This is a genomic window from Rhizobium sp. WSM1328 (genome assembly GCF_057653715.1).
In genome coordinates this window covers 3,192,920-3,421,136 of the sequence record NZ_CM172788.1, presented here as the reverse complement: position 1 = coordinate 3,421,136, position 228,217 = coordinate 3,192,920, and the positions used below count along the sequence as shown (strand labels likewise).

At 60.4% G+C, this 228,217-nt stretch carries 210 protein-coding genes and 3 pseudogenes (1 of these 213 only partly in view); 112 read left to right on the top strand and 101 right to left on the bottom strand.

The window, feature by feature from the left end:
• On the bottom strand, positions 1-383 hold the 5' portion of the coding sequence (locus AC2444_RS17245; protein WP_012758774.1) for a sugar transferase. Its footprint begins 274 nt before the window's first position; only the first 383 of its 657 coding nucleotides appear in the window; the start codon lies at positions 381-383; the stop codon falls past the left edge of the window.
• A gap of 452 nt (positions 384-835) precedes the next feature.
• Between AC2444_RS17245 and AC2444_RS17240 the strand changes: the two genes are divergently transcribed.
• Positions 836-1,585, top strand: a complete 750-nt coding sequence (locus AC2444_RS17240) for a Crp/Fnr family transcriptional regulator (RefSeq protein ID WP_012758773.1) — start codon at positions 836-838, stop codon at positions 1,583-1,585.
• Positions 1,586-1,766: 181 nt separating this feature from the next.
• On the opposite strand, the gene AC2444_RS17235 is transcribed toward AC2444_RS17240, so the two are convergent.
• Together AC2444_RS17235 and AC2444_RS17230 are read right to left on the bottom strand one after the other, a co-directional pair.
• The gene (locus AC2444_RS17235; RefSeq protein ID WP_012758772.1) at positions 1,767-2,789 is read right to left on the bottom strand and encodes a glycosyltransferase family 2 protein; all 1,023 of its coding nucleotides are present in this window, start codon (positions 2,787-2,789) and stop codon (positions 1,767-1,769) included.
• Between the two features lie 132 nt (positions 2,790-2,921).
• Positions 2,922-3,833, bottom strand: a complete 912-nt coding sequence (locus AC2444_RS17230; RefSeq protein WP_012758770.1) for a glycosyltransferase family 8 protein — start codon at positions 3,831-3,833, stop codon at positions 2,922-2,924.
• Between the two features lie 308 nt (positions 3,834-4,141).
• Between AC2444_RS17230 and AC2444_RS17225 the strand changes: the two genes are divergently transcribed.
• Positions 4,142-4,441 (top strand): hypothetical protein, encoded by a 300-nt coding sequence (locus AC2444_RS17225; protein ID WP_012758769.1) that lies wholly within the window; start codon positions 4,142-4,144, stop codon positions 4,439-4,441.
• Positions 4,442-4,626: 185 nt separating this feature from the next.
• Here AC2444_RS17225 and AC2444_RS17220 read toward each other — a convergent pair whose 3' ends face one another.
• The 5 genes from AC2444_RS17220 to AC2444_RS17200 all read right to left on the bottom strand — a co-directional run bounded on the left by AC2444_RS17220 (position 4,627) and on the right by AC2444_RS17200 (position 11,214).
• Positions 4,627-6,093: a hypothetical protein gene (locus AC2444_RS17220; RefSeq protein WP_012758768.1), complete on the bottom strand. Its 1,467-nt coding sequence runs from the start codon at positions 6,091-6,093 to the stop codon at positions 4,627-4,629.
• A 123-nt stretch (positions 6,094-6,216) separates the two neighbouring features.
• Entirely contained in the window at positions 6,217-7,602 is a 1,386-nt protein-coding gene (locus AC2444_RS17215) for a polysaccharide biosynthesis/export family protein (RefSeq protein ID WP_012758767.1), read from the bottom strand.
• Between the two features lie 6 nt (positions 7,603-7,608).
• On the bottom strand, positions 7,609-8,631 hold the full coding sequence (locus AC2444_RS17210) for a glycosyltransferase family 2 protein (RefSeq protein ID WP_050786635.1): 1,023 nt from the start codon (positions 8,629-8,631) through the stop codon (positions 7,609-7,611).
• Positions 8,628-10,394, bottom strand: a complete 1,767-nt coding sequence (locus tag AC2444_RS17205) for a GumC family protein (protein ID WP_012758765.1) — start codon at positions 10,392-10,394, stop codon at positions 8,628-8,630. Before AC2444_RS17205 ends, AC2444_RS17210 begins: the two co-directional genes overlap by 4 nt.
• A gap of 118 nt (positions 10,395-10,512) precedes the next feature.
• The gene (locus tag AC2444_RS17200) at positions 10,513-11,214 is read right to left on the bottom strand and encodes a sugar transferase (protein ID WP_012758764.1); all 702 of its coding nucleotides are present in this window, start codon (positions 11,212-11,214) and stop codon (positions 10,513-10,515) included.
• Positions 11,215-11,682: 468 nt separating this feature from the next.
• On the opposite strand from AC2444_RS17200, the gene AC2444_RS17195 reads away from it, so the two are divergent.
• The 5 genes from AC2444_RS17195 to AC2444_RS17175 all read left to right on the top strand — a co-directional run bounded on the left by AC2444_RS17195 (position 11,683) and on the right by AC2444_RS17175 (position 17,445).
• Entirely contained in the window at positions 11,683-12,420 is a 738-nt protein-coding gene (locus AC2444_RS17195; RefSeq protein ID WP_012758763.1) for a Crp/Fnr family transcriptional regulator, read from the top strand.
• Entirely contained in the window at positions 12,417-13,766 is a 1,350-nt protein-coding gene (locus AC2444_RS17190; protein WP_017995020.1) for a glycosyltransferase family 4 protein, read from the top strand. Before AC2444_RS17195 ends, AC2444_RS17190 begins: the two co-directional genes overlap by 4 nt.
• Positions 13,763-15,007 carry a glycosyltransferase family 4 protein gene (locus tag AC2444_RS17185; protein ID WP_012758761.1) on the top strand — a complete coding sequence of 415 codons (1,245 nt, stop codon included), beginning with the start codon at positions 13,763-13,765 and terminating at the stop codon, positions 15,005-15,007. The genes AC2444_RS17190 and AC2444_RS17185 overlap by 4 nt, the downstream gene beginning before the upstream one ends.
• Positions 15,008-15,085: 78 nt before the next feature.
• A complete protein-coding gene (locus AC2444_RS17180; protein WP_012758760.1) occupies positions 15,086-16,567 on the top strand; it encodes a lipopolysaccharide biosynthesis protein in 1,482 nt (493 codons plus the stop codon).
• A gap of 50 nt (positions 16,568-16,617) precedes the next feature.
• Entirely contained in the window at positions 16,618-17,445 is an 828-nt protein-coding gene (locus AC2444_RS17175) for a glycoside hydrolase family 16 protein (RefSeq protein WP_012758759.1), read from the top strand.
• A 131-nt stretch (positions 17,446-17,576) separates the two neighbouring features.
• On the opposite strand, the gene AC2444_RS17170 is transcribed toward AC2444_RS17175, so the two are convergent.
• The 6 genes from AC2444_RS17170 to AC2444_RS17145 all read right to left on the bottom strand — a co-directional run bounded on the left by AC2444_RS17170 (position 17,577) and on the right by AC2444_RS17145 (position 23,637).
• Entirely contained in the window at positions 17,577-18,650 is a 1,074-nt protein-coding gene (locus AC2444_RS17170) for an ABC transporter ATP-binding protein (RefSeq protein WP_012758758.1), read from the bottom strand.
• Positions 18,647-19,576 carry a PfkB family carbohydrate kinase gene (locus AC2444_RS17165; protein ID WP_012758757.1) on the bottom strand — a complete coding sequence of 310 codons (930 nt, stop codon included), beginning with the start codon at positions 19,574-19,576 and terminating at the stop codon, positions 18,647-18,649. The genes AC2444_RS17170 and AC2444_RS17165 overlap by 4 nt, the downstream gene beginning before the upstream one ends.
• A complete protein-coding gene (locus AC2444_RS17160; RefSeq protein WP_017995015.1) occupies positions 19,577-20,599 on the bottom strand; it encodes an SIS domain-containing protein in 1,023 nt (340 codons plus the stop codon).
• Positions 20,596-21,441: a carbohydrate ABC transporter permease gene (locus AC2444_RS17155; protein ID WP_012758755.1), complete on the bottom strand. Its 846-nt coding sequence runs from the start codon at positions 21,439-21,441 to the stop codon at positions 20,596-20,598. The genes AC2444_RS17160 and AC2444_RS17155 overlap by 4 nt, the downstream gene beginning before the upstream one ends.
• Positions 21,441-22,325: a carbohydrate ABC transporter permease gene (locus AC2444_RS17150; RefSeq protein ID WP_012758754.1), complete on the bottom strand. Its 885-nt coding sequence runs from the start codon at positions 22,323-22,325 to the stop codon at positions 21,441-21,443. Before AC2444_RS17150 ends, AC2444_RS17155 begins: the two co-directional genes overlap by 1 nt.
• 73 nt (positions 22,326-22,398) lie before the next feature.
• On the bottom strand, positions 22,399-23,637 hold the full coding sequence (locus tag AC2444_RS17145) for an extracellular solute-binding protein (protein WP_012758753.1): 1,239 nt from the start codon (positions 23,635-23,637) through the stop codon (positions 22,399-22,401).
• Between the two features lie 223 nt (positions 23,638-23,860).
• Here AC2444_RS17145 and AC2444_RS17140 point away from each other — a divergent pair, with 223 nt between their 5' ends.
• The 5 genes from AC2444_RS17140 to AC2444_RS17120 all read left to right on the top strand — a co-directional run bounded on the left by AC2444_RS17140 (position 23,861) and on the right by AC2444_RS17120 (position 29,936).
• Positions 23,861-25,066, top strand: a complete 1,206-nt coding sequence (locus AC2444_RS17140) for an ROK family transcriptional regulator (protein ID WP_012758752.1) — start codon at positions 23,861-23,863, stop codon at positions 25,064-25,066.
• Between the two features lie 360 nt (positions 25,067-25,426).
• Positions 25,427-26,782: an extracellular solute-binding protein gene (locus AC2444_RS17135; RefSeq protein WP_012758751.1), complete on the top strand. Its 1,356-nt coding sequence runs from the start codon at positions 25,427-25,429 to the stop codon at positions 26,780-26,782.
• Positions 26,783-27,004: 222 nt separating this feature from the next.
• A complete protein-coding gene (locus tag AC2444_RS17130) occupies positions 27,005-27,889 on the top strand; it encodes a carbohydrate ABC transporter permease (protein ID WP_012758750.1) in 885 nt (294 codons plus the stop codon).
• A gap of 10 nt (positions 27,890-27,899) precedes the next feature.
• Positions 27,900-28,814, top strand: coding sequence for an ABC transporter permease subunit (locus tag AC2444_RS17125; protein ID WP_012758749.1), 915 nt, complete (start codon positions 27,900-27,902; stop codon positions 28,812-28,814).
• Between the two features lie 12 nt (positions 28,815-28,826).
• Positions 28,827-29,936, top strand: a complete 1,110-nt coding sequence (locus AC2444_RS17120) for a sn-glycerol-3-phosphate import ATP-binding protein UgpC (protein WP_012758748.1) — start codon at positions 28,827-28,829, stop codon at positions 29,934-29,936.
• An 86-nt stretch (positions 29,937-30,022) separates the two neighbouring features.
• On the opposite strand, the gene AC2444_RS17115 is transcribed toward AC2444_RS17120, so the two are convergent.
• Positions 30,023-30,496, bottom strand: coding sequence for a cupin domain-containing protein (locus AC2444_RS17115; RefSeq protein ID WP_003542461.1), 474 nt, complete (start codon positions 30,494-30,496; stop codon positions 30,023-30,025).
• 266 nt (positions 30,497-30,762) lie between these two features.
• Between AC2444_RS17115 and AC2444_RS17110 the strand changes: the two genes are divergently transcribed.
• The 6 genes from AC2444_RS17110 to AC2444_RS17085 are packed head-to-tail and all read left to right on the top strand — an operon-like array spanning position 30,763 to position 36,412.
• Positions 30,763-31,305, top strand: a complete 543-nt coding sequence (locus AC2444_RS17110) for a carboxymuconolactone decarboxylase family protein (RefSeq protein WP_012758747.1) — start codon at positions 30,763-30,765, stop codon at positions 31,303-31,305.
• Positions 31,306-31,334: 29 nt separating this feature from the next.
• Positions 31,335-32,921 (top strand): ABC transporter substrate-binding protein, encoded by a 1,587-nt coding sequence (locus AC2444_RS17105; protein WP_128438268.1) that lies wholly within the window; start codon positions 31,335-31,337, stop codon positions 32,919-32,921.
• The gene (locus AC2444_RS17100) at positions 32,922-34,004 is read left to right on the top strand and encodes an ABC transporter permease (RefSeq protein ID WP_012758746.1); all 1,083 of its coding nucleotides are present in this window, start codon (positions 32,922-32,924) and stop codon (positions 34,002-34,004) included.
• Positions 34,001-34,858 carry an ABC transporter permease gene (locus tag AC2444_RS17095; protein WP_012758745.1) on the top strand — a complete coding sequence of 286 codons (858 nt, stop codon included), beginning with the start codon at positions 34,001-34,003 and terminating at the stop codon, positions 34,856-34,858. The genes AC2444_RS17100 and AC2444_RS17095 overlap by 4 nt, the downstream gene beginning before the upstream one ends.
• Positions 34,851-35,675, top strand: coding sequence for an ATP-binding cassette domain-containing protein (locus AC2444_RS17090; RefSeq protein ID WP_012758744.1), 825 nt, complete (start codon positions 34,851-34,853; stop codon positions 35,673-35,675). Before AC2444_RS17095 ends, AC2444_RS17090 begins: the two co-directional genes overlap by 8 nt.
• Positions 35,672-36,412, top strand: a complete 741-nt coding sequence (locus tag AC2444_RS17085; protein ID WP_012758743.1) for an ABC transporter ATP-binding protein — start codon at positions 35,672-35,674, stop codon at positions 36,410-36,412. The genes AC2444_RS17090 and AC2444_RS17085 overlap by 4 nt, the downstream gene beginning before the upstream one ends.
• Positions 36,413-36,415: 3 nt before the next feature.
• On the opposite strand, the gene AC2444_RS17080 is transcribed toward AC2444_RS17085, so the two are convergent.
• The 8 genes from AC2444_RS17080 to AC2444_RS17045 form a co-directional block, all read right to left on the bottom strand.
• A complete protein-coding gene (locus AC2444_RS17080; RefSeq protein ID WP_012758742.1) occupies positions 36,416-38,515 on the bottom strand; it encodes a beta-galactosidase in 2,100 nt (699 codons plus the stop codon).
• Positions 38,516-38,623: 108 nt separating this feature from the next.
• Positions 38,624-39,499 (bottom strand): 2-hydroxy-3-oxopropionate reductase, encoded by an 876-nt coding sequence (locus tag AC2444_RS17075; protein ID WP_012758741.1) that lies wholly within the window; start codon positions 39,497-39,499, stop codon positions 38,624-38,626.
• Positions 39,496-40,290, bottom strand: a complete 795-nt coding sequence (gene otnI, locus AC2444_RS17070; protein WP_012758740.1) for a 2-oxo-tetronate isomerase — start codon at positions 40,288-40,290, stop codon at positions 39,496-39,498. Before otnI ends, AC2444_RS17075 begins: the two co-directional genes overlap by 4 nt.
• 10 nt (positions 40,291-40,300) lie before the next feature.
• Positions 40,301-42,028 carry an ABC transporter ATP-binding protein gene (locus AC2444_RS17065; protein ID WP_012758739.1) on the bottom strand — a complete coding sequence of 576 codons (1,728 nt, stop codon included), beginning with the start codon at positions 42,026-42,028 and terminating at the stop codon, positions 40,301-40,303.
• Positions 42,029-42,038: 10 nt separating this feature from the next.
• Positions 42,039-43,229 (bottom strand): ABC transporter permease, encoded by a 1,191-nt coding sequence (locus tag AC2444_RS17060; protein WP_012758738.1) that lies wholly within the window; start codon positions 43,227-43,229, stop codon positions 42,039-42,041.
• Between the two features lie 10 nt (positions 43,230-43,239).
• Complete coding sequence (locus AC2444_RS17055; RefSeq protein WP_011653237.1) at positions 43,240-44,226, bottom strand: ABC transporter permease; 987 nt, start codon at positions 44,224-44,226, stop codon at positions 43,240-43,242.
• A gap of 104 nt (positions 44,227-44,330) precedes the next feature.
• A complete protein-coding gene (locus tag AC2444_RS17050; protein ID WP_012758737.1) occupies positions 44,331-46,439 on the bottom strand; it encodes a family 10 glycosylhydrolase in 2,109 nt (702 codons plus the stop codon).
• An 87-nt stretch (positions 46,440-46,526) separates the two neighbouring features.
• Positions 46,527-48,452 (bottom strand): ABC transporter substrate-binding protein, encoded by a 1,926-nt coding sequence (locus AC2444_RS17045; RefSeq protein ID WP_012758736.1) that lies wholly within the window; start codon positions 48,450-48,452, stop codon positions 46,527-46,529.
• Positions 48,453-48,632: 180 nt separating this feature from the next.
• Here AC2444_RS17045 and AC2444_RS17040 point away from each other — a divergent pair, with 180 nt between their 5' ends.
• Complete coding sequence (locus AC2444_RS17040; RefSeq protein ID WP_012758735.1) at positions 48,633-49,652, top strand: LacI family DNA-binding transcriptional regulator; 1,020 nt, start codon at positions 48,633-48,635, stop codon at positions 49,650-49,652.
• On the opposite strand, the gene AC2444_RS17035 is transcribed toward AC2444_RS17040, so the two are convergent.
• Positions 49,649-50,419 carry a TIM barrel protein gene (locus tag AC2444_RS17035; RefSeq protein WP_012758734.1) on the bottom strand — a complete coding sequence of 257 codons (771 nt, stop codon included), beginning with the start codon at positions 50,417-50,419 and terminating at the stop codon, positions 49,649-49,651. The two genes, AC2444_RS17040 and AC2444_RS17035, sit on opposite strands and share 4 nt — an antisense overlap.
• Positions 50,420-50,561: 142 nt before the next feature.
• Between AC2444_RS17035 and AC2444_RS17030 the strand changes: the two genes are divergently transcribed.
• Both AC2444_RS17030 and AC2444_RS17025 read left to right on the top strand, forming a co-directional pair.
• Entirely contained in the window at positions 50,562-51,350 is a 789-nt protein-coding gene (locus AC2444_RS17030; RefSeq protein ID WP_012758733.1) for an SDR family NAD(P)-dependent oxidoreductase, read from the top strand.
• 176 nt (positions 51,351-51,526) lie between these two features.
• Positions 51,527-51,991 (top strand): RrF2 family transcriptional regulator, encoded by a 465-nt coding sequence (locus tag AC2444_RS17025; protein WP_012758732.1) that lies wholly within the window; start codon positions 51,527-51,529, stop codon positions 51,989-51,991.
• Here AC2444_RS17025 and AC2444_RS17020 read toward each other — a convergent pair whose 3' ends face one another.
• Positions 51,992-53,119 (bottom strand): acyl-CoA dehydrogenase, encoded by a 1,128-nt coding sequence (locus AC2444_RS17020; RefSeq protein WP_012758731.1) that lies wholly within the window; start codon positions 53,117-53,119, stop codon positions 51,992-51,994. It lies immediately after the preceding gene.
• Between the two features lie 163 nt (positions 53,120-53,282).
• Here AC2444_RS17020 and AC2444_RS17015 point away from each other — a divergent pair, with 163 nt between their 5' ends.
• Positions 53,283-54,059 carry a metallophosphoesterase family protein gene (locus AC2444_RS17015; protein WP_171815696.1) on the top strand — a complete coding sequence of 259 codons (777 nt, stop codon included), beginning with the start codon at positions 53,283-53,285 and terminating at the stop codon, positions 54,057-54,059.
• Positions 54,060-54,161: 102 nt separating this feature from the next.
• Here AC2444_RS17015 and AC2444_RS17010 read toward each other — a convergent pair whose 3' ends face one another.
• The 3 genes from AC2444_RS17010 to AC2444_RS17000 form a co-directional block, all read right to left on the bottom strand.
• On the bottom strand, positions 54,162-57,350 hold the full coding sequence (locus AC2444_RS17010; protein WP_012758729.1) for an efflux RND transporter permease subunit: 3,189 nt from the start codon (positions 57,348-57,350) through the stop codon (positions 54,162-54,164).
• Positions 57,347-58,522, bottom strand: a complete 1,176-nt coding sequence (locus tag AC2444_RS17005; protein ID WP_012758728.1) for an efflux RND transporter periplasmic adaptor subunit — start codon at positions 58,520-58,522, stop codon at positions 57,347-57,349. The genes AC2444_RS17010 and AC2444_RS17005 overlap by 4 nt, the downstream gene beginning before the upstream one ends.
• 262 nt (positions 58,523-58,784) lie before the next feature.
• Positions 58,785-60,329: a cation:proton antiporter gene (locus AC2444_RS17000; RefSeq protein WP_012758727.1), complete on the bottom strand. Its 1,545-nt coding sequence runs from the start codon at positions 60,327-60,329 to the stop codon at positions 58,785-58,787.
• Positions 60,330-60,573: 244 nt separating this feature from the next.
• On the opposite strand from AC2444_RS17000, the gene AC2444_RS16995 reads away from it, so the two are divergent.
• The 3 genes from AC2444_RS16995 to AC2444_RS16985 are packed head-to-tail and all read left to right on the top strand — an operon-like array spanning position 60,574 to position 63,806.
• A complete protein-coding gene (locus AC2444_RS16995; RefSeq protein WP_012758726.1) occupies positions 60,574-61,038 on the top strand; it encodes a MarR family winged helix-turn-helix transcriptional regulator in 465 nt (154 codons plus the stop codon).
• Complete coding sequence (locus tag AC2444_RS16990; RefSeq protein WP_012758725.1) at positions 61,031-62,272, top strand: HlyD family secretion protein; 1,242 nt, start codon at positions 61,031-61,033, stop codon at positions 62,270-62,272. The genes AC2444_RS16995 and AC2444_RS16990 overlap by 8 nt, the downstream gene beginning before the upstream one ends.
• On the top strand, positions 62,265-63,806 hold the full coding sequence (locus AC2444_RS16985; protein ID WP_012758724.1) for a DHA2 family efflux MFS transporter permease subunit: 1,542 nt from the start codon (positions 62,265-62,267) through the stop codon (positions 63,804-63,806). Before AC2444_RS16990 ends, AC2444_RS16985 begins: the two co-directional genes overlap by 8 nt.
• A 123-nt stretch (positions 63,807-63,929) precedes the next feature.
• On the opposite strand, the gene AC2444_RS16980 is transcribed toward AC2444_RS16985, so the two are convergent.
• The 3 genes from AC2444_RS16980 to AC2444_RS16970 are packed head-to-tail and all read right to left on the bottom strand — an operon-like array spanning position 63,930 to position 65,863.
• Positions 63,930-64,547 carry a DNA-3-methyladenine glycosylase gene (locus tag AC2444_RS16980; RefSeq protein ID WP_012758723.1) on the bottom strand — a complete coding sequence of 206 codons (618 nt, stop codon included), beginning with the start codon at positions 64,545-64,547 and terminating at the stop codon, positions 63,930-63,932.
• Between the two features lie 53 nt (positions 64,548-64,600).
• Positions 64,601-64,915 carry a hypothetical protein gene (locus AC2444_RS16975; RefSeq protein WP_012758722.1) on the bottom strand — a complete coding sequence of 105 codons (315 nt, stop codon included), beginning with the start codon at positions 64,913-64,915 and terminating at the stop codon, positions 64,601-64,603.
• A gap of 39 nt (positions 64,916-64,954) precedes the next feature.
• The gene (locus tag AC2444_RS16970; protein ID WP_012758721.1) at positions 64,955-65,863 is read right to left on the bottom strand and encodes a LysR family transcriptional regulator; all 909 of its coding nucleotides are present in this window, start codon (positions 65,861-65,863) and stop codon (positions 64,955-64,957) included.
• 119 nt (positions 65,864-65,982) lie between these two features.
• On the opposite strand from AC2444_RS16970, the gene AC2444_RS16965 reads away from it, so the two are divergent.
• Positions 65,983-66,726 carry an SDR family oxidoreductase gene (locus AC2444_RS16965; protein WP_012758720.1) on the top strand — a complete coding sequence of 248 codons (744 nt, stop codon included), beginning with the start codon at positions 65,983-65,985 and terminating at the stop codon, positions 66,724-66,726.
• A gap of 80 nt (positions 66,727-66,806) precedes the next feature.
• Positions 66,807-67,709: an SDR family oxidoreductase gene (locus AC2444_RS16960; protein WP_012758719.1), complete on the top strand. Its 903-nt coding sequence runs from the start codon at positions 66,807-66,809 to the stop codon at positions 67,707-67,709.
• Positions 67,710-67,993: 284 nt separating this feature from the next.
• On the opposite strand, the gene AC2444_RS16955 is transcribed toward AC2444_RS16960, so the two are convergent.
• A complete protein-coding gene (locus AC2444_RS16955; protein WP_003542399.1) occupies positions 67,994-68,905 on the bottom strand; it encodes a LysR family transcriptional regulator in 912 nt (303 codons plus the stop codon).
• 164 nt (positions 68,906-69,069) lie between these two features.
• Between AC2444_RS16955 and AC2444_RS16950 the strand changes: the two genes are divergently transcribed.
• From AC2444_RS16950 to AC2444_RS16920, 7 genes are all read left to right on the top strand, one after another.
• A complete protein-coding gene (locus AC2444_RS16950; RefSeq protein WP_012758718.1) occupies positions 69,070-69,882 on the top strand; it encodes an alpha/beta hydrolase fold domain-containing protein in 813 nt (270 codons plus the stop codon).
• Positions 69,883-69,928: 46 nt separating this feature from the next.
• Positions 69,929-71,119: an efflux RND transporter periplasmic adaptor subunit gene (locus tag AC2444_RS16945; protein ID WP_012758717.1), complete on the top strand. Its 1,191-nt coding sequence runs from the start codon at positions 69,929-69,931 to the stop codon at positions 71,117-71,119.
• A 118-nt stretch (positions 71,120-71,237) separates the two neighbouring features.
• Positions 71,238-74,438 carry an efflux RND transporter permease subunit gene (locus AC2444_RS16940; protein WP_012758716.1) on the top strand — a complete coding sequence of 1,067 codons (3,201 nt, stop codon included), beginning with the start codon at positions 71,238-71,240 and terminating at the stop codon, positions 74,436-74,438.
• A 206-nt stretch (positions 74,439-74,644) separates the two neighbouring features.
• The gene (locus AC2444_RS16935; RefSeq protein WP_012758715.1) at positions 74,645-75,556 is read left to right on the top strand and encodes an NAD(P)-dependent oxidoreductase; all 912 of its coding nucleotides are present in this window, start codon (positions 74,645-74,647) and stop codon (positions 75,554-75,556) included.
• On the top strand, positions 75,553-77,337 hold the full coding sequence (locus AC2444_RS16930; protein ID WP_012758714.1) for an IlvD/Edd family dehydratase: 1,785 nt from the start codon (positions 75,553-75,555) through the stop codon (positions 77,335-77,337). The genes AC2444_RS16935 and AC2444_RS16930 overlap by 4 nt, the downstream gene beginning before the upstream one ends.
• 131 nt (positions 77,338-77,468) lie before the next feature.
• Positions 77,469-79,286, top strand: coding sequence for a putative bifunctional diguanylate cyclase/phosphodiesterase (locus AC2444_RS16925; protein ID WP_012758713.1), 1,818 nt, complete (start codon positions 77,469-77,471; stop codon positions 79,284-79,286).
• 368 nt (positions 79,287-79,654) lie between these two features.
• Positions 79,655-80,503: a GNAT family N-acetyltransferase gene (locus tag AC2444_RS16920; protein WP_012758712.1), complete on the top strand. Its 849-nt coding sequence runs from the start codon at positions 79,655-79,657 to the stop codon at positions 80,501-80,503.
• Between the two features lie 24 nt (positions 80,504-80,527).
• Here AC2444_RS16920 and AC2444_RS16915 read toward each other — a convergent pair whose 3' ends face one another.
• Positions 80,528-81,445, bottom strand: coding sequence for a DMT family transporter (locus AC2444_RS16915; RefSeq protein WP_012758711.1), 918 nt, complete (start codon positions 81,443-81,445; stop codon positions 80,528-80,530).
• Between the two features lie 193 nt (positions 81,446-81,638).
• Here AC2444_RS16915 and AC2444_RS16910 point away from each other — a divergent pair, with 193 nt between their 5' ends.
• Both AC2444_RS16910 and AC2444_RS16905 read left to right on the top strand, forming a co-directional pair.
• Entirely contained in the window at positions 81,639-82,937 is a 1,299-nt protein-coding gene (locus AC2444_RS16910) for an adenylosuccinate synthase (RefSeq protein WP_012758710.1), read from the top strand.
• Positions 82,938-82,997: 60 nt separating this feature from the next.
• On the top strand, positions 82,998-85,523 hold the full coding sequence (locus AC2444_RS16905) for a hypothetical protein (RefSeq protein ID WP_012758709.1): 2,526 nt from the start codon (positions 82,998-83,000) through the stop codon (positions 85,521-85,523).
• Positions 85,524-85,646: 123 nt separating this feature from the next.
• Here AC2444_RS16905 and rpoH read toward each other — a convergent pair whose 3' ends face one another.
• Together rpoH and AC2444_RS16895 are read right to left on the bottom strand one after the other, a co-directional pair.
• Entirely contained in the window at positions 85,647-86,555 is a 909-nt protein-coding gene (gene rpoH, locus AC2444_RS16900; protein ID WP_003561986.1) for an RNA polymerase sigma factor RpoH, read from the bottom strand.
• Between the two features lie 189 nt (positions 86,556-86,744).
• Complete coding sequence (locus tag AC2444_RS16895) at positions 86,745-87,770, bottom strand: RluA family pseudouridine synthase (RefSeq protein WP_012758708.1); 1,026 nt, start codon at positions 87,768-87,770, stop codon at positions 86,745-86,747.
• A 43-nt stretch (positions 87,771-87,813) separates the two neighbouring features.
• Here AC2444_RS16895 and AC2444_RS16890 point away from each other — a divergent pair, with 43 nt between their 5' ends.
• Both AC2444_RS16890 and AC2444_RS16885 read left to right on the top strand, forming a co-directional pair.
• Positions 87,814-88,200 (top strand): hypothetical protein, encoded by a 387-nt coding sequence (locus AC2444_RS16890; RefSeq protein WP_012758707.1) that lies wholly within the window; start codon positions 87,814-87,816, stop codon positions 88,198-88,200.
• Positions 88,201-88,207: 7 nt separating this feature from the next.
• Entirely contained in the window at positions 88,208-89,032 is an 825-nt protein-coding gene (locus tag AC2444_RS16885) for a TrmH family RNA methyltransferase (protein WP_012758706.1), read from the top strand.
• 70 nt (positions 89,033-89,102) lie between these two features.
• Here AC2444_RS16885 and AC2444_RS16880 read toward each other — a convergent pair whose 3' ends face one another.
• Together AC2444_RS16880 and AC2444_RS16875 are read right to left on the bottom strand one after the other, a co-directional pair.
• Positions 89,103-90,269 carry a coiled-coil domain-containing protein gene (locus tag AC2444_RS16880; protein ID WP_012758705.1) on the bottom strand — a complete coding sequence of 389 codons (1,167 nt, stop codon included), beginning with the start codon at positions 90,267-90,269 and terminating at the stop codon, positions 89,103-89,105.
• A gap of 116 nt (positions 90,270-90,385) precedes the next feature.
• Positions 90,386-90,973: a DUF1134 domain-containing protein gene (locus AC2444_RS16875; protein WP_012758704.1), complete on the bottom strand. Its 588-nt coding sequence runs from the start codon at positions 90,971-90,973 to the stop codon at positions 90,386-90,388.
• A 194-nt stretch (positions 90,974-91,167) separates the two neighbouring features.
• Between AC2444_RS16875 and chpT the strand changes: the two genes are divergently transcribed.
• On the top strand, positions 91,168-91,815 hold the full coding sequence (gene chpT, locus AC2444_RS16870) for a histidine phosphotransferase ChpT (protein WP_003542366.1): 648 nt from the start codon (positions 91,168-91,170) through the stop codon (positions 91,813-91,815).
• Between the two features lie 121 nt (positions 91,816-91,936).
• Positions 91,937-92,299: a response regulator gene (locus AC2444_RS16865; protein ID WP_003542364.1), complete on the top strand. Its 363-nt coding sequence runs from the start codon at positions 91,937-91,939 to the stop codon at positions 92,297-92,299.
• Between the two features lie 335 nt (positions 92,300-92,634).
• Here AC2444_RS16865 and ctrA read toward each other — a convergent pair whose 3' ends face one another.
• Positions 92,635-93,336, bottom strand: a complete 702-nt coding sequence (gene ctrA / locus AC2444_RS16860) for a response regulator transcription factor CtrA (RefSeq protein ID WP_003542362.1) — start codon at positions 93,334-93,336, stop codon at positions 92,635-92,637.
• A gap of 436 nt (positions 93,337-93,772) precedes the next feature.
• Here ctrA and AC2444_RS16855 point away from each other — a divergent pair, with 436 nt between their 5' ends.
• The gene (locus AC2444_RS16855) at positions 93,773-94,123 is read left to right on the top strand and encodes a hypothetical protein (protein WP_003542353.1); all 351 of its coding nucleotides are present in this window, start codon (positions 93,773-93,775) and stop codon (positions 94,121-94,123) included.
• Positions 94,124-94,327: 204 nt separating this feature from the next.
• Here AC2444_RS16855 and AC2444_RS16850 read toward each other — a convergent pair whose 3' ends face one another.
• Positions 94,328-94,606 carry a GNAT family N-acetyltransferase gene (locus AC2444_RS16850; protein ID WP_012758703.1) on the bottom strand — a complete coding sequence of 93 codons (279 nt, stop codon included), beginning with the start codon at positions 94,604-94,606 and terminating at the stop codon, positions 94,328-94,330.
• A gap of 55 nt (positions 94,607-94,661) precedes the next feature.
• Here AC2444_RS16850 and AC2444_RS16845 point away from each other — a divergent pair, with 55 nt between their 5' ends.
• On the top strand, positions 94,662-95,228 hold the full coding sequence (locus AC2444_RS16845) for a paraquat-inducible protein A (RefSeq protein WP_017994976.1): 567 nt from the start codon (positions 94,662-94,664) through the stop codon (positions 95,226-95,228).
• 23 nt (positions 95,229-95,251) lie between these two features.
• Here AC2444_RS16845 and sciP read toward each other — a convergent pair whose 3' ends face one another.
• Entirely contained in the window at positions 95,252-95,527 is a 276-nt protein-coding gene (gene sciP / locus AC2444_RS16840) for a CtrA inhibitor SciP (protein WP_007533628.1), read from the bottom strand.
• A 399-nt stretch (positions 95,528-95,926) separates the two neighbouring features.
• On the opposite strand from sciP, the pseudogene AC2444_RS16835 reads away from it, so the two are divergent.
• Positions 95,927-96,741 (top strand): annotated as a pseudogene (locus AC2444_RS16835) (LuxR C-terminal-related transcriptional regulator).
• Between the two features lie 130 nt (positions 96,742-96,871).
• Here the strand turns inward: AC2444_RS16835 and AC2444_RS16830 are convergent.
• The 3 genes from AC2444_RS16830 to cysQ all read right to left on the bottom strand — a co-directional run bounded on the left by AC2444_RS16830 (position 96,872) and on the right by cysQ (position 99,038).
• Positions 96,872-97,597 carry a sugar transferase gene (locus tag AC2444_RS16830; protein ID WP_017994975.1) on the bottom strand — a complete coding sequence of 242 codons (726 nt, stop codon included), beginning with the start codon at positions 97,595-97,597 and terminating at the stop codon, positions 96,872-96,874.
• Positions 97,598-97,770: 173 nt separating this feature from the next.
• Positions 97,771-98,052 (bottom strand): hypothetical protein, encoded by a 282-nt coding sequence (locus tag AC2444_RS16825; RefSeq protein ID WP_164902791.1) that lies wholly within the window; start codon positions 98,050-98,052, stop codon positions 97,771-97,773.
• Positions 98,053-98,240: 188 nt separating this feature from the next.
• A complete protein-coding gene (gene cysQ, locus AC2444_RS16820; RefSeq protein ID WP_012758699.1) occupies positions 98,241-99,038 on the bottom strand; it encodes a 3'(2'),5'-bisphosphate nucleotidase CysQ in 798 nt (265 codons plus the stop codon).
• Positions 99,039-99,581: 543 nt separating this feature from the next.
• Between cysQ and AC2444_RS16815 the strand changes: the two genes are divergently transcribed.
• The 7 genes from AC2444_RS16815 (at position 99,582) to AC2444_RS16785 (ending at position 106,220) form a co-directional block, all read left to right on the top strand.
• Positions 99,582-100,484 (top strand): branched-chain amino acid ABC transporter permease, encoded by a 903-nt coding sequence (locus AC2444_RS16815; protein ID WP_003561974.1) that lies wholly within the window; start codon positions 99,582-99,584, stop codon positions 100,482-100,484.
• A gap of 4 nt (positions 100,485-100,488) precedes the next feature.
• A complete protein-coding gene (gene livM, locus AC2444_RS16810) occupies positions 100,489-101,880 on the top strand; it encodes a high-affinity branched-chain amino acid ABC transporter permease LivM (protein WP_012758698.1) in 1,392 nt (463 codons plus the stop codon).
• A complete protein-coding gene (locus tag AC2444_RS16805; RefSeq protein ID WP_012758697.1) occupies positions 101,880-102,755 on the top strand; it encodes an ABC transporter ATP-binding protein in 876 nt (291 codons plus the stop codon). Before livM ends, AC2444_RS16805 begins: the two co-directional genes overlap by 1 nt.
• Positions 102,755-103,498, top strand: coding sequence for an ABC transporter ATP-binding protein (locus tag AC2444_RS16800; RefSeq protein ID WP_012758696.1), 744 nt, complete (start codon positions 102,755-102,757; stop codon positions 103,496-103,498). The genes AC2444_RS16805 and AC2444_RS16800 overlap by 1 nt, the downstream gene beginning before the upstream one ends.
• 19 nt (positions 103,499-103,517) lie before the next feature.
• Positions 103,518-103,871, top strand: a complete 354-nt coding sequence (locus tag AC2444_RS16795) for a DUF6867 family protein (protein ID WP_003561969.1) — start codon at positions 103,518-103,520, stop codon at positions 103,869-103,871.
• 120 nt (positions 103,872-103,991) lie between these two features.
• Positions 103,992-105,113, top strand: coding sequence for a branched-chain amino acid ABC transporter substrate-binding protein (locus AC2444_RS16790; protein WP_003542332.1), 1,122 nt, complete (start codon positions 103,992-103,994; stop codon positions 105,111-105,113).
• A gap of 135 nt (positions 105,114-105,248) precedes the next feature.
• Positions 105,249-106,220 (top strand): 2-hydroxyacid dehydrogenase, encoded by a 972-nt coding sequence (locus tag AC2444_RS16785; protein ID WP_012758695.1) that lies wholly within the window; start codon positions 105,249-105,251, stop codon positions 106,218-106,220.
• 134 nt (positions 106,221-106,354) lie between these two features.
• On the opposite strand, the gene AC2444_RS16780 is transcribed toward AC2444_RS16785, so the two are convergent.
• Both AC2444_RS16780 and AC2444_RS16775 read right to left on the bottom strand, forming a co-directional pair.
• Entirely contained in the window at positions 106,355-107,272 is a 918-nt protein-coding gene (locus tag AC2444_RS16780; RefSeq protein ID WP_012758694.1) for a response regulator transcription factor, read from the bottom strand.
• A complete protein-coding gene (locus AC2444_RS16775) occupies positions 107,265-110,651 on the bottom strand; it encodes a hybrid sensor histidine kinase/response regulator (RefSeq protein ID WP_012758693.1) in 3,387 nt (1,128 codons plus the stop codon). The genes AC2444_RS16780 and AC2444_RS16775 overlap by 8 nt, the downstream gene beginning before the upstream one ends.
• A 178-nt stretch (positions 110,652-110,829) precedes the next feature.
• On the opposite strand from AC2444_RS16775, the gene AC2444_RS16770 reads away from it, so the two are divergent.
• The 18 genes from AC2444_RS16770 to ureG all read left to right on the top strand — a co-directional run bounded on the left by AC2444_RS16770 (position 110,830) and on the right by ureG (position 127,533).
• Positions 110,830-112,734 carry an acid phosphatase gene (locus AC2444_RS16770; protein ID WP_012758692.1) on the top strand — a complete coding sequence of 635 codons (1,905 nt, stop codon included), beginning with the start codon at positions 110,830-110,832 and terminating at the stop codon, positions 112,732-112,734.
• 186 nt (positions 112,735-112,920) lie between these two features.
• On the top strand, positions 112,921-114,213 hold the full coding sequence (gene urtA / locus AC2444_RS16765) for an urea ABC transporter substrate-binding protein (protein WP_012758691.1): 1,293 nt from the start codon (positions 112,921-112,923) through the stop codon (positions 114,211-114,213).
• Positions 114,214-114,328: 115 nt separating this feature from the next.
• On the top strand, positions 114,329-115,966 hold the full coding sequence (gene urtB, locus AC2444_RS16760) for an urea ABC transporter permease subunit UrtB (RefSeq protein ID WP_012758690.1): 1,638 nt from the start codon (positions 114,329-114,331) through the stop codon (positions 115,964-115,966).
• Positions 115,963-117,126 (top strand): urea ABC transporter permease subunit UrtC, encoded by a 1,164-nt coding sequence (urtC, locus tag AC2444_RS16755; protein WP_012758689.1) that lies wholly within the window; start codon positions 115,963-115,965, stop codon positions 117,124-117,126. The genes urtB and urtC overlap by 4 nt, the downstream gene beginning before the upstream one ends.
• 5 nt (positions 117,127-117,131) lie before the next feature.
• Positions 117,132-117,887, top strand: a complete 756-nt coding sequence (gene urtD, locus AC2444_RS16750) for an urea ABC transporter ATP-binding protein UrtD (protein ID WP_003542325.1) — start codon at positions 117,132-117,134, stop codon at positions 117,885-117,887.
• 224 nt (positions 117,888-118,111) lie between these two features.
• A complete protein-coding gene (gene urtE, locus AC2444_RS16745; protein ID WP_003542323.1) occupies positions 118,112-118,807 on the top strand; it encodes an urea ABC transporter ATP-binding subunit UrtE in 696 nt (231 codons plus the stop codon).
• A 151-nt stretch (positions 118,808-118,958) separates the two neighbouring features.
• A complete protein-coding gene (locus AC2444_RS16740; RefSeq protein ID WP_012758688.1) occupies positions 118,959-119,780 on the top strand; it encodes an urease accessory protein UreD in 822 nt (273 codons plus the stop codon).
• Between the two features lie 33 nt (positions 119,781-119,813).
• Positions 119,814-120,116, top strand: a complete 303-nt coding sequence (locus tag AC2444_RS16735) for an urease subunit gamma (protein ID WP_003542318.1) — start codon at positions 119,814-119,816, stop codon at positions 120,114-120,116.
• Positions 120,117-120,126: 10 nt separating this feature from the next.
• Entirely contained in the window at positions 120,127-120,378 is a 252-nt protein-coding gene (locus AC2444_RS16730; RefSeq protein ID WP_012758687.1) for a DUF1272 domain-containing protein, read from the top strand.
• A 10-nt stretch (positions 120,379-120,388) separates the two neighbouring features.
• The gene (locus AC2444_RS16725) at positions 120,389-120,694 is read left to right on the top strand and encodes an urease subunit beta (protein WP_012758686.1); all 306 of its coding nucleotides are present in this window, start codon (positions 120,389-120,391) and stop codon (positions 120,692-120,694) included.
• A gap of 22 nt (positions 120,695-120,716) precedes the next feature.
• A complete protein-coding gene (locus AC2444_RS16720) occupies positions 120,717-121,124 on the top strand; it encodes a lysozyme inhibitor LprI family protein (RefSeq protein ID WP_012758685.1) in 408 nt (135 codons plus the stop codon).
• Between the two features lie 16 nt (positions 121,125-121,140).
• The gene (locus tag AC2444_RS16715) at positions 121,141-121,764 is read left to right on the top strand and encodes a hypothetical protein (RefSeq protein ID WP_012758684.1); all 624 of its coding nucleotides are present in this window, start codon (positions 121,141-121,143) and stop codon (positions 121,762-121,764) included.
• Between the two features lie 3 nt (positions 121,765-121,767).
• On the top strand, positions 121,768-123,480 hold the full coding sequence (gene ureC / locus AC2444_RS16710; protein ID WP_012758683.1) for an urease subunit alpha: 1,713 nt from the start codon (positions 121,768-121,770) through the stop codon (positions 123,478-123,480).
• 31 nt (positions 123,481-123,511) lie between these two features.
• Positions 123,512-124,183: a TIGR02117 family protein gene (locus tag AC2444_RS16705; RefSeq protein ID WP_012758682.1), complete on the top strand. Its 672-nt coding sequence runs from the start codon at positions 123,512-123,514 to the stop codon at positions 124,181-124,183.
• Positions 124,184-124,514: 331 nt separating this feature from the next.
• Positions 124,515-125,375, top strand: a complete 861-nt coding sequence (locus AC2444_RS16700) for a GGDEF domain-containing protein (protein ID WP_012758681.1) — start codon at positions 124,515-124,517, stop codon at positions 125,373-125,375.
• 86 nt (positions 125,376-125,461) lie between these two features.
• A complete protein-coding gene (ureE, locus tag AC2444_RS16695; RefSeq protein ID WP_012758680.1) occupies positions 125,462-126,046 on the top strand; it encodes an urease accessory protein UreE in 585 nt (194 codons plus the stop codon).
• A 6-nt stretch (positions 126,047-126,052) separates the two neighbouring features.
• Positions 126,053-126,724: an urease accessory protein UreF gene (locus AC2444_RS16690; RefSeq protein ID WP_012758679.1), complete on the top strand. Its 672-nt coding sequence runs from the start codon at positions 126,053-126,055 to the stop codon at positions 126,722-126,724.
• 197 nt (positions 126,725-126,921) lie between these two features.
• Positions 126,922-127,533: an urease accessory protein UreG gene (gene ureG / locus AC2444_RS16685; protein WP_003542294.1), complete on the top strand. Its 612-nt coding sequence runs from the start codon at positions 126,922-126,924 to the stop codon at positions 127,531-127,533.
• A 120-nt stretch (positions 127,534-127,653) separates the two neighbouring features.
• On the opposite strand, the gene AC2444_RS16680 is transcribed toward ureG, so the two are convergent.
• The 7 genes from AC2444_RS16680 to AC2444_RS16650 form a co-directional block, all read right to left on the bottom strand.
• Entirely contained in the window at positions 127,654-128,337 is a 684-nt protein-coding gene (locus AC2444_RS16680) for a Crp/Fnr family transcriptional regulator (RefSeq protein ID WP_012758678.1), read from the bottom strand.
• Between the two features lie 165 nt (positions 128,338-128,502).
• Positions 128,503-131,829 (bottom strand): efflux RND transporter permease subunit, encoded by a 3,327-nt coding sequence (locus AC2444_RS16675; protein ID WP_012758677.1) that lies wholly within the window; start codon positions 131,827-131,829, stop codon positions 128,503-128,505.
• A 12-nt stretch (positions 131,830-131,841) separates the two neighbouring features.
• Positions 131,842-133,032, bottom strand: a complete 1,191-nt coding sequence (locus AC2444_RS16670; protein WP_012758676.1) for an efflux RND transporter periplasmic adaptor subunit — start codon at positions 133,030-133,032, stop codon at positions 131,842-131,844.
• Positions 133,033-133,537: 505 nt separating this feature from the next.
• Positions 133,538-134,509, bottom strand: a complete 972-nt coding sequence (locus AC2444_RS16665) for an ABC transporter substrate-binding protein (protein ID WP_003561937.1) — start codon at positions 134,507-134,509, stop codon at positions 133,538-133,540.
• A gap of 58 nt (positions 134,510-134,567) precedes the next feature.
• Positions 134,568-135,695 carry an ABC transporter permease gene (locus AC2444_RS16660; RefSeq protein ID WP_012758675.1) on the bottom strand — a complete coding sequence of 376 codons (1,128 nt, stop codon included), beginning with the start codon at positions 135,693-135,695 and terminating at the stop codon, positions 134,568-134,570.
• Complete coding sequence (locus AC2444_RS16655) at positions 135,692-136,621, bottom strand: ABC transporter permease (RefSeq protein ID WP_012758674.1); 930 nt, start codon at positions 136,619-136,621, stop codon at positions 135,692-135,694. Before AC2444_RS16655 ends, AC2444_RS16660 begins: the two co-directional genes overlap by 4 nt.
• Positions 136,622-136,862: 241 nt before the next feature.
• Positions 136,863-137,639, bottom strand: coding sequence for an ABC transporter ATP-binding protein (locus AC2444_RS16650; RefSeq protein ID WP_012758673.1), 777 nt, complete (start codon positions 137,637-137,639; stop codon positions 136,863-136,865).
• Between the two features lie 94 nt (positions 137,640-137,733).
• On the opposite strand from AC2444_RS16650, the gene AC2444_RS16645 reads away from it, so the two are divergent.
• Positions 137,734-138,147 (top strand): cupin domain-containing protein, encoded by a 414-nt coding sequence (locus AC2444_RS16645; RefSeq protein WP_012758672.1) that lies wholly within the window; start codon positions 137,734-137,736, stop codon positions 138,145-138,147.
• A 58-nt stretch (positions 138,148-138,205) separates the two neighbouring features.
• Here the strand turns inward: AC2444_RS16645 and hydA are convergent, their stop codons facing one another.
• The 3 genes from hydA to AC2444_RS16630 are packed head-to-tail and all read right to left on the bottom strand — an operon-like array spanning position 138,206 to position 141,265.
• The gene (hydA, locus tag AC2444_RS16640) at positions 138,206-139,660 is read right to left on the bottom strand and encodes a dihydropyrimidinase (RefSeq protein ID WP_012758671.1); all 1,455 of its coding nucleotides are present in this window, start codon (positions 139,658-139,660) and stop codon (positions 138,206-138,208) included.
• A 10-nt stretch (positions 139,661-139,670) separates the two neighbouring features.
• Positions 139,671-140,015, bottom strand: a complete 345-nt coding sequence (locus AC2444_RS16635) for a barstar family protein (protein ID WP_128449938.1) — start codon at positions 140,013-140,015, stop codon at positions 139,671-139,673.
• Positions 140,012-141,265 carry a Zn-dependent hydrolase gene (locus AC2444_RS16630; protein WP_012758669.1) on the bottom strand — a complete coding sequence of 418 codons (1,254 nt, stop codon included), beginning with the start codon at positions 141,263-141,265 and terminating at the stop codon, positions 140,012-140,014. Before AC2444_RS16630 ends, AC2444_RS16635 begins: the two co-directional genes overlap by 4 nt.
• Before the next feature lie 275 nt (positions 141,266-141,540).
• On the opposite strand from AC2444_RS16630, the gene AC2444_RS16625 reads away from it, so the two are divergent.
• The gene (locus AC2444_RS16625; RefSeq protein WP_012758668.1) at positions 141,541-142,218 is read left to right on the top strand and encodes a TetR family transcriptional regulator C-terminal domain-containing protein; all 678 of its coding nucleotides are present in this window, start codon (positions 141,541-141,543) and stop codon (positions 142,216-142,218) included.
• Positions 142,219-142,223: 5 nt separating this feature from the next.
• Here the strand turns inward: AC2444_RS16625 and AC2444_RS16620 are convergent, their stop codons facing one another.
• The 3 genes from AC2444_RS16620 to AC2444_RS16610 all read right to left on the bottom strand — a co-directional run bounded on the left by AC2444_RS16620 (position 142,224) and on the right by AC2444_RS16610 (position 146,362).
• Positions 142,224-144,791 (bottom strand): HWE histidine kinase domain-containing protein, encoded by a 2,568-nt coding sequence (locus tag AC2444_RS16620; RefSeq protein WP_012758667.1) that lies wholly within the window; start codon positions 144,789-144,791, stop codon positions 142,224-142,226.
• Positions 144,788-145,324 carry a biliverdin-producing heme oxygenase gene (locus AC2444_RS16615; RefSeq protein ID WP_012758666.1) on the bottom strand — a complete coding sequence of 179 codons (537 nt, stop codon included), beginning with the start codon at positions 145,322-145,324 and terminating at the stop codon, positions 144,788-144,790. Before AC2444_RS16615 ends, AC2444_RS16620 begins: the two co-directional genes overlap by 4 nt.
• 138 nt (positions 145,325-145,462) lie before the next feature.
• Positions 145,463-146,362, bottom strand: coding sequence for a LysR family transcriptional regulator (locus AC2444_RS16610; RefSeq protein ID WP_012758665.1), 900 nt, complete (start codon positions 146,360-146,362; stop codon positions 145,463-145,465).
• 101 nt (positions 146,363-146,463) lie between these two features.
• Between AC2444_RS16610 and AC2444_RS16605 the strand changes: the two genes are divergently transcribed.
• On the top strand, positions 146,464-147,486 hold the full coding sequence (locus AC2444_RS16605) for a zinc-dependent alcohol dehydrogenase family protein (RefSeq protein WP_012758664.1): 1,023 nt from the start codon (positions 146,464-146,466) through the stop codon (positions 147,484-147,486).
• A gap of 57 nt (positions 147,487-147,543) precedes the next feature.
• On the opposite strand, the gene AC2444_RS16600 is transcribed toward AC2444_RS16605, so the two are convergent.
• Entirely contained in the window at positions 147,544-147,954 is a 411-nt protein-coding gene (locus tag AC2444_RS16600; protein ID WP_012758663.1) for a rhodanese-like domain-containing protein, read from the bottom strand.
• 67 nt (positions 147,955-148,021) lie between these two features.
• On the opposite strand from AC2444_RS16600, the gene ftrA reads away from it, so the two are divergent.
• From ftrA to prfH, 3 genes are all read left to right on the top strand, one after another.
• Positions 148,022-149,023, top strand: coding sequence for a transcriptional regulator FtrA (gene ftrA, locus AC2444_RS16595; protein ID WP_012758662.1), 1,002 nt, complete (start codon positions 148,022-148,024; stop codon positions 149,021-149,023).
• Positions 149,024-149,254: 231 nt separating this feature from the next.
• Entirely contained in the window at positions 149,255-150,445 is a 1,191-nt protein-coding gene (locus AC2444_RS16590) for an RNA ligase RtcB family protein (protein WP_032996693.1), read from the top strand.
• Positions 150,432-151,046: a peptide chain release factor H gene (gene prfH, locus AC2444_RS16585; protein ID WP_012758660.1), complete on the top strand. Its 615-nt coding sequence runs from the start codon at positions 150,432-150,434 to the stop codon at positions 151,044-151,046. The genes AC2444_RS16590 and prfH overlap by 14 nt, the downstream gene beginning before the upstream one ends.
• 107 nt (positions 151,047-151,153) lie before the next feature.
• Here prfH and preA read toward each other — a convergent pair whose 3' ends face one another.
• The 4 genes from preA to AC2444_RS16565 all read right to left on the bottom strand — a co-directional run bounded on the left by preA (position 151,154) and on the right by AC2444_RS16565 (position 156,236).
• Positions 151,154-152,467 carry an NAD-dependent dihydropyrimidine dehydrogenase subunit PreA gene (preA, locus tag AC2444_RS16580; protein ID WP_012758659.1) on the bottom strand — a complete coding sequence of 438 codons (1,314 nt, stop codon included), beginning with the start codon at positions 152,465-152,467 and terminating at the stop codon, positions 151,154-151,156.
• Positions 152,468-152,482: 15 nt separating this feature from the next.
• On the bottom strand, positions 152,483-153,844 hold the full coding sequence (locus AC2444_RS16575) for an NAD(P)-dependent oxidoreductase (protein WP_012758658.1): 1,362 nt from the start codon (positions 153,842-153,844) through the stop codon (positions 152,483-152,485).
• 408 nt (positions 153,845-154,252) lie between these two features.
• Complete coding sequence (locus AC2444_RS16570; RefSeq protein WP_017994949.1) at positions 154,253-155,248, bottom strand: sensor histidine kinase; 996 nt, start codon at positions 155,246-155,248, stop codon at positions 154,253-154,255.
• A gap of 193 nt (positions 155,249-155,441) precedes the next feature.
• Positions 155,442-156,236, bottom strand: coding sequence for a response regulator (locus tag AC2444_RS16565; RefSeq protein WP_003542253.1), 795 nt, complete (start codon positions 156,234-156,236; stop codon positions 155,442-155,444).
• A gap of 257 nt (positions 156,237-156,493) precedes the next feature.
• Here AC2444_RS16565 and AC2444_RS16560 point away from each other — a divergent pair, with 257 nt between their 5' ends.
• Both AC2444_RS16560 and AC2444_RS16555 read left to right on the top strand, forming a co-directional pair.
• On the top strand, positions 156,494-156,700 hold the full coding sequence (locus AC2444_RS16560) for a NepR family anti-sigma factor (RefSeq protein ID WP_003542250.1): 207 nt from the start codon (positions 156,494-156,496) through the stop codon (positions 156,698-156,700).
• Between the two features lie 9 nt (positions 156,701-156,709).
• Positions 156,710-157,267: an RNA polymerase sigma factor gene (locus AC2444_RS16555; RefSeq protein ID WP_003542247.1), complete on the top strand. Its 558-nt coding sequence runs from the start codon at positions 156,710-156,712 to the stop codon at positions 157,265-157,267.
• Between the two features lie 422 nt (positions 157,268-157,689).
• Here the strand turns inward: AC2444_RS16555 and AC2444_RS16550 are convergent, their stop codons facing one another.
• The 8 genes from AC2444_RS16550 to hemP form a co-directional block, all read right to left on the bottom strand.
• Positions 157,690-158,808 carry an IS4 family transposase gene (locus AC2444_RS16550; RefSeq protein ID WP_012755893.1) on the bottom strand — a complete coding sequence of 373 codons (1,119 nt, stop codon included), beginning with the start codon at positions 158,806-158,808 and terminating at the stop codon, positions 157,690-157,692.
• Positions 158,809-158,908: 100 nt separating this feature from the next.
• On the bottom strand, positions 158,909-159,310 hold the full coding sequence (locus tag AC2444_RS16545; protein ID WP_012758655.1) for a hypothetical protein: 402 nt from the start codon (positions 159,308-159,310) through the stop codon (positions 158,909-158,911).
• 9 nt (positions 159,311-159,319) lie between these two features.
• Positions 159,320-159,664 (bottom strand): DUF883 family protein, encoded by a 345-nt coding sequence (locus tag AC2444_RS16540; protein WP_012758654.1) that lies wholly within the window; start codon positions 159,662-159,664, stop codon positions 159,320-159,322.
• A 147-nt stretch (positions 159,665-159,811) separates the two neighbouring features.
• Positions 159,812-160,606, bottom strand: coding sequence for a heme ABC transporter ATP-binding protein (locus AC2444_RS16535; RefSeq protein ID WP_012758653.1), 795 nt, complete (start codon positions 160,604-160,606; stop codon positions 159,812-159,814).
• A 36-nt stretch (positions 160,607-160,642) separates the two neighbouring features.
• Complete coding sequence (locus AC2444_RS16530; protein WP_012758652.1) at positions 160,643-161,755, bottom strand: FecCD family ABC transporter permease; 1,113 nt, start codon at positions 161,753-161,755, stop codon at positions 160,643-160,645.
• A 2-nt stretch (positions 161,756-161,757) separates the two neighbouring features.
• Positions 161,758-162,687, bottom strand: coding sequence for a heme/hemin ABC transporter substrate-binding protein (locus tag AC2444_RS16525; protein WP_012758651.1), 930 nt, complete (start codon positions 162,685-162,687; stop codon positions 161,758-161,760).
• Positions 162,688-162,698: 11 nt separating this feature from the next.
• Positions 162,699-163,748: a hemin-degrading factor gene (locus tag AC2444_RS16520; protein ID WP_012758650.1), complete on the bottom strand. Its 1,050-nt coding sequence runs from the start codon at positions 163,746-163,748 to the stop codon at positions 162,699-162,701.
• Positions 163,749-163,756: 8 nt separating this feature from the next.
• Positions 163,757-163,939: a hemin uptake protein HemP gene (hemP, locus tag AC2444_RS16515; protein WP_012758649.1), complete on the bottom strand. Its 183-nt coding sequence runs from the start codon at positions 163,937-163,939 to the stop codon at positions 163,757-163,759.
• Positions 163,940-164,115: 176 nt separating this feature from the next.
• Between hemP and AC2444_RS16510 the strand changes: the two genes are divergently transcribed.
• The 5 genes from AC2444_RS16510 (at position 164,116) to hmuQ (ending at position 167,162) form a co-directional block, all read left to right on the top strand.
• Positions 164,116-164,538, top strand: a complete 423-nt coding sequence (locus AC2444_RS16510) for a hypothetical protein (protein WP_012758648.1) — start codon at positions 164,116-164,118, stop codon at positions 164,536-164,538.
• A 157-nt stretch (positions 164,539-164,695) separates the two neighbouring features.
• Entirely contained in the window at positions 164,696-166,051 is a 1,356-nt protein-coding gene (locus tag AC2444_RS16505) for an energy transducer TonB family protein (RefSeq protein WP_012758647.1), read from the top strand.
• Positions 166,052-166,161: 110 nt separating this feature from the next.
• Positions 166,162-166,569, top strand: coding sequence for a DUF2325 domain-containing protein (locus tag AC2444_RS16500; RefSeq protein ID WP_012758646.1), 408 nt, complete (start codon positions 166,162-166,164; stop codon positions 166,567-166,569).
• The gene (locus AC2444_RS16495; RefSeq protein WP_003542206.1) at positions 166,566-166,838 is read left to right on the top strand and encodes a hypothetical protein; all 273 of its coding nucleotides are present in this window, start codon (positions 166,566-166,568) and stop codon (positions 166,836-166,838) included. Before AC2444_RS16500 ends, AC2444_RS16495 begins: the two co-directional genes overlap by 4 nt.
• A gap of 9 nt (positions 166,839-166,847) precedes the next feature.
• Complete coding sequence (gene hmuQ, locus AC2444_RS16490) at positions 166,848-167,162, top strand: heme-degrading protein HmuQ (protein WP_012758645.1); 315 nt, start codon at positions 166,848-166,850, stop codon at positions 167,160-167,162.
• A 338-nt stretch (positions 167,163-167,500) separates the two neighbouring features.
• On the opposite strand, the gene AC2444_RS16485 is transcribed toward hmuQ, so the two are convergent.
• Complete coding sequence (locus AC2444_RS16485) at positions 167,501-167,872, bottom strand: DUF423 domain-containing protein (RefSeq protein WP_012758644.1); 372 nt, start codon at positions 167,870-167,872, stop codon at positions 167,501-167,503.
• Positions 167,869-168,279 carry a group II truncated hemoglobin gene (locus AC2444_RS16480; protein ID WP_012758643.1) on the bottom strand — a complete coding sequence of 137 codons (411 nt, stop codon included), beginning with the start codon at positions 168,277-168,279 and terminating at the stop codon, positions 167,869-167,871. Before AC2444_RS16480 ends, AC2444_RS16485 begins: the two co-directional genes overlap by 4 nt.
• A gap of 168 nt (positions 168,280-168,447) precedes the next feature.
• Here AC2444_RS16480 and AC2444_RS16475 point away from each other — a divergent pair, with 168 nt between their 5' ends.
• From AC2444_RS16475 to AC2444_RS16450, 6 genes and pseudogenes are all read left to right on the top strand, one after another.
• The gene (locus AC2444_RS16475) at positions 168,448-169,011 is read left to right on the top strand and encodes a TetR/AcrR family transcriptional regulator (protein ID WP_012758642.1); all 564 of its coding nucleotides are present in this window, start codon (positions 168,448-168,450) and stop codon (positions 169,009-169,011) included.
• 18 nt (positions 169,012-169,029) lie between these two features.
• On the top strand, positions 169,030-169,371 hold the full coding sequence (locus AC2444_RS16470) for an SMR family transporter (protein WP_003542195.1): 342 nt from the start codon (positions 169,030-169,032) through the stop codon (positions 169,369-169,371).
• 191 nt (positions 169,372-169,562) lie between these two features.
• Positions 169,563-170,348, top strand: coding sequence for a ThuA domain-containing protein (locus AC2444_RS16465; protein WP_012758641.1), 786 nt, complete (start codon positions 169,563-169,565; stop codon positions 170,346-170,348).
• A gap of 9 nt (positions 170,349-170,357) precedes the next feature.
• Complete coding sequence (locus tag AC2444_RS16460; RefSeq protein WP_003542190.1) at positions 170,358-171,401, top strand: Gfo/Idh/MocA family protein; 1,044 nt, start codon at positions 170,358-170,360, stop codon at positions 171,399-171,401.
• Positions 171,402-171,501: 100 nt separating this feature from the next.
• Positions 171,502-173,036, top strand: a pseudogene (locus AC2444_RS16455) (winged helix-turn-helix domain-containing tetratricopeptide repeat protein).
• 100 nt (positions 173,037-173,136) lie between these two features.
• Complete coding sequence (locus AC2444_RS16450) at positions 173,137-173,349, top strand: hypothetical protein (protein ID WP_012758640.1); 213 nt, start codon at positions 173,137-173,139, stop codon at positions 173,347-173,349.
• Here the strand turns inward: AC2444_RS16450 and AC2444_RS16445 are convergent, their stop codons facing one another.
• The 6 genes from AC2444_RS16445 to AC2444_RS16420 all read right to left on the bottom strand — a co-directional run bounded on the left by AC2444_RS16445 (position 173,350) and on the right by AC2444_RS16420 (position 179,564).
• On the bottom strand, positions 173,350-173,745 hold the full coding sequence (locus tag AC2444_RS16445) for a DUF1236 domain-containing protein (protein WP_012758639.1): 396 nt from the start codon (positions 173,743-173,745) through the stop codon (positions 173,350-173,352).
• 130 nt (positions 173,746-173,875) lie between these two features.
• A complete protein-coding gene (locus AC2444_RS16440; RefSeq protein WP_003542186.1) occupies positions 173,876-174,985 on the bottom strand; it encodes an ABC transporter permease in 1,110 nt (369 codons plus the stop codon).
• Between the two features lies 1 nt (position 174,986).
• Complete coding sequence (locus AC2444_RS16435) at positions 174,987-176,114, bottom strand: ABC transporter permease (RefSeq protein ID WP_012758638.1); 1,128 nt, start codon at positions 176,112-176,114, stop codon at positions 174,987-174,989.
• Entirely contained in the window at positions 176,111-177,856 is a 1,746-nt protein-coding gene (locus AC2444_RS16430; protein WP_012758637.1) for an ATP-binding cassette domain-containing protein, read from the bottom strand. The genes AC2444_RS16435 and AC2444_RS16430 overlap by 4 nt, the downstream gene beginning before the upstream one ends.
• Complete coding sequence (hlyD, locus tag AC2444_RS16425; protein ID WP_012758636.1) at positions 177,853-178,866, bottom strand: secretion protein HlyD; 1,014 nt, start codon at positions 178,864-178,866, stop codon at positions 177,853-177,855. Before hlyD ends, AC2444_RS16430 begins: the two co-directional genes overlap by 4 nt.
• Positions 178,863-179,564 (bottom strand): CerR family C-terminal domain-containing protein, encoded by a 702-nt coding sequence (locus AC2444_RS16420; RefSeq protein ID WP_012758635.1) that lies wholly within the window; start codon positions 179,562-179,564, stop codon positions 178,863-178,865. Before AC2444_RS16420 ends, hlyD begins: the two co-directional genes overlap by 4 nt.
• Before the next feature lie 843 nt (positions 179,565-180,407).
• Between AC2444_RS16420 and AC2444_RS16415 the strand changes: the two genes are divergently transcribed.
• Positions 180,408-180,722: a hypothetical protein gene (locus AC2444_RS16415; RefSeq protein ID WP_012758634.1), complete on the top strand. Its 315-nt coding sequence runs from the start codon at positions 180,408-180,410 to the stop codon at positions 180,720-180,722.
• Positions 180,723-180,767: 45 nt separating this feature from the next.
• On the opposite strand, the gene AC2444_RS16410 is transcribed toward AC2444_RS16415, so the two are convergent.
• Positions 180,768-181,784, bottom strand: a complete 1,017-nt coding sequence (locus AC2444_RS16410; RefSeq protein ID WP_012758633.1) for an NAD-dependent epimerase/dehydratase family protein — start codon at positions 181,782-181,784, stop codon at positions 180,768-180,770.
• 281 nt (positions 181,785-182,065) lie between these two features.
• Between AC2444_RS16410 and AC2444_RS16405 the strand changes: the two genes are divergently transcribed.
• The gene (locus AC2444_RS16405; RefSeq protein ID WP_012758632.1) at positions 182,066-183,022 is read left to right on the top strand and encodes an endonuclease/exonuclease/phosphatase family protein; all 957 of its coding nucleotides are present in this window, start codon (positions 182,066-182,068) and stop codon (positions 183,020-183,022) included.
• Between the two features lie 37 nt (positions 183,023-183,059).
• Here AC2444_RS16405 and AC2444_RS16400 read toward each other — a convergent pair whose 3' ends face one another.
• From AC2444_RS16400 to AC2444_RS16390, 3 genes are all read right to left on the bottom strand, one after another.
• A complete protein-coding gene (locus tag AC2444_RS16400; RefSeq protein ID WP_026157454.1) occupies positions 183,060-183,365 on the bottom strand; it encodes a hypothetical protein in 306 nt (101 codons plus the stop codon).
• A gap of 118 nt (positions 183,366-183,483) precedes the next feature.
• Positions 183,484-184,911 (bottom strand): mannose-1-phosphate guanylyltransferase/mannose-6-phosphate isomerase, encoded by a 1,428-nt coding sequence (locus AC2444_RS16395; RefSeq protein ID WP_012758630.1) that lies wholly within the window; start codon positions 184,909-184,911, stop codon positions 183,484-183,486.
• Between the two features lie 39 nt (positions 184,912-184,950).
• Positions 184,951-186,375 carry a phosphomannomutase gene (locus AC2444_RS16390; RefSeq protein WP_012758629.1) on the bottom strand — a complete coding sequence of 475 codons (1,425 nt, stop codon included), beginning with the start codon at positions 186,373-186,375 and terminating at the stop codon, positions 184,951-184,953.
• A gap of 236 nt (positions 186,376-186,611) precedes the next feature.
• On the opposite strand from AC2444_RS16390, the gene ung reads away from it, so the two are divergent.
• From ung to AC2444_RS16375, 3 genes are all read left to right on the top strand, one after another.
• On the top strand, positions 186,612-187,313 hold the full coding sequence (gene ung / locus AC2444_RS16385; RefSeq protein WP_012758628.1) for a uracil-DNA glycosylase: 702 nt from the start codon (positions 186,612-186,614) through the stop codon (positions 187,311-187,313).
• A gap of 189 nt (positions 187,314-187,502) precedes the next feature.
• Positions 187,503-188,435 (top strand): VOC family protein, encoded by a 933-nt coding sequence (locus AC2444_RS16380; protein ID WP_012758627.1) that lies wholly within the window; start codon positions 187,503-187,505, stop codon positions 188,433-188,435.
• A gap of 11 nt (positions 188,436-188,446) precedes the next feature.
• Entirely contained in the window at positions 188,447-189,052 is a 606-nt protein-coding gene (locus AC2444_RS16375; RefSeq protein ID WP_012758626.1) for an alpha/beta hydrolase, read from the top strand.
• A 101-nt stretch (positions 189,053-189,153) separates the two neighbouring features.
• Here the strand turns inward: AC2444_RS16375 and AC2444_RS16370 are convergent, their stop codons facing one another.
• On the bottom strand, positions 189,154-189,396 hold the full coding sequence (locus AC2444_RS16370) for a KTSC domain-containing protein (RefSeq protein WP_012758625.1): 243 nt from the start codon (positions 189,394-189,396) through the stop codon (positions 189,154-189,156).
• A gap of 348 nt (positions 189,397-189,744) precedes the next feature.
• Between AC2444_RS16370 and AC2444_RS16365 the strand changes: the two are divergent.
• Positions 189,745-189,981, top strand: a pseudogene (locus tag AC2444_RS16365) (TolC family protein); the annotation flags it as partial.
• A gap of 95 nt (positions 189,982-190,076) precedes the next feature.
• A complete protein-coding gene (locus tag AC2444_RS16360; RefSeq protein ID WP_041935568.1) occupies positions 190,077-190,868 on the top strand; it encodes a metallophosphoesterase in 792 nt (263 codons plus the stop codon).
• Positions 190,869-190,982: 114 nt separating this feature from the next.
• On the opposite strand, the gene AC2444_RS16355 is transcribed toward AC2444_RS16360, so the two are convergent.
• Positions 190,983-192,311, bottom strand: coding sequence for a UDP-glucose dehydrogenase family protein (locus AC2444_RS16355; RefSeq protein WP_012758623.1), 1,329 nt, complete (start codon positions 192,309-192,311; stop codon positions 190,983-190,985).
• A gap of 268 nt (positions 192,312-192,579) precedes the next feature.
• Positions 192,580-193,176, bottom strand: coding sequence for a transglutaminase-like cysteine peptidase (locus tag AC2444_RS16350; RefSeq protein WP_487762896.1), 597 nt, complete (start codon positions 193,174-193,176; stop codon positions 192,580-192,582).
• Between the two features lie 308 nt (positions 193,177-193,484).
• Between AC2444_RS16350 and AC2444_RS16345 the strand changes: the two genes are divergently transcribed.
• The 5 genes from AC2444_RS16345 (at position 193,485) to AC2444_RS16325 (ending at position 200,225) form a co-directional block, all read left to right on the top strand.
• Positions 193,485-194,909 (top strand): O-antigen ligase family protein, encoded by a 1,425-nt coding sequence (locus AC2444_RS16345; protein WP_012758621.1) that lies wholly within the window; start codon positions 193,485-193,487, stop codon positions 194,907-194,909.
• A gap of 289 nt (positions 194,910-195,198) precedes the next feature.
• Entirely contained in the window at positions 195,199-196,410 is a 1,212-nt protein-coding gene (locus AC2444_RS16340; RefSeq protein WP_050563528.1) for a polysaccharide biosynthesis/export family protein, read from the top strand.
• Positions 196,411-196,488: 78 nt separating this feature from the next.
• Complete coding sequence (locus tag AC2444_RS16335) at positions 196,489-197,193, top strand: hypothetical protein (protein ID WP_012758619.1); 705 nt, start codon at positions 196,489-196,491, stop codon at positions 197,191-197,193.
• A gap of 51 nt (positions 197,194-197,244) precedes the next feature.
• The gene (locus AC2444_RS16330) at positions 197,245-199,521 is read left to right on the top strand and encodes a polysaccharide biosynthesis tyrosine autokinase (RefSeq protein WP_003561870.1); all 2,277 of its coding nucleotides are present in this window, start codon (positions 197,245-197,247) and stop codon (positions 199,519-199,521) included.
• Positions 199,521-200,225, top strand: a complete 705-nt coding sequence (locus AC2444_RS16325) for a hypothetical protein (RefSeq protein WP_012758618.1) — start codon at positions 199,521-199,523, stop codon at positions 200,223-200,225. The genes AC2444_RS16330 and AC2444_RS16325 overlap by 1 nt, the downstream gene beginning before the upstream one ends.
• Positions 200,226-200,372: 147 nt before the next feature.
• On the opposite strand, the gene rapA2 is transcribed toward AC2444_RS16325, so the two are convergent.
• Positions 200,373-201,071 carry a calcium-binding lectin RapA2 gene (gene rapA2 / locus AC2444_RS16320; RefSeq protein WP_012758617.1) on the bottom strand — a complete coding sequence of 233 codons (699 nt, stop codon included), beginning with the start codon at positions 201,069-201,071 and terminating at the stop codon, positions 200,373-200,375.
• Between the two features lie 687 nt (positions 201,072-201,758).
• Between rapA2 and AC2444_RS16315 the strand changes: the two genes are divergently transcribed.
• The 4 genes from AC2444_RS16315 (at position 201,759) to AC2444_RS16300 (ending at position 207,777) form a co-directional block, all read left to right on the top strand.
• Positions 201,759-203,372 (top strand): right-handed parallel beta-helix repeat-containing protein, encoded by a 1,614-nt coding sequence (locus AC2444_RS16315; RefSeq protein WP_012758616.1) that lies wholly within the window; start codon positions 201,759-201,761, stop codon positions 203,370-203,372.
• 476 nt (positions 203,373-203,848) lie between these two features.
• On the top strand, positions 203,849-205,615 hold the full coding sequence (locus AC2444_RS16310) for a type I secretion system permease/ATPase (protein ID WP_012758615.1): 1,767 nt from the start codon (positions 203,849-203,851) through the stop codon (positions 205,613-205,615).
• Between the two features lie 15 nt (positions 205,616-205,630).
• Complete coding sequence (locus AC2444_RS16305) at positions 205,631-206,938, top strand: HlyD family type I secretion periplasmic adaptor subunit (protein WP_012758614.1); 1,308 nt, start codon at positions 205,631-205,633, stop codon at positions 206,936-206,938.
• A 143-nt stretch (positions 206,939-207,081) separates the two neighbouring features.
• On the top strand, positions 207,082-207,777 hold the full coding sequence (locus tag AC2444_RS16300) for an SGNH/GDSL hydrolase family protein (RefSeq protein WP_012758613.1): 696 nt from the start codon (positions 207,082-207,084) through the stop codon (positions 207,775-207,777).
• Between the two features lie 45 nt (positions 207,778-207,822).
• On the opposite strand, the gene AC2444_RS16295 is transcribed toward AC2444_RS16300, so the two are convergent.
• The 12 genes from AC2444_RS16295 to AC2444_RS16240 form a co-directional block, all read right to left on the bottom strand.
• Positions 207,823-208,299, bottom strand: coding sequence for a glycosyltransferase (locus AC2444_RS16295; RefSeq protein WP_003561862.1), 477 nt, complete (start codon positions 208,297-208,299; stop codon positions 207,823-207,825).
• The gene (locus tag AC2444_RS16290; RefSeq protein WP_012758612.1) at positions 208,296-208,754 is read right to left on the bottom strand and encodes a glycosyltransferase family protein; all 459 of its coding nucleotides are present in this window, start codon (positions 208,752-208,754) and stop codon (positions 208,296-208,298) included. The genes AC2444_RS16295 and AC2444_RS16290 overlap by 4 nt, the downstream gene beginning before the upstream one ends.
• Positions 208,755-208,964: 210 nt before the next feature.
• Positions 208,965-209,945 carry a glycosyltransferase family A protein gene (locus AC2444_RS16285; RefSeq protein ID WP_012758611.1) on the bottom strand — a complete coding sequence of 327 codons (981 nt, stop codon included), beginning with the start codon at positions 209,943-209,945 and terminating at the stop codon, positions 208,965-208,967.
• Positions 209,942-210,826 carry a glycosyltransferase family 2 protein gene (locus AC2444_RS16280; protein WP_012758610.1) on the bottom strand — a complete coding sequence of 295 codons (885 nt, stop codon included), beginning with the start codon at positions 210,824-210,826 and terminating at the stop codon, positions 209,942-209,944. The genes AC2444_RS16285 and AC2444_RS16280 overlap by 4 nt, the downstream gene beginning before the upstream one ends.
• Before the next feature lie 24 nt (positions 210,827-210,850).
• Complete coding sequence (locus AC2444_RS16275; RefSeq protein WP_012758609.1) at positions 210,851-211,795, bottom strand: glycosyltransferase family 2 protein; 945 nt, start codon at positions 211,793-211,795, stop codon at positions 210,851-210,853.
• 81 nt (positions 211,796-211,876) lie between these two features.
• The gene (locus AC2444_RS16270) at positions 211,877-212,698 is read right to left on the bottom strand and encodes a hypothetical protein (protein WP_012758608.1); all 822 of its coding nucleotides are present in this window, start codon (positions 212,696-212,698) and stop codon (positions 211,877-211,879) included.
• 39 nt (positions 212,699-212,737) lie between these two features.
• Positions 212,738-213,742, bottom strand: coding sequence for a polysaccharide pyruvyl transferase family protein (locus AC2444_RS16265; RefSeq protein ID WP_012758607.1), 1,005 nt, complete (start codon positions 213,740-213,742; stop codon positions 212,738-212,740).
• A gap of 31 nt (positions 213,743-213,773) precedes the next feature.
• Positions 213,774-215,276, bottom strand: coding sequence for a lipopolysaccharide biosynthesis protein (locus tag AC2444_RS16260; RefSeq protein ID WP_003561854.1), 1,503 nt, complete (start codon positions 215,274-215,276; stop codon positions 213,774-213,776).
• A gap of 151 nt (positions 215,277-215,427) precedes the next feature.
• On the bottom strand, positions 215,428-216,330 hold the full coding sequence (gene pssM, locus AC2444_RS16255; protein ID WP_012758606.1) for an exopolysaccharide glucosyl ketal-pyruvate-transferase: 903 nt from the start codon (positions 216,328-216,330) through the stop codon (positions 215,428-215,430).
• Positions 216,327-216,833, bottom strand: a complete 507-nt coding sequence (locus AC2444_RS16250) for an acyltransferase (RefSeq protein ID WP_003561851.1) — start codon at positions 216,831-216,833, stop codon at positions 216,327-216,329. Before AC2444_RS16250 ends, pssM begins: the two co-directional genes overlap by 4 nt.
• On the bottom strand, positions 216,833-217,984 hold the full coding sequence (locus AC2444_RS16245) for a glycosyltransferase (RefSeq protein ID WP_012758605.1): 1,152 nt from the start codon (positions 217,982-217,984) through the stop codon (positions 216,833-216,835). The genes AC2444_RS16250 and AC2444_RS16245 overlap by 1 nt, the downstream gene beginning before the upstream one ends.
• A 31-nt stretch (positions 217,985-218,015) precedes the next feature.
• Complete coding sequence (locus AC2444_RS16240; RefSeq protein ID WP_012758604.1) at positions 218,016-219,089, bottom strand: endo-1,4-beta-xylanase; 1,074 nt, start codon at positions 219,087-219,089, stop codon at positions 218,016-218,018.
• A gap of 206 nt (positions 219,090-219,295) precedes the next feature.
• Here AC2444_RS16240 and AC2444_RS16235 point away from each other — a divergent pair, with 206 nt between their 5' ends.
• Positions 219,296-219,670: a hypothetical protein gene (locus tag AC2444_RS16235; protein ID WP_012758603.1), complete on the top strand. Its 375-nt coding sequence runs from the start codon at positions 219,296-219,298 to the stop codon at positions 219,668-219,670.
• Positions 219,671-219,701: 31 nt separating this feature from the next.
• Here AC2444_RS16235 and AC2444_RS16230 read toward each other — a convergent pair whose 3' ends face one another.
• Positions 219,702-220,592: a DUF6030 family protein gene (locus AC2444_RS16230; protein WP_017994918.1), complete on the bottom strand. Its 891-nt coding sequence runs from the start codon at positions 220,590-220,592 to the stop codon at positions 219,702-219,704.
• A 501-nt stretch (positions 220,593-221,093) separates the two neighbouring features.
• Here AC2444_RS16230 and AC2444_RS16225 point away from each other — a divergent pair.
• From AC2444_RS16225 to AC2444_RS16195, 7 genes are all read left to right on the top strand, one after another.
• Positions 221,094-221,786 (top strand): class I SAM-dependent methyltransferase, encoded by a 693-nt coding sequence (locus AC2444_RS16225; RefSeq protein ID WP_012758601.1) that lies wholly within the window; start codon positions 221,094-221,096, stop codon positions 221,784-221,786.
• A 171-nt stretch (positions 221,787-221,957) separates the two neighbouring features.
• Positions 221,958-222,383: a helix-turn-helix domain-containing protein gene (locus tag AC2444_RS16220; protein WP_012758600.1), complete on the top strand. Its 426-nt coding sequence runs from the start codon at positions 221,958-221,960 to the stop codon at positions 222,381-222,383.
• Positions 222,384-222,392: 9 nt separating this feature from the next.
• Positions 222,393-224,240: an SARP family transcriptional regulator gene (locus AC2444_RS16215; protein ID WP_012758599.1), complete on the top strand. Its 1,848-nt coding sequence runs from the start codon at positions 222,393-222,395 to the stop codon at positions 224,238-224,240.
• A 20-nt stretch (positions 224,241-224,260) separates the two neighbouring features.
• Positions 224,261-224,473 carry a hypothetical protein gene (locus tag AC2444_RS16210; RefSeq protein ID WP_003561841.1) on the top strand — a complete coding sequence of 71 codons (213 nt, stop codon included), beginning with the start codon at positions 224,261-224,263 and terminating at the stop codon, positions 224,471-224,473.
• Positions 224,474-224,515: 42 nt separating this feature from the next.
• Positions 224,516-225,691: a YcaO-like family protein gene (locus AC2444_RS16205; protein WP_012758598.1), complete on the top strand. Its 1,176-nt coding sequence runs from the start codon at positions 224,516-224,518 to the stop codon at positions 225,689-225,691.
• Positions 225,688-226,395, top strand: coding sequence for a TfuA-like protein (locus AC2444_RS16200; RefSeq protein WP_012758597.1), 708 nt, complete (start codon positions 225,688-225,690; stop codon positions 226,393-226,395). Before AC2444_RS16205 ends, AC2444_RS16200 begins: the two co-directional genes overlap by 4 nt.
• A gap of 103 nt (positions 226,396-226,498) precedes the next feature.
• A complete protein-coding gene (locus AC2444_RS16195) occupies positions 226,499-226,747 on the top strand; it encodes a hypothetical protein (RefSeq protein ID WP_012758596.1) in 249 nt (82 codons plus the stop codon).
• A gap of 404 nt (positions 226,748-227,151) precedes the next feature.
• Here the strand turns inward: AC2444_RS16195 and AC2444_RS16190 are convergent, their stop codons facing one another.
• Complete coding sequence (locus AC2444_RS16190; RefSeq protein WP_003542083.1) at positions 227,152-227,358, bottom strand: hypothetical protein; 207 nt, start codon at positions 227,356-227,358, stop codon at positions 227,152-227,154.
• 269 nt (positions 227,359-227,627) lie between these two features.
• Between AC2444_RS16190 and AC2444_RS16185 the strand changes: the two genes are divergently transcribed.
• Entirely contained in the window at positions 227,628-227,876 is a 249-nt protein-coding gene (locus AC2444_RS16185) for a hypothetical protein (RefSeq protein ID WP_128438247.1), read from the top strand.
• The last annotated feature ends 341 nt before the right edge of the window (positions 227,877-228,217 follow it).

Here is a 228,217-nt window from a genome sequence, read left to right as displayed (position 1 = left end):
AACACGTTGACCAATTGCGGAAGCTTGTCGAGGCTCGACCGCCTCAAAATATCGCCGACGACCGTGACGTGCGTGTCGGTCGTTGCGTCGGACCCTGTCGTCCGAAACTTGAGGCAACCAAACTCTTTTCCCTTATAACCGATCTTGCGATGAGAATTGAAAACAGGGCCCCAATCACTTAGCGCGACGATGACCGCCGCCGACAGAAGGAGCGGCGACAGAAAGAATAAGAAACTTGCCGCAATGATAATGTCCAATGCGCGCTTCAGAATTCTGCTGATTAGACGGGGTTGTGACGAATTGAATGGACGCCTTTCCTGTCGAGCCCTGGCGAAATCCCGCCAAGGTCCGGTTGGGTTGATGCCCTGATTTTTTCCCGCCACCCGCGTCTCCGTTAGACGAATTCCAGAAATCACAGCCAAAGCTTTGTTTTAATGCAAAGTTGAAGTCTGTGACCAAGGTCATAATCATGAATAAATTCTTTATACTCTAAAGAAATTATTATGTATATTAAAAATATTACCTTTGCTTTTGGCTATATTCGGAAATGTTATTTAGTTTTATTTTAAAATTCGGTGTTGTTGTTGTACTTAGTGGATGTGTCCTTCGGATAGGCGATTGTCATAAATTGTATAAAAATTGTCATGCAGCCTCAAAGAATTGTCTGCGATAGAATTCAATATGAATTTTATGATATATAAATATGAGGATTATTCATGATAATGTATAGTTTTAACACGAAGTTTTTATTTTATTATTGTTTGACTTTCTAAGCTAACCTATTACGAATGTCGCTCCAGATAATATGTTATTTAGTCTGCGTGGAGTTGTGCGTATGGACGGGGCGATCAGCACCAGAGATAACAGAGCTAGAGGAAACGCAGCGCGAACAAGCGAAGCGGTTACTTGCGGGCCTGTAGGTATTGTTTACGACGGCCGGGCGGATTTGGATCACGAGTTCCCGTTTTACCGCTCGAGTGTTCGAAAGTTTCGCCGCGGTGAGATTATTGCCGGCGCCGGCGTTGTCCTTGACATGTTCGCCCGCGTACAGCGCGGAATGGTGAGCGCAAGCACCCCGCTTGCCGATGGACGAGAGTTCATCGTGGAAATCGTTCCGAAAGGCGGCTTGATCGGCGAATTGGAGGTGCTCCGCAAGCAGTCTCTCAGCCTGGAATATCGGGCCTCGTCGGATTGCGAACTGCATTACTTCGACGGTCGGTTGCTGCGGGACCTGTGTGCGAACGATCCGCAATTTCAGGTGAAGATCCTGTCGAAGGCGCTGGCACGTGTTTCCGAACTCGAACTGCGGATCATTTCCAATGCCGGATCGAGTCTAAGGCAGAGACTTGCCCGAACGCTGCTGCGTCTTTCTGCCCTCTACAGAATGGATGCGCAAAATAGCGGCGACGAGCTGATCATCTCCCAGCATGAGCTGGCCGCGACACTGCCGGCGTCGCGTGAAAAGGTCAACCAATGCCTGCGGCGCTTGCGCGAGAGCAAAGTGGTCGACGGGACACAGGGCAAAATCCGTATTCTCAATCGGAAGGCGCTGGAGGCTTATGCCGAGGGGGCGGGTCTCGCCTGAGGCGTCGCCGCGACAAAAAAAGACGGAATGGCAGAAAGCCTCGACAGAACCCGCCGCCGGCGGGTTTTGTGTTTGATGACAGTGCGAGTTGATGGACAGGCGGAGCAGGCTGAATGATCAGGTTGGCGCTTGTCTTCATGCACGGCGTCCCAAAATCGCTGCGCATTTTGGCGCGGCATACTTAGACGTCGCTCTCGGAAGCATTCCTCCAGTATTTCCAGCCTTCACCCTGTATGAGCCCGCGATCGGACAGGTCCTTCCAGCTTCTGTAGGTGCCAGTATCGTCGTAGACGAAGTCATCCATGTCCTTGCCTGAGGAGTATACGGTATATTCTTCCGTATGTTGGGACCGGTGTGCCGCATCGGCGACCTTGTGCACGAAGGTTGACAGGAACTTGAAATGCAGAAGGGCGCCGGATACTCCGAGCGCTCCGCGCATGTCGCCCAAATTCAGGGAGAGCGGCCAGACCTGGTGCGATGACTTGAGAAACAGACGTTCACCCGCCACATAGACGAGTGGTATCTTGTTGAGCGCGGGGCCGTCCCAGAGGCGGTCGTGGAAATAGACGCGCCCGCGAACGCCGCCCTTGATCCATATCGTCCAGTTGTGTTTGTCGAAATGCGCCACATAGCCGGAGCGGTCGAAGAGATTGCAGACCTCGAGCGGGTTGCGACCGGGTTCGCATATGTTTTCGAGAACGGGATGCGGGCTGTACATGTCGATCATGACCGAGCGGAGGGAATGGCCGCCCATGGAATCCATGTAGGAAGTCAATTGATCGATCGGCCGTGTGTCGCAATGCGGATAGACCAGGAACTCGTCTGCATCGACATACAGGACCCACTTCTCCCGGCAGTGGCGGTTGATGACTTCGTTGATCCAGTCGTTTCCGAACCTCGCCGCCTTGTAGGAACCATGAGCCGAAAGAAGGGAGACATCGTCGAAGCTGGACAGCAACTCGGCCGTGCCGTCGGTCGAGCCGTTATCGATGCAGATGAAGTGCTCGAAGCCGAGATCACGATAATACTGCAGGAAGAAGGCCAGCCGGTGCCCTTCGTCGCGGATGACGCAGATGACGACGTGGCGCGCCTGCTTGAGCCCGCTGCGCAGCAGGTCATAGCGAACCTGCCGAGCCTTGAGCGACCGGCGCAGGCGGGCTTTCACGTAATGTGAGATACTGGCGGCGGAAGCCCTATAACTCATATTCTGTCCTGAACATTATCCATTCCTGGAATGAATGGATGAATACTTGCGCTTCCGTCTGCAAATCCACGGCTCGACCGGCGACGCTGAGTTCAGTCACGCGGACATTCAGGTCGGACCAACCATACATCATCATACTGCGTAGTCGCCGACCAACAGGCCTTGGACCCGCGGGTGGGGTCCGTCTTTCTCAATTGCGTGTTCGATGCGTGCCCGTATCGACCTGTATTTATACAGCATCTTACGGTCGAAGCTTATTCCGCGATACAGCGAGTTGTAAATCGGATGCGCTTTGCGCAGGTCGACGTAGACCTGGCTTTCTTTATCGGTCCATGGAAAGAAGGTTCCATGCCACGGCTTCGGATGCGCCATATAATGGACGATCGACAAGGAGGACATGTTCACCAGATGAAGGAACTGTTTGGGAAAGTTCCAGCGGTTGGATACCAGGATGAGCGATGAACCGCAGACATAATTCAATGCACCCTGATCATGTTTGCCCTCGCACGCCTCGGGATTTCTAGCGAAAAGCTCGAGAGCCTCCTGCCCGATCCAGCCGTTTCGATGAAATTTCAGGACGCCTGCGTTGAAATAGTGGCTGTCCTTTCCGGTGTCGAGGAAGTCATGGATCGCCGTGTAATCGCGCGCCGCGAAAAACCTGCCCTCGGGCACAGTGGCGCTTTCGAACGCACCGAGATCGCTGACGATCTGGGTATCCCCATCCAGGTAGATGATCTGGGTATAGTTGGAAGGCAGTATCTCGCAAAGGACCAGCTTGGCCATCGTGCTGACGCTGATGCGTCCCTGGAAATGCGAACTGTCGAGCTTGCCGAGCGAGTCCTGCAGCGCTTCGGTCGCATCGGTCAATATGACCCCACTCCTTGCGAGCAGGGCTTTCAGCTCTTCGAAATTGTCGAGATGTTCCGACATCAGAACGCAGACGTCGGTCGCAGGGCTTGCGAATTTGCGAGCCTGAAGCGCCGAGAGAATGGTTGGAAATGAATACTCGACATCCGTGACGTAGACGACGCACTGGTTGTTCATGTCATCACCTTTCCGATTGTGCGCAATACAAGTGAATCGGTATTGTCTTTGCGAGGCGAGGGACCAGTTGTGAATTGAGCCGACGGGTCTGTCATATGAAGGCCCTGTTCGGTATATATAGGCCAGTATCCAGTGCGCTGGTGCTGAATCGGTGTCTGGCTGTTGGCGGCTTTTGTATGTTTCATTGTTGAGATATTCACCATGAAGAGTGCCTTGCCTGTCATAAGGCTATGTTTCGACATGTTGTTTCGCGGTACGGCGAGTGGTGCCGGAACCCTTGTCGGAATGCGGAGGGAAGGGGGATTGTGATGTTGATCACCACACTCGGGGCAGCCGTGATTTCGATCGCTGCCGGGGCGTCCATCCGCGCCTGGGCTTTCGCGATTTTTGCAATCCTGGTGGCAATCGGCTTCGGCGGCGTGGCTTTTGCCGGCGGGTCGTCCGTGATCGCGGCCATGCTCTCCGGTATCGCTATCCTCGTAATCATGGAAATCGGCTATCTGGCAGGTGTGTTCCTGTCGGGGCTTCTGCGGCGCAGTGCCAAGCTGCGCGAAAACAATTCCGTTGCAGATAGCGTCGCGACCACCAGCGAGCGCCCGCAAGGCTGATGTCGGCATAAAATCTACAGCATAGCCTTCTGCGACTGACCTCCGACGGCGCTTGTTCGATGGACTGCTTTTACAGGCGATCCTTGAAAGATGCGGTGCGGCCGACCGGCTTCGGCCCAATGCGGGCACGTCGATGGCTCGACGAGATTGCCATCCCGCGCCGTGGCGGAGTTCCAAAGCGGGCGTCATCGTGTTGAAAACATCGGCGCTCTCATCAGAGATGTCGATGTCTCCAGCGGGGTTCGATTTGCGAGCGATCGGGTCGCGCGCCGGGGGGATGTATTGGTTGCCAGGCAGCCGGCCGCCAGACCTGCCGTGGTGCTGAACAGCAAGCCGAGATCCGTGCCGCTCCCCGATATCGCCGCCGAGGCGACCTGCGCGATGGATGCCATAACAGCGGCGTTTCCGATCGTGTGCGTCTCCCGGTTGCCTGACATGTGCCGGCCGGAGGCTCTCGCAAGGCTGTACAGGAAGGCGGCGAAGAGAAGAGTGCCGGTCAATCCGACATTAGAGAGCAACGCAGCGATAAAACTCGAGGCCCGAACCGTGCCAAGCCCGGCGCCGAAGGTGGCGGTATCGACGAATGCGATCAATGCCAGCGTGTTCCAGGCAGTGCGCTCTTCGCCGGATTGCGATTGAAGCTTGTCCGACAAGGTGGTGTTGACCAGGCCGGCTATGGAATCCCAGGCATCGGGGACAAGGCTTAGCGCGGCGATCCCGCAGGGAATCAAGAACAGCGTGATCACCAGGAAAGTCACATGCGGGGTCTTGGCTGGGCCGCTGATCAGTCGTTTCAGGCAAAACAGAACGAACATGCAGACCACGGAAATGCCGGCGATATAGGCGGTTGTCGATGTGCAGAGGATGATCGTCGGACCAATGAAAAGCGTCGCAAGCCCGGCCATACGGCTTTGGACGCGCTCCAGCCAAAGCATGAGCGTGAAGGAAAAATAGGCCAATGCGACCGCGCCATAAGTGCTTGCTTCAGGGAACGGACCGACGATGCGTTTGAAGCCACTGATCGTCTCGGCCGTATGCATCGTATAATTCGCATTCCTGATGACATCGAGCAGGTAGGACTGGTCGGTCAGGAATGTTCCGATATCAGTCAACGCCAGGGTAAAACATGCGATCGAGGCGACGATTAACTGCAGTGCGATGAAACGGGCATAGCCGAGCCTTGCAAGCCCCGAGACGACGGCAAAGCAGGCGAGGTCGCCGAGCAGATAGACGGACTGGCTGAGATTGGACGAACCCGGCGACAGGGGAGCGGCCACCGTCGACATCATGCCCGTGGCGTCTCTTGCAGAGGAGTAGACGAGGGTCGCGCCTGCAAAGATGCGCGGCAAAAAGAAAGATGATGCCACGGAAAACAGGATATAGGCGGCAAACCAGAAGCCGGGACCCGGATAGGCCATGCTGGCGAGCGTCGCCTGTGTTTGAGCCGGGCGCAACAGGGCGGCCACGACGAGAAAAAGCACGAGAAGATGGCTTGGCTGGATGCTGCTGCCGCCGAGCGCGGGCAATTGCAGAGCCGCTGCCGCTCCGAAGAGCGTCGACAGGCAAAGGGTCGTGATCGCAAAACGCGCGCCGTTGACCATGCTGAGCAGGCCAAGCAGCAGAACGATGAAGCCGATCGGTTCTATCGACATGCTTCAGATCCCGATCCGGACGGAGCGGCGGAGGCATCGGGTTTGCCGAAAACCGGCATCCGCCTTTCGGGGCGCTGCTCGAGGCGGTAGTCGCCAGTTGTCGTCGATGGTCACAACCGCCCCCTAATTCGATCTCGTCTGGGATATCCAGCCGGGAGCCGCCTGATTATCGCCTGCTACATCAGACAGCGGGACGGTCGAGCTTTGCTGCTGCGGGGCGGACTGCAACTGCAGCGGAGGCGACGGCGTCTGAAGGTCCGTATTAATGCCGATTTCGACGACATCATGCGGCCGCAAGCTGGTTGTCTCGTCCGCCTCGATATTGCGATAAGTGCCATCGTCGCTGCGACGCACGATCCTGTAGTTCTTCTGCGCTCTGCCAAGACCCGGCGTGTCCATGTTCATCTGTGCGAGTTGAGCGCTGTAGCCAGCCTGTTCGCCGAGAAGCTGAGCCACCTGAATGTCGATTGCCGCCCTGCCGATCGCGAGATTGACCTGGTTGAGCAGCTCCTGGTTTTCGCTGTTCTGCCGGTTGACGATATTGATCTTCGAGCGATCGGCTTCGCTGAGTCCCTGGCGAGCCGTGGTCAAGGCGACCTCGAGATCGATCAAGGTGCCTTGTGCATCCGCAACGCCGCGGTCGACCGAGACCTGACGGGAATTACTGACCAGGCCTTTGCTCACCAGGCTGTTGACATTATCCAGTTCCTTTTGCGCGAGCTCGATCTGCCGCCTTTGCGAATTGATCTTGGCCTCGAGCGACTGGACCTGCTGGCCGTAGAGACGGGTGAGGTCGCTCGCTGCATCGATCTGGCTTTCAATATCGACACGTCGAAGCCGCATCAGGTTCAATTCCTGCGCCTTCAGCTTGTCTACATCGGGTGTTCCGGCGAGTTCGGCAGGGATATCGAAACTTTGTTCGCCGGCGATCTCGGCGCGCAATCGCGCTTGGCGCATCAGAAGATCGCGCCGGTTGAGAATGGCCGTTCGATAGGCGCCGGCAGCCTGGATCCGGTCGCGCTCGAAGATGGTATTCTCCTCGCGGTCGCGAAGGAAGCCGCCGGCGATGCTGACGGCCTTCATGACCGTCATATCGGCCTCAAAAGCATAGCGCCCGGGGGTCTGCACGGTCCCGGTCACGAAGATCGGCGCATGCTGGGCAATTTCCACGGCGATGAATGGCTTTCCCGGCAGTTCCGCCTTTTCGGCGAGCGCAGTGGCGATCGCATCGGAAACCTGTTCCGTCGTCTTCCCGATCGCCTGCACCTGGCCAGCGATCGGGACAGCCAGATTGCCGGCATCATCGACTGTATATGTCCCGCCGAGTGCTTCCCAGCTGGCATACCGGGAATCCGAAGATCGCCACTCGACGACCCGCAGTCTCACCTGATCTTCCGGCACGAGGGTATAGTTTTCGGCATGGGCGACGCTCCAGCCGGTCACGCAGGAAAATACCAGCAAGGCAAGGGCGGCGGAGATAAAGCGGTCGGACCAGGATGTGCGCTGCATTGTCAGCTATCTCCGTTTCGTTGCTATCGACGGTGAAGGCATCTCGCGCGGCGAGGGACTACCGAATTCGAGAATGCGGGACGGAGAGGCGCGCCCGATAAGTAGATCGGACAGCGCCAGCAAATTGCCGTTCAAACGTCCCCAACGGTCGATCAAGCGATCATTGAACAATAGGCCCCGCGTATTCGCCAGGATGTTACGGCCGATCTGTGCGATGGCACGGCCCTTCGACATTGTGCCCTTCCGGATCAGGTAGACAGGATTGGCAACCTGCGAATAGCCAAGTCTTCGGCCGGGCTGGCGCCCGGATCTGACGCCGAGATGCACTCCGCGGGCGCCTTCGACACGTACGGACCTGCCGTAGCGGGCGATGGACCGGCTGAAATCGACATCCTCGAGCCAGCCGTAGAGCGGCAGCTGTTCATCGAAGGCCAGCGCGTGCTCGAGAATGGGTGAAAGGCGAACCGCCATGTTGCATCCGTAGGCGTTATAGACTTCCGTCACATGCCCGGCCTCTTCGGCCGCAGTTTCAAGAACCTGCAGGGCGTTTGACATGCTGAGGCCGCCGTCGAGGATGCCATCGGCCAGAACTTCCCCGGTGGCGATCGCCACGTCAGGGTTTGCCGCAAAGACAGCTGCCATACGTGACAGGAAGGTCGCGGCGGGAATGAAGTCGTCATCCAGGAAGATCAGAACATCCGTATCGGCGGCGGCGGCCTGGATGATCCTGTTGCGCTGAGAGGTCAGGCCACGGCTGCCGACGATGACTTCCACATCAAGGCGGTCGGCGAGCCCGGCGGCGTCGTCGATCACGGGCACGCAGACGATCAGCCGCTCGGCCTGGTCCGGCAGGGCGGTGAGATAATCGACGGTCTCCTTGAGTATCGAGGGGCGGCCTGCCGAAGCAATTCCCACCGCCATTCGCAATGGGCGGCGCGCGTGGCCTGCCACGGCTTTAGCGCCGCAAGGAACAGGCGCCGGTCCGATCGGGCTGTCCTGCCTGGTTGCTGCTGCCGAAGGTGAAGTCATGACTCTATTCTTTTCGGTGCATGGTTGATGACCGCGCCGAGGATCTCCGCGCCGACATTCCGCAGGGTCTCAATGACGTGCATGGTATCGTCGATCGAGGTGTGCCCGTGCGAGGTGACCACGAGGACACCGTCCAGTTCCGGCGCGATGGCATTGGAATCCGGCGAAGCGGAGAATGCGGAAATGTCGACGAATATGGCGTCGAACTCCTTTTTCAGGTCGGCGAAACTCAACTGCGTGCGGCGGGAACTGAGGCGAATGGCGGGCGTCACCGCTTCGACTTTGCCGAGGGGTAGGAATTTCAGCGTCGGGGTGAGGGGCAATGCCGCCGTCTGGATCAGTTCGCCGTTGTCGAGAACGTCGATGAGGCCTGTGGAACTATGGGGTGCGATCGACTTGCTGAGCGACGATTTCTGTGCGGCCGCATCGATCAGCAGCGTCTGCGCTCCTGATATCGAAGAGAGCACCGCAAGTTCGCATGCGATGGTCGATGCCCCGCCGCCGGGATTGACGGCGACGATTCCAATAACGACTCGGCGTTTGCGCCGAAGACCAACGACCGTGGCGCTCAGCTCCGCCATGCCCGGAATAACAGGATAAGCGGCTACCGTGCCGCTGCTGCTGGTACCGGCGGCGAGGAAACGCGCAGAATAATCATTGCGGGTCCTCGATGTCGCCAGCAAAGTGACAAAGGGCAGCCCACCGGCATCCGCGATCTGATTGGGCCGGACGATCCGGCGATCGCCGGCGTGCCTTATCATGGCGAGTGCGAAGCCGACGCCAAGACCAACCGCCGCCGCAAAGGCGATGATGAGCGTGCTGCGTGGTCTGGCTTTCGAAAGAGGCAGGGTCGCCCGAGAGACGATCGTGGCATCCGACACCGGGTAGGTGATGCGCTGCTTGGCTTCGGTCAGCTGATTCAAGGTATTTTCATAGAGGGTGCGGCGGGCGTCAGTCGCGCTCTGCAGTTCGGCAAGCTTGAACTGATCGCGCGGATTGCTGGTGAAGCTGGCCAGGGCACTGGCAGCTTCGGCCAATCCGCGCTGCTGCTCGCTGACGAATCTGGTCAGCCATTCGCTGTATTGCCGGGACGCACTGGCCTTCATCGCGATATTCTTCTGGATATACTGCCTGGCCAGCGTGTCGGCGATGTCGACGGCCTTCTGCGGGGTCGATGCTGCAGCCGATATCTCGATGATCGTCGAACTCCCGATCCGGCGTACTCCCATCATGTTCAGCAGCGTGGCGATCGCCCGGTCATGGATCCGCCCGTCCTCGATCTGCTGTTGTGGTTGTGTGTCACGCGGTCCTGTGCCCGCCGCTTCCTGCGATGCCGTATCCGGTTCGGAAGAAACCCCCATCAACCAGTTCTTTGCCCTGACCTGCAGCGAAGGCGTCTGATCGACAAAGTCAGGATCGGTATCGAGACCAAGAGCCGTTACCGTTCCACCGACGACATCGCTGGATTTGGCGATCTCCAACTGTCCCTCGATGAACGCGTCTTCCGCGAAAGCCCGCTGTGCTTCGGAGCCGCTGACCTGGGGGAAGATCACAAGTTGCGTGTTGGCAACGAACGTCGGTTCGGCGGTCAGCACGTAACTTCCTGCCAATACGAGGAAAGCGAAAGTCGTCGCCGCAATCCACAGCCAGCGCATTCTGAGAAAGAAGAGCATATCCCGCAAGGTGAGCGGCGAATTCCCGCCGGTGGCTGCGGCAGGCAGAGATATCGGAGAAACGCCGCTGAAGATCGTGCTTGAGGTCATGTCGTCCTAATCCAAAATGGCGAGATCACGGAGTAACCAGGTAGTGGCAGCTTGGAGGGACGGGGGAGTAGTGTGTCTTCCGATTCCAGGCCTGATTGGCGGCTCTCCCCATGAATGCTCAATACGAGCCGCGCTGGGAAAACAGAGCGGGAATGGTCTTGGCAATGATGATGAAGTCCCGGCGCAGCGACCAATTGTTGAGATAGTGAACGTCGAGGGAAACCCGGTACTCGTAACTGACATCATTGCGCCCGCTGGTCTGCCAGTGACCGGTCAGGCCCGGGCGGACGGCCATGTAGGCCCATATATGCTCGCCGTAGCGCGGCAATTCCTCGGCCGTGATCGGCCGGGGGCCGACAAGGCTCATGTCGCCACGCACGATATTGATCAGTTGGGGAAGCTCGTCGATGCTCGACCGCCTAAGGATATCACCGACGGCCGTGATCCTCGGATCGTCCTTCAGCTTGCGTGTCTCTTCCCATTCGCTTCGCGCAGCCGGGTTGTTTTGCAGCAATTCGGCAAGCTGAGCACCCGCATCAGTCTTCATCGTGCGAAACTTGAGGCATCCGAACGGCGTTCCGCCGACGCCGATGCGCGTATGGGAATAGAAGATCGGGCCGCGGTCGCTTATCTTCACGATCATCGCGACGATCAACAGAAGCGGGGAAAGCAGGATCAGCGCCGTGACTGCGATGAGAAGGTCTAGCGCGCGCTTCGACGATCTGCCTGCCGCACGAGGCCGGGACGAATGGAGATCGCCGCCTTTCGCGGAACGTCCGACACGCGACCACGCCTCGAAACTATGTGCTTCCCATGTCATCGGTGGTCTCCAAAACATTCCGATTAAGAACCGTTCAAAGTTTGCTGCGCCGCACTCTGGTTGTCTGTTACCAAGGTCATAATCCTTAACAAATTCTTTATGCTACTAACGGGCAATCGAGAATTAGGATTACACCTTGATGGCCTTATTTTCATCTAAAACGACAATCTAATCTAATTCTTGGTGATTATATGCTGATGATTCTTTATTAGTTTTGATATCATCATTTCGATTATTGCTGTTTTTTATTCACTAAGCCATTTTATTAGGCAGGCATCTTCGACTGCGTGGCTGTTTTTTGGCTTAAATGAGATTTTGATCCATTTCTATGGTGTATATTTTGTTTTGAAGTTAAATATATACTTTATCTTTACGTCATATCTCCGTGATGTTATTTGACTCTCATATTAAGGCAATATAAATGATGCAGTGCAGCATTGCCTATGGTTATCGAGTGGAGTTACGCGCATGGATGGGGCGACACACGCATCAGATCGCAGGGCCGGCATCGGCAAGGCGGCGATATCAGCTAGCAGCGGCATTCATCTGAACAGCCGCATCGTCATCGACGACGAATTCCTTTCCTGCCGGTCGAGCGTCCGGCGTTTCCGGCGCGGCGAGATTATCGCCGGGGCCGGCGTCCTCGTCGATACGTTCGCGCGCGTGCATTCGGGGGTGGTCAGCGCAAGCACGATGCTGCCCGACGGCAGGGAATTCATCGTTGAGATCATTCCAAAATCCGGCCTCATCGGCGAGCTCGAGGTTCTGCGCAGGCAGACGTTGAACCTCGAATACCGCGCCGGTTCCGCCTGCGAACTGCATTTCTTCGAAGGCCGGCTGCTGCGCGACATGTACGCCAGCGATCCCTGTTTTCGTGAAAAGGTCTTCTCCAGGGCGCTGGCGCGTATTTCAGAGCTTGAACTTCGGATCATTGCGAATGCGGCGTCGAGCCTGCAGTCGAGGCTGGCCAGTACGCTGCTGCGGCTCTCCATTGTTTATGGAAAAGATGCGGCAAACAGCGGCGACGAACTGATCATCTCGCAAAATGATCTGGCCGCGACGCTGCCGGCGTCCCGCGAGAAGGTCAATCAATGCCTGCGGCGCCTGCGGGAAGGCAAGATCATCGACGGGGGCCAGGGTAAGATCCGCATCCTCAACCGCAAGGCGCTGGAGGCTTGTGCCAACGGCGCAGTTTCGGCGAAGTGATGCGCCCGTCGCTTCCAGAGGTCCTGCGATCCGCCGCAAGCGTCGGCCGGTTTCCCGGCCCCGGCATGACAAAGATCGATCGCGTGGTCATCATCGACGACTATTCAGTCGCCAGAGGCGGTGCGACGGCGCTGGCCGTGCTGTCCGCCAAGCTTTTTCGGGAACTCGACATCCCCGTGACTTATATTTGCGGGGATGACGCCTCCAATGCGGAGCTTGTCGCCCTCGGAGTCTCAATGGTCGGGCTGAACAGCCGCGACCTGCTCAGCGCCGAACGTGCGAAGGCTTTCGTGACCGGCATTCACAATGGCGCCGCCGTCCGTATGGTCGCAAACTGGATTGCCGCAAACGACACTGCCAATACCGTCTACCATGTGCATGGCTGGCACCAGATTCTGTCTCCTGCAATTTTCAGGGCGTTGCTGCCGGTCGCCAGACGCTGCGTGGTGCACGCGCATGATTTCTTCACGGCCTGCCCCAACGGCGCCTTCTTCGACTATCAGGCGCAGGAAATCTGCCTTCGACGCCCGCTCGGCGGAAGCTGCATTGCGACAGCCTGCGACAAGAGAAGTTATTCGCACAAATTGTGGCGGGCTGCCCGCGGCTCCAATATCCTCCGGCTGCTGAAGGATCGGGCCGATTTCGGCCGGATCATCCTGCTGCACGAGAAGATGGCAAGCTTCCTCGTCGGCGCCGGATATCGGCCCGAACGATTGACGACGATCCGCAATCCCGTCGCTCCCCTATCCATCAAACGCATCGAGGCGGAGACCAACGACGAGTTCGTCTTCATCGGGCGGTTGGACGAGGAGAAGGGCATAGAGGACGCCGTGGCCGCCACGCGCAAAGCCGGCGTTCGGCTCTGCGTGATCGGGGACGGGCCGCTGATGCCGCTGGTTGCGGCTTCGGGGGATCACGTCAGGGCCGTCGGCTGGCAGTCGCATGCGGAGATCGGCCCGACCATCCGCAAGGCGCGTGCATTGTTGATGCCGTCTCGCTATCCCGAGCCATTCGGCCTCGTCGCTATCGAAGCGGCCAGGAGCGGTCTGCCGGTCATCATGTCGCGCAGCGCCTTTCTTGCCGAAGAAATGCAAAGAGCCGGCATGGCGATCGCCTGCGATACGGCTGACGAAAGCGCCTTTGCCGATACGTTGACGAGATTTAGCCAAATGCCGAGCCATGAGGTCCGCGCCATGAGCGAGCAGGCTTTCCTGAAGTCGCCGGATCTCGCCTCGACACACGAGGAATGGCGCGACGCGCTTCTTTCCGAATACCACAGCCTGATTTCGACGAATGTGGTTTCCCAGCTGACAGACGGTGTGGCGATACAAGGAGTATTGAGTTGACCCTTAAGGCAACAACCTCTCTTCCCGACGCGAGGGCATTTCTCGGCGATGCGCCTGTCATGGCGAAAAGACGTGTCACTGAGGCTGGAAGCGCGAGCGATACCAAGCAGCTTCGTGTCGCCATCGTGCATTATTGGCTCGTTTCGATGCGCGGCGGCGAGAAGGTCGTCGAAGAGCTGTGCCGGATGTTTCCGCAGGCCGACATCTTCACCCTCGTCTGCAACCGCGATCGCATCAGCGATTTTCTGAAGACGCGGAACATCCGCACGTCCTTCTTGCAGAAGATCCCAGGCGCGCAACGGCATTATACCAAGATGCTGCCGCTGATGCCCTTCGCGCTCGAGCAGTTCGATCTGCAAGACTACGATCTCGTGCTGTCGAGCGAATCCGGACCCGCCAAGGGCATCATCACGCGCGCTGACGCGCTGCATGTCTGCTACTGCCACTCGCCGATGCGTTACATCTGGGATCAGTTCCATGTTTACCGGCATGGCCTGTCCTGGTTGGGTCGCGCCTTGATGTCGATCACCGCGCCCATGCTGCGCGCCTGGGACGTGACGACGTCCTCGCGGGTCGATGTGTTCGTCGCCAATTCCGATTATGTCGCAAGCCGCATCCGCCGCTTCTACGACCGGGAATCCATCGTCATCCATCCGCCCGTTGCGACGGACGATTTTGCGGTGGGCAAGGGGAAAGGCGAATTCTATCTCTATGCGGGACAGCTGACCACCTACAAGCGGCCGGATATTGCCGTTCGCGCCTGCACCGAGGCCGGGCGGAAGCTGGTCGTGATCGGCGAGGGAGAACAACTGGCCTATCTGAAGTCGATCGCCGGACCGACCGTTGAGTTTCTCGGCCATCAGCCCTTCAACGTTCTGCGCGACCATCTGTCGCGATGCCGCGCCCTGTTGTTTCCGGGCACGGAGGATTTCGGCATCCTTCCGGTGGAAGCCATGGCATCAGGGCGGCCGGTCCTGGCTTTCGACGCCGGCGGCGCCCGGGAAACCGTTTCCTCCCCGCATGTCGGTTTTCGCTTCGCGCAGCAGACCACGGAAGCTCTATTGGAAACAATGGCGGCGTTCGAAGAGGTGGAGGACGATATCGATCCGCATGCCATCCGCGCGCACTCGCTGAAATTCTCTTCCGCCGTGTTCCGCGACCGTCTGTCCAGCCTGATCGAGCAACAACTATCCACCCATGGCGACCGATCCGCCGAGGTCTTCAGAAGACGGGCGGGCTGAGGGCAAGGAACGGAGCTGCCTGTCTTGCTGCTGCGCCGAAACCGTCTCAATTCGCCGACGAGGAATAGAAAATAGATCATGTCAAGCGTATCTCAGAGGACGGCGACGGCGAGTATCTGGACCATCAGCGGAAAATTCCTGGCGCGACTGCTCGATTTCGTCAGCCTTCTGATCCTCGCAAGGCTTTTGAGCCCAGCGGATTTCGGCCTTGTCGCCATCGCGACCTCGGTTCTGGTCATCGTCGAGACAATCCTGGACCTGCCACTGACGCAGGCCCTGATGCGTCAGCCGTCGCCTTCGGACGATATGTTTGCCACCGCCCTTACCCTCAGCCTGCTTCGAGGCGTGGCCATCAGCACGCTGATGATAATCGTCTCCTGGCCGATGGCTTTGATCTATGACGATTCCCGGCTTTTCTCTCTTGTCGCCGTGCTCTCCATCGCGCCTGCCATGCGCAGTGTGATCAGCCCGCGCATGGTTCTCTTCATGCAGCGGTTCGATTTCAAACGCGAGTTTGCACTCGATCTCATCACCAAGGGGTCGACACTGCTGTTCGGTGTCGGGGTGGCGGTCGCGACCGGCAGCTATTGGGGACTGGCGATCGGCGCGGTTGCAGGCCCGACCGCCGCGGCGATCACCTCCTATGTCTTTGCGCCGATGCGACCGAGGTTCAGCCTTTCCGAGTGGAAGCACTTTCAGGATATGATCAGCTGGAACACCGTGTCGCAGGTGCTGAGTTCGATCAACTGGCAACTGGACCGGCTGCTTTTGCCGCGCTTTACCGGCTTGTCGACGTTCGGCGCCTTCAGCGTCGCCGACAATATCGCCGCTATTCCATACCAGACCTTCGTCGGGCCATTGTTGCGTCCGCTGATGGCGGCATTCTCGACCGTCGATGACCGTCGTAATCTGATCGCTGCCTATCTGAAGGCGACGAACGCGATCACCTTCGTGGCAGCGCCCATCCTCATCACGCTCGCTTTTCTTGCCGAGCCGGCCGTGCGGATCATCGTCGGCGAGAAATGGGCATCCGCCGCGCCGATTCTGCAATGGCTGTGCATCGTCAGTCTGCTCGGTCTTCCCACGAACATGATGCCGCCATTGGCGATGGTCCTGAACAAAACCCGCTATCTCGCTCTCCGGATGTTTGCCGAGTTCGCCGTCAGGGTTCCGGTCACCATCCTGGGCATTGTCTATTTTCAGGTAGCCGGAGCGTTGGGCGCGCGGATCGTGGCGGTGCTTGTCGCCTATGTCGCATCGCTCATCATTACGCGGCAGCTGATCGGCGCGACGTTTGCCGCTCAGTTGTATGCCTTTTTACGGCCTCTGGCCGCGAGCTTGCCGATGATCGCTTTCCTGCTGTGGATCGAGCCGATGCTCTCCGCCATGCCTGTCGGCCTCAACCTTGTCGTCAGCCTGGCGCTTTGCGGCGGGGCGGCAGTAGCGATCTTCTGGGCCTTCGCGTTGCTGCTGTGGCAGGTTGTCGGAAGGCCCGACGGCATCGAGACCATCGTCGTCCAAAGGCTCATGCCGCGACGAAACGGAGTTCTCACCTTTTGATCGAGACAAGTGTAGTCCAACGATTGGTTTGGCGTTTTCGGAGGAGCAGAATGCGTTACGGGATATCTTCTAAGGCTCTGGGTTTGCTCATCGTTCTCGGTCTGGGGGCGTTGCCCGGCCAGCCCAGCGTGGCTCAGCAACCACTCAATATCAATGCGTATCAGCTAACGTTCGAGGAGAGTTTCGACAGTCTCGACGTCTCGGCCTGGGGAGAGAGAAGCTCCCGCTGGATCGCCCATACGCCCTGGAACGGCGATTTCGGTGACGCCCGTTTCACCGATCCGGCCCCCGGCTTTCCGTTTACCACCGATCAGGGAATTCTGAAGATCGAGGCGCGCAAGGAGGCCGATGGAACCTGGCGATCGGGCCTGTTGTCGTCGGTGAACCCGAAAGGCGAAGGGTTCTCGCAGCAATTCGGTTATTTCGAAGCACGGATGAAGCTGCCGCCGGGCAAGGGAGTCTGGCCAGCCTTCTGGCTCATCGGGCTCGATCGGTCGAAATACACCGCCGAAATCGACGTCCTGGAATATTATGGGCGCGCGCCCTACGAATTCAGCATGGGCTTCCATATCTGGCGTCAGAGCCAGGGCGGCCAGAACACCACTGGTGGCCATTGGCAAACCGTCCAGGACGGAATTCTGAACAGCGAATATCATACCTACGGCGTCGATATCCAAGCTGACAAGACGAGCTTTTATCTCGACCGTCAGTTCATCTGGAGCTTCGACACGCCGAAGGAGTTCCACATGCCGTTCTATCCGCTGGTGAACCTGGCACTCGGCTCGGGTTGGCCGATCGATGAAACGCCCAATCCTTCCATCCTGCTTGTCGACTATATTCACGTCTACCAGCGGAAGCCCACCGACGCGGCAAATTGAACAGCCGACGGGATAGCCGTTCCGTCGCTAAAGCGCGTCGCGATCTTTCAGATTCGCTCCTCGCGCTTTAGGTCCTTGTTTTTACGCATGTCGTTGTCGCAAAACCGCTGCACACTTTTGCGCGACATGCTCTAGCGGCCGCAGCTGAGGCCGGTTTGCGGGTCGAAGAGATGCATTGCTTCCTCGTCGAAAAGGAGGGTGAGCTTTTCATTGTCGCGGATTGGCGTGCGTGGTGGCAGGCAGGCCATCAGGCGCTGATTTCCGGCAAGGGCGGTGACGACGAGTTCCGGGCCGGTCAGCTCTGCGACTTCAAGGATTGCCTCGATCGACGGGCCGGTGCCGTCTGTGCGAAGCGCCTCGGGACGAATGCCGAGGATAAAGTCGCGGCCATTGCCGGCCGTCTCGCGGAAACGAGCGGGCAGGGGCAGGCTGACATCGGAGCCTGAAAGCGCCAGGCGACCGTCACGCGCCGTTGCCTTCAGCAGGTTCATCGGCGGCGCGCCGACGAAGGTCGCGACATAGAGCGTTGCCGGATGGTTGTAGATCTCCTCCGGCGTGCCCAGCTGCTCGATGCGGCCGTCGCGCATGACGGCGATGCGGCTTGCAAGCGTCATCGCCTCGATCTGGTCATGGGTGACATAGACGACCGTGGTCTTCAGCATCTGATGCAGCCGCTTGATCTCGGTGCGCATCTCCATGCGCAGCTTGGCGTCAAGGTTGGAGAGCGGCTCGTCGAAGAGGAATACCTCCGGCTTGCGCACCAGCGCACGGCCGATGGCGACGCGCTGGCGCTGGCCGCCGGAAAGCTGGCTCGGCTTGCGGTCGAGGAGGTTTTCGATCTGCAGGAGCTTTGCGGCGTCGCGCACGGCATTGTCGCGCTCCGGCGCCGGCACCTTGCGCATTTCCAGGCCGAAGCCGATGTTCCGGTGCACCGTCAGATTGGGATAGAGCGCGTAGGATTGAAAGACCATGGCGATATCGCGGTCCTTCGGATGCACGCTGAGCACCGAGCGGCCGCCGATCCTGACATCGCCGCTCGTCGCCTCGGCAAGGCCGGCGATGATGTTCAGCAGGGTGGACTTGCCGCAGCCGGAGGAGCCGAGCAGCACCAGGAATTCGCCGCTTTCCAATGAGATGTCGATGCCTTTCAGCGTCTCGACGTCGCCATAGGTCTTGCGGATATTCTGAATTTCGAGCGCGCTCATCGCACAGGCTCCTCGGGAGATGACGGGCCGTCATAGTCGCGGGGAAGGGTGGATATGGCGCGCGAGGCGACTGCGGTTCCCGCCTCCAGACAAGAAATCAGCGGCTCATCGCTTGCGAGCGCGGCAAGGAAGGCGGCGTTGAAGACATCGCCGGCGCCGATCGTATCGACGACCTCGACAACGGGTGCCGTCACCGAAACCAACAGGCCGTCCGGCCCGATCGCGAGAGCGCCGTCCGGGCCGCGCTTGACGACGATGATCGCACCCTCCGGCATATGCGACCTGATGTGACGGGCCGCCTCGACCGGATCGGCAATGCCGGCAAGTGTCGTTGATTCGACCTCGTTCAGCAGCGCGATACCGCTGCGGGAGAGCCATGCGCGTGTCGCTGCGCAATTCTCGTCTGTCCAGCCGTCGAGTGGCCAGCCGGTATCGAGCGCGACGGTGATGCCATGGCTGTCGGCCCAGTCAAAGAAGGCGTCATAATCCGCTGTCAGGTCATCGGTCAGGAACGAGCCGCAGAGAAGGGCGTAGCCGCCCTGCAGCCTGGCACCCTCGATGACGGCGAAGACATCTGCCAGGCTGAAACGCGGCAGGTGGCCTTTTGTCGTGAAGAAGGTGCGCTCGCCGTCCGGATGGGTGATGCCGACGGAGAGCGTCGTTTTCTCCGGACGTACCGGCCACTTGTCGGAACGGTGGCCGAAGGCTTCGCTCAGCCAGCGGCCGAACTGGTCACTGCCGATATTGGCGGAGATCTCGAATTCGACGCCAAGCGCTTGCCAGGCGAGCGCGCTGTTGCCGGCGGCTCCGCCAACCCGTAACTCGTCATGATCGACGATGATTTCCGTCCCGGCCTTCGGCCAGGGGGCGGCCGGTCCGAGGATGAGGTCGATGTTGACGTTGCCGATGACTGCAAGCGGCCGCATTCATTCGCTCCGGGTGATCTTGGTGGATCGGACCGGCGTTCCGGCATTTTCCACGCGGGCATCGGCAAAGGCGATCATCAGCCGCTGGGCGACCGGCAGCATGGCGAAGATCGCGGCAAGGCCGGTTGCCGGGGCAAAGCGGATCGTCACCGCGCCGGCGACCGCCGCTTCGCCCGAGGCGTCGAAAAGGATGACGGGGGCGCCGGTCTCGACGGCGGATGTCGCCATTGCCGTCACCAGGCCGGCCGTCTCGTCGAAGCCACGGAACAGCACGACGCCGATCTCCGGCCCCAGCATTTCCATCGGCCCGTGGCGCAACTGGCCGCCTTCGAGCGAGAAGCAGGGACGGCGCGACAGTTCCGTCAATCCGAGCGCCAGCGCCTCGGCGATACCCTGCAGCCGGCGGCCTGACGTGACGATGGTCGCGACATTTTCGAGGGCGGTGAGCGCGGCGGCGATGTCATGGTCTTCCGGCGTTTTGAGGGCGGCAATCGCGGCGTCTGGATCGTCACCGAGGGTGGCGAGGATTGCCAGATGCAGGGCGAAGGTCACCGTCAGGCTCCGGGTCGCGGCGAAGGCAAGCTCGGTGCCGCCGGTGCCGATGAGTGACGGGGCGGCGCTTGCGAGGAAGGAGCTGCCTTCGAGTGTCAGGCCGAAGGTCTCCTCGGTGCCGCCGGTTTCGTTGAACCAGCGCACGACCTCGGCGCTTTCGCCGGATTGCGAGGTGACGAAGATCGTCCTACCGGCGATCGGCAGCGGCTGGCCGAGCTGCTCGGACAGCGGCATGGCGACGGTATCAATGCCGAGGGCACGGTAGAGTGGCTCGACGGCGCGGTTGACGGCATGCGAACCGCCCATGCCGATGAGCAATAGCCGCCCGGTCCGCTTCAGCGAGGCGGCGGCCCTCGTGGCCATCGGCTGGGCCGCTTCATAGGAGGAGATCGCATCGGCATGCTGGCGGGCCATTTCGCGATCGATCGCGGCAAGTCCGGCCGGCCGGGGTCTTTCTGCTGTCATGTTCATCCCTTGACGCCGCCGCTGGTGAGCCCCGAAATCAGGGCGCGTTGCATGACAAGACCGATCAGCACCGGGGGCAGGGCGGCGAGCACGCCTGCCGTCGCGATCAGTCCGTAATCGGAAACGCGGCCGCCGGCGAGATCGGCGATGGCGACGGTCAGCGTCTTGGCGCGCTGGTCCGAGGTGAAGAGCAGCGCATAGAAGAATTCATCCCAGGCAAGCAGGAAGGCAAAGAGGCTCGACGTCGCCATCACGGGGGCGGCGAGCGGCAGCGTGATGATCCTCAACGTCTGGAACAGGCCGGCGCCGTCGATCATCGCCGCGGATTCGATCTCGCGCGGGATGGAATCGAAGCCCGATTTCATCAACCAGGTGGTGAAGGGCGCGAGAATTGTCAGATAGACGAGGGCGAGGCCGAAGACGTTGTTCAGCATGCCGAGATGGGAGAGGCCCATATAGAGCGGCACGGCGAGCGCCACCGGCGGCAACATGTAGGTGGCGATCACCATCGATAGCGACCAGCCGACCGAAGGTGTGCGCGACACAGCCCAGCCGGCCGGAATGGCGAGCGCGATGGCGGCGATCGTCGCCATGCCCGCCACCTCGATGCTGTTGCGCAGCGACGAGGTGAAGGCGGCGCCGGCGCTGTTTTCGATCGTCGAGAGCAGTACGCCGTAGCGAGAGAAATCCACCGTCTGCGGCCACCAGCGCAGCGGCTTTGCGGCAAGGTCGGCGGCCGGCGAGATGCTCATGATGAACAGCCACAGGATCGGCGCCAGGATGACGGCGGCAAGCAACAGCGCGCAGAGATGAATGAAGACAGAAAAGAGCGGGCTCTGGCGTTCCATCAGGCCGCACTCCCGGCGGTCTTGCGCACCAGAGCGGCGTAGGCGGCAGCAAGCAGCGTCACCAGCAGCGTGACGATCAATGCCAGCGATGCGCCCGAACCTGCCCGCTGGAAGGAGAAGGCTTCCTGATAGACGAGGATCGACAGCGTGCGCGTGCTGTTGGCCGGGCCGCCGCGGGTCATGACCCAGATGATGTCGAAGACCTTGAAGGCTTCGATCGTGCGCAGCACCAGGGCCACCATCAGCGGGCCGGCGAGATAGGGCAGGATGACGAAGCGGAAGCGAGCGAAAGCGCCGGCGCCGTCGACCAGCGAGGCGGCGGTGATGTCGCGCGGCACGGCCTGGAGGGCGGCCAGTGCGATCAGCGCCACCAGCGGGAAATTCTTCCAGCAGTCGGCGACGATGAGGGCCGCCAGCGCCGTGCCCGGTTCGCCGAGCCAGGAGCGGTAGGCCTCCAGCAGTCCGAGTTGGGTCAGCGCGGCGTTTAGCGCGCCGTATTCGGGATTGTAGATCAACCGCCAGAGTGTGGCGTTGACGACGGTCGGCAGTGCCCAGGGCAGGATCATCAGGGCGCGCAGCGCGGTGCGGCCGCGAAACTGCTGGTTCAGCAGCAGGGCTGCCAGAACGCCGATCGCCATTTCGGCGGCGACCGAGACGATCGCGAACCATGCGGTGGTGATCAGCGTGCGCTGGAAATTCGAGCCGGTGATCATCTTCGCGTAATTGTCGATGCCGACGAAGTTTCCTTCGGTGCCGACGAGCTTGGCATCGGTGAAGGAGAGGCCGACGGTATCGATCAGAGGCCAGCCGATGACTGATATCATGACCACGAGAAGCGGCAGCATCAAAAGCCACGCGCGCGTTGTCAGCCAAGTGCCCGACATCAAGGCGACCCTTCTTCATTATCGGTTTGGAGACCGGGCGACGGCGGGCGCCGCCCGGGGTTTCATGGCTTAATCAGAGGCCGCTATTGTCGGCCGCCGACTTCAGCGCATCTTCGGGAGAGGACTGGCCGAGCAGCGATTCCTGGATCGCCTGTTGCAGCGCGGTCGAGAGCTCCTGATATTTCGGCGTCGTCGGACGCGGATACATCGCGGCAAGGCCGATCTTGGCGGCGGAGATCAATTCTTCCTGACCCTTGGTGACATCAGGGTCCTCATAGGAGGACGCCCAGATCGGCAAGCTGAGCTTGGCATAGGCATTCTGCGTCGCCTGCGAGGTCATGAAGGTGATGTATTTCCAGGCCTCATCAGGATGCTTGCTGGCCGAGGTGATGCCGAGGCCCATCGAGCCGTTGACGGCCGAAGCCTCGCTTTTGCCGGCAACACCCGGCGCCGGCACGACGCCGACCTTGCCTGCGACCTTGCTGTCCTTCGGATCGTTGGCCATGTTGTACATGTAGGTCCAGTTCAGCGCGAAGGCGGCATCGCCGTTTTCGAAGACCTTACGGACGTCCTCTTCGAGGAATTCCTTGGAGTTCGGATTGGTGAGGCCCGAGGAATAGCTGGAGACCATGTATTTCAGTGCATCGAGGCCACCGCCGGTCTGGAAGGCCGGCTTGCCGTCCTTCAGGAAATCGCCGCCATAGGCGCTGACGAGCGTGGTGTAATCGCAGATCGCGGCTTCGGCCTGCGACCAGCTCCAGGCGATCGGCGTGGCGAGCAGGCCCTTGTCCTTGATGGTCTTTGCCTGTTCGGTCAGCTCGTCCCAGGTCTTGGGCGGAGTCTTGATGCCGGCCTTTTCGAGGATCTCCTTGTTGTAGAACAGGTATTTGGTGTCGAGGATCCACGGCATGCCGTAATATTTGCTATCATATTGCACGGTGGTCCAGGCTCCCGGCAGCACACCTTTCTTCATCTCGTCGGTGACGCGAGAGGAGACGTCGACCAGCACCTTGTTGCTGGCGTATTCTGCCGGCCAGATGACGTCGAAGAGGACAACGTCGTAACCGCCGCCGGAACCCTGCGCCAGCACCGTCTTGTCGTGCAGGCCTTCATAGGGAACGAATTCGAGATTGACCTTGATATCGGGGTTCGCCTTGGCGAAGGCGTCGGTCATGGCGCGCACATCGGCCTCGCTATAGGCGGCCTGGGCCATGAAAAGCGCGTTCAGCGTCGTTTCGGCGAAAGCATGCGGCGCAAGGGATGCGCCGATCAATGCCGCACCGAGAAGCGTCTTGTTAAGGGATTTCAGCATTGCAGCCTCCAGTTTTTGACATTTACGCATTGCCGAGGGCGGTTCTCCGCCATCGGTGTTCGAGCAAGCACGCGCGGAAAGCGTGCCGGTTCGTCGTCTCGGAGCGTCGTTGGAGCCGTTGCCCGCCTCCTGCGTTCCCTGGAACTCTCCGGTTCCTCATTAAGTCAAGTGTATTGACTTATTACTTCTTCAACATTCTATTGGAGTCAAGAGGGAATTGCACATGAATGACAGCCGCCCGATCCGGGCCAAGAGCGGCACCAATCACGAAGGCACCAGCGCACATAACCGGCGCGTGATGATCGATGCCCTGAGGATCAACGGCGCGCTTTCACGCGCCGATCTGGCGCGGGCGACGCGGCTGACCAAGCAGACGGTGTCCAATATCATCGAGGAACTCGAGCGCGACGGTCTCGTCAGTTCGCAGGAGGCGGTGAGAAGGGGCAGGGGCCAGCCCTCGACACCCTATGGCCTAGTGCCCGAGGGCGCCTTTGCGATCGGCCTGCAGATCGACCGGCATGTGACGCGGGCGGTCGCCGTCGATCTCGTCGGCAGTGTTCTCGTGCGTGATGAGGCCGGGCTACCACCTGGAGGTCCGTCGAATGGGACGAAGGTCATCCTCGACCTCGTCGCCGGCATACGCTCAAAGCTTGCCGGGGTCGTCCAGCAGTCGGAAAAGCGGCTGGTTGGCCTCGGCGCCGCCATGCCTGGGCCTTTCGGGGTTGCCGGCAGCGGTGACGATCCTTGGATGATGGAGGCCTGGCAGAAATTTCCGTTGTTGGAAACGCTGACCGCCGGCACCGGGCTCGATGTCGGCCTGCAGAACGATGCGGCGGCGGCGGCGACCGCCGAGCGCATGGTGGGAGTTGCCCACGGCCTCGACCACGCCGTCTGCCTCTTCGTCGGCTATGGCATCGGCGCCGGCCTCATTCTGAACGGCGAACTCTACCGCGGCACCAACGGCAATGCCGGCGAGATCGGCATGGCGCTGCTGTTTGCCGACGGCAAATCGACGCCGCTCGAACATCGCGCCTCGCTCGCCTCGCTCTATCAGCATCTATCGGTCGATCCCGCCGACCCTCATCTCCACGCACGTATCAACGATCTTGCCTTGAGAGGCGATCAAAGCATCGACGCCTGGGTTGAGGCGGCCGCTGTGGACCTGCGCTGGAGCATCCATCTCATCGAGACGCTGTTCGATCCGCAGACCGTCATCCTCTGCGGCAGCGCGCCGGAAGCGCTGGTGAACAGGTTGATTGCGGCAATCGGCCCATTGCTGCCCTCGATCGCCGAACGTAGTGGCCGGACGCTGCCGCGCCTGCAGTCCGGCATGGCCGATCCCTGGTCGGTGGCGCTTGGCGCTGCGGCCGGACCGATCAGCCGTGCGTTCGATCCGCGTTTTGCTGCAATTTTGAAGGATTCCCTTTGATTTGGAGGCTGAAACCGGGCGTTGCACAGCAGTGTAAGGGCAAAATGCGGCTGTTTTGCAAGTTTCGTTCCAGCTGGGCGCGCGAATAAAGGCGCTTCTTTCCAATATAATTGAACATTAAACGCGTTCTAAAATTGCGTTTATTTTAATGTAGATATATAGTATTTCAAATAGATTTGAAATCTATACAAAAGTTCTTTAAATATTTCCCGAAATGTTACGAATAATGATTGTATGACTGCTTTGTGACAACTGGAATTGGAACATTTCATGTCATGTAATATTCATTGGCGGCGGCAATTTCAACCAGCTAATAGGGCGTGCGCTGAAAGTGCGCGTCCTTTTACGTTCGAGGTTCTCATGCAAGCCAAGCTTCTCGGCGCCGTTGGCGCCCTTCTCGCTACAGCGTTTCTTGCTGGTCCCGCTGCCGCCGCCGATAAGACCAAGATCGACTTCTGGTTCGGCAATTCCGGGGACATCGCAAAGCGTGTCCAGGAGCAGTGCGATCGCTTCAACCAGTCGCAGGCCGACTACGAAGTCGTCTGCACCAGCCAGGGCAGCTATGACGCCTCCCTGCAGAACACCATCGCCGCCTTCCGCGCCGGCAAGCAGCCGACCATCGCCCAGGTCTCCGACGCCGGCACCCTCGACATCATGCTCTCCGGCGCCTACTACCCGGCAAACAAGCTGATGACCGACATGGGCTATACCGTCGACTGGAAGGACTATTTCTCCGGTATCTCCGGCTATTACGCGACATCGAAGGGCGAGATGTACTCCTTCCCCTTCAACTCCTCGACCGCTCTTCTCTACTGGAACAAGGACGCCTTCGCCAAGATCGGCAAGGATCATGCTCCGGCAACCTGGAAGGAAGCAGGCGAGGACCTCAAGGCTCTGAAGGATGCAGGCTATGCTTGCCCACTCGGCTTTGACATCTCCAACAATGAAGTCTGGCAGTACATCGAGCAGTTCGAAGCCGTCAACGGCGAAGCGATCGCCACGAAGAAGAACGGCTTTGAAGGTCTGGACGCCGAGCTGGTGTTCAACAAGAACCCGCTTCTCGTCAGCTACGTCAAGGATCTCAAGTCCTGGTACGACGACAAGCTTGTCGTCATCAAGAACAAGGCTGTCGGCCAGACCTTCGTCGAAGCCTTTGCCGCCGGCGATTGCCAGGTCATCCTGACCTCGGTCGGCGACCACGGCAATGTCGGCCGCACCGCCAAGCAAGGCATGAACTGGGACGTTGCCATGCTCCCGACCTACGGCGACGCAGCCCGTCACAGCTCTTACGTCGGCGGCGCTTCGCTCTGGGTTCTGCAGGGTCACTCCGACGCCGAATACAAGGCTGCCGCTGCCTTCTTCAACTTCATCGCAAAGCCGGAAGAAGCTCTTACCTGGTCGACCGTTACCGGCTACATCCCGGTTCGCAACTCCGGTTTCGAATATCTGAATAAGCAGGGCTTCTACGGCAAGGCGCCTTATGCCGGCCGCGAACTCGCCATTCAGAGCCTGACCGCTTCTCCGGCTGGCGATGCGGCTCCGCAGGGCATCCGCCTCGGTGGCCTGCTGCAGGTCCGCACCGAAATCGCCAATGGTCTGCAGGCAATCTTCGTTAACAATGCCGATGTCCAGGCTTCGCTCGACAGTGCTGCCGAACGCGGCAATACGCTGCTCCGTCGCTTCCAGCAGACCTACAAGAACGTTCAGCTCCCCTGATCGCTTGGATAATGAGCCGCACCCGGCCCGCGTTTTGCGCGCCGGGTGCGTCTTTGTAAGTCTCAAATTGTCGCGGATGCGGCCTCGCCGCGCACGCCTAAAGCGCGTCGCAATCTTTCCGGTTCGCTCCTCGCGCTTTAGATCTATATTTTGACGCATGTCGCTACAGCAAAACTGCTGCGCGACATGCTTTAAACCAAACCAGGACGAAAACGACCACTCATGGAAAAGCGCGTCACTTTCTCCTCGACGACGATCGGACTGCTCTTCGCATTTCCGATGCTGTTGCTGATCTTCGTCTTCTTCTACTGGCCGAGTGCGCAGGCGCTCTATTGGGCGTTCACGCTCGAGCAGCCATGGGGCGGCGGTAATGCCTGGGTCGGTTTCGACAATTTCAGACAGCTGCTCACCGATCCTGTTTATTGGGACTCGATCACCCGCAGCATGATCTTCGGCTTCAGCTCGACGGCCATTGCCATGGGGCTGGCGCTGATCCTGGCGCTTTTGACGGATCGGGAGCTGCGCGGCCACAAAGTCTATCGGTCAGTCTTCATCTGGCCTTATGCAATTGCCGCTCCCGCTCTCGGCCTCGCCTTCCGCTTCATCCTGGCGCCGGAGGCCGGCCTTCTGTCGGTTATCAACCACGTCTGGCCCGGCCTCTGGAACCCCGCACTCGACGGCAAGGACGCGATGATCGCCGTCATTGTCGCCTTCTCCTGGAAATATATCGGCTACAACTTCATCTTCTTCCTCTCGGCGCTGCAAGGCATTCCGCGCTCGCTGATCGAGGCCGCCGCAATGGACGGTTCGGGACCGATGCGCCGTATCTGGGATATCCAGCTGCCCCTGCTGACGCCGACGCTGTTCTTCCTGCTCGTCATCAACATCACCGAGAGCTTCCAGGATTCCTTCGGTATCGTCGACATCATGACGCAGGGCGGCCCGGCGCGTGCCACCGAGCTCATGGTCTACAAGATCTATTTCGACGGCTTCAGAGGTCTCGACTATTCGGGCGCCGCAGCGCAGTCCATCATCCTGATGGTGCTGGTTGTCCTACTCACCATCTTCCAGTTCCGCTTCATCGAGCGGCGGGTGCACTACAAGTGAGGTCGCGGACATGATCGAACGCACGCCGATATTCAACTTCATCTGCTATAGCCTTCTCGCGCTCGGTATGGTGATCGCGCTTTTGCCTTTCGCCATCGTCATCATCGCGTCGACGCTTGATCTGGAGACGGTCAATCGCGTGCCGCTGCCGCTGACGCCGGGCTCGCATTTCTGGGAAAACGCTGAGACCGCCTGGGTTCGCGCCGATCTCGGCAACAAGCTATTCCACAGCATCATCTTCGCCGCAACCGTCGGCGCCGGCAAGGTCATGCTGTCTTCCATGGCAGCCTTCTCGATCGTCTACTTCCGCTTCCGTGGCCGGTATGTGATTTTCTGGATCATCTTCATCACGCTGATGCTGCCGCTGGAAGTCCGCATCGTGCCGACCTATTCGATCGCGGCCAACGCCCTGCAGCCTTTCCAGACGATCCTCGACGTCACCGGCATAAGCTGGCTCGTTGCGCAGATCACCGGCATGCAGATCAAGCTCGAATGGGGTCTGCTGAATTCCTATCCCGGTCTCGTTTTGCCGCTGGTCGCAACCGCGACCGGTACCTTCCTCTACCGGCAGTTCTACCTGACGGTTCCGGACGAGCTTGCCGAGGCCTCGAAGATGGACGGATCAGGCCCGGTCCGGTTCTTCTGGGACATTCTTCTGCCGCTCTCTCGCCCAAATATGATCGCGCTCTTCACCATCATGTTCGTCTGGGCCTGGAACCAGTATCTCTGGCCGCTGCTGATCACCACCGATCCGAATTTCGGCATCGCCGTGACGCAGCTCAAGACCCTCATCCCGTCCGAATTCGGTCTGCCCGACTGGAACGTCGCCATGGCCGGAACCCTGATCATCATGTCGCCGCCATTGATCCTCGTCATTCTGATGCAGCGCTGGTTCGTACGCGGCCTTATCTCCACCGAGAAGTGAAGGAGTATTCCCTTGGCACCGATCTCCATTCGTGGCGTGAAGAAAAACTACGGCAAGACCCCCGTCGTTCACGGCGTCGATCTCGACATCCAGTCGGGCGAGTTCATCGTCATCCTCGGCCCATCCGGCTGCGGCAAGTCCACGCTGCTGCGCATGATCGCCGGCCTCGAGGAAATCACCGGTGGTGAAATCGCCATTGACGGCCGCGTCGTCAACCAGCTGGAGCCGCGCGAGCGCGGCTGTGCCATGGTGTTCCAGAACTATGCGCTTTATCCGCATATGAGCGTTGCCGAGAATATCGGCTACGCATTGAAGGTGGCCGGTGTCTCGAAGGCAGAGCGGAGCCGGCGCATCGGCGAGGTCGCCAAGGCGCTCAGCCTCGAACCCTTCCTCGAACGCCGGCCGGCCGCTCTTTCCGGCGGTCAGCGCCAGCGCGTCGCCATGGGCCGGGCGATGATTCGCGAGCCGAAGGTGTTTCTCTTCGACGAACCGCTGTCGAACCTTGACGCCAAGCTGCGCATTGCCATGCGCGCTGAAATCCGCCGCCTGCACCGCCGCCTCGGGGCCACTTCGATCTTCGTCACGCATGACCAGACCGAGGCGATGACGCTGGCCGATCGGCTGGTGGTAATGAACGGCGGCAGGGTGGAGCAGGTCGGCACGCCCGAAGAGGTCTATCATCATCCGGTCTCGCGCTTCGTTGCGGGCTTCGTCGGCACGCCGGCGATGAACCTGCTCGAGGGCACGATCAATGACGAGGGCGTCTTCGTCTACGATCAGAGCCGCATGGTGGCGCTGCCACGCGAGCGCGCCGCACCGCTGAAAGGCAAACGCGTCGTGCTCGGCATGCGTGCTGAGGCCGCCCGGCTGGTGGCCCCGGATGCGCCAGGCGCCTTGGTAGCAACGACCGATTTCATCGAAGAGCTCGGCGCAAGCCGCATCGTCCACGCCGATTTCGACGGGCTACCCTTTGCCGTGGCGCTGACTGAGGCCGTGAAGGTGAAGTCGGGCGATCCGATCGGCATCGCGATCGATTACGACCAGATCCACCTCTATGCCGCCGATACCGGCCGGATCATCGAGAAGCCTGTTATGAACAGCGCAGGCGTCGTCCACGCCTAAAGCGGTCTGCGACGTTCCTTTGCTATGATCTTGGCAGAGCGTTCGGCGGCTGAGGATGTCAGCCGCTTGCTCGACGGTGAATTGCTCTAACGGTGGATCGGGTCGATCCAAGCGACGTCTTCCGGCTTTTCGACCGGCTCGATGTCGAGGTTGACGACGACCGGTTCCTGACCTGATCGGACGAGCACGCATTCCAGCGTCTCGTCGCGGCTGGCGTTGATCTCCTGATGCGGCACATAGGGCGGAACATAGATGAAGTCGCCGGGGCCGGCCTCCGCGGTATACTCCAGATGCTCGCCCCAGCGCATGCGGGCCTTGCCCTTGACCACGTAGATGATGCTTTCGAGATCGCCGTGATGATGGGCGCCGGTCTTGGCGTTGGCATGGATCGTCACCGTGCCGGCCCAGATCTTCTCGGCCCCGGCGCGCGCATTGTTGATCGCGGTCGCGCGGTTCATGCCTGGCGTCTGCGCGGTGTTCGGATCGAGCGAATTGCCGGGAATGACCTTGACGCCATGTTCCCGCCAGTCGACGTGATGATGCTCGTGGTCGTCGCCCATGCCTTGCCTCCACCTTCGATCTGAGCAGTCTAGGCGGGCGTCGAGCAGCGGCCAAGTGGATTCACGGCTGCCCGGGGTTTCATGAGTGCGCCTGCAAGCGTTCTCGATGACTGCCGGATGCTGATATATCTGATTGGCACGAACATGCCGGCTGGTCGCCCCAGGCGGAATAGTTTTTGTCGAAAGTCGGAAAAGCTAGACGAAGTTGGACTGCACAATATGTCGGCACCTCGATAGCTTCTTTGCACAACGAAAGAGCCGAGCCGATGAGCCACCTCCCGCAGATCGATTACGACACCGCCTCGGAAGAGGTTCGTGCGGCGCATGACGAGGAAGTCAGGCTGCGCGGGCGCATGACCAACATGAAGCGGACGCTACTGCACTCGCCGGCCGCTCACCACATCTATGCCGAATGGTTCACGCTGCGCGCCGAGCTCGATCCCGCCATCAGCGACCGGGAAATCTGGATCTTCTCGCATGCGATCTCGAAGGCGGCGAAATCGAAGATCGCCATCACCTTCTTTCGCCGGGCGCTGATCAACAAGGGTTTCGATCCTGACGCGCTGGAGCTTTCCGAAGAGGAGGCGCTGCTGGACGCTTTCGGTAAGGCGATCGTTACCGATTCCAACGCCGTTCCCGCCGAAATCTGGGCGAAGCTGAAACAGCGCTACGAAACCAAGGTGCTCGTCGATCTCGTCGCCTTTGCCGGCATCATGCTTGCCACCGCCGTCTTCAACAATGTCGTCGAGGTCGATTTCGACCCCGAGCTTGAAGCTTTTGCCGAAGGCAACAGTTCATCCGCATCCTGAATTTCAAAGATCATTTGAGGGAGTCCATCATGTCTATCATCACCAAGCGCTCGCGCCTGCTCGGGACCGTTTTCGGTCTTGCGCTGGTTTTAGGCGCAACCGCCACACAGGCCGAGACGCCGGCCAATGTTCTCGTCGTTGCGCAGTCGATCGACGACGCCGTCAGTTTCGACCCGGCCGAAGGATTCGAGCTCACCACCGTGCAGTCCTTCAACAATCTCTATCAGCGACTCGTCCAGTCGAACCGCGAGGATGGCACCAAGATCGAGCCGGCGCTCGCTGCTTCCTGGGAAGCGGGCAGCGATGGCAAGAGCCTGACCTTCGCGCTCACTGACGCCAAGTTTTCTTCCGGCAATCCGGTGCGTCCCGAAGACGTGGTCTTCTCGCTGACTCGCGCCGTGAAGCTCAACAAGTCGCCGGCCTTCATCCTCAACGAACTCGGCTGGACGGCCGACAATGTCGATACTGCCGTCACGAAGGTCGACGACACGCATGTGAAGCTCACCTGGAGCGCCGATGTCGGTTCGGGCTTCGCGCTGTCGCTGCTGACGGCGCCGATCGCTTCCGTCGTCGACGAGAAGACAGTCGCCGCGGAAGCCAAGGACAATGATTTCGGCAATGCCTGGCTGAAGGTCAATTCGGCCGGCAGCGGTGCCTATACGATCGCCACCTACACGCCGCACGAAGCGCTCGTGCTGCAGGCGAATGCGAATTCCTCCGACAAGCCGAAGCTCGAAAGCGTCATCATCCGCAATGTGCCCGATGTCGGCGCCCGCCGCCTGCTCGTCGAGCAAGGCGATGCCGATATCGCACGCGGCCTCTCGGCCGACCAGATCGATGCGTTGAAGGGCAAGAGCGGCATCAAGGTCCTCTCGGTCCCGTCTGCCCGCACCGATTATATCCTGCTCAACAGCAAGGCGAACGAGACGCTCGGCAAGCCGGCCTTCTGGGAAGCGGCGCGTTACCTCGTCGATTACGACGGCATTACCAAGAACCTGCTGCGTGGCCAGAGCAATGTGCACCAGGCCTTCCTGCCGGTCGGCTTCCCCGGCGCGCTGACGGACAATCCGTTCAAGCTCGACGTCGAGAAGGCGAAGAAGATCCTCGCCGACGCCGGCATCAAGACGCCGTTCAAGGTTGAATTCATCGTCTTCAACGACCAGCCGTTCCTGTCAATCGCGCAGTCGCTGCAGTCGACCTTCGCCCAGGCAGGCATCGATCTCGACATCCAGCCGGGTGTTGCGAGCGACATCTATGCCCGCGGCCGTTCCGGCAAGTTCGAGATGACGCTGCGCTACTGGATCCCGGATTATTTTGATCCGCATTCCAATGCCAGCGCCTTTGCGATCAACCGCGACAACTCCACCAACACGGCCGCCAAATATGCCGGCTGGGTGATCCCGGAGCTGACCGACGAGACGCTTGCCGCCGTTAAGGAGCAGGATGCCGCCAAGCGCGTTTCGCTCTATCAGGACCTGCAGAAGAAGATCCAGGCAAGCTCGCCCTTCGTTTTCATGCTTCAGGGCAATGACCAGGTCGTGCTAAGCGACAAGGTGAAGAACTACGCCCAGGGCCTGAACGCCGATCAGGTCTATTACGACAAGGTTGAGAAATAAGTGCCGCAGACGGCAACACCTTTGACTGCCGACACCAACGACTCCCGCCAGAGCAGACGCTGGCGGGAGTTGTCTTTCGTCCGGCCACTTCTCAAGTGGCTCTGGTCCTTTGCGCTGACTCTGTTCGGCCTGGCGCTCGTCACCTTCACCATGACGCGGCTGTCGCCGATCGATCCAGCGCTGCAGCTCGTCGGCGATCACGCGAGCCAGTCGACCTACGAGGCTGCGCGTGTCGAACTCGGGCTCGATCAGCCGCTGCCGGTGCAGTTCCTGCGTTATCTCGAAACGGCACTCTCCGGCAATTTCGGCCAGTCGATCTCGACAGGCCAGCCGGTGGCGAAAGATATCGCCCGCACCTTTCCGGCGACGATTGAGCTTGCGACCGCGGCGATCATCCTTGGTGCTGCCATCGGCCTTGCGCTCGGTATTGCGGCCGCCATGCGGCAGGGCACATGGGTGGATAGCGCTGCCCGCTTCGTGTCGCTGTTCGGTTATTCCGTGCCGATCTTCTGGCTCGGGCTGCTGATGCTTCTACTCTTCTATGCCCGCCTGCACTGGGCACCAGGGCCTGGCCGGGCGGACGTCGTCTTTCAGTACACGGTCAAGCCGATCTCCGGCTTTGCGCTGATCGATACATGGATGTCCGGCAAGACAGGTGCCTTCAGGGACGCGTTGGCGCATCTGGCGCTGCCGGCGATCGTGCTCGCCTTCCATGCGCTTGCCGCGATCTCGCGGCTGACGCGGGCGGCGATCCTCACCGAGCTCGGACAGGAATATGTGACGACGGCCCGTGCCAAGGGCGCCAGCCTTAGCCGTATTACCTTCATCCACATCATGCCCAATATAGCGGGTACGCTGCTGACCGTGATCGCGCTTTCCTATGCGAGCCTGCTCGAAGGCGCGGTGCTGACCGAGACCGTCTTTGCCTGGCCGGGCATCGGCCGTTACCTCACGACGGCGATGTTTGCCGGCGACATGCCAGCGATCCTCGGCGCCACACTCGTCGTCGGCGCGTCCTTCGTGCTGCTCAATGCGCTGACCGATCTCGGCGTCTCGCGCCTCGATGCGGGGAGGCGGCGATGAGCGTGATCGTGCATGCTCCGGTCGGCGGGCCGTCCTTCCTCAAGCGCATGCTGCGCTCACCCTCGGCGGCAGCCGGTCTTGTCGTCGTTGCCGTCATCCTGCTTGCCGCACTTCTTGCGCCAGTAATCGCCCCTTACGACCCCAACCTGCAGGAAACCGCCAACCGGTTGATGCCGCCGACCTCGGCGCATTGGTTCGGCACCGATGCCTTTGGCCGGGATATACTGTCGCGGCTGATCTATGGCGCGCGGCCGACCCTGCTGCTGGTGCTTGTCGTCGTTCTGCTGATGGCGCCGCTCGGCATCGTCGTCGGCATTCTCGCCGGTTTCTTCGGCGGGCTGACCGAACGCCTGTTGATGCGCGTCACCGATATCGTCATGTCCTTCCCGCGCCTGTTGCTCGCCTTTGCCTTCGTCGCCATCATGGGACCGGGCCTGATCAACGGCGCGCTGGCGCTGGCGCTGACAAGCTGGCCCGCCTATGCCCGGCAGGCCCGCGTCGAGACAGCGGCCCTGCGGCGCAGCGATTATCTTGCCGTCGCCGAAATGGTCGGTATCAAGGGTGTCCGGCTGCTCTGGGGGCATATCCTGCCGTTGGTGCTGCCATCCGCCATCATCCGGCTGGCGCTCGATCTCTCTGGCATCATCCTCGCTGCCGCCGGCCTCGGCTTTCTTGGCCTCGGCGTGCGTCCGCCAACGGCGGAATGGGGATCTATGGTTTCGGAAGGAACGCAGGTGATCTTCGATCAATGGTGGGTGGCGGCGGTGCCGGGTCTTGCAATCTTCATCACGTCATTCGCTTTCAACCTGCTTGCCGACGGGCTGCGCGATATCCTGGATCCACGCCATGACTGAGCCGCTTCTTTCCGTCGAGGATCTGACAATTTCCTTTCCCTCCGAGGCCGGCCTTCTCCGCGTCGTCGACGGCATCTCCTTTGCCATCGGCCGCGAGGTGGTGGCGCTCGTCGGCGAATCCGGTTCCGGCAAGTCGATGACCGGCCGCGCGATCATGGGCCTGCTGCCGCGCCAGGCGGATATCCGGGCAAGGCGGCTGGAGTTCGACGGGCAGGATCTCACAGCACTTTCGCCCTCCGGCTGGAACAGGCTGCGCGGCGCCGGCATCGGCCTCATCCTGCAGGATCCGAAATATTCGTTGAATCCGGCGCATCGGATCGGCCGGCAGGTCGAGGAGGCATTGCTGCTGCATGCCCGGCTCTCGGTTGGCGAGCGGCGCGACCGCGCTCTCGACATGCTTGACAAGGTCGGACTGCCCGATCCGAAGCGGGTCTATTCGAGTTATCCCGCAGCGCTTTCCGGCGGCATGGGGCAGCGTGCGATGATCGCCGCCATGCTGATCAACCGCCCGAAGCTTTTGATCGCCGACGAACCGACTTCGGCGCTCGATCGCGGGCTGCAGGACCAGATCCTGACGTTGCTGCGCTCGCTGACGGAAGAGCTCGGCATGGGGCTGCTGCTGATCAGCCACGATCTGCAGCAGGTTTCGCGTTATGCCGACCGGGTGATGGTGATGCGGCGGGGCAGGATCGAGGAGGAGATGGCATCCGCCGATCTCGCCAATGCGAAATCGGCCTATACCAGGGCGCTCTGGGCAGCACGGCCTTCGGCCGCCACCTACGGCACGCATCTGCCAGTCTATGGAGAAGAGCCATGACCGCGCTTTCCCTGGACAATCTTTCCGTCACTTTCCATGGCCATGGCCAGGGCGGCGGCAAAGGCTTCACCGCCGTTCGCGATGTGAGCTTCACAGTTGCATCAGGCGAGACCTTCGGGCTGATCGGCCCTTCCGGCTGCGGCAAGACGACGGTGTTGCGCGCCGTTGCCGGATTGAATATCGGCTGGCAGGGTGCCATCAGCGTGTTCGGCGAGCCGCTGCATCCGGGCCGGAAGATTACCGGCGCGCTGCGCGGCAATATCCAGATGGTGTTCCAGGATCCCTATTCCTCGCTGCATCCGCGCCATCGCATCTCGCGTATCCTGGGCGAGCCGTTGTCGCTGCGCGGCATTGCCGGCGTCGAGGAGGCGGTGCGTATCGCGCTCGATCAGGTCGGCCTCTCGGCTGCGATCGCCGGCCGCTACCCGCATCAGCTTTCCGGCGGCCAGCGCCAGCGTGTTGCCATCGCGCGGGCGCTGCTGCTGAAGCCGAAGCTGTTGTTGCTCGACGAGCCGACTTCGGCGCTGGACGTCTCGGTGCAGGCGGAAATTCTCAATCTGCTCAACGATCTGAAGGCTGCACATGGCATGACCTTCGTGCTGGTCAGCCACGACCCCGGCGTCGTCGCCCATATGTGCGACCGTGCCGTCACCATGCAGGCGGGCGGCATCGAAAGCCTGCTCGACCGCGCCGCGCTGTCTGGAAACGGCTGGGTCGAGCAGTCAAGCCTTCGCTGAGTTTCAGCCAAGCGGCAGGATCAGCACGTCGCGTGGCGGCACGACGATGCCGCCGTTACTGACATAGTCGATGGGCCAGGTCGCCTTGTCCTGCGCAAGTGCCCCCCGGGCGAGTGTCACTTCGGTCTTCTGCGCCGTTCTCGTCGGATTGACGAGCCAGAGGAAGCTGCCCTTTTCCCCCTCGTGGACGCGAGCGAAGAGGGCGGTGTTCGACAGCGTCACATGCCGCTTCTTTCCACTCCATCTCAGCAGTTCGGCAAAGAATGCGCCGTTCGCCTTTCCCTGTGTGCGGTAATAGGCAACGGAGGGATTGGTGCCGATCAGCAGCGTGCGGCCCTTGCCGTAGGTATATTCGACGACGGCAAGACGGCCGTCGGTGAAGTGGCCGCGTCCCGTTCCGCCGGTCAGCCGATAAGATTGCAGGAAGCCGCCACCGTCGACCGCCGCGCCGTCCAGATCGAAATGGATGCGGTCGCCGACATCGGGCATGAATTCGACTTCCTCCTCGCGCGCGCCGAAGATCTCGTCGAGGCCCATGTTCGGCTGGACGGTGCCGACCTGACCACGATCGCCGAAATAGCCGGGGCATGCTTCGGCAATCAGCGTGCCGCCGTTTTCGACCCAGGCTTTCAGGCTCTTTGCCTGTTCTGATGTGAACATGATCGGGTAGGGGAAATAGAGGAAATCATAGGCCGCGATGTCGTCGATATGCACCCAGTCCGGCTGCACGCCATTTTCGAGGAAGGCCCGATACGCCCCCCACATGGCTTCGGGATAGGGTTTCTCCTTGCGGTCGTGGTTCAGGAGGTAATCGAACTCCTGGGTTTCGCGAACGACAAGGATGCCGACTTCGCCGCGCACCGGCTTTGCCTCCCAGAGGGCACTTTGCGCCTTGTCGTTTGCCCATTTCGCCATGGCGCTTGCCATGTCGGAGCGCGGCGTGCGCGAGCCGTCCATGCCGTAGGAGCCGAAGGCGCCGAAGAGCGGACCGTCGAGCAGCGGGCGCCAGCGCAGATTGATCACGCCGCGGGCGCCGCCGGCAAGCGAGGTCATGCTCCAGAGACGGATGTCCTCGGGCTCGGCGACGCGGCCGTCTTCCTTGTCGCGGCCGATCACCTGCGGCTGCAGCCAGAGCGGCCCGCCCTGGCGTTCGGCATGCCAGAACGGTTTGCCGCGGGCGGCGGCACGGTTGATGTCGACGCCGTACCAGTTCTTCCAGGCTTCCGACCCCTTGCGGGCCTGGATCCAGGTGAAGCCGTAAACCTCGACCTTGGATGCGGCGAGCCAGTCGTCGCAGCCGTTGGCCGCCATGTTGGGAATTGCGCCGGATATGCCGTGGGCAACGATGGTGTTCTTCTGGTCGACGGCGCGGATGGTGTCGATGCGCCATTGCATCTGGTCGTAGAAATTGTCGCGCTTGAACTGCAGCCAATCGATGCATTCGGGGTAGGGCGCCATGTGCACCGGCGGCTCGATATCGTCCCATTCGGCAAAGCTGTAGCGGTACCAGGCTTTCGCCAGGATCTTCAGGCTGCCGTACTTCTTCTCCAGCCATTTGCGAAAGGCTGATTTGGCATAGGGGCTGTAGTCGACATCGGCGGAATAGTTGCACTCGTTCCAGACGTCATAGCCATAGATCGCCGGATGATCCTTGTAGCGGGTGGCGAGCGCGGTCAAGAACTTGCCGGCGGCTTCCTTCACTTCGGGGCAGTTCAGCGTCAGGGCGCCGGCGCCGCCACCATTGTTGGAGAAGCCGCCGGTCGCCGACGAGACGCCCATATAGGAACCGAGTTTGGTGCCGTCGGCATTGACCTGCAGCGCATGAGCATATTTGCGCACTGCCCAGTCCGGCACGGCATGGATCAATTCGGCGATGACGGTCTTGATGCCGTTTGCAGCGGCAAGGTCCATCTGACGGTCGTATTCCTCCCAATCGTAGACGCCGGGGGCGGTTTCGATCGCGCTCCACATGAACCAGTGGCGGAAGATGTTGAGGCCGTCCTGCCCGGCGGTGGCGTAGTCGCGTTCCCAATCTTCGCGGGGCGGGTTGGACTTGCGGAAATAGACGGCGCCGTAGGGCAGCTGGATATCTTTGTTGAGCATTTTCCTGTCCTTCTCTATCGATGACCGGACATGGCTTCGCCGTCCGGAAAGAAGGCTCCGGCAGTCGGCAATCGAAGATGTCGTCCGGTTGTTCTAAAAAGCGTTGATCTAGCGCGGCCCTCCGGCGAGGAGTTCCAGAGTGCGGATGAGGGCGGAATGGTCGCGTTCGCCGTCGCCATTGGCGATGGCGGCATTCATCAGCTGCTGCGTGGCGGCCGTGTTCGGCAGCGACAGATCGAGTGCGCGGGCGGCATCGACGGCAAGCGTCATGTCCTTGCGGTGCAAGCGGATGCGGAAGCCGGGCTCGAAGGTCTCCTTGACCATGCGCTCGCCATGCACTTCGAGGATGCGCGAGGAGGCAAAGCCGCCCATCAGCGCGGTGCGCACCTTGGCCGGATCGGCGCCGGCACGCTTGGCAAACAGCAGCGCTTCGGCAACCGCCTCGATCGTCAGACCGACGATGATCTGGTTGGCGACCTTCGCCGTCTGGCCGTCGCCGCTACCGCCGAGATGGGTGATGTTCTTACCCATCTTTTCGAAAAGCGGCTTGGCGCGCTCGAAAACCTGCTCCTTGCCGCCAACCATGATCGTCAGCGTGGCGGCCTTGGCGCCGACCTCACCGCCGGAAACCGGGGCATCGAGATAATCACAGCCGAGCGCCTCGATGCGTTTGGCGAAAGTCTTGGTGGCGACCGGCGAGATCGAGCTCATGTCGATAACCAGCTTGCCCTGGGAAAGGCCGGCGGCGACGCCGTCTTCGCCGAACAGAACCGCCTCGACATCTGGTGTATCCGGCAGCATCAGGATGACGATGTCGGAAGCGTGCGCCACCGCCCTGGCGCTTGTTGCGGCTTTGCAGCCCTTGTCGACAAGATGCTGCGAGGTTTCCTTCACGCGGCTCAGATGCAGCGTGTGGCCGGCGTCGATCAGGTGTTCCGCCATCGGGCGGCCCATGACGCCCAGTCCGATAAATCCGATGTTCATGCTGTCCTCGCTGACTTCAGATAGGGTTTCATCCAGCCGAGGCCTTCGCTGGTGCCGGATTTCGGCTTGTACTCGCAGCCCACCCAGCCGTCGTAGCCGAGGCGATCGAGCTCGGAGAGGATGAAACCGTAGTTGATCTCACCGGTGCCGGGTTCGCCCCGGCCGGGATTGTCAGCGATCTGGACATGGGCAATCTTCTCCTTCAGCCGGATGAAGGTGGGGATCAGGTCGCCCTGCATGATCTGCATGTGGTAGAAATCATACTGGATGTAGAGATTGTCCGAGCCGACCCGGTCGAGAATGCGTTCGGCATCAGCTGTGGTCGACAGGAAGAAGCCGGGAATATCGCGCAGGTTGATCGGCTCGACCAGCAGCTTGACGCCGACGTCGGCACAACGCTTTGCTGCATATTTCAGATTGTCGACCAGCACCGTTTCCAGCGTTTGAAGGTCTGCACCCTTCGGCACCAGCCCGGAGATGACATTCACCTGCCGGCAATCGAGCGCTGCGGCATAATCGAGCGCCTGCGCGATCCCGTTGCGGAACTCCTCTACGCGGTCCGGCAGGCAGGCGATGCCACGCTCGCCGCCGGCCCAGTCGCCTGATGGCACGTTGAAGAGCGCCTGTTTCAGGCCGCTCGCCTCCAGCGCCTCGGCGACCTTCTCCTTGGGTTCGGCATAGGGGCCGAGATATTCGAGGGCGCCGAAGCCGTCCTCTGCGGCTGCCGTGAAGCGGTCGAGAAAGGGCAGGTCCTGGTAGAGGAAGGAAAGGTTTGCGGAAAATTTCGGCACGGGATCGTCCTTAAATATTGGCAGGCGCGACGAAACGATGCCGGTGCAGCATGCGCTTGTCGCGAGGGTCGGGATTGGGAACGGCGGAGATGAGGCTCTTCGTATAGGCCTCTTTGGGAGCGGTGCAGATCTGTTCGGCCTCGCCGAGTTCGACGATTTTGCCGCGATGCATGACGGCGACGCGATCGCAGAAATAACGCACGACCGAAATGTCGTGCGAGATGAAGATAAAGCTCAGGTTCAACCGTTGACGAATATCGAGCAACAGGTCGAGGATCTGGCTGCGGATCGAGACGTCGAGTGCCGACGTTGCCTCGTCGGCGATGATGATGCGCGGATCGAGTGCAAGGGCGCGGGCGATGCCGATGCGCTGGCGCTGGCCGCCGGAGAAGGCATGCGGATAACGCTCCATGCCCATCGGATCGAGGCCGACCAGGCGCATCAGTTCGGCGACGCGGTCCTCCAGCGCCTTGCCCTTGGCCAGACCGTAGACAACAAGCGGATCGCCGATCACCTCCTTGACGGTCATGCGCGGATTGAGCGAGGCGAAAGGATCCTGGAAGACCAGGCGGACTTCGCGGTGGAAGGTGCGGAGTTCGCGCTTGGTGAGTTTCGTGACGTCGATCTCGCTACCGTCCTTGCCGCGATAGCTGATGCTGCCCGATGTCGGCTCGACGGTGCGCAGGATGAGCCGGCCGAGCGTCGTCTTGCCGGAGCCGCTTTCGCCGACGATGCCGAGGTTTTCGCCGGGATAAAGATCGAAGCTGGCGTCGTCGACGGCGCGCAGCGTATTGGCCTTGCCGTGCCAACCGTAGATCTTGCCAAGGTTGCGGACGGACAGGATCGGCTGCGGCGCATCCGGCGACAGCGCCACGGCCGGCAGCCGCCCTTCGACATGGTGGGTCAGCTTGACCGTCGAGGCCAGCAGTTGGCGGGTATAGGGATGCTCGGCGGCATGGTAAATCGCATCCACCGGTCCGTGCTCGACGATGCGGCCGAAGCGCATGACGGCAACATCATCGGCCACTTCTGCGACGATCCCCATGTCATGGGTGATGAGCAGCATGGCCATCCCGCGTTCGACCTGCAAGCGCTTGATCAGGTCAAGGATTTCGGCCTGAGTGGTGACGTCGAGCGCCGTCGTCGGTTCGTCGGCGATGAGAATGTCGGGATTGCCGGCAAGCGCCATGGCGATCATGGCGCGCTGGCGCATGCCGCCAGAGAATTCGAAGGTGTAGCGGTCGGCCATCTTGTCCGGGTTCGGGATCTCGACCTGGCGCAGCAGTTCGACGGTCCTTTCGCGGGCGGCACGATGATCGAGATTGCTGTGCAGGCGCACCGCCTCGATGATCTGCGAACCGATGGTGTGAACCGGCGACAGCGAGCTCATCGGCTCCTGGAAGATCAGGCCGATGCGGCGGCCGCGTATGGCGCGCATCGCCCGGTCGGACGGCTTCAGGGCGGCGATATCGATGACCCCGTTACCCCCGGTGACCTCGTCGCCATTGCTGAGCAGGATGCGGCCGGAAACGATGCTGCCGGGGCTGTCGACGATCTGCAGCAGTGAGCGGGCGGTGACGCTCTTGCCGGAGCCGCTTTCGCCGACGAGGCAGAGCGTCTGGCCACGCTTCAGCTCGAAGCTGACATTTTCGACGGCGTGCAGGATGTGGGTGCGCAGCCTGAAATCGATCGAGAGGTTTTCGACGGAGAGAACGACGTCGTCTGAAAGATCGGTCATGGTTTCCTCCTCAATTGTCGTAAGGGTCGGCGGCATCGCGCAGGCCGTCGCCGAAGAAATTGAAGGACAGGACGGCGACGACGACTGCGAGCGACGGCCAGATCAGGAGCCACGGCGCGGTTGCGACGGTGCGGATGTTCTGGGCGTCCTGCAGCAGCACGCCCCAGCTAACGACCGGCGGCTTGAGACCGATGCCGAGGAAGGACAGCGAGGTCTCGGCGACAATCATCGTCGGCACGGCCAGCGTCACGACCGCAAGGATATGGCTCGTCAGCGACGGCAGGATGTGGCGGAAGATCAGCCGCGCTTCGCTCGATCCGTCGAGCCGGGCGGCGACGACGAAATCCTCGCTGCGCAGTGCCAGGAACCGGCCGCGCACCTCCCGCGCCAGGCTGGTCCAGCCGAGCAGCGAGACGATGATCGTTATGACGAAATAGACATTGACCGGCGACCATGTCAGCGGGATCGCCGCCGCCAGGCCGAGCCACAGCGGGATGGTCGGCATGGCGCTGACGACCTCGATGACACGCTGGATCAGCGTATCGACCCAGCCGCCGTAGAAGCCGGAGATCGAGCCGAGCACGACACCGAGGATCAGCGACATGGCGACGCCGACGAGGCCGATCGACATGGATACGCGGGTTCCGTAGACGAGCCGCGAGAAGACGTCGCGACCGAGCCGGTCGGCGCCGAGCAGGTACATCGGATCGTTCTGGTTGAGGGGGCCGATCAGGTGGCGGTTCATCGGGATCAGGCCCCAGAGATCGTAGGCCGCGCCTTTGACGAAGAAGCCGATCGGGACGACCTTGGTGTCGTCGACGACGAAGGTGCGGCGCAGCGCCACCTTGTCGATCTCGACCTTGTAGCCCTTCACGTGGAAATTGAACTCCGAGCTGCCGTCCGGTTTCTCGACGAAGAAGCTGAAGCCCTGCGGCGGGGCATAGGTATATTGCGGCCGCGAGGTCATCGGCAAAGCCGGCGCCAGGAATTCGGCGAAGAGGCCGACCAGATAGAGGAAGAGGATGATGGCGCCGGCCACCATCGCCACCTTCTGGCGAACCAGTTTGCCGGCGACCAGCCGCCAGGGGCCGATCGCGGCGGTCGAGACGGTCTTGCCCTGTTTCAGCGGGCTGATCGAGGGACCATCGGCAACGGTGTGAAGCGGACCAGCATGGGCTCCGAAGGTTTCGTGCGTGCTCATCGCATTCCCCTCAATTGAATCGGATGCGCGGATCGAGCAGCGCCAGCAGCAGATCCGACAGCAGCATGCCGACAAGGGTCAGCGCGCTCAAAAGCAGGATGAAACTGCCGGCGAGATACATGTCCTGCGAGATCAGCGCGCGGAAAAGCAGCGGACCTGCGGTCGGAAGATTCAACACGATGGCGGTGATGGTCACGCCGGAGACGAGATGCGGCAGCACCCAGCCGATCGCCGAGACGAAGGGATTGAGCGCGATTCTGACCGGATATTTGAGGATCACCTTGTATTCCGGCAGTCCCTTGGCGCGGGCGGTGACGACATAGGGCTTGTGCAGCTCGTCGGTCAGGTTGGCGCGCAGGATGCGGATCATCGCTGCCGTTCCGGATGCGCCGATGATGATGATCGGGATCCAGAGATGGGCGAGGAAATCGCCGACCTTGGCGAGGCTCCAGGGCGCCTCGGCATACTCAGGCGAGATCAGCCCGCCGACGCTCTGGCCGAGATATTTATAGGCGACGTACATCAGCGTCAGCGCCAGGATGAAGTTCGGCACGGCAAGGCCGATGAAGCCGAGAAAGGTGAAAACGTGATCGCCGATGGAGTGGCGGCGGACGGCCGAATAGATGCCGATCGGCAAAGCCACGATCCAGACGAAGAGCAGGCTCAAGAGCGAGATCACCAGCGTCGAGCCCATGCGCGCCCAGATCAGCCCGGAGACGGGCTGGCCCCACTCGAAGGAGTAGCCGAAGTCGCCGCGGCTGACGATGCCCCAGATCCATTTCAGATATTGGACATAGAAGGGGTCGTCGAAGCCGTAGATTTCCTTCAGCCGCTCGATCTGCGCGGGATCGACGGTCTGGCCGCTGTCGCTCATGGTGGCGATCATCGAGGTCAGATAGTCACCCGGCGGCAGCTGGATGATCAGGAACGAGATCAGCGACATGCCAAACAAGGTCGGGATCATGTAGAGCACGCGCTTGAAGATATAGCCAAGCATCGAAACGTTTCTCCTCCCGTCGGGAACGCTGTGACGCGCTTCCCCCGGATCTTCACCCGCCTTCGGCCCTCCAGGCCGAAAGCGCTCCTCCGTCGCATGTCATCTCATTTCCAGGTGAGATGCAGGACCTCAAGCCGATCGATACCTGGCACCTCCACCTCGGCGCGGCCATTCCCGAGGCTGAAGCTTGCGGCGCGGTCGGCAACAACGAGCCACGCCTTCGCCACCGATCGGCCCTCCGGAATCTCCACCGAAACGGTCTGCGCTGCCAGAGGGTAATTGTCGCGGATCGGGCCTTTCATCATCATCGGATTGGTGAGATTGAAGAGGCTGAGCGCCAGACCCTCACCGTTTTCGCGCAGCGCCAGATCGACGACGCCCTTGCCTTTGACGGTGACGCGCGGCGTCTTGCCGAGCGCCCAATGGACGGTGTTGGCGATGAGCCGCGCATGATCGACGGCAAAGACCTCCCAGAAGATCTCGCCGATATTCCAGGGAATATAGACCGTGCGGCCACCCTTGCCGGTCTCACGAGCGATGACGGCAGCGCCTTTCGGGGCCTCGCGCGGATAGACCTCTTCCATCGGCAGGTCGGGAAAATCGGGGATATAGAGGAAGGGCGTCTTCGCATCGGCCGACGGTTCGGCGTGGATCAGGCGGGTGCCGCCCATGATGCGTTCGGCGCCGTCGAAACCCCGATTGATCGGGTGATTGCCGGAAAGGGCGACATAGGTGTTTTTGACGATGCCGCGCGGGCCGGAAACGTATCTGGCGCCGAGCACGTCGGCCAGACCGAATTCGTCACGCTTCTTGCCAAATTCGTCACGCAGCGACGTCTCGTAAGAGGCAATCACGCTGCCGCCGCGATCGACATATGCGCGGATCGCCGCGTTCTGCGCATCCGAAAGGCAGGAGGCGTTGGCGAGAATGATCAGCTTGAAGCGGTCGAGGGTTTCCTCGGTCAGCACCTGGTCCGAGAGCAGCTCGAAGGGCAGTCGGGCTTCGACGAGGGCGTGATAGAGACCGAGATCGTGCTTCTCGGCGGAATGCCGCTCTTCCGGCGCCCAATGGCGCAGCGTCGTCGAGGGATCGACGACAGCGATTTCGGCGGTCGGCTTCATGCTTTCCAGAACGGGCTCGACGGCTGCCTGCAGGCCGAATGCGTCGGCCACCGGCTCGACCCAGCGTTTGTCGGGCACGACACCGTTGAATTTGGTGAACCAGGCGTAGAGGCCGTGGGCAGTGCCGTCGTTGATCCAAAGCTGCATCTCCTCACCCGAGGTGACGGCATCCTTCCAGCGATATTCCTCCTCCGGGCCGATCGAGGTGATCAGCACAACCGGGCGGTCGGGGAAGGTGGCGCGGATGCGCTTGCCGTTACGGCCAGCCGACCAGCCGAGCTCCAGGCCCTTGCGGCCCTGATGGTCGACGACGAGGAAGGGGCAGTGCCTGGCGATGACCGAGAGGTCGAATTCCATCAGCGACGCGCCGCCCATGTTCGGAATGAAGCTCGCATGCGGGCGGATCGCTTTGACGGCATCGTCCCATTGCGCGATCATGTCGGTGAGCACGCGGCGGCGCCATTGCACCCAAGCCTGCCAGGCCGGATCCTCGGCATCGGGTTTTACAGGCAGGGCGTGGCCGGACATATCCTTGAAGCGGCGGGCGCTGTCTTCGCTATAATCGACGCCGTGGCCCTGCCAGCGATTGGCGAAGACCGCATCGATATCGTATTTGCGGACGATCTCCTTGACCACCTCAGGCATGAAGACGCTGTTGTAGTCGCCATAGGCATTGGTCACCCAGACATCGGGATAGGCCCAGTGGCGGCGTGGCGTGCCGTCGGCATTGATCATCACCCATTCCGGATGGGCTTTGGCGGCATCATCATGGATCGCATGCGGGTCGACGCGGGCCATGACATGCATGTCGAGCTTGCGGGCGGCGTCGACGAGCGCGCCGAAGATATCCTTGTCGCCGAGATATTTGCTCACATAGTGGTAGGGCACTTCGCTCGGATAATAGGCGATATAGCCGCCTGCGCTGAGGCAGACCGCGTTCGATTTCGTGCGTTTGAAGACATCGATCCAGAATGCCGGGTCGTATTTCTCCGGGTCGTCTTCCACGAAGGTCAGCTGGGTCCAGCGGGTCGCGGTCTTGAACCAGTCCGGCGTCCTCAGCGTGTGGGTGTTCTGTTTTCTGGCGTCGAGCATCGTCTTCATCCAATCATTGGCAAAAGAAGGCCCCCGGCGCCGACCGGCTCGTCGGGCGCCTGGTATGGCTCATGAAGTTGAAGGCCATCAGGCCTTGTAGAACTGCTCCGGCATGGTCGGAGCGGGCGTCGGCCAGCCGAAAGAGTTCGGCATGATCTTCGTGACGTTTTTCATGTTGTTCTTGACGACGCCGTATCCGTCCGGCGGCAGCGAGATGCCGAAGACATAGAAATTGTCGGCGGCGCCTTGCAGGATCTGCTTCATGACCTCGCGCTGGCCTGATGCGTCGGAGGTCGCCTTCAGCTTGTCGTAGAGCGCAAGCTGGTTCTTCGTGCTTTCCGGCGGTTCCTCAGCATTGGCATTGGCGCGGTCGCGATACCAGAGCTGCCAAGCGGGGGCATACATGGCGTTGGCATCGGTCGGCACGTAATAGCGCGGGTCGAGCATGGCGGCGACGCCGCCGTTTGCGCCGAACTGGTGGGCAGTCGCATCGAAATCACGGCCCTGACGGACGCGGGTTTCCCAGAGCGAACGGTCCATCGAGCGCATCTGTGCATCGATGCCGACCGCCTGGAACATCGGGATCACCAGCTGGAAGAGATCGAGGAAGACGGCGCGCGCCTGGTCGATCTCGAAGATGATCGTCAGGCGGCGGCCCTTTTCGTCGAGGCGGAAGTTCTGGTCGTCGCGCTTCGACACGATCTGGTCGAGCATGGCATTCGCCTTGTCGACGTCATAGGCCGTGAACTGCGTGGCGAGCTGCTCGTTGTAAAGCGGATCCTCCTTCTTGATCGACGGCTGGGCGGGCGCCCCCTGACCAACGAGCACGGCATCGATCAGCGACTGCCGGTCGAGTGCTGTCGAGAGTGCCGCACGGAAATCCTTGTTCCGGAAGAGCTTCCGCTTGGTCTCGTCATTGTGGTTCAGGTTGAAGATGAAATTCATCACATTGGCTTCGGTCGAGGTCAGTGTGTAGAAATCATAGCCGCCCTGCTCACGCGCATCGTAGAGAACCGACTTGTTGTTCGGTGTGGCGATATACTGGTCCATCAGGTCGACTTCGCCCTGCATGGCCTTCAGCAATAGAACCTGCGGGTCGGCGACCATCTGGTAGACGATACGGTCCATATAGGGCAGCTGGTTGCCCTCGGTGTCGACTTTCCAATAGTAGGGATTGCGCTCGGCAACGGCGCGTTCGGTGTTTTCGCCGGGCGCTATCGTGAACATCCAGGCATGCACGCAGGGCTTCTTCGAGGAGTTGAGGAAGAAGGCGTTGTCGTCCTGGAAACCGGCGGCCGCCTGGAAGGAGGCGATCCAGCTTTCAAAGCCGCGTTGCTTGGCGAGTTCATCGGCCTTCGGATTGTGGTCGATGTGGAACTGCTCCAGATAATGCTTCGGCGTGCGCGTCGTCTGGTCGTTGTTCGCCCAGGCGACCTGCAGCGGGAACAGGCCGTTCGGCTTGTCGAAGATGACCTTGAAGGTCTGTTCGTCGACGATCTCCAGCTTGGCCGGCTTGCCGCCAGACTTCCAATGATCCTGACCGACGAAGGCGACGCGCTTGTCGGTGAAAACGGTGTCGTACCAGAACTTGATGTCGGCGGTGGTGTAGGGATGGCCGTCCGACCATTTCATGCCCTTGCGCAGGCGGATCGTATAGACCTTGGAGTCGGCATCGCCCTCGAAGGACTCGGCGACGTTCAACGTCACGCCAGACCAGTCGGGCGTATAGCGCAGCAGCGGCTCGTAGGCCTGGTAGCGGAACAGCATCGACAGCGACCCGCCGCCGACCAGCGCCATGTTCCAGTCGCCGCCGTATTTGCCGACGCTTTCGACTGGTTTGACGACGAGCGGATTTTCAGGAAGCCGGTCCTTCAGACCCGGCAGGGCGCCGCTCGACACCTTCGTTTTCAGAATATCCGCTTCCTTGAAGTCAGCGGCGAAAACCGGCAGGGCCGGCAATATCAGGGCGGCCGACGTCCCGGCCAGAAACGCACGTCGTTTCAGCTTGATCATAGGGGATCTCCTCCAAAAACCGTGCCCTTATTCATTATTTTGCTATTGGGCTTGGGATGAGAGAAAGATTACATTTGGATATTGTTAGGTAAAGCGTTATGTTTTCGTTAGTGCGAAAATTTGCTTTTGGGATGCGGTTGATATAGCCAGCGTCCCATCAACCGAATGTAGGGGTGCCAGGTGGGAAGCAGAGGCCGGGTTACATTGCAGACCATCGCAAGGGAGGTCGGCCTGTCGAAATATGCAGTGTCGCGCTCGCTTGCCGGCAAGAGCGGCGTCAGCGAGGAAACGCGCGCGCTGATCCGCGAGACAGCGCAACGCCTCGGCTATACCAGGCCGTCCGGGCAGGGTGCTGGAGGCGAGGTCGCGGTTGTCTTTCACGATCTCGATGCCGTTAACAGTGAGCTCTACATGCAGGTGCAGAACGGCGTGCAGCGCGAGGCTCATCGGCTTGGCATGACGCTGCGCGTACGCTGGACCCATGATTCCAGCCAGTTGGAGGAGCTGGCGCGCGCTTGCGACGGGCTGATGCTCGTCGGTCCGCATGCCCGTGAGGCAGTGGCGGCGGCGAGTGCCACCGGCGTTCCGATCGTGCGTTTCGGCTGGGTGGATGCACTCGAACAGATCGACCATGTCGGCGGCACCGACCATGAGGCGGGGCAGGCGGTGGTGGAATATCTGGTCGGGCTCGGCCATCGGTCCATTGTTTACGTCTATGGCATGCCGGGCCTGCGGGGACGCCAAGAGCGGCACTACGGCGCCCGCGAAGTCGCCGAACGTTATCCTGACGTTGCGCTTCATGTTATGCAGTTCGACGAAGAGAATGGCTTCAGAGCGGCCTTCCGAGCGCTCGTGGAAAAAGGCATCCAGCCGACGGCTTTTTTCTGCGCCCATGACGGGCTGGCACTGACCGTGGTTTCCGAGTTGCTCGGTCAGGGATACCGCATTCCCGACGATATTTCGGTCGTCGGGTTCGGCGACTACTCGCCCGCAACGCAGATCTCGCCGGCGCTGACGACGGTGAGGATGGAGGGGCAGGAATGCGGGGCGGTCGGGCTGCGGCTCTTGCTCGAGCGCATCGAGAATCCACGCCTGCCCGGAATGCCGGCGCGGCGCATCATGATTGCCTCCCGCATTATCGAGCGCCGCTCGGCCGGACCCTGCAAGGCGGCGGCGAGCGTCGATGCCGCCGAGGTTTAACCGCCGAGCGAAGCAATCGCAGCCTTGACTGCGTCCGCGCCGGACTTGGTCGGCCGGTATTCCAGACCGACGGCGCCGTCGTAACCGTTGGCAAAGATCCAGCCGAGGCGTCGGGCAAGGTCGATATCGCCGGAGCCCGGTTCGTTGCGGCCGGGGTGATCGGCGACATGGACGTGGATGATACGGTCGAGACGGCCGTTCAGTACCTCCTCGGTGCGCTCGTCCATCACGGCGGAATGGTAGATGTCGTAGACGATACCGATCTCGGGGCGAGCGACGTCATCGATGATGTCGAGACCTTCGCGGGTCGAATCGAGGAAATAGCCGACATGGTCGATGCGGATGTTGAGCGGCTCGACGCCGAGGCGGACACCGCTGCCTTTGAGGATATCGGCGCCGGCTCTCAGCGTTTCGGTGAGTGCCCTGCGCTGTTCTTCGCGGGTCAAGCCTGGGAGATCGTCGCCCGCCTGGGCAATCAGCACTGGCGCGCCGAGACGCTTCGCGACACTGACGGATTCGGCAAGGCCTTTCAGCCAGGCCTGCCGATTGGCGGCGTCGGTCAGCGCGATCATCGGTTCGGCGACGAGGCTGGAGACGGCAAGGCCGGTTTCCTTCAGCGCCGCCTCGATCGCATCGAGATCCTTGTCGCTCCAGCGCCAGAATTCGATCGCCGTCAGGCCGGCCGCATGGGCGCGGCGGATGCGATCGGGAAAGCTGTCGCCCTCTTCGGCAAACAGCCACTCTATGCAGGCTGAATAACGTCGCATGAAAACTCCTCCCATCCTGTTGATGCAGGCATGCGACAGATTGGAGCCTGCCGCAAGAGGAGTTCAGGCGCTTGACGCCCGGGTTCATTGGCGGAACACTCGGCAATCAGGCCGGAATCTCCGGCCGTTTGCGGAGGAAGACATGGATCTCGGATTGAAGGGAAAGATTGCCGTCATAACAGGTGCGTCGGTCGGCATCGGGCTGGCAATCGCCGAGGGGCTGGCGGCTGAGGGCGCCGACCTCGTGCTGGCAGCGCGCGGCGGTGAGCGGCTCGTGGCGGAAGCCGCCCGTATCGCCGAGACGTACGGCGTCAGCGCCACCGCTGTCGCGGCCGATGTGGCGACGGTTGCGGGAACCGAGGCGATCATTACGGCGGCGGCCGAAAAAGGCGGCGCCGATATCCTCATCAACAATGCCGGCACCGGCTCGAACGAGACGGTGATGGAGGCGCCCGACCAGAAGTGGCAGGACTATTGGGACTTGCATGTGATGGCCGCCGTGCGGCTGGCGCGCGGCATCGCGCCGCAGATGAAGCAACGCGGCGGCGGTGTGATCCTGCACAATGCCTCGATCTGCGCCGTTCAGCCGCTCTGGTACGAGCCGATCTACAATGTCAGCAAGTCGGCGCTGATGATGTTTTCGAAGACGCTCTCGACCGAGCTCATCAAGGACAATATCCGCGTCAACTGCGTCAATGCCGGTCTGATCCTGACGCCCGACTGGATCAAGACCGCCAAACAATTGACGGCCGAGACCGGCGGCAACTGGGAAGGCTACCTGCAGAGCGTCGCCAACGAGCACGCCGCCTCCAAACGCTTCGGCACACCGGAAGAGCTGGCAAACGTCTTCGTCTTCCTGAGTTCGGAGCGCGCGAGCTATTGCATCGGCTCGACCTATTTCGTCGATGGCGGCATGCTGAAGACGATCTGACCGAGGCTGCAGGCAGAGCGCGCGGCGGCCGGTCTTTCTCAAGGCTGCCGGGCGTTTCTGTGGACGTTGCCGATACAAGCTATAAATAATAGCTATTTTGTTGTATGTTCACGCTTTTGACGCTATTTGCCTGCTATTGGCAGGATAAATACTGCAATTTCTACAGGGCGACGACGATGCTGACGAAAAAGGGAAAATACGGGCTGAAGGCGCTGGTCGACCTGGCACGGCTGGCGCCGGGCGAGACTGCCTTCATCAATGACATCGCGGCCCGCAACAATATCCCGAAGAAGTTTCTCGATACGATCCTGCTGGAACTGCGCAATGTCGGCATCCTGCGTTCGAAGAAGGGACCGGGCGGCGGTTATTCGCTGTCGCGGCCGGCAACCGAAATTCGCATCGGCCATGTCATCCGCACGCTCGACGGACCCTTAGCGCCGATCCGCTGCGCCAGCCGTACGGCTTACGAGGCCTGCGACGACTGTGCCGATCCGGAAACCTGTCAGGTGCGGCGCTCGATGACCGATGTTCGGGACGCGATCGCCGCCATTCTCGACAATATGACCCTCGAGCAGTTCGTCGCCGATGGCGGCAGCATCGACGGCGCGAGGGAAGAATTCCCGATCTCCGCCGCCAGCTGATTAGGCGCCGCCGACCTTCGACATATATTCGCCTGCGGTATGCACCAGCTTTTCCCGCGGCAGCGATAGCGCGTGAATGCGGGCGTTGCGCCAATGGCGGTCGAGATTGAGGCCGATGCCGGCCGATGTTTCCCCTGCAAGTTCGAATAGCGCGTTTGCGGTGTCGAGTGCCGTTTCCCCGGCAAGGATCGCGGCCGCGGAGGCGGAAAAATGCGCGTCCACCATCGCGGCCTCCACAGGATTGACCTGGGCAATGTCGAGTTTGCGGCCAGCACGTTCCAAGGTTGCCGCCGCCATTTCGATACGGATGGCGCGTTCGCCGATCCCGGGGAGGACGCTGGTGCTGCGATCGCCAATTGCGATCATCAGGTCGCTCCATGCGGCCCGCGCGATGCCCAGGCTGACGCCGGCCTTGAGCAGCAGGCCGAGCGAGATGGCGGTCGAATGTCCGGACGAGGGGGCAGGGGCAATCGCATCGGCATTGACATGAAGCGTGCCGACGATCGCCGTCGCCGAGCCATTGGTGCGCTGGCCGAAGCCGTCCCAATCGTCGACCACCTGCACGCCTTCCTCAGCGCCTGCGAGGTAGAGCGTCACCGGGCGGCTGGGCGGAGCGGTGGCGGCAGCGGCGATCCAGTCAGCGAAGAGAATGCCAGGTCCCTGCCGCGTGCGCCCGCTCAGGCGGTAGCCCGGACCTTCGGCGGTCAGTTCGGCCCCGTCGATGAAGGCGGCGCCCGCGAAGCGGTCACCGAGCAGCGCGCGGGCAAACAGCGATGCCTTCAAATCCTCGGCAGCCTGAGTGCGGAGCGTTTCCAGCGCAGAAAAATGACTTTCCAGCGCCTCGCCGATCGATGCATCGCCCTCGGCGATGATCGCAACGATTTCGGCGAGCAGGGCGTTCGACACGTCGAGCCCTTCATGGTCTGGCGGAACAGCGATTGCCGTCAGCCCCGATACCGACAGCGCGTCCAGCTCGGCAAAGGGCAGGATGCGGTTGATATCACGCTCGCTCGCCTGATGCCGGAATGCAGCGGCGAGGTCGCGGGCCGTGGATATCACCTCCTCTTCGCTTTCGATGCGATGCGCGGGAGGCCTCAGGCTCTGATGAAACTGCGATACCGTTCCCATTGGCCACTCTTTTTCGACAGATACAGGAGTGAGGGATTGCCCCTCAAATGATAAGGCCGGTTTTTCTACAAAACCAGAATGGTTTGGATTTTCTTACCAGCTTGATTGCCTTGTCCTTTACTCTACTTACGGTGACGTGGGGCTTCCTTGATCGAGAAATATGATGAGCGACTCTCGTGCTCGCAGCAGCGAGGTTTCGAAAATGGCGCGCCAGCCGAGACCGCGCCTGACGCTGGATATTGCCGCTATCCCAACCTATGCGATCGGCGATATTCACGGTCGGTACGATCTGCTTGTGAAAGCCGAAGCGGCGATCCTGCGGGATGGCGCGCGGCTGCCCGGGCGAAAGCTGATCGTCACGCTCGGCGACTATATCGACCGCGGCCCTGAATCGGCACAGGTCATCACCCATCTGATGGAGCCTCCGCCTGATGGATTCGACCGCATCTGCCTTGCCGGCAATCACGAAGTCGCCATGCTCGACTATATCGATGGCTGGATCTCCTATGACGATTGGATGCAGATGGGGTCGGCGGAGTCGCTCAAATCCTATGGCCTCGATCCGGAGCATCTACCGCTGGTCTTTCCCTCCGGCGCGAAGCTCGATGCCTTCATCCGCCAATCGCTGCCGCGTACGCATATCGATTTCATGCGGGCGATGCCTGTCCTGTTGGAGACCCCGAGCGTGATTTTCGTGCATGCCGGCATCAATCCGAAGCTGCGGCTCAGTGAGCAGACGGACGAGGATCTGGTCATCATCCGCCAGCGGTTTCTCGAAAGCCGGGTGCCGTTGCCGAAACTCTTCGTTCACGGTCATACGCCGAACGATGAACCCGACATACGGCCGAGGCGGCTCAATCTCGATACGCGCGCCTATCGCAGCGGCAAACTCACCGTCGCCCGCTTGTGGCAGGGCAAGGTGCATCTGTTTTCGACCTGACTTTTGTCACTGGTTCCCAAGCCTATGCGTCGATTCAAGGTGTTGCAGCGTCCTTTGCGCGTCTGAAAAGACGCGCGGCGCGCAGAGCCGGGTGGGATCGTCTCAGACGACCCCTTGCTCGACCGGCTCCGTCTTCGCTGGCTCTACAGTGGCCGGCCGCTTGCGGCGCCAGCCGCGCAGCACGACGTAGAAGACCGGCGTCAGAAACAGGCCAAAGATCGTCACGCCGAGCATGCCCGAGAAGACGGCGGTGCCGAGCGACTGGCGCATTTCGGCGCCGGGGCCGGTGGCGATGGCGAGCGGCAGAACACCGAAAATGAAGGCGAATGCCGTCATCAGGATCGGGCGCAGGCGAAGATGGCTGGCCTCGATGGCCGCCTCTACCGGCGATTTGCCCTCGTCCTCCGCCTGCCTGGCGAACTCGACGATCAGAATGGCGTTCTTGGCCGCAAGGCCGATCAGAACGATCAGGCCGATCTGCGTCAGGACATTGTTGTCCATTCCCCTCAGCGAGACCCCGATCAGCGCCGCGAGCACCGCAAGCGGGACGATGAGAATGATCGCGAGCGGCAGAACCCAGCTTTCATATTGCGCCGCCAGCGCCAGGAAGACGAAGACGACAGACAGGGCGAAGATGTAGATGGCGGTGTTGCCGGTGTGGGTCTCCTGATAGGCGAGCTCGGTCCATTCGAAGGTCGTCCCCTGCGGCAGGATTTTCGCCGCTAAGGCCTCCATCTTGGCGATGGCATCGCCCGTTGACGTTCCAGGCGTCGGATTGCCCTGAAGCGGCACCGAGACATACATGTTGTAGCGCTGGACAAGCGCCGGGCCGCTGGCATCCTGGATGTCCATCAAGGTTCCAAGCGGAACCAGCGCCCCGGTCGCCGACCGGACCTTCAGGGCGAGGATGTCTTCCCTGTCCATGCGGTACTGCCGGTCGGCCTGGGCGCGAACCTGATAGACGCGGCCGAACGCATTGAAATCGTTCACATAGGCGACGCCGAGATTGATGGAAAGGGCGTTGAAGATATTGGGGATCGGCACATTCAGGAAACGCGCCTTGTCGCGGTCGATCGCCAGGAAGTATTGCGGGCTGGCATCCGAAAATGTCGTAAAGACGCCGGTCAGCCCCTCGGTCGTTGCCGCCGCACCCATCATCTGCCGGGCGAGGCCGAGCACGCGAGTCATATCGGCGTTTTCGAGATCGGAAATCTGCATCTTGAAGCCGCCGGAATTGCCGACGCCACGCACGGATGGCGGTGGAATGGCGATGATGAAGGCTTCCTGGATGCTTTGCAGCTTTCCGTAAAGCTCGCCGATGATCTTGTTGGCGTTCTCGCCGCCTTCTTCACGTTCGGCAAAGGATTTGAATGGAACGAAGACGACGCCGGCATTTGAGGCATTGGTGAACGTCGCCCCGCTGAAGCCGGCAAATTGCACGGCATTGCCGACGCCGGGCACGGTGCGGGCGATATCGCCCACCTGTTTGACGACGGCGTCGGTACGCGCGAGCGAGGCTCCATCAGGAAGCTGTATGACGATGATTGCGTAACCCTGGTCCATGGTCGGAATAAAGCCCGCGGGAACTTTCGTGCCCATATACCATGTCGCTCCGAGCAGGCAGACGAACGTGACCATCGCGGCAGTCAAGCCCACCCAACTGCTGACCAGATGCCGAACGGTCCATGAATAGCCGGAGCTTAGCCGATCGAATCCATGATTGAAGCCGTCCGCAAGCCCTCTCCCCAGACGGGATGCGACATTCATGCGTTTGGTTTCGTGGTCATGGGCTTTCAGCAATATGCCTGCGAGTGCGGGCGACAGTGTGAGCGAATTCAATGCGGAAATTGCAGTGGTGACGGAGATCGTCACCGCGAACTGCCTGTAGAACTGGCCAGAGATTCCTGGAATGAAGGCTGTCGGGACGAACACGGCGATCAGCACCAGCGAGATGGCGACGACGGCGGTTCCGACTTCGTCCATCGTGACATGGGACGCCTGCTTCGGCGTCATGCCGCGCGCCAGATTGCGCTCGACGTTTTCCACCACCACGATCGCGTCATCCACGACGATCCCGATCGCTAGGACAAGGCCGAACAAAGTGAGCATGTTGAGCGAGAAGCCGAAGGCGAGCAGAACCGCGAAGGTGCCGATCAGCGATACCGGGATGGCAATGATCGGTATGATTGCGGTTCGCCAGGATTGCAGGAAGACAAGAACGACGATCGCCACCAGGATGGCCGCTTCTGCAATGGTTCTATAGACCTCGGTAATCGAATCCGAGATGAATTCGGTCGTGTCGTAGACGATACGATATTCCAGACCCGGCGGGAAATTCTGGGATATGTCCTTCATGAGCGTCTGGACTTGATGGGCCGTGTCCAGTGCGTTGGTTCCCGGCCGGGCGAAGATGCCGAGAGCCACTGCGGGATCGTTGTTGAGATAACTGTTGGTGACGTAATCCTGTGCGCCGAGTTCTATCCGGGCGACATCCTGCAACTGCACGAGGCGGCCCGATGTCGTCGATTTCACAATGACATATCGGAACTCGCGCACGTCGGAGAAGCGGCCGTCCGTTCGCACCGTATATTCGAATGCATTCTTGCCGGTGACGGGCGGGGCCCCGATCTTGCCGCCTGAAACCTGGACGTTCTGATCTCTCAACGCGGAGACGACGTCATCGGATGTCATCCCGTAAGCGGAGAGCTTTTCCGGATCCAGCCAGATTCGCATCGAATACTGGCGTTCGCCAAAAATCTGCACGTCGCCGACGCCGTCAAGGCGCACGAGAACGTCGCGGATGCGGTTGCGGGCGTAATTCGAGACGTAAAGCTGGTCATAGCGGTGCGATGGCGAAAGCAGGTGCACCACCATCATCAGATCCGGTGAGCTTTTGTCGGTGGTCACGCCAAGCCGCTGGACTTCCTCGGGAAGACGGGGAAGGGCGATGGAAACGCGGTTCTGGACGAGCACCTGGACCTTGTCGAGATCGGTGCCGAGCTTGAAGGTGATCGTCAGCGACATGGCGCCGTCGGCGCTGGAGTAGGAAGACATATAAAGCATGTCTTCGACGCCGTTGATCTGTTGTTCGAGCGGCGTCGAAACGGTATCGGCGATCGTCTGCGGGTCGGCACCCGGATAGGAGGTGCGCACGACGATGGTCGGCGGCGCTATCTCCGGATACTGCGATACCGGCAATTGCGTGTAGGCAATGCTGCCGACAACGAGAAAAAGGATCGAGATGACGGCCGCAAAGATCGGCCGGTCCACGAAAAAATGAGCAAATCTCATTGTCCGCTCTCCGCGCCGGCAGTTTCCGGCGGAGCGTCCTGCCGCTCCTGCGGCAGTTCGGTCATCTGAGGCGTGATCTTTGCGCCCGGCCGGGCGCGCATCAGGCCGTTGACGATGATCGTCTCGGTGCCATCAAGACCCTCGCGTATGACGCGGTAGCCGTAGAGGCGCGGTCCGGGCCTTACGGGCTTGGTCGAAACCGTGCCGTCTTCGGCGACGACATAAACGACGCGCTCATTCTGGTCCGAGCCGATGGCCTCGTCGGGGACGAGAATGGCCTGGTAGGTGTTGGAGGCTTCGACCTGTATTCGACCGAACAGGCCGGGCTGAAGGACGAGATCAGGATTGGGGAAGCGGGCACGCAGACGAATGGTGCCACTCTCATTGTCGACCCGGTTCTCGGCGAAATCGAGCTTTCCCTTGAACGGTTTGGCACTGGGATCCGAGATCGTGACGGACACATCAAGTCCGCCACCGCCCTGCTGCAGATCCTTGCCCAGTTTGCGCGCGGTGTCGGCGAAATTCAGCAGGCGGCGCTCGTCGACGTCGAAATAAAAATCGATCGGATCGAGCGAAACGATCGTCGTCAGCACAGTCTGGTCGGTCTGCACAAGGTTGCCGGCCGAGATCAGCCGGCGGTCGATGCGGCCGCTGAGCGGCGCCTTGATCTCGGTATATTCCATGTCGAGAGAGGCGCGGTCGGCTGCGGCCTGTGCGCCGCGGACATTGGCCTCGGCCGAATCGAATTCGCGGCGGCGATCATCCAGCGTCTGGGCTGACTGGCTGCCGCTCGAAGTTAGCGATTGCGTGCGCTTATATTGCGCGTCGGCAAAGACCAGGGCGGATTGCGCCGATTCGAGTGTGGCCTTTGCCTGATTGAGCGCGGTTACGAACGGCCGCTGATCGATGACGAAGAGCAGGTCGCCCTGCTTGACCAATGCGCCGTCCTGGAAATGAATTTCCTGCAGGTAACCACCGACGCGCGAGCGAACCGAGACCTCGTCGACCGGCTCGAAGCGGCCGATGAACTCGTCGCTGTCGACGACATCGCGAACGACCGGCTTGGCAACGGTGACGGGCGGGGGTGGTGGGGCGCTCTGGGCCAGTGCGGGGAGAGGCATGAATGCGGCAATACAGCCAAGCACCACCATCTGTCGAAGCGCGTAAGTCATACCGGTCCTCCAATCTCGACGGCCGATTCACTGCCGCCAACCTCAAGATGAAGTGATGCTGTTCATGTCTTGCTGCTTTGAACGAGGGCCTCTGCCCCCATGATTCCCCCGGCGTTCAATCCCTTGGAAAAGGAAGGCCGGCACGCAATGCACATCCGAAAAATCGTAACCCTATGGAATTGGACTATAAACGGCAGCGGCGAAAAATTGCAAATGCCAATTGGTAACGGTTCCGGAATCCATCAAAACTTCACAGAAGGCATCAGCTCTCGACGATCTCGTCTCTGCCGGGCGGCAGGGCGGCGAGTTCGGCCCAGTCGAGCTCCTGTTCCAGCATGTGAAAGACATCGTCGTCGATCTCGTCGGCGCGGCGCATCGCCGCCAGTCTGCGGCGTTTGGCGACGATGACGTTGCGGCGCTGCTTGTCGAGCCTGCTGACCTCGCGCGGGTGTTTCCCGTCAGCGGTGATTTCGCGTTCGGAAGTGTAGACGTCGCGCAGGATGCGAGTGGATTTGTCCTCGCCGCCGGCGAGTTCGGCAAGGGCCGCATCGATCAACGTGACGCGGGCCCTGGCGAGGTCGCGATCCAGGGAGGTGTCCGGATCGAATTTCAGGAAACGGATCAGCGGCCCGAGCGTCAGGCCCTGGACAATGAGCGTGCCGAGAACGACGGCGAGCGCGCAGAGCAGGATGATGTCGCGATCGGGGAAGTCGATCGGCAAAGCGAGCGCGGTCGCCAGCGTGACGAGGCCGCGCATGCCGCACCAGCCGGCAAGCAGGCTGGTCGCGAAGGTCGGAACGGCTTGTGTCGTGCGTCCGCGCGCGGCGAGAAAGTTGATGACGCGGTTATAGAAGAGCACCCAGGCCAGGCGGACGACGATGACGGTGACGAAGACCATGGCGGCGAAAGTGATCGCGAAATTCAGACGGCCGGGATCGAGGTCGAGGACGATCTGACGGGCCTGCAGGCCCATCAGCAGGAAAGCGAGCACGTTGAGCAGAAAGACTGCGGCTTCCCAGACCGAATAGGAATGAATGCGGTGGCGGGCCGTCTGCCGCTCGGGCATGTAGCGGGCAATCACCATCGCATAGACGACGATCGCCAGAATTGCCGAAAGGTGCAGCCGCTCGGCGATGATCCAGGTGCCGAAGGTGGCGACGAATTCGAGCAGGGTGCCGCCGAGCGTGCCGGCAAGCCTCAGGCCGACGACCATGTAGAGACGGCCCATGAGATAGCCGAGGATGAGGCCGCCAGGCACGGCGAGCGCCAGCTCCGCCAGGGCGCCGGCGAAGAAGGCGGGACTTGCGGCGGCTGCCACCGCAGCGCTGAAGATCAGTAGCGCCACGGCGTCGTTCAGGAGGCTTTCACCCTTCAGGATCACATAGGTTTGGCGCGGCAGGGTGAAGCGGTCGAGCATGGCGGTCGCGGCTGCCGCATCCGGCGGCGCGACGATGGCGCCGAGTGCCACGGCTGCGGCAAGCGGCAGGCCGGCCATCGTCACGCTGACGGTGGCGACGGCTGCGGCCGTCAGGATCACGGCAATGGCGGCGAGCGAGAATAACGGCAGCCAGTTGCGCCTCAACGTCCTCGGCGGCAGATCATAGGCGGCGTCGAAGAGCACGGGCGCGATCAGCAGCGCCAGCGCCAGCTCGGGATCGATCGCGACCTCCGGCGCCCAGGGCACGGCCGCGACGATGACGCCGGCGATCGCCAGCATTGTCGGATAAGGGATCCGGAACTTCCTGGAGAATTGCAGAAAGACGATCGCCACCAGCAGCAGCGTCAGCATGCTTTCGAAGAACGCCATAGAGCTCCCCAATGCGCACCTCCGGCGGAGGCTGTTCCTGCCGCAGAATTAGGGCGGAACTCGGCTGCGGCTACTGTCGGCGCCTGCAAGCGGCGAAAGGAGGAACCGTAGGATATGTTTGACCTGATCTGCGGCATTTTAGCCGCCGCTGCTGAATCTGCCGTCCATACCCTTGTGCGGCGCGCATGCTCAATATATCTACTGATATTATAAGTATGCTTATAAATAATGGTTACAGGTTTTCATGAACGCCACTCCGACCCTCGGTTTCCTTCTCCACGACGTCGCACGGCTGCTGCGCAAGCGGTTCGAGCAGCGCGCGAAGTGCCTTGGGCTGACCCGGTCGCAATGGCAGACGCTTGCCTATCTCTCGAACAATGAAGGCATCCATCAGGGCGGCCTTGCCGAAATCCTGGAAGTCGAGCCGATCACGCTGGTGCGCATTCTCGACAAGCTCGCCGAGCGCGGGCTGATCGAGCGCCGCCAGCACCCGACCGACCGGCGCATCTGGCTGCTCTATATGCGCGACGAGGCGCACCCGTTGCTCGCCGAAATGCGCGAGCTCGGCGACACCACCCGCGCAGAAGCGTTGCAAGGCGTTTCGGCCGAGCAGCGCGAGCTGCTTTTCCACATCCTATCCGTAATGAAGACGAACCTGGTTCAGGCATGCCGGAGCCCGGTTGACGAGAATGAGACGAACGATGGCTGATCAATCCCCCCTCCGCGTCGTTGCCGACGCCAATACCAAGACCAAGACCAAGACCAAGACTCCTGTCGAAGGAAACGAAGCGAAACAGCAGGAAACGGTAGCCGAAGCGCCTTCATCCAATTCAGCGCCGGCTGCCGCCGTGGCTGCGCCTGGCGGCAACAAGGTCCGCCGCCGGCGCAGTCCCACGCGGCCGATCCTGTTTGCCCTGCTGCCGGTGGCGCTCGTCGTCGGCGGTTATTATTACGTCAATGGCGGCCAGGTGATGTCGACCGACAACGCCTATATCCAGGCCGATATGGTCGGGCTTACCACCGATGTCTCGGGCATCGTCGACCAGATCAACGTGCATGAGAACGAGGCGGTCAAGACGGGGCAGGTGCTCTTCAGCCTGCGGTCGGATTCTTTCAAGATCGCGCTCGATGGCGCCAAGGCGCAGCTCGGCGCGCAGCGCAACCAGATCATGAATCTCAAGGCCAGCTATCAGCAGTCGCTTGCCGAGATCACGCAGGCGCAAGCCGATCTGCCTTATTATCAGGATCAGTTTGACCGGCAGCAAAACCTCGTCAACAACGGCAGCGCGACGCAGTCGGCCTATGACGAAGCCAAGCACAATCTGGAAGCCGCGCAGCAGAAGGTGACCGTCGCCAAGGCGGAAGCCGCAACGACGCTCGCCCAGCTCGGCGGCAATGCCGACCAGCCGGCCGAGGAAAACCCGCTCTACCTGCAGGCCAAGTCGAATGTCGACAATGCCCAGCGCGAACTCGACCACAGCGTCGTCAAGGCGCCGTTCGACGGCATCGTCACCAATGTCAACGCGCTGCAGGTCGGCTCTTATCTGCAGGCTTCGCAGCAAGCCTTCTCGCTTGTTGCCACCGACCATCTGTGGATCGCCGCCAGCCCGAAGGAAACCGAACTCACCTACGTCAAGCCCGGCCAGACGGCCGAGATCTATATCGACACCTATCCCGGCGTGACATGGAAGGGCAAGGTCGAGAGCATCAGCCCGGCCTCCGGCTCCAGCTTCTCGCTGCTGCCGGCGCAAAACACCACGGGCAACTGGGTGAAGGTCGTGCAGCGCATTCCGATGCGCGTCAGCATCGAGGACACCGAAGGCAAGCCGCCGCTACGTGTCGGCATGAGTACGGTGGTCGATGTCGAGACCGGCCATGCCCGCGGCCTGCCTGATTTCGTCAACAAGCTTCTGGGTCGGCCTCAGGGCAAGGATCATGAGTAACGCTTCCGCTTCTCCGGTGACGCCGATTGCCAATCGCGGTGCGATCACGGCCTGCGTCATTCTCGCCGTCATCATGCAGGCGCTGGACACGACGATCGCCAACGTGGCGCTGCCCTATATCCAGGGCAGCGTGTCGGCCTCTGCCGACCAGATCAACTGGGTGCTGACTTCCTATATCGTCGCGGCGGCAATCATGACGCCGCCGTCGGGCTTTCTCGCCGCCAAGTTCGGCCGCAAACGCGTGCTGCTCGTCGCCATTGCCGGTTTCGTGGCGGCCTCCGTTCTCTGCGGCCTGGCGCAATCGCTGAACCAGATCGTCGCCTTCCGTCTGCTGCAGGGCCTGTTTGGGGCATCGCTGGTGCCGCTTTCCCAGGGCATCCTCCTCGACATCTACACGGTCGAGGAGCGCGGCTCGGCGATGGCCCTTTTCGGCGTCTCGGTCATGGTCGGGCCGGTGCTTGGGCCCGTCATCGGCGGCTGGCTGACCGACAATATCAGCTGGCGCTGGGTGTTTTATATCAACGTGCCGATCGGCGCGCTGGCCTTCATGGGCATCGTCGTCTACGTCACCGAGACCAAGAGGGATCTGCTCGCCAAACTGGACTGGTTCGGCTTCGGGATGATGAGCCTCGGCATCGCCGCGCTGCAGCTCTTCCTCGACCGCGGCGAGCAGCTCGACTGGTTCTCGTCCGGTGAGATCATGCTCGAGGCGTTGATCTGCGCCTCAGCCTTCTATCTGCTGATCGTGCATACTCTGACGGCGGAGAAATCCTTCGTGAACCCGAAGCTGTTCCTCGATCAAAACTTCTCGATCAGCATGATCTTCATCTTCGTGGTCGGCATTACCTATCTCGCCTCACTGGCGCTGATGACGCCCTATCTGCAGACGCTGATGGGCTATCCCGTTATCACAGCCGGCATCGTCATGGGGCCGCGCGGGCTCGGCACCATGCTCTGCATGTTCATCGTCGGGCGGCTGGTCGGCAAGGTCGATACGCGCGCGTTGCTGGCGCTCGGCCTGGGGCTCACCGCATGGGCGATGTACGACATGACCGGCTGGACACCCGACGTCTCGCAATGGACGATCGTCTCGGTCGGCTTCATCCAGGGCGCCGGCCTCGGCTTTCTGTTCGTGCCGCTGACGACGATCGCTTTTTCCACGCTGCCCGCCCATATGCGCGGCGACGGCACCGGTCTCTACAACCTGTCGCGAAACATCGGCTCGGCGGTCGGCATCTCGATCGTCTCGGCGCTGATCGTCGAGAACACGCAGAGCAATCATGAATCGATCGCGGCCTATGTGACGCCGTTTAACCACGCCTTCAATGCGGTGGCGGCGCAGGGGCTGAGCCCGGTGACGGCGGCCGGCCGTGCTTCGCTCAACGAGATCATCACGCTGCAAGCGACGATCATCGCCTACATGGACGATTTCAAGCTGCTGATGCTGATGTCGCTTGCGGTCATTCCGCTGGTGCTGCTGCTGCGCAAGCCGAAGGCAGCACCCGCCGTCGACCACAGCGCCGTCATGGAATGAACTCCAGATTCGCGCAATTCCGGACGAAAAACCGCTTCGCACTTTTCCTGGAATTTTCTTATAAATTAAATAGTTGGAGCATGATGTCGCGCGAAAACCGCTTACACTTTTCGGCATCATGCTCTAGCGAAACGGCTTGCTGAGAAAACGCGATCCCTGAATGCCGAAGCGCCATGGAGCTTCGGCATTTTTCGTGATGCCGATGCGTTTTCCCGAGACGATCGGCACCGGGGCCGACGGCGCGATCGCATAGGGCGGGCGATCAAGCAGCCGGTCATTGATCCCGATATCGATGCCAAGCGCCTGGCAGAGCTTGCCGGGACCGCTGCAGAGCGACGTCAGCATATCGGTGCCGCGCCGCTCCATCATCAGAGGGATTCCCGTTTCCGGCTCCAGGGCGCGGATGAGTGCAGCCGAGCCCGGATGGCAGACGAAATTCAGACACCAGTACATGCCGTAGATGCGGTAGATATAGACATTGCCCGGCTTGCCATACATGGCGCCATTGCGCTTGGTCGGGCCGCGGAAGCTGTGCGAGGCCTCGTCATCGGGGAAATAGGCTTCGGTCTCGGAGATGCGCCCGCCGACGCCATCCACGGTCAGATGGCAGCCGAGCAGGTCGCGGGAGACGGCGATCGCATCGCGTTCGAAAAACTTCCTGAGGCTTTCGCCGGTGAGCGTGCCGGCGCCGATCGCACCTGATATCGTTCCACCATCGGTCATATCAGACGCAGATAACATTCAGCGCGCTCGCCGTCATCCCGAAACCGCTTCATGTTTTTCGGCCAAAGACATCAGCGGCCGGCATTCGGATCGCGCATCGGGATCGAGGATGATGTGACCGATACCGGGTCGCTCGCCGGAAAGGAATCTTCCAGACCCTCCTCCAGCTCTTCTTCGAGCAAAGCAGGATCCTTGCTGCGCGCGCCGTCGCCATGGGCAGGTTCGATTGCCGCAGCAAGCAGGGCCTTGGCCCGCAAGACGGCGTTTTCCGAGGTCAGTTCAGGCGTGCTCCTCAGCGTCACGGCAATGCTGTCTTCGCCCTCGCCGCCGAATTCGACGACGAAGCCGTCTTCCGTCTGGTAGACGGTGATATCGTTGAGTGCCATGGCTGTTCTCCGAGGGCGCTCTTATTAGCAAGGCGTATTTTAGTGAAGCGCGTTTTCGGAATTTTGTCGAGCGAAGACCTTTACCAGCCAGTCGATGAAGACGCGCACGCGCGGCGAAAGCTGGCGGTTGCGGGGGTAGAGCAGGGAAACCGGTGTCGGAGTCAGCGGAAAATCCTGCAATACATGGATCAGCGTTCCCTCGGCCAGGTCTTTTTCAGCGTGATAGCGCGGGATCTGAATCATGCCGAGGCCCATCCTCGCCGCTGAAATATAGCTTTCGGCGGCGTTGACCGCGACGGTGGCGGGAATGGTGACGTTACGCACCGTGCCGTCGACGATGAATTCGAGCGGCAGCAGGGTGCCCGTGCTGCTGGAGCGGAAGCCGACCATGCGATGGCCGGCAAGCCGGTGGGGATGCTGCGGCAGGCCACGGGTGGCGATATAATCGGGAGAGGCGAGTGTCACCTCATCAAGCATGGCGACGCGCCGGGCGACCATGTCGCTATCCCCAGGCGTGCCGACGCGCAGCACGCAATCGATGCCTTCGCGCACGAGATCGACTAGCCGGTCGCCCTCGCTCATGTAGAATTCAATCTCAGGATAGGTCTCCAGGAAGGACGGCAGGCTCGGCAGTACGAAATGGCGAGCGAGTGTGCCGTGCACATCGACGCGCAGCAGGCCTTTTGGCTTGGCGCCGGCGAAAGCGCCTTCGGCACCCTCGATATCGGCAAGGATCGACAGGCAGCGCTGGTAATAGGCCTCGCCGTCAAGCGTCGGACTGACATGGCGTGTTGTGCGCTGGAGCAGGCGCACGCCGAGGCGGGCCTCGAGCCCCTTTACCGCATCGGTGACGGTCGAGCGCGGCAGACCGGTGTCTTCGGCGGCAAGAGTGAAGCTGCGGCGTTCCACGACACGGCAAAACACGCGCATGGCATCAAATCTGTCCATCTGTTTGTTCGTTATTCCCGGATAGTGATGCCGAAGAATGCCAGATTATCCGCAGAAGGAAAAGGCGCATCTTCTCCTCATCGAAAACGCGCTGCGGCGCAGGATGAAGGAGAAGGACAATGGCTTCCAAAGAAAACGGCAAGGTAGCACTGGTCACCGGCGCTTCCCGCGGCATTGGAGCGGTAGTCGCCCGACGCCTCGCCAAGGACGGTTTCACCGTCGTCATCAATTATTCCGGTAATGCCGCTCCGGCCGAGGAATTGGCCCAGGAGATCGAGCAGGCCGGCGGCAGGGCGCTGACGGCGAAAGCCGATGTCAGCGATGCCGAAGCCGTCCGCCGCATGTTCGATGCCGCGGAAACCGCCTTCGGCGGTGTCGATGTGCTTATCAACAATGCCGGCATCATGATGCTCTCTTCGCTTGCGGAGGCCGATGACGCCAATTTCGATCGGCAGATCGGCGTCAATCTGAAGGGCACCTTCAATACGTTGCGCGAGGCTGCCAAGCGTCTGCGTGACGGCGGCCGGGTCGTCAACTTCTCGACCTCAGTCGTCGGCCTGAAGCTCGAAACCTACGGCGTCTATGCCGCGACCAAGGCTGCCGTGGAAACGCTGACGGCGATCATGGCCAAGGAGATGCGCGGCCGCAACATCACCGTCAACGCCGTCGCGCCCGGTCCTGTCGCCACCGACCTTTTCCTCAACGGCAAGTCGGACGAAGTCATCGCCCGCACGGCGAAGATGAACCCGCTGGAACGCCTCGGCACACCGGAAGACATCGCATCTGCAGTTGCCTTCCTCGCCGGCCCGGACGGCGGCTGGATCAACGGCCAGACGCTGCGCGCCAATGGCGGCGTGATCTGACCAAGACGGCGGCTTTCGGCCGCCGCTCATTCAAATTTTCATTTCTCAATCAGGCAATCGAATCCAGAAGGACTAGGATCATGAGCAAGCAAGTCATCGTCATCACCGGCGCTTCCAGCGGTTTCGGCGCTCTCACCGCCCGCGCCCTCGCCAAGGCCGGCCATACCGTCTATGCCGGCATGCGCGGCACGGAAGGCCGCAACGCTCCGGCCGTCGCCGATGTGGCTGAATTCGCCAGGAACAACAACGTCGATCTGCGCTCGGTCGAACTCGATGTCGCCTCCGACGCGTCGGTTGTATCAGGTATCGCCAGGATCATCACCGATGTAGGCCGCCTCGATGTCATCATCCACAATGCCGGCCATATGTCCTTCGGCCCGGCCGAAGCTTTCACGCCGGAACAGTTCGCCGAGCTCTTCGACATCAACGTGCTCTCCACCCAACGCGTCAACCGCGCGGCACTTCCGTATCTGCGCAAGCAGGGCAGGGGCCTGGTGGTCTGGGTATCGTCGTCGAGCAGCCGCGGTGGCACGCCTCCCTACCTCTCGCCCTATTTCGCCGCCAAGGCGGCGATGGATTCACTTGCCGTCTCCTATGCCGGCGAGCTGACCCGCTGGGGCATCGAGACCTCGATCATCGTGCCCGGCGCCTTCACCAAAGGCACCAACCATTTCGCCCATTCCGGCTCGCCTGATGATACGGCCCGCGCCGCCGAATACAATGAAGGACCCTACAAGGGCGTGCCGGAGCAGGCGCTGCAGGGCCTGGCAGCGCTCGAACCTGCCGACGCCGATGCCGGCGCGGTTGCCGTCGCCATCGTCGATGTCGTCGGCAAGCCCTTCGGCACCCGGCCGTTCCGCGTCCACATCGATCCGTCCGAGGACGGCGCCGAGATCGTCAACGGCGTTGCCGACCGTGTCCGGGCGGAATTGTTCCGCCGCATCGGCCTCGAGGACTTGCTGAAGCCGGCCGTCGGGAATTGAAACCCGGCCCAACCGCTGCACGCGGGAACAACCGCGCGGGGGAACATGGAGCCAAGCCGTCATCGCAAATATGTGAACGCGACTGCGGAATTTTCCCTTATAATCCTGCGGAGAGTGCGTATATCTGCTTTATCGCGAGAGAATGGAATTCCCTGCCGTTCTCTTCGCGAACCTCCAGAGCCTGCCGCGCCTTTGCTACGGTGCGACAGGCTTGATGTTCAAAGTTGAAGATTGTGGCCCGTCGAAGGTTTCCCCTGCCTTCCGGGCCGTATTTGTCTTGGCGCTCAGACGTCGTTCAGTCTCGCCTCGACCAGAAGCTTCACCAGCCAGTCTACGAAGACGCGGACCTTGTTGCTGAGGTGGCGGTTCGGCGGATAGACGACATAGAGCGGCAGCGGATCGCGACGCCAATCCGGCAGCACGCGGACGAGTTCGCCCCTTGCCATCGGCTCGCGCGCCATGAAGATCGGTACCTGCGCGATGCCGAGGCCCGTCAGCGCCGCCGTCAGATAGGTGCGGCTATCGTTGACCGAGGCGATGTAACGCGGACTAGTCTCGATCACCTCGTTGTGCCGGCGGAATTCGAAGGGCAGCGTCCGGTTGTTCTGGGCGCGGAAATAGTTGACGGTGTAATGATCCGCCTCCAGATCCTCCGGCCGCTCGGGCATGCCGAATTTCTGGATGTAGCTCGGCGAAGCACAGGTGATCATTTCGACTTCGGAGACGCGCCGCGCAATCAGCGATTGGTCGGCCGGGGTGCCGGCCCGCAGGGCGCAATCGACATTTTCCGCAAGATAATCGACCGTGCGGTCGCCGACACCGAGGTCGATACGGATATCGGGATAACGCTGATAGAAATCGCAAAGCGCCGGAACGACGATCCAATCGGCGAAAGCGCCGGCCATTTCGACACGCAGTCGTCCGCTCGGCAAGCTCTGCGAATTGGAAAGGCTGCCATCGAGCTCCTCCAGTTCCGAAATGATCTGGGCGGCGCGTTCGTAATAAAGCGCGCCGTCCGTGGTCACCATGACCCGGCGCGTGGTCCGATTCAAAAGCTTGGTGCGCAAATGCGCTTCCAGGCCCTGTATGAGATTGGTCACCGTCGCCTTGGGCATGGCGAGCATGTCGGCGGCGCGGGTGAAATTGCCCGTCTCCACGACGCGAATGAAGACGCGCATTGCCGAGAGCTGATCCATCGGTTTCAAATCCGCAGTTTGCGTTGCACCATTGTTCGAGATCTGGAACAGTGTTATCGCGTTATAGCTTCTTATTCCTTGGTTGGAATAACAATATCTTTTTTGTACAAAATGCAAGCGGCAGGCGTTGTCTGCTTGTCGGCGACACAGAAGAGACCGGAAGCATGACGGTGGAATGGAAAGATATGATGCTGGATAAGGTGGCCATCGGCCCCGTTTCCGCACGCATCTACCAGGGCGCTGATTACGGCAAGGGTCCGCCGATCGTGCTTTACCTGCATGGCGGCGCTTTTCTGGATAGCGACACACACGTCGACCGGCCGGTGGCGATGAGCCTCGCCAAGGCCGGCGCCATCGTCGTTGCCGCCGATTACAGCAGCCTTTCCGGCAATCTCTTCCCAAAGGCGCTAGAAGTTTCCTTCTCCGTTTTCACCTATCTCGCCAACAAGCGCGCCGGTCTCGGCGACCGCAAGTCGCTGCTCTTCGTTGCCGGCGAAGAGGCGGGCGGCAATGTCGCCGCCGGCGTGGCGCTGAAGGCGCGCGACCAGATGCCGGACGCGCTCGACGGCCAAGTCCTGATTTCGCCGCTGCTCGATCCCTTCATGGGCACGTCCTCGATCCGCAAGGCCGAAGCCATCGGCATGCGCCAGCGCTGGACGGAGGGCTGGAGCCACTATCTGAGCGGAGGCGGTTGCCACCCTTATGCGGCGCCTTGCCTCTGTTCGCGCATATCCGGCGTCGCGCCGGCGCTGATATTCACCGCGGAGGACGATCCTCTGCACGACGAGACAATTGGTTACGGTACCCGCCTGAAGCAGGCCGGTGTCGGTGTGCGCCAGCATGTCCTTCCCGCCGGGACGGGCTGGCCCTCGATTTATGGTGGGAAATCCGACGGAGCGCCCGACTGGCAGGAAAACGTCAGCCACCATTTCGGAAGCTTCCTTCGGGACGTAAGCGTTCAACCGCAATTGCATTGAAGAAGATCTGATATTTCGGCGGCCTTGAGCCGCAAGGAGAGTACCGATGACGTCCAGAAAGAAGCGCTGGGCCCTTGTGGGCGCCGGCATAGGCCTTATTGCGTCCGTTTCCGGCGCTGCATTGTTTTTCGAACTGCCGATGAGCACGACCGCTACGGCCGCTTCCGCCCCCGCACAGGCTCCCGCTGTGCCGGTGACGGTGGCCGTCGTTGCGGCGCACGACGTGACGGCTTGGGAAAGTTTCTCCGGCCGTCTGGAAGCCGTCGACCGGGTGCAGGTGCGTTCCCGTGTTGCCGGCGCCATCCTGTCGGTGGCTTTCCGTGAAGGGGCGCTGGTCAAGCAGGGTGACCTGCTCTTCACCATCGACCCGGCCCCCTACCAGGCGAGCGTGGCGCAGGCGCAAGGCCAGGTCGCTTCGGCCGAAGCCAAGGTCAGCCTGGCGCAGACTGAACTCGACCGCGGCCGCAGGCTTTCCGACAACCGCACCATCTCCCAGAGTGATCTCGATCAGCGCCTGAGTTCGCTGGCCGAGGCTCAGGCGGGGCTGCGTTCGGCGCAGGCCGCACTGCAGTCAGCCCAGCTCGATCTCGATTATACGCAGGTGCGAGCTCCGGTTTCCGGCCGCATCGGCAAGATCGAGGTGACCGCCGGTAACCTTGTCGCCGCCGGTTCGACCTCGCCGGCGCTGACGACGCTCGTTTCCGTCGATCCGATCTATGCGAGCTTTAACGCGAGCGAAGAGATGGTGACGCGCGCGCTTGCCCAGCTTCCGCAGACGGATAGCGCCCTGCCTGCCGTCGAGCAGATCCCGGTCGAGGTCGGCACGCTGACCGACAGCGGCACGCCGATCAAAGGCAAGCTGCAGCTGATCGACAACGAGGTCGATGCATCAAGCGGCACGATCGGCGTTCGCGCCGTCTTCGATAATCCGGGCGGGCGTCTCATCCCCGGCCAGTTCGTGCGGGTGCGCATGGGCCAGCCGAAGGCCGAGAACAAGATCGTCATCAGCGACCGCGCCGTCGGCACGGACCAGGACAAGAAGTTCGTCTTCGTCGTCGATGGCGAGAACAAGGTCGCCTATCGGCAGGTCCAGCTCGGCACGCTGGCCGACGGCCAGCGGGTGGTCGAAAGCGGCCTGAACGTCGGCGAGAAGATCGTCGTCAACGGTCTGCAGCGCATCCGTCCTGGCGCAGTCGTCGCGCCTCAGATGGAAGAGAAGGTTGCGACCGCGCAGTAAAGACTTCGCCTTCCCCTCAGGGGGAGGGCCAATACCCGAAATGATATGACCCGCCGGCGGCTCCCAAACCGCCGGAGAGGGACTTTGTATCCATGTTCACCCCGGAGAGGGCTTTGATATGAACATATCCAGATTCTTTGTCGACCGCCCGGTCTTTGCCGGTGTTCTTTCGGTCCTCATCCTGGTCGCCGGCCTGATCGGCCTGCGCGCGCTGCCGATTTCCGAATATCCGGAGGTCGTGCCGCCGTCGATCGTCGTGCGCGCCACCTATCCCGGCGCCAACCCAAGCGTCATCGCCGAAACGGTGGCAACGCCGCTCGAAGAGCAGATCAACGGCGTCGAAGGCATGCTCTATATGGCTAGCCAGGCGACATCGGACGGCGTGCTCAACGTCACCGTCACCTTCAAGCTCGGCACCGACCCTGATAAGGCGCAGCAGCTCGTGCAGAACCGCGTTTCGCAGGCCGAACCGCGCCTGCCGGCGGAAGTCCGTTCGCTCGGCATCACCACAGTCAAGAGTTCGCCCAACTTCATTATGGTCGTCAACCTCGTCTCTGACGGGAACAGTCACGACATCACCTATCTCCGCAACTACGCGACCTTGAACGTCAAGGATCGGCTCGCCCGCATTGCAGGCGTCGGTCAGGTGCAGGTCTTCGGCGCCGGCGACTATTCCATGCGTGTCTGGATCGACCCGCAGAAGGCCGCCGAGCACAATCTTGCCGCCAGCGACATCAGCAGCGCGATCAGCTCCCAGAACATCCAGGCCGCCGCCGGTATCATCGGCGCATCGCCGAGCCAACCGGGTGTGGACCTGCAGCTCAACGTCAATGCCCAGGGCCGCCTGCGCACGCCTGAGGAATTTGGCAACATCATCGTCAAGACGGGCGCCAGTGGCGAGATCACCCGCCTTCGCGATGTCGCCCGCATCGAGCTCGGTGCTGCGGACTACACCCTGCGTTCGCTGCTTGACGGCAAGCCGGCCGTCGCAGTTGCTGTGCTGCAGGCGCCGGGTTCGAACGCGATCGAGATCGCGGACAATGTGAACGCGACCATGGATCAGTTGCAGCTCGCCATGCCTGAGGGCGTCAAGTACGAGATCGTCTACGATACGACGAAATTCGTGCGTGCCTCGATCGAGAAGGTCATCGACACGCTGCTCGAGGCCATTGCGCTGGTCGTCCTCGTCGTCATCCTGTTCCTGCAGACGTGGCGCGCCTCGATCATCCCGCTGATCGCGGTTCCGGTATCGATCATCGGCACCTTCGCGGTGATGTATGTCTTCGGCTTCTCGATCAACGCGCTCAGTCTGTTCGGCCTGGTGCTTGCGATCGGTATCGTCGTCGACGACGCGATCGTGGTGGTCGAAAACGTCGAGCGCAATATCGAGCATGGCCTGTCGCCGCGGGCTGCCACCTACAAGGCAATGAAGGAAGTCTCCGGTCCGATCGTCGCGATCGCGCTGGTCCTCGTCGCGGTCTTCGTGCCGCTTGCCTTCATCTCCGGCCTGTCGGGTCAGTTTTACCGCCAGTTCGCGCTGACGATCGCAATCTCGACCGTCATCTCGGCCTTCAACTCACTCACCCTGTCTCCGGCACTGGCAGCCCTTCTCCTGAAGGGCCATGATCAGCCGAAGGATTGGCTGACGCGGTTCATGGACGCCATCTTCGGCTGGTTCTTCCGCGGCTTCAACCGTGTCTTCGGCGCGGGCTCGAATGCCTACGGCAAGGGCGTGGGCGGGCTGTTGTCGCGCAAGAGCATCGTCATGGTGATCTATCTGGCACTGGTCGGTGCGACCTACAGTCTCTTCAGTACTGTTCCCGGCGGCTTCGTGCCATCGCAGGACAAGCAGTATCTGATCGGCTTCGCCCAGCTGCCGGATGCCGCAAGCCTCGACCGCACGGAAGACGTCATCAAACGGATGACCGACATCGCGCTGGCGCAGCCGGGCGTTGCCAATGCGATCGCCTTCCCGGGCCTGTCGATCAATGGCTTCACCAACTCCTCGAATGCAGGCATCGTCTTCGTGACGCTGAAGGACTTCGAGGAGCGCAAGACGCCTGATCTCTCGGGCGGCGCAATCGCCATGGCGCTGAACCAGAAGTTCGGCGTCATCCAGGATGCCTTCATCGCCATGTTCCCGCCCCCGCCGGTCAATGGTCTCGGCACGACCGGCGGCTTCAAGCTGCAGATCGAGGATCGTGCCGGCCTCGGCAACCAGGCGCTCGACGAAGCCACGAAGGCCGTGCTTGCAAAGGCCTACCAGACGCCTGAACTCGCCGGGCTGTTCTCCAGCTTCCAGATCAACGTGCCGCAGCTCTATGCCGATCTCGACCGTGCCAAGGCCGAGCAGCTCGGGGTTTCCGTCACCGACGTCTTCCAGACGCTGCAGATCTATCTCGGTTCGCTCTATGTCAACGACTTCAACGCCTTCGGCCGCACCTACAGCGTCCGTGTGCAGGCCGATGCGAAATTCCGCGCCCAGCCGGAAGATATCGGCCAGTTGAAGGTCCGTTCGGCATCGGGTGAGATGATCCCACTTTCGGCCCTTCTGAAGGTGGAGCCGAGCACCGGTCCGGAACGCGCGAACCGCTACAACGGCTTCCTTGCCGCCGATATCAACGGCGGTCCGGCACCGGGCTTTTCGTCCGGCCAGGCGCAGGCGGCAATCGAGAAGATCCTTCACGAGACCCTGCCTGCGGGCATCGACTTCGAATGGACGGATCTGACCTATCAGCAGATCCTGGCCGGCAATTCGAGCATCGTCGTCTTCCCCCTGGCACTGTTGCTCGTCTTCCTCGTGTTGGCCGCCCAGTATGAAAGCCTGACGCTGCCGCTTGCGATCATCATGATCGTGCCGATGGGCGTGCTGGCCGCGCTGACCGGCGTCTGGCTCACCGGTGGAGACAACAACATCTTCACCCAGATCGGTCTTGTGGTGCTTGTCGGTCTATCGGCGAAGAACGCGATCCTGATCGTGGAATTCGCCCGCGAACTGGAGTTCGAGGGAAGAACACCGCGGGAGGCCGCAATCGAGGCCAGCCGCCTTCGCCTTCGCCCGATCCTCATGACCTCCCTTGCCTTCATCATGGGTGTCGTGCCGCTCGTCGTCTCTACAGGCGCCGGCGCGGAAATGCGCGCGGCCATGGGTGTCGCGGTCTTCTCCGGCATGATCGGCGTGACCTTCTTCGGCATCTTCATGACGCCGGTGTTCTACGTGCTGCTACGGCGGCTGACGGGTAACCGTCCGCTCGTCCAGCACAAGCCGGACGAACACAAGGAAGAAGAGGCGGAGGTCATCCGGCTCGCGGCGGAATAAACGGAATTCAACCTTCCTTTGTCGGGTAAATCGGGCGGGAACTTCGGTTCTCGCCCGTATCGTTTTCAAGGCATGATGCCGAAGTGCGCGCGGCCTTCGGACGACGCCCTCCAGGGCATATGACAAAAATGCGTTACGTCCGTCAAAACGGTTTGCAACGATGGGCGAGGAGACTATCAAAGACGGACAACAGTTGGGAGGACTGAATGACGAGTTCGAGAGAAGGTCATGACGGCAGGCGGATCGCCTTTCTCGGCACCGGCCTGATGGGCGCGCCGATGGCTCGCCGGCTGCTGGGCGCGGGTTTTGCCGTCACCGTCTGGAATCGCGATCTCAGCAAGGCCGAGGCGCTTGCGGAAGACGGCGCGGTCTGCGCGAAAACACCTGATGATGCCGTCTCGGGCGCCGACGTCGTCATCACCATGTTGACCAACGCCGAGGCGGTGGAGGACGTGTTGTTCGACCGCGGAGCGGTCGATGCGATGACGTCTGGCACAACGGTCATCGACATGAGTTCGATTGCCCCGCATTTCGCCCGCGACCATTCTGCAAGGCTTGCCGAACGCGGCGTCGATCACGTCGATGCGCCGGTATCAGGCGGCGTCGTCGGGGCGGAAGCGGGTACGCTTGCGATCATGGCGGGCGGTGACAAGGACGTGATCGACGGGCTTGCGGATATCTTTGCGCCGATGGGGCGGGTGACCCGCGTCGGTCCGAGCGGGGCAGGCCAGCTCGCCAAGCTTGCCAACCAGCAGATCGTCGCCGTGACGATCGGCGCCGTCGCCGAAGCGATGATGCTGATCGAAGCGGGCGGCGGCTCGCAGGCCGCCTTCCGCGACGCCATTCGCGGCGGCTTTGCCGAGAGCCGTATCCTTGAGCTGCACGGCAAGCGCATGGTCGAGCGGCAGTTTACCCCAGGCGGTTCGTCCAGCAACCAGCTGAAGGATCTGAACGCCGCCATGGAGACGGCCAAGACCCTGTCGCTGACGCTGCCGCTGACGGCGGCGGTGCATGCCGAATTCAGCGAATTCGTCGCCAATGGCAATGGCGAAAAGGATCACAGTGGCCTGCTCCTCCATCTCGAAGAGAAGAATGCCCGGCCGGGAGAAAAACAGTGACGGACAGCCATTCGCCGAAGCGGCGCCTGCGTTCGCAGGACTGGTTCGACAATCCCGATCATATCGACATGGCAGCGCTCTATCTGGAGCGCTTCATGAATTACGGCATCACGCCGGAAGAACTGCGCTCCGGCAAGCCGGTCATCGGGATTGCCCAGAGCGGCAGCGATCTCACGCCTTGCAACAGAGTGCATGTCGAGCTTGCCAAGCGGGTGCGCGACGGCATCCGCGATGCCGGCGGCATTCCGATCGAGTTTCCGACGCATCCGATCTTCGAGAATTGCAAGCGCCCGACGGCCGCACTCGACCGCAATCTCGCCTATCTCGGCCTCGTCGAAATCCTCTACGGCTATCCGCTCGACGGTGTCGTGCTGACCACCGGCTGCGACAAGACCACGCCTTCAGCGATCATGGCTGCTTCGACGGTCGATATTCCGGCGATCGTGCTCTCCGGAGGGCCGATGCTCGACGGTTGGCACGAGGGGGAGCTGGCGGGCTCCGGGACGGTGATCTGGCGGATGCGGCGGAAATATGCGGCAGGCGAGATCGATCGGGAGGAATTTCTGCAGGCGGCGCTCGATTCTGCGCCTTCCGTCGGCCACTGCAATACGATGGGCACCGCTTCGACGATGAATGCGCTGGCCGAGGCGCTCGGCCTTTCGCTGACCGGCTGTGGCGCCATTCCGGCCGCTTACCGCGAACGCGGCCAGATGGCCTACCGCACCGGGCGACGCGCCGTCGAAATCGTGTTCGAGGATCTGAAGCCGTCGGATATCCTGACGCGCGAGGCTTTCCTGAATGCGATCCGCACCAATTCGGCGATCGGCGGCTCGACCAACGCGCAGCCGCATCTGGCCGCGATGGCGAAGCACGCCGGCGTCGAACTCTATCCCGACGATTGGCAGGTACATGGTTTCGATATCCCGCTGCTGGCCAATGTCCAGCCGGCGGGCGCCTATCTCGGAGAGCGCTTTCATCGTGCCGGCGGTACGCCGGCGATCATGTGGGAGTTGCTGCAGGCCGGAAAGCTCGCCGGCAACTGTCGCACGGTGACGGGCAGGACGATCGCCGAGAACCTAGAGGGCAAGGAAGCGCGCGACCGCGAGGTTATCAAGCCGTTCGCTGAGCCGCTGAAGGAGCGGGCGGGCTTCCTCGTTCTCAAAGGCAATCTCTTCGATTTCGCGATCATGAAGATGAGCGTGGTCTCGGAGGATTTCCGCCGGCGCTACCTTGAGGAACCCGGGCACGAAGGCGTCTTCGAGGGCAGGGCGGTGGTTTTCGACGGTTCCGAGGACTATCACAAGCGCATCAACGATCCCGAACTCGGTATCGACGAAAACACCATCCTCGCCATCCGCGGCGCCGGGCCGATCGGCTGGCCGGGTTCGGCTGAGGTCGTCAACATGCAGCCGCCGGATCATCTCCTGAAGCGCGGCATCAGCAGCCTGCCGACGATCGGCGACGGCCGCCAGTCGGGCACGGCGGACAGTCCCTCGATCCTCAACGCCTCGCCGGAGAGTGCAGCGGGAGGCGGCCTCGCCTGGCTTCGTACCGGCGATATCATCCGCATCGACTTCAACCACGGGCGCTGCGACATGCTGGTCGAGGACGCCGAGATCGAACGGCGCAAGGGCGACGGCATCCCGCCAGTGCCGGCGGATGCGACGCCGTGGCAGCAGATCTACCGCCGCTCGGTGACGCAATTGTCGGACGGCGCGGTGCTGGAGGGAGCGGCGGAATTCCGCCAGATCGCAAAAAACCCGCCGCGGCACAACCACTGATCTTAAAGGTGCCGCAGACTGCAAGTCCTTTGATCCAAAAGGGGAAAGTCGTAACGAACAGTTCACCTAGTCATTAGTTCGGTCATCAGCACAAGGCTTCATTAATGCCGGCTTGAGACCATATTGCCGTTATGCAAGCTTCTAAGGCTGGGACCGCGTTGCCAGAGATCAAAGCCACACGATCCGAACGGGAGTTCCAGGATCTTCTGCGTCGGCTCGAACTCGCTCTCGATGCATCCCAGATCGGTGTCTGGGAGCACAGCATCGAGCAGGACGGGATCTTGTGGGATGCACAGATGCATCGTCTCTACGAGACCGGCGAGACGTGCCGGCTGGTGCCGGCATCGCTTTGGTCGGATGCCATCCATCCCGATGATCGCGAGCGGGCCGAACGCGACTTCGAGCAGGCGATAACGACGCGCGGCGCCTATAATTCGCAATTTCGGATCGTGCTGCCGAGCGGTGAAATCCGCCATTTGCGTTCGCGCGCGCATTTCTATGTCGATGCGGAGGGTCTGCCTTCCTTCATCGGCGCCGAATGGGATGTGACGGCCGACATACTGCTCAACGCGGAACTGGCGCGGCAAAAGGTGGTGGCCGAGGCGAGGGCGCTGGCGCTCGAGGAAAGCAATGCCCGCATCGAGCATGTCGCCGATCATGACTATCTCACCGGCCTGCCGAACCGGCGCCTTCTCGACAAGCGGCTGGCGGAGTTGCCAGCCGACAAAAGCATCACGACGCTTGCCGTGCTGCATCTTGACCTCGACCAGTTCAAGCAGATTAACGACAGCCACGGTCATGCCGCTGGCGACGCCGTTCTCAGGGCCGCAGCACTTAGAATCACCGCCGCCATTCCTGCAAATGGCGTGGTCGCCCGCGTTGGCGGCGATGAATTCGTCATCGTACTGGTCAATTTCGCCGATCTCACTGAGCTGAAGCTGATCACCGAGGACGTCCAGCGTCGGCTGCGGAAGAAGATCCGCTTCGGCCAGGAGATGCTGCAATCCGGCGCCTCGATCGGCGTTTCCTGGAGCGGCGATCGGCGTGCGCGCAACCTGCTGGCCGAATCCGACCTGGCGCTCTACCAGGCCAAGAAGCTCGGGCGCAACCGCGTCGAATTCTTCACGCGGCAATTGCAGGAGGATCTGCGCTCCAAGCGTCGCCTCGCCGAAGAGTTGAAGCTTGGGCTGGAGCGCGGTGAGATCCTTCCCTATTATCAGCTGCAGCTCGACGCCCGGACGCGGGAGGTCATCGGCTTCGAGGCGCTGGCGCGCTGGAAACATCCGGAGAAGGGCGTGCTCGCTCCGGGGGTATTCCTGAAGATTGCCGATGAGCACGGACTTGCGGCGGAGATCGACGCGGCGATCCTCAAAAGCGTTCTCGAAGACCGGCTGTTCTGGCTGTTGCGCGGCCTTGCGGTTCCGCGCATCGCCGTCAATATCTCGGCGTCGCGGCTTGCCGATCCGGCACTGCTCGACAAGCTGAGGAAGCTCGATATCCCGCCCGGCGTGATCGTCTTCGAACTGGTCGAAACGATTTTCCTCGACGACAGCGACGAAAAACTGCTCGATCATATCGGCGGTATCAAGCAGATGGGCATCGACATCGAGATTGACGACTTCGGATCCGGTCATGCCTCGCTCATCGGTCTCGTCAAGCTGCGGCCGAAACGGCTGAAGATCGACCGGCAACTCGTCACCGAGGTCGTCAGCTCGGCCGAACAGCGGCGCGTGGTGGGTTCGATCGTGGAAATCGCCAAGGCACTCGATGTCGAGGTGATCGCCGAGGGCATCGAGACCGAGGCGCATGCCGTCGTGCTGGCGCAACTCGGCTGCGACGGCCTGCAGGGCTATGCGTTCGGTTATCCCGCACCGGCGGCGGAGACAGATCGTCTGTTCTCATCGATGACGAGCCGAATCGAAAAGCAGAAGACCGCGATGGGCAACTGAACGGCCGGCGACCCGTCCGCTGGCGACTGTCATCGCTCCCGGTTTTTGCCGCGTCGCGGAGGTGATTTTGGACGAACGCTTCTCTCGTCTTTCAAATTCGCAGGCGGTCTCTTTTCGGCGCGGCTTTTTATTCGCATCCGCAGGAAGATAATTGGCGTGCAAGTAATTTTCTTGAGCTTGCAACGGCATTGTTTCATGGTAATGCGGAAACGAAGCTTTCTGTATTGCATCGAAAAATGATTATACGCGTCGTCAAGTCCATGAGCGCGGCTCTCCATCGTTCGCAGGTGCAATCGGGAGCTGGGGCCCGACAATTGCTTTGCCGTTGCCGGGATGGACTTGCGGGACATTTAATCTAGGAAAGTCGCATGAATTCGGAATTTGCCGTTCGTTCGATGCGGCCCGGCGAACTGGAACTCGTGCTCGAATGGGCGCGTCAGGAAGGCTGGAACCCTGGCCTCGACGATTCGCTTGCATTCCTCGAGGCCGATCCGTCAGGATTTTTCGTCGGCTCCATCGGCGAAGTCCCCGTCGGTTCGATCTCGGTCGTCAAATATGGTGAGAGTTTCGCCTTCCTGGGCCTTTACATCGTCCATCCTGATTTTCGCGGCAAGGGTTATGGCAAGGCGATCTGGGAGACGGGCATTGCCAGCGCGGGAGACCGCACGATCGGTCTCGACGGCGTCGCCGCACAGCAGGACAACTACCGCAAGGCCGGCTTCGAGCCAGCCTATTCCACCATTCGCTACGGCGGCGTCGCCACCTCCTTGCCGGTCTCGACGCTTGTCGCGCAGCCGGTGCTGGATTCACGCCTCGAAGGCCTGCAGCGCTATGATTCGGCGATCTTTCCGCAGCCGCGGGATGCCTTCCTCACCTCCTGGTGCACCGGCCGCAGGGGCCGCCGTTCGGCGGTGGTGCGCAAGAGCGGCAAGATCCGCGGTTACGCCACGATCCGCCGCTGCTACGAGGGCTACAAGGTCGGCCCGCTCTTTGCCAATGATGCCGACAGCGCCGCGGCGTTGCTTGCCGAATTGATCCCCGAGGCGAAGGGGGCCGCGGTCTTCATCGATATTCCCGCAGAGAACCACGAGGCGGTCGCGCTTGCCGAAGGCATCGGTCTTCAACCGGTGTTCGAGACGACACGCATGTATCGCGGGTCGGCGCCGGCCATTCCGCTGAAGCACGTCTTCGGCGTGACGACGCTGGAGCTTGGTTAAAGCCTTTTCCCGACCGGGAAGGCTTTAATCCACGGGTGAGGCGGGCACGGTCGGCGACGAAGCTTTGGGACGGCCCTTTTCGGCGATGGCAATGCCGCCCAAGGTCAGTACCAGTGCGATTACATGGAAAGACTGCAGCTGCTCGCCGATCAGGGCGACGGAGAGCAGCGTTCCGAACACTGGCACGAGATTGATGAAGAGGCCGGCGCGGTTGGCGCCGATTGCGACGACGCCCTTGATATAGAGGATCTGTGCCACCAGCGAGGGGAAGATCGCCGTGTAGAGAGTGATGACCCAGCCGGCCTGGTCCGGCCACTGCGCGGCACCCCGGCCGGCCTCCCAGAGGAGCAGCGGCAGCGAGGTCAGCATGGCGCCGAGCGCCGGGACCGCCATCAGCGTGCGCCAGTCGAGCGGCGGCTTCCAGCGCAGGAAGATCGTGTAAACGGAATAGGCGGCAATGGCTATCAGCATGAGCCCGTCGCCGCGGTTGAGGCTGAGTTGCAGCAGCGTTGCGAGGTCGCCATGCGCGGCGGTCAGAGCGACGCCGATCAGCGTCATGCCGAAACCGAGACATTGCGCCAGCGAGATGCCGGTACGGAAGAACATGAAATTCAGCAGGAAGATCAGCATCGGGATGCCGGCCTGCTCGATGGCGACGTTGATCGCCGTCGTATATTGCACGGCCGAATAAAGCATAGCGTTGAAAAGGGTGTAGCCGATGACGCCGTAGAAGAGGAGCAGCGGCAGGTTCTTCCTCACCACCGGCCAGTCCTTCCGCAGTTGCGGTAGCGAAATTGCGGCGATCATCGCGACGGCAAGGAACCAGCGCAGGAAGGTTAGCATCATCGGGCTGATATGCCCGAGCGCGAGCTTGCCGGCGACGGAGTTGCCGCCCCAGCAGAGGGTGGCGATAACGAGGCAAATATAGGCCGTGGCTTGCAAGAGCGTTCTTCCCGTCTTTCCGCGATCGCCGAGCGCGGCGTTTTGTGACGGGAAATAGCCTGCCGGCTGCTGATTTGTCACGTAAAAAGCCCAATCTGCTGTGACAACAGGGTCGCTTTCCAAAAAACAAAGCTTTATAGATGCGCGGGTTTGAGCAGGTGCGCGGTTCCGCGCCGGTAACAGGAAGAGTTGGATGACGAACGTAGTCGTGGTCGGTTCGCAATGGGGTGACGAAGGCAAGGGCAAGATTGTCGACTGGCTTTCGGAGCGTGCGGATATTGTCGTGCGCTATCAGGGCGGACACAATGCCGGCCATACGCTCGTCATCGACGGCACGAGCTATAAGCTCTCGCTGCTGCCGTCCGGCGTCGTGCGCCCGGGCAAGATGGCCGTCATCGGCAACGGCGTCGTCGTCGATCCGCATGCGCTGATCGCCGAGATCGGCCGGCTGGAGGCACAGGGCGTGACGGTCACGCCTGACAATCTGCGCATTGCAGACAATGCGACGCTCATTCTTTCGCTGCATCGCGAGCTCGACGCGATGCGCGAGGATGCGGCGTCGAACAGCGGCACCAAGATCGGCACGACGCGCCGCGGCATCGGCCCGGCCTATGAAGACAAGGTCGGCCGCCGCGCCATCCGCGTCATGGATCTTGCCGATATCGAGAGTCTTTCCGGCAAGGTCGACCGTATTCTGACGCATCACAATGCGCTTCGCCGCGGCCTCGGCGTTGCCGAAGTCAGCCACCAGACGATCATGGACGAGCTGACCTCGATCGCCGATCGGGTGCTGCCTTTCCGTGATACGGTCTGGCTCTTCCTCGACAAGGAGCGCCGCAAGGGTGCTCGCATCCTCTTTGAAGGCGCGCAGGGCAGCCTGCTCGATATCGATCACGGCACCTATCCCTTCGTGACCTCCTCGAACACGGTGGCCGGCCAGGCGGCAGCCGGTTCCGGCATGGGGCCCGGCTCGCTCGGTTACATTCTCGGCATCACCAAGGCCTATACGACGCGCGTCGGCGAAGGCCCGTTCCCGACCGAGCTCACCGACGAAATTGGCCAGTTCCTGGGCGAGAAGGGGCATGAGTTCGGTACTGTGACGGGGCGTAAGCGCCGCTGCGGCTGGTTCGACGCGGCACTTGTGCGCCAGTCAGTCGCTACCAACGGCATCACGGGCATCGCGCTCACCAAGCTCGACGTGCTCGACGGTCTCGAGGAATTGAAGATCTGCGTCGGCTATATGCTCGACGGCGAACAGATTGATCATCTTCCCGCAAGCCAGGGAGCGCAAGCTAGGGTCGAACCGATCTACGTCACCCTGGAGGGATGGAAGGAATCGACCGTCGGCGCCCGCAGTTGGGCGGATCTGCCGGCACAGGCGATCAAATATGTTCGCCAGGTCGAAGAGCTGATCGGGGCACCCGTCGCGCTCCTTTCCACCAGCCCGGAGCGGGATGACACGATACTTGTGACCGATCCGTTTGAGGATTAAGCTCACGGGTCACTGTGGAGGATGGTTCGGTAGAGTACCGGACTTCTTGAGAAAGTACTGATGGCGGATTTTATTGCAGTCATTCGGCGGGCCGTCGACGGCCTGGCTGAAAATACCCCCGAGATGCGGGTGAAGGTCTACGAACGTGCCCGCGGCGCAGTGCAGCGGCAGCTCGAGAACATGAAGCCGCGTCCGCCGGAAGCCATGCTGCAACGCCAGCTCGAAAAGCTCGAGGCTGCCATCCGCGAAGTGGAAGGCGAACACTCCGAGGCGATGCCGCTCGACGAGCCGGTTGCAGCCGTCACCGCGTCGGAATCCTTCGAAGAGCAAGCGGTTCACGACGAAAGCGAACCGGCGCCGGAGACGGCAGTCGAGGAACCGGCATACGAAGCCTATGCGGAACCGCAGGCGGCCGAGGCCGCCGACGAGCCCGATCACGTGGAAGCCGCCGCACCGCAGCAGGCTGAGGAAGAGGTCGCTGCCGAGGAACCTCTTTCCCAGGAAACACTCGTTTCCCCTGAAACAGCCGCTCCCGCGGAAACCCCTGTTTCCGCCGAGACACCGGTTTCGCCGGAGACATCCGGTCCGGCCGAAACATACTGGCATCCCTCGCATGAGGAGGAAGCGCCGGCCGAGGAATGGCATGCCAGCGAGGCGCGCGACGTCGCTGCTGAAGACGTGCCGGCCGAACATGGCGGCTGGGAGCCGCCTGCCGCGCATCGCAGCGAGCAAGCCGACGAAGACCGTGCCGACGGGCAGCATGCCCTGGAAGCCGACGAGATCGCGGCCGAACCGGCGGCGGTGGAAAGCGAGGAGCCGGAGGCCGAGGAGGCTTACGAGCCCGTCGAGCCGTTGCAGCCGATCACCCGCGGCATAGATCATGCATCCAACCGCCTTGTAGAGCCGGTCGCCGATTTCGATCGTCCGCAGGAGTTCGTCGAGCACAGCCGCGAGGAGCCGTTGCAGGCCGAAGCTGCGGCGCATTTCGACCCCGTCTGGACCGAGCCCGTTGCCGAAACGCCGGCTCCGGCGCCCAAGGATGCGGAGACCGAATGGGCGGAAGAGGAACTCCGGCAATATTCGGAGACGGCGCCGGCGCCGATTACCGCCGATGCCTCGGCGCGCGCCTTCGAGGAGGTGATATCGAGCCTCGAAAAAGTGGCACCCGCCGCCATCATGCCGGCCGCCAAGGAAAGTTTTTCCTGGGAGACGGCCGCCTTCGACGATCTGCCGCCGATCGAGGCCGACAGCGGTAAGAAGACACCGGTTGCCTCTCATTTCGACGATGTCGATATTTTCGCGGAAGTGCACAACGGCAAGCCGGCGCCCGCTAGCGGCGCGCCGAGCGAGGACTGGCGAGAAGCGAAAGCGCTGCGCGGCTACGACCGCCGCGGCTCGGTCGCCGCTGACGACGATGACGCCAATCCGTCGATGGATATCGATCAGATTGTCGCCTCCAAGCTGCAGGGCAAGAGCTTCCGTATGGAACCGAAGCGCCGCCGCTTCGGCATCGGCACCGTGATCACGCTCATCTTCGCACTCATCCTGATTGGTGGCGGCGCCTATGCAGGCTGGACGAACAGAGAGGCATTGGTGGCGATGGTCGACGGGCTCGTCAGCTCGGCACCGTCGCAGGCGACCAGGAACGAGGCGGCAACGCCGCCGGACGGTTCGTCGACGCCTGCCCAGCCGGGCGCGGTGACGCCAGCCCAGCCGACCGCACCAGGAGCGCAGAATACTCCAGCGACGCCGGCACAGCCGAACCCGCAGGTAGCGTCAATGAACAATGACGGCGCTGCGGCCAATTCGAAATTCACCCAGCGGCTGCTGACTGATGGAACTGAGGTCGATAGCGGACCGGCGACCGTGCCGGGAACGCCGACCGCGGAAGGAAAATCGGTGGCCGAACAGAATGTCGCGGCAGCCGATACGCCGCCTGCCAGCGCGCAGGGTGATGCGGCACCCGCCGCCACGCCGACGCCGAACGGTGCGGCGGCATCGCCGCCGCAGGCCGCGCCCGTCGGTTCGTCGCAAAAGATGTTCCTCTATGAGGAGCGCATCGGCCAGAGCTCGCCGACGGCGATCGAGGGATCGGTCGTCTGGAGCGTGCAGCACGAGGCCGGCCAGGGCGGCCGGCAGGAGGCGACGGTGCAGGGCAATGTCACGGTTCCTGAGCGCAATCTCTCGGCTCTCGTCACCTTCAAACGCAATTCCGATCCGTCGCTGCCGGCAAGCCATCTCGTCGAGATCGTCTTCTCGGTGCCGCCGAATTTCGAAGGCGGCAGCATCGACAGTGTCCAGCGCATCTCGATGAAGCGCACGGAACAGGACCGCGGCGATGCGCTGATCGCGGTTCCGGCCAAGATCACCGACGATTTCCATATGATCGCGCTCAACGACTACCCTGATGCGCGCAAGGCCAATCTCGACCTGATGTCGACCCGCAACTGGATCGATATTCCGATCACCTACCGCAACGGCCGCCGCGCGCTGCTGACGATGGAAAAGGGCGGTACGGGAACGGACGCCTTCAATACTGCGATCAAGGAATGGACCGCGCTCGGAGATGTGTCGACGAGCCAATGAGGTGTTTACGCAATGCCAGCGCTCCCAGATCTTGATGGGGTGCTGAGGCTGCGGACAGAGATGAATGAAAAAGAAAAGGCGGGCCGCAAGGACCCGCCTTCTTCAATTGTATCACGCGGCAGGTTATGCCGTGGCTTCAACGACGCGGACGGCCTTGGCCCGTTCCAGGGCTTCCTTGCGAACCGCGTCCTGCACCTTTTCGAAGGCGCGGACCTCGATCTGGCGAACGCGTTCGCGACTGATGTCGAATTCGGTCGAAAGGTCTTCCAGTGTCACTGGATCTTCAGCGAGGCGGCGAGCCTCGAAGATGCGGCGTTCGCGCTCGTTCAGCACGCTCATCGCTTTCGCCAGCATGCGCCGGCGGGTGTCGAGCTCATCCTGTTCGATCAGCACGTCTTCCTGGCTGTCATGGTCGTCCACCAGCCAATCCTGCCATTGACCGCCGTCACCTTCGGCCGCCTTGATCGGCGCGTTCAGCGAGGCGTCGCCGGAGAGGCGGCGGTTCATCGAAATGACCTCCTCCTCCGAGACCTTCAGCTTGGTGGCGATCTCCGAGACGTGCTCCGGCTTCAGGTCGCCGTCATCGATTGCCTGGATGCGGCCTTTCAGCCGGCGCAGGTTGAAGAACAGGCGCTTCTGGTTGGCGGTCGTGCCCATCTTCACCAGCGACCACGAACGCAGGATATATTCCTGGATCGAGGCCTTGATCCACCACATGGCGTAGGTGGCGAGGCGGAAGCCGCGCTCGGCATCGAATTTCTTGACGGCCTGCATCAGTCCGACATTGCCTTCGGAGACGACTTCGCCGATCGGCAGGCCGTAGCCGCGATAACCCATCGCGATCTTCGCGACGAGGCGAAGATGGCTGGTGACGAGCTTGTGGGCGGCATCGCGGTCACCATGCTCGGCATAACGCTTGGCGAGCATGTATTCCTGCTGCGGCTCCAGCATCGGAAACTTGCGGATTTCGTCGAGGTAACGATTGAGACCGGCTTCACCGGCGGTAATGGACGGCAAGGTATTTCGGGCCATAGTGCACCCTCCTAAAGTGAATTCCGGTTCCCGATGGAAACGCATCGTCGCGTTAAAAAAAGCGAACCGGGACGTGCGGCTCTCTCCGAGCCCGCACTAAGTCAACATACAGATAAGTGTGGCGAAACGGCGGTTCAAGGTGCCGCTCACGCAGGTGTGAGTTGGGCAGGCGGCATTCGGAGCCCGGCTTTATCGCCGCAGCGCTTCGACCAGTTCGACCATATCATCCGGCAGCGGCACCTCAAAATGCATGATTTCGCCGGTGCGGGGATGCTCGAACTGCAGCATGAAGGCATGCAGCGCCTGGCGGCCGAAACCGTTGACGATCTTGCGGATCTCTTCGGGCAGGAGATTGGCCTTGGTCTTGAAGCCGGCGCCGTAAACCGTGTCGCCGAGCAGCGGATGGCCGATATGGGCCATATGGACACGGATCTGATGGGTGCGGCCGGTTTCGAGGCGGCACTCGACCAGCGAGGCGAACGCGGTCGCATCCGGCTTCTCATGGAAGCGCTCGACCACCTGGTAATGCGTGATCGCCTCGTCGGCGTCCTGACTGTCGGGGCGCTTGACGGCACGGCGCGTGCGGTCGCCGGTGGCGCGGCCAAGCGGGGCATCGACCATGCCCGACAGTGAGCGGGGCCGGCCCCAGACGACTGCCTGATAGGCCCGCTCCAGCGGCATGGTGCGGCCATGGTCGGCAAATTGCAGCGACAGGTGGCGATGGGCAATGTCGTTCTTGGCGACGACCATGACGCCTGTCGTGTCCTTGTCGAGACGGTGGACGATGCCGGGGCGGCGCACGCCGCCGATACCGGACAGCGTATTGCTGCAATGGTGGATCAGCGCGTTGACCAGCGTCCCTGTCCAGTTGCCGGCGCCGGGATGGACGACGAGACCGGAAGGCTTGGAGATGACGATGACGTCGTCATCCTCATGGAGGATATCGAGCGGGATGTCCTCGCCCTGCGGCGTCGGGTCTTCCGGCTCGGGCAGCGTGAGTTCGAAACTATCGCCGGTGCGCACCTTGCGCTGCGGGTCGGTGACGGGTTCGCCGCGCAGAAAAACCTGGCCGTCCTTGATCAGCGCCTTGATGCGGCTGCGCGAAAATTCCTCGCCCACCTGCGCCGTCAGCCAGGCGTCCAGCCGGCCTTCGGCGCTTTCATCGGCGGTCAGGACTTTTCTATTGCCGGCTGCTTGTTTAAAGGGGTCGCTCAAGACGCTTCTTCTCCGACGTATTTTTTTAGAACGGGACGCACAGATGACAGCAATCGAGCCAGACGACCAGGAAGAGAAGCCCCTTGATCCGGCGATGGAAAGTGTCCGGCGCAAGATGGTCCGCCTGCAGATCGTTTCCGGCGCCATCATGTTCGTGAGCCTTATGGCGGTCTTCGGCGCGGTTGTCTACAAGGTGATGCACAGCGAACCGAAGGAGACGGCGTCGGCTGTTGCCGCCTCCGGCGTGCCCTCGGATGCGCCGCTTGCGGCGACCGTTTCCTTGCCGCTCGGCTTCAAGGTGCAGTCCACCTCGTTTTCGGCCGGGCAGATCCTGTTCTACGGCGAAACGGCCGAGGGCAAGAATAAGGCGCTGGTTTACGATCTCAGGACCGGCCGCACCGTCGCCGACGTCACTGTTACGGGCAATTGAGGCCGGCATGGCCGCCGTCCCGATCGACATCGACAGCGCCGACGATCCGCGCGTCGCTGAATTCCGCGAGATCCGCGAGCGCGACCTGACAGGCCGAGAGAACCGCTTCATCGCCGAAGGCACGGTCGTGCTGCGCATGCTGGCCGAGGCGCATGCGGCAGGCCGCGGCTTTTTCGCCGAGAAGATCCTGCTGCTGCGCAACCGCGTCGAGGGCGTCCTGCCGATCCTGGAGCGGTTTCCGGCCGATGTGCCGGTCTATGTCGCCGGGGCCGATGTGCTCGACGGCGTTGTCGGTTTCCATCTGCATCGCGGCGTTCTCGCGCTCGGGAGGCGACAGGACCGCGGCGAGGCGGCACTTCTCGATGCGCTGCCGGAACGGGCGCTGGTGCTCGTCGGCTGCGGCATTTCCAATCACGACAATGCCGGCTCGATGTTCCGCAATGCGGCCGCCTTCCGTGCGGATGCAGTGCTGCTCGACGAAACCTCCTGTGATCCGCTCTACCGCAAGGCGTTGCGTGTCTCGGTCGGTTCTGTGCTGAGCGTTCCGCACCGTCGCGGCGGCAAGGCGCTGGATGTACTCGTGGCGCTTGCCGAACGGGGCTTTGCCATCTGGACGCTTTCTCCGCACGGCAAGACCGATATCCGCGCCATTCCCGCCTCGACGCGCATGGCGCTCGTCGTCGGCACTGAAGGCGAGGGGTTGCCGGAGGCGCTGCTTGCGCGGTTCCAGAGCGCGCGCATTCCGCAGTCGGAGGAACTCGACAGCCTCAATGCCGCGACGGCGACGGGGATCGCGTTGTTTTCCATGGCCTCGGCGATGGGCCGGGTCTAACGCACATCCTTTCATCGGAATCGATTTTCAGGTTCTGCGTCAATTCAAACATGTTGGCGCGCCGGGCGTCCTATGGCGCGCGCGGGGGATCGGCGATGATCGCGGCTGCCCTGTCGGCAAGGCTGACACGATCGTTCGCGTTCTTTTCCGCAGCTTCGACGAGCAGCGTGCGGATCGGTGAGGCGGGACCCTCGCTGAGTGCGGTCAGCGCCACCATATTGGCGGCGATCGAGGCGATCTCCTCGCGGATCGCACCGTCGCGTCCGGTTACGGCCTTTGCCTTTTGCAGGCGCTCGGCAAGGGCGGCGCTGCGCTTGCGGACATCCTCGCCGATCTCAGCCGTGATCATGGCGGTGTCGAACGTGGATGTGGTCGTGTCTTCGGCCGTCATTTCCGCCGGCAGCTCCGCGACCAACCCGGCAAGGCCGGCGTCGCGCAGCACCCGGTTGACCTTGCGGATCTCGGTGTTGGCGGCCTTCAACTGCTCCTTCAACTTGGCGATCTCCTGCTGGCGACGAGCGACCAGGTTTTCCTTTTCGGTGGCGGAAGCGCTCTCGCGCGCGGCCTTGTCCTCCAGGCGGATCACCATATGCTGCTGCTGCGTCAGTTTCTGTTCGGCATCCTTGGCGCGCTTCTGCAGCAGGCTGACGTCCTGGCGCAGCGTGTCGCGTTCGTCGCGTAGCGCGTTGACGCGGAATTTCAGGCTCTCCGCCTCGGTCTCGCGCGCGGCCAGGTCTATCCTCAGCCCATCGGCCTGTTCACCGAGTTTGCCCAGCCGCGTCCTCATCGTCGTCAGTTCGCTCTCCTTATTGGCAGCGGACTGCTCGGCAATATGCAGATTGGTCTTCAACTGGCTGATATAGTTCTCGTCCTTGCGAAGATGCGAGCGCTGGTCGGCCGCCTCGACATGCATCTCGCCGATCTGGGCCTGCAATTCGCCGATCTCGGCGGCAAACCTGCCGGCGTCGACGGCGAGGGCGTCGTGGCGAAGCTGGAGTGACAGGGATTTCTCGCGCTCACGCAGAAGGTCCTGGGCGGTGCGGGCGTTTTCGGCGGCATAGAGCGCGCGCACCATATCCTTCTGGGCGCGAACCTCCTGCGGGCTCAGCGGCATCGTCGCTTTCAGCCTGTTCTCCGTATACCAGACGATGCGGCGGTGAACGGCGGGCGAGACCAGAAAGACGAGAAAGGCCGCGGTCAGGAAGCCCAATCCGAACAAGAGAGCATATTCGATCACGGCGCGGCCATCGGTAAGAAGGTTGATACGAGGTCAGCCGCGATGATTAAGCACGCGTGACGCGCATGGCAAGGCCGCCGGTGGGGACGGCGGCAGATTCCAGCGGCCTTGAGGCCTCAGAAGGGGTTCCAGGTCGGCGCCTGGGTGATTTTGAGATAGCCGACATTGACGCCGAGGCGGGCGCCGACGCCGGTGCGGATCGGCACGACCAGCACGTCGTTGTTCTTGAGCAGCGTCATGCCGAAGCCGGCGATCACATATGCCGAGCCGCTGACGCCGCCGAAGCGGGCATAGATGCCGTTGACGGAAGGCAGGTCGTAGACCAGCATCATCACGCGCGAGCCTTGGCCACCGTAATCGAGGCCCAGCGAGGGTCCCTGCCAGTAGAGATTATGTTCGCCGGCGTTCTTGGTGTTCAATTGGCCTTCACCATAGGTAAGGCCGGCGATGAAGGCGCCGCCGCCTTCCTGTCCGAGGATATAGCCGTTCGGCAGGCCATATTTCTGGAAGGCACTCTCGACCACTTTGGCAAGTCCGCCGCTGGCGGAGCCGAAGAAGGAGTGGCCGGCGTCGACGATTTCCTGCATCGTGTACTGGCCGTTGTCCTGGGCGGCAGCCGGCCCGGCAACCATCAGCGAGGAGAAGATGAGGGCCGAAAGTAACCTGCAGAAGCCGATGAATCGGTGCGGAAATCGAGGGCGCATGGTGTCATCCGTTCGTCGTTTGGCTAGGAGCGGGCAACCGCTCGCGGCGATTGGTGCATTTTGCGCCGATGATCTTAACAATCGGTTTACCAAATATGGTGTCATTATGGCATCGAGTACGATCGCAAACTTCGCGCAATTTTGATGAAGCATATTCCGGGCGCAATGAAATTGCCGCCCATCAGGAGACAATGATGTCCAAGAACCCCAATCTCACCCTGTCCGGCCCAGATCTGGCCGCGCTTCTTTGCAGCCGAGTTTGCCACGATGTCATCTCGCCCGTCGGCGCGATCAACAACGGGCTGGAACTCCTGGATGAGGGCGGCGCCGATGCCGACGCGATGGACCTGATCCGCACCAGCGCGCTCAACGCTTCCGTCCGCCTGAAATTCGCACGTCTCGCTTTCGGCGCGTCGGGTTCCGTCGGCGCATCGATCGACACTGGCGAGGCCGAGCGTGCAGCCAAGGATTTCGCCGTCGCCGAGAAGAAGACCGAGGTGATCTGGAACGGACCGCGCGCGATCGTCGCCAAGAACCGTGTCAAGCTGCTGCTCAACCTCTTCCTCGTTGCCTATTCCGCCATTCCGCGCGGCGGCGTGCTTGAGGTAACGCTCGAAAATCCCGAGTTCGATGCCAAGTTCAAGCTCACGTCCAAAGGCAAGTTGATGCGCTTGCCGCCGAAATTCGTCGAGATATCGACCGGCACGATCGAGGAGGCGATCGATGCCCATTCGATCCAGCCCTATTACACCGTGCTTCTGGCGCAGGAGTGCGGAATGACGCTTGATCACAGCGCCAGCGCCGACGAACTGGTGTTCACGGCAGTGGCTGCGGCAGCCTGATTTCGGAGCGCAGACGTGCGTCGGCGCTCCGTCCGGTAACGATTCGTTAGCCTGATGGACCTATTCTCCAGGGTTGTAAGAGGCCTCTTGCTGCGACGAATGCGGGGGCAAAGGAGCGGCCATGCAAAGGTTCATGATCACCGATAATTCGGACATCGTCCGTAAGGTCGGCAAGCGCATTCTCTCCGAACTCGACTTTCTCGTCAGCGAAGCCTCCAACGCCGGCGAAGCGCTGCAGCGCTGCCAGGCGGAGCTGCCGGAATATCTGATCGTCGATTCCGGCATGGAAGGCGCCCTCGACCTCATCGCCGCCATCCGTGCCATGGAAGGCGGCAAAGAGGTCAAGATTTATTATTGCGTCGTCGAGGCGGATCTGAAGAAACTGATGGCGGGCAAACGGGCCGGTGCTACCGACTTCCTGCTGAAGCCGTTCGATCGTAAGATCCTGACCGCCGTTTTCGGAAACCGCGCGATCGCCGCCTGACCGGCAGATCTCTTTTCGCCGATATCGGCATCACTGGCGCATGATGCCGAGTGCAAGCGGTTTCAGCCGCCCTACGCTATTTCCTAAAGCGTCGCGATCTTTCAGATTCGCTTGCCACGCTTTAGGTCTTTGCTTTTCCGCATGTCTTTATCGCAAAACCGCTGCACACTTTTGCGAGACATGCTCTAGATCGAAATGACAGAGCATCTCAGGCCGATCCGGCCTGAGGTCATGTGTTGTGAGGGTGGGTTCTTATTGCCCGCAGGCAGAAACGAAAAATCCCGCCGAAAAGGCGGGATCTTCGTTTGTCCGACAAGGGGGATCGGAAAAAAATATCAGGCGGTTTCGGCGTATTCGGCACCATCCGGCTCGCGAAGAACGTAACCACGGCCCCAGACGGTCTCGATGTAGTTGGCGCCGCCTGCAGCGTTGGCGAGCTTCTTGCGGAGCTTGCAGATGAAGACGTCGATGATCTTCAGTTCCGGTTCGTCCATGCCGCCGTAGAGGTGGTTCAGGAACATTTCCTTGGTGAGGGTGGTGCCCTTGCGGAGCGAAAGCAGCTCCAGCATCTGATATTCCTTGCCCGTCAGGTGGACGCGCTGGCCCCCGACTTCGACCGTCTTGGCATCGAGGTTGACGATCAGTTCGCCGGTCATGATGACCGATTGGGCGTGGCCCTTGGAGCGACGGACGATGGCGTGGATGCGGGCGACGAGCTCGTCCTTATGGAACGGCTTGGTCATGTAGTCGTCAGCGCCGAAACCGAGGCCGCGAACCTTGTCTTCGATGCCGGCCATGCCCGACAGGATGAGGATCGGTGTCTTGACCTTGGACAGCCGAAGAGTGCGAAGCACTTCATATCCGGACATGTCGGGCAGGTTCAGATCGAGAAGGATGATGTCATAATCATACAGCTTGCCCAGATCGACGCCTTCTTCACCGAGATCGGTGGTATAAACATTAAAACTCTCTGATTTCAGCATCAACTCGATGCTCTGCGCCGTCGCGCTGTCATCCTCGATTAGAAGTACCCGCATAATTATCCCCTTTACCGCCGCCGAAAGGTGGTCTGGCCCCCTACACGATACCGAACACGCTACGTGATTTGAAAGCTGCCACGAAATGGTTAACAAATTCTAATTCACTCTGGCAAGGAGTATCGAATTTATTAAACAATTTTTCCATTTCTCTGTTTTCCAATAGGAATCTCAAAAAGGTGTTCCTCAACTTTAACATTAGGAAACAGCGCTAAGTGATTCATCCGACTCGCCAATGAAAAGGTTCGAACTTAATGCCGCGGCATTTACCGACCCTTAAATCATCGGGCCTATCATTAACGATGCCCGTAAACGAAAGGTTACCAGCGGTAGGTATTTGTTAATATCGCAGGAAATTTTTTAGCAAACCGTGTCAAAGCGGCGCGCAGGGCGGTTTCAAGTTGAGCCGGGGTCTCGCATCACGGGAGTAATGCGTATGAAGTCGCGAGAAAGTCTCGTTCGCCTGAAGGAATTTCAGGTGAACGAAAAACGACGTCAGTTGCAGCAGTTGCAGATGATGATGTCCGAATTCGAACGGATGACGAAGGATCTGGAGAGCCAGATCGTTGTCGAGGAAAAGAAGTCCGGTATTTCCGACCCGAATCACTTTGCTTATCCGACCTTCGCCAAGGCCGCGCGTCAGCGGGCCGACAACCTGCAGGTTTCGATCAAGGAACTGAAGATGCAGGAAGAGACGCTGGAAATGGCGCTCGAGGAGATGCAGGCGGAATATGCAAGGGCCACAGCGCTGGAAGAGCGTGACGGCGGCGCCAGAGCAAGGGCGTAACAGAAACGGCTGGGTGCCGGCTTTGGCGCCCTGGGATCGCCACTGAGAAGCCATGTATGATGGGCGCGCTGTCCGTTATACATGGCTTTTGGTGTTTGCCTTATGCGTCGCTCCCATGGGAAACGAGATTCGTCCCCCGCGGGGACGATTTGTCTTATGCATGTCCTGTCCCAAAACGCGCTGTGCGTTTTTGGGCGACATGCATTAATTCACGACATCCTTCCATTCCGTATGGCGTTGCGCCTGCGCCTTGAAGAAAGGGCAGAGCGGGATGATCTTCCAGCCGCCGGTGCGGGCTGCCTCCACGGCGTGGAGCGCCAGTGCCTGGCCGACACCTTTTCCGCGCAGCGCATCGGGAACGGCCGTGTGATCGATGATGACGAGCTTCGGCGATGTGCGTGAATAGGTCATCTCCGCCTCGTGCCCTTCGACCTCGGCCGCATAGCGGCCGCCGGAGGCGCCTTCCTCACTTCGAATGTCCATTGTCTTTCCTCGTAACGGATATTGTCTTAGCGGACCGTGACATGGCAGCGCGGTCGTGCCAAGCCGTAGAGGCAATACAGGCAGGAGACAGAGTGTTCATGCAAAATGTCGGATCGATAAGAGATTCAGGGCAATGAGTGCGCTTTCGATGGCTCGCCCCGTGCTTCTCGTGGCCGCGCCGTTCTTCCTGGCGCTCGGTCTCGTCTTGCCGCTGGTCCGTTTCGAGACGCTGTATTTTTTCGACAAGACGCCGTCGCTGATCGAAATCATCGTCTCGCTATGGCAAGGCGGGGACGGGCTGCTGGCGGCAATCGTCGCCCTGGTTTCGATCCTGCTCCCGTTTCTGAAGATGGTCGGCATCACCGTGGAGGCGATGGGGATCACCGCGGAAGCGACGGCCGCCGGCGGTGGGGCCGGCAGCCTGTTCTATCGTCGCGTCGTACCGCATCTGTCCAAGTGGTCGATGATGGATGTGCTGCTGGTCGCGATCGTCATTGCGGCGGCGAAGACGACGGGGCTGGCGGATGCATTCACGCAGCCGGGCCTTTGGTGCTACGCAGCCTCGTCAATGATTTCGGGCCTTCTTCATTCCCTAACGGGAGATGCGTCCGGCCCGAAATAAATGTCGTCAATGCTGGGGTGTGATCAGTGACGATATTGCTGGATGCGCGTGGTGCGCAGGCCGGCAAGACCGTGGCTGTTGATCGACGACTGCCAGGAGAGGAATTCTTCGACCGTGAGCGTGTAACGCTCGCAGGCCTCTTCCAAGCTCAACAAGCCACCGCGAACAGCCGCGACAACCTCTGCCTTCCGGCGAATCACCCAGCGCCGCGTATTGGGCGGCGGAAGATCCGCGATCGTCAGGGGGCTGCCATCGGGGCCGATGACATATTTTACTCGGGGACGTATCATTTCGGTCATTGGACTCTCTACACAACGCAAGACCACGAACCCCACTCTAGCCTGCCACATTTAAAAATTGCCTAAACCCATCGTAAGACTTTGATAACAAATTTAGACGCCCGCCCGGCTGGTGACGTCGGGCAGCGGCATGCTGCTACGTCAATTTGCAGCGCCTGCATGGGAGCCATGCGGAATAAATATTAGCTGATTTCCCGGGATGATCTGATACGTGCGGCAACATAAGAATGAGCGCAAGACGTCGTCTACGTTCGTCCCGCTGTATCGGTCCAGTTCGCGCTTTTGAGGCTTCGTGTCCTCGGGATGCGGCGAAGAAGCCGTCTTTGCTGATGCCCCGACCCGAACTTTTCGCCGCCGGCAGCAAGGCTGAGCCGAAGCTGGCTATACGAGGATACAAAGATGAAAAGACGTGGACGCGCAGTCGGCGACTGCGCTGAGGATGCTGCATTTTCGCCTTCGCAGGCCGATGGCGTCGGGGTTTCGTTTAACGACGGTAAGGAACGGCTCGGGGTGATGGCGAAGCTTGTGGGCTTCGATTTCTATCTGCTCTCGGCTTTCCCGCGGGGCGACCGCACGGATTTCGCCGAAAACCGGTTGATCAGCAATTGGCTGCAAAGCCTTGTCGGCTTTTATGACGCTGCCGATCTCTTCTATTGCGGCAGACTGGTGACCGCGATGAAGCGGGCGATCATGCCGGTCTTCTGCGAGGAGGGGTCTTTTGCGGGCAGCGCCGCCAATCAGGAAAACCGCAAACTCGACAGGCTCTTTCAGATGCACGGGCTGAAGAATACCTTCGCCTTCGCGCAGCATGATGCTGACCTGAAACAATACACCTTCGCCTTTTCAGGCAGCTGTCCTATGCCCACGCGAGAGCAGGCGATGGCGCTGCTCTCCGGCTGCATGGAGCTTCTGGATAAGGTTTCGCGTAGCGGCGGCGTGGAGGATGGTCCGTTGGAGACGCTCACCCGGCGCGAAATCGAATGCCTGCCACGAATTGATTTAGGGAATCACGCAGCAATTCAAAGTGCTACAGCGTCCTTTGCGCGTCTAAAAAGACGAGCGGCGCTGTCGGCAAGAGCAGCGACGAGATCGCAATCATTCTCGATCTCTCGTCGCATACGGTGGCGGGTTATCTGAAGAGCGCGATGTGCAAGCTCGATTCGGTCAGCCGCATGCAGACGGTCGCCGGAGCATTCCGGTACCGGCTGCTCTGAGGCAGCCGGTCCTTTCTCACAAAGCTAAAGCTTGGCAGCATGTCGCGCAAAGTGTGCATCGGTTTGCGCGACATGCGTGAAAACAACGACCGAAAGCGCGAGGAGCCGATCTGAAAGATCGCGACGCGCTTTAAAAGCCTTTTCCGCGGGTCAGCTCCGACACGACGGTTCCGGCAACGATGCGCATATCCATCCAGATCGAGAAATTCCCGACATAGTAGAGATCGCTGGCGATGCGGGCACGCGCCTTGGCCGGACGATCGGTCGGGCCGCGCAGGCCGCGCATCTGGGCAAGACCCGTCATGCCGGGACGCATCGCATGTCGCTGATGATATTCCGGTACGAGTTCTTCGTAGAGCACGCCGCCGGCGCGCATGCCGATCGCATGGCAGCGCGGACCGACGACCGACATGTGGCCCAGCAGCACGTTCAGCAACTGCGGCAACTCATCGACATTCGTACGGCGCAGAATGGCGCCGATGCGCGTGACGCGCGGATCGTTCATTACCGTCTGGGCAACGCCGGAGACGTCGCAGAGGTCGGTGCGCATGGAACGGAACTTGTAGACCTTGATGGCCTTGCAGTTCTTGCCCCAGCGGGTCTGCTTGAAGAGCACCGGCCCCGGGCTGTCGATCTTGATCAGCAGGGCGACGAACAGAAGGAAAGGGGCGAGGACGAGGAGGGCGCTCAACGACGAAACAATGTCGAACGCCCGCTTCAGGACCAGATCCAGCAACGGCGCCTGCGGCGCATCGCTGTGGATAACAGGGGTCTGGATCTTCAGGCTCGGCTGCTGGCGGCGGCTCGGCCGGAAGGACTCTGTCGAAATGCTGTTGTTTAGTTCCGTGATGCTCAAGGATCGTACTCTGTTGTCTTCGAGGGGGCGCGGCGGCAAAAGGCGATCAATGGTTTACCCTGTCACCAGGGCTGCACTTAGGTCTTGGTAACCCTACTAAAACGGAAAAATGCGACAATTGTGTAATGGTGTCCAGAGAAATATCGCATCGCAGCAAATCTTTCGCATTTGCGTTAAGTTGAGGCAAGCTCATGATATTTCGTTAATAATTGGAATTTTGTCAAAGTTTTTAGGCCTTTGGAGGGGTTCGCCGCAGGCTGGCGACGTGCCGATTCGACACGTGGGCCGTGGCTCTTAAGCGTATTTCTTAACGAAAGACGATGCGAAATTTTGCTGATGAAGATATCGATCATCGTCGAAGCCGTGCCGAAATGTGACAAAATCAAGGCAGGATTGATGGCGCGCGGCGTCTTGAAAAGATGCAGGGCAATGAATTCGCAGCCCGAATCGCTCAATCAGGCCCGATAACGCGAATCACTTCACAGCTAGAAATAGGATCGTGGCACGCTTTGAGGGGAGGCGGCTCGCTCAGTTGGGGTGCGCATGCATGAGGTCGACCGCGGATCGTAGCGGCGGGCCTGAACACGTGGCGGCGATGCAAAGGATTTGCCGCTTGCCGGTCTTCAGCGATTCCCGCGGGTGGTTACGCCGGTTCGAGGACGCGTTTCCTGCCGCCCCAGGAGATGAAGTTCGGGTTGGCGAAGTCGAAATCGGCGGCCGTTCCCGTTTTGCCGTAGGTCAGTGGCGTCCCGTCCAGCGTCACCGTCGAACCGCCGGCTGCGCGCAGCACCGCATCGCCGGCTGCGGTGTCCCATTCCATCGTGCGGGTGAAACGCGGATAGACGTCGGCCTTGCCTTCGGCCAGCAGGCAGAATTTCAGCGAGGAGCCGATATTGGTGCATTTGAAGATCGCTTGATCGGCGAGGAAGCTTCCAGTCTCCGGGCTGTTGTGGCGAAGGCTTGCAAGCGCCAGCCTGTCGTCCGGCTGTTCGCGCACCGTGATCGCGCTGCGTGCGCCAACCGTGAAATCGTCCATGACGACGAGCCTTTCGGCGTGGCCGCGTTCTCCGGAGAAGGCAAGCCCCAGCGCCGGCGCATAGACGATGCCGGCAATCGGGGCGCCGTTCTCGATATAGGCGATGTTGACGGTGAACTCCTGCCGTCCGTCGACGAATTCACGGGTGCCGTCGAGAGGGTCGACCAGGAAGAAGCCTCGGCCATCGATGTCGGGCACTTTGCCAGCGGCGACCGATTCTTCCGCCACGACGGGTATTTCGGGATAATCTCTGGCGAGATGCGCGAGGATGATGCGCTCGGCCTCCTCGTCGGCGACCGTGACCGGACTTGCATCCGCCTTCATGGCGACGGGGAAGCCTTCGCGCAGGACCGTGATGATGGCCCTGCCGGCTTCGAGCGCCGCCTTTTCAAATGTCCTCAGCATCGTCCTTTTGCCGTTCGCCACGCGGCGAGCACCCCGCTGTCGCTCGTCCGCAAACCATCCCTGTCACAACCAGATACTCAAGTTATATGGTGTTCCCCGTCATGCTCCGCATCCCTCAATACAAAGCCTGATGATGCTACCATAAATTTTCAGCCTTGTCAGACGAAGAAGCGGGCATCGCTCGTGAAATGGCATTCGTCAAAGAAGCTGCCTTGGGGTCTGAATTTGCTCCATTGTCCAATTCTGTGGAATAGCTTACGCAGCAAGCGGCGCAGGAAATCGACGGCGATATCTCCGGACGGTTAACCCAGTGGCGGTTTCTGGCTAAAAATAGGCCCTGCTCTGCCGTTTTTCTGTGGATTTTGGTTCAAAACGCGCCATTTAGGCCTGTTCAGACAAGAATCTGTAGAAGTAAATCCTTTTTGTCTTCACATTTCCAACGAAACCGCTATGCATTCGGCCTATGAGGTTCTCTGAAACGGAGAACTGAAGAACCAAAAAGAGATGCAGCATTTTCGGCTCGCATCCAGGGGAAAACGACATATGGAGTATTTCGTCCAGCAGCTCTTAAACGGGCTGACGCTCGGATCCATCTATGGCCTCGTGGCTATTGGCTATACGATGGTTTACGGCATTATCGGCATGATCAATTTCGCCCATGGCGACATCTTCATGCTTGGTGGTTTCGCCGCTCTTATCGTCTTCCTCGTCCTCACATCCATCTTCGCAGGTCTCCCGGTGGCCGTTCTGCTGCTGGCGATGCTTGTTGTCGCGATGCTGATGACGAGTTTGTGGAATTGGACGATCGAGCGCGTCGCATACCGTCCCCTGCGCGGTTCCTTCCGCCTGGCGCCGCTGATTACCGCGATCGGTATGTCGATCACGCTGTCCAACTTCATCCAGGTGACGCAGGGCCCGCGCAACAAGCCGATTCCACCGATGGTGAGCACGGTCTACCAGTTCGGCAACATCTCGGTGTCGCTGAAACAGATCATCATCATCGTGATCACCGCAGTGCTGCTGACAATCTTCTGGTACATCGTCAATCGCACCGCACTCGGCCGTGCCCAGCGCGCCACAGAGCAGGATCGCAAGATGGCGGCACTGCTTGGCGTCAACGTCGACCAGACGATCTCGATCACTTTCGTTATGGGTGCGGCACTCGCGGCCGTGGCCGGCACGATGTACCTGATGTATTATGGCGTCGCCTCGTTTAACGACGGCTTCACGCCTGGTGTGAAGGCCTTCACGGCAGCCGTTCTCGGCGGTATCGGTTCGTTGCCCGGCGCCGTCTTCGGCGGCCTGCTTATCGGCCTTATCGAGTCGCTGTGGTCGGCATACTTCACCATCGCCTACAAAGACGTCGCGACCTTTGCGATCCTGGCTTTCGTGTTGATCTTCAAGCCGACCGGCATCCTCGGGCGGCCGGAAGTCGAGAAGGTATAACGTCATGGCAAACATTGAAAATTCTGCAGGCAAGCCCGATGCCGGACTTGTCCGCAAAGGCCTTACCGAAGCTCTTTTCGCCGCCGTCCTGTCGTTCGGCATGTTCGTTCTCTATGTCGGCCTCAAGACCGACCAGAACATCAGCAACGAGTTGATCATCGTCCAGCGCTGGGGCCTGCTTGCGATCTTCGTTGCGGTCGCCGCCATCGGCCGCTTCGCCACGGTGGTTTTCCTGCGGCCGCATCTCGACAGCCGCAAGCTGGCAAAGGCGAGACAGGGCGAACTCGACATCTCGACAGAGAAGAGCTTCTTCCACCGGCATTTCCTGAAGATCGCGCTGATCGCGCTGCTGCTTTATCCCCTGGTGGTGGTGGCGATTAAGGGCCCTCAGGGCTCGCTGACATATGTCGACAATTTCGGCATCCAGATCCTGATCTATGTGATGCTCGCCTGGGGGCTGAATATCGTCGTCGGCCTCGCCGGCCTGCTCGATCTCGGCTATGTCGCCTTCTATGCCGTCGGCGCTTATTCCTACGCGCTGCTTTCGAGCTATTTCGGCCTATCCTTCTGGGTGCTGCTGCCGCTTTCGGGCATCTTCGCGGCACTCTGGGGCGTCATTCTCGGCTTCCCGGTGCTGCGCCTGCGCGGCGATTACCTCGCCATCGTGACGCTTGCCTTCGGTGAAATCATTCGTCTCGTCCTCATCAACTGGACTGACGTGACGAGGGGCACCTTCGGTATATCGAGCATCCCGAAGGCAACACTCTTCGGCATTCCTTTCGATGCGACGGCCGGCGGTTTTGCCAAGCTCTTTCACCTGCCGCCCTCCTCGGCCTACTACAAGATCTTCCTTTTCTATCTTATTCTGATGCTCTGCATGCTGACGGCCTATGTCACCATCCGGCTACGCCGCATGCCGATTGGACGCGCCTGGGAAGCTTTGCGCGAAGACGAGATCGCCTGCCGTTCGCTCGGCATCAACACGGTGACGACCAAGCTGACCGCCTTTGCGACGGGCGCGATGTTTGCCGGTTTCGCCGGCTCGTTCTTCGCCGCCCGGCAGGGCTTCGTCTCGCCGGAATCCTTTGTCTTCCTGGAATCGGCCGTCATTCTCGCCATCGTCGTTCTTGGCGGCATGGGTTCGTTGACCGGCATCGCGATTGCCGCGATCGTCATGGTCGGCGGCACCGAGTTGTTGCGCAGCATGGACTTCCTAAAACTCATCTTCGGACCCGACTTTACGCCGGAACTCTACCGCATGCTGATCTTCGGCCTCGCCATGGTCGTCGTCATGCTGTTCAAGCCGCGCGGCTTCGTCGGCTCGCGTGAGCCGACAGCCTTCCTCAGAGAGCGCAAGGCGATATCCGGAAGCTTCATCAAGGAGGGGCATGGTTGATGAGCCCCGTAACGAATACGATGTCTGACGACACTCTTCTCAAGGTCGAACACCTGTCGATGAAGTTCGGCGGCCTGATGGCCATCAACGACTTCTCCTTCGAAGCCAAGCGTGGCGATATCACCGCGCTGATCGGGCCGAACGGCGCCGGCAAGACCACCGTCTTCAACTGCATCACCGGCTTCTACAAGCCGACGATGGGCATGATCACGTTCAACCAGAAGAGCGGCAAGCAATACCTGCTGGAGCGCCTGCCGGACTTTCGCATCACCAGGGAAGCCAAGGTCGCACGCACCTTCCAGAACATCCGGCTGTTCTCCGGCCTGACCGTTCTCGAAAACCTTCTGGTTGCCCAGCACAACAAGCTGATGAAGGCATCGGGTTATACGATCCTCGGCCTTATCGGTGTCGGCCCCTACAGGCGGGAAGCGGCTGCGGCAATCGAACTCGCCCGTTTCTGGCTCGAGAAGGCCGATCTGATCGACCGCGCCGACGACCCCGCCGGCGATTTGCCCTACGGCGCCCAGCGGCGTCTCGAAATTGCCCGCGCCATGTGCACCGGTCCGGAGCTGCTCTGCCTCGATGAACCGGCTGCCGGCCTCAACCCACGGGAATCGGCAACGCTCAACGCACTGCTGAAGAGCATTCGCGCCGAAACCGGAACGTCGATCCTTCTGATCGAGCACGACATGTCCGTGGTCATGGAAATCTCCGACCACGTCGTCGTCCTCGAATACGGTCAGAAGATTTCCGATGGCACACCGGATCACGTGAAGAACGATCCGCGGGTCATCGCGGCCTATCTCGGTGTCGAGGATGAAGAAGTGGAAGAGGTGATCGCAGCCGTCGAGCAGCTCGAGGGAGGCGCAAACTGATGGGCGATGAAGTAATGACGGGTCAACCGCTCCTTCAGGTGAATAGCGTCGAAACCTATTACGGCAATATCCGGGCGCTGGCCGGCGTCGATGTCCACGTCAACAAGGGCGAGATCGTCAGCCTGATCGGCGCCAACGGCGCCGGCAAGTCGACACTGATGATGACGATCTGCGGCAGCCCGCAGGCCCGCACCGGTTCGGTGGTCTTCGAGGGCCGCGACATCACCCACATGCCGACGCATGAAATCGCCCGTCTGCGCATTGCACAGTCACCGGAAGGCCGCCGCATCTTCCCGCGCATGACGGTTCTGGAAAACCTTCAGATGGGCGCTGGCCTCGACAATCTGAAACACTTCGCCGAAGACGTCGAGAAGATCTTCACGCTCTTCCCGCGTCTCAAGGAACGTCACGCCCAGCGGGGCGGAACACTTTCGGGCGGTGAACAGCAGATGCTGTCGATCGGCCGCGCGCTGATGGCGCGCCCGAAGCTGCTGCTTCTCGACGAACCCTCGCTCGGTCTCGCGCCGCTGATCGTCAAGGGCATCTTCGAGGCGATCAAAAAGCTCAACGAGGCGGAGGGGCTGACCGTTTTCCTCGTCGAGCAGAACGCATTCGCCGCCCTCAGGCTTTCTCACCGCGCCTACGTGATGGTGAACGGCAAGGTGACGATGAGCGGCTCCGGCAAGGAGCTTCTTGCCAATCCCGAGGTCCGCGCCGCCTATCTCGAAGGCGGAAGACACTAGGTGGAAAGGAGAGTTTGACATGCAGGGACTTTTCTTCGAAGCGGATGCCGGCCCCCTTGTGGCGATCCGTGTCATCGTCTTGCTCTTAGGCTTTTGGACGGCCTGGCGCGCCGGCAAAGCGGTTGCCGAAGGCTGGGCCGACTATCCGTTGGTCATCGTCTATACATTCCTGCTCGCCTGGGCGATGCAGTTCCTGCATCATGCCCTGTTCAATGGGCCGATGCTCAACGCCTTCTACTATATCCTCGACTTTGTGACGCTGTTGGTGTTCTCGACGGCCGGCTTCCGTTACCGCCGCACCAATCAGATGGTTAACAACTATTACTGGCTGTACGAAAAAACTTCCGCGTTTTCGTGGAAGGACAAACATTGACAGTCCGTTGAAACTAGGCATGAATTGCCTTCCGAGTGGAACAGCTTTCCTGGCGCAGTCAATGGTGGGTAGTGCGCTGGGCCTTGGACCGGAACCCGCCCAAAAATTGGGAGTAATAATATGAAGAAGTCTCTTCTGTCGGCAGTGGCTCTGACGGCGATGGTCGCCTTCAGCGGCAACGCGTGGGCCGACGTTCTCATCGCTGTCGCTGGTCCACTGACTGGACCGAACGCCGCATTCGGCGCTCAGCTCCAGAAGGGTGCCGAACAGGCAGCCGCCGACATCAACGCGGCTGGCGGCATCAACGGCGAGCAGATCAAGATCGAGCTCGGCGACGACGTCTCCGACCCGAAGCAGGGCATTTCGGTCGCCAACAAGTTCGCCGCTGACGGCGTCAAGTTCGTCATCGGCCACTTCAACTCGGGCGTTTCGATCCCGGCTTCGGAAGTCTATGCCGAAAACGGCATCCTCGAAATCACCCCGGCCGCGACGAACCCGACCTTCACGGAACGGGGCCTCTGGAACACGTTCCGCACCTGCGGCCGTGACGACCAGCAGGGTGCCATCGCCGGCAAGTATCTTGCCGATCACTTCAAGGACGCCAAGATCGCTGTCGTTCACGACAAGACACCTTACGGTCAGGGCCTTGCCGACGAAACCAAGAAGGCTATGAACGCCGCCGGCGTCACCGAAGTCATTTACGAAGGCATCAATGTCGGCGACAAGGACTTCTCGGCACTCATCGCCAAGATGAAGGAAGCCGGCGTCTCGATCATCTATTGGGGTGGTCTGCACACCGAAGCCGGTCTCATCATCCGCCAGGCGGCCGACCAGGGCCTGAAGGCGACGCTGGTTTCGGGCGACGGTATCGTTTCGAACGAACTGGCCTCGATCGCTGGCGACGCCGTTGCCGGTACGCTGAACACCTTCGGCCCGGATCCGACGGCGAACCCTGCGAACAAGGAACTCGTCGAAAAGTTCAAGGCCGCTGGTTTCAATCCGGAAGCCTACACGCTCTATTCCTACGCTGCGATGCAGACGATCGCCGGAGCCGCCAAGGCTGCCGGTTCGCTGGATCCTGAGGCCGTTGCCAAGGCCATGAAGGAAAAGGGCCCGTTCCCGACCGTTCTCGGCGACATTTCGTTCGACGAAAAGGGCGACCCGAAGATTCCTGGCTACATCATGTACGAATGGAAGAAGGGTCCGGACGGCAAGTACAGCTACTTCCCGCAGGGCATGTAAGCCTCGCTCCCCTTTATGGGACATGATTATCGAAGCCCGGTTCCGACCGGGCTTCTTTCTTTTTGCGGGCGTTTCAATTTTCGCCTGGCTGGTCTAACTCTTGGCATCGTTTTGAAGCATCGAGCGGAACCGTCCATGTCCAAACCCCGCATTCTCGTCACCCGGCGCTGGCCAGCCACGGTGGAAACCGTCCTTGCTGAACGTTTCGATGTGACGTTCAATCGTGACGATATCCCGCTCGCTGAAAACGAGCTGCGGCTGGCGCTCTCGACCTTTGAAGCCGTATTGCCGACGGTTTCCGATCGGTTGCCCGCCGCCGTCTTCGACGGCGTGCCTGTTGTCACCAAGATCCTTGGCAATTTCGGCGTCGGCTACAATCACATCGATATATCCGCTGCCAAGGAGAGAGGCATTGCGGTCACAAACACGCCGGGCGTGCTGACCGACTGCACGGCCGATATCGCCATGCTGCTGCTGCTCTCCGTTGCCCGGCGTGGCGGTGAGGGCGAGCGGCAGCTACGCGCTGGTGAATGGAAGGGCTGGTGCCCGACGCATATGGTCGGCACCAAGGTGACGGGGAAGACGGTCGGCATTATCGGTTTCGGCCGGATCGGCAAGGCCTTCGCGCAACGCTGCCATTTCGGCTTCGGCATGGATGTGGTGTTCTTCAACCGCTCACCGATCAATCCGGCTGAGGCGGCGCGTTACGCCGCGCGGCAACTGCCGACGATCGAGGCTGTGCTCGCGGTGGCCGATTTCGTCTCGCTGCATTGCCCAGGTGGAGCAGAGAACCGGCACCTGATGAATGCGGCGCGGCTTGCGGCGATGAAGCCGGGCGCCTTTCTCATCAATACGGCGCGTGGCGACGTGGTGGATGAGGCGGCGCTGATTGCAGCGCTCGAGGCGGGCACGATCCGCGGCGCCGGGCTTGACGTCTACGAGGCGGAACCCGATGTGCCGGAGGCGCTGCGGCGGATGGAGAACGTTATGGTGCTGCCGCATCTCGGCAGCGCCACGGAAGAGACGCGGACCGCCATGGGTATGAAGGTGGTTGACAACGTGACGGCGTTTTTCGAGGGTAGAGATGTGCCGGATCGGGTGGTTTAGCGCCTAGAGCATGATGCCGAAAAGTGTGAGCGGTTTTCGGACGACATCATGCTCTAACTATTTAATTTAGAACAGGATTCAGATTTTAGGCCGAACAGGCCTAAAATCATCCTGTTCTAGCCTCCAATACCATCTTACATCTCGTACAGCACATGCGTGGCTTTCACGGCGGCCGAGGCCCGGTTCTCGACGCCGAGCTTCACGTAAATCTGTTCGAGGTGTTTGTTCACCGTCCGCGCCGACAGTCCCAATATTTCACCGATGTCGCGGTTGGCCTTGCCCTTGGCGATCCAGAGCAGCACTTCGGATTCGCGCTGGGTGAGCGAAAAGCGCTGGCGCAGCACCTCGTCGTCGCTGCGCTGACTGGCGGCGGTGAGGCGGAAGAGATATTCGTCAGGGCCGATTGCGCCGAGGAAGGCGAGCTGCAGCGCCGCCTGGCCGGCATGGGCGATCGAGATGATGCCGTCGCGCACCGCTGCGACGCGGTCGTGCATCCAGCCGGCGATATGGCGCACGACGATTTCCATGCCGTCGTCGCTGCCCATGGCGGCATTGACCAGCCGTGTCGCCTGCGGCGTTGACCAGTGGATGGCGCCGTCGCCCTTGACTGCCAGCAGATGACGGCCAGCCGCGTCCAGGGCGATGCGGGCGCTTTGGGCCGAGCGGGCATTGCGCAGATGGACGCGGATGCGGGCGCGCAGTTCATCGATGTTGATCGGTTTGCTGAGATAATCGACGCCGCCCGATTCCAGCGCGTGCACAACATGCTCGGTCTCGGTCAGGCCGGTCATGAAGACGACAGGCACCTGCGCTACTGTGGCGTTCGCCTTCAACCGGCGGCAGGTCTCGAAGCCATCCATGCTGGGCATCACCGCGTCGAGCAGGATAAGATCGGGCGTGATGCGCTCGACGATACCAAGGGCTGCCGCACCCGACGTGGCGATCAGCACGGAGAAGCCGGATTGTTCGAGCGCGTCAGTCATGAAGCCGAGTGCTTCGGCCGAGTCGTCGACGAGCAGAACGATGTCGCGGGGGAGGGCCGGCTCAGCCAATGGATTCCACCTTTTCGTCGAAGTCGTGCAGGAAGGTCATGAAGCCGGCGAGATCGAAGGCGGCGACATAGGCGCGAAGTTCCTCCGTGAATGGCTGATTTGCCTCCACCTTGGCAAGGTCCGAAAGCTTGGCTTCGATGCCTCTGATATAGCCGATCTCGCCGAGCCGCAGCAATTCCTGCACATGGGCAGCACCTGGGCTCAGCATCGGCGCTTCGATCTTGACAGGGACGGTTGGCATGGCATCGGCATAGATCCATGTCAGGCCGAGATGCAGGGCGAGCTTGTCGCGCAGCTGGCGGATGTCGACCGGCTTGCCGATCGCATCATTGTGGCTGTCGTCACTGTCGCTGAGAACGGCCGCATCACCGATATTGGCCGACAGCATCAGCACTGGCGCTGTCTGTCCGGCCTCGCGCAGACGCGAGACGAGCTGCCAGCCGTTCATGCCGGGCATCAGGATATCGACGAGGAAAAGGTCCGGCATGATGCCCTCGATCAGCGTCAGGCATTCGCCGCCGCCTGCCGCCGTCAGCACGATGAAATCGAGCGGCGCCAGGATCTCGCGCATCATCTCGCGGTGGTCCTCGTTATCATCGACGACGACGATCGTGCGGCGCGGGCCGTCATAACCGACGATGCGCTTCTCCTGCGGCGCTGCGGCCACTGCGCGCATGACGGCGGACAGCATCAGCCGGACGCGGAAGGTCGAGCCTTCCTCCTTCACGCTTGAAACCGAGATCTCGCCGCCGAGCGTGTTGGTCAGAAGCCGGGTGATGGTGAGGCCGAGGCCGAGCCCCGGCATTGGCCGCACGCTTTCGGCCTCGCCGCGCTGGAAGGGTTCGTAGATGCGGGGCAGGTCTTTCTCGGTGATGCCTCGGCCGGTATCGGCGACGGTAAAGGTCGCGACCTGGCTGCGATAGCCGACATCGAAGGTGACGCTGCCCTCGTCAGTGAACTTGATGGCATTGGAGAGCAGGTTGACGAGAATCTGGCGCAGGCGCTTTTCGTCGGTGCGGACGAATTGCGGCAAGGCCGGCGCGCGCTCATGGATGAAGGCGAGCCCCTTTGCCTGCGCCTGTGGCCGGAACATATCGACGATCTGGTCGAGGAAATCCTGGATGTTGATCTCGTTGGAATAGACCTGCAGGCGGCCGGCTTCGATCTTGGAAATATCGAGCAGGCCGTCGATCAGCCCGGAGAGGTGTTCGGCGCTGCGGCGGATGACCTTGATCGAGGACTGGCGCGGCGCCGGAATGGTCTCGTCGCGTTCGAGGATCTGGGCGTAGCCGAGCACGGCGTTCAGCGGCGTGCGTAATTCATGGCTGAGCCCGACGACATAGCGGCTCTTGGCGCGGTTGGCGGCCTCGGCCGTTTCCTTGGCGTTCTGCAGGGCAGCGTCGGTCTTCTTATGGGCGGCGATTTCCTTGAGCAGCAGCGTGTTCTGGCGTGAGGATTCCTCCTCGGCAACGACGCGGCTGTCATGGGCGAGCACATAGAACCAGCAGACGACGCCTGCGATCACCGAGAAGACGAAGAAGACGATGAAGATGGTGCGGTTGACGACCTCGGCCGTCTCAGGGGAGGCGGAGGCGACCTGATGGGCGATCATCGCCAGGATCGCGCCGATGGCGGTCAATGCCAGCACGACGGCGATGCCGTAGCGGCCGAGACGCGTCGTCAGCTTCTCGATGATGGTTTCAGACAGCAGCACCTTGGCGACGGTGCCGACTTGCGCATTGAAACGGGCGGCCGGCTTGCACATGTCGTGGCAGCGGCTGTCGAGCGAGCAGCAGAGCGAGCAGATCGGCGCGGCATAGGCCGGGCACCAGGCCATATCCTCCGGCTCGAAGGGATGCTCGCAGACCGAGCAGGTGATGTTCGTCAGGTTCTTCCAGCTCTGGCGCGGCTTGCGGGCGAGATAGAACTTGCCTTTCGTTGCCCAGGCGATGACAGGCGAGGCGACCAGCGCGACGACGAGGGTAATATAGGGAGCGAGCGAGGCGGCGATCTCGCCGAAGGCACCGAAATGGGCAATCAGCGACACCGTCGCCGATAGCGTCATGGCGCCGAGGCCGACCGGGTTGATGTCGTAGAGATGCGCGCGCTTGAACTCGATGCCGGGGGGAGCCAGCCCCAGCGGCTTGTTGATGAAGAGATCGGCGGAGATCGTGCAGAGCCAGGCCATGGCGATGATCGAGAAGATGCCGAGCGTCTCCTCCAGCAGCCGGTAGATGCCGAGTTCCATCAAAAGCAGGGCAATCGCGACGTTGAACACCAGCCAGATGACGCGGCCGGGATGGCTGTGGGTCAGCCGCGAGAAGAAGTTCGACCAGGCGAGCGAACCTGCATAGGCGTTCATCACATTGATCTTTAGCTGTGAGACGACGACGAAGGCCGCCATCAACAGCAACGCGGCATTGTGCCAGGGGACCATGTAGCCGAAGGCGGTCAGATACATCTGTGCCGGGTCGGCGGCGCGATCGAGGGGGACGCCCGAGGTGAAGGTCAGCACGACCAGAAATGAACCGGCAAGCAACTTGGGCGCGCCGATGATGACCCAGCCGGGGCCGGCGAGAAAGATCGCCAGGCGGTGGCGCCACTTGCGCTGCGGGTCCGGCGGCAGGAAGCGCAGGAAGTCGGCCTGTTCGCCGATCTGCGACATCAGCGCCAGGATGACGGCGGAGGCGGCGCCGAACTCCACGAGATCGAACTCGGCGACGGTGCCGGGCGGGCCGGAGGCATGACGGATGCCGGCAAAGGCGCGCCAGAGATCGAATTTTTCCCAATCCAGCAAGGCGATGAAGATGAAAGGCAGGATATTCAGCACGATCCAGAAGGGCTGGGTCATCAGCTGGAACTTGCTGATCAGCCGCACGCCGTGCGTCACCAGGGGGATCACCATGACGGCACTGATGATGTAGCCGATCCAGAGCGGGATGCCGAGGGTGAGCTCCAGCGCCCCGGACATGATCGAAGCCTCGATCGCAAACAGCATGAAGGTGAAGCTTGCATAGATCAGTGAGGTGATGGTCGAGCCGATATAGCCGAAGCCCGCGCCGCGCGTCAGAAGATCGATGTCGACGCCGTGGCGGATGGCGTAGCGGCTTATCGGCAGGCCGATCGCCAGCATGGCGATCGAGGCGACGATGATGGCGTAAAAGGCGTTGGTGGTGCCGTAGGAAAGCGTGATCGCGCCGCCGATCGCCTCCAGCGCCAGGAAGGAGATTGCGCCGATCGCCGTCTGTGAGATGCGCTGTGAGGAAAAATGGCGGGCGCTCTTGGCAGTGAAGCGCAGCGCATAATCTTCCAGCGTCTGGTTGGCGACCCAGCGATTATATTCGCGTCTTACCGGAATGATGCGTTGGCGCGCTGCCATGTCTTCCTTTCAGGCATTCCGGTTGGGCTCATCGTCTCTTCGGCAGTTTTGGCGGGATGGATGGGAAAGGCAAGAGGCGGGCACCAGCTGGTTCACAGAATGGCAATATTTTTGCAATTGATCTTTCACATAACAGCTCTAACTCTCCGGCGTTCGTTCAACTATTTCGGATATCACCATGTCTGTTTTAAGCTTTTTCCGCCTGAGCACCGCCCTCGTCTGCCTCCTTTCCATCGTGCCCTCGCTTGCCGGCGCCGAGCAGGCCACGGCGGCGAAAGCGCCTTATGCGCAGGCCGGAAACACCAACAAACGCGGTGACGCCTGCTTCTCGACGGTGGACACCAACGCTGCCGTTCGCCTCCTCTCCGGCTTCCTCGAAATCTGGACCCCGCGCACGCCTTTCGTCGATGCGGGTGTCGAAGCCCCGGCCAAGGATAATTGCCCGGCGGTTGCCAAGACGGATTGGGACGGCATTCCTTCCAGCAAGACCGACGGCCATATCCTCAACCAGGCCGTCCATGACGCCAACATCGCCTATGTCGTCAAAGCAACGCGGGCGCGGACGGCCGATCAGGCCGTCGCCGCCTATCTCGACGATCGGCGCGGCAAGAATGCCAGCATCGTCGATGGCCTCGGTCCGCTGACGGATGCCTGGAAGGCCGGCTCGAAGCAGACCACCACGATCACCGAGGTGGCGGCCGACGCGACGACGGCCAAATATGACGACAAGGGCAACAATCGCGGCGCCGGCAGCAAGCCGGACACGGAAAACAAGACCGATGCCAATCCCGACATGGGCCTTGCAATCGACTTCATCAACGCCGCAAGCGGTGACGGCTCGACGGAGCCCGCAAAACGCTATTTCAAATATGGCCGTCCCTACCGCTGGAGCCAGGACGTGTCGGTCGTTCCGACGCTGGAGCCCGCCAAGAGCGGCAAGCCGGTCGAGGATGGTGGTTTCCCGAGCGGGCATACGGCGGAAGCCTGGCGGGATGCGCTCGCCATGGCCTATCTCGTGCCGCAGCGCTTTCAGGAAATGATCACGCGCGCCAGCGAGCTGGGTGAAGACCGTATTCTCGCCGGCATGCATTCTCCGCTCGACGTGATGGGCGGCCGCATGCTCGGCACCGCCACGGTCGTCTACAATCTGAACAAGGCCGACAATGCGGCGCTGAAGAGCGATGCCTACGCCCAAGCGCAGTCATGGCTCGTCGCCAAATCAGGCGTTGCGGATGCGGGTGCGCTCGAGGTTGCCGCCCACGCGGCACCGCTCGCTGCAGACCGTTTCGCCGATCATGACGCCAATCGTGCCTACGTGCTGCAGCGCCTGAGCTACGGCCTGCCGACGATCCATGCGACCGATCAACCGGCGCGCGTGCCGCAGGGCGCCGAAGCGCTTCTCGAAACGCGTCTGCCCTATCTGGACGGCGAGCAGCGCCGCGATGTGCTGAAGACGACGGAGATCGCCTCCGGCTATCCGCTGCTCGACGATGCGGAAGGTTACGGCCGTCTCAACCTGTTTGCCGCCGCCGACGGTTACGGTGCGTTCGAACAGGACGTGACCGTGACGATGGACGCGGCAAAGGGCGGGTTCAATTCGATCGACACCTGGCGGAACGACATCACCGGCAGGGGCAGGCTGGTGAAGCGTGGCAACGGCATCCTCGGGCTGTCGGGCGCCAACAGCTATTCCGGCGGCACCATGCTGGAAGAGGGCGCGCTGGTGGCCCTGTCGTCGTCGGCCTTCGGTCGTGGCGGGCTGACGGTCAACGGTGGCTCGCTCGTTTTGGCGGCCGACAAGCCGTTGACCGTGAGCGGCGATTATCAGCAGCTCGCCAATGCCACGACGAAGCCGGCGCTCGGCGCAAACGGCGCGGGGACACTGGTCGTCGAGGGCAAGGCGGCGCTGGCCGGCGACCTCGCCGTGACGCTTGTCGACGGTTATGCCCCGACGCCCGGAACGAAGATCGAAATCCTCAAGGCGGGTGCCGTGACCGGCACCTTCGGCAAGGTCACCGTCTCCGGCCACAAGGCGAGCCTCTCCTATGGCCCGACATCCGTCACCTTGACGATCGACGGATAATTTCCGGTATCGAGATAGGGCATCCCTGCTGCGAGGATGCCCTTCCTTCTCCGGCCTGCCTGTTTGACCCCCGCGCCTACGTCATTTTGCGTATGTGTTTTTGCGCTGCAGCACCCGATAGTCCCTTAAGCAACAGTTAATCTCCGTTTCCGGCCTGTTGCGGAACAAGAAGAGGGGCTCAACCAGATGAATCTCAGAACTACTATTGCGGGCGCTGCACTCGGCGCCGTCATGGCGGCCTCGGCTGCCTTCAGCGGTGCGGTTGCCGCCGACGATACGATCAAGGTCGGCATTCTGCACTCGCTTTCCGGCACCATGGCCATCTCCGAGACCACGCTCAAGGACGCCATGCTGATGCTCATCGACGAGCAGAACAAGAAGGGCGGCCTTCTCGGCAAGAAGCTCGAGGCCGTCGTCGTCGACCCGGCTTCCGACTGGCCGCTATTTGCCGAAAAGGCACGTGAGCTGATCCAGAAGGACAAGGTTGCCGCCGTCTTCGGTTGCTGGACGTCCTCGTCGCGCAAGTCCGTTCTGCCGGTTTTCGAAGAGACCAACTCGATCCTCTTCTACCCGGTCCAGTATGAAGGCGAAGAGTCCTCGCGCAACATCTTCTACACCGGTGCTGCTCCGAACCAGCAGGCCATTCCTGCTGTCGACTACCTGATGGAAAAAGAAGGCGTCAAGCGCTTCGTTCTCGAAGGTACGGACTACGTTTATCCGCGCACGACCAACAAGATTCTCGAGGCATACCTGATTTCGAAGGGTATTCCGAAAGAAGACATCATGACCAACTACACGCCGTTCGGCTTCTCCGACTGGCAGACCGAAGTTTCCAAGATCAAGGAATTCGGTTCGACCGGCAAGAAGACCGCCGTCGTTTCCACGATCAACGGCGATGCCAACGTTCCGTTCTACAAGGAACTGGGCAACAAGGGCATCAAGGCAACCGACATCCCCGTCGTCGCCTTCTCGGTTGGCGAAGAAGAGCTTGCCGGCCTCGACACCAAGCCGCTCGTCGGCCATCTCGCTGCCTGGAACTACTTCGAGTCGGTCGAAAGCCCGGCGAACAAGAAGTTCATCAAGGACTGGCACGCTTTCACCAAGAACGACAAGCGCGTGACGAACGACCCGATGGAAGCTGCGTATATCGGCTTCAATGCATGGGTTAAGGCCGTCCAGGCTGCCGGCACGACCGATACCGACAAGGTTCTCGACACCATTATCGGCGTCAGCGTTCCGAACCTCTCCGGCGGTTATGCGACCGTCATGCCGAACCACCACATCACCAAGCCGGTGCTGATCGGTGAAATCCAGGCCGACGGCCAATTCGAAATCGTCCAGCAGACACCTGCCGTCGTCGGCGACGAATGGTCAGATTTCCTGCCTGACTCCAAGGATCTGATCTCCGATTGGCGCAAGCCGATGTCCTGCGGCAACTTCAACGTCGCTACGGGCAAGTGCGGTGGCAAGGGCTCCTGAGTACGACTCCGATCCGATGATTGCCTGAAGGATTCCGTCCGGGTTTGATCCCGGGCGGAAGCTCCGTCCCAGCGATTGCGCCGCGAGGCCAACACTATCAAGGGCGAGAAAGCCGATGTATCGCGCCATAAAGATTTTCCTCATCACGGTTTGCCTGACATTTTCGGGCCTGACATTTTCGGGCGTGATAATCTCGAGCGAAGTCCATGCCCAGGATGATATCCACGTGCTTATCGACGCGCTCGGCGTCGGCGACTTCCCGGAACGCGAAGAGGCCATCAAGGCGCTGGTCGCTTCCAAGGATCCGCATGTCAGCCAGATCCTGCAGCAGTTGAGCGACGGCCTTCTCTACGTCAATTCCGATGGCGGCCCGGTTCTTCTCCAGGGCGGTACCGATGACGAACCGACCTATTCCGATCCGATCACCGGCGAAGCCGCTGCCGATGTCGATCCGGATCTGATGACGAAGGTGAAGATCAACAACGCGCTTCGCGGCGTCATCGGCGCCGCCACCAGCCAGCTGACGCTGATGAGCCCGGACCGCTCCGCGCGGCTTGCCGCGGCGCAGGGCCTCCTGAAAGATGCCGATCCCGCCAATCTCGACCTGCTGAACTCGGCGCTTGCGGCCGAAAAGGACGCTGAGATCAAGAATACGATGGAAGCGGCGCGCGCAGTGCTGCTGCTCAAGACGGATGCGAGCGTCGAAGACAAGAAGGCTGCGATCGATACGATCGCGGCGCGCGGCAATCGCGATGCGCTGACCATCCTCACGACCACACTCGAAACCGCGCCTGACGACCTGAAGCCGGCGATCCAGGCGGATATCAGCTCCATCAATCGCAGCCTGGCGCTGTGGGATATCGTCCAGAACATCTGGTACGGATTGTCTCTCGGCTCGGTCCTGCTGCTTGCCGCGATCGGCCTTGCCATCACCTTCGGCGTCATGGGCGTCATCAACATGGCGCATGGCGAAATGGTGATGATCGGCGCCTACACCACCTATGTGGTGCAGGAATACATTACTTCCGCCTTTCCTGAACTTGCCGATTATTCGCTGGCCTTTGCCGTGCCTGCGGCCTTCGTCTTTACCGGCTTCGTCGGTCTGGTGATCGAGCGCGCCGTCATCCGCTATCTCTACGGCCGGCCGCTCGAAACGCTGCTCGCCACCTGGGGCGTGTCGCTGATCCTGCAGCAGGCGGTGCGCAGCAGCTTCGGCCCGACCAACCGCGAGGTCCGCAATCCGACCTGGATGTCCGGCGTCTTCGATCTCGGCGGGCTCTCCATCACGTGGAACCGACTGTGGATCATCGTCTTTTCGATGGTGGTCTTTGTGGCGCTGCTCCTGCTGCTCAAACGGTCCGCCTTCGGCCTGCAGATGCGTGCCGTTACGCAGAACCGGCGCATGGCGTCGTCGATGGGCATCCGCACCGGCTGGGTCGATGCCTTCACCTTCGCGCTCGGCTCGGGCATTGCCGGCATCGCCGGCGTGGCGCTCAGCCAGATCGACAATGTCTCGCCGAACCTCGGTCAATCCTACATCATCGACAGCTTCATGGTCGTCGTCTTCGGCGGTGTCGGCAATCTCTGGGGCACGCTGGTCGGTGCACTCTCGCTCGGCGTCGTCAACAAGTTCCTCGAGCCCTTCGCCGGCGCGGTGCTCGGCAAGATCCTGGTGCTCGTCCTCATCATTCTCTTCATCCAGAAGCGTCCCCGCGGGCTCTTCGCACTCAAAGGAAGGGCGGTGGAAGCATGATAACGGCCTTCCTTCTCCGATCACTCGATCGAAAGATCGTCATTGCCATCGCCCTCCTGCTTCTGGTCGCGGTTCTTGTGCCGGTCCTGAACCTGATGACGGGGCCGAGCAATCCGCTGCACGTGCCGACTTATATCATGTCGCTGTTCGGCAAGTATCTGACCTATGCGCTGCTGGCGCTGGCGCTTGATCTCGTCTGGGGCTTCTGCGGTATCCTCTCCCTCGGCCACGGTGCCTTCTTTGCGCTCGGCGGCTATGCGATGGGCATGTATCTGATGCGCCAGATCGGCACGCGCGGCAGCTACGGAGATCCTGTTCTGCCCGACTTCATGGTGTTCCTGAACTGGAAGGATCTGCCCTGGTTCTGGTTCGGCTTCAACCATTTCTGGTTTGCGGCGCTGATGGTGCTCGTCGTGCCCGGCCTGCTCGCCTTCGTCTTCGGCTGGTTTGCCTTCCGCTCACGCGTCAACGGCGTCTATCTCTCGATCATCACCCAGGCGATGACCTATGCGCTGCTGCTGGCCTTCTTCCGCAACGACATGGGCTTCGGCGGCAACAACGGCCTTACCGATTTCAAGGACATTATCGGTTTTAGCGTCCAGGCTGACGGCACGCGTGCAGTCCTCTTTGCGGCAACTGCGATCTTCCTGGCTCTATCGCTGCTGATCGCCTCGGCGATCGTGCGCTCGAAGTTCGGCAAGGTGCTGGTCGGCGTACGCGATGCCGAAAGCCGCACGCGCTTCCTCGGCTACCGCGTCGAGCATTTCAAGCTCTTCACTTTCGTCGTCTCGGCGATGATGGCCGGTATTGCCGGCGCGCTCTACGTGCCGCAGGTCGGCATCATCAATCCCGGCGAATTCGCGCCTGCCAATTCGATCGAAGTCGTCATCTGGACGGCGGTCGGTGGGCGGGCGACGCTGATAGGTCCGATCATCGGCGCGATCCTCGTCAACGGCGGCAAGACGATCTTCACCGGCCTCTTCCCGGAGTTCTGGCTGTTTGCGCTCGGCGGCCTCTTCGTTGCCGTCACGCTGTTCTTGCCCAAGGGGGTCGTTGGCACGATCGCCCAATATCTCGGCAAGCGGAAGGTCGTCTCCAAGGTGGCACCATCGGCGGCTGAGGAAGATGGCATCGAGCCGAAAATCCAGGCAGCGGAGTGAGCGCCATGATCCCCGACGACAAACCCACCAGCGTGCTTTACCTCAACGGCGTCTCGGTTTCCTTCGATGGCTTCAAGGCGCTGAATTCGCTGTCGATCGTCATCGAACCCGGCGAGCTTCGCGCCATCATCGGCCCGAACGGCGCCGGCAAGACGACGATGATGGATATCATAACCGGCAAGACCAGGCCCGACGAGGGCGAGGTGTTCTTCAACGGCACGATCGATCTTACCAAGAAGGACGAGGCCGATATCGCCCAGCTCGGCATCGGCCGCAAGTTCCAGAAGCCGACGGTCTTCGAGAGCCATACGGTGTGGGACAATCTGGAGCTGGCGCTGAACCGCCGTCGCGGCGTGTTCTCAACACTGTTCTACCGGCTTTCGGGCGAGGACAAGACGCGCATCGAGGAGATCCTCGAAACGGTGCGGCTGACGCATCGCCGTGACGAATTCGCCGCCAATCTCTCGCACGGGCAGAAGCAATGGCTGGAGATCGGCATGCTCTTGGCGCAGGAGCCGAAGCTGTTGCTGGTCGACGAGCCGGTGGCCGGCATGACCGATGCGGAGACGGCGGAAACCGCGATCCTGCTCAAGGATATCGCCAAAACCCGGTCGGTCGTCGTCGTCGAACATGACATGGGCTTCATCCGAGACCTCGGCGTCAAGGTGACCTGCCTTGCTGAGGGATCGGTGCTGGCAGAGGGATCGATCGATTTTGTGAGTTCGGATCCGAAGGTCATCGAGAACTATTTGGGGCGGTGAGGGATGATGGATACATCGGATGTTGATGGGTGTGTCACCCCTCCCCAACCCCTCCCCACAAGGGGGAGGGGCTTAACCCCGGCGCTCGCTCATCGCTACGATTGCCAGCTTTCCTATGATCTCCTGAGAAGTGGGACGGCGGCTCCGAGTTTGCCCCTCCCCCTTGTGGGGAGGGGTTGGGGAGGGGTCTTTTTTGGACCCGCAAAGATTCAGGAGACGGCATCATGCTGACAGTCGAAAACGCAAACCTCCACTACGGCGCCGCTCAGGCGCTGCGCGGCATCTCGATCAAAGCGGAGATGGGCAAGATTACCTGCGTGCTGGGGCGTAACGGCGTGGGGAAGAGTTCTCTTCTGCGCGCCGTTACCGGCCAGCATCCGCTGTCGGCCGGTACCGTCACCTTCAATGATACCAAGCTCAACGGCCTGCCACCCTTTGCCCGCGCCAAGCAGGGCATCGGCTATGTGCCGCAGGGACGCGAAATCTTTCCGCTGCTGACAGTCAAGGAAAATCTCGAAACCGGCTTTGCTCCGCTTGGCCGCCGCGACCGCAACATCCCCGATGACATCTTCAGTCTCTTCCCGGTGCTGAAGTCGATGTTGTCACGTCGCGGCGGCGATCTTTCCGGCGGGCAGCAGCAGCAGCTGGCGATCGGGCGGGCCATGGTGACGCGGCCGAGGATTCTCGTGCTCGACGAGCCGACCGAGGGCATTCAGCCATCGATCATCAAGGATATCGGCAGGGCGATCCGCTATTTGCGCGACTCCACAGGCATGGCGATCCTGCTCGTCGAGCAGTATCTCGATTTCTGCCGCGAGCTTGCCGACTATGTCTACATCATGGACCGCGGCGAAATCGTGCATGAAGGGCTTGCCGAGACGCTGGATACGCCGGAGGCCCGCCGCCACCTGACTGTCTGACCGGCAGATGCCGCATTTTGCAGCAAAGCGCGCGGCGCCTGGAAAACCTTCCGCCGCCGCCAAGGGTCTGCTCGGGGCGGCATAGGAATTGCTTGCTTTCCGTTATTCGCGCGCTTGAATGAAAACCAGGGGCGCGACCGAAAGGGACGATATGACGATCGCGGCGGCAGGCACGAGACCGCAAAGAGCGGAAGGGCGCGGGCATCTGGCGGCAAAGCTGTTCGATGGCCGCACGCGTATCCGTGAACTCTATCAGGAGGGGGCAGCGAAGATCCGCCTGCCCGATACCTTCGACGCCTCCATGGAAGCCGTCATCATCAATACTGCTGGCGGTTTGACGGGCGGCGATCGGATGGATTGGAGCGTTGATGCCGGCCCCGGCACGCGCATCGACGTCACCACTCAGGCTTGCGAGAAGATCTACAAGGCATCGGCCGGCATCGCCGAGGTGGCGACCAGCATCAAGGTCGGAGCCCAAGCCCGTGTCGACTGGCTGCCGCAGGAAACGATCCTCTTCGACCGGGCCGCACTTTTCCGCCGGCTGGATGTCGATCTTGACGAGAGCGCCGAATTTCTGGCTGTCGAAGCCGTGCTGCTCGGCCGCAAGGCGATGGGTGAGGCGGTGGTATCGGGGCTGTTCCGCGATCGCTGGCGGATCCGCCGCTCGGGTCAACTGATCCATGCCGAGGAACTCAGGCTTTCCGAAGGTGTGGCGGCACTGGCGGCGCGGCGGGCCGTGCTCGGCGGACAGGTGGCCTTTGCGACGCTGCTTTATGCCGGGCCGCTTTCAGAAGCCTATCTTAGCAAGGTCCGGCCGCTGGTCGAAGGATCGATGGGCGGTGCGAGCGCCTGGAATGGCAAACTCGTCGTCCGCCTTGCCGCAGCCGACGGCTTCTCACTCAGAAAAATCCTGATCCCGGTCATTTCCGCCTTGCGCAATGGTGCGCCTGTGCCGAAAGTCTGGAATCTATGAACGTAAGCATTCGGTCAAGCAGATGGACAAGCGATGAACCTCACTCCGAGAGAAAAAGACAAGCTGTTGATTTCCATGGCGGCGATGGTGGCGCGGCGGCGACTGGAGCGCGGCGTCAAGCTGAACTATCCCGAAGCGATCGCGCTGATCAGCGACTTCGTCGTCGAAGGCGCGCGCGATGGCCGCCCGGTTGCCGAGCTGATGGAAGCCGGCGCCCATGTGATCGGCCGCTCCCAGGTGATGGAGGGCATTGCCGAGATGATCCACGACGTGCAGGTGGAGGCGACGTTTCCTGATGGCACCAAGCTCGTCACCGTGCACGAGCCGATCCGGTGAGGAGATAGGGATGCTCGAGCTCAGGCCCAATTGCGAATGCTGCGACAAGGATCTGCCGCCTGATAGCACTGAGGCACGGATCTGCACTTATGAATGCACCTTCTGCGCCGATTGCGTGGACGGCGTGCTGAAGGGTGTCTGCCCGAACTGCGGCGGCAATCTCGTTGCGAGGCCTATTCGGCCGGCGGCGATGCTTGCCAAAAATCCGGCGTCGACGAAGCGTGTGCTAAAAGCCGAGGGCTGCGCGCCCAAGGCGGCTTAAGGAGGACGAGATGATTCCAGGCGAAATCTTTGCCGCGAGCGGCGACATCGAACTGAATGCCGGCGCGCCGACGGTGACGCTGGAGGTTTCCAATACGGGCGATCGGCCGGTGCAGGTCGGCAGCCACTATCATTTCGCCGAGACCAATGCGGGACTTTCCTTCGATCGCGCGGCGGCGCATGGCAAGCGGCTCGATATCCCGGCGGGAACGGCCGTGCGCTTCGAGCCGGGGCAGACGCGCTCGGTGACGCTGATCCCGCTTTCCGGCAAGCGCGAGGTCTACGGTTTCCGTCAGCTGGTGATGGGCAAGCTTTAAGAACAATAGGCTGGAGGAGTGCATGCGCTTGAATATCTGCCTCGTCGGGGCGGCGATGCTGCTGACGGCAGGTGCTGCCTCTGCTGAGGATGTCGATTGCAACAGTCCCAAGACGCAATCGGACATGACTGCCTGCGAGGCGGCGCGTCATGAGGCCGCCGACAAGGCTTTGAATGCGCAATACAAGAAGACCCGCGCCGTCCTGACAGCGATCGACAAGGACCTGGATGGCGACAGGAAGGGTGCAGAGCAGGCGCTGGTCAAGGCGCAGCGCGCCTGGATCGATTATCGCGACGCCGAATGCGACGCCTTCGGCTTTCAGGCCCGCGGCGGCACGATGGAGCCGATGCTGGTCGCCGGGTGTCTCGCCAACATCACGGACAAACGCACGAAAGAGCTGAAAGAGCTCGAAGATACGATGAGCAACTAGGGTGATCAGGAAAATCATGATCGTCGGCAATGGCGACATTGAGGAGGGCGGGGCTGGCATCATCGATGCCGCCGATTTCGTCATCCGCTTCAATGATTGCCGCTCCTATGGCGCCGGCGGCAGCCGCACGGATGCCGTCGCGGTCTGCAATACCGGCAGACCGGCAAAGGCGATGCTCGGCTCGCGTGAGTGGCGCACCCATCCGGGCGTGGTGTCGGCGGGCGAAATCTGGAGCGTGCGCGACCCGGAAAAATTCGCCGCGATGCGGGCACCGCTTGCCGTCTCGCATCCGGAACTCGACGATTTCTGCGACGACTATACGGATGAATTCAGTGTCTACTGCGCCGATACCGGCAAGAAGCACGTCGTCATCGGCAAGGCGGTTCACGAGTCCGTGGATGCCTCGCTTTCGGCGTTTTCTCCGTCGCCCTATGTCGTGCCGAGCAGCGGTATGATCGTCATTGCCGAGGTGCTGAACACATATGCCGAGGCCGAGGTGACGCTTGCCGGCTTCGGCCACGTCGGCTGGGAATGGCACCCATTTGCGGCCGAACGACAGCTTGTCGATAGTTATATTGCCGCTGGCCGCCTCAAGCGGCTCGGCGGAAAAACACTCGTCTCTTCCTCCCAAGGAGCCTGATAGATGCCCTACAAGATCTCGCGCGCCGCCTATGCCGGCATGTTCGGACCGACCACCGGCGACAAGGTGCGCCTTGCCGATACGGAGCTCTTCATCGAGATCGAGAAGGATTTCACCACCTATGGTGAGGAGGTGAAGTTCGGCGGCGGCAAGGTGATCCGCGACGGCATGGGCCAGAGCCAGGTGACGCGGGCGGATGGCGCGGTCGATACGGTCATCACCAATGCGGTGATCGTCGATCATTCGGGTATTTACAAGGCCGATATCGGGCTCAAGGATGGGCGCATCGTCGCGATCGGCAAGGCCGGTAATCCCGACATGCAGCCGGGTGTCAACATCATCGTCGGCCCCGGCACGGAGGCGATCGCCGCCGAAGGCAAGATCGTCACCGCTGGCGGCATGGACAGCCATATCCATTTCATCGCGCCGCAGCAGATCGAGGAAGCGCTGATGAGCGGCATGACCTGCATGCTCGGCGGCGGCACCGGACCGGCACACGGCACGCTTGCCACCACCTGCACGCCCGGTCCCTGGCATCTGGCGCGCATGATTGAAGCCGCCGACGCCTTTCCGATGAACCTTGCCTTTGCCGGCAAGGGCAATGCCTCGCTGCCGGGGGCGCTGACCGAAATGGTGCTGGCCGGCGCCACCTCGCTGAAGCTGCACGAGGATTGGGGTACGACGCCAGGCGCCATCGACTGCTGCCTGTCGGTTGCCGACGAATACGACGTGCAGGTGATGATCCATACCGACACGCTGAACGAAAGCGGCTTCGTCGAGGATACGATTGGCGCCATCAAGGGCCGCACCATCCATGCCTTCCATACGGAAGGGGCGGGCGGCGGGCACGCGCCTGACATCATCAAGATCTGCGGCCAGCCGAATGTCATTCCGTCGTCGACCAATCCGACGCGTCCCTATACGGTCAATACCATTGCCGAGCATCTCGACATGCTGATGGTCTGCCATCACCTGTCGTCGTCGATCCCCGAAGATATCGCCTTTGCCGAAAGCCGGATCCGCAAGGAGACGATCGCCGCCGAAGACATCCTGCACGATATCGGCGCCTTCTCGATCATCTCGTCCGACAGCCAGGCCATGGGCCGCGTCGGCGAGGTGGCGATCCGCACCTGGCAGACGGCTGACAAGATGAAGCGTCAGCGCGGCCGGCTGAAGGAGGAAAAGGGCGACAACGACAATTTCCGCGTCCGCCGCTATATCGCCAAATATACGATCAACCCGGCGATCGCCCATGGTCTCAGCCGTGAGATCGGCTCGGTTGAAGTCGGCAAACGTGCCGACCTCGTGCTTTGGAACCCGGCCTTCTTCGGGGTGAAGCCCGATATGGTGCTGCTCGGTGGCTCGATTGCGGCCGCCCCGATGGGCGATCCGAACGCCTCGATCCCGACGCCGCAGCCGGTACACTACCGGCCGATGTTTGCCTCCTATGGCAAGAGCCTCACCAATTCCTCCGTCACCTTCGTCAGCCAGGCCTCGCTCGATGCCGGCCTGAAGGGCCGGCTCGGCGTCGCCAAGGAGCTGGTCGCGGTGAAAAACACGCGCGGCGGCATCTCCAAGGCATCGATGATCCACAACGACCTGACACCCGAGATCGAGGTCGATCCGGAGACCTATGAGGTCAGGGCGAACGGCGAGCTGCTGACTTGCGAGCCGGCGACGGTGCTGCCGATGGCGCAGCGCTACTTCCTGTTCTAGGCCCAGGTCGGATGTGTGATGGACGGCTCCGATGAGGACAGGCATCCGCTGGTTGTTGCGGATCGTATTCCTGCTCGTGTTTTCGGCGGCCTGCGGAATCTTCATTCCCCGGCCGCTGATTGCGCCGGTCAAGGCGTCGTCTGCGGCGGTGACGCATCGGATTCTGCTGCTGTCGGGCCCGATCCATACCGATATTGCCATTCCGCTCGACGCGGAAACGCGGGCTGCCTTTTCCTTCCTTGACGATACCGGTTTTCCGCTCGGCCATCCGAATGCGGAGTGGCTCATTATCGGCTGGGGAGGTCGGGCCTTCTATCTGGAAACTCCCACATGGGCGGAACTGAAGCCGCTGCCGGTGTTGCGCGCGCTGACAATCGACCGTTCAGTGCTGCATGTGGATCTTGCCGGTCACATCACCGAGCCGCAGCCGACTGTTGCGGCATTCAATGTCAGTGACGATCAATTGGCGCAGCTGCGCAATTTTATCTCGGACAGCTTCGTGCGCGACGCGGGCGCGGTGGTGCCGATCCCGGATGCCGGTTACGGCGAGATCGACCGTTTCTTCGAGGCCAGGGGATACTTCAACGCTCTCTTCGGCTGCAACACCTGGAGCGCCGCCGCCCTGCGTTCGGCTGGGCTTCGAACCGGCTTATGGAGCCCGATTCCACAAGCATTGCGATTGTCTGTTTCTGTCTACAATTGAAGCAGCCGTAGAGCCAGTCCGCTCTTAAAGTGAATTGTGAACAGCGCTCTCCATATGGTTGTAAAAATCAGTGGAAGAACCGATGTTTTCCCCAGCTAAACCATTCTGGAACATCTGCCCCGCAGTGATCAATAAATCTCTTTTATATCAGTAATTTAAGTGTCTCTCTGCGCTGTTCGATTCAGAGATTGGAAAACTGCACCCCCTGCTAGAAAAGTTCTATCCACCGATTCGTCCGAAACCGTTCGAATCTTAACGAGTCGATTAAGACACCCGCAGCAATTGGGCTCTTATCAATGCCTGGAAACGCCGAGCAGGAAGGTTGATTCTCATGAGAAACTGGATTTCGCTGCAGGCCGATTTCGGCGATCTTCAATACCGCAAGAACGTCTACGTCTTCGCCCTGAAGATGGCTTTTCTCGCCGTTATTCTCTCGGGAGTCATTATCGCATTGACGATGCCGTCGCTCGATCTTCTCGGGTTGCTGCCGGTGACACTCGCTCATGCAATTGGCTTCAGCGCGATCTTTTCCTGGCTGATCGGCGGTACGGTTTCCGGCATGCTGTCACTGTTCGCCGGCTTTGCCATGCGCGATCTCGCGCTCTCGCGGGCGGAATTCGAAAAGCTCAGCCGCACCGATACACTTTCCGGACTGCTCAACCGGCGGGCTTTTACCGAGGCGCTTGAGAATACTGATGGCGACGCGTCCCTGGTCATTTTTGACGTCGACCGTTTCAAGACGATCAATGACCGCTTCGGCCATGGCTGCGGCGATGCCGTTATCATTGCCGTTTCGGCCATGCTCACCTCCGCCTTCGATGAGATGTCCGTCGTCGCACGGCTGGGTGGGGAGGAGTTTGGCGTCATCGTCTCCGGGGAACCGCTGGAGGCGCGGATGGAGCGCGTCGAAGGTGTCCGAGCCCGGATCGCCGGTGGCGCCATCAAGGCCGAGGGGCACGATATCCGCATCACCGTTTCCGGCGGCGTTGCCGATCTCGTCGCCGGGCGCAACAAGCAGGCGGTCTATGCCTCCGCCGACCGGGCGCTCTATCTCGCCAAGGCGCTCGGGCGCAATCGCGTCGTACACGAGCGGGAAGGTCTGCATCACGCCTGGCACGGGCTCGTCGATAAGGGCGTCGATGGCGAGGGCGGACCGGAGAGCGACAATGTGATGCAGGCTTACGGAATATAAAAACGGGACCCGAACGAAAGACCATTGGTGCTTGCATCGGGAAGAGCTATTTTGCATGGTCGTCCTCTCAGCAAAACGGACATATCATGCAGCGCGTCACCTCCTATCTTCCTGCCGGAACCCCTTCCTCCCATCCGATCGCCCAGGTCAAGCTGCCGCATGATCTACGCCATCTGCGCCGCAAGCTGCTGCATCTGGAAAATGGCGAGATGGTCATGCTCGATCTCAAGGATCCGGTGCTTTTTGCCAATGGCGATCTGCTGGTGCGCGACGACGGCGAACTGATCGAGATCCTCGCTGCCGACGAGAAGCTCTTCGAGGTTCGCGGCCGCGACCGCACGCATCTGGTCGAGCTCGCCTGGCATCTCGGCAACCGGCATCTTGCCGCGCAGATCGAGGAAGACCGCATCGTCATCCTCCGCGATCATGTCATCCGCACCATGCTGCAGGGCCTCGGCGCCGTCGTCCTCGAGATCGACGAACCATTCCAGCCGGCGCGCGGGGCCTATCATTCCCAAGGCGGGCATTCGCATGGGCATGATCACGATCACGATCACAATCATGACCACGGGCATGATCACGGCCATGACCATGATCACGAACATGGCTACGAGCACGAGCATGAACACCGCCACGATCGCGGTCATGATCATGACCACAAGCACGACTGAGCCTTGATGACCGGGGATCGCGAGCTGCAGGCATTGCTGCGCCTGACCGCATGGCTGTCACCGGCCTTTCCGATCGGCAGCTTTGCCTATTCGGGCGGGCTGGAGCGGGCGGTTGCCGACGGGCTCGTCACGGATGCTGGCTCGCTTGCGGCCTGGACCGCCACGCTGATCGGCAATGGTTCGGTCTGGAACGATGCGGTGCTTCTGGCTGAAAGCCACAGGCACCAAGTGGAAGCCGTACGCCTTGCCGAGATCGCCGTGCTTGCCGAGGCGCTTGCGGGATCACGCGAGCGCCATCAGGAAACGATGTTGCTCGGCGAGGCTTTTCTCGCAGCGGCGCGGGCCTGGCCGGACGGGGTGTTCGATCGGCTACCCGGCAAGGTCGCTTATCCCATTGCGGTCGGGGCGGTAACGGGCGCCCATGGCATAGAGCCCGAGAAGGCGCTTGCCGCCTTCCTGCATGCCTATGCCTCACAAGCGGTTTCATCAGGCATCCGCCTCGGTGTCGCGGGGCAAAGGGATGGTGTCGCCGTGCTTGCCGGTCTCGAAGACCATATCACGGAGGTCGCCCGGCGGGCGGCAGCCTCGACGCTTGACGATCTGGGTTCGGCGACGGTGCAGGCCGATATTGCCAGCCTGCGCCACGAGACGCAGGCGACGCGGCTGTTCCGTTCGTGATTGTCCGAAATTATCGCTGCGGTGAGAGCAATTCCAGCAAAAGTGCGCAGCGGTTTTGCGTCCGGAATTGCGTGAAAACCAAGAGATAGAGCGCTTCCGTGATTCGAAGAAAAACAGGCGCTCTAAGTCATTTGACGGTGGCGCGGGCGGGCGGCTTCGTTATCATCGGGGTTCGATTGGAGTTTGGAGTAAGGCATATGAAATCAAGAAACGGACCTTTGCGTGTCGGCATCGGCGGGCCGGTCGGCTCGGGCAAGACGGCGCTGACCGAAAAGCTCTGCAAGGCGATGCGCGACGACTATTCCGTCGCCGTTGTCACCAACGATATCTACACGACAGAGGATGCCGAGGCGCTGGTGCGGATGCAAGCATTGACGTCGGACCGCATCGTCGGCGTCGAGACGGGCGGCTGCCCGCATACCGCCATCCGCGAGGATGCGACGATCAATTTGCAGGCGATCGCCGGCCTCAACCAGCGAATCCCCGATCTCGACGTTGTCTTCATCGAATCCGGTGGCGACAATCTGGCGGCGACCTTTTCGCCCGATCTTGCCGATATCACCATCTATGTCATCTCGGTTTGCCAGGGCGAGGAAATCCCGCGCAAGGGAGGCCCCGGCATCACCCGATCGGACCTGCTTGTCATCAACAAGAAGGATCTGGCGCCCTATGTCGGCGCCGATCTCGAGGTCATGGACCGGGATGCGACGCGCATGCGTGCGAGCCGCCCCTTCGTCTTCTCCGACATGAAGCGCGGCGACGGCGTCAGTTCGATCGTCAGCTTCCTCAGGGAGCAGGGCGGGCTCTAGAGCATTCCGTTTTTCTCCGAATCACGGAAATGCTCTATCTCTTTGTTTTCACGCAATTCCGGACGCAAAACCGCTACGCACTTTTGCTGGAATTGCTCTAAAGCGGGATGATTTTGGCGGTCAGACCTGCCGCAGCAGGTTGACGTCGCTGATGGCGATCGCCCGGCCGCGCACCGTGACACCTTTCGTTTTCAGCGTCGAGAAGGCGCGTGAGAGCGCCTCCGGTGCGAGGCCAAGCTTGCGGGCAAGCAGGTTTTTCGGAAAGGGCAACCGCAGCGAACCGGCCGCACCGTTCCCGGCACAGTGGGTCAGCAGATAATGCGCAACGCGCTGCGGCGCGGTCTGCATCCGGTCGCTTGCCAGGCATTCCATCGTCGAGATCAGATGCAGTGACAGGCTGCGCATGATCGCCTTGCCGATCCGCGGCCGCTCCTCCAGCAACAGCCGGACCTTGGGAATGCGGAAGCATGCCAGCACGGCATGATCCATCGCCTGCGCGCCGGTGCGATAGGTTTCGTCGGCGTGGATCAGGCATTCCGCGAAGCCGTCGCCGGGCTCGCAGATGCGGATATCGGCCTGCCTGCCGTCGCCGTTGTGGCGATAGAGCCTGACATAACCGCTGAGTACGCAATAGAAATAGGCCGCCTTGTCGCCCTCCTCGAAGAGAACGTCGTGCGGGTCGCAGAGGCGAACGGTGGCGCAGGCGCGCAGGGCTTCAGCCTCGTTGTGGTCGAGCCCGGCCATGAAGGCGGCCTTGGCGAGCACAGCGGCCTCATGGCCGTTGAATGTCAGCGTCCTGTTCATCTCCCGGTCTCCTGATATGGCCGGTCTTTCCAATTCCACGTGCATGCCAGGCAAAATACGGGAGGGAGATGGCGGTGGATTTGATTTCGGTCAATCGTCAGACATGACCAAAAAACGAAACGGGCCAGGAGATCGCTCCCGGCCCGTTCCTTTCCTGGGTCTTGCTTATTCCGCCGCGAAGGGCGGCAGGCGCAGCACGTTGGTGTCGTTGCCCTTGGCGCTCTTGCGTTTGCCTTCCGGCTTTTCGATTGCGGTCAGGCGCTCCTCCAGCGAGTCGATCTCGCTTCGGTTCTCCCGAGTGACACGGGTGAGATCCTCGCGCGACAGCGGCAGCTCCTCCTCGTCCTTCCTGCCGACCAGGCGGCCGAAAGCCCAGCCGAGCAGGCGGGACAGGTCGTCCATGATCAAGAAGAAGGAGGGCACGACGACGAGCGAGAGCACAGTCGAGACGATGATGCCGCCGATCACCGCGATCGCCATCGGCGCGCGGAACGAGCCGCCTTCGCCGACACCAAGCGCGGAAGGCAGCATGCCCGCCGACATGGCGATCGAGGTCATGATGATCGGCCGGGCGCGCTTGCGGCCGGCTTCGACCATGGCCTCGACGCGCGGCATGCCCTGATGGCGCATCTCGATTGCGAAATCGACGAGCAGGATCGCGTTCTTGGTGACGACACCCATCAGCATCAGGATGCCGATCATGACAGGCATCGACAGCGGATTGCTGGTGAGGATCAGGCCGGCTGCGACGCCGCCAATGGCGAGCGGCAGTGAGAACAGGATGGTGAAGGGCTGGATCACGTCCTTGAAGAGCAGGATCAGCACCGTCAGCACCAACAGCAGGCCCATCAACATGGCGTTGACGAAACTCTGCTGCATCTCGCTTTGCACCTTGGTGTCGCCGCTTTCGGCAAGGTGCACCGTGGCCGGGATATTGGCGTCGTTGACGATCTGACGGAAGCGGGCCGAAGCCGTGTCGAGTGCTACGCCCTGCGGCAGGTCGGAACCGATCGAGACGACGCGGTAGCGGTTGTTGCGCTTGATCGAGCTTACGCCTTCCGAATAGTCGATATTGGCGACGCTCGCGAGCGGAACGGTGCCGCCGCTGGCGGTCTGGATCTTCAATGTCCGGATGGCCGCGAGATCGCGACGCATGTCGAGTGCGGCCTGGACGCGGATCGGGATCTGGCGATCGTCGAGCGAGATCTTGGCAAGGGCGGCATCGACATCGCCGATGGTGGCGACGCGGATCGTCTCGGAGATCTGCTGCGGCGTAATGCCGAGGCGGGCCGCCTCATCCATGCGCGGGTGAACCTGCAGTTCCGGACGGGGAAGGGAGCCGTCGGCGCTGACATTGGCAAGCAGCGGATCGGCGCGCAGCTTGGATTCCAGAATACCGACGGCGTCGTTCAGGTCCTTGTCGTTCTTGGAAAGGAAGTTGAAGGAGAGGTCGCGTTCGCCGCGGTCATTGAGCTTCAGGATCCGGACGTCGGGAATATCACGCAGCTTGGCGAAGACTTCCTTTTCGATATCCCACTGCGGGCGTTCACGGCCGTGGACCTCCACCTTCGGCAGTTTCGGGCCAATGACGGGGATACGGCCGATCACGTCGTTGACCATCTTCTTGACCAGCGATTGGTCGAGCTTGTCGAGTGCCAGCGTGATGGTCGCACGGCGCAGTTCGAGATCGCCCTTCGGCGATGCGCCACCGAGGACGAAGACGCTATCGACGCCGTTGATGTCCTTGACCCTGTCATAGATCGCATCCGTCGTCTTCTCGGTGTCGTCAAGGCGTGCATTGGGCGGCAGCTCGACGGAGAGAACGATGCGTGAGGCATCTTCCGGCGGCAGGAAGCTGCCGGGAACCTGCATCAGCAACAAAACGGAGCCGACCAGGAAAGCGAACGCGACAATCAGCGTCGCATAACGCGTGTACCAGCGTCCGGTGGTGCCACGTATGAGACGGGTGTATCCCCGCATCAGCAGGCCATCATTGTCGTGATGGTCTTCCATGGCGTCTTCGGCGCGCATCAGATAAGCGGCCATCATCGGGGTGATCAGTCGCGCGACCATCAGCGAGAAGAAGACGGAGAAGGCGACGGTCAGACCGAACTGGATGAAGTACTGGCCCGGGATGCCCGGCATGAAGGAAACGGGCACGAAAACGGCGATGATGGTGAAAGTGGTGGCGATGACGGCAAGGCCGATTTCATCAGCCGCCTCGATCGCCGCTCGATAGGGCGTCTTGCCCATCTTGATGTGGCGGGCGATGTTTTCGATTTCGACGATCGCATCGTCGACAAGGATACCGGTGGCGAGCGTCAGAGCGAGGAAGCTGACGAGGTTCAGGGAGAAGCCCATCATGTCCATGATCCAGAAGGTCGGGATCGCGGACAAGGGTAAGGCGATTGCCGAAATCAGCGTCGCGCGCCAGTTCCTCAGGAACAGGAAGACGACGATGACGGCGAGCAGCGCGCCTTCGAGGAGCGTATGGATGGCGGCCTCGTAGTTGCCGTAGGTGAAATAGACCGAATCGTCGATCAGTTCGATCTTCACATTCGGATTTTCGGTCCGCACCTTGTCGAGGTTCTGCGCCACGGTTTCGGCGACGCTGACCTCGCTGGCGCCCTTGGAGCGGAAAACGCCGAAGGTAACGACTGGCGTATCGTTGAAGCGCGAGAAGGATTTCGGCTCCTCATAGGTGTCCTTGATGACGCCGAGATCGGATAGTTTGACGAAGCGGCCGTTCGGCAGGCCGATCGTCGTGTTGGCGAGGTCGGCGACGTTGCGGGCGTCGCCGAGAACACGGATGGCCTGTTCGCTTCCCGCCACCTGGCCGCGGCCTGAGCCGAGGTCGATGTTGGTGCCGCGCAGCTGCTGGTTCACGCTCGCGGCGGTGATGCCGTAGGCATTGAGCTTGTCAGGGGTAAGTTCGATGCGCACTTCGCGCTCGGCGCCGCCGTAACGGTCGACACGGCCGATGCCGGCCTGGCCCTGCAGCGAACGCTTGATCGTATCGTCGACGAACCACGAAAGTTCTTCCAGCGACATGGCAGGCGAGGAAACGGCGAAGGTCTGGATCGCCTGTCCCTCGACATCGACCTTGGAGACGATTGGTGCTTCGGCCGTAGTCGGCAGATCGCTGCGGATGCGGTCGATCGCATCCTTGGTGTCCTGCACGGCTTGTTCGGTCGGCACTTCCATCCGGAACATGACGACGGTCTGCGAGCTACCGTCGGTCACCGTCGACTGGATTTCGTCGATGCCGGTGATGGAGGCCACCGCGTCTTCGATCTCCTTCGTCACCTGCATTTCGAGCTCGGCCGGCGAAGCGCCGCTCTGCGTCACGTTGATCGAAACGAGCGGCACGTCGATGTTCGGAAAACGCGTGATCGGCAGCGCGTTGAAGGACTGCATGCCGATGAACACCAACAGGCAGAAGGCCAGCAGTGGTGCAATGGGATTTCGGATGGACCAGGCTGAAAAATTCATCGGATGGTCTCTTTAGTTGGAAGCCGGGGGCTGTTCACGCACCGGCGTGATGTGGTCACCGTCGCGAACGTAAGCGCCCGCCTTGGCCACGACCTCGTCGCCGGTCTTCAATCCATCGATGACCTCGACATAGGCGCCGTCCTGGATGCCGGTCTCGATCTTGGCGAATTTCACCACGCCGTCCTCGACCTTGCGGGCGGAGGAGCCTTCGTTGCCGGTGAGTACAGCGGTCAGGGGAAGCGCTACGCCTTCAGTCTCGCGCACGGTGATCTCGGCGCTGCCATACATGCCTGAACGCGCCTTGCTGTCATCATCGATGGAGATATGGACGAGGCCAAGGCGGGTGACCGGATCGACGGTCGGCGAAACCAGGCGTACGGCGCCGGAAAGCTTCTCACGGCTGCCGGAAAGCGAAATCGTCGCCTTTTGGCCGGCCATGATCCTGACGACATCGCTTTCAGCGACCTCAGCGACAAGCTCGATATCACCGTCGCGGATGATGGTGAACAGCGGATCGCCGTTGCCGGCGGCAATGGCGCCGACCTTGGCGTTCTTCGCCGAGACCGTGCCGGCGACCGGCGTCTTCACGTCGGTGCGCGCCAGCTTCAAATCCGCATCGGCGATCTGGCTGTCGAAGACCTTGAGATCCGCTTCGGAGACCTCGATCGCCTGTTCGGCGGAGACGACGCGGGCATTGGCTGCTGCGGCGGTCGCATCGGCCTGTTCGACCTGGGCGGTGGAAACCGTGCCCTTCTTGACCATTTCCTGGGCGCGGGCCTGCTGCTGCCTTGCCTGTTCGGCATTGGCCTGCGCCTCGATGAGCTGGGCGCGCAGCTGGGCGAGGCTTGCCTCGCCCTTGGCCTTCGTCGCCATCATCTGGCTCTTTTCCAGGACCACTGCGTCATCGTTGAGCGTCGCCAACGTGCTTTCGGCCTGAACCTTGTCGCCGATATCGGCTTTCAGCGTGCGGATCGAGAGGCCTTCGACCTGCGGCTGGATATAGACTTCTTCGACGGGCTTGACCGTTCCGGTGCCGATGACACGGTCGACGAGGGTGCGGTTCACCGCAGTGGTGACGACGATCGCCGGCAGGTTCTGCTGCGGTTTTGCGACCGGCGCTTCCTGCGAAAATGCGGTGGATGCAGCAAGTGCCGCTGCAAAAAGAGTAGAGGCGCCTAGAATTCCAGTCGGCTTGCGTACCATGCGTGTTCGTCCAATCTTATGATAAGGTTGGCCGAACTCGAGCGTCTGCCACTCAGCGCGCGATCAGGCCACTGCCCTTCCTGCATTCTCAGAGGTATCCGCCGATCCTTTGCCGCCTTCATCCCTCGCCGGCAAATTCGGCTTGTAGGTGGTATCGATTTGCTCGATCTACAAGTCCGGCAGAAAACAATTCCCCATTAGGCAATAATAATTACCATTCCGACGTCAATCAATCACCGCAAGGTTATGTCAACATTACGAAGATTGATCGCGCCTCATCCCTAAGACGTTTGACGCCCGAAAAATGCGACAGTTGCAAGGCATTTTTTTCGGTTGCTGGATGCAGATGATGTAGGCCGACTGACCGGAAATCTGAATCAGCATCCAAATCAAATAGATAGAGAATGTCGTCCGAATACCGCGGACAGTTTTTGCCATCATGCTCCAGAAAATGACGAAACGCGCGGAAATCTCCCGCGCGTTTCGCTTCGCAATCCTGCCGAAACTACTTGGAAGCGGCGTCGGTGATATCGTGCGTCCAGGCGCCCGACGGCTCCTTGCTTATGATCTTCTGGTCGAGCAGCGCCTTTGCCGTGCGGGCATAGAGCGCCTCGTCCAGCTTGCCGGAGCTGTCGCCGACCAGCTTGGCGACTTCGCCCATCATGCGCTTCTGATGGTTGTCGTCCTGGCCGCCATTATCCATGACGATCTCGGCGGCTTCGTCGGGATTCTCGGTGGCATATTTCCAGCCCTTCATCGATGCGCGGACGAACTTGACCATCTTCTCCTTGAAGGCCGGATCTTTCAGCTTGTCTTCCATCGCATAGAGGCCGTCTTCAAGAAGGTCGTTGCCCATTTCCGTGTAGTTGAAGACCGTCAGTTCTTCCGGCTTGAAGCCGGCATCGATCGCCTGCCAATATTCGTTATAGGTCATGACAGAGATGCAGTCGGCCTGCTTCTGGACAAGCGGCTGCACATCGAAGCTCTGCTTCAACACGGTGACGCCGTTCGGACCGCCTTCTGTGGACAGGCCGAGCTTGTTCATCCAGGCGAAGAAGGGATACTCGTTGCCGAAGAACCAGACGCCGAGCGTGTGGCCCTTGAAGTCGGCTTCGGTCTTGATCGGGCCGTCCTTGCGGCAGACCATTTCCAGGCCCGCCTTCTGATAGGGCTGGGCGATGTTGACGAGCGGAACGCCCTTTTCGCGGGCAACCAGGGCACCGCCCATCCAGTCTACGATGACATCGGCGCCGCCGCCGGCGATCACCTGCTCGGGGGCGATATCAGGGCCGCCCGGCTTGATGTCGACGTCGAGGCCTTCCTCCTTATAGAAGCCCTTTTCCTTGGCGACGTAATAACCGCCGAACTGGCTCTGCGTGACCCATTTCAGCTGCAGCACCACCTTGTCGGCGGCCATCGCATGGGCCGATGCAAGCGACATCGCGCTCGCCATCATTGCAACCATCAACTTTCTCATTTTCTTATCCTTACCCTCTGAAGTTATGCCCGGACCCGTTTCTGGAGCCCGTGCGCGCCTAGCCACCACGGATAGACGGATGCCAGAACGTCACCGCCCGTTCGGTCAGGGCGATGATGCCATAGAAGATCGAGCCGGCCAGCGCCGCGACGGCGATTTCCGCCCAGACCATGTCGACATTCATGCGGCCGATCTCGGTGGAGATACGGAAGCCCATGCCGACGATCGGCGTCCCGAAGAATTCCGCAACGATGGCACCAATCAGCGCCAGCGTCGAGTTGATCTTCAGTGCGTTGAATATGAAGGGCATTGCCGCCGGAAGCCTGAGCTTCAGCAGCGTCTGCCAATAGCCGGAGGCATAGGTGCGCATCAGGTCACGCTCCATGCTGCCGGAGGCGGCAAGGCCGGCTACGGTATTCACCAGCATCGGGAAGAAGGTCATGATGATGACGACGGCGGCCTTCGACGGCCAGTCGAAGCCGAACCACATGACCATGACAGGGGCGACGCCGATGATCGGCAGGGCCGAAACCATGTTGCCGATCGGCAGAAGGCCGCGGCGCAGGAAGGCGATGCGGTCGGCCAGCACCGCTACGACGAAGCCACTGAGGCAGCCGGCGATATAACCGATCAGCACTGCCTTGAAGATCGTCTGCCTGACGTCCGCGCCGAGGATCGGCAGCGATGCCATGAACCGCGCGCCGATGGCGCTCGGCGGCGGCAGCAGGATGAAGGGAACGCCGGCGCCACGCGTGACCGCCTCCCAGAGAATGAGGATCCAGGCGCCGAAAATCGCCGGAATCAGAAGCTGGAGCGCCGACTTGCCGGAAGTAGTGACGGGCTGCAGTTTCGACAGCTCGGTGACGCATCGCCAGGCAAGCAGCCAGCAGGCGAAGAGCAGCAAGAAGAAAGCCCGCGTCGCCGTGCCCTCGTTGCCGGAAAGAGCGGAAAGCAGCATCCAGGCGGCGCCATGCGCGCCGATAAACAGCACGGTGGCACGATAGGCCGGCGGCTGCGGCGCTAGAGACAGCAGGGCAGCCGCGATGACGATGATGAAAATGAGGCTTGCCGTGCCGTCAGTGAGGGGGCGCGCCGCGCCCTCGCCCAGAAGCGGCAAGGCCGTCAGTGCCCCGATGCAGAGGAGGAGGGCGACCATGGCTTGCCAGGAGAAGGTCAGATGTCTCATGCCGGCCTCCCGCCCATGGCGCGGTCGACGATCTTCGCCGCGACGCCGACAATCGCAACCAGGATGCCCGCCAGCAGCGATCCGGCGACGAGGGCGGCCCAGATATCGATGGTCTGGCTGTAATAGGAGCCGGCGAGCAGCTTCGAGCCGATACCGGCGACGGCACCCGTCGGCAGCTCGCCGACGATGGCGCCGACGAGGCTGGCGGCGATCGCGACCTTCATCGAGGTGAAGAGGAAAGGGATCGAGGCTGGAACACGCAGCTTCCAGAAAGTCTGCATCGGGCTGGCATAATAGGTGCGCATCAGGTCGAGATGCATGATCTCAGGTGAACGCAACCCTTTCACCATGCCGACGGCGACCGGAAAGAAGGAGAGGTAGGTGGAGATCAGCGCCTTCGACACGAGCCGGGAGGCGTCGGAATCGAGATTGAGGAGATGTGCAACGGCATTGTCGCCGGTCAGCACGTTATAGGAGATGATCACGATCATCGGCGCGATGGCGAGGATCGGTATGGTCTGGCTCGCCACCAGCCACGGCATCAGCGAGCGGTCCATGGCGCGGTTATGGACGATCAGCACGGCGAGAAGGATGCCGAGCAGCATGCCGAAGCCGAAGCCGAGCAGGGTGGAGGAGAGCGTTACCCAGCTGTGATAGACGAGGCTGCGATTGCTTGAAAGGCTGCGCAGGAAGGTGTTCTCGTAGACGTTCTGCGCCACCTGATGCGGCGCCGGCAGGATCGGCTTCGGCTGCGCCAGAGTCTTGCCGATGAATTCGAGGGTCGTAGGTGTAACGCCGGCGCGGCCGTCCATGTCGCGCTGGAACGGCGCGTTCATGAGGATGGCGGCGATATACCAGATGACGACGAGCGCCAGCAGGATTGTGGTGACGGGGACGATCTTGTCCTTGAAGGTGTCGGGTTTCACAGCGACTGCCCCCATTGGTTGGCGTCGAACGCGCAGCCACCCCCCTCTGCCCTGCCGGGCATCTCCCCCACAAGGGGGGAGATCGGCAGGAGGGTAGCGCCTCGCTCCGTGTTAGCTCTGCAGCGAACGGAACGGCGATCCTTGTTTGGGGAAGCCGGTGCAGCATATCGATCTCCCCCCTTGTGGGGGAGATGCCCGGTAGGGCAGAGGGGGGTGGCCCCAGGGCGCACGCTCCCGCTCCTCATGCGTGCCCCGTCCTCAACCCTTCGCGGACGCGGTGGGCAATCTCTAGGAACTCGGGGGTTTCGCGGATGTCGAGCGGGCGTTCGGCCGGCAGGGTCGAGTCGATCACATCGGTCACGCGGCCCGGGCGTGGAGACATGACCACGATCTTGGTCGAGAGGTAGACCGCCTCGGGGATGGAATGAGTGACGAAGCAGATCGTCTTGTTGGTGCGGGTCCAGAGTTTCAGCAGCTCTTCGTTCAGATGGTCGCGGACGATCTCGTCCAGGGCGCCGAAGGGCTCGTCCATCAGCAGCAGGTCGGCGTCGAAGGCGAGCGCTCGGGCGATCGAGGCGCGCTGCTGCATGCCGCCGGATAGCTGCCAGGGGAATTTCTTCTCGAAGCCCGAAAGACTGACGAGATCGAGCGCTTCGGCGATGCGCCGCGTCCGGTCAGCGCCGGAATACCCCATGATCTCCAAGGGCAGGGCGATGTTGTTTTCGATGGTGCGCCAGGGATAGAGCGCCGGCGCCTGGAAGACATAGCCGTAGGCGCGGGCCTTGCGCGCCTCCTCCGGTGTCATGCCGTTAATCGAGATCTCGCCCGAGGTGCTCTTCTCGAGATCGGCGATGACACGCAGGAAGGTGGTCTTGCCGCAGCCCGACGGGCCGATGAAAGAGACGAAATCGCCCTTGCGGACATCGAGATTGACATTGCTCAGTGCGTTCACCGGGCCATCGTTGGCCTGGTAGGTGAGACAGAGATCCTTGGCGGATACGACGGAGGGTGCTTGCATCAATGCGACCAGTCTTGTTTTCGCCGCGGGAACGCGGTTTGCGTGCTATTATTACCGCCGGTTTTATCGACGACACACTCCATGGAGGATGAGGATGGACGTGACATCAAAGCCCACCTGCCATATCGTTCGCCCCAATCATGCCTATGACGGCAAGCAGGGGCTGAGCTATTTCGCAGGCATCGCCGCCGAAACGGTCGGCGCCAAGGGCATCTGCATGCATCTGTTGACGATCCCGCCCGGCGTGCGCGCCAAGGCGCATCTGCACGAGGCGCACGAGACGGCGATCTACATGCTCTCCGGCGAGGCGCATACCTGGTACGGAGACGAACTGGAACATCACGTCATCGTCCATGCCGGCGAGTTGTTCTATATCCCAGCGGGTGTGCCACACCTGCCGGCGAACCTCAGCAGCACGCCGTGCACGGCGATCATCGCGCGCACCGATCCGAACGAGCAGGAAAGCGTCGTGCTTCTGCCGGAGTTGGACGCTTTGGTGCCGGCGTGAGGTCATTGGCATAGAGGCAGCGGTCCTCGGTTGATGGCCGTATCGTCATACGCCATCGTCATACGCCGCTTGCCGGAATGCCGCTACGCGTCACCTTGCGCGGTGCAGTGATATCCTTCCACTGGGAAAGCGCCTTGCTGACAGCCGTGACCGGCTCGCGCCTGACGAATTCGCCGTGACCCTCGCGGGTCTTGATCGCACCTTCCTCGATCGCGACGACGCCGCGCGTCAGCGTATAGCGCGGCAGGCCGGTCACTTCCTTGCCTTCGAAGACGTTGTAGTCGATCGCCGACTGCTGGGCCTTGGACGAAATGGTCTTGGAACGTTGCGGGTCCCAGACGACGATGTCAGCGTCGGCGCCGACAAGGATCGCGCCCTTCTTCGGATAGATGTTGAGGATCTTGGCGATGTTGGTTGAAGTGACGGCGACGAATTCGTTCATCGTCAGCCGGCCGGTGTTGACACCATGCGTCCAGAGCATCGGCATACGGTCTTCGAGGCCGCCGGTGCCGTTCGGGATCTTGGTGAAGTCGCCGACGCCAAAACGCTTCTGCGCCGTGGTGAAGGCGCAATGGTCGGTGGCGACGACCTGCAGCGAGCCGGAGGCAAGACCTGCCCAGAGCGAATCCTGATGCTGCTTGTTGCGGAAAGGCGGCGACATCACCCGGCGGGCCGCATGATCCCAGTCGGGATTCGAATATTCGCTCTCGTCGAGCGTCAGGTGCTGGATCAGCGGTTCGCCATAGACACGCATGCCCTTTGCGCGGGCGCGGCGGATCGCCTCGTGGGCCTGTTCGCAGGAGGTGTGGACGATATAAACAGGACAGCCGGCCATGTCGGCGATCATGATGGCGCGGTTGGTGGCCTCACCCTCGACTTCCGCCGGGCGGGAGTAGGCATGCGCCTCGGGGCCGTTATTGCCCTCGGCAAGCAGCTTTGCCGACATCGAGGCGACGACGTCGCCATTTTCGGCATGGACGAGCGGCAGGGCGCCGAGTTCGGCGCAGCGTTGGAACGACGCGAACATCTCGTCATCGTCCACCATCAGCGCGCCCTTGTAGGCCATGAAGTGTTTGAAGGTGTTGATGCCCTTGTCGCGGACGATGGTCTCCATCTCCTTGAAGACCTGCTCGCTCCACCAGGTGACCGCCATGTGGAAGGAATAGTCGCAATTGGCGCGGGTCGATTTGTTGTCCCACATGGTCAGCGCCTCGAGCAGCGACTGGCCGGGGGCGGGCAGGGCGAAATCGACCACCATGGTCGTGCCGCCGGAAAGGGCGGCGCGCGTGCCGCTTTCGAAATCGTCGGAGGAATAAGTACCCATGAAGGGCATTTCGAGGTGGGTGTGCGGATCGATACCGCCGGGCATTACATAACAGCCGGTCGCATCCAGCGTCTCGTCGCCCGAGAGGTTCGGACCAATCTCGATGATCTTGCCGCCGTCGATTTTCACGTCAGCCTTATAGGTCAGGTCGGCGGTGACGATGGTGCCGTTCTTGATGACTGTGGTCATGATCATATCCTCAATCGTAAAACGCTAAAGCCAGGACTGCGCCGCGGCCCTTTTCAGTGCGGCGCCAATTCACGAACGCTGCGCATTCCATCAGGTCGACCCACTGTTGCGGCGCTGCATCCTTGAAATGCAGATAGTTGTTGATCCGAACGGTCAGAGCTTTTCCTGGCTCGATGGTCAGTTTCGACATCCCAGCATCGGGGTCGTCGAGACAGCTCATACAGTCGATCCAGGCGTCCATGTTGCGACCGTAGAAGTCAGGAAAGCCGAACGTCTCGGCGAAGCTGTCATGAAATTTATCATGCCCGACCAGTCGAGTGCCATCCAAGACGACCACCGCTTCGGTTGCGCTCACACCACGATCTCCGCCGTTTCCACCACGGCATGAAATAGCACATCGGCTCCCGCCATCGCCCATTCCTTGGAGATCTCTTCCGCCTCATTGTGCGAGAGCCCGCCGACGCAGGGGCACATGACCATCGTTGCCGGTGCGACCTTGGCGGCCCAGCAGGCGTCGTGGCCGGCGCCGGAGATGATGTTCATGTGGCTGTAGCCGAGTCGCTCGGCGGCATCGCGCACCGACGTGACCAGTTCCGGATCGAAGGTGATCGGCTCGAAGTGGCCGATCGCCTCGATGGAACAGCCGACGCCGAGTGCGTCGGTGATCTCAGGCGCCTTCGCCTCGATCTTTGCCCGCATACGGTCGAGCTTCTCCTTGTCGGGCGAGCGGATGTCGACGGTGAAGACCACCTTGCCCGGCAGGACGTTGCGGGAATTCGGCGAGAAGAACACCTGTCCGACGCCGCCGACGGCGCCCGGCTGTTCGCCCATCGCCACGCCCTGGACCATTTCCAGGATGCGGGCCATGGCAAGGCCGGCATTGACACGCAGGTTCATCGGCGTCGAGCCGGTATGGGCTTCCTTGCCGATCAGCGTGAATTCCAGCCACCAGAGGCCCTGGCAATGGGTGACGACGCCGATCTGCTTTTCCTCGGCTTCGAGGATCGGTCCCTGCTCGATGTGATATTCGAAATAGGCGTGCATCTTGCGGGCGCCGACCTCTTCGTCGCCGACCCAACCGATACGCTTCAATTCGTCGCCGAACAGATTGCCCTCGGGGTCCCTGCGATTATAGGCAAAGTCCAGGCTGTGCACGCCGGCGAAGACGCCTGACGCCAGCATGGCGGGGGCAAAACGCGCGCCTTCCTCATTCGTCCAATTGGTCACGACGATCGGATGTTTGGTCTTGATGCCGAGATCGTTCATGGTGCGCACGACTTCGAGAGCCGCAAGTACGCCGAGCACACCGTCATATTTGCCGCCGGTCGGCTGGGTGTCGAGATGTGAGCCGACATAGACGGGCAAGGCATCGGGATCGGTGCCGGGGCGGGTGGCGAACATCGTGCCCATGCGGTCGACGCCCATGGTCAAACCGGCATCGTCGCACCATGTCTTGAAGAGGCTGCGCCCTTGCGCATCGGCATCCGTCAGCGTCTGGCGATTGTTGCCGCCTGCTATGCCGGGGCCGATCTTCGCCATGTCCATGAGACTGTCCCAGAGACGGTCGCCATTGACGCGCATGTTCTCGCCTGGTGCTGCCACCATTTTGTATGCCCTCACCTGTTTGCGGCAGTCATGCAAGGGGCATGCCTGCCTGTTCCCGTGGTCCGTTCCTGCGCCCCCTTATTGGTTTTGTCGAGCGCCGGAAAATCGCCAGTTGCCTTTGTTTTACATCTGACGGATAATTTGACCGATTGGTAAACATTACAACTTCCACCGCCGGGCTCAAGACGAAAATCACGAAAATCGCCGATAAAAATGCGGGTAGTTGCTCAAGGAAGCGGCGAGGGTCGTCCCCAACCAAAACTTGAGCGAAGAAGTTGAATTTCAAGGGGAAACGACAGCCTGTGACCATACCGAGAGCAGCGAAAACCCTGAGGCGGACGCGAATCCAGGAAGAGAAGGAAGAGCAGATCCTGGAAGCCGCGCTCGATGTGTTTTCGGCAAGCGGCTTTCGCGGTTCGACCATCGACCAGATTGCCGAAGTGGCCGGCATGTCGAAACCCAACCTGCTCTATTATTTCCGCACCAAGGAAGCCATGCACCGGGCGCTGATCGACCGGGTGCTCTACACCTGGCTGGAGCCGCTGCGGGCCTTCGACGCCGAAGGCAATCCGGAGGCGGAAATCCGCAGCTACATCCGCCGCAAGCTGGAGATGGCACGCGATTTTCCTCGCGAGAGCCGGCTTTTCGCCAACGAGGTGCTGCAGGGCGCGCCGCATATCGAGGACGAGCTGAAGGGACCGCTGAAGGAATTGGTCGACGAGAAGGCGGAGGTCATCCGCACCTGGGCGAAGTCAGGCAAGATCGTCAAATGCGATCCCTATCACCTGATCTTCTCCATCTGGTCGACGACGCAGCATTACGCGGATTTCGACGTCCAGGTGCGCGCGGTGCTGGGGCAGGAACATTCGGGCGAAGGGCGTTTCGAGGATGCGGCGCGGTTTCTGGAACAGCTCTTCATCGGCGGGCTGCGACCGGATCCTCTCGGAGGGTGAGGGTTTTACCCGCTCCTGCGAAGCTGTACCCGGGCAAGAATATCCGTCACGCCTTCCATCGTATAAGGCTTCTGCAGCACGGGTGCATCCGAGTGGCTGTTTGCCTGGGCGATGCCTTCCCCATACCCCGTGGCAAAAACGAAGGGCACGCCATCAGCTGCCAGCCGGTCGGCAATCCCGAAACTCGTCTCATCGCCAAGATTGACATCGAGAAGCGCCAGATCGAAGGACTGGCCGGCCAGGATTTCCATCGCCTCAGTGACACTTGGTGCCGTTGCGACGTCGGCGCCCAGGCGGCGCAGGATATCCTCCCCATCCATGGCGATGATCAGATTGTTTTCCACCAGCAGCACGTTCAGGCCGGAAAGCGGTTGATCGTCGGGATTGGTCTTGGGTTCGGTTGCTCCGATCGGAACCGGATTTGACCGTTCGCTGGTCGGGCCGACGACATGTCGCGCCGGAATGCAGAAATCGGCCTCGAGCCCATCCCTGAGGTAGCGGACCTCCGCCTTGCCGCCGAGGTCATAGGGGATCGAGCGGCGGATGATCGTCGAACCGAAGCCATGGCGGGTGGGTTCGATGACGGGCGGACCATGCTTTTCGCGCCAGCCAATGCGCAGATTGCCCTCGTCGTCGCGGTGCCAGCCAAGTTGGACCGTGCCGCTGCCGGTGCCGGAAAGGCTGCCATATTTGGCGCTGTTGGTCATCAGCTCGTGGAAGACAAGGGCGGCGGTGGAAAAGGCGTGCGGTTCCAGCAGTACATCCTCGCCGCCCATCTGGATGCGTTGCGCATTTTTCCCGAGATAGGCGGCGGTCTCTGCCAGCAGCAATTGCCGGAGCGAAGCAGGCGCCCAGTGATCGCGGGTGATCTGGTCATGGGCGCGGGCGAGCGACTGGATGCGGCCCTCGAGCTGGCGGATGTAGTCGCCAAGGCCGACCGACGTTGCCTGCGACTGCCGGATGATACCGGTGATAAGGCTCAATATGTTGCGGACGCGGTGGTTCAGCTCGGCAATCAGCAGTTCCTGGCGCTCGTTTGCCGTCTGGCGCGCCATACTGACCTCGTCGGTGAGGCGCAACACCACCTCGATCAATGTGACGCGGATCGTTTCGGCGACACGGCGCTCGGCCTCGGTGAAGGGGAGGGAGCGGCCGCGCACCAGTTCCGACCAGGCTTCGAAACTCTTGCGCGGCGTCAGCCGCGGGCCATTCGGACCGTATTCCACCGGCTTGTACGGATCGCCGCCCCAGCGAACTGTGCGCACTAATTCCTGACGGAAAAGCACCACATAATCGCGCGGCGAACGCGAGATCGGAATGGCGAGCATGCCTGCTACAGCATCGTCGACCTCAAGATCCAGATAGGTTTCCGCGAGCCTGTCCACGGCATAGATGCGGCCGGCGGCGTTGCGGTTGAGGTGGCGGACGAGGGCTGCGAAGCCTCTCTCATTCGGCCCGTTACCGGCAAGTGCCAGCCGGCCGTTGATCCAGACGCCGATCCCGTCGGCAGGAATGGCGTCGGCGAGCGCCTCGATCAGCCAGGCCGGATCGTCGAGCAGGCTCGCATTGTCTGCGACGGAGGTGAGAAGCCGGTCGGCAATGCGGCGCGCCTTGGTCTCGTAGTCGAGAGCCAGTCGCCGTTCGCGGCTTTCAAGGCGCGACGCAAACATCTGGCCGAAGAGTTCGGCAGTGGAGCGGCTTTGGGCCGAAGGCAGACGCGGGCCGTAGTGATGGCAGGCAAACAGGCCCCAGAGCCTACCGTCGACAACGATCGATATGGAGAGCGAAGCGCCAACGCCCATGTTTTTCAAATATTCGATGTGGATCGGCGAGACCGAACGCAAGACCGACATGGAGAGGTCGAGCGGCCGGCCGTGCTCATCGAGCGGCGGCAGGATCGGGACCGGGACGGCGTCGACATCAGCAATGATACGGAACAGGTTGCGCTGATAAAGCGCGCGCGCCTGTACCGGAATGTCGGAAGCCGGGTAGTGCAGCCCGAGGAACGATCCGATGCCGGCCCGGGCGGCTTCCGCCACGACTTCGCCGGAACCGCTTTCGTCGAAACGATAGACCATGACCCGATCGAAACCGGTAAGCGCCCGCGCTTGTCTTGCACCCTCACGGAAGAAAGCTTCCAGTGTTTCCGTGTGATCGAGGCGGGACATCATGCTGCGCATCGAGAGTGACGCGGCGTCGTGCCTGTCTTCCTGGCAGCGCTCGCCTTCGATGATGACCTGACCTCCGTTCAGGTGCACGGCAAGGTCGAACCTGTTTTGATCGGACGTCAGAGCAATGCCGAAAATGCGCTCGACGACGTCCGAACCGCGCAACGTGGTAAGCTTGTTGCGGATTGTGTGGAGTGCTTCGGGTGTAATCAGAGAGAGAACAGGACGGCCGATCGCGTTGGCCTCTGTCACTCCGATAAACTCCGCCAGATTTGCGGAGGCGCGCATGACAATCCAGTCTGAGGATGCGGCCAATAGAAAGCCGAAGGGCTGGACGGAGCCGAGCTGGTGGATCGGCTCACGGTCGCAATTGGTGAGATCGACCGGTTCGTGCGTGCCGTTCATGGGACGGCTTCCAATTCGACTTGCCCCGCTTTGAGGAAGAGATCGAAGACATCGCGGGCTGCGGCGACAGCCGCACCCGGATCGTCCACCTCGCTCGCGTCGAGACGATCCATGAAAAGCCGTATGGCGCCCTTCGGGCCTTGCGGGCTCAGATAGCTGCTGGGCAAGTGGTCGGGCACGGCCTTGGCGAGCAGCGCGCCGCCGAGCTTGGAGCCTTCAAGGACATAGGCGGCGCCCCAGACCGCTGCTTCGCAGCGCAATACCGGTTGCGGCAGCAGCACCGGCAATCGATCATCGAGTTCCCGGATGTCGGCAGCCAATAGATGCGCCCGCCTTCGTTCCGGCCAGTCCGGCAGCAGACGGCCGATTCCTCCATTCTCAAGCGCATGTTCGACTGATGGTACGACCCGGGCATGCGCGCGCAAGAAAGCCTTGTAATCCTGGATGCGTGAGAGGTCGAAACTGCCGAAGAGAGTGTCCACCGCGGTGTGGCAATCTGCAGTTTGTGCGCGGAGGGCGCTGCGAAGTGACATGCTGGCGTTTTTCCGAGTGATATGGCGGCCGCCCACAACGGACGGTGAATGAGCGGATATACTGCGGTATCGCGTTATTTCCAGAGAAAGCCGAAGAATAACATAGGTTTCTCGTCGCTCGCAGGCGCGGCGAGCGCTTCAGCCCATCATTGCCGGCAGTCTGGCGGCGAGCGTATCGATCGCGAGCCGCACCTTCGGCAGCATGACCGGGGAGCGCAGCCACACGGCATGGGCATCGAAGACATTGGCCGGTTCCTGCTTCAATACCTGAATGAGCCGGCCTGCCAGCACCTCCTCGCGGACCAGCCAGCATGGCAGCCAGGCAAGACCGCGTCCGGCGACGGCCGCATCGGAAATCGAAGCGAGGTCGTCGAGCCGCAGTCGCGCCTTTGGCACCAGCCGCCGCCCGGGATCGGCCGCAGTCGGAAATATCCAACCCTTGTCGTCATCGCCCCGCCTGTAGACGATGCCTTCATGCCGCGGAATATCGAACACCGTTTGCGGCTCGCCATGTTTTTCCAGATAGGCGGGCGATGCGCAGACGGTCATGCGCTGGCGGGCGATCGCCCGGGCCATCAGATCCGGATTGTCCTTCAACGGCCCGTTGCGAATGACAAGATCGAAGCCGTCTTCGAGCAGGTCGACGATACGGTCGTTGAAGGAAAGGTCGAGTTCGAGGTTCGGATGTTCATCGAGCAGGCGTGCGAGGGTCGGCGCGATGCAGTGGCGGCCGAAAAGCACGGGCATCGAGATGCGCAGCCGGCCGCGCACGTCACGCCGGCCGGATTCCAGCATGGCTTCCCCGAGGCGGATTTCCTCGACCGCCCGCAGGCAGCGCTCGTAGAAGAAGCGGCCTTCCTCGGTAAGGCTCTGCATGCGTGTCGTGCGGTTGAAGAGGCGCACGCCGAGACGCTGCTCCAGACGTGCGATCGTCTTGCCGACCGCCGAACGCGTGAGATGGAGCCGCTCGGCGGCAGCCGAAAAGCCACCTGCCTCGACGGCTTCGACAAAGATCGAGATACCCTTCAGCCGTTCCATTTGTTTCCTCTTTGGAACCATTTGGGAGAATTAATATCGCAACTGGTGCGAAATATTCAACGATATCCTTGTCCTCCCTGCAATGAACAAGGAGCAAGACAATGCAGACGACACGGCAATGGCAGATCGACGCGGTTGGACCGGAGCGCCAGCTGACGATCGGCGAGCGGAGGCTCGAACCGGTTTCGGGAAACAGGGTTCTGGTCCGGACGGAAGCCGTCTCGCTCAATTTCCGCGACCGGCTGGTGCTGGAGAGCGGCATGGGGTTGCCGCTGCAATTTCCCTTCGTGCCCGCTTCCGATATGGCAGGAGTCGTCGAGGCAGTCGGACCCGAGGTCAGCCGTTTCAAGCCGGGCGATCGTGTCATCTCGACGTTTTCGCCCGACTGGATCGACGGACGCGGCTTGGGCGATGCGCGCACGCCACCTTACAAGACGCGCGGCGGCTTCTATCCCGGCGTCCTCTCGCAATACACCGTGCTTTCCGAAGAATGGTATTCGCGTGCACCTGACACGCTCGACGCGGCGCAGGCGAGCACCTTACCCTGCGCCGGGCTGACTGCCTGGTTCGCGCTGATCGAACGCGGCGGTCTGAAGGCCGGCGACAAGGTTCTGGTGCAAGGCACCGGCGGTGTGGCGCTCTTCGGTCTGCAGATCGCCAAGGCGCATGGCGCGGAGGTCTTCATCACATCAGGTAGTGCCGAGAAGCTCGGCCGCGCCGTTGCCCTCGGCGCCGATCACGCGATCAACCGCCATGAGGGCGACTGGGTTGAGCAACTCTATCAGTTGACCGGCGGCTATGGCGCCGATCACGTGCTTGAGATCGTCGGCGGCCCGCATCTCGGCCAGGCGCTGAAGGCGGTGGCGATCAATGGCCGCATTTCCGTGATCGGCGTGCTCGAGGGTTTCGAGGTTTCCGGCCCGGCCGGCCCGCTGCTGCTCAAGGCGCCGGTTGTGCAGGGCATATCCGTCGGCCATCGCCGTGCGCTGGAAGACCTCGTGCGGGCAATCGACCAGACCGGGCTGAAGCCTGTGATCGACAAGCGTTATGCCTTCAACGAATTCCCTGAGGCGCTCGATCATCTCTATCGCGGGCCCTTCGGCAAGGTGGTCGTCGAGTTCTGACGGCGGCGAATTCCCGTCTCCCCGCCGTATAATTGTAAGGGGGAGACGGGAGGCCGATCAGGCGGCAGCGGGGACGCCCTGTTCGAAGGCGAAGCCTTCATCGGCCCAGCCGGTCATGCCGCCGATCAACAGCTTGGCCTGGAGGCCAAGACTGGCGAGGCGGAAGGCAGCCTTGTCGGCGCCGTTGCAATGCGGGCCGGCGCAATAGACGACGAACAGCGTATCGCTTGCCCATGTCGACATGCGGTGTGCCGTCATCTTGCCGTGCGGCAGGTTGATCGCTCCTGGAATATGGGATTCTGCGAAGAGCTGCGGCGAGCGCACATCGAGGAGAACGAAATCGACTTTGCCGGCCGCAAAGGCGGCATGCACGTCGGAGCAATCGGTTTCGAAGGCAAGCTTGGCGGCAAAGTGAGCGACAGCGGCATCCGGAGCTGCAGCAGGTATTTGGGAAACGGGGCTTAGCATCGGTCTTCCTTTTTCTGAAGTTGCCGCCTGGTATCGCCGATGCTAGAGCTTTACGAAATTGGCCATCATGACCGACAGCGTAAAGATCATGCCAAACTCATCGCCGCAGCAGACAAAAGGACCGCTGGTCGCCGCGCTTGCCTATGACGGGCTCTGCACCTTCGAATTCGGCATCGCCTACGAGGTCTTCGGCCTGCCACGCCCTGAGATGGGCGAAGGTTGGTATCGCTTCTCGGTCTGCGGTATCGAACCGGGTCCGCTTCGCGCAGCGGGAGGGCTGACGGTCGCAGTCGACAACGGACTGGAAGTGCTTGATGAGGCGGACCTGATTGTCGTGCCCGGCTGGCGGGCAATCGATGCGCCGGTGCCGGAACCTCTCGCCGCAGCGCTCAGGGCAGCGCATCAGCGCGGCGCGCGCGTCATGTCGCTCTGCTCGGGTGTTGCGGTTCTTGCCGGATCGGGGCTGCTTGCCAACCGCAGGGCGACGACACATTGGCGTTATGTCGCCTCGATCGCCGCGCGTTATCCCGATATCGCAGTCGATGCCGACGTTCTCTACATGGACGAGGGCAGCCTGCTGACGGCGGCGGGCAGTGCTGCCGGCATCGATCTCTGCCTGCATGTGGTGCGCGGCGACTTCGGTTCGGAGGCCGCAAACAGCGTCGCCCGCCGCCTCGTCGTGCCGCCGCACCGCGAAGGCGGACAGGCGCAGTTCATTCACGCGCCGGTTCCCGAGGAACGCGAGGGCATCCGCCTCGGGCCGCTGATCGAATGGATGCGCGAAAGCTTTTCCGAGGACCAGCCGATCAGCCTGCTTGCGAAAAGAGCCGGCATGAGCATGCGCACCTTCCAGCGGCGCTTCGAAGCGACGACGGGCCTCAGCGTCGGCGAATGGCTGCTGAAGGAGAGGCTGCGCCATGCTCGCGATCTGCTGGAGAAGGAACTTGCTGTTTCGCTCGATGACATCGCCGCCGCCAGCGGCTTTGGAACACTGGCGACCATGCGGCATCACTTTCGCAGGCGACTGGGGACGAGCCCGCATGCCTATCGGAAGTCATTCGGCGGTTAGAGCATCCCATGCTTGCATTTCCTTGCCATTTCACCTAAGTGGGCGCTCTCGATGTTTCTGGAAAGGGAGCGCCACGATGACGAATATCTCAGCACGCCCCGAGAGGGTTTCGGCTTAACTCGGCCAACGGGCCGATGAATGCCGGTTGAACATCGCCGTTTTGGCGATGAAAGACCACTCATATCCAGGTTCATTATCATGGGCAATTTCATTGGGAGCGAAAGCTCCCCGATGACGTCGTCGGCACATCCGGCGGTCATCAATCGTTTCTTTTCCGGTAGCGCCTGGATCGAAGGCGCCGCTTTAGACCAACTTGACGAAATGTCCCGCCTGCCGGGTGTTATGGAAATCGCCGCCTTTCCAGATCTGCACCCCGGAAAATATGGTGCGACTGGCGTGGCATTGTTGTCGTCCCGGCTGCACCCGCTGTTGATCGGCAATGATATCGGTTGCGGCATGTCGCTCTTCGGCCTGGATCTTCCGTTGCGCAAACTGAAGATCGACAGGGCGGCGGAACGGCTTCGCCGGTTTGAAACGCAGGCGATCGGAGATGCCGCGGAACTTCTCGCGGAGGCAGGTCTGTCCACCGATCTGACACCCGGTGCGCTTGGCACGATCGGCGGCGGCAATCATTTCTGCGAGTTGCAGGCTGTGGAGGATCTCGCCGAAGGCGGATCTGCCGAGGGACTCGATGATCAGGGGCTCTATCTGCTGGTTCATTCCGGTTCGCGCTCTCTTGGTGCCACCATATTCTCGGAGATGGTGGCCGCTCATTCGGGGCTCGCAGCCGGTCTTGCTTCCGGTTCTGAGGCCGGCACCGCCTGGCTTATGCGCCATGACCAGTGCGTTGCCTGGGCATCGTTGAACCGACGACTGATCGCAGAACGGGCGGCCGCAGCGCTTCATGTCGATCTGCGTCTCATCGCCGACGTGCCGCACAATCTCATTCGCCCGTCCGATCGTGGGTTTGTGCACTACAAGGGTGCGGCAGCGGTCGTATCGGGCAAACTTGCGCCGATTGCGGGATCTCGAGCGAGCCTCAGTTATGTGGTTCGTCCGAGCGCTGGCGTTGCCCGTTCGCTGGATGGCATCTCTCACGGGGCCGGTCGCAAATATGACCGCGCCACCATGCACGGGCGTGTCGGCCGCAATCGCTCCGAACGAGAACAGCTGTTGCGCAATTCCTGGGGCGGTATCGCCATCTGCGACGATCGCTCCCTTGTCGTCGAGGAGGCGGCATCCGCATACAAGGATGCCGGGCAGGTGGTGACCGATCTGGAAAATGAGAGCCTGGTCGTGAGGCTTGCCAGCTTTCGGCCGCTTGTCACCTTCAAGAAGGCGGTTGATGAAGCGGAAGTTGAGCAGCGCCGGCGAAAACCTGAATATCGCAGGGAAGGAGGACGTGGCCATGAGCGCTATTGATCTTCTCATTACCGCAGGCAACGGCCCGGTGGAATGCCGCATGGCGCTGGCGGCGCTTCTCGGCATTCTCGAGCGGGAGGCTGTACGGCTCGGGTGCTCTTTCGAAACCAATCTTGGCCCGATGCCGGATCAGCACGGTGCAAAGTCGGCAATCGTCAGCCTCAATGGTTTCGAGGCGGAGCAGATTGCCAATGACTATTGCGGGACGATCCGTTTTACCTTCAAGAGCCAGGTGCGTCCGGGTCACAAACGGCAGAACTGGTATGTCTCGGTTCAGCGTATCGATACAAAACCGGAAGGCGGCGAGGTGACGATTGATCCAGCCGACCTGCGTTTCGAGACGCTGAGAGCCGGCGGACCGGGCGGGCAGCACCAGAATACGACCGACAGTGCGGTTCGCGTCCTGCATCGGCCTACGGGTCTTGTCGCGACCGCGCGCGATGAGCGTTCCCAGCATCGCAACAAGGCCCTGGCGCTCCGGCGTCTGGAGGCAATGCTGCGCCATCTCGAAGTGGAGAAGCAGGAGGCGGCCAAATCCGGGCGCTTCATCGCCAACCGAACCATCGAGAGAGGCAACGAAGTCAAGAGTTTCAAGCTGTGATCCGCAATCGCATGGACTGACCACAAACAGCAAACGGCGTCCTTCCGCGAAGGGCGCCGTTTTCACAGGTCACGACATGCCGCGTCTTTCCGCGGCGTTGCAGATCCCTACTCCGCCGCCTGCCGGGCCATCGGGTTGTTCGGGTGCGTGGTCCAGTTGGCATAGTTCGGATCGACCACGCGGCCGGTGCGCTTGTCGAGGGCGCCGGCGGGAAGCTGCTCCATGGTGATGCAGTTCTCGACCGGGCAGACGCTGACGCAGAGATTGCAGCCGACGCATTCCTCGTCCACCACCTCGAAATGGCGAGCGCCATCGACGAAGTTGGTGATCGCCTGGTGCGAGGTATCCTCGCAGGCGATGTAGCAGCGGCCGCATTTGATGCAGGCGTCCTGGTCGATCTTCGCCTTGGCGATGTAGTTGAGGTTGAGATATTGCCAGTCGGTGACGTTGGGCACGGCGCGGCCGGTAATGTCGTCGAGGCTGCGGTGGCCCTTTTCGTCCATCCAGTCGGAGAGGCCAGTGATCATCTCCTGGACGATCTTGAAGCCGTAGGTCATCGCCGCCGTGCAGACCTGGACGTTGCCGGAGCCGAGCACGAGGAATTCGGCCGCGTCGCGCCAGGTGGTGATGCCGCCGATGCCCGAGATCGGCAGGCCGTAGGTTTCCGGATCGCGGGCGATCTCGGCCACCATGTTGAGCGCGATCGGCTTTACCGCCGGGCCGCAATAACCGCCATGGCTGCCCTTGCCGCCGACCGTCGGGTTGGGGGCGAAGTTGTCGAGATCGACGGAGACGATCGAATTGATCGTGTTGATCAGCGAGACGGCATCGGTGCCGCCGGCCTTGGCGGCGCGGGCGGGGCGGCGGATATCGCTAATGTTGGGCGTCAGCTTGGTGATGACGGGCATGCGGGTGTACTGCTTGCACCAGCGCACGACCATCTCGATATACTCAGGCACCTGGCCGACCGCCGAGCCCATGCCGCGCTCCGACATGCCGTGCGGACAGCCGAAATTGAGCTCGATACCGTCGGCGCCGGTCTCTTCGACCAAGGGCAGGATCGCCTTCCAGGCCTCTTCCTCGCAGGGTACCATGATCGAGGCGATCAGCGCCCGGTCCGGCCAGTTCATCTTCACCTGCTTCATCTCTCGCAGGTTGGTGTAGAGGTCGCGGTCGGTGATGAGCTCGATGTTGTTCAGACCGAGCAGGCGGCGGTCGGCGCCCCAGATCGCACCGTAGCGCGGGCCGTTGACGTTGACGACGGGTGGGCCTTCCTCGCCGAGTGTCTTCCAGACCACGCCGCCCCAGCCGGCCTTGAAGGCGCGCTCGACATTGTAGGCCTTGTCGGTCGGCGGCGCAGACGCCAGCCAGAACGGGTTGGGGGACTTGATGCCGACGAAATTATTGCGGAGATCAGCCATTGTTCATTCTCCCCTTCAAGCGACCGCGACAGCCGGAGCGGCTGCTGCGGTGAGGGCACGATGGATGGATTCAGCCGCATCGCGGCCATGGGCGACGGCGGAAACCGTGAGATCGTCGCCGCCGAAGACGCAGTCGCCGCCGGCCCAGACGCCGTCGAGCGAGGTATGGCCTTCGCCATCGACAGCGATGCGGCCGGATTCCATGCGCAGCGAACCGAGACCAGAAGCGTCAAAGCTCTGACCGATCGCCTTGAAAATCTGGTCGGCGGCAATCACACCGGTTTCGCCGGTGCCGACCAGGCGGCCTTCGACAATCCTTGTATATTCCACCTCGATAGCGGCGACTTTGCCGTCCTGCGACAGGATCGATTTCGGCGCCAGCCAGTGGCGGATGATGACGCCCTTGGAGCTTGCCAGATCCTGCTCGAATTCCGACGCGTTCATGTGTTCCTTGCCACGGCGGTAACAGATCGTCACCTCCTCGGCGCCGAGCAGCTTTGCCTGCACGGCAGCGTCGATCGCCGTCATGCCGCCGCCAAGGACGACGACGCGGCGGCCGATGGCGATGTCGCTCTTGTCTTCGGCCTGGCGGAGGGCGGCGATGAAATCGACGGCGTCGTCGACGCCTGCAAGGTTCTCGCCCTCGATGCGTAGCGCGTTGACGCCGGCAAGGCCGATACCGAGGAAGACGCCGTCATATTGCGCCTGCAGATCGGAAAGCGAGAAGTCGCGGCCGAGACGCTCACCGTGCCGGACCTCGATGCCGCCGATCGCGAGGACGTAGTCGACTTCCTTCTGGGCGAAATCGTCGACCGTCTTGTAGGTGGCGATGCCGTATTCGTTGAGGCCACCGGACTTTTCCCTGGCATCATAGATGACGACGGAATGGCCGTTTACGGCCAGTCGATGGGCAGCGGCAAGGCCGGCCGGGCCGGCGCCGACAACGGCGATCGTCTTTCCGGTCGGTTCGGCTCTGGCATAGAACTGCCGGCCGGCCTGCATGGCGGCATCGGTCGCATAACGCTGCAGGCCGCCGATCTCGACCGGCCGCTCTTCAGCCGTGTTGCGCACACAGGCCTGTTCGCAGAGTTCTTCGGTGGGACAGACGCGGGCGCACATGCCGCCAAGGATGTTCTGGTCGAAGATCGTCTTTGCCGAGCCGATCGGATTGCCGGTCGAAATCTGGCGGATGAACAGCGGAATGTCGATCGAGGTGGGACAGGCCGTCATGCATGGCGCGTCGTAACAGAAATAACAGCGGTCAGCGGCGACCAGCGCCTCATGATTGTCGAGGCGCGGATGAAGATCGGAAAAATTAGCCTCATACTCGGTGGGCGAAAGCCGGCCGGCATGAATCCCCGTTTCCAGTCGTTCCATTGAAGTTCCCTCATTATTGGTAAACGGCCTGTGAGGGAAAGCGTAACTCAGGTTTAAAAATTTATCAAACGGTAAAATTTTGACGATTTTGTCTTGCTGTCTCGCAAGTAATCCACTGTTTTTGCTGGAAGAAATTAATCGCTCTATATCAGTGAAACGGCTGAGCGCGCGATGAAGGAAGGGCATCCGAAAAAAGATTCAAAAAAGTCGAATTTTTTTCGGATGGCAGGGAACCAAAGTTTGATGTCGTCGTTATTGCGATATCCGGATGGTGATCGCATCGACCCAACATGCGCGCCCCCAACCCACTATCCGGACGTACTCACGGTCCCCTCCCGGTGAGTGAAGACAGCCGGTGCGCCGCCCTCGCACCGGCTGTTTTTCCGTTTTTGGCTGTCTCCAAGGCTTTCACACTCGCTTGAAGATCTCGAATTCAGTTTCCGGAATGGTCAGACGATATTCGATGCGGCCGGGAACGAGGTTCAACTCCGCCTTGCCGTTGACCGAAGAAGGCACGACACGCTCCAGCACGGTGCGGCCGAAGCTGTTGTCGCTGAATTCGTGGACTTCCGACTGATCATGCAGCACTTCCGCCCAGGCGACTTCGATCGCTTTCCTGTCGTTGATCATGGCTTCGCGGCAATTCAGCGTGATGGACGCGGCGCCGCCTGATATCGCGCCAAAGGAGGCGGAGTTGACGATGAGTTCGTGGAGGGCGAGCCCGAGATGCACGGCGGCATTCGGCGTCAGATGAGCGTTGATCCCGTAGATCGGCATGGAGCCGGCCGTCTCCGGCCAATAGGGGGCAAACTGCTTTTCGGCGAGTTCGAAGAGATAGGCGCCACGCCAGCTCGAATCCGTGATCAGGTCCTGCGAGTTGGAAAGCGATTGCAGCCGTCCGCGGAACTTGAGGAGGAAGCTGTCGAGAGAGAGCGTGTTGCGCGCCGTCTGCGTGGCAATGCCCTGGATGATGGCGAGGAGGTTCTTCGAGCGGTGTGAGAGTTCGCGCAGCAGCGACTTCAGAACTTTTTCGCGATGCCGGCTTTCGGTGACTTCAGCCATGACGGACAAAAGTCCATATGCGCCGCGTTCGCCGGTGCGCTGGATCTTCAGTTCATAAGTGCGCCTTTCGCCGTCAACGTCGATCTCGACTTCGGCATTGTTGGGGATGCCGGTTTCCAGCACCTTGTGTTTCAGCGCTGTCAGATATCGCCCATGGGCGTCGCCGAAAAGGGCGGCGTCGCTGCTGCCGGGCGTAAAGAGTGCTGCAAAATGCGGCGGCAGATTTTCGGCGTAGAAAATCGACAGTCGGGCGTCCTGGCAGAGGATCGAAATCCCGGCGCTGCCGAGCGCGCGTTCCATCATTGCGGCTTTGCCTTCGAAGGTAAAAGGCATGCCGGACAATGGTTCAGTCGTATTCACTCGGCCGCCTTTCCTTGTGACATCTTGAACGTCGCTGAAGGGAGCGCCCTTACAGACACCGCCTGCCAACTCTAGAACAAAGCGCTGCAAAAAACCGTTAAAGCCACCGGAGCGTCCCGGTAGCACCGGAACGCCTGCTTTGGCGATTTGGTTCCGAAGGCCGGAAAATTGCGTCTCAGGCGGCTACTCTGGTCGATTCATTGAAGAAAAGAGCCTGGCTGATCAGTGCCTTGACCATGTCGGGATTGAACGGCTTGGTGACCAGGAAAGTCGGTTCCGGGCGCTCGCCGGTCAGAAGCCGTTCCGGGAAAGCGGTGATGAAGATCACCGGCACGCTCGACGTCTTGAGGATGTCGTTGACTGCGTCGATACCGGAGCTGCCATCGGCAAGCTGGATGTCGGCCAGCACCATGCTCGGCTTGGTCTTGTTGTAAAGCGCCACGGCCTCGGCATGCGTACGGGCAATGCCGGTGACGCGATGGCCGAGGCTCTCGACCATCTGCTCGATATCCATGGCGATCAGCGGTTCGTCTTCGATGATCATGATATCGGTTGCGACCTGACGGGAAATCTCCTGCGACGCGACGTCGAGCAGATGCATGACATCCTGTTCCTCGGTCTCCAGAATTTCGGCGATTTCGGCGACGCGGAAATTTTCCACGGAGGCGAGCAGGAAGGCCTGACGGGCGCGCGGCGAAACCTTGGAAAGGTTCAGCGTGGCGCGTTGCTCCCAGGCATAGGGCGAGGTCGGCTCTGGAATCTGGACTGCGGTGGAACCAAACAGTTGCGTGAACAGTTTGTAGAGTGCGACCCGGTCATTCGCCGTATCCGGAAAAATCGACAGATCGGCGATGATGGCTTCGAGAACGGCGGCGACATAAGCGTCGCCCGAAGTCTGAGTGCCGGTAAGGGCGCGGGAATAGCGGCGCAGATAAGGAAGGTGCGGCGCAATCCGAGTAGAAAGTGTCATTAATGGGCTCCTGCATACAGGCCGGCATTGGCTTCAATGAGCGGTTAACGCCGCCTTGATAAAAAAGTTCCGGAAGGGGAGGAACTTTTTTCGTCGCGCCGCATTATTCCAGCCGACGAAGAAAGGGCGTAGCGTTTTGACCCATGCAACGGCAAATGCCAGCGACATCGACAATGGAACGTTCGATGTCGATGGTTGAAATCGTGTTTGATCCCATCCACGCCCCTAGAACAGACAACCGGCGAGAAGACGAATTGATGACTACACGCAAGAAAGAAGCAGCCGATCAGCGAAAGCTGGAGCTGCGGGCAAGCGACATCCTGGACCCGAACAACCAGATCGGCGTCAGGCTGCGGTCGCTCTATTCGGCCGCACAGGATGAGGCGATTCCCGATCGTTTTCTCGACCTTCTCGAAAAGCTCGACCATGCTGAAATGATGGCTTCTGCCAAGATGGCCGAATAGGATCGCCGCATGGAAGACAAATCGCAACCCAGCTTCAAGCGGGAACTGCTGGCGGCACTCCCAAGCCTTCGCGCCTTCGCGATCTCGCTCATCGGGCGGCACGACCGTGCCGACGATCTCGTCCAGGACACCATCATGAAAGCCTGGGCCAAGCAGGATCATTTCGAGATGGGCACCAATATGAAGGCCTGGCTCTTTACGATCCTGCGCAACGAACTCTACAGCCAGATGCGCAAGAGCGGCCGCGAAGTGCAGGACAGCGACGGGCTGTTTACCGAATCGATGGCGATGCACCCCTCGCAATATGGTGCGCTCGATCTGCAGGACTTCAAGAAGGCGCTCGACCAGCTGCCGCCGGATCAACGCGAGGCAATCATCCTCGTCGGCGCCTCGGGTTTTTCCTACGAGGAGGCGGCCGAAATCTGCGGCTGCGCCGTGGGCACCATCAAGAGCCGCGTCAACCGGGCCCGCCAGCGGCTGCAGGAGTTGCTGCAGATCTCAGGCGAGGCTGATTTTGGCCCCGACGCCACCTCGGCGCCGCTGACGTCGAAGGCTTTCGCGTTCTGACAAGAGTCATATTTGGGAGGAAAGCCGGTTGCCCTTCGGGGCGCCGGCTTTTTTGCGTTTTTCGGTTATGCCATTGATATAATTGTGTGTATTCGCCCCTCATCCGGCTGCCGCCACCTTCTCCCCGCGAGCGGGCGAAGGAACATGTCGCACCCTCACCGTTCCCACCTCGCTCTCGCAGGGCACGTCCCCTCTCCCCGTTTTTACGGGGAGAGAGTTAGGGTCATATGCGCTAGGTTAAGCGAGCGTGTAGATCGTCGCATTGTTTTCGGCGTCGTCGCGGCGGCTCACAGAGGTGGCGACGACTTCGCGTGACGAGATTACAGACGGCCTGCCACAGAAGTGGTCCGCGGATGGCGGCGCAAATGGTGGCCAGGGCGATCTTCATGAGACGCCAGCGCGATGGGCTTGCCAATGGGGGGCTAGCCAGTGGGGTTGCCACATCCAGAGGGGGGAGAGTCCGGGACTTGCCCGGCAATCTGTTCGGCAATGATGGCGACGATCAGTCTGGCGTAGAGCCATGCCCGGGCCAGTTCCGGCTTCTTGGCCGGCAAGCTGTCGAGGCCGGCCAGGCTCTTGAACCGTTTGAACGCCAGCTCGATTTGCCAGCGGAAGCGATAGAGGGTGAGGATATCGGCCGGCGGGAAGGTGGCGGTCGGCAGCGAGGTCAGCAGCAGAATGTACTTCGCCGCCTCGAGACTGCGCGGATCGGGTTTTTTGCCGCGCTTGCGGGCATCCTTGAGCAGGCGCTCTTGCTCGGCTTGGGCCTGTTGCGGATCCTTGCGCCGGACAATGAGGCGCAGGACCAGCGGCGGTGGTGGCGGCGTCCCCGTCATGCCTTCGTGGACACGAACCTGCACCTCGCCTTCCTGCTCTTGCTGAGCGGCGAGTGCGGCAAACAGATCAAAGGGCTCGCCATTCGTCTGCAACAGGCGCAACGAGTTCCAGCCGGTCCGCACGATGAAGTCTGCACCGGCATCGATCACCGGCCGCAGGTCGCGCGGTCTTGCATAGTAGCGATCGGCCAGCACGATATCGCCGGGTGCGTAGGTAAGGCGCTGAAGGTTCTCGGCACCATGGATGTCGGTCAACTCAAGCTGATCGACCTGAGCCGTTGCCAGATCGTAGCCGACATGCAACCGCCATGTCGTGCGGTCAGCGCCCGGATGGCAGATCGACGTTCCATCGAGCACACGCAAGCGATATCCCGCAAAGCGCCCCGTCGGCACTTTGGCCTGTTCGGCAATCAGCGCGGCCACGATGTCGCCAAGCCAAGGCGCCGCTTTGCACAGCCGCTCGAGCAGCGATGGGTCTGACAAACGGGCGATCCCGCCCGCTTCGGCCCATGCACAGGTCTCGCGTAGCGACATGCCAAGGCCGCCATAGGCAAGTGCCAGCCGCAACAGCGTCTCGGCATTCTTGATTTCCCGCACCCGCGTAAAAGCACCGCGCAACCGCGCCGTTGCTTCCAAGTCAAAACCCGCCGGAAGCCGCTCGCGCACTTCCGGCCAATGATCCAAAACCTCAGGACGAATCTTCATCCAAAGCTTGAATCACAACCAGATTCCTTATGTCCAGGGCTAAACCTAGCGCATATGAGAGTTAGGGTGAGGGGCAGCCGCTTGCTGCGCGTCTCCTCAATCAATCCTCGCGCTTTGACCCTACCAGATTGGCCGCGACGATTGCCGCCAGAACACCGGCGGTCAGGAGCGGCTGGGCGCGGATAAGACCGAGCCCGACCGTTGCCAGCGATTCGAGCGACGCACGGCGTTCACGGGCGCGGCGTGCTTCCCGGGCGTTGATGATCGACATCGCCACCAAGGCGATGATGGCGATCAGCAGCGCGCAGGCGGCCAGGAAGAGAGCAGCGCCGACCGGGCCGTAGATGCCGGCGAGCCAGATAGCGCCGGCGGTGACGGCCAGCGCGTAGGCTGTGAGGAGGAAGAGCACGGCAAGCGCAATGAAGATGCCATTGCGCTTGGCGCGCGCAACGGTCCGGTGCACGCTTGCGCCCGTCAGCAGGCTGAGGATCGGTAAGAGCATCGCGCTTCCTCAGCGCCGGGCGAGGAAGGCGATGGCAAGGCCGAAAGCGGCCGCAGCGCCGATGGTTGCCAGCGGATGCTTGCGCACGGTCTCGCGCATTTCCGTCGTTCCACGCTCATAGCCGTGCTGCAATTCGCGCAGCAGATCCTCGCTGCGGCCGAGCAGTTCCTCATAGCCGGCACCAGCCTGGCTGCGGATTTTTTCGCCCTGATGGCGTGAACTCTTGCCGACGAGGCGCGTCAGTTCGGCGAGTTCGCCGCGCAGCGCCTCGATCTGCTCCTCGATGCCGGATTCCAAATTGTGGAAGGTGCCGTTGCGGCGGCTGCGGCCGGACTGGAAGATAGAATAGCTCATGGCTGTCTCCATTGGCTGGGGCGCGCACAAGCCCGCCTGTTTCGCACGAGGGTCACCACCGTCCGTTGCATGAATGATATCGCCCGGCATTGACCCAGATCATGCCGGAAACGTGCCGGGCGATCAAAAGTTCCGCTCGCGCGGTGCTCAGGGGCGGGAAACGGCGCTATGGGCGAGTACGAAGGGCGTGCCATCTGATGGTACCTGGTTGATCCGCAGCGCGCAGCCGAACACCGAGAGCATCGTTTCGTTCGTCAGCACTTCGCCTATGCTGCCGGCAGCGGCGAGACGGCCGGATTTCATCAGCACGATGCGGTCGGCAAAGAGCGCCGTCAGGTTGAGATCGTGCATGACAGCGATGACACCGCCGCCGCGTTCGCAGAAATTGCGGGCGAGCGTCATGATGGTCAGCTGGTGGCTGATGTCGAGGCTCGAGACCGGCTCGTCGAGCAGCAGCCAGCAGGGCTTGCCGTCGACGATGGGCTCGGCGATCTGGCAGAGCACGCGGGCAAGCTGCACGCGCTGCTGCTCGCCGCCGGAGAGTTCCTGATAGAAACGGCCTTCGAAGCCGGTCAAGTCAACGGAGGCAAGCGCTGCCGTCGCCGTCTGCTCGGCCTTGTCGGGATGCAGGTTGAGGCCTGACGTCAGGCCCATGCGGACGATCTCGCGCACGGTGAAGGGAAAGGAGATGGTGCTTGCCTGCGGCAGTACCCCACGAATGGCGGCAAGCTGCCAGGGTTTCAGCGCCTGTACTTCGTCGTCGCCGATGCGCACCGAGCCGCCATAGGCAAGTTCGCCGGAGATGGCTTTCATCGTCGTCGTCTTGCCGGAGCCGTTCGGCCCGGCAATCGCCGTCAGTTCGCCGGCCTTTGCCGCAAAAGTCACGTCGCTGATGATGGTTTTGCCGGAAAGGCGCACGGAGACGCCGGAAACTTCGATCATCTCAATGTCACTCACGGGGGTCACTCACGACATCACTCACAGGGCAAGGCGCGAACGCTGCCTCAGCAGGATCCACAGGAAGAACGGCCCGCCGACCGCCGCCGTGATGATGCCGATCGGCAGCTCGGCCGGGGCGACCAGGGTGCGCGCCAAGACATCTGCGAAGATCAGCAGGGAGCCGCCGAGAAGAGCTGCGGCCGGCAGCAGGAAACGATGGTCGGGGCCGATCGCCATGCGCAGGATATGCGGCACGACGATCCCGACGAAACCGATGCCGCCGCTGACGGCGACGGACGCGCCGGTCGCCGCAGCGACACCGACGATCGCGACATTCTTCAGCCGCTGCACCGGCACGCCCATATGAAAGGCGGCCGCCTCACCGAGCGTGATGGCATTGAGGCCGCGGGCCATGAAGGGCAGGGCGGTAAAGGACAACAGGATGATCGGGCTGGCGGCGGCGATCTTCGTCCACGTGGCGCCGGCAAGCGAGCCCATGCTCCAGAAGGTCAGGTCGCGCAGCTGCTGGTCGTTGGCCATGTAGATCAGCAGTCCCGTGATGGCGAGGGCGAGCGCGCCGAGCGCGATGCCGGCAAGCAGCATCGTCGCCACCGAGGTCTGTCCGTGACGGGTGGCGATCCTGTAGAGCAGCAGCGTCGTGACGAGGCCGCCGCCGAAAGCGGCTGTCGGCAGAGCGTAGATGCCGAGAAGCGCCTCGACCGGCGCTGCGAGACCGCCACCGAGGACGATCATGGCAACCGCGCCAAAACTTGCGCCGGAGGAGACGCCGACGAGGCCGGGATCGGCCAGCGGATTGCGGAACAGGCCTTGCATCACCGTGCCGGAAACGGCCAGCGAAGCGCCGATCAGGAAACCGAGGATCGCCCTTGGCAGGCGGATATCGAAGATGATGATCCGGTCACGCGTGCTGAGCGCCGTCTCGGAACCGGCCATGTTGCTGATGACGTCGAGGATCGAGGCATCCGAGGCGCCTGTCGTCACCGAAAACAGCATCGAGAAGACCGAGCCGACGACGAGCAACGCGATCGCCAGCAAGGCGAGCCGCGTCCTGTCGCCCGCCTGCCTGATGTCGCGGATGTCCGCCATCGGGAATCGTCGCCTTTGTTCCATCATGGCTTGCGGCAGGGCCATGATCAGCCCCCGTAGATCGCCGTGTTGAGCTCACGCGCGGCGGCCGCGGTGCGCGGGCCGAAGCCGAGCAGGTAGACGCCATCCATTCGGATGATCGCTTTTTTCTCACCTGCCGGCGTCAGTGCGATCGCCGGCTGAGCCAGCAGGTCCTCGTTCTTGGTGCCGGCGCCATCGCCGCGATTCATCATCAGGATGATGTCGGGCTTGGCTTCGATGATCGCCTCGTCCGTCAGCGGCTTGTAGCCCGGGAATGCGCCGACGGCATTGATGGCGCCGGCGAGCTTGACGATGCCATCGGCGGCCGTGCCGGTGCCCGATGCCATAATCCGGCCGTTCTGGGCGCTGAGGATGAAGAGAACGCGCTTGCGCTCGGCCTCCGGGCGCTTTTCGGCATCGGCGATCGCCGCGTCGAGATCGGCCGCGACCTTTTCTTCAAGCGCCTTCGCCTTGTCGGGCACGCCCAGCAGCGTGCCGACACGGTCGATCTTGGCGATGATGCCGTCGCGGGTAAAGGCGCTCGGCACGGACTCGAAGGGAACGCTGGCATTTTTCAGCACGGAGAGCGCCTCCTGCGGGCCCGAACCTTCGACGGCGATGATCGCCGTCGGGTTCATGGCGAGGATGCCTTCCGGCGAGAGCGCGCGCATGTAACCGACATTGGGCAGCTTCAGCGCCGCCTCCGGATAGATGCTCGTCGTGTCGCGGGCGATCAGCCGGTTTTCTTCGCCGAGCGCATAGACGATCTCGGTGATGTCGCCACCGACAGAAACCAGGCGCGACGTGTCGAGCTTCTTTTCTTCGGCGTGGGCGGCGCGAACGAAGGCAAAGCCGTCGACCGCCCGCGCCGTCGGGATCAGCGGCAGCGCCATGACGGCCGCCGTCAGGGCCAGTTCCCAAGGGCGGATCCGGCGCAGATTGTTACGCGTCGTCATCGTTGCGATCCTTATGCGGCCACGCTTGCTGCCCGCGGCAGGTTTTCGATGATCTCGCGCCACTCCGCGCGTTCGTCGGAACCTTCCTGCCGCTTGCCGAAGAACTGGATGATCATCTCGCCTTCGGCATTGTAAGCTTCCAGCGAGGTGACGTGGCCGTCGGTGGTCGGCTTGCGCACGGCCCAGGTCTCGGCGATGTGATCCTGGCGCAGATGCAGGTGGAAGGTCGGATCCATGATATTGATCCACGGTCCCATCGGCTGCACGTTGAAGATCGGGCCGGAATGGATCTGGACGATGCCGTCATTGGCGACGAAGCACATGATCGGCAGGCCGGATTTCACCGAGGCATGCATCATCTCTGCCGTCGCGCTGTTGTCGAGCTTCCAGGCATAGTCGTCGCCGACGGTGCGCACGGCCGCCTGGCGGCCGATCTTCAGGCGCTTCAGCATGCCGAAGAACTGATGCGTATCGGTGAGCTTGCTCCAGTTGTCGCGCAACTCGTCACGGCTGACGTCGGTGGTCTCATCGGCGGCGTTCGAGGTTTCAGCTTCCACAAATTCCTGCGACTGGTCTTCCAGCTTCAGCTCGGCGACGATCGCGTGATAGGCCTCGATATTCGAGCTCGGGCGCAGGTGCACCTTGTGCACGGCGTTGCCGGCCTTGTCGAAATATTGCAGGCTGAGGCGCTCCTGATCGCCATCCTTCTTGGATACAGCGAAACCATGCTCCCAGCGGCTCGGGAAGATGCGCAGGTCGATATTCTCGCCGAGAACGATCGCGGCCTGCGCGCCGCTCTTGATGTTTTCGTAGACGCCGATCTTCTCGTGCACGGCACTTTCGTTGCGCGACAGCGCCATCACTTCGCCGAGGCCGGCCACGCGTTCGAGAAGCCTCAGCGCACTGCCATCGATGCGGGTCACGCTGATGCCGGTTTCGGCGGCGACGAGGGCTGCCTCGGAAATCTTCAGCTGGGCGGCGATATCGCGCTCGCGCATCTTCGGATTGTCGGCGCGAAACGCGCGGATTTCGGCTGGCGCCGGTCTTGTCTGTTCGGTCATATCCTACCCTACTTATTGAGAATGAGCTTGCCCTGACGGGTGATCTTCAGGCGATAGACCAAGCCGTCGTGTCTAATCATGATCTCGTTCGTGCCGCGGAAAAGATCCGCGCTTTCGACGATCCGGTGCTGCGCCGCAGGCTCGCTCTGCAGCGGCACGTGCTTAAAGTTATCTGGCTTTTCAACCATCATTTCGGTTGGCAATTCCATGAGGCCGGTGATCAGGGTCCCCGGTTGTGATGACAATTATCTTGACTTTCTTACTCATAGTTTTTTAAAGACGCAATAGGAGACTATTGTAGTCAAGTTTTTGAGATTGCTGATATGAGGCCGCCTGGCGGCGGTTCGCGACAATGGCGGAGAAGATGATGACGGTTAGGTTTGCGGCTGTTGCAGCCGGCATGGTGATGGCGGTTTCAAGCGTATGCCAGGCGCAGGATGCGGCAACCGCCAAGCTGGATGTCGAACTCAACGCTCTGGCGCCATCGCAAAAGGGCTGCATGATGACTTTCGTCGCCGAGAACAATCTCCAGACCCCGATCAACAAGATCTCCTTCGAGCTCGCCTTTTTCAACGACAAGAATGCCGTCGACCGCATCACCGTGCTCGACTTCCGCGATCTGCCGCAGGGCAAGAAGCGCGTGCGCCAATTCGATATGCCGAATGTGAAGTGCGAGACGGTCACCCGCATCATCATCAACGACACGCCGGTCTGTGACGGCCCGGCGGCGGGCGAATGCATGAAGGGTCTCGTCACCCGCTCGCAGATTTCCGTTCCCTTCGAGGGCTAGAGCGGTTCAGCTTTTCACGAAAGCGCAGAACCGCTCTAACCTTTTGTTTTTACGCAGTTCCGGACGGAAAACCGCTTCGCACTTTTCCTGGAATTGCTTTGAGAATACGCCGGGAATGAATCCCGGCGGGCATGGTCAGACTGTCCGAGGCATACAAATGGCAATTTCAGCGAAGACCAGATCGAGACAGGTGCTCATCGGGGAGCCGGACGCTGACGGCGGTCTGAACGACAACAACATGCATCCCGGCCACGAGCTTTCCGACCTGCGCAATGTGCAGCGGCAGCCGGCTGGCGAGGCGGTGGTCCATTATGCGCGTTTCGCGCAGATACCCTCCTTTCCCGATCATCCGGAGGCCGAACCGACAGCCTCTGTTCCTGCGCCGCCGATGGATGCAGCGGTAGAAAAGCAGGGAGACGAGAAGGCACCGGTGCGGAGACGGGTGGCGCTGACGTACATCTGCTCGCTGATCTTTCACGCGACACTGGCGGCTGTGCTGCTGATTGCTTTCCCCAAAGCGCCGGAGGAGGCAATCGAAGAAGCCGGTCAGGCGATGAGCGTCGTCATGTATGGCGATTCCGATATCGACCAGGCTGCTGCTGGCGAGACCGAAACGACCATCCAGCAGGAAATCATTCCCGAAGAAGTGCAGCCTGACACGATCCAGCCGACGCAAACGGCGGAAGTTCAACCGGAAACCGTGCAGCCGACCGAAGTTTCGCCCTTCGAAGCGCAGGATCCTATTCAGCAGGCGCCGGCACCGGAAGTGACGCGCGTTTCGCCCGAAACGGCCGCGGCCGTCGAGCCGGAGATTCTGGTGTCCGAGGTGCCGGCGGAGGAGTCCGTCGCGCAGCCAATGTCGACGGTTGTTCCCGAACAGCAGCAGGTGCCGCTCGACGCAGTGCCGCCATCCGAGGTACAGCCGACTGCGGTCCAGCCGAGCGAGGTGCAGCCTGCGGAAACCCCGGCGGAAGTCGCGGAGGAGACTCCACAGGGGGTGAAGCCCATAGAAACGGCAGAAATCCAGCCGAAACCGGAACAGCCGCCCGAGGTTGTAACGCCGACGCCAAAGCCGAAAGTGGCACAGGAGAAGCCCAAGCCGGTCGAGAAGAAGCGTCCGCCGCAGAAGGCCGCTGGCGACAAGGGGGAGGGGCAGCAGACTTCAACGCGTGGCGTTGCCGAAGGCAATTCATCGGCGCAATCCGACAACAGTTCGCAGGCCGCCAACGGCAATAACGGGGTGGGGACGGCCGCGACCGCAAACTATAAAGGCAAGGTCCGTAGCCGTATTCGGCGTGCGATCAGGAAGCCCCGAGGTGTCGAAGGCAGCGTTGTTGTCACCTTCTCAGTCAACGGCGGCGGCGGCCTGACCTCCGCTCGTGTCTCGCGTGGGTCCGGCGTTCCGGAGATCGATCAGCTTGCTCTCGATGCGGTGCGTCGTGCGGCACCCTTCAGCCCCCCGCCCGGTGGGCAGGCGATGACCATGTCAGCGCCTATCGAGATCGTGCCATGATAATATGATAAAAATAATCAACTTTATACTTTACTCTAAAAATCAAGTTTAATAAGGTCCACCCGCACACGCAGGAATCGTGTGACGATCAACGAGCGAACGGGTGGCATATGGCTCGCAAGGGCAAGAAGGGTTCGAACCGGGATGTCCGCGATAGCGTGGGCGAGGACGCTGGTCAGGCATCCCTCGGACGGTCCAAACTGGATGGCCGCAGTTTCCTCTATGTCGGTGGCCGTGACTGCCAGGTGGCGCATCTTCGCCAGATCTGCAGCAATTTCGGCGCTGAGCTCATCCACCATGATGGCGGTCTGCGCGAAGCGGTTTCCCGCATTGATACTCTGCTTCCCTCGGTCGACTGCGTCTTCTGCCCCATCGACTGTATCAGCCACGATGCCTGCCTGCGTGTGAAGACCGGCTGCAAGAAGTTCAGCAAGACCTTCATCCCGCTTCGCAACGGCAGCAAGTCCAGCCTGGAGCGTGCGCTGCAGACGATGAACGAACGAGACAATTCCCGATGAACGACCAGCGCCCCGACGGCTTCACCATGATCGGCCTGCATAAGCTCGCCGCGCAGACAGGCGAGGGCCTCGTGCCCGAACTCTACGAACTTTTCCAGCAGCATGCCGAACGCCAGCAGATCTACCAGAATGTGACGCTGTTCCCGACCTGGGAAGCGCGCATGCCCGGGGAAGCGACAACAAGACCGCTTGGCCCAGCAGCGGCAAACGGCGATAATGTTCTCGCCTTTCCCTTGCGTTCTGCAAGGGCGGGCAAGAGGAAGGCGTAGGGAGATTCCATGTATATCGCAATCAACCGCTTCAAGGTTGCAACCCGGAGCGAAGGCGATTTCGAGACGGTCTGGCGCAACCGCGATTCCAGCCTGCCCGAGGTGCCCGGTTTCGTCGAATTCCGCCTGTTGCGCGGCAAGGTCAACGACGAGGAAGGCTATACGCTCTATTCCTCGCACACGGTCTGGAAGAGCGAAGCTGATTTTCAGAACTGGACGAAGTCCGAGAGCTTTCGCGCGGCGCACCGCAATGCCGGCGATCACAAGGCGATCTACAAGGGGCCGCCGGTCTTCGAGGGCTTCAATGTGGTCGATGGGATTTGAGTTCTGTTGATGCGTTTTTCGCCCTCCTGTTTGGTGTGAAGGACAGGTGAGGCTTGCTCCCTCTTCTCCCCAGCGGGGAGAAGGTGGCCCGAAGGGCCGGATGAGGGGGCCACACGGCACAACATTCATGTTGCCCTTCACTCGCGGTCCGTGCATTCGCGGCTTTGCCGCTCACTCCCTCATCGCCTGCCGGCACCGACCGGGGTCGAGCCACGGGTCTCGACCCGTCCTTCGGACCCCCGCTGGGGAGAAGAGATGCGTGGTAACGTCTTCGCCCTCCTTCTCCGTCGAGTGAGAAGATCGGAGCTGTTCGTTGAGCAACGCTCCGAACCGTCGTCTCAAGTCCTGACGCGGAAGACAGCGCCTGCCGCAACGGCCAGCCAGCCAAGCATCATCGCCCAGCCGCCGGTCGGCGCGGCATAGGGGAAGAGGCCGGAGCCGGAAAAGCGCAGGGTGACGAGATCGCCCGCAAAAAGCAGCGTTCCGACAATCATCAGCAAACCGGCCAGCCAGGCGGTTCTGAGCCTGACGTTGCCGAGAGCCAATGCCAGCAGGGCAGGGGCGTGGGCAAGGCACATGGCAGATGCGGATGCCGCAAGATTGGCCTCGCCGCCGCCATGGGCAGCAAGGGCGGCAAGCGCCACGCCGGCTACGCCAAACAGGCCGGCAAAGAGATAGAGCACCGGCTCCAGACGCGCGTTCAAGCTCATGGTTGTTCCTTGTCGTCAGGGGCCTTGTTCTGCATGTGATAGGCGAGCCGTTCGACCGGTGCCCAGATGAGATCGCGCAGCTCCTGGCTCGATATCGTCTCGTCCAGGGCGCGGCGAAAACAGAGCAGCCACTCGTTGCGCTCGACAGGGCCGATCTCGGCGACGAAATGGCGGCTGCGCAGACGCGGATGGCCGCGCTTGTCGGTATAGAGCGGCGGGCTGCCGAGATAACCGGTCATATATTCGTAGAATTTCTCTTCGCTGCCCTCAAGGCTCGGCGGGTGCACGGCCCGCACGTTGCTCGCCTCCGGCAGCCTGTCCATCAGTTCGTAGAAGCGGTGCGTCAGTGCCCGCACGACAGGATCGCCGCCGATCGCCTGATATAAGGTGGTGACCTTCTCCGTCACGAAACCATCCCCATTGCCTCAACCATTCCCCGGCCTCTTCATGCACCGGTCGGAAAATGATCGCAACTGTCATCAAGTTGCCGCGGCATTTCGCGCATAATGCCGGCACGGCAGGGGTTGCGGCCGATTCTCCTTGACAAAACCGTCCGGACGGTATCTTTTATCTGCATGTCGAACGCTCATCATCGCAAGAAACAGCCCGTGCTCGTGCGCCAGCAGTTGCTGGAGGTCGCCGCGCGCCTTGCTGCCAGCGACGGCATGGCCGCCGTCACGCTCGATGCGGTTTCCGCTGCGTCCAGCGTCAGCAAGGGCGGGCTGCTGCATCACTTCCCGACGAAGAATGCGCTGCTCGATGCGCTGTTCGAGAGCCTGCTCGAAAAGTTCGACGCCGATATAGAGGAACTGATGCGCGGCGATCCGCTGCCGCAGGGGCGCTTCACCCGCGCTTATCTGAGGGCGGTATCCGGTCTCAAGGAGCGTCCCGACGATTCCAGGAGTTGGACGCAGGTGACGATCGCGCTTCTTGCCGAACCCCGGCTGCGTCTTCGTTGGCGCCAATGGGTGCAGGCGCGGGCGGAGGAATATATCGGCACAGACTCCTCCCTCGACGCGCAAGTCGTGCGTTTCGCCGCCGACGGTCTTTGGTTCGCAGATACGTTGGAAAGCCATGATATCAACGGCGTTGTGAGGCGGGATCTTATCGATCGCCTTGTCGAACTGACCGGCAAGTAATTCGAAAAGGAATTCGCCATGAGCCAGGCCGCCGTCTACGGGCTGCTGTTTGCAGCCATCGTGCTCGAGGTCATCGGCACGACCGCACTGCAGCTGTCGCAGCAGTTTACCCGCATCGGGCCGACGGCACTCGTCGTCGCCTGTTATGCGGCCGCCTTCTATTGCCTGTCGCTGACTCTGAAAAGCATCCCGGTCGGTATCGCCTATGCGATTTGGAGCGCTTTGGGAATCGTGCTGATTTCCTCGGTCGGCCTGGTGTTCTTCAAGCAGCGCCTCGACCTGCCGGCGATCGTCGGCCTTGGGCTGATCATATCGGGCGTTATGGTCGTCAATCTGTTCTCGAAGTCCGTTTCGCATTGATATTGCTGTGATATTGGCAGGCGGCTTCTCCGCCTTCGGCCGATAAATTTTCCCCTTTGTCAAAATACTGACAAAGGTCTATGTGTTCCTTGGACGTGGAGGAGACGAGGCGCAGCCAGCGCCGTTTTCCAAAGCGCTTTGAATCCTGCCTTCCCGCCTATCGATATTTCCAGGTTCTACAGGAGCACATCATGGCCATTCGCACCGTCGTCTGGGGAGAGAATATTCACGAGACTACCAATGAGATCGTCCGGGGGATCTATCCCGAGGGCATGCACACGACGATCGCCAATGCGCTGAACACCGATCCAAGTATCTCGGCGACGACAGCGACGCTGCAGGAGCCGGAGCACGGCCTCAGCGAAGCACGTCTTACTGAGACCGACGTCTTGACCTGGTGGGGCCACAAGGATCACGGCGCGGTCTCCGATGTGGTTGTCGAGCGTGTCGCCAAGCGCGTCTGGGAAGGCATGGGCCTGCTTGTGCTGCATTCCGGCCATTTCTCCAAGATCTTCAAGCGGCTGATGGGCACGCCCTGCGCGCTGAAGTGGCGCGAGGCGGGTGAGCGCGAGCGACTGTGGACGATCAACCAGCGCCATCCGATCGCCGCCGGTATCGGCGAGCATTTCGAGCTTGAGAACGAGGAAATGTATGGCGAGCAGTTCTCTGTGCCGGAACCGCTCGAAACGGTGTTCATCTCCTGGTTCCAGGGCGGCGAAGTGTTCCGCTCAGGCCTGACCTGGCGCCGCGGCGCCGGCAACATCTTCTATTTCCGCCCCGGCCACGAGACCTATCCGACCTATCATGACGTCAATGTCCAGAAGGTGCTGATCAACGGCGTGAAGTGGGCCTATAATCCCGAGGGTGCATTGAAGAGCATTACCGATGCTCCAAATGTGCCGGTAGAAAAAGCACTGGAGCCGATCGTCGAACGCGGCCCAAGACTGCACCAGGCCGGCGAAGCCGGTTACCGCTGAGGAGCATCCATGCGACTACTCGTTCTTGGCACGGGGGTGATGGCGAAAAACCAGCTCGCCCGCTTCCCCCTCATCGACGGCGTGACGGTGGTCGGCGCCGTCGACACCGATCCCGAGCGGCTTTCGGCCTTTGCCGACAAGTTCAACATCGAAAAGCGATTTCTTTCGCTGGAGGAGGCGATCGCCTGGGGTGAATTCGATGCGGCGACAAATGTCACGCCCGACCGCATCCATCACCCGACGACGATGGCGCTGATTGCTGCGGGCAAGCATGTGTTCTGCGAAAAGCCGCTGGCGGAGAACTATGCGAAGGCGCTGGAGATGACGGAGGCGGCCGAAAAGGCCGGCGTCATCAACATGGTCAACCTCACCTATCGCAACGTCGCGCCGCTGCAGCGCGCCCGCGAGATGGTGCTCGCCGGCGAGCTCGGCACGATCAGACACGTGGAAGCCTCCTATCTCCAGAGCTGGCTGGTGTCGCGCGCCTGGGGTGACTGGCGCACGGAATCGACCTGGCTGTGGCGGCTTTCCACCGGCCACGGTTCGAACGGCGTGCTTGGCGACGTCGGCATCCATATTCTCGATTTCGCCGCCTATGGCGCGGCGACCGACATCGATCACGTCTTTGCCCGGTTGAAGACGTTCAACAAGGCGCCGGGCGGCCAGATCGGCGAATATCTGCTCGATGCCAATGACAGCTTCACCATGTCCGTCGATTTTGCCAACGGTGCGCTCGGCGTCATCCATGCCAGCCGCTGGGCGACAGGGCATCTGAACGAGTTGAAGCTGCGCATTTATGGCGAGAGGGGCAGCCTTGAGGTCATCCATCGTCCCAGCGGTTCCGAGCTGCATGGCTGCCTCGGCGAGGATGTCGAAACCGCCACCTGGACGAAGATCGAGGTTGAACCGGTGGCGACCAACTACCAGCGTTTTGCCGAGGCCGTGGCAAGCGGCATCCAGCCGGACCCGAACTTCCGCCACGCCGCCAACCTGCAGAAGGTGCTCGACCTCGCGATGGTGACCGAACGCGAGCGCCGCGAGCTGAAGGTCTGATCCTGCGTCACTGACAAGCCGCCGTTCCGACGGCGGCTTTTGCAACGCATCAGCGCGTCATCGGCTTTCAGTTTGCGAGAGTTTCACGCTATGCTTCTGCATGGGCAGCTCGAGGCTCTCCTTCGGTCCGTTCGTTTACGATCCCGTGACAGGAAGCCTGTGGCGGGAAGGGAAGTCCGTTGCGACGGGACCACGGCCGGCGGCTCTGCTCGGCATGCTGCTGGAGGCTGAGGGCCGCGTCGTCACCAAGGCGGACCTGATGGATCGGGCCTGGCAGGGGCTTGCCGTGGAGGAAGGCAACCTCACGGTTCAGATTGCAACGCTCAGGAAGATTCTCGGTGCAAGGCCCGATGGCACGGAGTGGATCGTCACGGTTCCCAGGGTTGGTTATCGCCTGCCGCGCCAGGAGGATGGCGGGATGGCGCCTGCGGCGTCGCGCCCGCCTTCCGTCGCGGTTCTTCCCTTCGTCAATCTCGGCGGTGACGCCGACCAGGATTATTTGCCGATGGCGTGGTGACGGAGATCATCACCGCCCTTGCGCGTTTCCGCTCCTTTTCCGTTGTCTCGCGCCATTCCGCCTTCGTCTACAAGGGACGCAGCATCGATGTGCGACAAGTGGCTGGGGAACTCGGAGTGCGCTACGTGCTCGAAGGCAGCATCCGGCGGGAGGGCGGGCAGGTGCGTATCAATGTGCAACTAGTCGACGGTGTGACGGCGACCAATCTCTGGGCCGATCATTTTGAAGACGGCATAAGCCACATCTTCGCCTTCCAGGACCGTATCACTGAACGCGTCGCCTCGATCGTCGAGCCGGCGATCGAGATCGCCGAGATCCAGAGGTCACGACGCGACAGGCCGAACAGTCCTGCTGTCTACGATCTCTATCTGCGTGCCCTTGCCGCGATCATCGACGAGTCGATCGAAAACAATGCCGTCGCCTATGCCTTGCTGCAGGAGGCTCTCGCCATGGAGCCGGAAAATGCGATGCTGCTTTCGCATGCCGCCTGGGCGCTCGAACATCGCATGACCATGGGTTGGCCGCGGCTCGGGAAGGACGACAAGGCGGAATGCATCAGTCTTGCCCGTCGCGGGCTTCAGCATTCGGCAGGTGATCCCCGCGTAATGGCCCATTGCGGCATGGCATTGCTGCAGACTGGCAAGGATTATGAAGGCGGCATGGCTGTGCTGGAGGCCGCCGCTGCCGCCAATCCCAACGATCTTCTGGTCGCGGCCTGCTCCGGCATTGCGGCCTTGCACTGCGGCGATATCGAACATGCGCTCGAGCGCCTGCATCGCGCCGTGAAATTGGGACCCCGCGATCCGGATGCACGTTTCTCGCTGACCGGCATCGCCATGGCCGAAATCTTCCGCGGCAATTACGAGGCTGCAATTTCACACGCGTCACGTTCGCTGGCACTGAACGCCCATTTCGACCCGACCTACTGGATGCTGATCGCCGCACACGCGCATCTCGGCAATATGGAGTAGGCGCGCCAGTTCCTGCATGCGCTCGAGGCGATTGCACCTGATGTGACACTGGAAGGCATTCTGGCGGGTCAGCCGGCAAAGGATCCACAGCGTTTTGCGCCGGTTCTGGAAGGGCTGGCGCGCGCCGGGATGCGTCCGCGGCCATAGGCTTTTTGCAAGTTTTTGCAGCTTTTAACCGGAGCTTTAAGGACCCAGCCTCGTCGCTTCGGCCACGCTGATACCATCAATCAGGATGGAGGATCGGCTCATGCTTTCCAGCATGCATATTCTATCGCTCAAACAGGGCAAGCTTTACGGCGACCGAATTCCGATAGAGGCGCTGCCGCAGGGGGTCAAGCTGCCACAGCCCCTTGTCGTTCTGTTCTCGCTGATCGGCAGGTGGCGCGAGCGCACGAAAAAAGGCCCCGCCGAAGCGGGGCCGGAAGTTGCCGAGCCGCAACAGGCGGCTTCGGTTGCCTGATTATTCTATGACCTGCACCACACGGTGGGTGCGGGGTTCGACAATCACGCGTTGATTGTTGATGACCGTATAGGCATATTTCGGATTGTCAGGCACCGGTGTTACGACGACGTCTGCCGGAAGCGGCTTGCCGACGACGATCGGTTCCTCGACCACCACGGAGGCGGTCGGGGCCGGCTGCTGCTGGACATAGGTGACGACCTCGCGCGGCGGCGGATCCACAACGGCACCGGCGACACCGCCGGCCACGCCGCCAATGGCAGCACCCACGGGGCCGCCGACGATTGCGCCGGTGATGGCGCCACCGGCTGCACCGGTCACGGCTCCATCAGCGAGCGCATTGGTTGCAAGTGACGACAGCGCAAGGGCGCTGGAGACAAGTAGGACCTTGTACATTTTGCTTCTCCTCTGCTGGGGTTGCGTTTGGGTAACGACCACGCCAATCCGAGGTTCCAGCAGGAGAGAGTCACGCTTTGGAAGGCCGGTTCACATTATGTGAGGCGGCTGAAGCCTGAGTCGGGAGGCATTATTCCAGCCGCCGGCGGAAGAGCCAGGCGGCGGCGCTGAGCGTAACAGTGGCGATCAGCGCCAGCGGGATCGTCTGGTTCACCACCTCGCTCAGCGGAATATCCTTCAGGAAGACGCCTTTGACGATCACCAGGAAATAGCGCAGCGGATTGATCAGGGTCACCGGCTGCAACCATCCCGGCATGTTCTCGATCGGCGTCGCAAAGCCTGAGAGCAGCATGGCCGGAACCATGAAAAGGAAGGCGCCGAGGATCGCCTGCTGTTGCGTCATCGACAGCGCCGAGATGAAGAGGCCAAGGCCGGCGACCGAGCCGAGATAGAAGATCGCGCTGCCGTAAAGCAGGAAGAGCGAGCCGCGCAGCGGCACCTCGAAGAGGAAGACGGCGGCCAGGATATAGACGGTGATGTGGAAGAGGCCGATCATCATCGGTGGGATCAGTTTGCCGATCAGGATCTCGTGGATGCGCAGCGGCGAGACCATCAACTGGTCGAAGGTGCCGAGTTCGCGCTCGCGGGCGATCGACAGCGCCGTGACGATGAGACCGATCAGCAGCGCGATGCTGGCGATCAGGTTCGGCACCATGAACCATTGATAGGTCAGGTTCGGGTTGAACCAGTTGCGCGGCACTGTCGAGACGATGTCGGCGCCGGCACGTTTGCCGGCCGGCGTCTCGGCGGCAAGCGCCGCCCCGATCTGCGAGAGATAGCCCGCGACGATCTGCGAGGCGTTGGAGCGGCGGCCGTCGAGCACCACCTGCAGGTCGGCCGGCGCTCCCGCCTCAATATTGCGGGAAAAGTCCGGGCCGATCTCAACGGCCGCAATGGCCGTCTGGTTGTCGATCGCCACCCGGACCTCCGCCTGGCTTCCTGCAATCTCGATTTTCCGGAAGGTTGGCGAGCCATCGATGCGCTCGATCAGTTCCTGGCCCCAGTGACCGTTGTCGCGGTTGAGGATCATCACGTCGACATTGCGGACTTCGAGCGTCGCCGCATAGGAGAAGACGAGAAGCTGGACGATCGGCGGGCCGATCAGGATGGCGCGGCCCTTGGGATCACGCAGGACGGCGAGCAGTTCCTTGACGATCAGGGCGTAGAGCCTTGTCCACATCTCAACCGATCCTCTTTCTGGTGCTGCGGGCTGCAAGCACGAACATGATGGCGCCGATCGTCAGCATCACGCCGATCGCCTGCAGAAACATCGGCCAGATATCGCCGGCCAGGAACACCGTCTGCAGGCTGGGGATCAGGTAGCGCGCCGGCACGATGAAGGTGATCCACTGGATCACGGTCGGCATGGAATTGATCTCGAAGAGGAAGCCAGACAGCAGGAAAGCAGGCAGGAAGGCCGAGATCAGCGCCAACTGCGAGGCGAGGAACTGGTTCTTCGTTGCCGTCGAGATCAACAGGCCCTGGCCGAGCGCCGGAATCAGGAAGGCGGCCGACAGTGCATAGAGGGCTGCGACGGAGCCGCGGAACGGCACGCCGAAGAGGAAGACCGCAAGCAGCACGCAGAGCGTCATCGAGGTGAGGCCGAGCAGGAAATAGGGCAGGATCTTGCCGGCGAGCAGTTCGACCGCCGTCACCGGTGTCGCCATCATCGCTTCCATCGTACCCCGCTCCCATTCGCGGGCGACGACGAGCGAGGTCAAAAGCGTGCCGACCAGCGTCATGACGATGGCGATCGAGCCGGGCACGAGGAAATTGCGGCTGGTCAGTTCAGGATTGAACCAGAAGCGCTGTTCGACCGAAATGGCGGGACTGTGGGAGGCGACGTCCGCCTGCCTCTGCCGCTCCCAGTTGGCAACGGTGCCTTGGGCATAGTTCTGCACGAAATTCGCCGTGTTCGGTTCGGAGCCATCGACGATCACCTGGATATCGGGGCGGTTGCCGGCGGTGTAGCGCGTGGTGAAGTCGGCGGGGATGACGACGATGCCGCGCAGCTTGCCGAGCACGAGGTCTTCCTCGAACAGACGCCGGTCGCGGCCGATGGCCACATCGAAATAGCGCGAGGCCTGGAAACTGGCCGAGAGATCCTGCGTCAGCGGCGTCATCTCCTCGGTCACGAGGCCGATGCGGGTGCGGGTGGTATCGAGCGAGACGCCGTAGCCGAAGAGAAAGAGCAGGATCAGCGGCAGCACGAAGGCGATGAGGATGCTGCTCGGATCGCGGATCGCCTGGAAGCTTTCCTTGCGCACGAGGGCCAAGAGACGTCGCATCCGGCCGGAAGAGGTGCTCATGCTGCATCCTCCTTCTCGGATTGCTGCACCAGGGCGATGAAGGCATCCTCCATTGTCGGGTCAGGCAGCTCCTTGGTCGCGACGCGGGCCTTCAATTCATCGGGCGAACCAAGCGCGATCGAGCGGCCGCGATAGATCAGCGAGATGCGGTCGCAATATTCCGCCTCGTCCATGAAATGGGTGGTGACGAGCACGGTAACGCCCTTTTCGACCAGCGCGTTGATATGCGTCCAGAATTCGCGCCGGGTGATCGGATCGACGCCGGAGGTCGGTTCGTCGAGGAAGAGGGCGCGTGGCTCGTGCATGACGGCGCAGGCAAGCGCCAGGCGCTGCTTCAGGCCAAGCGGCAGGTCCTTGGCCGGCTGGCTGATATGGCGGCCGAAATCGAAGATGCCGGCCATCAGGTCAATGCGCTCGCGCCGGTGTCTTCCGCGAAGGCCATAGACGCCGGAGAAGAATTCGAGGTTCTGCATGACGGTCAGATCGCCATAGAGCGAGAATTTCTGCGCCATATAGCCAAGCTGGTTGCGGGCTTCGGCGGCATCGCGACGAAGGTCGAAACCGGCGACGCGGCCTTCGCCACCGGTCGGCTTCAGCAGGCCGCAGAGCATCTTGAAGGTGGTGGATTTGCCGGCGCCGTTCGGGCCGAGCAGGCCGAAGATTTCGCCGCGACGGATATCGAAGCTGATATTGTCGGCAGCGGTGAAATCGCCGAAGCGCTTGGTCAGCCCCTTGGCCTCGATCACCGGCCGGTCGTCATCGCCTTTCGTCGGCCCTTGGGCCTCGGCCAGTCTCGATCGGCCGCCAGGACCACCACCCAGCATGTCGATAAAGGCATCCTCAAAGCGCGGCGGGGCAGGGGTGAGCGTCGCGCCATCGCCGGCCGCGCCGATATCCGGTTTCTTGTCCCTGGCGGCGACGAGGCGGATCGCTTCGCCCTGGATCACGCCGTCGATGACGCCATCGGCCTGCAGAAGCCCGGCGAGCACCTGCCGGCGGCGCCCTGTCATGCCCGAGACGCGGAAAACCCGGTCGCTAACACGGCCGGTCATGTCATCAGGTTTTCCCGAAAACAGCAGCTTTCCCTGGTTCAAGAGCAGCACATGGTCGCAGGCTTCAGCCTCGTCGAGATAGGCGGTCGACCAAAGCACGCCGATGCCTTCCTTCGTCAGGTTCTCGACCATCTTCCGGAGGTCGCGGCGCGAGATCGGATCGACGCCGACGCCCGGCTCGTCGAGCAGCAGCAGGCGCGGCTTCTTCAGAAGCGCGCAGGCAAGACCAAGCTTTTGCTTCATGCCGCCGGAGAGCTTTCCGGCGAGCCTGCCGGTGAAACGCTTGAGGTCGGTAAAAGTGAGCAGTTCGTCGAAGGCGCTTGCGCGTTCGCTTTTCGGCAGGCCCCGCAGATCGGCATAGAGATCGAGGTTTTCCTGCACCGAAAGGTCCTCATAGAGACCGAAGCGCTGCGGCATGTAGCCGATCGCCGCCTGGATGCCGGCGGGGTTCTTGCGCGTGTCGAAGCCGAGAACCTCCATCGTTCCCGTGTCGGGCAGCATCAGGCCGGTCATCAGGCGGATCAGCGTCGTCTTGCCGGCGCCGTCAGGGCCGACGAGACCGGTGATTGCGCCGCTGCCAATCGTGCCGGAGACGGCGTCAAGGGCGGCTGGCGCATCGCCGAAGCGCTTGGTGACACCGTCGATCCGGACGAGCGGCTTGTCGCCCCGGCCGGTCTCGGCGGCGGTCATTGTCCGCCCGCCGTCGGCGTGGGAAAACGCACGGTAACCGGCATGCCCTGGCGCAGATCCGGGCCGGGCTTGTCGATGACGATCCTGAGGCGATAGACGAGGTCTGTCCTCAGTTCCGGCGTTTCCACCGATTTCGGAGTGAATTCGGCAACCGGCGAGATGAAGCCGATCGTGCCTTCATAGGGTTTGTCGGGCGCCGTATCGGAGGTGACCGCAACCTTCATGCCGGGATGGATGAGGCCGAGATCGGGTTCGGCAACATAAGTGCGCACCCAGACGGGTTCCGTCAGCGACAACACGAAGACGGTGTCGGCGGGGGAAACGATAGCGCCGTTCTCCCGCACACGGGAGAGCATGACGCCGTCGTTTGGCGCGCGCAGTTCGGTATCATCAAGCGAGGTGCGGGCCGAAGCGAGCGTTGCCTCCGCCGCCTTCAGCTGGGCGTCGGCAGCGGCGATATCCTCGACGCGGGAACCTTCCAGCAGTAGTTTCAACGCCTCGTTGGCGGAGTCGGAGCGTGCGGCGGCCATCGCCCTTGCAGCGGTCGCCTGATCAAGGCTCGCCTCGGAAATCGTGCCCTGCGGGCGCAACTGGCGGGCGCGGTCATAGGCGAGGTTGGCATTGCGGAGATCGGCAATACTTTCGTCATAGGCGGCGCGCGCCTGGGCGATCTCGGTCGGCCGCGGACCGGCCTTCAGCTTGTCGAGCGTTGCCTGAAGGGCTGCGACATTGGCTTCGCCCGAGCGGACCGCGAATTCATAGGGTGCGGCATCGAGCTTTGCCAGAACCGTTCCAGTTTTGACGAGGTCGCCTTCGTCGGCATGGAGTTCGGCGAGGCGGCCGCTGACGCGGAAGCCGAGCGAGACCTGGCGGATATCGACATTGCCGTAAAGGACGAATTCGCGGCTGGCCTCAGGCAACCAGCCGAGCTTTTGGGGCAGCGCGTACCACCAGGCGGCGGCACCCGCAGCAACGAGAAGAAGGATGACGAGGGGAAGGACGCGTTTCATGCTGCACTTCCTTTCGGCGGGCCGATGGCATCGACCAGCTCTGCGGCAAGGCCCCGCACGGTTTCCACCTGTTCCGGGCCGACGCCGTCCCATTCCATCTGGGCGAGCACGGCTGCATGGGCGACACGAAAGACGAGGATGCTGCCGAGAAGGGTAAAGGTGCGCAGGCGCACATGTTCCGAGGCGGGATCCTCATGAAGGATGGCGCCGATCAGCCGCCGGCCCATCTCGATCATCGGCCGCATGAGGCCCTGATAGACCCGTGTGAAGGCTTCGGTCGGTTCCATCTGCTCGCGGATCAGGAAGCGCGCCCAGGATTCGGATTCCTTGCCGACGAACAGCGTCACCATGGTCTGCAAAATCTCGGTCAGGAAATGGCGAGCCTCCGCTTCACCGAGCGATTTTCCCGCCGCGTCGAGCGCCAGCAAATGCGCGCCCACGCGCGCCCTCATGTCACCGACATGCGTATTGATCCTCATCATCAGATATTCGGCGGTGGCGATGTAGAGACCTTCCTTGCTGCCGAAATAATAGGGGATTGCCTGCAGGTTGACGCCGGCCGCTTCTGTGAGCTGGCGTGTCGAGGCGCCGTCGAAACCATAGCGGCCGAAGACGTCGAGGGCGGCGGACAGCATCTTCTGGCGCGCGATATCGGCACGGGCGGAGGCCGGTGACTGACTGTCGTGTTCTTTGATCATGACAGCTTTATAACATTGACGACAAAATAAGTCAATCGATTGATATATTCTGAGAGCAGATGTTGTCGACCGATGCCTTTGCTGATGCGAAGGTGACATCGCTCATGGCTGGATGCTTTGCCTGATTGGGGATCGAGATGTGCCGTTCAGCGGTTCAGCGTCAATTCGGACCAGGCGGTCTCAGCTGTTCTGCAATGTCCGGAAAGAAGGCAAAGAGGCCCGTGGGAACGGGCCTCTCAGGGTTCTAGGGGTAGGGAAGATGAACCAAGCCTCGGGGTCGGCTGCTAAACAGGTAGCGATACAGTATCGCTAATTTTCACGACACTAATGTGTCTGGCGCCAACCGACTGCGAAACAAAAAGCCCGCCACTTTTTCGTGATTCCTGTGACCATGTTTTGACACAAAACTGCCTTGCTCGTTCCGTATCGCCGGTTCGATGCGTATTCAGATTTATATCATCGCGCTACTGCTCAGCGCCATCATGTGGTCGATCTCGTTCGATGCGGCCCGCGAATCCTATCATGCCGCGCAAAGCGCGGGAGTGATGCCGAACCTTCATATAAACAAGAAGCTGGATCGCATTTTGTAGACTGCGATACAGCGTCCAGGTCATTGCCGATGTTGCATTCCCGGCTCGCGGCCGGGATCTATTTCCTTATGCGTTCCGAGCCCTTCCGGACAGAAAATCAAATTTCGTAAAATTTGACCGATCCGCTTAAAAGCCCTGAAAATACTGATGTGTAGAGTGGTCTCATGAAAGCGACCGAAGCGTGGACAGACGCGTCGATCGTTTGGAGCCGGGCAAACCGAACGCCCGCCGATCCGCAAACGGGGACTTCGACATGCACAGAACTTTTGCCGCCATCGCCTTGAGCCTGACCATCACTGCCGCTGCCGAGCCGGCATTCGCCATCGGCCCAGCCAGCCTTGCCCGCGACCTGATGTACACCTCCGCCATCGGCCATTCGCCCGAGGTTCCGTTGACGACCCGCGCCGGTTTCGTACGCCCCGGCGTTCCGTTCGTCCTGCGCAGCCCGGCCGAGATCGAAGGCGAGGGTTACCGGCTCAAGACCTATTCGCAGAGCCTGACCGTTGTTGTCGACTACGTGTTTTCGACGGCGGTCGAGGCGGTACAAGCGGTTGCGTTTCTGCGCTGACACCTGACTAGATTCTAGGTCGATCCGGCCTAGAATCATCCTGATCTAGGCGTCGAGTTCGCTGCGTACGTCGAGATACCAGTCGACGAAGGCCTTGACGCCGACATCCAAGGTCGTATCCGGCTTGTATCCGGTCAGCGCGACCAGCAGATCCGGGGCTGCGAAGGTGCGCGGCACGTCACCCTTCTGCATTGCCAGCATCTTGCGAATGGCAGGACGGCCGAGCGCCTTTTCCACCGTTTCGACGAAATCCATCAGGCTGACCGGCTGGCCTCCGCCAATATTGACGACACGGAAGGGCGCCTGGCGCGAGAGCGTTTCGACAGCCGTGTTTTCGAGGCGATTTTCCTCGGACGGGACGACCGCCGATAGCCTGACGATCGCCTCGATGAGATCGTCTATATAGGTGAAGTCACGGCTCATGTTGCCTTCGCCGTAGATCTCGATCGGCTGGCCTTCAAGCATGTTCTTGGTGAATTTGAACAGCGCCATGTCGGGCCGGCCCCATGGGCCATAAACGGTGAAAAAGCGAAAAGCCGTGGTCGGAATCTTGTGAAGATGGGCATAACTGTGCGCCATCAGTTCCATCGATTTCTTCGTCGCCGCATAGATGGTCAGCGGCTCGTCGGCGCGATCGGTCTCGTGAAAGGGGACGGTCGCATTGGCGCCATAGATCGATGATGTGGAGGCCAGCATCAGATGGCGGATTTCGACGCGCCGCGCAATTTCCATGATGTTCCACGAGCCTTCGACATTCGAGCGAAGATAGGCCTCTGGATTTTCCAGGCTGTAGCGCACGCCGGCCTGCGCGGCGAGATGAATCAGGATATCGGGCTTGGCCGCCAGAACCGCCGCTTCCAGCGCTGGCCGGTCCTCAAGCATTGATATGACGGGTCTGAAGGCCGGAAACTGGGAGAGTGCGGCATGGCGCATCTCCTTGAGCTTGACGTTGTAATAGGGAGTGAGTCCATCAAAGCCTGTGACGTCATGCCCTTCCTGCAGCAGGCGCCTGGCCAGATGAAAACCGATAAAGCCGGCAGTCCCTGTAATGAAGTAGCGCATTCCCACCTTTTCTCGGCTCCCTGCCGACGGCAAAGAGCCGATTCCGTATCAAGTGACCCCACTTACAAGATAAAAAGAGGCCGAGTCGATAGGCCTTTGAAAGAGAAGGCCACAGCACTGTCCCTACTGCCGGCCGCCTGTCCGCCGCTGCCTTGCCGGATGAGGACGAGACTATCGATATCGTCTGCCGGTCAGCCGCAACTCTCTGCCGTTATGCTGCGTTGCAACATGATTGCTGGCATGTTATGGCCGGCCGGTCGTCTGCAAGCAGGTCAGGATCGATGAGAGATATAGTTTATTGGATTCTCTGCGCCTTTCTGACCGTTGCCATCGCCATCGTGTCGTTACGCTATGTCACGAACTTCTGGCTTCTGTCCTTCGTCTACAGCTTTCAGGTTCACCTCGGCGTCGTGTTCGTCGCCGCCAGCCTCGTCATTCTGGCCATCAAGAGACAGATTTACGGCTTCATCCTTCTGCTTGCCTCGCTTCTTCTCGTCGCTCACGGCGTCATCATGCTGCGCGAGTTCTCGGAGGGCGACAGAGGCACCGACAGGCTGCCGCTTTTTCGTCTGATGTCGTTCAACATCGCGATCGACAACTGGAAAAACTCGACTGAAATCACCCATATGGTGATCGCGTCGAATGCCGACGTCGTCAATCTGCTCGAAGCCAAGCCGCTGACGTTCCACCTGCAGCAATTGTTCAAGGCCTATCCCTACCATATCGGTTGCGATGCCGGGAAGGATACATGCGATACGCTGGTGCTCTCCAAACGCCCATTCGTCAGCCGTCAGGTCGCAAGTATGGGTAGTCTTCGAAAAAACAGGCTTGTTATAGCAAGCGTCGACTTCGGCGGCGAAACTATCAATCTGGTTTCGGCGCACCTGACCAAACCATATTTCGACGATTTCCAGATGGCTGAATTGGAAGATCTCGGCAAAGCGCTTGGCTCGATCGACGGCCCTCTGGTGCTGTCAGGTGATTTCAACTCTTCGGCGATCGCCCCGAGCATCCAGGTTTTCCTGCGCGAGCAAAAGCTGAAAACGATCACGCCAGAACCAGCAACATGGCCGATCGGCGCCGGCGCGCTCGGGATCGCCATCGACCACATATTTGCGCGCGCGCCGCTTCAGCTGACATCGCTGAAACGTCTCGATGATAATCTCGGCTCGAACCATTCGGGCCTGGTCGCCGACTTCGTTCTCGACAAGGACGGCGAAACTTCACCGGCAAAATGATGTTGCCTGGGCACGGAAATCTTGCCGGGGCCACAAATCAGAATCTGGTTCGGCCGCCTTTTTTGTCGATCATCTGAAACCTCTTGCCGTCGGTCTTCACGTTGACGCAATCGGTCTTCTTGCTGGGGAACAGGACGCACACCTGGCCATTGGTTATCTTGTAGCCATTCTTATTGCCGTCGCGATATTCGTAGCCGTTCTTGGCTTCTTTCAGTTCGGACGTACCGGGCAGGTGCTGGCGAATTTCCGACTCGTTTGCGGTTCGCATGCTTGCCGTTTCGGCAAACGCCATTCCCGGCACCATGATTGCAAGGAATCCGGCGAGGACGGGCAAGGTACGCATCAGGGGGATATCTCCGGTCATGTCTGTCGGTACATCCATTCTACGAGAACCCCAAGAGGAAATTCAACAGTGAGGAAGGTCGCGCCGGAAAAGGCCCGACCATCGCTCCGGCTGCGATTTACGTTCTTCCAAACTCATCGACGATACGGATGATGTCGTCCTCGCCGAGATAGGAGCCCGTCTGAACCTCGATGAGCTCGAGAAGAATCTTGCCGGGGTTGGCGAGGCGGTGGACTTCGCCGAGCGGGATGTAGACGCTTTCGTTCTCGCGCAGCATCCGCACGTTCTCGCCGACCGTCACCTCAGCCGTTCCCTTGACGACGATCCAGTGTTCGGAACGATGGTGGTGTTTTTGCAGCGAGAGCTTCTTGCCCGGCGTGACGAAGATACGCTTCACCTGGAAGCGGTCGCCGTTGAAGATCGAGGTATAGCCGCCCCAGGGTCGATAGGATGTCGGATGGGTTTCGGTGAATTTCGCGGTAATGGAAGAAGACGCCAGCATCTTGACCAATTGTCCGACATTCTGGCTGTCTTTGAGCGGTCCGACATAGACGGCGTCCTCGCTGGCGATAACGGCGACATCCTCCATGCCCTGGACGGCAAGATGCACACCACGGGTCATGACGAGCGAATTGCGGGTATTGACGACGGTGGTGTTTGCGGCGGCGACATTGCCGTTGTCGTCGCGGGCGCCTGATTTCCAGACAGAATCCCAGCTGCCCATGTCCGACCATTTGAACGGCGAGGGGACGACGGCTGCCTTGGAGGTCTTTTCCATGATCGCATAATCGATGGAGATATCGGGGCTCTTGGCGAAATGGTCGGCGTCGAGACGGGTGAAATCAAGGTCGCGGCTCGCCTTCGAAACGGCCTTGCTGGCCGCCTTCAGCACATCGGGTGCATATTCCTGCAGTTCGGCGATAAGTTCCGTCACCGGGAACATGAAGATGCCCGAGTTCCAGTAGAAGCCGCCGTCGGCGAGCATCTGCTCGGCCTTCTCAAGTGCCGGCTTTTCGACAAAGCGCTTGACCTTGTGCGCACCGTTTTTGAGGGCATCGCCGATCTCGATATAGCCGTAGCCTGTCGCCGGCTCAGTCGGGTTGATGCCGAAAGTGACGAGGCTGCCGTCGGCAGCGGCATCGCGGGCGATGCGGATGCAATCGAAATAGCTCTTGTCGGCGAGAATTTCGTGATCAGAGGCGAGCATCTGGATGATGGTGCCCTTGCCGAACAGCTCGCCAGCGAGCGTTGCAGCGGCGGCCACTGCTGCGGCTGTGTTGCGGGCGACCGGTTCGAGCAGTACGGCAGCGAGCGGGATGGCAAGCTCGCGTGCCTGCTCGGCGACCAGGAAGCGGAATTCCTCATTGGTGACGACGATCGGGGCTTCATAGAGCTCGGGATCGGAAACGCGTTCAAGAGTTTCCTGAAACAACGTCTTGTCGCCGACGAACTGGATGAATTGTTTCGGTGCGGTGGCACGGGAAAGCGGCCAGAGCCGCGTGCCTTTGCCGCCGGCCATGATCACGGGAACGATTTTCTGCGTCATAGGCGGGTTCCTTGAAGTAAACGGCTTGTTGGTCGCATGTTACCGGGCGCCTGCCCAGTCTGTTATTCGATTGAGCCCTGTATTCAGCAGCTCCAGGGCTGCAGCTTCGCTGCCGGCCTCCGTGTAGCAGCGCATTTCCGGGGCATTGCCGGACGGGCGGAAATGAATGATGCCGCCATCTCTCAGCGTCACCCGAAGTCCGTCGATGTCGGATTTCGTCGCTACCTCGCCGATCGGCTGCAGGAAAGCCGAGAGATTTTCGTCCGAAGCACGCAGATGTTCCATCAGTGCGGCACTCGTCTCCAGCGGAAAATTCTCCAGGCGGTCGGCGGCGGCAAAGGGCAGCTGATAGGAGGCGGCAACGGCCGAAAGCGGCTGCTTGCGGATGGCTGCGAGCGACAGGATCGCGAGCATCGGGATAAAACAATCGCGTGTCGGCAAGGCACGCACGTTCCGGCCGTTGATATCAAAGGCGGTTGCGGTCAGCAGCCCGCCATTGGCTTCAAAGCCCATGACATGATCCTTGCCAGCCGCCACGGCCTCTTCCATGCCTGAAATGACGAAGGGTGAGCCGACGCGGGTGCGCCGCACGGCGAAAGAGCCCGCGGCCTCGATGCCGGAATTGGAGGTAACCGGTGTCACCACCGTGCCGGCGTCGAGGAAATTGGCTGCCACAAGGCCGAGAAGGTCGCCGCGCAACGGCGTGCCGGTTTCGTCTGCGACCAGCGGACGGTCGCCGTCGCCATCGGTCGAGACGATCGCATCGAACTTGTGCTCGGACACCCAGCGCTTCATCAGCGTGATCGTCTCGTCTGAAACGGCTTCGGTGTCGACGGGAATGAAACTCTCCGAACGTCCAAGAGCGGTGATCTCGGCGCCGTAATGGGCGAGAACATCAACCAGCAGGTCGCGGGCGACGCTGCTGTGCTGGTAGACACCGATCTTCATGTCGGACAGCGCGCCCTGCGGAAGCAGGGCTGCATTGCGTTCGAAAAAGAGCTGCCGGCAGATCGCTTCATGCTCCTCCGTCTCGGCTGGCGCCTGCGCCACCGTTTCACCGGTTCGCTCGATCTCGGCCGCCAATGCGGTGATAGCAACCTCGTCCGATTTGTCGATCTCACCATCCGGGCGATAAAACTTGATGCCGTTGCGGTCCGCCGGAATATGCGAGCCCGTCACCATCAGGCATGCGGCCTTGCTCTCGAGACCATAGAGGGCAAGGGCGGGTGTGGGGACGGTGCCACAGTCGAAGATCCGGAAGCCGAGGGCGGCAAGCGCACCGGCACAATTTCCCGAGATTTCAGGGCTTGAATCGCGAAAATCGCGGCCGATCAGAATGACGTCGCCGGCCCGCGCCTTGCCGGTCTGCAGCAGATATTTGCCGAACGCGGTGGCGTAGAGGGCAGAGGCGCGTCCCTTGAGGTCGACGGAAAGTCCGCGAAGGCCGCTCGTGCCGAATTTCATGGGAAGACATGGCTCCGATTTCACCATCAAAGTTCTACTCAGGCCGCCTGCCGGCGTAAATACCAAAGCCATCATATAGTTAAATACGGACGACGATGCCTCGGACAGCCTCGCAATCTTCTCTCACCGAATTCTGAGGGTGTAGACCATTGCCGAGCCGGCAGGCATTGCAGCGTAGATCGATTTTGTTAGAACCGTGTGTCCGTTGTTTCGTCATATGCGAAGGATTTTCCTAGATGAGCGATACATCCATCAGTCTCGAGGGGAGCTGGAAGGCCGCGCTGGAGGGGGAGTTTTCGAGCCCCTACATGCAACAGCTCAAATCCTTCCTCGTCACGCAGAAAGAGGTCGGCAAGCGGATTTTCCCCAAGGGCAGCGAATATTTCCGCGCCCTCGATCTGACGCCGATCTCCAACGTCAAGGCCGTCATCCTCGGCCAGGATCCCTATCATGGACTTGGGCAGGCCCATGGGCTGTGTTTCAGTGTCCGGCCGGGCGTGCGCATACCGCCCTCCCTGGTCAATATCTACAAGGAGATGGAGACGGATCTTGGCATAGCGCCGGCACGTCACGGTTTTCTCGAACATTGGGCAAAGCAGGGCGTACTCCTGCTGAACAGCGTGCTGACCGTCGAGGAAGGGCAGGCGGCTGCTCATCAGGGCAAGGGGTGGGAACGCTTCACCGACGCCGTCATCCGCAAGGTCAACGATGAATGCGAATCCGTCGTCTTCATGCTCTGGGGTTCCTATGCCCAACGCAAGGCCGCCTTCGTCGACACGACGCGGCATCTCGTGCTCAGAGCGCCGCATCCCTCGCCACTTTCGGCCCATAACGGGTTTTTCGGCTGTGGGCATTTTTCGAAGGCGAATGCCTTCCTGCAGTCGCGCGGCCGTGCGCCGATCGACTGGCAATTGCCGGCCGATCCCCATGGGGCCTAAGCGGGACGCAATCTTTCAGATTCGCTGCTGCACACTTTTGCGCGACATGCTTTAGTGTGAACACAAGTCGATGTTCGTTCACTAAAAGAAGACAATGCGTTTTGCTCTGCGGGTCTGTTATACGGGCGCTTCAGCGCGCATCTTAGCCTCATCGAAAGCCCGCAACGGCGGGCATGAAAGGGGTTTGACATGCTCGATCAGATCAAGGGTCTGCACCACGTCACGTCGATGGCGCAGGACGCCCGCACCAACAACCAGTTTTTCACCCATGCGCTCGGCCTGCGCCGCGTCAAGAAGACTGTCAATTTCGACGCGCCTGATGTCTATCACCTCTATTATGGTGACGAGACCGGTGCGCCCGGCACGGTCATGACCTATTTCCCGTTCCCGAAGATGGCGCAGGGCCGTCCCGGCACCGGAGAGGTCGGCACGACGGTGTTTTCCGTTCCCAAGGGTTCGCTCGGCTTCTGGAGCGATCGCCTTGCCGCGCTTGGTGTCGGCGGCCTGAAGGCCGAGGAAAGTTTCGGCGAAATGCGGCTGAATTTTTCCGGCCCCGATGGCGATGGCTTCGCCCTCGTCGAGGTCGAGGATGATACCCGCCAGTCCTGGACACATGGCGGCATCAGCGAGGACCATGCCATTCGTGGCTTCCACTCCGTCGCCATGCGGCTGAGGGACGAGGGCGCAACGGCCGAACTCCTGAAGTTCATGGGCTATGAGGTCGCCGAGGAAAGGGACGGCGTCAGGCGGCTGATCATGCCCTCCGGCAATGGCGCGCATCTCATCGATCTCGAGACCATGCCGAACATTGCCCGCGCGCTTCCCGGCGCCGGCTCCGTCCACCATGTCGCCTTCGCCGTCGAAAACCGCGAGAAGCAGCTCGAAGTGCGCAAGGCACTGATGGACACCGGCTATCAGGTCACGCCGGTGATCGACCGCGATTATTTCTGGGCGATCTATTTCCGCACGCCGGGCGGCGTGCTGTTCGAGGTCGCGACCAATGAACCTGGCTTCGACCGCGACGAGGATACGGCTCATCTCGGCGAAGCCCTGAAACTGCCGCAGCAGCACGCCCATCTTCGCGCGCTGCTCGAGCAGCACCTGCAGCCGCTCGAAGCGTAAGGAGAGGCGATATGACCGAAACCGGATATGTGCACCGGCTGCATGCCGGTGCACCTGATAAACCCATCCTGCTGGTGCTGCACGGCACGGGTGGCGACGAGAACCAGTTTTTCGACTTCGGTCGGCACCTGCTGCCCGAAGCGACGATTCTCTCGCCGCGCGGCGATGTTTCCGAACACGGCGCGGCGCGGTTCTTTCGCCGCACCGGGGAGGGGGTCTACGACATGCCCGACCTTTCCCGGGTGACGGAGAAGATGGCCGCCTACGTCAAGGCATTCGCGGACGAGTACCAGGCTTCCAATATTCTCGGCCTGGGTTTTTCGAATGGCGCAAATATTCTTGCCAATGTCCTGATCGAGAAGGGTATCTTCGATGCCGCGGTTCTGATGCACCCGCTCATTCCGTTTCAACCCGAAGCCCAGTCGCCGCTGGCGGGAAGAAAGGTGCTGATGACGGCCGGGCAGCGAGACCCGATTGCGCCTGTCTCCATGACCGAGGCGCTGTCCGAACATCTGAAAAACCGAGGGGCGGAGGTCAGGACGGTCTGGCATCCCGGCGGTCACGAGATTGCGCCGCTCGAGATCGATGCGGTCCGCGATTTTCTCGGCCGTTATTGACGTGTGCACCGCCGCTCGGCGGGAAAATGATTGCGGGACCGGGAATGCCGGTCCCGCATCTTTGCTGGAACAATGATCCTATCGTCGTGATCGATAGGACATTAGGGGCGAGGAGGATATTTGCCCCTGATTGCCTTCATGTAGAAATTTCCCGGTGATTCCGCCATCGTCAACCCGACGACGACGCCCTTGGGAACGCCTTCATATTCTCGCCTCTGACCGTTGGTCAGATAGACCCGTAGATGCCGGCTGTCTTCGTCGTAGGTGATCGCCTCGATAAGTTTCGAATCAACCGCAGTTTCCACTTTGCACCCCGCAGTTTTGGATCTGAGATTCCTGATCAAGAAATGTCATTCACACTCGCAACGCGCCATCATCATGCTGCGCCGCGGGGGCGTCAAGCATCATCTTCTTTAACGTTTATTTTTCCCTGATGGCTCTCGTTATGGTTGATTTTTGCAGCTTTTCCGAAGGTCTCGCCTGTGGATATCCGATACCCGTGGCTCCTCCATTTGGGGAATATTAGCCGATAACGTCGCGAGAAACGCAATAATCGCCGGTTTAACGTCGGATTAACCATCATATAGCAAACTATAGCGTAATATTAACCGCAGCACCCTCCCAAGTATGAATGATTACATCCGCAAGACCTCGCCGCTGCAACGACCAATATCGGTGTTGCCGAGTCGCAGGCGCTGCGCGCTCAAATGAAGACCACGCAGGAGACTCTTGCGCTTTCAATCGGGAGCCACAAGGATGGACGATCATCCTTGCTTGATGTGCTTGATGTGCTTGATGTGCTGGATGCGCAGCGTTCGGCCGCGACCAGTCAGACCAACCTGCCGCAGGCGGTGCAGCAAATGGCGAAGGACTATGTCACTCTGAATGTGGCAATTGGTTCCGGTTACAACTTCGGTGGGCCGCGATCAGGCCAAATTCTTATGAACACTGAGCCTCATGCCGTTGCAGCGATGATAAGAGATGGATTATTTCCGACAACCCGCCATTCGGTCGGGTCTCATAAATGGGTTCCATGTTTAACTATCTAGGGCCATGGCGACAACAGATACAGATACTGGCTGGCAACCGTAAAAAACGCGCTCGGCTGACGTTTGCCGAAGGCGAATTCGCTGCGGTCTACGCGATGAGCGATGTTCACGGCTGTTATAATGAACTCGTTGAGGCACATCGCCGCATCGAGCAGGATGCCGCGCGCATTCCGGGACCGAAACTCATCGTCATGCTCGGCGATTATGTCGATCGCGGGCCCGATTCGAGCGCGGTGCTGGAGTTCCTGAGCAAGACCCCGCCGCCGGGGTTTCAACGTCTCGTCCTGTGCGGCAATCATGACGCGGAGCTGGTGAAGCTCTATCGCAAACCGGCGAGCATTCTCGAATGGCTCGGCTTTGCCGGAACGGAGACGCTGCACTCATACGGTATCGATATCGAGCATCTGCTGCAGTCGGCGGCTGGAAGCGAAACAATCGCCCGCGTCATTCGCAACATGATACCCGAACGGCATATCCAATTCCTTGAATCATTGCCGATCATGGTGCGGATGGGAAGGGTCGTCTTTGTTCATGCGGGCATCAAGCCGGGCATCGACCTCAAGAAGCAGAAGGACAGTGACCTCATGTGGATCCGTCAGCCCTTCCTGAATGAAGGGCCGCAGCTTCCTGTCCTGGTGATCCATGGGCACACCCCGGCGCGAATCCCGACATTCGGTCCGCAACGCATCGGCATCGACACTGCGGTTTCGGCGACGGGCCGGCTGACCGTGCTGACGATAAAGGGAACGCGGGTCGGAATTCTTTAAGTCGGCGAGCATGGTGTCGTCCGAAACGCTTGCACTTTCGGCATCATGCTCAAAACCAAACGCCGCGGTTTATGCTCCGCGGCGTCAGGACGATCAGATATTCAGCAGGCTATCTCAGGCGCCGGTCACGTCCTGATAAAGGTTGGTGCCGATGCCGGTATAGGTAAAGCCGTGTTTGCGGACCTCGTCGCTGCGGTAGATATTGCGCAGATCGACCAGGATCGGAGCGCGCATCGACTGCTTCAAGCGATTGAAATCGAGCGCGCGGAACTGGTTCCATTCGGTGACGATGACAAGCGCATCCGCACCAGCGGCTGCTTCATAAGGGCCGCTCGCATATTCGATGTTCTCGATCACCTTACGGGCGTTTTCCATGCCCTCGGGATCGTAGCCAACCACTTCGGCTCCGTTGTCCTGCAGGGTCTGGATGACTGCGATCGCCGGGCTGTCGCGCATATCGTCGGTGTTCGGCTTGAAGGTCAGGCCGAGGATCGCGATCTTCTTGCCGCGAATGTCTCCGCCGACGGCCGAAATGACTTTGCGTCCCATTGCCCGCTTGCGGTTGTCATTGATCGAGATCGTCGTCTCGATGAGACGCATCGGCGCGTCGTAATCCTGCGCCGTCTTGGCAAGGGCAAGCGTATCCTTGGGGAAGCACGAACCGCCGTAACCCGGGCCGGCATGCAGGAACTTGGAGCCGATACGGCCGTCGAGACCGATTCCGCGCGAAACGTCCTGGACGTTTGCGTCGACCCGTTCGCAGAGATCGGCGATCTCGTTGATGAAGGTGATCTTCATTGCGAGGAAGGCATTGGCCGCATATTTGATCAGTTCCGAGGTGCGGCGGGTGGTGAAGACCAAGGGGGCCTGGTTGAGATAGAGCGGGCGGTAGACCTCGGTCATGGTTTCGCGCGCCCGGTCGTCGTTCAGCCCGATGACGATACGGTCGGGCCGCTTGAAGTCTTCGATCGCCGCACCTTCACGCAGGAATTCCGGATTGGAAACGACGGCGACATCCGCCGCAGGATTGGTTTCGCGCATGATGCGCTCGACCTCGTCTCCCGTGCCGACCGGCACGGTCGACTTGGTGACGATGACCGTGAAGCCTTCCACATAGGTGGCAATCTCGCGTGCAGCGGCATAGACATAGGAAAGGTCTGCGTGGCCGTCGCCGCGCCGGGACGGCGTGCCGACTGCGATGAACACGACATCGGCGCTGCGGACACTTTCGCCGACATCCGTCGAAAACGACAGTCGGCCGGTGCTGGTATTTTCGGCGACCAATTGTTCCAGACCCGGCTCGTAGATCGGAATGCGGCCTTCGCGAAGGGCTTCGATCTTACTCAGATCCTTGTCGACGCAGATGACGTCGTGGCCGAAATCCGCAAAGCAAACGCCTGAAACGAGGCCGACATAGCCTGATCCAATCATCGTGATGCGCATATTTCCCTCAAATCATTAGAGTAGAACGTCATGCTGCGTCGCAGCATGAGTTCGTCATAGTTAATCTGGACGAAAAGACAATACCGAAGATCGCCTGGTACCCATATCGGAAATCGAACTCCGGGCACCGCAGCTTACCGCGCGCTGCCCCGTCGATAGCCAAAACATAGGTTTGTGTGGGCGATATGACAAGTCGAGCGGCTCGTCAGAGCAGGCTCGACTTCAATCCGGAAACTGGATCAATCAGTCTATGTCGCTGCCTCGGCTGTTATAGCCGATACCAGACGTAGGGGTCTGTTCCCGATTGAATCTTGTCCCAGCGCAGATCGGTATCGCGCCAGTTCTTGATGCTACTTTTCCGGTTGTCGAGGACGAGATCGCCCCTGTCGGTCCTGACGACGAGGACCGCATGTCCTTCACCGGAGGGCGTATATGCCGTCGCGATCCGCAAAGCGCGCGACGACCAGCCCATCGCGATTAGCCGGCTGCGCTTGGTCAACGCGAAATCTTCGCAGTCGCCGCTGCCATTTACCTTCCAGACGTCGCCATTCAGTTCGTTGCGGGAGTCGTTCCGGCCGACCATCGTGCGATTGACGGCGGTGTTGACGTCATTCAGTTGCAGCATTTGCTTGTCGGTCATCGCAACGACCGCCAAACCGTTGTTGTCGCGGCATTCGGTCGGGTTCTGGGCGCAGAACAGCACCTGGGCGAAAGGCGGAATGATCTTGCCTTTTTCAGAGATATAACTGACCGCCGAATTACCGGTCAGACCGCGGGCAAAACCTGCGGGACCGGCGGCAAATGCCGAGCACGCATTGCCTGCTGTAAGGGCCAGTGCCAGAAGTGTAACGAATGTTTTCTTCATCTCTTAAATCCCTGTCAGGACAACCGATTGAGATCAGGCTTGCCTTTTTTCTCGGTCAATGGCATGGCGATCTGATGATCTGCCAAGTATTGGGCGCAGAATATCTGTCCCGTTTCTGCTGCTTGGAAGGAGCATAGCCGGGCCTTGTCTCGATTGGCTTAAACCTTTCGCGACAATTTTAAACGATGTGGAATTCTGTTACACTTTAGCACGCAAGTGCTTGATGTTCAACTTATGTTAGTACGAGTAAATTAATCTCTTTGGTTGCAATGGCTTTGGTCGCTGCCTACTCTGGTAAACGAATTCACATGTTCTCCAACCTCATCAATAAGCGGGTCTTGCGAGAGGTTTTGCTTTTTGCCTTCATCGGCCTCGTTATATTGACGCTCATACCGTTCGGGAGCGTTACACCCTTTCCCTTCGCCTTCGCCGCGATCGGGATGTTTGTCCTCGCCATCATTTCGGGATTGCTGTTTAGAGAGCCGAGACAAAGCAGATGGGTTTTCAGTATCGCTTTGTTTCTACTCGTCGTCCTGGCGGGCTGGGCGTTCATCCAAACCACCGAACTGCCCGCCAATTGGTTGGCGAATCCCGCCTGGAATGCTGCGCGTGACCTTGCAGGTGCCCAGTCCGCGGCGATCTCGGTCGAACCGGCCGACACGCTCGCGTCGATCCTCTGGGTCGCGCTGCCTTTCGTCACGTTCCTGACCGGGCTTCTCTTATGCGATACCGATCAGCGCGCGAGGAAAGTGCTCACCGGGCTCGGGCTTACGGCGGGTATCATCGCTGTTTTCGGCCTGATGCAGTTTTTGCTGTTTCCCAAAATTTTGATCGTCGTCGAAAAACACGCCTACCTCGACAGCCTGACTGCGGTCTTCGTCAACCGTAATACTGCTGCGACCTTCCTCGGGCTTGGAACGCTGCTGATGCTGACCTTGGTCAGGGATATTACCCGAGCCTATTCGAAGTATCCGCCCGGCGAGCCGGGCCGAAACGCTCTCCTCTTGAGATCGTGGATCTATATCCTGTTCTTATGCGCATGCTTCACCGCGCTGATGCTGAGCCGCTCGCGCGCCGGGATATTTGCGACCTTTGTTGCCGCTCTCGTCTATTTTCCATGGCTTGTCATTAATTGGAACGGCTCGAGGCGTCATCTGAGACCGGCGCCAAGATGGCGTTCGCTGCTGAAGCTCCTCTCGGCGATTGCTTTCGTCGTACTGTTGCTGACCGTGTTTGCGGGCCAGGCGATTTTGCGTGCGCAAGAGCGGCGACTCGAGGATGACGATCGGTTTTGCATTCTGCCGGGCATATGGCGTGCCGTCTCGGATCATTGGTTGACGGGAACGGGGCTCGGAACCTTCCGGACCGTGTTTTCCGCCTACCGCGATCCGGCTTGCGGTATTTTTGGAGTCTTCGACCGTGCGCATAATTTCTATCTCGAAGGATTTCTGGGCCTCGGAATATTGTTCCCGATTGCGACAGTCCTTGCCTTGTCGGTGCTTGCCAGAGTGTTCTGGCACGGGCTCGCCCAAAGACGGCGTCTCAGGCACTATGTTCTTCTTGGCCTAGCGGCGACCGTTTTGGTCGCCCTTCATGCGGCGGTCGATTTTTCGCTGCAGATACCGGGTTTTGCTGTGTTTTACTCCGCCTTCCTGAGTGCGGTTGTCGCGATATGTCTCGGGCGTAGCAACGGAGAGGCGGACATGGCATATGAGCGGCCGTTAACCACGTAAAGTTTAAATGGATGGATTTTAATAAGATTTTCGGAAAAGATCGATTGTGCAGGTGCGAACGGTTGACTCTGAAACCCAAGAAATTTTATAGCGGGTGCAGCCTTCGGATTGTTGCGACGCAAGAAAAGTCGGGCCGAAGTCGTTTTTCGCTTCCTAAGGGGCTCGGCGTTGCCAGCCTGCCACAGTTAGGGGATTGTTAATCGGCTTTCAGTGTTATTGATCGGGGATTGTCTTGTATTTTGTCAGATCGCGGGGCAGTAGCTTCAAGGGCGTCAACACAGGGTATTCTATGGGTTGTTCTCGTATCGGTAGTACACGCGTCGCCATTGTTGTAGCGCTGACGACTATATTGGCAAGCTGCACGTCGTTACCAAGATCCGGTCCCGATCACAAAGACGTTGATCGAGATGCAGCGGTGAAAGTGACGACGAAGGAACGTCGTGTCGGTATCGACTACGCCCTGGTTGATCTCAGCAAGAACGTTCTGTCGTATTTTACCGCTCCCCAGCCGACCTCGTTCAAAGGGTTTGGTGGTGGCCGAGGCGGGGCGCCCGAAATTCCACTCGGTTACGGCGATGTCGTTTCGGTTGCCATCTTCGAAGCTCAGTCCGGCGGTCTCTTCATTCCGTCCGATGCAGGTAGCCGACCCGGCAATTACATCTCGCTGCCAGAGCAGACCATCGATAGAAACGGAACGATCACAATTCCCTATGCGGGTCGGGTTCCGGCTGCCGGTCGCCTGAAGGAGACCGTAGAGCAGGACGTCGAGGATCGCCTGGCGAGCCGCGCGATCGAACCGCAGGTAGTTATTACGACAACGACAAGCCGCTCCAGTCAGGTTGCCATCCTCGGCGATGTCAACAATCCGCAGCGCGTTGAGATCAGCCCGGCGGGTGAGCGTGTTCTCGATGTCATTTCCGCCGCGGGCGGTTTGACGACCAACAATATCGAAACGAATGTGACGCTGCAGCGCCGCGGCAAGACGGCAACCGTCGCCTACACCACGCTGTTGAAGAACCCGGCCGAAAATATCTATGTCGCACCGGATGATACGATCTCGATCGATCATGAGCGCCGTACCTTTCTTATGCTCGGCGCCGCAGGCACCAGTGGCCGCTTCGATTTCGAAGAGTCTAACCTGACCCTTGGAGAGGCAATCGCCAAGGCGGGCGGCCTGCGCGACGACCGCGCCGATCCGGCTCAGGTCTTGCTCTATCGTCTTGTCCCGAAGAAAACGGTTCAAGCGATGCACGTGGACACGACGAGATTTGCGAGTGAAATGGTTCCAGTGATCATCCGTGCGAACATGCGTGACCCGGCAACCTTGTTTGCTGTTCAGCAGTTCAAGATGGAAGACAAGGATATTATCTATATTTCCAATTCGGACTCTGTTGAACTGGTCAAGTTCCTTGACATCGTGAACTCGGTATCATCCACTGTTTCCGGAGTGACCGACGATGCGAATGATACCCGTAACGCGGTACAGGATCTTGGAAATTGATTGAAATAGGTCGCCGGCATCGGTCTGAATGATCGATGCCGGAGGCTTATAGCGGATTTGATGAAGGAAATTGTGGTTATGGCAAGATCGGCTGTTTATCGTAAGCTTGCATATAGCGGAATTGCCGTCGCGATGTATGTCGGCATGAATTCAAGCGCCTTTGCGGCAGCCTGCCTAGGACCGGCAAATCTGACATCCGTCGATATAAGCGGGTTTACGGCTAGCCCCGCCGTCCTGCTCGACATGTCCGATCCGTTGGTTCTGTCCTCGCGTGTTCGCGCGCTGGTCGGAAGCAGTAATGATGCGCTGTCGCCGGTGATCGAGCAGGCCAAGAAGGCTAACGCCGTACAGATGGCGGCGATCGGCTCCGGTCTCGGGCGGGCTGCAAACAGCTGCCAGGTGACGGATCCGCAATTCAAGCTAGCGATCGAAAAGGCTGTTGCCGACGCGGCGAGCGCTGATCCGAACCTGGCGCCGCTGCTTGCAGCCTTTGCAAAGGTCCTTGCCGAAGGCGGGACCGCGGCGCTCGGCCCGGGTGCAAGTGCCGCCGCCGCATCGGGCATTGGCAATGACGGGCAAGTTGGACAAACCGGGCCTGGAGCGGACGATGGTACGCCGTTCGACGGCGCTGCGACGACTGCGGGTACGCTGAAGGTTTCGAATGCCGGCTCGGATGATTCATCGTCGACTTCAACGACGACGATCGTCAGCACCGGAGCGGGAGGCCAGTCGTCTACCGACCCGACGGAGTCGACGAGTCAGAGTGTCCCGGTCATACAATAGCTGGAATTGCCCTTAGATCTTAGCGCTTGACGCCTTTGTTGGAGATCGAAATTGCTATCGCCAGATAAACTTACGCCGCGTATCGACCCCTCCCGCGATACCGGAAATGATGCTGATTTCATCGATTTCGACAAGCTCATCGCAATCGCCCGCCGACAGTGGCGGATGGTTGCGGCGTGCGGTTTCGCCTTTGCCATTCTCGGCATTGTGTATGTCTTGACTTCGGTGCCTGTCTACACCGCCGACACCAGCGTGCTGATCGACCGCAGCGATAGTCAGGTGATCAACCAGCTGGCGGCGTTCGGCCAGATGGACGATGACGAAGGTACTGTCCTCAGTCAGGTCGAGCTGTTGAAGTCCGACACCATCGCCTATGCTGTTGTCGACAAGCTGAAACTCGTCGACAATCCGGAGTTCATGGGACCGAAAAGCTCGCTTTTTTCTGTTTCAACGTTGAAATCCTTTATGAATTTTCGGTCGTGGTTTGCCGATGACGCAGCCGTCGCACCTGATCCGGAAATGAGGCGGCGAGGCGCTGCCGAGACTGTCGCAGGCAATATCGATGTCGAACGCGTCGGCCGCTCCTACGTCCTCGATGTCAGTTATACAGCGCAGTCGCCGGACCTAGCGCGTGATATCGCGGCTGGGATCGCCGACGTCTATCTGGTCGACAAGCTCAATTCGAAATACGAGGCGACGCGCCGGGCCGGCCAATGGCTGCAGGAGCGCATCGAAGAACTCCGGCAGCAGGCGCTGGACACCGACCTTGCGGTTCAGAAATTCCGCGGCGAGCATGGGCTTGTCGAGGCCGGATCCGGTACGCTGATCAGCGAGCAGCAGCTTTCCGAGATCAATACGCAATTGATCAATGCGCAGGCCGAGACGGCAAAGGCCGAGGCACGGTATGCGCGCGTCAAGTCGATCATCGACGCCAAGCAGACCGATGCGATCGTCACGGATGTGCTCGACAGCTCCATTTCCAACGACCTGCGCAAGAAATATCTGGAGGCTTCCAAGCTTGAGACCGAAATTGAGGCGCGGCTCGGTCCCGATCACGTCCAGGCGGTTCGGCTTCGTGCGGAAATGGAAGAATATAAAAGGCTCATGTTCGATGAGTTGAACCGCATCGCCGAGAGCTACCAAAGCGAGCTGCAGGTCGCAAAATCGCGGGAAAACTCTTTGCGCGACAGTGTTACACAGGCGACGGGCGTAGCCGCAACGGCTGGCGAAACGCAGGTACAGCTTCGCGAGCTCGAGCGCACGCGCGATACCTACAAGAATCTCTATCAGAGCTTCTTGACGCGCTACCAGGAAGCAATTCAGCAGCAGAGCTTTCCGATTACCGCTGCGCGCATCATCACGACGGCGGAGACGCCGACGAAGCCGAGCGCTCCGAAGAGAGCTCTCGTTGTTGCTTTCGCGATGTTCGTAGGATGTGCATTTGGCAGTGGTATAGCGGCCTTCCGCGAATTCCGAGATCGGTTCTTCCGCACCGGCGATGATGTCCGGGACGTGCTTGATGTCGAGTCTCTCGGGGTCATGCCGCTGATTGAAAATAACGTCGACGATCCGACGCTCGTTGATCCCAGCAATCCGCGAAGCATCGCCAGGGGCGGAAAGACGACGACCTATGTCGAGGAGCATCCACTCTCGGCATTTGCCGAGACGCTTCGAAGCGCCAAGATTGCGATCGACCTCAGTGCTGCCGATCAGCGCTGCAAGGTCATCGGCGTCGTGTCGAGCTTGCCTGGCGAGGGGAAGTCGACGACATCCATCAATTTCGCCAAGCTTCTGGCAATGCAGGGTGCGCGTTGCCTGCTTATCGATGGCGATATGCGCAATCCCGGTGCCACCCGGGCGATCGGCCGCCATGCCGAGGCCGGCTTGCTCGAGGCGATCGTCGACAGCCGTCCGCTCAAGGACCTGATCCTTCTCGATCCCAAGACAAAGCTGGCATTTTTGCCGACGGTGGCAAGGTATCGTGTTCCGCATTCGTCGGAACTGCTTGCCTCACGCGGCATGGATCAGCTTCTTGAAACGGCGCGTCAAAGCTTCGACTATATTATCGTCGACCTACCGCCCTTGGCGCCGGTCGTGGATGCGCGCGCTATCAATTCGAAACTCGATGCGGTGGTTTTCGTTATCGAGTGGGGAAAGACATCGCGCAAGGTCGTGCAGTCGACCCTGCTGTCCGAGCCGGAACTCTATGCGAAGTGCGTCGGTACTATCTTGACCAAGGTCGACCCGTCGCAGATGAAACTCTACCGGACATTCGGTTCGAGCGAATACTATTATAAGCGTTATTCGCGATACTATACCGAAAGCTGATGTTCCGCAGTCAGTCCGTTTCGATTACCAGGATCGCCTTCGTTATCGTCAGCGTCGTCTTGGTGGTGCTGGCCGGTCGAGAGCTCTACGCTTCGATAAGAACGGCCAGCATCTCGATCGTCGCCGAAAGGATCGAGCGTGGCGAGACCGTTGCGGATGATGTCGTGACCAAATATGCGTCGCGCAGTGTCGACGTCGTTGACGGACACTATTGCCGATCCGACATCGTGGCTGCTGGCGTAACCCTCGTTCTGGCGCAACTCGATCGGCAGAATGTCAATGTCAATTACGACGGCTGGGCCGCTGCGGCCTCGAGTGCGCGCCAATATCTGCGGCATGCGCTTTCGTGTATGCCGACGAACAGCAATTTTTGGCTTCGTCTTGCGGCTGTGCAGTCGACAATTGCGGAAGAGCCGGCCTCGATCGCGGGAATGATGAAGCGTTCGGTTGCGCTTGCGCCGTATGACCAGGTGATGATCCTGACGCGATTTTATTTCTGGAACGATTTCACCAATGCAACACTCGCCGCGGCAGCGCGCGCGCTCGATAGCGATCTCATGACCATGCTGAAACGGGGCGATCGTTGCAGGGTCAATGCCACGATAAGAGAGATCAGCCCACAGCTTCGCCCGATCTTCGATCGAAGCTGGACGAGCGTTGGAGAGGCCGCGACGGCGCGGTTCCGACAGCGCTGCAGCAAGTAAATCATCGAGACAGGTTTTTAAAGACTGTTCCGAGTTCGTTGCCAACAGGCTGAGCACCCATGGCTCTTTCTCTTGACGCGACTCAACTTGCACAAAACAACGCCCGCCGTCTTCGCTGCGGGCGTGTTTTTGATTGGCTATTGACGATCAGACTTCTGCGTCCGCGCCATTGATGTTGAGCGTCAGAACACCGGCGTCGGTGTGGCCTTCGCCGTCGGAGATTTTGTAGAACTGGATGGTTTCCGTGACGTGATCGCCCGGAGCAACATCTACTGCCAGATCATAGGTGAATGATCCATCCGCTTTTACATGGAACGTGCCATAGGTGCCGGCGACGTCGGTCGTTGCGCTCGGGTCGCCGTTTACGGTCGTGGTGCCGAACTGACGGAGGAAGAGATGACCATTGTCGCCGGCAATGTCGTTGTCCAGAGCGTTGCCGCCGATGGCGTCGCCTTCGGTGAAGCTGTAGTGGTCGTCGACCGCGATCGGCTTTACCTGGGTTACGCCCTGAATGTTCAGGGTGAACAGGCCGACATCGGTATGACCGCTGCCGTCGGAGATCTTGTACGCGACTTTCTCCTGGAGCAACTCACCATTGGTGAAGTTGACCTTGGCAGCATCGCTTAGCACATAGGTGTAGCTGCCATCGGGCTTAACGAAGAAGGTGCCGTAGTCGCCCTGGATCTCGGTGACCTGGCTGTTGCCGCTCTTGGCGCCTACGCTCGCGCCGTCGAAGGCGCGCAGGAACAAGTGTCCGTTATCGGATGAATCGTTGGAAAGCAGATTTCCTGAAATGGCGTCGGTTTCCAGGAATGTTGCACTATCGTCGGTTGCGTGAACAGCCATCAGTTCTCTCCTTGAATTATTCTTTGCTAAGTCAATTCTGACCTTTAGCGAGCTGGTCGATTAAGGATATCTTAATACAGAGAGTCAAGGGTGCAGTTAACAGCAAGTGAACATATTCGGGTGTATAGTACAATAATGACACACCTGTAACACGCATAAGGCGATGAAACGCATGGTAATTATTGCGTTAATAATAAGTGAAAGTGCAAATGGCAGATGCGGACCTCTGTTTCTTCAGAGGAGAAGAATGTTTATTCAGGGGCAATTTATAAGAATACGTTGCGGTTCTGATGCGCAGATGAGATGTTGATATAATCACTATGGGTTACAGCGTGAAAACTCAATCTTGCTTCGGCTCCCGCACCGGCGCCTGCTTTTCGACGAAGTAACTGGTGCCATGATTTTGTAACATTTGTTTATCAAGTAATGCTTCTCTCGAGGCGCAATTGGCGTAAACTAATACGCGATGCGTGGAGAGTAATTTTATTTACACTAGAGATATTTGGTAACATCGCACCTAACTGTGCGACGCAATTTTGTTGCAATGCAAAATATTCAAGAAATGAAGATGTTTTGTGGTCAGCTTAAGAATTATCGCGAGATAGAACGCATTTTAGTGTTCCATTTTAGCAGGCAGAGAGAGGTCCGCGGTTAAAAGATTTTCCAGTATCTTTGGGAGATCACGGCGTGACCGTCTACTATGTAAATTCGGCAACAGGATCCAATCAGAACAGTGGAGTGAGCGAGCAGTCGGCTTTCGCGACGCTTTCCGCTGTCGAATCCCTGAGGCTAAAGCCGGGAGACAGCGTGCTGCTTGCCGCCGGAAGCGTGTTTAACGAGCAATTCGACCTGAAATACTCCGGCACTGTCAGTTCTCCGATTACAATTGGCAGTTACGGCGTTGGCGATGCGCCGGTTATTCACAGCAGCAATGACGGTATCCACGGCTCGAAGGCTTCAAACATCATCGTGGAGAACATCAAGATTGCTGATACCGGGGGTGCGGCGATATATGCGGGAAATGTCTCCAACTGGACCGTCCGCAACGTCGAGGTCGAAAATACCGGACTTGCCGGCAAGCCCGGTTCCGTCAATTTCCAGAGCAGCCAGAACATTACCATCGAGAACAGCAAGATTTCCGGGGTAAATGGAGACGGCATCTGGATGGATAAAGTGATTGGCGTTACCATCGTTAATAATCTGGTCATCAACAGCCAGGGCGCTGCGGCAGACGCCGTTCAGTTGAACGACAGCAGCAATATCCTGATCAAGGGTAACCACCTAGAGCAGACGGAGACCAATAGCGCAAAGGGCGTCCTGGTGCTTGTTCGGGCTGTGGATGCAGCGGTCGAGGACAACACCGTGATCGGCGGCGGTTTCGGGATAGGTGCCAACGCGGGCACGAATATCGCCATCCACGACAACGACATCTCGGGATACGGCGGCTATAGTTGGTCCTACGGTATCGGCCTTGGCGATCAGGGCAATGCGACAAATTACGATATCAGTGGAAACTATATCCATGACGGCGTCTGGGGCGTGTCGATCAGCGCTGCAGGTTACCCAAGTTATACACGCACCGATATCGATATTTATGGTAATGTCTTTGACGACCTGTCGTCCTCGGCGCTGAAGGTCGACAGGCCTGCATCCGGCTCTTTCTATGATAATATCATCGACAGCGCGGTGTCGACGTTGACGATGCCGGTCGCAATTGTCCTCCAGAGCACCTTCTCGATCAACGACAATAAGACGCTGGAGCAAGCGCAGGCCGAAGTCGACGCTGCGACTGGCAACACCCAGTCCAACAATGAGCAGACGCCTACCACGCCGGTTGTGGAGCCGTATGTCGAACCGTCAACACCGACGCAGACAAGCACTCCGGCGCCCGCGGCCGAAGCGCAGGTTCCGACCGCACCCACCGTCGCCGTTCCCAGGATTGTCGCAGCCCATGACAGCCTGAAAATCTCCACGGACACGGGCAGCGCCTATCATGGCAACCTTCTCGAAAACGATAGCGCAATCAATGGAACCGTGCTGCTTCGTCGCTTCGGTGACAGTGCAGTGGATAAGCATGGCCTGACGCTGACCGGGAAATACGGCGTCATCCACGTGGAGAGCGATGGTGATTACACCTATACCGTCGATGCGGTGAAAATCGCCGGTCTCAGCGGAAAGGTCAGTGAATCCTTCCAATACAAGATTTCTGACGGCGCTTCTCACATCGATACCGACTCGCTCGGCGTGTATATCAATGTGGACGCGTTCCATAGCAGCCAAGCGTCGCACCTGCTGGTTTGAATCACGCCAAATTTAGAGAGCGCCGGCCCCGCTGTTCAACACTTGAAAGCTTGATGATGAAGGGGTGTCGGCGGTCGAAGGCCGGGGAGATGCGGATAAAAAAATATTTCCGCCGTTCATAGGAAAAATGAACTATAGATTGAATTTATAGTTAATGCCTCAGTAAACGTCGCCCATATGCGCGCCACGCGTTCATTCCTCTGCGCCGTTGTTGGGCAATTTGCGATTTTCACTTGCTTAGGTTGGTATATTTAGCGTAGCGTCAAGTCAGAATCCCTGAAACCGCTCGTTATAAATTGGAATTTTTGGTCACTTTTTGGTTGGATTCATGTAATAGGTCGTGGGCTTGCAAGCGGGTCCGGCGCCGTGTCGGGGTCCAAGGCAGTCGTGTCATTGATCGGGCGTGATGGACCCGGAGCTAGAGTGTGCGCGGGCATATTTGCTTTCGTGCGATGCGGTAAGAGAGGGATTACTTCGTGTTTCAGAGTTCAGCAGCTGATGTCAGCGAGCCATCCAAAGCATTGAGGAAATGCAAGGGGGGACTTGTCTTCATTGGAATAGCAAGCGCGCTTATCAATATCCTCTATCTTACAAGTTCATTTTTTATGCTTGAGGTGTATGACCGGGTCATCCCCAGCAAAAGCATACCCTCGCTGGCGGTCCTGGCAATACTTGCATTAATGCTTTACGTCTTCCAAGGAGCGTTCGAGGTTCTGCGAAGCAGGATGCTCGTGCGTGTTGCCGGCGCGCTTGACGAGATGGTAAACGGACGTGTGTTCCGGGCGCTGATCAAGGCTCCGTTGAAGGTCAAGATCGGCGGCGACGGGCTTCAGCCGCTGCGCGACTTCGACCAGATCAGAACCTTCCTGTCCGGCATGGGCCCGACGGCGATGTTCGATCTGCCCTGGTTGCCGTTTTATATCGTGATCTGCTTCCTCTTTCATCCGGCGATCGGATATATCGCGATCGGTGGATCGCTGGTTCTCGCCATTCTGACCTTCCTGACCAATCAGGGAACGCGTACGCTCTCAAAAAAGCAGTCTGACTCCGCCAATATGCGAAATGCCTTTGCGCAGACCTCGATCCGCAATTCCGAGGTCATTCACGCCATGGGCATGGCGGGTACGATGGCCGAGATCTGGGACCGCAAGAACAGTGAATACCGGACGATCACCCGGCAGGCATCGGATGTCGGCAATGGGTATGCCACCTTGTCGAAGATTTTCCGTATTGCTTTGCAATCGGGAACGCTCGCGACCGGCGCAATTCTGGTCATCCAAGGACAGGCTTCTTCGGGAATTATCATCGCCGGCTCGATATTGACCTCTCGCGCCCTGGCGCCTGTCGAAGCGGCGATCGGAAATTGGCGTGGTTTCGTTTCTGCCCAGCAGAGTTGGGCGCGGCTTTCGAGCCTGCTGAAAACCATTCCTGAGATTCCAGCCCCCCTTGCGCTCGCGGCTCCCACCAAGCAAGTCACCGTCGAGGGCTTGGCAAGCGGACCGCCAGCGGGCCAGCGCCTGGTCATCTCCGATGTCAGCTTCGGCTTACGGGCAGGGAGCGCGCTTGGGGTCATTGGTTACAGTGCCTCGGGTAAGTCGTCGCTGGCGCGGGCGATGATGGGCATCTGGCCGACAGTCAGAGGATCCATTCGCCTCGATGGCGCGGCACTCGACCAGTGGGACGGTGACGCACTTGGCCGGCATATTGGTTATCTCCCGCAGGATGTGGAGCTTTTCTCGGGGACCGTCGCGCAGAATATCTGCCGTTTCGCGAAGGAAATGTCGCCAGAGACGGTGGTTGCCGCAGCGAGGGCGGCGCGTGTTCACGATCTCATTCTTCGTCTGCCGAACGGTTATGAAACCGAAATCGGCGAAGGTGGTGCCGCGCTTTCAGCCGGCCAGAGGCAGCGTATCGCGCTTGCAAGAGCGCTTTACGGCGAACCATTCCTCGTCGTGCTCGACGAACCGAACTCCAATCTCGACGAGGAAGGCGAGCGGGCGCTGAGTGCCGCGATCATGAGCGTGCGTGCACGCGGCGGCATTGTCGTTGTCATCGCACATCGGTCCGGCGTTCTGGCGGTCTGCGACTTCGTGCTGATGATGCAGGATGGCCGCATGATCGCGTTCGGTCCCAAAGAGGAAGTTCTCGCAAGGGTCAGCCGGCCGGAAGCGGCGCGCACGCCGATTGCCGAGCGCGTGGCTCAGCTTAAAGTCGTGGTCGACGGCATGAATGCGGCCGAATAGGCCAGAGGGAAGATTGTGAATAAAGTTATCAGTGAATCGAAACGCTCCCTCAATCGGCATGTTGCCGTTGTCGGTGTGTTGTCGATAGCCCTCGTTTGCGGCATTGGCGGTTGGGCGGCGACGACAGAGCTTTCGAGCGCAGTCATCGGCGAGGGCGTGATCGTCGTCGACGGTGATGTCAAGAAGGTCCAGCACCTGACAGGCGGTATCGTGTCGGAATTGCTAGTCTCCGAAAACGACCATGTGACGGCAGGGCAGGTGCTGATACGGCTCGATGGGACGACGACAAGAGCGAACCTCTCGATTGTCGAAAGCACGCTCGCTCAGCTTTATGCACGCCGCGCCCGTCTGAAGGCGGAACGAATCGGCGCCGATTCGTTCGAGGTCGAGGAAAACATCAGCGATCTGACTTCCAGCACCTCCGCGGCGAAGCTTCTCGATGGCGAGCAGAAGTTGTTCGACAGTCGCAGGACGGCGCTTATCGGAATGAAGAGCCAGTTGGCATCGCGCAAGGACCAACTGGGCGAGCAGGTAAAGGGGTTGGTCGTTCAGATCAATGCCACCAACGATGCCTTGGGCTTGATCGAACAGGAGCTCGAGGGCATTGATACGCTCTACAAGAAGGGGCTCGTCACGCTTCAGCGTTTGAATACGCTCAAGCGCGCCCGCGCCGATCTCCAGGGCAATAGCGGCCAGGAAATCGCAGCTAAGGCGGAGGCCGAGGGTAAGGCAATCGAGATCGATCGCCAGTCGATCCAGCTGGATGAGGATCGTCGTTCGGAGATCGCAAAGGACCTGACCGACGTCGAGGCGCAGATCGCCGAATATGAAGAGCGCCGCGGAACGGCGCTCGATCAGCTGCACCGTCTCGACATTACCGCACCGTTGACGGGGCGAGTTCACGAACTTTCGGTTCACACCGTCAATGGTGTCATTGATCCCGGTCAGACGTTGATGCTCGTCGTTCCCGAAAATAACGAACTTATGGTCGAGGCGAAAGTCGCCACCCGCGATATTGACCAGGTTCACGTCGGCCAGTCCGTCGATGTGCGTTTCAGCGCTTTCGATCAACGCACGACGCCTGATGTGAGCGGTGAGATTACCTCGATCGCGCCCGATATCGTCAAGGATGAGCGCACAGGCATCAGTTACTATCCGCTGCGCGTCAAGCCGAAGGCTGAAAGCATTGCCAGGATGAAGACGATAAAGCTCTATCCGGGCATGCCGGCCGAGGTCTTTATCAAGATCGGCGACCGGACCGTAATATCCTATCTGACGAAGCCGCTGACCGATCAGATGCAGCACGTATTTCGCCAGGAGTGATTGGCGGCTGTTTCACGTCGTTAATATCCTCGGCGTCCCAAAGCAGCCATCCGCCAAGGTGAGGTTGGATAGTTTCGCCTTGCTCGAAAGGGCATGATCGGCCGTTTCACGAAATTGTCACAAGCCTGCTGCAAGGTCTCCCCATGATGTGTTTGCTGCCTTGGCGAGCCGGGCCGACTGCGAGGCGACCGGTTTATGGATTGGTTCTGTTTCTGGCGTGTCTGGTGATGTTTTCAGCGGTCAAAAGCGGCCATGCCGATAGTCCACAACCGCTGAAAATAGTGGCTTTCGGAACGTCCTTGACGGCCCGCGGGGGATGGCAGTCCGCTCTTGAGACAGGGCTTTCAGCCTGCCTGCAAAGGCCCGTGAAAGTCGAGAGCGTTGCAAAGAGCGGCGAGACGTCACTATGGGGCCTTGCCCAAGTTGATCGCGTCATTGCCACGCAGCCGGATATCATCCTGATTGAACTCTATGCCAACGATGCGACATTGCATCGGTTCGTGTCGCTTGCGCAAAGCCGAAAGAATATCGGCGATATCCTCGACCAGCTCCGGCAGCGCCTGCCGCAAGCGCGGATCATTGTCATGGCCATGAATCCATTTTCAGGATTGCGTGGGCTGATCCGTCCCTTTGTCGACAGTTATGTCTCAGCCCATCAGGCAGAGGCGGAAAAACGTGGTCTGGAGTTTGTCGACCACCGGCCCAACTGGGAGCGTCTGACGCCGGATGATCTGGCCACGGCGATTCCTGATGGCGGGCATCCTCAGCCCGACATGGCCTCCAAAATCATCGCGCCTGAACTCATCAAACGTATCGCCGGCAAAAATTGCGGAGAATGAAAATATTCGCTCGTCAGCGTCAAAGTCTATGACGGCTCTTGGGGGTCAGACTGTCGTAATATAGTTTTTCAGGTAGGTGACCAGCGAAGCCCGACCGGCTTCCGACGAATCTTCGTGAGATGGGCTATCCAGCTCTTCGAGCAGATAGTTCCGGAGATCGTCATCGGTGTTTGCGACATAGATGCCCGGCCGGCCCACGAGCTGGCTCACCGTGGCGAGCTGATGATCGTTTCGGTGTTCGCCGAGAGCCGCCTGGCGAGGAACGAGAATGATCGGCTTCCCAAAACGCTTGGCCGTAAGCACAGTGCCAATTCCCGCATGAGAGACGATGACACTTGCATCGCGAAAGACGTTATCAAAGTCTTTGGGCTCGATATTCTTGATCCATTTCATATTCTGTGGCGTGTAGGTGCCCTTGCCGATCTGCGCCAGAACCGGTTTCGACAGTTCGTTTGCGAACGTGTCGACAGCCTTGACGAGGCGATCAAACGGCAGCTGCGTTCCAACGGTGACAAGGATCAAAGGACAGCTCCTGCGTAATGGGGGCCATCCGGCCTCGACAGATGTTGCCATTGCGTGAGCCAGAGCGTCGCAATATGGCCGGCCAATTTACCCGATAGGGACAGCTTCTCGACATTGGCGACGCTATCGATCCAGATCGTCCGCTTGCCCGTCAATTTGCCGGCCAGCAGGCAAAAAAGGCCGGGTGCGGCACCGGTCGAGATGATGACGTCGGGCCTCTGCTTGATGACGATGGAGAAGGCGGTGAAAAAGCACCGGATCGACATGGCAATCGAGTCGCGGCTGCAATCGGGAAGGACTAGTCCGCCCCGAATGTCGTATTTTGCAAGCAGTCCGGGGATGGTCGTTGCGAAGACGATATCGCAGCCCTCGAATGCGCCGCGCATGGCCATCAGCTGTTCCCAGTGACCGCCTCCCGACGAGGCAGCGAGAACCTTCAATTTTTTCTCAGTCATAGACAGGCATCTCCTATATTTGACCGATGGATAAGGGCGAAAGCCGTTCTGTTCGAACAGCGATTGTGTCACGATAGTTCAATAGAAGTGTACCATTTTTGGCCCGGTTGATTGAAGCCTTGAAGTTCATGGACAGCCAATCACTTGTGATGTTTCAGCTGGAAGATAATAAGGGTCAGAACTCTTCCAAGGGCGCGGGCGCAAACAATATCAGAGAGCGGCATCGGGCTTGTATTCCTGGTATGCATGTCCGAGAATCCCATTAACCATGCCCGCGCCGCGTAAAACGTGGGTGAGGGCTCGCATGCCCCAATAGGGTGAAATCAAGATCGAGGGTAGCATGAAGAGCCCAAGCATAACTCTCGAGGCGCCATAGGCGCCGCGATAGATCCGGCGCTTGAGGTTGCCATGCAGGACCTCGCTGACTGCGAAGGTATTGCCGAGGCGGTATTGTCTTTGCAATACCCATTTCCAGGTCATCCGGCTAGCCGGAACGATATCATGGACAAGCGCCTTGTCAGCCCAGAAGACCTGCATGCCCCGGCGGATGGCTTGGTTGAAGAAAAGGTAATCCGTGCCCCCGGTGAAGCGCATCTTCTCTTCAAAACGCAGATTCCATGAGCGGATCAGAGGATAGTCGAACATGACGTTGTTCGATGCCGCATAAGAAATGCGTTGACCGTCCTTGTTCTTCTTGCGCTCGAACACCCTTGCCTTGATGAAATATTCCGGCGGGTTTTCGGGATAGACCGGTTGGACGGGGCCATAGACGCAATCGGCGCGGTTTTTCTCCCGTGTCTCCAGCATCGCATCCAGCCAGCCGTCAACCGGCCATTCGTCATCGTCGAGAAAGCAGAAGAGGTCGGTGCCGGGAGGTGCCGAATCCAGTGCGCGATTGCGTGCAAAGGGTATGCCCTGGTTTTGTTCGATGACGTAGATCAGGTCGTAGGCACCTGTTTGGCCAAAACTCTCTACCGTGGCCCTTGCACTGCCGGCCGCATCATTATCCACGATCACCATGGTAAGATGATAGGGGCGACCCGGATGCCTGACCTGGCGCGTCATGACGTCAAGCAGCTTGGCAATCCCGTCGAGGCGGCGATAGGTCAGCACGCCGACGGCGATCTTCAGCGGTGCGGCGCCTGCTTCTGTGCTGACGGATGAATGCGGAAAAGTCTCTTGCTGATTCATGACTGTCCTCTCCGCAGCATATTTCCCAAACGCTTACGCGCCGCCATCAAGGCCACTTCGGTCGCGGCAGCATCGCCGAACGGACCGCCAGCCACCGTATTGCGAGCTTCGCCCCGGAGCTTCAGCAGCGACGTCGTTTCGGCAATTCCGCCGGCCACCAGGCTCTTACCTAGTGCCTGCAGCCCATCATAGCGGCGTGCCAGTTCCAGCCCTGTCGCGATCATGATCCGCGGGCGCAGCATTTTTGCTCGGCTTGTGCCGGTGTAGCGGTTCGACTCATGAATGCGCTGAAACGTCAGCGGTGTTTCGACGATGGCGCCGCGGCCGAGAAAGGCAGCAGCAAACTTGATATAATTGTCGCTGAGGACGACGTCTGTCGCGACGGACATCGGCAGTATCTGGGACAGCAGATTGCGGCGGAAGCTCAGGCCCGATGTCGGAACCGGAAGCGAGGGAAAGCCACCCCTGCGAAGCGTGTCCCGCTTGTCGAACAGCGTCACTTGCAGCTCTGCGGGAGGCTGGTCGCTTTCCTCGGTCGTCACCCGGTCGAAGCACCAGTCGATTTCGTTGCGATCGTAGATCTCGGCGATACGAGCGAGTTTGCCCGGCAAAAATGCATCATCGGCATCGAGGAGAAAGAGGATATCGCCGCTTGCGGCCGCAAAACCCGCATTGAAGCTCGAGGCCTGGCCACCATTTTCCTTCAACACCGTCAGGATCTGTTCCCCGTAGGAGGCAAGGATCTCACGGGAATCGTCCGTCGATCCGTCGTCGACCACCACCACTTCGAAGTCGGGATAGGCCTGCGACAAAACGCTGTCGATGCATGGACGCAAAAAGCGACCATAATTGAAATTGTTGACGAGCACCGAGAGTTTCAAATTACTGCCTCCTGGGCCAATCGATCACCGCGCGAGCGTCTGGGGCGCATATCGGCGAATTCCAGCACGATATCCACGCATGTAGTAATATTTCCAGATAGCCCAGAAACGCTTCTTCGATTGCGGCAAGAGATAGAGCATGGCTGCCCGAAATGCCCACTGCGCGCTTTCGATCCAGATCGGTAGCGGAACTCCGCTCAGCCTCACCCCTGCAGGCACCTCGTCGGGAAAAAGCGCCGGCATGCCATAGCCAAGCCGTTCACCTCGCTTCTGTACCCAATCCTCGGTGACACTTGATGCCGGTATCCAGTGATGAACCACGGCCTCTGCGCATCGATAGGATTTGGCGCCATTTGCGGCCAGACGAATGATGATTTCCGCATCTTCGCCCATGGCAAATATCTTTCCTGGAAGAGGGCCGATATCTTCCCGGTAGCGGACGCTCGTTCCGAGCAACTCTCGCCGAATGATCGTGTTGGGACCCCAGACTTTCGTCGGGTCACACGGTCCGCTTTGCGTTTCATCGACGATCGCAAACGTGGATCCCATGGGAATCCAATCGATAAAGCGGCCCTTCGGCTCCTTTTCCCAATCGGGGACGATTCTGCCTCCGAACACGCCATAACCCGGATGGGCGATGGCGCAGTCGACGATCGCCTGCAGCCAGTTGGGTTCCGCGCGGATGTCGTCGTCCGTAAAGACAACGAGATCGCCCTTGACCCGATCCAAAGCAAAATTCAGCGCGCCGGATTTTCCGGGCTTGCGCTGCTGCAGGATGGTGATGGGAAGCTTCTCGCTGTACGATTTCAAAAGATCAAACGTATCGTCATTGCTATTGTTGTCGACAGCAATCAATTCCCATCGATCGTGGGGAAGCTCCTGGCGCACCAAGGAATCCAAAGTGTGGCGCAGCCGGCGGCTGGCGCCATTGTAAGATGCAAAGAGCACGCTGACGAATAGATCCGACATCAGTTACCAACCCTCTTGGTGAAGTCGAAAGAGAAAAGCTTCATATTTTGACTGCCTGTGCGATGTTCGAACGATCGGCTCTTACGCGGGGTTCGACCGTGTCTTGCCGAAAAACTCGCGCCTGTGACCCTCGCCGACTACCCTCAGCTTACGAAGATTGCGCAACCACCGCCGCGGTTTGGTGAGTACGCCGCGGTTGAGGAAATACTGCCGCAGCAGGCTCGGTGCCTGACTATGCGATCCGCCATGGGCGACCCGATAGACCGCCCCGCGAAAGGGAAGCTGCGTGAGCGGTGCTCCCCGTTGCGCAAGAATATCCGCTATGCGGACGTGGCTGCCCAGCATCGACTTGATCCAGTCGAGCGAAGCATCTTCAAACCGGGTCGGCAGTTGGTAGAGATCGGCGCGAATAATCAACGAGGTACCGCAAAGATGACTGAAGTCGTCGTGGCCAAACAGGAAACTACCGCCATCGTCCCAGATATAACCATGGTCGATCGTCCATCCGTTGGCGTTTCGATTCTCGGACACGTGTTGAACGATCCGAGAGCTGACAAAATCGTCGTCATCGACAATCATGAAGAAGCGACTGTCGGTGGCGGTCAACATGCCACTTAGAACGCGACGGCCTTTGTCTGCCCGGAAGGCATCAAGGAAGTCTTCCTTGCTGCCCTTTCCAAGCTCATGCAGGTCGTTCGGCGGAAAGGTGACACGCACGGCAGAGAATTTTTCCGGCAGGTCTGGCAGATCGGCGCCTTCGTTGGCCACGATGATGCCACGCCAGTCCCCATTGGTCTGGTTGGAAATTGAGGCCACGGTCTGGGTCAGATTTGCCTTCAGCCTGCTCCAGTCGCGGGCATTGTCCTGATGTCTAACCGGGATAATGAAGGTGACAAGGGTCATCGGATTACCTCCTGATCCTGCAAGCGCGCAGCGTCTCAGTCATCCGCGAGCTCCTTGCCCGGCCTGGTGACGCGCCCATTCGATTCCATCTTCAAGCGACGTTGCCTTGTAAGAAAGGTCCGTCCCGCCGGAGAAGGCATTCATGAAGCGGCGGATCTTTCCGTAGCTGTTGTCCAATACGGCATGCGGCCGACCAAGCAGCAGCGAGCAGATATGAACGTGCAGGCGATCGGTGACGATGGCGCGGGCGCGTGAAATCTGGCTGATGCCGCGCTCGAAGCGGTTGTGCGCCGCCGCGTCCAGCTTGCGCAATGCCACTTCGCTCGGCTTCAGTGCCAGGAAAGCCGAAGCTGCCCCCAATTTCTTGGCGATATCAACCTTGCGTTTCGACTCGGTGATCCAGTCCTCCACAGGAATATCAGAAGGGATCTTGCGATCGGTGCCGCCAACCCGTTCCGCATCCTCTCGCAGCATGGCGAGGACGGAAATCTGCGTTGCCCTGTCCGGCAGCGGCCCGATGGCGAAGGCCATGTCGGGGCATAGCCGTACGGTGCAGTCGAAGTGCTTCTCGGAAAATTCCTTCGATTCTTCGTCGCGCACGAGCAGCACGAAATTCTTATGACGCGCGATTGCGCGTGCGGATTGCTCGATGCGCTCAGGTGAACTGTAGTGAATAGACTGCGGAAACTGGACGATCTGCCGATCCGGGAAACGCTCCATGATGGCTTCGCGGAAATCCTGGTGGGAAACCCAGATGTCGCCGAAATTGCCGCCACCATGAATGAAAATCGGACCGGTCGGCACGCGCTTTTTCAGCTCATCTGCGGAGAAGTCCGTCGTTCTCGAAACATAGTCCGGGCGTTTGCCGAAGCGATCCTTCAGATAGGCCATTTCGCCCATCCAGATTGCGGAGTCGCCGCAATTGCGGATGTCGGGAAAATCGAGGATCGCAAGCGGTTCATCGCGTGAGACATAGTCTTTCAGGCAATCGTGGATCATACCATTAAGTTTTGCGATCAGCTCCGTTCTGGATTGGCTGGTCATTCTGCCTCGCTTGTTGATGTTCGTTTAGCTTTTAGGCCGACTTGGGTACGGCCATACGTTTGGCTTTTGACAGGAACTTGACAAAGATACGCTGAACTTCGGTTTCCGGGCCATTTGGCTTCTTCATCGCGAGCCAAAGGACAAAGCTGGAACCGAGATAGAGAATGCCGCCGGTGACGACGAGGATGGCCAGGTGGAGTGCCAGCGCCAGCTTGTCGGTAGGGGTGTTCAGAAGATGCGACAATCCCCAGACGCCGGCAGCCATCAAGGCAACGCTGGCAAGCGCGCGGAAGTTTGCCGCGAGCTGCTGGAAGAATGGCAGATTGATCAAGCGCTTGACCAGAAGCATGTTGACTACGGTGGAAATCAGACCCGTCAACACGCGGGCATAAACGACGCCCGGAAGCCCGGCCATCATCAGACCGGCGATGATGATGGGCACGCGGACCACCAGCATCTGCGTGTCGCGGATGAACAGCATCTTGGTATGGCCCTTTGCCATGCCCAGCGGTTGGACGAGCGAACCGAGGGTCTGCAGAGCGAAAACCGATGCGAGTGCCTGTACGATGAAGATGGCGGGAACCCACTTTTCCCCCAAGGCAAGCCGCATCATCGGATCAGCTACGACTGCCATCCCGATTCCGGCCGGAAGCGCCACCGCCGCCAGAAGCGCCTGTGCACGCTGATAGGCGGCGACAAGCCGGACCGGGTCGTTGCGGACTTTCGAAAAGCCCGGGTAAATCGTCTGGTTCAACGGCGCCGTCGCCTCGCGCGTCGGCAGAGTCGAAAGGGTGTTGCCGACGGTATAATGGCCGAGCTGCGTGGCGCCCAGCATCTTGCCAATTAACAGATACTCGACCCGCCAGTTCAGGGTGTTGACGATCTGTCCGGCCGTCAGCCAGAGCGAGAACGAAAACAATTCTCGTGCATGCCGGAAGGTCACCCGTGGCCAGAATGGCAAGACGGTGTAGGAAACGATGATATTGGTAATCTGATAGGCGAGGGTACCAAGAACGAGAGCCCAGTAGCTCTGGTAGATGGCAGCGATTGCCACCGTCACGACAAAGCCAACCAGCTTTTGCGACACGTTGAGAACGAATTCTTGCCAGAAGATCAGATCACGCTGGAGCATGACGCGACGCGGATTGGCGAGACCACTCAGGAGCAAGCTGAAACTCAAAGCAAGCATGACGCTTGTCAGCCGGGGCTCGTTATAAAATTCGGCTATTGGATAGGCACTGGCGGCAAACAGCAACGCCAAGATCGCACTTCTTGTGACGCTCAACGTCCAAACCGCACTGAAATGAACCTCGCTCGGCGCCTCGTGACGAATGAGCGCCTGGTTGAGTGAGAGTTCGGTGACGGAGCTCAAGATGACCTGGATCGTCGTTGCAATGGCAACGAGACCGAAGTCGGCCGGTGCGAGGTACCAGGCGAGAACGAAGGTGCTGAGCGCCGAGAGCCCGTTGACGATGGCGCGGGATAGGCTCAGCCACATGCTGCCTTGAATCAGTCGATCGGTAACACTGCTCATGGTCGAACGGCTCCGCACGTCAAGGATACTGACCGTCTAAGCGGGCCGAGCGCCCATCCAAAGTGCTTGCCCCCCTTGCGGGAGGAGGGAGTGTTGGTGGAGTTTGAAAGGATCATGCCTTATCGCCTCGTCATGAATCCGGTTTGCATCATCACAAGACGCTTGCCGTTTTCTTGGAAAAATCCTGCTTCAGCCGATCCAGCTCCAGCAGCATTCTGTTGTGCGCATTTATCATGGACTCGTCGGAACTCAGCTGTCCTGGTTTCTCCGCCACCCGCTGCAGCGTCTTGACCGTCGACCCGAAGACATAATTGCCAGTGAGCTGACGGATGCGGCGGTGGCGGAACGTTATGTTCTTCAAAAGGTAGGTGTTTTTCCGTACCAGTGACGCTCCTGCTTCGACGAGGTTTGACGGGCCAATCGCGTCGAAGTCGATCTCGAGATCAAGCGCACTTGCCCAATCGTACCATTTGGCTCGATTCCCCGGCGCGATCGGCCGGATAGCCCGCCAGGGAACGCGCAGCGCGTCTGAGATGATGCAGCCATGCATCGCCTCGGACACCACTTTATGCGATGCGCTGATTTCGGTCAGAACCTTTTCCACCGGCCAGCGCGGATCGATATAGTGTATGCCTGCGAGTTCGCAGGCCTTATCCCAGCTGCCGTACATGGCGCTTTCGTAATGCGGCATGAAGGAGACCGGATAACGCTTCTCGATGCTTTTCGCATCCCAGCAGCTGCGCGTGAGGATGCCCGAATCGCCGATGGCGTAGCTCGGATCGATGCCGAGGATTTCGGCTGTCTTCTTTCCGCGCACGAAATAAAACGTCCAGTTGCGATCGACTTTCGGCGGGTTGGTGTAGCCGCCATAACCCGAGCCAAAGACAATCTTTTGCATGTTCGGGTCGAAATTGTCGTAGAGGATCGAGCCGATGCCGAGAAAGAGCTGACCTTCGTCGTCATCGAAGAAGCCGGGCAGCAGACGCTCCCAGAGCCAATGGTTCAGTTCGTCGCCAAAATTCTCGTGTTTCCCCCGGTAGGCAAACATCTTCATCGTGCTTCTCCAGTCGGCAAGTGCGTCACGATCTGCGAGACCGTCTCGTCTTCGCGTGCCATGCGTCCGTAACGCGAAATGATCTTGATGTCGCTGCGGATTATCTTTGCCGGATTGCCCGCGACGAGCGAGCGCGGCGGCACGCTCTTGGTCACCACCGAGCCCGAGCCGATGACGCATTCGTCGCCGATCTCGACGCCGGGCAGAATGATGCTGCGGGCGCCGATAAAGCAGCGCTTGCCGATCCTCGTGTGAAGATAGAGCCCGCGCGTGAGATCGTGGGTCAGAATCGCCGCCTCAAAGGCGACATAAGTTTCCGCGCCGATATGCAATCCCTTCGGGTTGGTCTTGTCGAAACGCACGCTCAAGGAAAAGCTGGCCGTCGGATCGATGTCCATTCCCCAGAATTTCGTATAGTAGAGCCACTTGGCCTTCACAAATCCGTTCCGCAGTGGCCGAAATACATTCAGTCCCCACTTCGGCTTTTTTCCTGTCTGCACCATCAAGTCCGACCCCGGCTGGAAAATTCGTCTAGCACGGAACTGTAATAGTCCTCGAGCGTCCCCGTCTGACGACGTAAGTCGAAGCGTTCGGCCACCAGAAGCGGTGCCCGCGCGCTAAAGGCTGTCCACAGAGCCTGGTCGTTGAGCAGTCTTCCGACCGCCTCCGCCATTCCTGCGACATCCCGCTCCTCCACGAGATAACCAGTTTTCCCCTCTTCGATCGCTTCGCCGACGCCTCCCGAGCGAAATGCGACGACCGGAGTACCGACGGCTTCCGCCTCGAGATTTGCGAGGCCGAAAGCTTCGGCGTGACCATTGTCGAGGGTCACGCTTCCATGGAGATAAAGCTCCGCACTGGCGAGCAGATCTCTTATCTCAGTCTGCGACAGATTTTCATGGATCGTGACGCTTGGCAAGGAACGACGCGCCAGTGCTTCGATTTCCTCCTTCAAGGGACCCTGGCCGACCATGACGAATTCGACCGGAGTGCCGGCGGCGGCCACACGTGAAAGCGCATCGATCATGAAACGATGGCCCTTATAGTCGACGAAGCGGGCAATTGAAACCACGCGCCCTTTTTTTCGTGGACGAGGCTCCATTTTGAAGAGATCGAGATCGATGCCGATATGATGGCGATAGACGCGTTCGGCCGGAAAGCCGAGTGCCAGCAGCCGATCTCGGATGAAATCGGAAACGGCGATGTTCCAACTGTTCCAGCCGGCCATCTCGTTCCGGCCCTTGGCGAAGAAGCGCACCTGATTGAAGCCGCCCGGCTTTTTCGGGTCGCCGCGATAGGTGGCGTCGAAGCCGTGGAAGGTCGTGATCAGCGGCTTGCCGGCGGCCCGGGCCAACGGGCCGATGACATACCCGTTCTTGCCAAAATGGGCGTGAACGAGATCGGCTTTGCCGATCGCAGGAAAGAGGAAGGGAAGGCCGATCTGCGGGATTTTCAGTAGCAGTTCACCGGCCCGCGCAATGGGAGACCGACGGATGTCATGAACCGGAACAGTGGATTTTTTTGTATGCGCCGAAGAAATTCGCGAGCCGGCAAGAATTTCAGCTTCGAAAGAACGAAACGCTACCGCCTGGTTGAGAACAAATGCCTGGCTGGCAGGCAAAAATTTTTCCACATAAATAACGGCTTTTTTCATGAATCTGTTTGCGTCTCCGTTGTCTTGTGCATCACATCGCCTCTATTGCCCGGCGGATACCGTCGATCGCACTTCTTGGCGCATTATTTTCGTCGTAAAGATTAACGCGCTTCGTGCAAGCCGCAGCGGGATCGGCCGCTTTCTCATCGCGCTCGCCGTATTTTTCCGACATGCCCCATACTGTCACGCCTTTCAAGTCGCCATGTTCGGCCGCCACGGTGATCACGTCACTGAAAATATCGGCGTAGGATGCCGGCGTGAAGGCTTTGTCGCGGTTCAGGAAGTGGCAGGACGCGTCCAGTTCGGTGATGAAAACGCCGACACCCATGTCCTTCAGCGCCGCGCAGAAGCGCCCCATTCCTTCCGGATCGATCCGGTCGAGTCCGGGGCGGAAATGCGCCTGCAGACCCACCGCATTGATCGGCGTTTTTTTGGCGACGAGATCCTCGACGATTTTCAGGATACGCGCGCGCTTCTGTTCGAACACGTCGGATTTTTTCTCCAGATGCGTTTCGTTGAGCACCAGCGTCGCGCCGGGATTGGCCTGGTGCGCCATGTCGAAACTCATACGGATATAATCGTCGCCAAGAAGGCGTCGGAAAACACAATCCCGCAGATCCGGTGCATCATACTCCAACGGTTCGTTTACCACATCCCATGCATCGATTGAGTTCTTATAGCGAGTGACAACCTGTTTTATATGACGGTTCATGGCCGCCTGAATGGTCTTTGCGTCGTTGATGTCAGACACCCAGCCCGGGACGCGATACCAGATCAGCGTATGGCCATAAACCCTCATGTTGTTTTTGCGCGCAAATGCAACCATGCGGTCGGCGCTGCCGAAGCTGAAAACACCCGGTCTCTTTTCCGTCGAATTCCACTTCAACTCGTTTCGCGGCGTTATTGAATTGACGTTGTCGATGTAGATCTCGGCAGCGGTTGGATTGTTGATGTTTTGCAGGTCGATTGCCGATCCGAATCGGAACGACTTCCTGTCGGCAAGGACGCGCAGCCCTGCGGAGGCAGGCACCTGCGCGAGGGCCTGGCCCGCACGGACATACAACAGGGCGAGCGGAACCGAGGCGAGGAAACGTCTTCTATTCATTCTATCTCTCACTGTTAGCTTTTTTCATGTCCGCGGTGGAATTTGAAAGGCCGGGCTCGTCGGCACCGATCCATCACGGGGCCTCGCGTTCAATTCAGCAGAGTAATACAACCTCAAATATACTTTCCCGGCAGGGGATATTGTTCGCGTCTGCTAGACTTTTCAGCATATTCCAAGATATAAACCGCTCGGGGAGGGCGCTCGTGATGGAAGATTGGTCCAGCTATCTGATGAGCTATTTTCACATGGCATTTCAAAATGCCGTTTTTTTTATGGCGGCCGTTCGAAACGGTCTGTCTGTTCTCGATGACTGGCAGTTCGCAGTCCTTGTTCTCGGCATTATCGGCATCATTTTTTTCCCGTTCGCAGCGCTGGTCAGAATGTCGTGGCGGTTGCGCCGATCGGAGGTCGTCATTCGCTCGCTGAACGAAGACCTTGCGCAAGTCACGCAGGACCTCAATGTCGAGCGTGTCTGGCGTCTGGCGGGTGGGGACTGTACCGAACGGCCGAGTGCGGACAGTTTGAAAGAGCTCTACAAGATAATGGCCAGACATCACGACGATGCCAGTCACATGGCGTGATCAGCCGACGCGTGGCATGAAGCCGAAGAACCTAATGCCGATGTTCCTGACTTTCAGCCGGAGCCTGGGTATGGGGAGGCTTGGAGACTGATTCCGGTTGTGGGCTGTCGGTCTCGACTGCGGGATCCGGCAACGGCAGCCATCTTCTGCCGGAAAAATAATTTCTGGTTCTTTTCTGAGGTCCTGAAGTTGCATCCAGCGAGAGCGTGAAGTTGTAATTCCCGGGATTGAGAACCTCGCGGCTGAAGCTGATACCGGCTCCGAAGCCGTCTTCCTTGATGTCCTTCAGATTCGTGATCGCGTTCAGGGTTTCGTGAAAATCGAGCCATTGCGGCTGGCGCAGCATGATTTCGAAAATTCGCAGAATGCCGGGATCGAGCTGGCCATTTTCATCGGTCTCGGGATTGATGATTTTCACGCGCATATTGTTGATCGTGCCGGCGGCGTCGCCGCGAACGATGACGAAGATAGAGCTCGAGAGCTGATCCTTCTCGCGCTTGCCGCTCCGCTCGAAAAAGCATTCGAACGTATCGGCGTTGAAGCTCGCCGCCGCCCAATCGCTGGTTTCGATGCCGGCATTGCGCAACGCCGCACACATTGCGGCGCCGGATATCCGCCATGTCCGCAGGAAAGTCGACGCGGTCTCTACCACGGGCGGTTCGATGACATGCAATGGAAGCGTGAAGGTGGCCGGTGGTGTCGGGCGGGGAAGGGCTTTGGGGGGAGGCGGTGTGACCTCCTGGGGGAAGAGATCGAAGCCAAAATAATGGCTGACCGTCTTTAAGTGTTTCATGTTGTTGGAAAGCAGCACCGTTCCCATGATCAGCGAGAGGGAAATCGTCAGCAGCAACCAGAAGACCACGGGAATCCGCGGTTTTCCCACAGGCTGTTTCGCATATGCGGACGACGAATTATCGGGCAAGCTTGTCTTCTCCGGCGCGAGAAGGGTTTCGATCGGGCTGTCTAAATCCAGCAGTATACATTTATCCGTTAAATATCTTTGGCTTCTTGTCGGCAATTGGGCACCTTTGTGCCTCGCCATCAGGCAGGGGCTACAGATCTCGGCGCCGCCGCCGTAACACCATTTCAATCGGCAATCTCCAATGTAACTGCGGGAAATCGCAATGGCAGATAGCGGATGATCTTGCCATTCAGCCTATGAATCGTCCGCTTTTGCATAGATTTTGTTCGCTCTCATTATGGATTCCGTTGAATTTTCTAGGGTATTCCTTGGTATTATTAGGTAAAATGCCAAACTATATTATTATGTATCATGTTTATAAATAACATTAACGCAAAAGTTTTATTTTGCACTATAAAACTATAGATTATATTCTGAATATCCTTGTGATTTGGCGGATTTCAATCAAATTTTCGACGTATTCTTCGATAGGGTTGCCGCGCAATCGCCGAGGGGAGGAACATGTCCGTCGAGCTAGACGCAACCACCTATGTTCACGCCAAACCAACAACCGCGCACGCCTATATCTTGCCCGCGGTGGTCGACGTGCTGGAGAGCCATTTCGACGGTTCTCTCGAGAACGACGTCTTTGATTTGGGATGCGGTACCGGCGGGGCGGCGGCGGCTCTTGCGGGAAAAGGATATTATGTCGTCGGCGTCGATCCTTCCAGCGATGGCATCGCCAAGGCCAATGTCAATTATCCCGAATTGCCGTTGAATGTCGGCTCGGCCTATGACGACCTTTCCAGGGAATACGGCACCTTCAATGCTGTCATCAGCCTGGAAGTCGTCGAACATGTCTACGATCCGAAGGCTTTCACCTCGACGATGTACGATCTCGTCAAGCCGGGCGGCATCGCCGTGATGTCGACGCCTTATCACGGTTATCTGAAGAACCTGGCCCTGGCTGCGATGGGGAAAATGGACGATCATTTCATGCCGTTGAAGGATCATGGGCATATCAAGTTTTGGTCAAAAGACACGCTGAGCACGCTGCTGCTGGATGCCGGCTTCGACAATGTTCATTTTGAATATGTCGGAAGGATTCCCGTTTTCGCCAAGTCGATGATTGCCGTTGCGCGAAAGCCTCTTAGAGATGGCGTCGGAGCGACACTGATTTCGGAGGGCATTCGTGCGCTGCGACGGGTGCGATAGAGCACGATGCGCATCCGCGCCAGATGGTGCTGGCTACGATAATCCACAGGTTGTTTTTACTGTGTGTGCTGCTGAAAAAATTCCTTACGAAATATTTACTTTTAGTTGCATTCTTGCTTAAACTCTCCATTATACAGCCGGGCGTGCTGATAAAGCGGGAGACTTATTCACATGAAGGCTAAATCGCCGAATTCGATTGACGTTTATGTTGGCAACCGCGTGCGCGTTCGGCGAAAGACGCTCGGGATGACCCAGAACGGCTTGGCCGAACTTCTGGGCATTACCTTCCAGCAGATCCAGAAATACGAAAAGGGAACGAATAGAATAGGCGCCAGCCGTCTTCAGCGCATATCCGAGATTCTTCGCGTGCCCATCGGCTTTTTCTTCGAGAACGGCGGCGCCGGACCGATCGACGGCGCGACGAATGAATTGAACAGCTTTTTGTCCTCGAAGGAGGGGTTGGCGCTCAACAAGGCATTCATCGCCATCGAAGACCCGAATATCAGGCAAAAGCTGGTGGCGTTGGCCAAAAGCCTGGCAGTCACGGGATTGTCTGACAGCGACAATGAGTTGCAAGATTCGGTTGTGAACAGCTGAGGATGGATCGTGCTTCATCTGCAGACATTTGGCGATCTGCGGTTGATCGAGACGAATGGCGACCAGGTTCGCTATCCGATCAAGGGCCTGTTGATGATGGCCCATCTCTATGCCGGCGCGAGCCATGAGCTCAGCCGGTACGAATTGGCCCAGTTTCTGTGGAATGATGTCGAACCAGAGCTGGCGCGGCTCAATCTGCGCAAACTGCTTTCCCGCATCCGCGAGACAGACGGCGGGCGCGCCGAATTGCCCTTCGATTTCACCGCCACCACGGTTCGTCTCAACACGCAGGCAGTTTCCAGCGATCTGGATATTTTTCGCGCCGGCGGTTCGCCGCTGGAGCGGCTGAACGCAATCGCCGAATTAACCCAGCGCGGGTTCATCGGAAATATCAAACCAGCGACAAAGCTGATAGACGCCTGGATCAGGGCCCAACGGGACGCTCAGGCGCTGCAGTTGCGGCAGGCACTGCTGGACGCGTTGCCGGATGCGCAAAAGCCCGGCGCTACGCGCTCCATTTCCGGCGCCGCTCTGCAGATCCTCGAACGGGATCCGAATGACGAGCAGGTCAGAGCCTTACTGCACCGGTTATCCGGCGGTTCGTCCCTCAGCGAAAGATTGCCGAACGATGACGGCCATGCCAGGGTACAGGTGAAGCGTTCCGAGGCCGGCGGTGAGGCAACTGCCGACATCGAACGCATGTCGCCAGCGCCGCTGATCCTGCCTCGACTGGTGCTGCTTCCCCCGACATCGAAACATGCCGATGCCGGGCTTGCGCTTGCCAATGCCCTGATCGAAGACGTCACGATCGAACTCTGCGCGCTCAGAAACATTTCCATCGTAGCGCCCCATACGGCCGGCCAGATCCGCCGCGATTCCGAGAAGGCTGCTGTGGTCGCCCGTCACTCGATCGCCTATCTTCTGGATACACGGCTTTCCGAAGAGGGATTGTTCGCCCAGCTGGTTTATTTTCCCACGGACGAGATCATCTGGGCCAATCGCTTTACGATGACGCCCGATATATTGCCGCGTCAGAGACGGCTGATTGCGCAGCAGTTGACTATGTCGGTGGCCCGCGAGCTGGCTGAAAACGAGGAAGAGCGCTTACGCTTCGAAGCCAATCCTGAGGCCTATCACGCCTATCTGGTCGGCTCGAGCCTGATGAGCAAATTGACATTGCCGCATATCCGCCGGGCACGAAAAGCTTTCAAGCAGTCGCTGTCGCACAAGGCGGATTTCTCTCCGTCATTTACCGGGCTGGCGAGAACCTTCACCAGCGAGTGGCTCGTGACGGCGCAGGGTAACAATGAGCTGCTGCATCTGGCGGAGCAGAACGCGCTTCGGGCCATCGAGCGGGATCCGGCCTCGGCGGCGGGCCATCGCGAGCTTGGCGTCACCAAACTCTATCTCGGCGATGTCGATGCCAGTGTCGCCGCACTTGATCTGGCGGAACAACTCAGCCCGCATTTTGCCGATGTCATCTACAGCCATGCCGACACGCTCGTGCATGCATCCCGCCCTGGCGACGCGCTCGCCAAGATCAGAAGAGCGATTTCGCTCAATCCGATCGCGCCTGACGCCTACCTCTGGTGCGCTGCGGGAGCGAGCTTCTTCCTGGAACAGTACGAGGAGGCCATCGCCTATGTCGAGGCGATGAAAGACAAGGCGCCGGCCCATCGCATCGCCGCGGCCAGTTGCGCAATGATCGGCGATCGAAAACGGGCGCTGTTCCATCGGCAACGAGCCGAAAGCATCAACCCGGTCTTCGACGTCGAGAAGTGGCTCACCATCGTTCCCTTCAAGGAAGATTGGCAAAAAGAGCTTTATCGGGAGGGCCTGCTGAAGGCCGGTTTTTAACAATAGCTGAGGGGCGTTACATGGCAAAAGCTGTTATTATAGGAATACCTGGTGAGGCGGGTCTCTGGCTTGCCGATCTCGACGCGGGTACGGTCAAGCCTCTCAATCCGACGGGGGAATTGGCGACTGCAAACGGCCTGCGCAAGGCCGGCGGCACTTTCGTCAAGGGCGTCGACCTCGCCGTTGCGGTTTCGTCGGCGCAGGTTGCCCTTTCCGGTCACGTCGACGGCTGAGCCGGCATTCTGACGCGCCGGTCCATATATTCCGACAGGATCATGTCGCCGCGGGAAACCCTTTCCCGCGTCGAACCTCTTTTGGCCGGGTTCGGCATTACCAGGGTTGCGCGACATACCGGACTGGACGACATCGGCATCCCCGTCTGGTGCGCATACGCTCCGAATTCCCGCTCGATCGTGATTGCCCAGGGAAAGGGCCTGACCGATCTCGATGCCAAAGTCTCCACTGTCATGGAAGCCCTCGAACGGGCGGTTGCCGGCGAACCCTCCGTCGATCTCGTCCGCGGCACCTCTTCCCGTCTGCAGGAAATGGGGCACAAGACCGACACGCTGAACTGCCTCACCGCTCTTCATAAACCCGATCTCGGACCGGACGAGGAGACGGAATGGGTTGCCGGCGTCGATATCCTCACCGGCGGCGAGGTCTATATCCCCTTTGAAGCGGTGGTGCTCGACCGCACACGTGACGCGCGATACTGGATGTCGTCGGACGGCCTGGCATCGGGAAACAATGTCGAGGAGGCGATCTTCCACGGCGTCCTGGAGCGTATCGAACGTGACGCCCATGTGCTGTGGCAGGTGGGCGCGGAACCGGATCGTTATGCCGGCTGCGTCGATCCCCGCGGCTTTAAGGACGGCGCCCTGGACGGGCTGATCGACAAGATCGAAACATCGGGATTGGCGCTCAGGCTCTTCGATATCACCAGCGACATCGCGATCCCCTGTTTCACCGCCATGCTGGGCCCTGGAGATCCGATTCTGGGCCACCGGGATATTCGCCTCGTCGAGGTAACCGGCGGAACCGGCGCTCATCCGTCTCCCGTGCGCGCGGCCATTCGGGCGGTGACGGAAGCCGTGCAATCCCGGCTGACCTATATCAGTGGAGCCAGGGACGATATTTCTCCCGCAACTTTCTCACGATCGTTGCCGCCGCTGATGCGGCGGGCCTTCGATGCGGTTGCCGCACCGCCCGCTGCCGCCATCGGCAATGCCGGGGCGGCAGGACTTCGGCAACAAGATCTGGCGCACTTGCTGCAGCATGTGCTCGATGCGCTCAGAAACAGGCGGATCGCTTCGGTGATCGCCGTGCGCCTGAGCGAGGACACGCTTCCCTTCAGCGTCGTCAAGATTGTCATCCCCGAGCTCGAAAATCCGGAGGGAGCGCGCGCCCGGCGGTTTGGAACGAGGGCGCTTGCCAGGGCAATAGGGTTTTGAAGATCATTTTCGCAGGTCCCAGTCTTCCCGATGCGGCGTCGCTTGCCGGCGAGGGGATACGCATCCTGCCGCCTGCCACGCAAGGCGATGTCCTGGCTGCCGTGGAACAAGGCGCCAATGTCATCGGCCTGATTGACGGCGCCTTCGAATATGCCGCACCGGTCTGGCACAAGGAAATTCTCCATGCTCTTTCGCTGGGCGTCGCGGTTTTCGGGGCGGCAAGCATGGGCGCGCTGCGCGCTGCGGAATGCCATCCGTTCGGCATGATCGGGATCGGCCGCATTTTCGAAGATTATCGCACCGGCCGGCTGGTCGACGATGCCGCCGTCGCACTCACGCACGCGCCGAGCGCGCTGGGCAGCAAAGCGCTGACGGTACCGCTCGTCAATGTCAGCGCAACGCTCGATGTGATGGTGGATCGCGGGCTGCTGGCAAGTGGGGTGCGCCAGGAGCTCGAAGATGCCGCAAGCGCGATCTTCTTCAAGAAGCGGTCATGGCGATCGATCGTCGAGCAATGTGGAGGGCTGGCCGAGCGCGATCGTACGGATCTGCTCGCGGTACTACTGTCGAATGCCATCGATCAAAAACGCATCGATGCCTTGGCGTTGCTGAAAGCCGTGCAGGACTCCCGTGACATTCGCTCGAGTGCCGATCTGCCCTGGAAACTGCACGAAACCTCATTCCTGACGCGCCCTGCATTGTGAACCGAAGCCGGCAATAGTCACCGAGGGTTGTGTCACGCTTTTTTCACGGGCTGGATCACCTCCACACGCGTATCATTTCTTCAATTCATTGGAGAAATGGGGCATGGGCGTGACATCGGTTTTCAAGATGGATGCAGACCAAGGGGCGGAAGACGGTCTGGAAGAGCTCGTCGCGTTGGCGCGAATGATCGCCTATGCGCGACAGGTCGCTCAGGATGTCAAACTGCCGTTCGCGACGAATTGCCTCGACCTTGCGCTCGAGGCCGTGAAGCAGGAGGTGGGGGAGGGTTTGACCAGGGAACTGGCTGAATTGAGCTCTCCAGTTCCGCAAGTGAGTGTGAGAAGTCATTAGTACGGCGCGTCCGATCGGACACGCCGAGAACGCTCCACCACTTCAAACCCGCGATAACCCCGAAAATCAGCTTCGATTTTCGGGGTTATGCGTGTGGTTGCGCGCAGCCAAGCAGTCGTCAATCGAACGGAGCCGTTTATTTCAATCGCCGTGAGGCAACGCGCTGAAACGGACGCCCGGTAAGGGCCTATGGTTCGGCGTTTCGTGTCAATTGTAGGTTAGGGGAGCCCGGCTCGTTTCCGGCCGCTGGCGCTTTATTCAGAAGCTGTTCGACATCCATCTCACGGATGGTTTCGAGCGAGGGGCAAGCGGCTTCACTGACGTTGCCTCCGGGCAGGGAGGCGGCGCGATTTCGCACTCAATGTCTTCTGCACGGCCAGCCTTTCGACGACCGACCCTTCATCTTAATGGGTCAGGTTGCGCTTCTGTGCCAGCAGCAGAATGTAGTCGTCGGCGATGTCTGCGATGGCCATTGCGACTTCCGCCGGATCGCATCCCTCGACCTTCGTATTTGCAATGAACTGATAGACCGCCTTCTCGATCTGCTTCCGGCAGATCATCACGCGCTCATCGTAACCAAATTCCGGAATCTGCGATGCTATATCACTCATCAGGTCGGCTCCCTCACTACTTACAGTGACCATGACACAAATTATAAGTTGAGCAAGCAAATGCTTTATGAAGGGTTAATTCGTTGGCGAGGTGCGACCATTTCGACACAGGTCGGGGTGTGAAACAGGCTATTGGCGTGTTGAATCAGGACTGACCAACTTCGCCCAAGCGTATCGGTTGTTTCGTATCGGGAGGCTCGCCAAAGGGGATAGGTATGTCCTGCGCCGCGGGTTGTGGGTCATATTTCCATTGGCGAGTGCAGGCTTATATGCCGACCTTTGAAATGACAGACCGAATGCTGTTGGCTGAATCGATCGGTACAGGTCGCGTGGAGTTGGAAAATATCTTTATTTATCAATATATTACCTTTTTATTCGGCAGTCTTGAATTGCATCGGCAGCTTTTTCCCGCGCAATCATCCCGAGATTGTTGGGCTATCGGCTGGGACAACCTCACCAATGATGAAGGCAGTTGCCGGGTCGTTGAGAGCCCCGGGGCGGGAAGTGGCTGTCGGTAGATCTTCTGTTCCGGCGTCGAAGGTAATGCCGATGCTTTTGAAACTTTAGGCACAATAAGTTTGTATCTGTAACTGACTTTAGAAAGTAAAATTTTATCAAAAGGTAAAATTATTAATTACAGATAATGGTTGTATTTAAAAATCAATTATAAGATGACTAAGGAGTTTCATCCCGATAATCATAAGAGGTATTATGCTTCCGTGTGGCATCGATACTTATGATGTTTTACCGGATGACAATCTCGACTTTATGACAATCTTTCTGTCTCTGCAATTCATTGCGGATCCGAAAACACCCCGAGATGAATTGAAGCGCCGGTCGAAATATTGACAAAAAAGAA

Bases quoted from the DNA above. Each gene is read 5' to 3' on its own strand.
- AC2444_RS17240 (WP_012758773.1), top strand. From the start codon at position 836: ATGGACGGGGCGATCAGCACCAGAGATAACAGAGCTAGAGGAAACGCA.
- AC2444_RS17235 (WP_012758772.1), bottom strand. From the start codon at position 2,789: ATGAGTTATAGGGCTTCCGCCGCCAGTATCTCACATTACGTGAAAGCC.
- AC2444_RS17230 (WP_012758770.1), bottom strand. From the start codon at position 3,833: ATGAACAACCAGTGCGTCGTCTACGTCACGGATGTCGAGTATTCATTT.
- AC2444_RS17225 (WP_012758769.1), top strand. From the start codon at position 4,142: ATGTTGATCACCACACTCGGGGCAGCCGTGATTTCGATCGCTGCCGGG.
- AC2444_RS17220 (WP_012758768.1), bottom strand. From the start codon at position 6,093: ATGTCGATAGAACCGATCGGCTTCATCGTTCTGCTGCTTGGCCTGCTC.
- AC2444_RS17215 (WP_012758767.1), bottom strand. From the start codon at position 7,602: ATGCAGCGCACATCCTGGTCCGACCGCTTTATCTCCGCCGCCCTTGCC.
- AC2444_RS17210 (WP_050786635.1), bottom strand. From the start codon at position 8,631: ATGACTTCACCTTCGGCAGCAGCAACCAGGCAGGACAGCCCGATCGGA.
- AC2444_RS17205 (WP_012758765.1), bottom strand. From the start codon at position 10,394: ATGACCTCAAGCACGATCTTCAGCGGCGTTTCTCCGATATCTCTGCCT.
- AC2444_RS17200 (WP_012758764.1), bottom strand. From the start codon at position 11,214: ATGACATGGGAAGCACATAGTTTCGAGGCGTGGTCGCGTGTCGGACGT.
- AC2444_RS17195 (WP_012758763.1), top strand. From the start codon at position 11,683: ATGGATGGGGCGACACACGCATCAGATCGCAGGGCCGGCATCGGCAAG.
- AC2444_RS17180 (WP_012758760.1), top strand. From the start codon at position 15,086: ATGTCAAGCGTATCTCAGAGGACGGCGACGGCGAGTATCTGGACCATC.
- AC2444_RS17175 (WP_012758759.1), top strand. From the start codon at position 16,618: ATGCGTTACGGGATATCTTCTAAGGCTCTGGGTTTGCTCATCGTTCTC.
- AC2444_RS17170 (WP_012758758.1), bottom strand. From the start codon at position 18,650: ATGAGCGCGCTCGAAATTCAGAATATCCGCAAGACCTATGGCGACGTC.
- AC2444_RS17165 (WP_012758757.1), bottom strand. From the start codon at position 19,576: ATGCGGCCGCTTGCAGTCATCGGCAACGTCAACATCGACCTCATCCTC.
- AC2444_RS17160 (WP_017995015.1), bottom strand. From the start codon at position 20,599: ATGAACATGACAGCAGAAAGACCCCGGCCGGCCGGACTTGCCGCGATC.
- AC2444_RS17155 (WP_012758755.1), bottom strand. From the start codon at position 21,441: ATGGAACGCCAGAGCCCGCTCTTTTCTGTCTTCATTCATCTCTGCGCG.
- AC2444_RS17150 (WP_012758754.1), bottom strand. From the start codon at position 22,325: ATGTCGGGCACTTGGCTGACAACGCGCGCGTGGCTTTTGATGCTGCCG.
- AC2444_RS17145 (WP_012758753.1), bottom strand. From the start codon at position 23,637: ATGCTGAAATCCCTTAACAAGACGCTTCTCGGTGCGGCATTGATCGGC.
- AC2444_RS17140 (WP_012758752.1), top strand. From the start codon at position 23,861: ATGAATGACAGCCGCCCGATCCGGGCCAAGAGCGGCACCAATCACGAA.
- AC2444_RS17135 (WP_012758751.1), top strand. From the start codon at position 25,427: ATGCAAGCCAAGCTTCTCGGCGCCGTTGGCGCCCTTCTCGCTACAGCG.
- AC2444_RS17130 (WP_012758750.1), top strand. From the start codon at position 27,005: ATGGAAAAGCGCGTCACTTTCTCCTCGACGACGATCGGACTGCTCTTC.
- AC2444_RS17125 (WP_012758749.1), top strand. From the start codon at position 27,900: ATGATCGAACGCACGCCGATATTCAACTTCATCTGCTATAGCCTTCTC.
- AC2444_RS17115 (WP_003542461.1), bottom strand. From the start codon at position 30,496: ATGGGCGACGACCACGAGCATCATCACGTCGACTGGCGGGAACATGGC.
- AC2444_RS17110 (WP_012758747.1), top strand. From the start codon at position 30,763: ATGAGCCACCTCCCGCAGATCGATTACGACACCGCCTCGGAAGAGGTT.
- AC2444_RS17105 (WP_128438268.1), top strand. From the start codon at position 31,335: ATGTCTATCATCACCAAGCGCTCGCGCCTGCTCGGGACCGTTTTCGGT.
- AC2444_RS17095 (WP_012758745.1), top strand. From the start codon at position 34,001: ATGAGCGTGATCGTGCATGCTCCGGTCGGCGGGCCGTCCTTCCTCAAG.
- AC2444_RS17090 (WP_012758744.1), top strand. From the start codon at position 34,851: ATGACTGAGCCGCTTCTTTCCGTCGAGGATCTGACAATTTCCTTTCCC.
- AC2444_RS17085 (WP_012758743.1), top strand. From the start codon at position 35,672: ATGACCGCGCTTTCCCTGGACAATCTTTCCGTCACTTTCCATGGCCAT.
- AC2444_RS17080 (WP_012758742.1), bottom strand. From the start codon at position 38,515: ATGCTCAACAAAGATATCCAGCTGCCCTACGGCGCCGTCTATTTCCGC.
- AC2444_RS17075 (WP_012758741.1), bottom strand. From the start codon at position 39,499: ATGAACATCGGATTTATCGGACTGGGCGTCATGGGCCGCCCGATGGCG.
- AC2444_RS17065 (WP_012758739.1), bottom strand. From the start codon at position 42,028: ATGACCGATCTTTCAGACGACGTCGTTCTCTCCGTCGAAAACCTCTCG.
- AC2444_RS17060 (WP_012758738.1), bottom strand. From the start codon at position 43,229: ATGAGCACGCACGAAACCTTCGGAGCCCATGCTGGTCCGCTTCACACC.
- AC2444_RS17055 (WP_011653237.1), bottom strand. From the start codon at position 44,226: ATGCTTGGCTATATCTTCAAGCGCGTGCTCTACATGATCCCGACCTTG.
- AC2444_RS17050 (WP_012758737.1), bottom strand. From the start codon at position 46,439: ATGCTCGACGCCAGAAAACAGAACACCCACACGCTGAGGACGCCGGAC.
- AC2444_RS17045 (WP_012758736.1), bottom strand. From the start codon at position 48,452: ATGATCAAGCTGAAACGACGTGCGTTTCTGGCCGGGACGTCGGCCGCC.
- AC2444_RS17035 (WP_012758734.1), bottom strand. From the start codon at position 50,419: ATGCGACGTTATTCAGCCTGCATAGAGTGGCTGTTTGCCGAAGAGGGC.
- AC2444_RS17030 (WP_012758733.1), top strand. From the start codon at position 50,562: ATGGATCTCGGATTGAAGGGAAAGATTGCCGTCATAACAGGTGCGTCG.
- AC2444_RS17025 (WP_012758732.1), top strand. From the start codon at position 51,527: ATGCTGACGAAAAAGGGAAAATACGGGCTGAAGGCGCTGGTCGACCTG.
- AC2444_RS17020 (WP_012758731.1), bottom strand. From the start codon at position 53,119: ATGGGAACGGTATCGCAGTTTCATCAGAGCCTGAGGCCTCCCGCGCAT.
- AC2444_RS17015 (WP_171815696.1), top strand. From the start codon at position 53,283: ATGAGCGACTCTCGTGCTCGCAGCAGCGAGGTTTCGAAAATGGCGCGC.
- AC2444_RS17010 (WP_012758729.1), bottom strand. From the start codon at position 57,350: ATGAGATTTGCTCATTTTTTCGTGGACCGGCCGATCTTTGCGGCCGTC.
- AC2444_RS17005 (WP_012758728.1), bottom strand. From the start codon at position 58,522: ATGACTTACGCGCTTCGACAGATGGTGGTGCTTGGCTGTATTGCCGCA.
- AC2444_RS17000 (WP_012758727.1), bottom strand. From the start codon at position 60,329: ATGGCGTTCTTCGAAAGCATGCTGACGCTGCTGCTGGTGGCGATCGTC.
- AC2444_RS16995 (WP_012758726.1), top strand. From the start codon at position 60,574: ATGAACGCCACTCCGACCCTCGGTTTCCTTCTCCACGACGTCGCACGG.
- AC2444_RS16990 (WP_012758725.1), top strand. From the start codon at position 61,031: ATGGCTGATCAATCCCCCCTCCGCGTCGTTGCCGACGCCAATACCAAG.
- AC2444_RS16985 (WP_012758724.1), top strand. From the start codon at position 62,265: ATGAGTAACGCTTCCGCTTCTCCGGTGACGCCGATTGCCAATCGCGGT.
- AC2444_RS16980 (WP_012758723.1), bottom strand. From the start codon at position 64,547: ATGTTATCTGCGTCTGATATGACCGATGGTGGAACGATATCAGGTGCG.
- AC2444_RS16975 (WP_012758722.1), bottom strand. From the start codon at position 64,915: ATGGCACTCAACGATATCACCGTCTACCAGACGGAAGACGGCTTCGTC.
- AC2444_RS16970 (WP_012758721.1), bottom strand. From the start codon at position 65,863: ATGGACAGATTTGATGCCATGCGCGTGTTTTGCCGTGTCGTGGAACGC.
- AC2444_RS16965 (WP_012758720.1), top strand. From the start codon at position 65,983: ATGGCTTCCAAAGAAAACGGCAAGGTAGCACTGGTCACCGGCGCTTCC.
- AC2444_RS16960 (WP_012758719.1), top strand. From the start codon at position 66,807: ATGAGCAAGCAAGTCATCGTCATCACCGGCGCTTCCAGCGGTTTCGGC.
- AC2444_RS16955 (WP_003542399.1), bottom strand. From the start codon at position 68,905: ATGGATCAGCTCTCGGCAATGCGCGTCTTCATTCGCGTCGTGGAGACG.
- AC2444_RS16950 (WP_012758718.1), top strand. From the start codon at position 69,070: ATGACGGTGGAATGGAAAGATATGATGCTGGATAAGGTGGCCATCGGC.
- AC2444_RS16945 (WP_012758717.1), top strand. From the start codon at position 69,929: ATGACGTCCAGAAAGAAGCGCTGGGCCCTTGTGGGCGCCGGCATAGGC.
- AC2444_RS16940 (WP_012758716.1), top strand. From the start codon at position 71,238: ATGAACATATCCAGATTCTTTGTCGACCGCCCGGTCTTTGCCGGTGTT.
- AC2444_RS16935 (WP_012758715.1), top strand. From the start codon at position 74,645: ATGACGAGTTCGAGAGAAGGTCATGACGGCAGGCGGATCGCCTTTCTC.
- AC2444_RS16925 (WP_012758713.1), top strand. From the start codon at position 77,469: ATGCAAGCTTCTAAGGCTGGGACCGCGTTGCCAGAGATCAAAGCCACA.
- AC2444_RS16920 (WP_012758712.1), top strand. From the start codon at position 79,655: ATGAATTCGGAATTTGCCGTTCGTTCGATGCGGCCCGGCGAACTGGAA.
- AC2444_RS16910 (WP_012758710.1), top strand. From the start codon at position 81,639: ATGACGAACGTAGTCGTGGTCGGTTCGCAATGGGGTGACGAAGGCAAG.
- AC2444_RS16905 (WP_012758709.1), top strand. From the start codon at position 82,998: ATGGCGGATTTTATTGCAGTCATTCGGCGGGCCGTCGACGGCCTGGCT.
- rpoH (WP_003561986.1), bottom strand. From the start codon at position 86,555: ATGGCCCGAAATACCTTGCCGTCCATTACCGCCGGTGAAGCCGGTCTC.
- AC2444_RS16890 (WP_012758707.1), top strand. From the start codon at position 87,814: ATGACAGCAATCGAGCCAGACGACCAGGAAGAGAAGCCCCTTGATCCG.
- AC2444_RS16885 (WP_012758706.1), top strand. From the start codon at position 88,208: ATGGCCGCCGTCCCGATCGACATCGACAGCGCCGACGATCCGCGCGTC.
- AC2444_RS16875 (WP_012758704.1), bottom strand. From the start codon at position 90,973: ATGCGCCCTCGATTTCCGCACCGATTCATCGGCTTCTGCAGGTTACTT.
- chpT (WP_003542366.1), top strand. From the start codon at position 91,168: ATGTCCAAGAACCCCAATCTCACCCTGTCCGGCCCAGATCTGGCCGCG.
- AC2444_RS16865 (WP_003542364.1), top strand. From the start codon at position 91,937: ATGCAAAGGTTCATGATCACCGATAATTCGGACATCGTCCGTAAGGTC.
- ctrA (WP_003542362.1), bottom strand. From the start codon at position 93,336: ATGCGGGTACTTCTAATCGAGGATGACAGCGCGACGGCGCAGAGCATC.
- AC2444_RS16855 (WP_003542353.1), top strand. From the start codon at position 93,773: ATGAAGTCGCGAGAAAGTCTCGTTCGCCTGAAGGAATTTCAGGTGAAC.
- AC2444_RS16850 (WP_012758703.1), bottom strand. From the start codon at position 94,606: ATGGACATTCGAAGTGAGGAAGGCGCCTCCGGCGGCCGCTATGCGGCC.
- sciP (WP_007533628.1), bottom strand. From the start codon at position 95,527: ATGACCGAAATGATACGTCCCCGAGTAAAATATGTCATCGGCCCCGAT.
- cysQ (WP_012758699.1), bottom strand. From the start codon at position 99,038: ATGCTGAGGACATTTGAAAAGGCGGCGCTCGAAGCCGGCAGGGCCATC.
- AC2444_RS16815 (WP_003561974.1), top strand. From the start codon at position 99,582: ATGGAGTATTTCGTCCAGCAGCTCTTAAACGGGCTGACGCTCGGATCC.
- livM (WP_012758698.1), top strand. From the start codon at position 100,489: ATGGCAAACATTGAAAATTCTGCAGGCAAGCCCGATGCCGGACTTGTC.
- AC2444_RS16805 (WP_012758697.1), top strand. From the start codon at position 101,880: ATGAGCCCCGTAACGAATACGATGTCTGACGACACTCTTCTCAAGGTC.
- AC2444_RS16800 (WP_012758696.1), top strand. From the start codon at position 102,755: ATGGGCGATGAAGTAATGACGGGTCAACCGCTCCTTCAGGTGAATAGC.
- AC2444_RS16795 (WP_003561969.1), top strand. From the start codon at position 103,518: ATGCAGGGACTTTTCTTCGAAGCGGATGCCGGCCCCCTTGTGGCGATC.
- AC2444_RS16790 (WP_003542332.1), top strand. From the start codon at position 103,992: ATGAAGAAGTCTCTTCTGTCGGCAGTGGCTCTGACGGCGATGGTCGCC.
- AC2444_RS16785 (WP_012758695.1), top strand. From the start codon at position 105,249: ATGTCCAAACCCCGCATTCTCGTCACCCGGCGCTGGCCAGCCACGGTG.
- AC2444_RS16775 (WP_012758693.1), bottom strand. From the start codon at position 110,651: ATGGCAGCGCGCCAACGCATCATTCCGGTAAGACGCGAATATAATCGC.
- AC2444_RS16770 (WP_012758692.1), top strand. From the start codon at position 110,830: ATGTCTGTTTTAAGCTTTTTCCGCCTGAGCACCGCCCTCGTCTGCCTC.
- urtA (WP_012758691.1), top strand. From the start codon at position 112,921: ATGAATCTCAGAACTACTATTGCGGGCGCTGCACTCGGCGCCGTCATG.
- urtB (WP_012758690.1), top strand. From the start codon at position 114,329: ATGTATCGCGCCATAAAGATTTTCCTCATCACGGTTTGCCTGACATTT.
- urtC (WP_012758689.1), top strand. From the start codon at position 115,963: ATGATAACGGCCTTCCTTCTCCGATCACTCGATCGAAAGATCGTCATT.
- urtD (WP_003542325.1), top strand. From the start codon at position 117,132: ATGATCCCCGACGACAAACCCACCAGCGTGCTTTACCTCAACGGCGTC.
- urtE (WP_003542323.1), top strand. From the start codon at position 118,112: ATGCTGACAGTCGAAAACGCAAACCTCCACTACGGCGCCGCTCAGGCG.
- AC2444_RS16740 (WP_012758688.1), top strand. From the start codon at position 118,959: ATGACGATCGCGGCGGCAGGCACGAGACCGCAAAGAGCGGAAGGGCGC.
- AC2444_RS16735 (WP_003542318.1), top strand. From the start codon at position 119,814: ATGAACCTCACTCCGAGAGAAAAAGACAAGCTGTTGATTTCCATGGCG.
- AC2444_RS16730 (WP_012758687.1), top strand. From the start codon at position 120,127: ATGCTCGAGCTCAGGCCCAATTGCGAATGCTGCGACAAGGATCTGCCG.
- AC2444_RS16725 (WP_012758686.1), top strand. From the start codon at position 120,389: ATGATTCCAGGCGAAATCTTTGCCGCGAGCGGCGACATCGAACTGAAT.
- AC2444_RS16720 (WP_012758685.1), top strand. From the start codon at position 120,717: ATGCGCTTGAATATCTGCCTCGTCGGGGCGGCGATGCTGCTGACGGCA.
- AC2444_RS16715 (WP_012758684.1), top strand. From the start codon at position 121,141: ATGATCGTCGGCAATGGCGACATTGAGGAGGGCGGGGCTGGCATCATC.
- ureC (WP_012758683.1), top strand. From the start codon at position 121,768: ATGCCCTACAAGATCTCGCGCGCCGCCTATGCCGGCATGTTCGGACCG.
- AC2444_RS16705 (WP_012758682.1), top strand. From the start codon at position 123,512: ATGAGGACAGGCATCCGCTGGTTGTTGCGGATCGTATTCCTGCTCGTG.
- AC2444_RS16700 (WP_012758681.1), top strand. From the start codon at position 124,515: ATGAGAAACTGGATTTCGCTGCAGGCCGATTTCGGCGATCTTCAATAC.
- ureE (WP_012758680.1), top strand. From the start codon at position 125,462: ATGCAGCGCGTCACCTCCTATCTTCCTGCCGGAACCCCTTCCTCCCAT.
- AC2444_RS16690 (WP_012758679.1), top strand. From the start codon at position 126,053: ATGACCGGGGATCGCGAGCTGCAGGCATTGCTGCGCCTGACCGCATGG.
- ureG (WP_003542294.1), top strand. From the start codon at position 126,922: ATGAAATCAAGAAACGGACCTTTGCGTGTCGGCATCGGCGGGCCGGTC.
- AC2444_RS16680 (WP_012758678.1), bottom strand. From the start codon at position 128,337: ATGAACAGGACGCTGACATTCAACGGCCATGAGGCCGCTGTGCTCGCC.
- AC2444_RS16675 (WP_012758677.1), bottom strand. From the start codon at position 131,829: ATGAATTTTTCAGCCTGGTCCATCCGAAATCCCATTGCACCACTGCTG.
- AC2444_RS16670 (WP_012758676.1), bottom strand. From the start codon at position 133,032: ATGGTACGCAAGCCGACTGGAATTCTAGGCGCCTCTACTCTTTTTGCA.
- AC2444_RS16665 (WP_003561937.1), bottom strand. From the start codon at position 134,509: ATGAGAAAGTTGATGGTTGCAATGATGGCGAGCGCGATGTCGCTTGCA.
- AC2444_RS16660 (WP_012758675.1), bottom strand. From the start codon at position 135,695: ATGAGACATCTGACCTTCTCCTGGCAAGCCATGGTCGCCCTCCTCCTC.
- AC2444_RS16650 (WP_012758673.1), bottom strand. From the start codon at position 137,639: ATGCAAGCACCCTCCGTCGTATCCGCCAAGGATCTCTGTCTCACCTAC.
- AC2444_RS16645 (WP_012758672.1), top strand. From the start codon at position 137,734: ATGGACGTGACATCAAAGCCCACCTGCCATATCGTTCGCCCCAATCAT.
- hydA (WP_012758671.1), bottom strand. From the start codon at position 139,660: ATGACCACAGTCATCAAGAACGGCACCATCGTCACCGCCGACCTGACC.
- AC2444_RS16630 (WP_012758669.1), bottom strand. From the start codon at position 141,265: ATGGTGGCAGCACCAGGCGAGAACATGCGCGTCAATGGCGACCGTCTC.
- AC2444_RS16620 (WP_012758667.1), bottom strand. From the start codon at position 144,791: ATGAACGGCACGCACGAACCGGTCGATCTCACCAATTGCGACCGTGAG.
- AC2444_RS16615 (WP_012758666.1), bottom strand. From the start codon at position 145,324: ATGTCACTTCGCAGCGCCCTCCGCGCACAAACTGCAGATTGCCACACC.
- AC2444_RS16610 (WP_012758665.1), bottom strand. From the start codon at position 146,362: ATGGAACGGCTGAAGGGTATCTCGATCTTTGTCGAAGCCGTCGAGGCA.
- AC2444_RS16605 (WP_012758664.1), top strand. From the start codon at position 146,464: ATGCAGACGACACGGCAATGGCAGATCGACGCGGTTGGACCGGAGCGC.
- AC2444_RS16600 (WP_012758663.1), bottom strand. From the start codon at position 147,954: ATGCTAAGCCCCGTTTCCCAAATACCTGCTGCAGCTCCGGATGCCGCT.
- ftrA (WP_012758662.1), top strand. From the start codon at position 148,022: ATGACCGACAGCGTAAAGATCATGCCAAACTCATCGCCGCAGCAGACA.
- AC2444_RS16590 (WP_032996693.1), top strand. From the start codon at position 149,255: ATGACGTCGTCGGCACATCCGGCGGTCATCAATCGTTTCTTTTCCGGT.
- prfH (WP_012758660.1), top strand. From the start codon at position 150,432: ATGAGCGCTATTGATCTTCTCATTACCGCAGGCAACGGCCCGGTGGAA.
- preA (WP_012758659.1), bottom strand. From the start codon at position 152,467: ATGGCTGATCTCCGCAATAATTTCGTCGGCATCAAGTCCCCCAACCCG.
- AC2444_RS16575 (WP_012758658.1), bottom strand. From the start codon at position 153,844: ATGGAACGACTGGAAACGGGGATTCATGCCGGCCGGCTTTCGCCCACC.
- AC2444_RS16565 (WP_003542253.1), bottom strand. From the start codon at position 156,236: ATGACACTTTCTACTCGGATTGCGCCGCACCTTCCTTATCTGCGCCGC.
- AC2444_RS16560 (WP_003542250.1), top strand. From the start codon at position 156,494: ATGACTACACGCAAGAAAGAAGCAGCCGATCAGCGAAAGCTGGAGCTG.
- AC2444_RS16555 (WP_003542247.1), top strand. From the start codon at position 156,710: ATGGAAGACAAATCGCAACCCAGCTTCAAGCGGGAACTGCTGGCGGCA.
- AC2444_RS16550 (WP_012755893.1), bottom strand. From the start codon at position 158,808: ATGAAGATTCGTCCTGAGGTTTTGGATCATTGGCCGGAAGTGCGCGAG.
- AC2444_RS16545 (WP_012758655.1), bottom strand. From the start codon at position 159,310: ATGCTCTTACCGATCCTCAGCCTGCTGACGGGCGCAAGCGTGCACCGG.
- AC2444_RS16540 (WP_012758654.1), bottom strand. From the start codon at position 159,664: ATGAGCTATTCTATCTTCCAGTCCGGCCGCAGCCGCCGCAACGGCACC.
- AC2444_RS16535 (WP_012758653.1), bottom strand. From the start codon at position 160,606: ATGATCGAAGTTTCCGGCGTCTCCGTGCGCCTTTCCGGCAAAACCATC.
- AC2444_RS16530 (WP_012758652.1), bottom strand. From the start codon at position 161,755: ATGGCCCTGCCGCAAGCCATGATGGAACAAAGGCGACGATTCCCGATG.
- AC2444_RS16525 (WP_012758651.1), bottom strand. From the start codon at position 162,687: ATGACGACGCGTAACAATCTGCGCCGGATCCGCCCTTGGGAACTGGCC.
- AC2444_RS16520 (WP_012758650.1), bottom strand. From the start codon at position 163,748: ATGACCGAACAGACAAGACCGGCGCCAGCCGAAATCCGCGCGTTTCGC.
- hemP (WP_012758649.1), bottom strand. From the start codon at position 163,939: ATGATGGTTGAAAAGCCAGATAACTTTAAGCACGTGCCGCTGCAGAGC.
- AC2444_RS16510 (WP_012758648.1), top strand. From the start codon at position 164,116: ATGACGGTTAGGTTTGCGGCTGTTGCAGCCGGCATGGTGATGGCGGTT.
- AC2444_RS16505 (WP_012758647.1), top strand. From the start codon at position 164,696: ATGGCAATTTCAGCGAAGACCAGATCGAGACAGGTGCTCATCGGGGAG.
- AC2444_RS16500 (WP_012758646.1), top strand. From the start codon at position 166,162: ATGGCTCGCAAGGGCAAGAAGGGTTCGAACCGGGATGTCCGCGATAGC.
- AC2444_RS16495 (WP_003542206.1), top strand. From the start codon at position 166,566: ATGAACGACCAGCGCCCCGACGGCTTCACCATGATCGGCCTGCATAAG.
- hmuQ (WP_012758645.1), top strand. From the start codon at position 166,848: ATGTATATCGCAATCAACCGCTTCAAGGTTGCAACCCGGAGCGAAGGC.
- AC2444_RS16485 (WP_012758644.1), bottom strand. From the start codon at position 167,872: ATGAGCTTGAACGCGCGTCTGGAGCCGGTGCTCTATCTCTTTGCCGGC.
- AC2444_RS16475 (WP_012758642.1), top strand. From the start codon at position 168,448: ATGTCGAACGCTCATCATCGCAAGAAACAGCCCGTGCTCGTGCGCCAG.
- AC2444_RS16470 (WP_003542195.1), top strand. From the start codon at position 169,030: ATGAGCCAGGCCGCCGTCTACGGGCTGCTGTTTGCAGCCATCGTGCTC.
- AC2444_RS16465 (WP_012758641.1), top strand. From the start codon at position 169,563: ATGGCCATTCGCACCGTCGTCTGGGGAGAGAATATTCACGAGACTACC.
- AC2444_RS16460 (WP_003542190.1), top strand. From the start codon at position 170,358: ATGCGACTACTCGTTCTTGGCACGGGGGTGATGGCGAAAAACCAGCTC.
- AC2444_RS16450 (WP_012758640.1), top strand. From the start codon at position 173,137: ATGCTTTCCAGCATGCATATTCTATCGCTCAAACAGGGCAAGCTTTAC.
- AC2444_RS16445 (WP_012758639.1), bottom strand. From the start codon at position 173,745: ATGTACAAGGTCCTACTTGTCTCCAGCGCCCTTGCGCTGTCGTCACTT.
- AC2444_RS16440 (WP_003542186.1), bottom strand. From the start codon at position 174,985: ATGTGGACAAGGCTCTACGCCCTGATCGTCAAGGAACTGCTCGCCGTC.
- AC2444_RS16435 (WP_012758638.1), bottom strand. From the start codon at position 176,114: ATGAGCACCTCTTCCGGCCGGATGCGACGTCTCTTGGCCCTCGTGCGC.
- AC2444_RS16430 (WP_012758637.1), bottom strand. From the start codon at position 177,856: ATGACCGCCGCCGAGACCGGCCGGGGCGACAAGCCGCTCGTCCGGATC.
- hlyD (WP_012758636.1), bottom strand. From the start codon at position 178,866: ATGAAACGCGTCCTTCCCCTCGTCATCCTTCTTCTCGTTGCTGCGGGT.
- AC2444_RS16420 (WP_012758635.1), bottom strand. From the start codon at position 179,564: ATGATCAAAGAACACGACAGTCAGTCACCGGCCTCCGCCCGTGCCGAT.
- AC2444_RS16415 (WP_012758634.1), top strand. From the start codon at position 180,408: ATGCACAGAACTTTTGCCGCCATCGCCTTGAGCCTGACCATCACTGCC.
- AC2444_RS16410 (WP_012758633.1), bottom strand. From the start codon at position 181,784: ATGCGCTACTTCATTACAGGGACTGCCGGCTTTATCGGTTTTCATCTG.
- AC2444_RS16405 (WP_012758632.1), top strand. From the start codon at position 182,066: ATGAGAGATATAGTTTATTGGATTCTCTGCGCCTTTCTGACCGTTGCC.
- AC2444_RS16400 (WP_026157454.1), bottom strand. From the start codon at position 183,365: ATGCGTACCTTGCCCGTCCTCGCCGGATTCCTTGCAATCATGGTGCCG.
- AC2444_RS16395 (WP_012758630.1), bottom strand. From the start codon at position 184,911: ATGACGCAGAAAATCGTTCCCGTGATCATGGCCGGCGGCAAAGGCACG.
- AC2444_RS16390 (WP_012758629.1), bottom strand. From the start codon at position 186,375: ATGAAATTCGGCACGAGCGGCCTTCGCGGACTTTCCGTCGACCTCAAG.
- ung (WP_012758628.1), top strand. From the start codon at position 186,612: ATGAGCGATACATCCATCAGTCTCGAGGGGAGCTGGAAGGCCGCGCTG.
- AC2444_RS16380 (WP_012758627.1), top strand. From the start codon at position 187,503: ATGCTCGATCAGATCAAGGGTCTGCACCACGTCACGTCGATGGCGCAG.
- AC2444_RS16375 (WP_012758626.1), top strand. From the start codon at position 188,447: ATGACCGAAACCGGATATGTGCACCGGCTGCATGCCGGTGCACCTGAT.
- AC2444_RS16360 (WP_041935568.1), top strand. From the start codon at position 190,077: ATGGGTTCCATGTTTAACTATCTAGGGCCATGGCGACAACAGATACAG.
- AC2444_RS16355 (WP_012758623.1), bottom strand. From the start codon at position 192,311: ATGCGCATCACGATGATTGGATCAGGCTATGTCGGCCTCGTTTCAGGC.
- AC2444_RS16350 (WP_487762896.1), bottom strand. From the start codon at position 193,176: ATGAAGAAAACATTCGTTACACTTCTGGCACTGGCCCTTACAGCAGGC.
- AC2444_RS16345 (WP_012758621.1), top strand. From the start codon at position 193,485: ATGTTCTCCAACCTCATCAATAAGCGGGTCTTGCGAGAGGTTTTGCTT.
- AC2444_RS16340 (WP_050563528.1), top strand. From the start codon at position 195,199: ATGGGTTGTTCTCGTATCGGTAGTACACGCGTCGCCATTGTTGTAGCG.
- AC2444_RS16335 (WP_012758619.1), top strand. From the start codon at position 196,489: ATGGCAAGATCGGCTGTTTATCGTAAGCTTGCATATAGCGGAATTGCC.
- AC2444_RS16325 (WP_012758618.1), top strand. From the start codon at position 199,521: ATGTTCCGCAGTCAGTCCGTTTCGATTACCAGGATCGCCTTCGTTATC.
- rapA2 (WP_012758617.1), bottom strand. From the start codon at position 201,071: ATGGCTGTTCACGCAACCGACGATAGTGCAACATTCCTGGAAACCGAC.
- AC2444_RS16300 (WP_012758613.1), top strand. From the start codon at position 207,082: ATGATGTGTTTGCTGCCTTGGCGAGCCGGGCCGACTGCGAGGCGACCG.
- AC2444_RS16290 (WP_012758612.1), bottom strand. From the start codon at position 208,754: ATGACTGAGAAAAAATTGAAGGTTCTCGCTGCCTCGTCGGGAGGCGGT.
- AC2444_RS16285 (WP_012758611.1), bottom strand. From the start codon at position 209,945: ATGAATCAGCAAGAGACTTTTCCGCATTCATCCGTCAGCACAGAAGCA.
- AC2444_RS16275 (WP_012758609.1), bottom strand. From the start codon at position 211,795: ATGTCGGATCTATTCGTCAGCGTGCTCTTTGCATCTTACAATGGCGCC.
- AC2444_RS16270 (WP_012758608.1), bottom strand. From the start codon at position 212,698: ATGACCCTTGTCACCTTCATTATCCCGGTTAGACATCAGGACAATGCC.
- AC2444_RS16265 (WP_012758607.1), bottom strand. From the start codon at position 213,742: ATGACCAGCCAATCCAGAACGGAGCTGATCGCAAAACTTAATGGTATG.
- AC2444_RS16260 (WP_003561854.1), bottom strand. From the start codon at position 215,276: ATGAGCAGTGTTACCGATCGACTGATTCAAGGCAGCATGTGGCTGAGC.
- pssM (WP_012758606.1), bottom strand. From the start codon at position 216,330: ATGAAGATGTTTGCCTACCGGGGGAAACACGAGAATTTTGGCGACGAA.
- AC2444_RS16250 (WP_003561851.1), bottom strand. From the start codon at position 216,833: ATGGTGCAGACAGGAAAAAAGCCGAAGTGGGGACTGAATGTATTTCGG.
- AC2444_RS16245 (WP_012758605.1), bottom strand. From the start codon at position 217,984: ATGAAAAAAGCCGTTATTTATGTGGAAAAATTTTTGCCTGCCAGCCAG.
- AC2444_RS16240 (WP_012758604.1), bottom strand. From the start codon at position 219,089: ATGAATAGAAGACGTTTCCTCGCCTCGGTTCCGCTCGCCCTGTTGTAT.
- AC2444_RS16235 (WP_012758603.1), top strand. From the start codon at position 219,296: ATGGAAGATTGGTCCAGCTATCTGATGAGCTATTTTCACATGGCATTT.
- AC2444_RS16225 (WP_012758601.1), top strand. From the start codon at position 221,094: ATGTCCGTCGAGCTAGACGCAACCACCTATGTTCACGCCAAACCAACA.
- AC2444_RS16220 (WP_012758600.1), top strand. From the start codon at position 221,958: ATGAAGGCTAAATCGCCGAATTCGATTGACGTTTATGTTGGCAACCGC.
- AC2444_RS16210 (WP_003561841.1), top strand. From the start codon at position 224,261: ATGGCAAAAGCTGTTATTATAGGAATACCTGGTGAGGCGGGTCTCTGG.
- AC2444_RS16205 (WP_012758598.1), top strand. From the start codon at position 224,516: ATGTCGCCGCGGGAAACCCTTTCCCGCGTCGAACCTCTTTTGGCCGGG.
- AC2444_RS16195 (WP_012758596.1), top strand. From the start codon at position 226,499: ATGGGCGTGACATCGGTTTTCAAGATGGATGCAGACCAAGGGGCGGAA.
- AC2444_RS16190 (WP_003542083.1), bottom strand. From the start codon at position 227,358: ATGAGTGATATAGCATCGCAGATTCCGGAATTTGGTTACGATGAGCGC.
- AC2444_RS16185 (WP_128438247.1), top strand. From the start codon at position 227,628: ATGCCGACCTTTGAAATGACAGACCGAATGCTGTTGGCTGAATCGATC.